The sequence below is a fragment of the Acetobacter senegalensis genome (assembly GCF_001499615.1).
In the GTDB taxonomy this organism is placed as follows: domain Bacteria; phylum Pseudomonadota; class Alphaproteobacteria; order Acetobacterales; family Acetobacteraceae; genus Acetobacter; species Acetobacter senegalensis.
Genome location: NZ_LN606600.1, coordinates 692,057 through 917,507, shown reverse-complemented (window position 1 = coordinate 917,507; position 225,451 = coordinate 692,057). Strand labels below are relative to the sequence as shown.

Below are 225,451 nucleotides of genomic sequence, written 5' to 3'. Positions count from 1 at the left end.
ACGTCAAGGTCAATCCCGCCCTGCCGGATGATGAAGCCGGCTGGCCAGTGCGCGTTCTGAAAAATGCCATTGCCGATGGCGTGCCTTGTAAAGACATGCTCATTACATCCGAACATTGCCTGTTTTTTCAGGACAAGTTTGTGCCGGTGCGTATGTTGGTCAACGGCGTTTCTCTGTTCTACGATAAATCCTTCCCAGTGTATGATTACTACCATGTGGAAACGGAACCACATTCAGTCATCACTGTGGATGGGATGTTGACAGAAAGTTACCTTGATACCGGTAACCGCAGCTCCTTCCGGCAGAATGGCAAGATCGCAATCCTGCGCGGGAAGATGCACAGTTGGGAGCAGGATTCCGCTGCCCCGCTGGACGTTGAGAGATCCTTTGTTGAACCCCTGTTCCAACGTATCAAGGCGCGCGAAAGCATTACAAGCGCCTGTTGCGTTCAAAAGGAGCGTATCATGGAAAGTGACGAATCCGATCTCCATCTGGTGACAGAAAAAGGTGCCTGCATCCGCCCGATCCGTCGGGAAGGACAGTATTATCGCTTCATGCTGCCGCCGGGCATCAAGACGGTCCGTCTTGTTTCCCGCACAAATCGCCCCTGTGATGTCATCGGCCCCTTTGTTGATGATCGTCGCCCCATGGGGGTTGCGGTGGCGGAGGTGCATCTGCTTGTTCTCAAACATGCATACAAAATCACGGCCCATCTTCAGGCAACAAAACCTGAGGGTTGGTACGCAGATATGGGAGAACAGGGCGTGGCATGGACCAATGGAGACGCCATGCTGCCGCTGGGTGATTATCTGACAGAAAGAAAAATGGGCCTGCTGTCCATCAGGCTTCATGCCGCAGGGCCTTATCAGATCAGACCTCAGCCAGAAACTGGCAGTAAGGCACGGATTATCTGATCTTCCGGCCTGTTGCGGTAGCATCGGCACGGGGTGGTGGGTGAGGCGGAAGTCTTGCTGGCCGCCCCGTTGTCTGTTTACGTCCTATTTCACGCCTTGCGGCTGAGTATCCGGGCCAGCAGAAAGCTCACCCTCGGCCCGCGCTTCCTGCAGGGCTTTCTGGGTCAGGCGTGCTTCGTTCTTTTTCAGGAACATCGCACTTCCCACCAGTCCAATGGCTGTCAACACACCAATGGCTATGCCCGTGGGGCCGGAAACCTCGGATATCTTCTTGCCCAGCGCGTACGTGCCTAGCGCATATCCACCAGCCCAGCAGGCACCGCCCAAGGCATTGAACAGCATGAAGCGCGGCCATGCCATTTCACACGCTCCGGCAAGAATGGCCACAAACACCCGCAATAGCGAGATAAAGCGGCCAATAAACACAATGGCGCTGCCATGATGATGGAACAGATACTGCCCCAGAATCAGCCGCTCTTCCGTCAGGCCAATACGTGTGCCGTATTTCCGCAGCAGCGGCAGCCCCACCTTGCGCCCGATCAGATACCCGAAATTATCGCCAATCACGGCACCCAGAATGGCCGCCAGCGCCACACCCTCAATCGCCAGATGGTGGGTTTTCAGGCAGTAGAGAGAAGCCGTGATAATGCAGGCTTCAGCCGGCACAGGTATGCCCATGCTTTCCATCATCACCATCAGGGTAACAATGCCATAGCCATAATGCTGAAGCAGATGATCCAGATGATGCAGCAGGGGTCTTGATCCTCACATTCAGGCGCACTTACGCGCGGGGACAATGCATTTGGTGCCCAACCGTGCGCCTTCTGAAAACAGGAGCCCTTGGGCGCGGCAGAGCATGAGGGAAGTTGCCTCATCAGAAAAGACGGGCTGGCGCATGGCTGTGTGTGCGGTTTGTGCATCCGTCACGGCAGGCCACGCAGAATCCTGTTGCCAGTTTTTTGCCAGAGGCGTATAGCGCAAAATAAGAACAAAAACGGAACACGCATCTTTCTTCAAGAGGCACCCATGTCCGAAACCCAACATATCGTATTTCAACCGTATTTGTGGAAAAACCACACGCTTCAGCCCGGAACCGCCATTGCCTGCCGCACGGTGGAAGACGGCCAGCGCCGCATGGACAAGGCCCGCGCCGGGCTGCTTAGTCTGGATGGCGCGGTGCTGGTTCGCATGGCGGTGGACGAGGAACTCGGCGATTACGGAGAACCCGAATACCTCGCCACCATGGGCGATATTCCCGGCATGGAGGATGACATGTCCGCCTGAGCACGCCCGCTCCGCTGTGTTTGATGCTTATGTCACGTCTGAAGAACCCCATGCAGGCGTTCTGACCAGAAAAGACAAACTGTGCTTTCAGTCAGATGACAGGCTTCCCCTGCATCTGGCGCAATCTGCAGCGGCAAAGAACACGCCAATCATATAAGTGAGCGCCAGACCAATACGGACGAGTTTTGAAACAGCCACTCAGCCACCGTGCCACAAGGGAACAGAGTGGCTGAGTGTCATATTTACCGGACAGTCACAACGTTGCGCGGGTCTTAGAAAACCTGCCGCAGATGAATGGTGCGGTTGTCCGATGTTTCCAGCACCAGCGTGTTGCCATCTACATGCCAGTGCGTCACGGCTCCCTTAAGATCATTGAAGCTGCGGGAGATCGTGCCGCCTGAGCCAAAGCACGCCATCATGGTGCTTATACCCCCTGCTTTTGCGGCCTGCACGGTGCCTTTCGGGCCAAACGTCAGCCCGCCCACATAGCGGTTGCACCCATCCGAGCCTGATACCTTACCGGTTGCATTCACATCCAGCGTGGGGGCCACAACTGGCGGCGTGTTCTCATGTCCCGGCTGATCGGTGGTGCGGTCTGCCTCCGTGGGGGCATGGGTCCCAGCGGCAATCGGCTTGCCATCCAGGGCTGTCACCACCCAGCGCGTGTCATTCAGCGTGGCCGGACCTTCCGCATCGCCGCCGCACCCTTGCAATGTGTGGCCTTGTACTGTCACGCGCACTTTCTCCATAAAGCGCTGGTTGCTCATGCTGTCCGTGCAGGCCGCGGGTGTCATCACCGCCTTCAGATCCTGCGCTTCATAAATCCGCTCACCAGAATCCGTATGTGCGTGCGTGACGGCACGCACCAGTTCCGGGCTGCCCGGCTGTTGCAATGTCAACGTGTTCTGCGCCAGCGTCAGATGCCAGGAGGGCTCGTTGCCCGAGGCCTGATACACGGAACTCGCCGCATGGGACGATGCCACCGGCTTTGCATCCTGCGAGGCACACCCAGCCAGGAACCCGGACGTACACAAAGCAGCCCCAGCCAACCCCATGGCGCTGATGGAGCGTACGCCACGCTCCATCGTGCCACCACCACCCCGCCGGATCACGCCCTGTTTGCCAGAAGAAAGCCGGAAAATCCGCATGATCTCAGTCCCGTATCGTGTCTGTTCCATCAAACAAGTGTGCCGCAGAACCCGCCCGCTGTTAAGGAAGAGTTTGAGACGGATTTTTCGTTTTTTGGCTTCATGGAAGGTGGTCATAGCCAATCGGAGAATACAGATATCCTGCAGAAGAGCGTTAAGCGGCGAAGTGTAATCATGCAAACCAGTCGTCACACGAGGCAGGCTGAAAGTCCTTAAGGCTGCCGGGTGCTTGTCTTCAGATTGGCTTTCTTTCGCCTTGCATCTCTTACTGGCCTCATCCTGCTCGTTAATTTCTGACATCAGCGTGCCAGAAAGTGGCTAAAATTTCATTAACAAAATATAAACAAAAAATAGCACGAATCGTTTGGATTTTAAAAACCTAGCATGTTAGTAAATTCTTAGTCGTCAGAGTTTAATATAACCAAACATAGTTTGGTGGCACCTAAACCGCAGGAACAGCAATGGCCAAGTCATTAACGCTCACCAATCCAGAAACTGGTGATGAAGAAGTTCTCACCCCCAACTCCAGTAATGTCATTGAAATCACGAGTGACTACAACGGTTGGACTGTTACAGGCACTACTACTGCCACAAACGTTTTGATTGATGCTGATACAAGCATTGATATCGGCGGGAATGATTCAAACGTATGGTCCATCGGTCTGGCCAGCACAGGTAACACGACCACCGTTACCGTAAAAGGCACACTGAACCTGACCAGTAACGTTAATCTGCGTTCAGGCTCTTCTGTTGTTGTTGAAGATGGCGGAAAAGTAACGCTGGGTCCGCTGAATATGGCGAGCGGCTCATCCGTTATTGTTAATGACGGTGGCTATCTGGTCCTGAACGGTGTGGGCGCAACCCAGACAGGTATATCCTTCGGCACAGAAGGCGGCACCATTGAAGTCGCTTCGGGTATGTCTCTTTCCATTCTGTCCAAAATTACCGGCATCAAAGTGGGTGATACAATCATCATTGATGGTGTAAAAAGTGCGGGTATTACAGAAGATGGTAGCACCTATACGCTTCTTGATGAAAATGGGAATCAGCTTCAGGCCACAGGTCGTTTCCAGCCGGTTCTTGAAAATGGCGTGGAAGGCTTTACCGTTTACACGGATGCCAACGGCAATACCATCCTGACGGCAGTAGACTATTCCAACATCTGCTTCCTTGCGGGCAGCATGGTCCGTACCCCTGAAGGCGATGTAGCGGTGGAAACCCTGCGCAGCGGTGATCAGGTTGTCGCTTACGTGGAAGGGCAGAATGTCACGCGGGACGTGGTCTGGGCCGGTGTGGCGCACGCCAGGATCAAGGCGGACATGCCTGATGATATGGCTGGCTATCCGGTGCGCATTCTCAAAAATGCAATCTCCGAAGGTGTGCCTTACAAGGATATGCTGATCACGGCGGAACATTGCCTGTTCATTGATGGCAAGATGGTTCCTGCTCGTATGCTGGTGAATGGTTCCACCATTTTCTACGATCGCTCCATCACCGACTATGATTACTACCACATCGAAACGGCAGAACATTCTGTTCTGATCGTCGATGGTATGCTGACGGAAAGCTATCTGGATACAGGCAACCGTGCTGCGTTCGTTTCCAATGGCAATGTTGTGTCTCTGGGCCGCGCCAAAAGCTGGGCTGAAGACGCAGCCGCACCGCTAGCAGTCAGCCGTGAAGTTGTGGAACCGATCTTCACAGCACTCGCTCGCCGCGCTTCTTCCGTTGAAGGTCATCGTGAGGTCGCGCAGAGCGGTGAAGTCACCACGGCTCATGATCTGCACCTGATCACCAACACGGGCGCAATCATCCGCTCCGTGCGTGAAAAGGCAGGCCGTGTTTCCTTCATGCTGCCTACCGGCGTGAACAGCGTGCGTCTGGTGTCCCGCTCCAACCGCCCCAGCGATGTGATCGGCCCGTTTGTGGATGATCGTCGTCACCTTGGCGTGCTGGTCGGGGAAGTGAGCGTTGTGAATGCGGATGTCACCCACAACGTGACAGCACATACGGACACGGAAAACCTTTCCGGTTGGTATCCTCTGGAAGGTGCTGGCTACCGCTGGACCAATGGCAACGCAGAACTGCCGCTGGGCAAAGCTGTTAACGGAATGGGCATGCTGAGCATCCAGATTGTGGCTGCTGGCCCCTATTTCTCTGAACAGAAAGTTGAAGGTCAGTCTGCTCTTCAGGCCTGAACTGTCAAAGATCGTTTCTCCCCTCATCACGGGGGGAGAAAGTGACAAAAAAGCCCTCAGGAACCTGTGTCCTGAGGGCTTTTTTTTCTGGCTTCGCTCCAGCCTCACGCCATCAGCATCTCGGCCTGCATCACCTGCACGCCTTCGGCGCGCAGCTTGGCTGTCACGTCATCCGGTGGCGTTGCGGCGCTGGCGCAGGCATCGGCTACCACGCAGGTTTCAAACCCCAACGCCATGCCGTCCCGTGCCGTGTGGCTCACACACACGTCATATGCCAGTCCGCACACAAAAATGCGGGTTACGCCGCGTTCCTGTAAAAACCCTTTCAGGCCCGTGGGGTTCTGGCCAGCGTTGTCGGCAAAGGCGGAATAGCTGTCCACATCCTGCGCCATGCCTTTGCGGAATACCGCCGTAAGGGGCTCTGGCCGCAGCAGGGCAGCCAGTTCCGCGCCCTCCGTGCCCTGCACACAATGCACCGGCCACGGTCCGTTCTGGGCGGGAAAGGAGCAATGATCCTGCGGGTGCCAGTCCTGCGTGGCCACCACGGCCTGAAAGGGCAGGGCGGCCAGCCGGTTCACTACCGGAATAATCCGGTCTCCATTGGCTACGGGCAAGCGGCCGGAGGGCAGAAAATCGTTTTGCAGATCAACAATAATCAGCGCGTCCTGCGGGCCTGCACGCATGGTTCGGTTCCTTGGTTAATGCTGTGACACCCCGCAGGCTACCCGCCCTTGGCCCCAAGGGAAAGATCACGCAGGGCGGGGCGGAAACGCGGCCATGTTCGGGCTTATGTTGCTGTTTTGCCCCCTGTGGTGTTTATGGAACACACAACACCCCAGAGCAGGAAAGACACACGCAGGACCATGAAGATTCAGGGCTACAATTTCTTCTGTGACATGCCCGAGGATATGCAGTATCTGCGCCGGGAAAGCCCCGATGAACGCTTCATTGAAGAAAACATGATCTTCATCCTGCCTGACAGATTAAGAAAATTCCGGAAAAACCTGTGGCATGTCCGCAAGAACGCCGGGGCAACGCACGTCTATATCCCGCTCTTTCGCGTCAAGACCCTTCTGGCCAGCGAGGCCGCAGCCGGTGCCGTACCAGAAGGGTATGAAGGCCCGTTTGATGTGTTCCCCTTCTACGCGCATACTTCCAAACGCCGCAGCCGTTCGCTGGATTACTATCTGCTGTTCATCTTTCGGGATAAAACGTCCTTCGTGAAGTGCAAGCTTCTGCTGAACGCTACTGGCGCAGTCTAGAGCGCGCGTTTCAGGCAAACGGGCAAGAAGGGCTCACCCCTTCCATCAGTCCTGCCGCCAGTGGCAGCGCCGGTCCGCGATGCGAGGCGCTGCCTGATCGCAGCCATACGGGGTGCTGGCTCCATGCTGCCTGTGGCAACATGAATGCAAGTCCGGCTTCCGCTGCCGCAAAGCGGCTGTTGCGGGCCGCCTGCACTTCTGCTACTGCACCGCCCAGACATCAAGAGTCAGGCCTGTCGCCTGACACCAACCTGCTCCCGGCAAGGTGGTGCCTTCACAAACGTGAAGGGATGTGGCCAGACCGGCAAAAACGGGCATAGTCACACACTCATCTCCTCGCTACCGGAGCCGCACGTCAGAAAGGACCATGAGTGTGAGCCAACAATTTGCAAGTGATAACTACGCCGGAATCTGCCCGGAAGCGTGGCAGGCCATGCAACAGGCCAACGAGGGCTCTCTCACCGCCTATGGCGAGGACGAGTGGACAACCCGCGCCGCCAACGCCTTCCGTACCCTGTTTGAAACAGATTGCGAGGTCTTTTTCGCCTTCAACGGCACCGCTGCAAACTCGCTGGCGCTGGCTGCATTGTGCCAGTCCTATAACAGCGTGATCTGTTCTTCTTTCGCGCATGTGGAAACGGATGAATGCGGCGCGCCGGAGTTCTTCTCCAACGGCTCCAAGCTGCTGGTCGCCCGCACGGAAAACGCCAAACTTACCCCGCAGGATGTGCGCACGCTTGCCACCTGCCGGACAGATATCCACTACCCCAAGCCGCGCGCCGTCACCATCACCCAGCCTACGGAAACGGGCGAACTCTACACGATAGAGGAAATTAGCGCCCTTTCCGCTACCTGCCGGGAACTGGGCCTGCGCCTGCACATGGATGGCTCCCGCTTCGCCAACGCCTGCGCCGCCCTTGGCTGCACCCCGGCTGACATGACATGGAAAGCAGGCGTGGATGTGCTGTGTTTTGGCGGCACAAAGAACGGCATGGCCGTGGGTGAGGCCATTCTGTTCTTTGACCATGCTTTGGCCGAAGGGTTTGATTACCGCTGCAAGCAGGCCGGGCAACTGGCCTCCAAAATGCGTTTCCTGTCTGCTCCATGGGTTGGTCTGCTGGAAAGCGGAGCGTGGCTGCGTAATGGTGCGTATGGCAATAGCTGCGCGCTCCGTCTGGCCCATGCCGTGCGTGATGTTCCGGGGCTGGAACTGATGTTTCCGGTACAGTCCAATGCCGTTTTCCTGCGTGCGCCGGAAAAGGTGTTCATCGCCCTGCAGGAACGCGGCTGGCGCTTTTATACCTTTATTGGCGGCGGTGCGCGTTTCATGTTCGCGTGGGATGCAGACCCCGCCCGTGTGGATGAACTGGCGGCTGATCTTGCTGCCTGTAGTGTATGATCTCAGAGCATTTACTCGCCATCCAGGCATTTTCCATGTCGGCCCTGCCGCGTCTGGATATTGTGGCTACCGGCGTGTTTGCCATCTCCGGCGCATTGCAGGCAGCCCACGCCCGGCAGAACCTCGTCACCTTCGCATTCTTTGCGGCGGTCACAGGCGTGGGTGGTGGCACGGTGCGAGACCTGCTGATAGGCGCACCTGTTTTCTGGATGCACGCTTCCACCCCACTGGCGGTCTGTTTGCTTATGGCCATGCTGGTGTGGTTCACGCCAGCCCGCCTCTGGCCCCGTCACGCCATAGACTGGTTTGATGGTATGGGCCTTGCCGCCTATGCCGTTTATGGGGCAGCCAAGGCACAGGCTTACGGCATCCCTTGGGTGCCTGCCGCCATTATGGGCGTGGTCACCGCCTGCATGGGCGGCATCTTCCGCGATGTCCTGGCCAATGTGCCTTCTATCGTCATTCGGCCCGAACTATACGTAACGGCGGCGGCTCTTTCCGCTGGCAGCTATGTGGGGCTGACCGCCTGCGGCCTGCCCATGGTGGCCGCCACCGGCATCGCCTTCGCCGCAGGTTTTCTCCTGCGTGGCGCGGCCATCCGCCACGGCCTGAATCTGCCGACTTACCGGCGGTAGAAAACCGGTCAGTAAGCTCCGCTCACATCACTTTTTGCAAGCGTGCGGCGGCCGGGTTCACGGCCGCACACAGTGCGTCTTGCACCGCCTGTTCGGAAAACTGGTCCCGCACAAACTGCCGCCCAGCCTTGGAGGCCGTTTTGTAGAAAGCTTCCCGCTCGTGCGCAGCCCTCTCTTTTACCGCTTCCCCTGTATCCCGTCAGCGTGGCGCGGTGCCAGGCGTGGTTTCCGGGGCCAGTGGCGGCTGCTTCTGCACATCCACCTTGGGGAAGCGCACCTTGCCCAGTGCTGCTGCTGTGGTGGGCAGGGCCGTCTTGCCCGCGGCAACACCGTTTTCACGTAGCAGGAACGCCAGAATATCCGCGTTGTCCTCAGCCGAGAGCGCACCGGGGGAGGACAGGGGCATCGCGCCGGACATATAGGTAAACAGGTCACTCAATGGCCCATCAGACCAGTTGGCCACAAACCGGCCTTTCAGTGGCGGCGCATCAAACGCACCCCCCAGCGCCGGGCCATGGCAGACTGCGCAGGCTTCCTTGTAGGTTTCCGCCCCTCGGTCCGCCTGTTCGGCGGTATAACTGGCGGCAGGCAAGCCCGCGGACGAGCCAGATTTAACCCGCGCACCATGCGGGGCAGCCTGTGCGCAACCCATGTTCATGGTCCCGGCTGCCAGTGCGGCAAGGCCCAATACCCCGAACAGGGCAGGGCGCATCTTTTCCATCATGCGCATCAGACGTGCTCCTTACCCATGCGCGCGAACAGATCCTCAAATATCCCGATCGCCTGCTCGGCCTCAGATCGGTCAGCATGTTCAAAACTGTTGCCTACGCCTACCATTTCTCCAAGCGTATGGCTGAAATCCAGCGCCTGCACCATTACCCCATCGGTTTTGGAAAGCAGGGCCGCTCCTTTATACTCCACGCCATACAGGGCATCAGCCTGCGGCGGTAGCCAGGTGGTCTGCCCCCGCACGGGAATAAGGGTCTTGTCCTGCCACCAATCATGCGCCGCATAGCCGGGGCAGTTGATAATCACGTTTTCAGGCAGGCTCTTCAGGTCTCCGGGGTTATGGAACTCACGGATCACAATCTTCCCGCCAGCCTGATAGAATTCAGACAAAAGCAGATGCCCATAGGCCCCAAAGTTGAACATCATCATGTTCGCCCGCCGCGCATGCGCTACGGGAAAAGGGTTGTCCCTCGGGTCAATCTCCTCAGGGTTTGGAATAATATCGCGGATCAGATCGCCATAATCCGCAAATTCGGAGGTGTGCTGCGGCTTGCCCGTGGTGCTGTAATCCCCGGCACCGGGCTGCGGCGGCGGGAAATGCTTCTGGTCAAACGGAATGTCCGAGAGGATGTAATTATCCCGGAAATCAATCGGGTTGCCGGGCAGGCCCAGATAATCCCGATAGGTTTTCCAGCTATAACGGGCCATCTGCTCCCACAGGGCCGGAAAAGCGTCCCCTGCCGGTTTGGTCAGCGCCACGCGGGAATCCGGCGTCCAGCTTCCGTTCGCCCGCACGGAGCGCGTGTGCGGCAACAGATCCTTGGTATAGATGGTCACATCCATCCCGGCGCGCTGGGCTGTCAGGGCGGAGGTCAGGCCAATCACCCCGCAGCCAATCACGGCAATTTTCTTGTCCAGCGTGGCGGCAGCCTTGCCAACAGCAATATCAGCCGAACCCCAGGACAGAGACCACCCACTGCCGCCATGGCCGTAATTGTGGATGACCGTCTTATCGCCAATCTTTTCCACATCCAGCCGTGGCCCCATGGGGCGGAAGGGGCGCAGGCAGACCTTGATATCCGCAATCTGGTCCGCATGTACCCGCATGGGTGTCAGGTGCGGCACGGACCCTGCGGGGGCGGTGCGGTTCAGCGCCTGGGCCGCAGCCGGAATGGAGGTCCAGGCAGAGCGTGCGGCCAGCGCACCGAGGGCAAGTGAGCCCGCAAACAGATCTCTTCGTTTCAAGATAGGGGGTCTTTACATCCGAAAGGTTGCACAAACTGGAAGCCGCTCCGGCCACACCGTCTGTTCAGAATTCCCTTATCCTGCGCACAACGCAAGACCCAAAAAGAAGGATTGTTGTCGAATTGGTCAACAAGAAAAAAATTGCGAAAAAACAATGAATAGACGCTGCGGGAAACACGCATCTGTGATACGCTCTTTCATCCGTTCAGCCGACTATCATTCTATTTTGCCCGCAAAATCCGGGCTTCCTTCGCCTGTACGATATGCTGGGCCCGTTTTCCCCTCTTCAGAACGGCCTGACACCCGCCCTCCGATCCCAGCGGTTGATAACCGGATGCAGAGACCCACAGGGAGAGAACAAACACTCGGCACAAACAAAAGTTGTGCATCTTCCCTGGCGCTGTTTTTTCATCCACCAAAGCCAAAGCCAAAGCCAAAGCCAAAGCCAAAGCCAAAGCCAAAGCCCCCATTTACGGCCTGTTATGCTCACGGCCTGTCACAGGGCAGCAGCCTCCTGAACAGTCGCAACATCATCGCGCTCAATTTCTTCCGCCAGAGCTTCCAGCATGATGCAACTTTCCCTCACGGCCAGCGGCAGGGTGCCATAGGTCAGCCGCTGTATGATGGGGGTAATAGAACCAGCCGTTTTCCGCAAAAGGTTGCTTATGGCTTCAAGGTCACGGCAATCCTGCTCCGCCTGATCAAGCCTGAACGCCGCACTGCCGGGCAGGGGCATGTGGCGTAAATCATCCTGTAACGGACGCATCTTACTCGTCGGCATTATCAGTCTCGCGTTGCGGCATAAAGGGGGAGGCGCTTCCCCTGTAACGCTGACCACGCAAGCGCACACGCATCAGAACAGCCCGGCTTAATCTGCCAAGGAAGGAACCACCGCACTCCCTGCTCCTCATGTGCGGAATGGCTGATCTGTGTTCTGTTATTCTCGCGCAGTTTCTTTTTCTCTTCTTTCCTAATGCTACTGTGATCTCTGTAATAACAGACCTTCATACAACGCGTATGATGCATCATGCTCTTATAATGAAGAAAAAACCTCATCTTTCTAGCGGGATAAAAAAATACAACCCGAATAAGACCAGATATCATACGAATTCTGACGGAAAATTAATGAAATAAATAAAACAATATTAAAAATATTCTAAATTTTACATCATCATAAATCATACTTATGAATATATACATAATAATTACTGTAATAATTCTGTAACACACATTGCTTTGCGTGATGGCTCTTTATACAGTCCGGCTCAGATACACCACGGATGACGGTCAAGACTGAACATTCCTTCTGCCACGCGTTGACAGTTATGAGCCTGCACGTGGGCCGGGGATCAGTCCCCATCCTTGGGTCGAACCGTAAGACATAAAGGATGAAAAGACATGAGCGGAAAAAACAAAAAAGCGATCTGTCTCGCCCTGCTCACACTCGCCCTGGCCCCCGCCCTTTCCGGCTGTGCAAATGGAGATATGACCGGCGCAGACGGAAAACTTTCTCTGAACAAGATTGTGTCAAACATCGCGCCTGATGAAGGCACTATCCCAGATCGTGCCCTGTTCTGATTGCACGGTGCTGTTTGAAACATCAGCAGGAAAGGGCAGGAAGATATATGCGCGGCAGAAAAAAGTGGCTTTGACGGCGCAATACGCAGCCAACAGGGGCAACTCTCCGCAAAGGACCATCAAAAACTACCTGATCAACCTGACAGATTTTTCAAACAGCTTCCCTTTAACTTCCTAAAAAACACGAAAGGAGACCGATCTTTCTGACACGTGGCGAACGCCCCGGTCCTCTGCCCCTGCCGGGCTCCCGGGGCAGACACATAGGGATAGAGCAGGCACTTTCCTGAAAAAGCAGGATAGAAAGCGCTCCAGATTCCTTTATTTGAAGAGAGACCGCAGGCCAGATAGCGTTTCCTGAGGATGTGCGATACGATGCGCTTCCAATATAAAAAACAGGAAAGAGCAGCCCATGTCCTGGCATGTGTGGTGGGTGTTTAGCGGTATCGTCTTTTTTCTTTGCGCCGTTCCGGGGCCTAACATGCTGCATGTGCTCAACCGTAGCGCACAGGTCGGGATCAAACGGTGCACCATGACCATGGCTGGCTGCCTGAGTGCATTGGTGGTGGTGCTCAGCCTCTCCGCCGCCGGGTTAGGGGCCGCACTGGCCGCAGCCCCGCGTTTGTTTGGTGTGCTGCGTGTGGCTGGCGCACTTTATCTGATCTATCTGGGCATCAAGGCGTGGCGCGGGGCAGGGGCCGTGCCAGAAGCAGCATCCCCCTCCATGCAAGATGGCAACGGGGTATCAGACAATACGGGTGTTTCACTGGTGCCGGGCGAACATGGCCCCCATAGCGGCGCAGAAACACTCTCTGCCGCCATGGCCAACCCTCATCTGTCCCTGCGTGTTTTGTGGCGTGATGGGTTTTTTGTGGGGCTTAGCAATCCCAAACTGTTACTGTTCGCAACAGCATTTTTCCCACAGTTCATTTCCCCGCATGAGGCTCGGGTGCCACAGTTTCTGGTGCTCATCCTGACCTTTCTCGCGTTGGAACTGTTCTGGTACAGCCTCTACGCTTTTGGCGGAACCAGCCTCTCCCGCATGTTGCAACGGCCTGATCTGCGGAAACTGTTTGATCGCGTCACAGGCGTTGTGTTCATGGGGTTCGGCGGCGTTCTGCTGCGTGGTCGGCTGTAACATCCCGTTCTGCCCACCGTGAAGGGTGGGCAGGCAGGCTCAGGCGCAGCGGGCAGCCTCGCCATGTTCGGCCCTGTCCACCAGATACGGGCCTGCCGCAACCGTTTCCAGTATCAGAAGTGTCAGGCCATTCCGTGCGGAGCCGTTTTCCGCAAGCTCGGGCAACGGTAAGGCCGCATTCCCGCCGGTCCAGCGCATCTGCTCGCTTTCCAGACCATGCCAGCCAGACAGATCACTGACTGTCAGATGCTCCCGCACACTGTGCCGGTTGTGTCCATTCAGCAGCGTAATCTCGCCAATCAGCACACCCAACTGGCGACGATCATCCACAAACGGCCCGATCACATCTGCCGGACGGCTGGCGCGGGAGAGGATACGCACAGCGTGCGTGCCCGGCGGCAGCAGAAAAACCGAACGCCCGTTCTGCGCACGCAGGGAGCGCACAACGGTGCCTGTGTTGGTCAGCAGGTGGAGGTCAGCATCATGCACCACAGCAGGAGCATCTGCCGAAGTCAGACCGGCCCGCGCGGCAAGAGCGTGGAAAAGCGGTTCCACCCAGGCGCGTGAGACCTCCAGCGGCGCAGCCGCATGCTCAGCCCAGTTCAGGGTGCGGCTACCAAGGCGCGCGACGATGCCTTCCTGCTGAAAGCTCATGCGGTTGCCCGTGTCCAGATAGCTTTCCGTCAACATGCCATCCGCCAGAATGACCGAGTGTTCATCCGTCTCGATATGATAGTAATCGTAAGAGAGGATGCTCCGGTCATAAAAAATGGAGGTGCCATTTACCAGCATCCGCACCGGCACAAACCGGCCGTCAAAAAACAGGCAATGGTCGGGCGTGATCAGCATGTCCTTGTAAGGCACACCTTCTGCAATGGCATCCTGCTTCACCCTTACCGGGTATCCGGCTTCATCATCCGGCAGATGTGCCCGCACGGTGGCGCGCTTGCACCCCGCCCAGACCACCGGGCGCACCACGGCTTCCCCGTTGATGTAAGCCACAACCTCATCCCCCACACGGATCTCTTCAACCGCCACATCGCCCGTCGGGGTCCGGATCATGCTGCCCGCCAGAAAGCAGACCACAGTGGTGTTGGCGCTATCGGTTGTGACCGTGAAGTCGCTTGGGGTGAGGTTACCCGCCAGCGTTACGGAACTGGAGATCACAAAAGTCTTGTTGCCCCAAGCCGGAATGGTTCCGGTAAGAGAATACGTCCCGTCTCCGTTAGCGGTCATGCTCAGCGTCACGGCGGTAGAGCCGGTTCCGGCAATAACAATCTTGTCGTAGGTGCTCAGATTCTGAATGGAGGGAATCTGGTTCGCTGTGCCACCGTTGAAATCAATGGTCAGCGTGTTGCCCAGAACGGCCCCTGTCGCATCCGTGTTCTGCTTGAAGATAACGGTAGAAGCGATCTCCGATCCGTTAGAACTCTTCAGCGAAGCCCCGTTTTCCAGGGTGATGGTGCCTGTTCCCTTGGCTCCGCCACCAAAAGTGGCAGAAACGCCATTCAGTGTCAGATTACTGCCGGAAGCAAAGGAGGCAGAGCCAAAGCTAAGGCTGCTGCCACTGTCCGCACTATTGAATGTGGCGTCGCCGTTAACAGTCAACGTGCCTGATGAAGAATAGGACGCAGGCAGATCAACAACGGCATCGTTATTGACTGTGATCCCTTCCCATGTGGTCGGAACGCCAGAATTACCGCCACCCAGATCTGTCCAGTTTTCGCTATTTGACCAGCTTTTGTTGACTGTAGTGCTTGTGCCAATCCAGATTGCCATGCGCGTCAATACTTTCCTAACAAACAGTTCGTGCATCACCAATATCAAATAAACGTGAGAAACAGGAGTAATTTGGTCCTTAAATATATTTAATTTTTCCAAACGCAAAAAAGTCGCATTTGCGCGGCAGGCTTTATCGTCCCCAAAAAGGAAAGAATGCTTCTGTCATCGGGAAGAAATGTCGCTGCTGTTTTGCGCCGCGCACTGTTTCGGGTGAAAGGCCGCCCAGAAAAATCAGAAACCGCTCCCCTGAAACGGCTGCTTTAAGGCCACTCCGTTCCCCCCGCCTGCGGTGGTCAGGGCGCTGAAAGGGCGGGCTGCTGCGGCGGCAAAACCATCATAAAATTGAAATACGCACCCCCTCCCGCCAGTGTTACAGACGCTGAAGCAGGGGAGGGGATAATGCGCTGGATCAAAACACTTAAGATCGGGCTGTTTCTGGCCGCAACAGGCTTTGCAAGCCCCGCCCTGGCGGAAGACGGTGTGGTGCAGGCAACCCTTCCCAACGGATTACGTGTGGTGATTGTGCGCGATGCACTAGCCCCCATGGTGGCCACGCGGCTGGTCTATCTGGCAGGCTCCACAGCCGCCTCAGCCGATTTCCCCGGCACAGCGCACGCGCTGGAACACATGATGTTCCGTGGTACGTCCACCCTTAACAATGATCAGTTAAGCCGTATTTTTCAGGCCACCGGCAGCCGTGCCAACGCCTTCACCGCTTACGAGCAGACGCAATATGTGTTTGATATCGCCCCGGTTGATCTCGGCGTCATGCTGCATATCGAGGCCGACCGGATGCAGAACCTCTCGCTTGATCCTGCCCAATGGGCGCGCGAACGCGGGGCTATTGAGCAGGAAGTCTCGCGCGATCGCTCCAGCTCCGTGATGCGGGCAAAGGAGCAGTTTGACGAAGCCCTGTTCAAGGGCACTCCTTTTGCGTGGAGCGCCCTTGGCACACGCCAGTCTTTTGATGCCACAACACCAGAACGCCTGCGTCAGTTCTATCAGGCATGGTATGCGCCCAATAACGCCATCCTGTTTGTTGTGGGGGATGTTCAGCCCAAAGCCACGCTGAAACTGGTGCAGCAGGCTTTCGGCACAATACCCTCCCGCCCCCTTCCGGCGCGCCCGACACTTCCGCTCACACAGCCTGCCGCCCGCACGCTCACCGCCCCCACGGATGCCGCGGTCGGGCGAATCACCATCGGGTGGCGCGTGCCCGGCCTGCATCAGTCTGATGCCCCCGCACTGGCCATTCTGGCAGATGCCATCTCAAACAGCCGCAGCAAGCTCGGTGTGCTGGGGCTGGATGGCAAAAGTCTCGGAACATCGTTCTTTTATGCCGGAACAGCCAATAACGCCGCTCTTACAGCCTCCATTTCTTTCCCCCGTGGGCAGGATCCTGCCTCTTATCAGGCGAATCTGAATGCGGTTCTTGCTGAGTACCGCGCCCGCGGTATTCCGGCTGATCTGGTGGAGGCCGCCAAGCGGGCGCGCCTAAAAGGGGCCGAGTTTGAACGCAACAGCATTGCCGGCCTGACCTACGCCTGGACCATGGCCGTGGCGGAATGGGGCGTCAGCAGCCCGGATGCCCTTACAAAAGCCTATGCGTCCGTCACGCCAGAACAGGTAAACGCGCTTGCGGCCCGCTATCTGGACCCAGATCACGCCATTACCCAGATCTCGCTCCCGCAGGGCAACATTCCTCCCACGCAGGATAAAGGGTTCGGTGGTGCGGAATCGTTTGGGGACAAACCAGTGGGCGCGGTTCCGCTGCCAGACTGGGCGCAATCCGTGCTGACTATGCCACCCGCGCCGCAATGGCCTCTGCCGCGCTCCGTTTCCACCCTGCCAAACGGGCTGCGGCTGATCGTCCGGCCTTACCACGCGTCCCATACCATTCAGGTCTTCGGGATGGTCCGCATCAACCCGGCGCTGGAAGAACCGGCTGGCAAGGATGGTGTTGCCTCCCTCACGTCTCAACTTCTGCTCTACGGCACTCCTGAGCATGACCGGCTGAGTATTGTAAAACGATCAGATGATATCGGCAGTTCGGTCTGGATTGGTTCTACGTTCGGGGCCGCGGCCCAGACGCAGGATTTTCCCGCCACTCTGGCCCTGCTTGCAGACACCCAACTGAATCCCGCTTTCCGTGAGGCCGATCTTGCCACAGTGCGGGAGAAACTGGCGGTTGCCCGGCAAGGCCTGTTGCAAACCCCGAACCACATGTTCCAGCGCGCAGCACTTGAACGCCTGCTGCCCCCCAATGATCCGCAATTACGGCAGGCAACACCCCAGACCATCCGCAGCGTGAACCGGGATGATGTCACGGCATTTTTCCAGAAAGCCTACCGGCCTGATATGACGGTTATTGAAGTGATTGGGGATATCGAACCCGATGCTGCAAAAACGGCGGTCATGGCCGCGTTCGGAAACTGGCATGCCAGCGGCCCCAAGCCGGATGTCATTTTTCCCCCGCTTCCCGATATCCCGACTGTCTCCCTCCAGATGGATGGAGAAGGCCGCACACAGGATATGGTTGAATTCCTCCAGCCGGTCGGGCTCAGGCTGGGGCAGCCGGACACAATGGTGTTTTCTCTGGGGAACCAGATCCTGAGCCTCGGTTTTCCCTCCCGCTTCTATCAGGCGCTGCGGGTTAAGACCGGATATGTCTATGGCGTGCGCAGTGCGACCTCCGTGGATGAAACCCGAGGCACCTTTCAGGTCTCGTTCGGGGCCGATCCCGCCAAGGTGCCGCTGGCAGAAACCCTGACGCGGTCTTTGCTGAAGGATATGCAGACAACCCCCGTCAGCACCGCAGAACTGGCGCGGGTCAAAGGGGGCTATCTTCGCACCCAGCCTTTCGGAACGGCCTCACTCAACAGCATTGCCAACCGCGATCTTTTCCTCATCAGCCACGATCTGCCTCTTGATCAACCCAATCGTGACATCTCAACCGTGGCCGCCGCCACGCCAGAGCAGATCCGCGCCGTGTTTGAGCGGGAGGTCCATCCAGATGCCCTCTCCACCTTCATTTATGGCCCCAAGCCGCCCGAACCAGCACCCGCTATAGCCGCCGGGCAAACCACACCACACGGCCAATGATCTGCACCATCTCGGCCGGAACTTCATAAGGAGAAAAGCGCGGGTTTTCAGATTTGATGCGGATCATGGGTTCGGTGGCCTCATGGGCGCGCTCCACCCATTTGCACACCACGCCATCGCCATCAAACAGCACAAAAATGCCGGGCTCTATAATGGACACCTTGCGGGTATCCACCAGCACCATGTCTCCATTCTTGAGCATCGGCTCCATGGACTGGCCTTCAACTTCTATCACCCGTAAATCCGCCGGGTGGGCGCGCAGGGTGCCGCGCACAAACTCTTCCTCAAAAAACTTGGGACGCCCCAGAAGCTGATCTTCCACATACCCGCCGCCACCCATGCCCGCACGCAGTGAAATGAACGGCACCGCCACATAACCGGGCGGGTTCAGTTCCACACACACGCTGGGCATATCCGATGGCGGGGTATAACGGGCGGGCTTATCCTGTTCGGCCACCCCGCGCGCATGGGCAGGAAACAGCAGGTCCCGCGCCGTGCAGCCCAGAATGGCCGCAATCCGCTCAAGCTTCTCGCCCCCCGGATTGCGGGATTTCCCCTTCAGAATATCGCGCACGTAGGTATCGCCCACGCCAGCATTGCGGGCCAGAGCCTTCTGGGTCAGGCCCAGCAGCGCCATGCGCCGTTCAAGTTCATCAGCAACAGGGGAGCGTATCATAGGGGGAGGTATCCCATAAGAACGAAGCAAGATCAAAAAGGGATATATCACACCATTTCTGCTTGACCAAGAGGGACTGGTCACACTAGCGTTCCCCTTAAGCCTCCCACCTCAAGGCCGGGGGCTCCTGACCAGCTTTCATAACGGAAAAGCCTCCATGCCTGTTCTTCAGCCTGTGCGTGAAACACCTCTCTATCCTGTTGATATGTCTTCCATAAATCCGCATTCCGCTTCGGTGTCATCACGACCAATGGCGCAACCGCGCGGCACTGCCGCGTCCACGCACGGCCTCTCCCGTCAACAGGCATCGGCAGCCTCTTCCACCACGGAGGATATGATGCGTCACACCCGCTCTCTTATGCCGTCAAGTGGGTGTGATTTATCCCTCTCCGAATCGCCTCATCCCACTGCTGCGGCAGATGTCGCGTGTCAGGCCGCAGCCCGTCCGGGCACCAGCGTCACCCTGCTTGAGCAAATGGTCGCCCTGCGGCGTGCCGGGCGTTCCCTGCGCCAGATCGGCCGTCACACAGGCCGCTGCATGGAAAGCGTGCGTCAGGCGCTCATGCGGTATGAACACGCCCGCCTTGCCTCCGCCCCCTCTGCAACAGACGAGGACGAATGGAACGAACCCCTGCGGGATGCCGAACCCCTTCCTCCCGGCCACCCCATCGCCCTGCGTGGCCTGTGGCGCGGGCTGGAACACTGGCAAACAGATGAACCGCCCCCCACAAACGCCAGCCCCGCATCCGGCCACCAGACCGCTATGCACCACAGAAAGACGCACCACACAGATGCGTGCCCGAGCAATGAGAGCCTGACCCCAACCGGTCGCACCGTGTCCAGATGCTCCAACCCCATGCTTCGCAACACGCGTGCACATAACAGCACTTTTCCCGCAAAGGCACAGGCATGAGCAAGCGTCGCTGGTCCAAATTCTGGTGGCAGGATTATGAACGAGACCCGGCACTCCGCCTGTGCTCGCTGGCCGCGCAGGGGCTGTGGATGCGTCTGCTGTGCCTGATGCATGAGGGCGAACCCTACGGCCATCTATGCGTCAATCACCGCCCCCTGCATTCGCGCCAACTTGCGCTTATGCTGGGTGTGGCAGAACGGCAGATCGCGCGCCTGATGGCAGAACTGCGGGACGCCGGGGTGTTCAGCACCACGCCTGAAGGCTGTATCTACAGTCGTCGCCTGCTGCGCGATAAAGCAGTGTCAGACCAAGGGGCTGCATGGGGCCGCACAGGCGGTAATCCCAGCCTGAAAGCCGCCAGCCAAACACCCGCATCTTCACCGCCTTCCACACAGCCCGCGGGTGTGGGGGAGGGGTTAAGCCCGCCCCATAAACACCAAGAAGCAGAGGCAGAGTCAGAAGCAGACTGTACCCTCACTGCGTTCGGGTCGAACGATGATGTGCGTTTGCATCTTTTTAAACACGGTCTAAGCTTTTTGCAGAAAGCAACAGGGCGGCCAGAGCGCTCAACCCGTGCCCTTCTCGGGAAATGGCTGAAAATGCTGCATGATGATGCCGCCTGCCTGCTGGCAGTGCTGGCGGAATGTGCCGCATTCAACCCGGCAGAACCTGTTTCATGGATAGAAGCCAAGGTGCGTGCCCGCGTGGCCGAACTGGCCCAGCCCATTGCTCATCCGGCTTCTGCCTCACCCCATGCTCAGCGGCTGGCCGCATGGCAGAACGTGCCCGATATGGAAGGCGTGTGATCATGCTGCAGTCCTTCGCCGCACAGTCGGAAAACGCCGGAGCCTGCTTGCCAAATGCCAGCACCCCAGCGGCTGCGTCGCACGCTGGAACACGCAATGCGCCGTGCGCTGCCAGAACGCCATGGGCGCATCAGTCAGAAACCGCGGAAAACCCCGCGCCTGATAAATACTTTTCCGGAATACCCCACACATATCCGGCACTCCCACCCACCCGCTATACGCCTGCCGCACCCGCCCTGCGTGCCGTATTTGCCGCGCGGGCTGCTGGCGTGCCGCTCACAGTGCGCGATGTTTCGCCCAACATGATGGAGGCCATACGGCAGCAATGGGGGCTCGTGCAGCACGCGCTTCAGCCTGTCACAGAACTGCATGTTGCCGCGTGGCTGAAAAAACTCAGTCAGCTTGTCACCAACCCGCCGGGGGCTGAAACTGCCGCCAGCCAATGCCGCGCCATTTTTGAGGTGTGTGGTGATATCCCGTCAGGCGCATGGGGGCGGGATGCCCGCCTTGCATGGGCACGGCAACCACCCCGCAACGGCTACCCCACCGGCGCCCGCTGGCCCAGCCCCAACGAACTCCGCACCCTGCTGCTGCCCTTTGCTGAAACCATCAGGCGGGATGCAGAAGGATGCCGCGCTCTGCTCCGCCTGCACTCCCAGAGTGACGCCACACTCCAAAGCACCACATCCCAGACCACAGCATCCCAAACCCACGCCACGCCGCCCGTCCATTAATTAGGCCTGCATCTGCACTCAGCGCCCTCCATCCTTCACTCCAAAACCAAAACCAAAACCACCATCACCACCACAGAGCCCGCATCCCATGCCTTTTCCAGCACACCCGGCATCGCAGCCGTCATCTCTCGCAACCAAAACCCGCGATCAGCACCCCCTGGTTCGTATTCCACAATTTGCTCGGTGCGGCACCACAACCTGCCAGCCAAACCATTTCTGTCAGCCAGACGCACAGAACCACCATTCCATAATCAGCCTCACAGCGCGCGCCAGATAACCGGCCCACACAGCCCTCTACCTCCTCGTAACGCGACCTCTGCACCAGCCAATTCGAACATTGCTCTCCACAAAGAGAGTGAAAACAAACAGATGAGAAAGGATTTTTCATGACACTCAGGAAAAACCGCACCACTGCTTCTTCCTTGCGATCCGCCACACCACCGTCCGTCATGGAAGTGGCACCCACACCAGAACGGCTGACCCATTCTGAATTTGTGGGCACGCACCCCATGCGTGTGCGCCGTACCGTGCAGGCGCTTCTGAACGCGGGAGATATCACCCAATCCGCCGCCGATGCCGCTGAACGCTGGTATCAGGATTATGTGTTTGGTTATTGTGATTACAAGGAGTTTTCACAGGACCACCGACCAAGCACTCTTATAAAACATGATGCAGTCTCCTGGCAGATGGTGCGGGGCAAAGCCGTTGCGCGTATTACAAGCGTGCGGGAAGCGCTTGGCCTGTGCGCCCACCAACGCCTGCGCATGATGCTGGTGGATGAACTCTCTTTCCGCGCCATGGGGGCAGCCCTGTTTCCGCAACTCTCCGCCAGTTCCGCCCAACGCAAGATTGCCGCCCAGTGCGCCCTGTTGCTTGAGCAACTGGAAGCGTTTGAAGAAAACGCCCGCAAAGCCGCAAAACAAGTCCGCATGGCGCGCAAGGCAGCCGCATCCGCCACCACTTTGCCCTCGCCATAGCGCAGCGCAAGCGCTCGTCTGGCCCAAGGCTTTTCATGTCGTGAAAGGGGGCCATATGTCCCGCTTCGCAGTGCTTTCTGCTCTGGCGTTCTTATGCGCAGCACAGGCGCACGCAGCCGCAACGTCATGCCAGGGTACCAACACGATTGAGATGAACCAGTGTGACGGCGATGCACTGGCGCAGGACGAAGCAACGCATCAGAAATATGCCAAGGCCGCGCTTGCGTTTCTTCAGAAACAGATCACCGACACAAAAGATGATGGCACATTAAAGGTTCTGAAAGAGAGCCAGAAAGCCTTCCAGCACTCAGAAACCGCATGGAAGGCTTATCGGGACGCTGAATGCGGCGCCGTATTTACAAACTGGCAGCAGGGTACACTCCGGGTCATGATGCAACTGGGGTGCGATAGACGCCAGACCCGCCAGCGCACATACACCATATGGCAGAACTGGCTGACGTTTCAGGACAGCACCCCACCCGTGTTGCCCCGCCCAGAGACCGGCCTTCAGGGTGATAATACTCACCACAGATGAAACGTCAGTCCAGTCCGGCTGGCGGATCTCCTTGTGGAGCCATACGTTGGGTTTTTCTCTCCACGCCACCCGATCCCAGACGGGAGTCTTCAAATTTACGGTTTCACCCTTAAAAAACGCCTGACTCCACATCAAGTAAGGGTCTAGCCAACGCGCCTTTTTTTCACTCACGGAGAATCCTCATGCCCTGGACACCTGATGACGCCCAACACCACACGCATAAGGCCACAACGGAAATGCTCCAGTCCCTATGGGCAAAAGTTGCCAATGAGTGTCTGGAGCGCACGGGGGATGAAGGCCGTGCAGTGCGGGAGGCCAACGCTGTTGTCGCCCGCACCGCGGCCCGCCACCCGGAGGATGATTAAGGCTGCATCTGTGGCTGGGGTTCCGGGGCGGCAGCCTGCTGCGGTTGAGGCTGTTCCGGCACACCGGCTACCCGCCACACGGCATTGCCCACATCATCCGCCACCAGCAGCGCACCGGTGTGGTCCAGTGCCAACCCAACCGGGCGGCCATGGGCATGTTTTTTATCCGCAGTCAGAAAGCCCGTCAGAACATCCACTGGCGGCCCATTGGGCGCACCGCTTTGAAACGGCACAAATATCACCTTGTAGCCACTTTTCGGCCTGCGGTTCCATGATCCGTGCTGGGCCACAAACAGCCCATTCCGCCAGATCTCCGGTAAGGTGCTGTTCTGTCCGAACGCAATGCCCAGGCTGGCTGTATGCGCGCCTACCGCATAATCCGGCACAACCGCCTTGCTGACCAGATCATGGTTCTGTGGCTGCACGCGTTCATCCACATGGCCACCGTAATAGCTGTAGGGCCAGCCGTAAAAAGCGCCTTCCTTTACGGCTGTTATGTAATCGGGCACCAGATCGCTGCCAATTTCGTCACGCTCGTTCACCACGGCCCACAGCGCGCCGCTCTGCGGGTCCCACGCCAGACCGTTCGGGTTACGCAGCCCGGTGGCGTACGGTGTCATCTCACCCGTGGCAAGCGTCAGCCGGTTAATGCGCGCGCGGCCTTCTTCCGCTGGCAGCCCGTTTTCCCCCACATTGCTGTTAGACCCCACCGTTACGTAAAGATACTGTCCATCCGGGCTGGCCAGAATGTTCTTGGTCCAATGGTGATTATAGCCTGAAGGCAGGTCCACCACCTTTTTCCCGGCAGCCGTGATGGATTTTTCACCGTCCTGATACGGAAAACGCCAGATGGCATTGGCGTTGGCCACATAAAAACTGTCTCCCACAAGCGCCATGCCAAAGGGCGAATAGAGCTTGTCCAGAAACACGGTGCGCTCATCCGCCACACCATCTCCATCCGTGTCGCGCAGCAGCATAATCCGGTTGGGGCTGGGCGTATCTGCGCCCGCCATACCCTGTATCAGCCCCGCAATCCGCTTTTTCAGGCCGGGTGCATCCGTGCCGGGGCTGTTGGTTTCCGCCACCAGAACATCCCCATTGGGCAGGGTGTAAAGCCAACGCGGGTGGTTCAGCCCTCTGGCAAACGCCTTGACCGCAAGCCCCGTGGTGGGGTGGGGGGCTTCATCCTCTTTCCACCCAACGGGGCGGGCAATGTTCACCGTGGGCACCAGGGTGGCATTGGGCTGCGGCAGTTTGGGGCGGGAACCCATGCTCTCGCTTATGGGCAGTCTGGCCCGTTCCGGCCGCATCACCACGGCATATGTGGCTGTTCCCAAAGCCAGAACAACAAGTCCTGCCGCCAGAAGATACCGGCTTGTTCGGTTCATGATGGTGTATCCTTTGCAGGGTGCCGTGTCAGGCTGCCTCCGCTATCCCCTGAATGAAAGGGGATGGGCGCCTGCGGGCCTTATGGAGCAGAGAAAGAAAAACTTTAGGGCATAAACGGTGTTTCTTTCATTGCGTTCCACATGGCCGTTGCAAAAAAGCCCACGCCAGGCCACGACTGCGTCTTCAAGGGGAAAGACGGAATGCAGCGTGGCCTGGAGCCGTTACACTGGCGCGCCTGCAGAAGGAGGGAGAGCCAACGCGCCAGTGTAAAGCCGGGAAGTGACTGCCGGGCAGGGGCTAAACCCGGCATGCCTGTGGGAGAGACAGGCAGGGAGTGGGCTTCAGATCCTGTGGTTGATCCACAGCGTTGTTGTGTAAGACACCCTCTTGTGCGGGGCTTGAGGTCATTATGTGGATTTATCTAAAAAACGCATATCACTTATCTGTGTAATAACATGAGAACGCACCATCCTCCCCGCACAAACCGAAATGAAATGTGCCCTAACAGCCAGAAAAAACACAAAAACCCGTTTTCTCTTCACAGGTCTGTTAGGCTCAGCCCCGCTTTGATCCACGCCTGAAAAACGCAGAATCCATCCTGTCAAAAGGCGTTTGCCAGCGCGCGTGGTCAGGCTTAGAGAACGGTCATCCTCACAAAAAAGCCGCCCGGAGCCCTCCCGCTCCACTTGCCCCGCTCTCTGTTTTTTCAGGAGTTTGCATGCCTGTGTCTGCATCCCCTGCGGCCCTTGCGTGTGGAGACGTTGTGCGAACCTCCCACACACGCTGGGTTATCATGCATCATCAGGGCACACACCTGTTGCTCTGTCCTCTCCAGCCCGCGGGGGCTCCCCGTCACCGCGCGGATGTCCCCCTTCCTGTCCGTCGTCGAAAGATTTGGGACTATGGATGGTGTGAAATAACGGAGGGTCTGGCCCATCTGATTATGATGTTTAGGCGGCACGCTGCTGATGAAGCAAGCGTCGTTTCTGGATGGTAGCTCTTTTGATGCGCTCACGTTCGAGCAGGATTGTCTGCCCCCGTCCGAACCAGACATCTGCCGGCGTGAGATTGTTGAGGCTCTCGTGATAGCGGCGCTGATTATAGTTTTCGACGAATGCCTCGATCTGGCTTTCGAGATCTCCAGGCAGATAATAATGCTCAAGAAGCACGCGGTTCTTGAGCGTCTGGTGCCAACGTTCGATCTTCCCCTGTGTCTGGGGATGGTTGGGAGCGCCACGCACATGATCGATGCTGTTCTGATTTAGCCATTTCGCGAGTTCGTCAGCAACATAACAGGGGCCGTTATCGGAGAGCAGTCGCGGCCGGTGTCTGACCGTGGCTTGATGAAGCCCTGATGCCTGCAAGGCGAGTTCCAGCGTTTGCGTCACATCGGATGCGGCCATGGTCGTGCACAACTTCCAGGCGATGATGTAGCGTGAGAAATCATCAAGGATGGTCGACAGATAGAACCATCCCCATCCGATAACCTTGAGATAGGTGAAATCCGTCTGCCAGAGCTGGTTCGGCGCTGTTGTTTTTGTATGGAAGCTCTCCGCCGCCTTGATGACGATGAATTTCGGACTGGTGATCAGGTCATGGGCCTTGAGCAGGCGATAGACCGAGGCTTCCGAGACGAAATAGCCCTGCTCGTCGGTGAACCGCACGGCAATTTCACGAGGCGACAGTTCCGGCGTCTCCAGCGCCAGATCAATGATCTGTGCACGGATATCGTCCGCGATGCGGTTCCATATCCGATTGGGTCCAGAGGGTTTGTCCGCCAGGGCTTCCGGGCCGCCCGTCCGATAGAGATCGCACCAGCGGTGAAAGGTTGAACGCGGGATACCAATCTTGCCGAGAACCTGCCGAACCGGCAGGGCTGATTGCTCGACAAGGCGGATGATCTCGAGCTTTTCCGAAGCCATATATCTCATGCGGGGTCTCCCCCAGCCCCGATCATGCTTTTTTTAAGCAGGCGCAGTTCCAGTGTCTGCTCGGCCACGACCTCTTTCAGGGCCCGCGCCTCGTCACGCAGATGACGGACTTCACTGGTTGTGGCGTTACGCGCCGTATCGCCCGCAAGTCGTTTCTTCCCGGCTTCAAGAAACTCCTTCGACCAGGAATAATACAGGCTTTCGGCAATACCTTCACGGCGGCACAGCTCAGCTATGCTGCTCTCGCCCCGCAGGCCATCAAGCACAATGCGGATCTTCTCTTCCGCCGAATACTGCCGACGCGTCGCCCGGCGGATATCGCGGATCAACCGTTCCCCCGATGTCGTCTCCGGCAAGGATTTCTGGCTCATACTTCACTCCTTCGTCGTTACGATGAGCCAGAAATCCTCCATTATTCAATTCACCAATTTCGTCCCATAGATCCTGACGGCGGACAGACAGGCGCACCACAACCCCCCGTTGCCGGTCCTGATCTCTCCTTATCCCCTCAACCTGCACCTTCCGGGCCCAGTTCCCTTGTTCCGCCAAGCAAGGGCTCGTCTCCACGCTTGCCTCTGCTGCCCGATACCCCCACCATTTCCTCAGCCTCAGCCTCAGCCTCAGCCTCAGCCTCAGCCTCAGCCTCAGCCTCAGCCTCAGCCTCAGCCCGCGTCTCCGCTCCACTCTCCACTCGCCCCACAAAAAACGCTTCCTGCCAGCCGTCCTCACGCTCCCAGGCATCGGAACCAGCGCCGCCTGCTTCACAAGCATCCGCGCAGACCGTCGCTCCACCACCACAACTGCCACCCGCTGAACCATCCGCTCCCTTCGCCTCTTCGCCTGCGGTTCTTTCATCGGCTGCACCGCCCGTCACGCCGCTGGAAATTTTCACCCGTGTCATGCAGGGGGACGAGACCATAACGGACCGACAGTTTGATGCTGCAAAGGTGGCTGCCCCTTACCTGCACCCCAAACTTGCTGGCCTGTCCATGAACGCGGTTGTGCGCAAAGGTCTTGAAGATTTCACGGATGATGAACTCAATGCCCTTGCGCAGGCAGGTCAGTCAGAACGCACAGGCTGAACTGAAAAACCGTAGTCACGCACGCCAGAATCTGCTTGATTTCACCCGCTACACCATGCCCGACTACCAGTCCGGAGCCCACCACCATCTGCTCTGTCAGAAACTGGATGCAGTGGAACGTGGCACCATCACACGGCTGATGGTGTTCATGCCCCCACGGCATGGAAAATCCGAGCTTGTCAGCAGGCGTTTTCCGGCATGGTATCTTGGTCGTCACCCTCATAAACAGGTCATATCCGCGTCCTACGGGGCCACATTGGCGCAGGATTTCGGGCGCGATGTGCGTAACCTTGTGGCCTCCCGCCGCTTCCACGCTCTGTTCCCTTCTGTCACGCTGGCGGCAGATAGCGCCGCGCGTGATGTCTGGCACACCAACGCGGGTGGCGTTTATGCCGCAATGGGCATTGGCGGCGGCCTGACAGGCAAGGGCGCGCACCTCGCCATTGTGGATGATCCCATAAAAGACCGGCAGGAAGCGGAAAGCCCAACCCGTCGCGCCGCCGTGTGGGACTGGTATCGCGCCGTGCTGCGCACCCGCCTTATGCCCGGCGGTGCCATTGTGCTGGTCATGACCCGCTGGTCCCCGGATGATCTCGCAGGCCGTCTGCTGGATGACATGCAGAACAACACGGGCGAGGCATGGGATGTCCTCTCTCTTCCTGCCCTCGCTGGCCCGCAGGATGCCTCGGGTCGTCCCATTGGCGCGCCTCTGTGGCCGCAGGCCTTCCCGGCAGAAGACCTCGCCCACATCCGTCTGGCCATTGGCGCACGGGAGTGGAGCGCCCTCTATCAGCAAAACCCCACGCCAGCAGAAGGCGCTTTGTTCAAAACAGCTTTCATTTCCGTGGTGGATGCCATTCCAATAGGGTCTTTTCCCACCCAATCTGACCCCACTCATCCGGCCCGCCCTTTCACTAATGATCACGCACCGGCCCCCATGTCTGGCAAAGCCACCGTCCGCCGGTGGGATCTGGCCGCCACGCGTGCCAGCACGCGCCCCAACGCGGACTGGACGGTGGGCGTCAAAATGATACGGCTGTCAGATGGCCGCTTCTGCGTGGCGGATGTCGCCCGCCTGCGTGGAGACCCCGCACAGGTTGAAGCCGCCATCCTCGCCACCGCCGCGCAGGACGGCCCGCAAACTGAGATCATTCTGCCCCAGGACCCCGGACAGGCAGGCGTGGCGCAGGCCCGTTACCTCACCGGCAGATTGGCGGGCTACCGTGTCCGCACCGTGCGCGAAAGTGGAGACAAAGCCACCCGCGCAGCGCCTTTTGCAGCACAGGTCAATGCCGGGAATGTCCTCGCTTTGCGTGCGGCATGGACCCCAGCCTTTCTGGAAGAACTCGCAGCCTTCCCCGCCGCCGCACATGATGATCAGGTGGATGCCGCCGCCGGAGCCTTCACGGCGCTCACAGAAAGCACACCACTCCCCACCTTCAACCGCACTTTTCTGGCCCGAATCTGAGAAAGTGGATTGAAAAATAAGAGTAATAGTAAGACTCTGTTCGTATTTATTCTCTAAAAAACCAGAATGCGGCTGGTCACCCAATATGTTCTGAAGCCCTCGCGCCAAGAGCAAGAGCAAGAGCAAGAGCAAGAGCAAGAGCAAGAGCAAGAGCAAGAGCAAGAGCAAGAGCAAGAGCAAGAGCAAGAGCAAGAGCAAGAGCAAGAGCAGAACCGCTGCCTGCGTTCCTCAAAAACTGCTTTTCACTCCGCTTCACATATCCCTTGTTATCACAGCACATTTTTCATTAATGTTGCCACCATGATAACCCTCGTCCCTTTCTCGCGTGAGCATTTTGCAGCCCTTTCTGGCTGGTTTGGGTCAGAGGCCGACATTATCCAGTGGGGCGGCCCGCTGGTGCATTTCCCGATAACGGACGTGCAACTTCAAACAATGCTGGACGAAGGCCACAGCACGCCTCCCAAACGGTTGTGCTGGATGGCCATGGCGCACACCATCCCTGTCGGCCATGCGCAACTTGCGTTTACGTGGGAGACTGGCACGGCGCGGTTGTCCCGTGTCGCCATTGCCCCGGCGCAGCGGGGGAGGGGCTGGCCATACCCATGCTGCGCCAGATCATCCGGGAAGCCTTCCGCTTTCCCACCATCACGCGGCTGGAACTGAACGTGTATGCAGGCAACGCGCCCGCACAAAAAACGTATCAGAAACTGGGCTTCCAGCAGGAGCACACCCAGCGCGCCACCATTCAGGTCAATGGCACCTATTGGGACACCGTCCGTATGAGCATGCAGCGGCCCACACGATAACAGCATCCGTTTTCCAAAAACCGGCCCGGCATGGCAGGAAAAAGTTTTTCCTTGCATTCGTCCGAACATAGGCGCATCAAAGGTGCAGCGGGTGCTTTTATCCGAGTTATTGACGCATGTTGCGTTTCTCTTTCTCCTTAAAAGTTATGATTTCGTGTGTGTTTTGTGCACGACCGCTATTGTTTAAGAAGGAGCCTTGTTATGGCAACAGGCACCGTAAAATGGTTTAACCCCACAAAGGGTTTCGGTTTCATTCAGCCCGACAGCGGGGGGCAGGATGCGTTCGTTCACATCTCTGAACTTGAGCGCGCTGGTATGCACACCCTGACCGAAGGACAGCAGGTCTCTTACGAGCTCGAAGCTGGCCGTAACGGCAAAACATCTGCGGTGAGCATCAAAGCAGCGTAACGCTGCTTTTACTCACACGCGTGATGTGAAGAAAGCCGCCCTTCGGGGCGGCTTTTTTTATGTCTGCTTTCTTAAAAAAACGGGCTATGCGGCCTTTCGCAGGAAGCGTTGGGCACACAGCTTGGTGTCTCCCGGCAGACCATCAACGCCATAGAGGCCGGCGCTATGACCCAAGCCTGCCTCTTGCCTTCCGGTTTGCCCGCTTTTTCGGCACCTCAATCGAGGCGTTGTTTGACTATGATGGGGAAGATGCGTAGGCGTTGTTACTCCTGCAAGCGGGCCAGCGCCATGTCCCGCAGCATGTTCTGGCGTTCAATTTCCGCGTCCCGTTCACGGCGTTTGCGCTCACGGATTGCGTCCATTTCAGCACCCAGATGCGCTTCGCCACGCTCGGCGGCCAGTTTGGCCTGCCGTTCCCGCTCGGCATAACGGGCGCGCTGCTTTTCATCCCGTTCATCGTAACAATGCGGGCAGCTTACCCCATGCTCATACTTGGGTGAGGCCATTTCCTCCGCCGTCAGCGGCGTGCGGCAGGCATGGCATTGTTCCAGAGAACCCGGTTCCAGCCCATGCTTGACCGTCACCCGCTGGTCAAACACAAAACATTCACCACGCCACAGGCTCTTTTCTTCCGGCACAGTTTCCAGATATTTCAGAATACCACCCTGAAGGTGATACACCTCATCCAGCCCTTCAGCCTTCACAAAGGCCGTGGCTTTCTCACACCGGATTCCCCCGGTGCAGAACATGGCAATGCGCGGTGTGCGGCCCTTGGCCAGCAGTTCCTCGCGGTGGGTGCGGAACCAGTCCGGAAATTCGCGGAAGGTCTTTGTCTTGGGGTCAATCGCCCCAACAAACGTGCCGGTTGCCACTTCATAGTCATTGCGCGTGTCAATCAGAATGGTGTCCGGGTCTTCCAGCAGGGCATTCCAGTCTTCTGGCTGCACGTAATGGCCGACGTCAGACCGAGGGTCCAGCCCCGGCACCCCCATGGTCACGATCTCTTTCTTCAGCCGCACCTTCATGCGCAAAAACGGCATGGCAGGCGCACGGGAGAATTTGACCTCAATCTCCGCACAGCCCGGCATGGCGCGCACATGGGCAAGCACTGCGGCAATACCCTCATCCGTGCCAGCAATGGTGCCGTTTATGCCTTCATGCGCCAGCAGCAACGTGCCCTTTACGCCGTTAGCCACGCACACATCCTGCAAGGGCTCGCGTAACGCAGGCAGATCCTCAAAGGGGGTGAAGCGATACAGCGCCGCTACACAGAAGGGCAGATCCTGCTCGCCAGCGTGATCACCTTGCGCCGCGTGCGCCATACCGTTCCGCGCGTTACCATCCGGCGTTACGCCAGATACCGCAGCCGCCACGCCAGTGCTGCTGGCAGGCGTCCGCGCAGCAGGGCCAGCCGCCGGTGTGGTCGCGGTTCCACAGGCAGGGTCGGCAGGGGGGGCGTTCTTGGGGTCAGTCACGGCAACAACTATCCACTGGTAGGATTGCAGGCCACTCCGGGCGCGGCACACGCCGGCCCCTGCTGCAATCAGGGTCACGTCAGGCCATCAAAAGGCACCCCAGACTTACTCCTCCGCCCATGGGCAGGACAAGAGGCAACAGCCGCCCAAACGCCACAAAAAGCCAGCCCGCGCCCTGTTTGCACCCCCGCCTGCAACGCCGCGTGCCGGCCTGCGTTGTCACCATCTTGTCATGAAGCTCTTTTCTTTTTCGCGGCATGCTTCATATGGAGAAGAGCAGTGTCAGAAAGGACCGACCATGCAAGATACCGATGAAGTTGTCGTAGGCTACCTGATCCAGCGCGAAGACAATGATGGGGAAATCACCTTCTGGGACCCCACCAATGAATGGCTGGAAGACCCCAACGAAGCCAAACTGTACGAAAAACAGGAAGAAGCTGAAGCCGACGCAAAGTCCCTTCAGGATGGCGACACCACCGGCACTGTCACCGTCGAACTCGTGTTCGAAGCTGGCGATGATGATGACTGGGATGATGAAGAAGACGAAGAAGAAGAAAACAAGAAGGCCTGAACCGGCTCTCTTTTTTCTCGCCACGTCAGCCTCTCAGGCGTGGCGCACGGGGGGCAACCCCCGTGTCCGGTTTTGTCACCGGCCCAGTAGCCGGGAGACAAAACTGCTCCGCCTGATGGTATGGGGCACAATGGGCGATGTATGGCGGATAATCCTGTCAGCGCTCTCCCGCATGGTAATGCCCGCAAAACTGTGCCCAATCACCCACGCCCCGACAGAGGCCGTAACGCCCTGAATGCTGTGGTCCGCAAACGCCTGATAGACTTTGGGGTACGCCCCGTAAGTGCCACCTTCCGCACACAAAATCCGATCCGCCTTTAGCAGACGCACGTTCTCGCCCCCACGGGCATGGATCGGCTTTTCCACATACCAGCTTCCGGGCCGATGCGCCGTTACGGTCGCAGGGTCAAACCCCGCTGGCAACAGGTTGGGGTGCTCCGGGTAACGCTGCCACAACACAGGCAACAATGCCTTGTTGGAGAGCAGGGCCGTCCAGGGCGGGTTCAGAAAAACGCACCCACACTGCGCCAGATGCCGCGCACCGCGGTCACGAAACATCAGCTCCCACGGATACATCCGTAACATGCTCCGCACCACGCGGCCCTTGTGCAGCAGGTGGCCACGGGTGCTGATCTCAAGATCCCGCAACTCGCACTGCACGGCCTCCAATCCGGCCTGCTGCGCCCAGTCCCGGTAATAACGGGCATGCACCGCATCTTCCGTATTGTCAGGGTAGGGCACAATATGCAGCGTCTGGCTCACGCGCGCTTCGGCCCGCAACTGGAGCAGCCGCGCCACAATGCGCCCGGCATCAAGCGGCATCTGCTCCGCCTGTGGCGCAACCTCTGCCCGCCACAGGCTCTGCATGCGGGTGCTTTCCGGCACTGTGGCCGGGGTGTCTGCATTATATTCAATCAGCTTGGGCTGACCATCGCACCAGGCAAAATCAAACCGCCCCAACAGAAACGGCTCATCCCGCCGCCAGGAGGCCCGCACAACATCCTGCACCAGCGGCGGAATATGAAACACATCCAGCCCGCCCGGTGTGTTGACGGCGTCGTCCACCACACGCAGGCATAATGTGTGCAGGTCTTCCGTTACCCGGCGCAAAGTCTGCACCGCCTGGGAGCTGAAGTCGTAACGCACATCTTCCCGCCAGGCAGGGCTACCGTCTTCATTGCGAAAATACGTATGGCCAATCTGCCGTGCGCGGGCCTGCCAGTCCGGTCGCGGGGCGGAGGGAAGGCGGCGCAGAGTACCCATCAGGTCAGGTTACTCTCCGCCTCCCGCATGGCCCGCGGCCCCTTCGCCAAATCCCGCATGGCCAGCAGACTCCTCGCCAGCACCGCCGCCACGTCGGCCTTCTCCCTCATCACCCTCGTCGGCCCCATCATGTCCATAACGGCGGGAAGAAACAAACACCCCATGGCCACCGCCTCCATGCTGTTCAGTGTCGTCACAATCCTCAGGCCGTCGGGCCGGGTCCGCCTGAGCGCAGGCTTCCGCATGCTGCCGTTGCGCGGCCTCTCTGCTGCGCTGAAAATTCCCAAACCCGATCACCCCGATTGAACCCACCAGCGCACCCAGCACCACCGTCCAGCCCAGCACACGTCTTGAAAGAGGGTCTTTCTCCACCTTATGTCTCTCCGTTACGGCGTTACCGTGAAGTCAAACACAACCGCCTTGGCCAGATAAGGGGCCGCAAACGCCTTGAAGGCATCATGGGCGGGGTCATAATGGCCGTGACCCTGCACAATAGGGCGGCCCACATAATAATTCCTGTCCCCTTCTGATCGGAACGTAACCAGATACCCGTAATCCAGCCCCAGATCCGCATTTTCCCCACTGGTTTGCGGCCCAGCTTCCAGTGCCTGAATGACAGCGCTGCCATCAGGGCGGCGGGAAGCCTGAGCCAGCGCCAGAAAACGGCGCGTCACCTCCTGCCGCTGTGCCTGCGTGGTCTCTGGTCTGAACTGAAACATCACCATATGCCGCACCACACCGGGCCGAAAATCCGGTGCGGTAAAGCGCTCTTCTCCCACCTGCCGCGCAAGAGCCTGCACAGCCTGCGCGGCTTTATCCAGCGAGGGCACGGCAGCAGCGCGCGCCATATGCGGGGCCACTACGGGCACACCTGTTATCAGAGCCCCAACCATCAGGGAAGAAAGTGCAAACATGCGAGAACAGCGCATCATCAGAACAGAAAAACCTTACGTGTTGCAGAGAAACCGGAGCACAGCTTAAAGGCTGTTTCAAAACGCGCCTAGCGCAATCGGGTCTTCCTTTTTAGGCACGGTTTAAAAAATCAGCAGGTCAGAGCAGGCATGACGGCTTACACCTGAAAGCCTTATCTGTCCGCTCCACTATCCCCGTTTCATGGTGGCCCAGCCCTCTTTATCAGCCACAGAACACCCACGCCTTTTTCACCGCTAGATTTTTTGGAGGCAGCGTCTCAGGCGTATTCCTTGCCACCGTCCGACCCTTGCTGAGAAAGGCGTCCTGACCCTGTCTTCCACCGGCATACGCCATCCCACGCATTACGGTGTTTTTTTGATAAAGCCCGCAATCGAGTCCACCACGCCGGGGGCCAATGGCAGGTTGGGGTCTGCATAGGTCGCAAGATTTTCGCGCGGAATATCGGAAGAAACCGTTTTCAGCACATGGTTTGTGTCCGGCAGCAAAACCAGCTTGGCTGCCGGGTCTGCCGCCTTGAGCTTCTGCGCATCCTCCACACCCACCTGCAAATCACGCTCACCCTGCATAATCAGCACCGGCAGCTTGATTTTTGCAATCAGGTCCGTAGGGTCATATGAAAACGCGCTTATCCAGAACCCTTGTATGCTTGGCCGGAACATTGCGCGCAGGCGCGGGGGCTCTGCGCTCACATCCACCTGCTGCCCGCTGGCCAGAGCATCAACAATCCGGTTAACCTGAGAAGACAAAGGCGTTTTAGCCATCTGGGCTTTTAACAGGTCATTGGCACGTCTGCCGCTGGTTGCCACCAGCACAACACCGCAGATCTGTGCCGGGTTGTCCGCGGCCGTGGCCAGCGCAATCAGCCCCCCTTCACTGTGGCCCATCAGCCAGACACAATGCGCGCCCGTCTGTTTCTGAATACTGGTCATCCAGTTGCGAGTGTCCTGAACGTAGTTGTCAACGGTCACACTGTCTCCGTTGGCAACGGCGGCCAGGCTCGCAAACAATCCCCGCTTGTCCACACGCACGCTGGAGATCCCCTGCGCTGCCAACCCTTCCGCCAGCAGCTTATAGGTGGCAGCTTTTACCCCCAGCGGATTATTGCCATCCCGGTCTGTCGGGCCGGAACCGGGCAGTATCAACATCACGGGGGCATTGTTCCCCGCGCGGGTCAGGGTGCCTTTCAGCAGCCCAAGCGGGCCGGGGGCGGAAATATCCTCATCTGTCGCCGCGTGGGCCAAGCCGGCTGCCCCCATTAACGCCCCGGCCATCAGGGCACCCACCACACGCGTTCTCAACTTCACGCCATCTCTCCCAATCGTCACGCCGCCAGTGCTGGAGTATCACCCGGTTTTTCACAAAAACGAAACCAAAAAATACGTGGTCTCATATCTGTCACACATCAGTCTGTGCCCGATGAGCAGACAATAACATTCAAAAAACACCCACGCTTGGCTTAACGAGCGGACCATTGCTGCCTCCACAGGGCACCCAGCACTGTCTCCCATAGCACTTTTCCGCACACGCAAAATTGCTGCATGGCGCTGCATTTCTTCCTGCCGGGTCCCGGGCAGAAAACCGCTCATCCGGTTCTCCGCCTCCGCCTTGTTATCCACTTTCCGTCCATGCCATTCCATCACGCAAGAGGGCACATGCCGCCATTTTTTCCAGCCTGTCCTGCCAGCCCGCAGCAGCCTGACCCAGAAAAAAGCCTGCCGGAAGCACAGTCGGAAAACAGGCCGCCTCAAACAACAGGACCATTCAAAAGCTTTTTCAAACGGCTTTCACACGCCTTGCCGCACACACGCACGTTTCAGCCAGACCGACGGGAACCTACGCTCACGCCCCCTCTTGGCCAGCACCTGCGCAAACCTGCTGCAAATGGCGTTCTGCCAAACGGCATGGCAGATGCCTTGCGTTCTTCCAACGCACCATCTCCTCCGCACGCGCAGTTTCGCCCCTATCAGCCCCCCAAAGGTGTGCGCGGCGATAACCGCACCCATCTGGCGTTTGATAGCGCCGCCAGCAGCCAGCCCGCCACACTGGTCTGGCTGCGCAATGCCGCTGGGGAGGGAACGGTTTTTCCCGGTTATCCGCATCTGGCTGAACTCGCCCAGCGGGCGGAATACCGGCACATGGTGGAAGTGATCGCCACGGAGGCCACGCGCGAATGGATTGTGTTCCGCACGCGGGGCGCAACCACCAAACAGGCCCGCATTGCCGAAATCGAGGCTGAATTCACCCGCCTGAACGTGCGTGATGTGCTGCGCCGCATGGCGGAGTATGATGGCTATTACGGCATGGGCCTGCTGTATGTTGATACCGGCCTCAGCCAGACAACCGGCGGGCGTGAAGCCCCGTTGCTTCTCAAGCCGGAAACCGTGCGCAAAGGCACCCTGCGCGCTCTTGTGCCCATAGATCCCGTATGGACCACGCCAGACAGTTACGGCACGACAGATCCCCTCAGCCCGGATTTCTACCAGCCAACCCACTGGTGGGTGCAGGGCAGCCTGATCCACAGCACACGCCTTCTGCGCTTTGTCTCGCGTGATGTGCCGGACATTCTTAAACCAGCTTATAATTTCGGCGGTTTGTCCCTCAGCCAGATGGCCCAGCCCTATGTCAACAACTGGCTGCGCACCCGTCAGTCCGTGTCTGATCTGCTCAACGCCTTTTCCATCGTCGCGCTCTCAACGGATATGGCGGCCTACGCGCAAGACCCGGAGGGCCTGCTCAGCCGAGTGGAAGCCTTCAACCGCTTCCGGTCCAACCGCGGCACGTTCGTTCTGGATAAGGAGCGTGAAAAACTGGACCTTCTGGCAGCACCGCTCTCCGGGCTGGACCGCTTGCAGGCCCAGGCGCAGGAACAGATGTGCAGCGTTGCGCAGGAACCGCTGGTCAAGTTCACGGGTATTACCCCCAGCGGGCTCAACGCCTCGGCAGAAGGTGAAATCCGCGTTTTTTATGACCGTATCCACGCCTTTCAGGAAAACGTATTCCGCACACCGCTCACCACCATCCTGCACCTGATCATGCTCAACCTGTGGGGCGAGATTGACCCGGATATCACCTTCAGCTTTGCCTCCCTGTGGCAGATGGATGAGGCCACACAGGCTAACGTGCAGAAAACCCGCACGGAAATTGATGCCCAGAACATCCGCGCCGGCATCGTCACCCCTCAGGAAGCCCGCAGCCGCACCGCCCATGATCTGCACAGCCCCTATGATGGCATCCCCGCAAACAGAACGCCCGATTTCTAAACGTTCAGACCATACTTTTTTGTCACGCTTACCCTTTTTGCAAAATGCAGCTTCAGAAGCAGGTTCTGCCATATCGGCACGACAGTTCCTTCCGGTTTCCCGCTCCTTCCTCCGGTACCTTGCATGACCCCTCAGTCCCATCTCCACTCTTTACCCGCGTCAACGCCAGCTCCTCTTGCTTCCCCACAGTTAGCCCGGCCTCCCATATCCTTGCCCACTAATCTTGCCGCTTCTACTCAGCCGCAAACAGCGGAAGCCCCGGGGCCGCCGTATGGCACAGTCGAGTTTGCGCTGGATCGGTCCGTACGGCGCATAGATGCAGATGGCCACCTGCATATTGCGGCCTGCATCCTTTCCGCAGCCACAGTCTGCCCCTATTACGGGCATGAAATTCCGAACGCCGCAGCCCTCGGCCTTGATCCGAATGCGCTATATCAGGTGTATCGGGACCCAACAGCCCTACAGGCCGCAGCGGCCAGCATGGCGGGCAAACCCATCCTCATGCGGCACCAGCCGGTTTCCGCGCAGGCCCACCCCAGCATGCTGACAGTCGGCACGGTGGGCAGTGATGTCCACTTCACCCCGCCTAATCTGATCGGCAGCCTGACCATCTGGCAAAGCGCTGCCATTGCCGCCATTCAGAGCGGCCAGCAGAAAGCCGTCTCTGCCGGATACCGCTATCGCGCTGTCGCGCAAACGGGCACGCATGACGGCACGCCCTACACCCTTGTCATGGCGGATATCGTCTTCAATCACCTCGCCCTTGTCACGGAACCTCGTGTCAAAACCGCCATCATTGGTGATGCGTCTCCCGCCGCTCCGTCACGCGCAAACGGCAAAAGGCCTCACACCGGCGCATGGGGCTCCGGTCCGTCGTCCATGGCTGGCGCACGTGCTCCGGCCATCCAGCCATCCTCGGCCTCTGTTCCCTCGTTCATCGCCGCATCAGGCGGCACGGCCCCGTCCAGTTCGTCGCAGCCCTGCCTCCAACAGGGCGCCCTCACATCCAACAGCACAAGGCAGGCCATGCCCACACACGCACACGCCACCTCTCACGCCCATCCGGCCGCATCTTCCTCCGTGCAGACAGACGCTTCAGCCATTCCGGCTGCTGCACACACGCCCAATGCAGCATCGTCTGAAGCCACCGCCAGAACCGTATCTTCTCTGCCAGCAGCAGCACCATTGGCAGGTTCAGGAGGTACCCAACCGCACTCTACCACCATACCGTCCTGCACGGCGGCTCAGCCCGCCCTCAGCATGGATGCCGCCATCGCGCAGGCCGTTCAGCAGGCCGAGGCCGGGGCCATGCGCCGCATGGAAGCCCTGCATACGGCCCGTGCCGCAGTGCGCCCGTTTGTGGGGGATGTCACCATGGACAGTGCCGCTGCTGTCTATGGTTTTGCCCTGCGTGAAAACGGGGTGGACACCACCGCTCTGCCAGAAGCCGCGCTTCAGCCGCTGTTCCAGCAGTTCGCCCGTCTGCATGCGCAAACGCAGTCAGCAGGGCAGGGCGCTGCACTGGGAATGGATTCCTCAAAAACCGTTTCCTTCCGTGAAGAATTCGGTCTCAACCGTATTACGGTGAAAGCATAACTCATGGCGTTTCAGACACAGATCACCAGCCAGCCCGCGCCTGCCGTGCCGGGAGATTTCGCCTCTCTCAACCCCACCGCAACCTTCCCGGCAGGCGAGGGCGCTCTGGTGGCCGCCAGCGGCGGCTGTGCGGTAGGCGCGTTCGGGTGGGTGCAGAGTGATGGCCGCAGCGTGGCCAACACCCCGCCCAACGGCACCACCACCGCGCCAGATGGTTTTGTGCATCGTGACCTTACGGGCCAGATCACCAGTTTTTCTGATGAAGCCAGCCTGATCATTCCAGAAGGCTTTCCCGTAACCCTGTTCACGGCGGGAGATTTCTGGGCCACCAGCACCACTGCCGCCACACCGGGGCAGGCAGTGTTCGCCTCCACCACCAACGGCAGTATCGCCACCGGCACGGCGGGCAGCACAGTGCCAGATGCCGTGCAAACGTCTTTTGTCACCGCCTCCACCTGTAGCGCGGGTGAACTTGTCAAACTCTCCACATGGAGCCACGCAGTATGAGCCTCTTCCCTTCAGAACTGGCGGAACTCAACCGCCTTGGCTTCATCATGCCGCAGGCCCGCGGCATGATCGCCAATGCGCTGCTGGCAACAGATGCCATGGCGCTGGATGCCCAGCCTGCCCTGTCCACCAGCGCCAATGCCGGTATTCCGGCCTTCATGAGCGCATGGGTTGATCCGGCCCTCATCAAGGTGGCCTTCGCCCCCATGCGTGCGGCAGAACTGCTGGGCGAGGTCCGCAAGGGCGATTGGGTTACCCGCACCGCCATTTTCCCCATGCTGGAAACCACCGGTGAAATCAGCAGTTATGGGGACTGGAACGCAAACGGGCAGGTCAGCCTCAACCCTTCCTACCCTGAACGTCAGTCCTACCATTATCAGGTCTTCCTCTCCTGGGGGGAAATGGAACTGGCGCTGGCAGGGCAGGCGCGCCTGCAATGGGTGGCCAGCCTGCGTGAAGCCGCAGCCCTTAAGCTCAACAAGTTCCAGAACCAGACTTACTTTTTTGGTGTCAGTGGCCTGCGCCTGTATGGCTACCTGAATGATCCACGCCTGCCCGCCGCCATTACGCCAGCCATCAAGGCCGCAGGCGGCACAACGTGGGATACCGCCACGCCGGAAGAACGGCAGGATGATGTGATCGCCCTCATCAACCAGCTCCGTAAACAGACCGCCGGGCTGGTGGATACGGAAACCCCCATGGTGCTGGGCCTTTCCCCCACGCGCATGGGCCTGCTCACCCGCCGTAACAGCTTTGGTCTTTCTGCGGCTTCCCTGCTGAAAGATACCTACCCCAATCTGCGTTTTGTGCAGGCCGTCGAGTATGGAGATGCAACCGGCAGCACCGTGCAGACCATGCAGATCATGGCCGAACATGTGGACGCCCAGAAAACGGCGGAAACCGCCTTTACGGAAAAACTGCGCGCCCACGCCGTGGTGACAGATGCCTCCGCCTGGAAGCAGAAACTCTCGCAGGGCACATGGGGCGCCATCATCTACATGCCCGCTGGCATTGCCACCATGACAGGCCTGTAAACCACACGCCCACAAGGGGATGTTTTTACACAGAGCTTTCACAATATCTCTGAAAAAACATCTCCTTCCCAAAAACTTTCCCGAACAGACGGATCTTCCCTATGGCATCACCCGCAACCGTTACCATCGGCTGCAAACTGCCCAATGGCCTTGTTCTGGCATTGGGTGCAACCCGCCACACACTGGCTGGCACACGCGCTTCCGCCGTGGTGGGCGGCTATGGCCTTACCCCTGTCCCGGCAGATTTCTGGGCAGCGTGGTCCCGCCAGTATGCAGCGTTTCCGCCCTTGCAGCAGGGGCTGATTTTTGCACAGCCCACGGTGGACAAAGCAGCAGCGCAGGCGCGCGAACACGCAGCCCTTCGCACCGGTCTGGAACCCATCAACCCGCAAACTCCGGCGCCCGGCATCACCCCTGCCTGAATAAACCTGCCAGAACGGATACGTCATAATGCCCAGTGCCCCTTTTTGCCTCACCCTCTGGCAGCAGAGATATCCGGCCCTGTTCGCCAGTGTGGGGGCGGAAGGCGCACAGGCCTGTTTCAGCCTCGCCAGCCTGTTTCTCTCCAATGATGATATGTCTCCCGTGCGCAATCTCACCCAGCGGGCGGAATTGCTCGGGCTGATTACCGCCCATCTGGCCCAGTTGGGGCTTGGCTCAAGTGCCGCTCCCACATTGTCTTGTCCAGACAACACCCTTTCACAGGCCAACGGAACGCCTGCCTCAGGATGCTCGCAGACTACTGTAGCCGGTGGTCCGCAAATAGCGGAAACACCGCAAAGCCAGCCCACACTCGTGGGCCGCATCACGTCCGCGCGCATGGGCAGTATCGAGGTTCAGGCCGATGCAGGCCCGGTATCAGGCTCTCAGGGATGGTGGATGCAAACGCCTTATGGTGCTGCCTATTGGGCGGCCACCGCCTTCCTCCGCACAGCCCGTTATGTGCCGGGATAATATAAATTCGCGCTATTACATTTTACAGAAACAGGTTTTGTAAAATGGTCAAGGACAGGACTTTATAGTCCTTTTGCACCGCAGAGCCCTTTGGTCTCTGGATCAGATACCTGCCCATCAGGGGGCAAAACCTGTTTTCCACCCATCAAAATTGCGCTCCCTTTTGCGTAGTGGGCCTCTCATCCACCGCTCCCAAAACCATTGCGGGTGCTCCACCAGCGTTTTCGTCCGCTATCCCCCAAGGTTTTTCACAGACAGGACACCTGCATGATCCTTACGCTGCAAGGCGGAACACAGGCGCGTACCCTCCTGCGCATGCTGGCCGCCGGATCGTCCCGGCCCGGTGCTGACACGGCTGCCGCCATGCAGGGGAACCAGCCCTCACACGCAACAACAGGTCCCTCGGCTTCAACCGGCACACAGTATGCGGAAATGTCTGGTTCACACCGCCAGAATCCCAACCTGTCAAACACGTCATTCCAAAGCACAGCACGCAACCCATCATCCGGTGCAGCGTCCACGTCCTGCACCGCATCAGTAAAAGCAGGGTTTCTACGGGGCAGATCTTACCTGGATGGCACGCCGCTCGCTGCCATTGCTGCCGTGCAGGAATTTGGGGCTGTCATCCGCAAGACAACATCCCGGAGCGGTGCTGTATCCATCGTTATTCCGCCCCGGCCATTCATGCGGGCGGCCGTGGCGCAGGATGCTCCAAAATGGAAAGAAATCTTCCGCCAGGCTCTTGCTGAAAGCCTTGCAGCGAGCCACCAACCAGAGGCTACACGCCGTATTCTGAACACGCCCACCACTGCCTTGCAGCGCACCGGCCAAGCCATGCAGGCCAGCATCACCCACGCCATTCAGGCCGTCCATACGCCACCCAACTGCCCGGCTACCATCCATCATAAAGGGTCTGATAAACCGCTTGAAGACACAAAAACACTTCTAAACAGCGTCTCTTTTCAGGTGCAGTCATGAATGGCCTGTTCGGCATCGCGGCAGCGGCCACCACGGCTCTGCTGCCATCAATCCTAGCCACCTTGCGGGTGCAGGATGGCACGGTCACGCTGCGAGATGGTTCCACGCAGCCGCGCTATACGGATGTGCTTGTCACCATCAAGGTGCAGGCCGCCACCAGCGCGGATCTCACACAAACGGCGGGGCTCAACCAGAGTTCTGAAAACCGATTGGTCTATCTGCCCGGTCTTATCAAAGGACTGGACCGTACCTATCAGTTTGGGGGAGACAGTCTGTTTTTTGAAGGCGCGGAATGGCTGGTTACAAGCCAGCCCGAAACATGGGGAGGCGGCCAATGGTCCAAACTTCTCGTCACCCGGCAACTGTCATGACCATCCAGCCCGTTACGGCCAGCATCACCACGGCGCTAAGGGAGTTCCTCCGTGCCGTTCTGCCACCAGGTCTGCCGGTGCAACTGGCACAGCAGAACCGCACCGTCGCCCCCGCAGGCCCGTTCGTTCTGCTTACTCTTCTCACACGCCAGCCACTCGCTACTGTTGCCCAGACAGAAACAGAAGCCATAACGACCCTGAGCGTGCCGGAGGAGGTGAGGGTGCAGGTCAGCATCTTCGGGCCCGGTGCAGGGGATAACGCCCAGAGTATCGCTACCCTGTTCCGCACGGACTGGGCATGCCGTTATTTTGAAAACCTGTTTCAAAATAATAAGGAAGAACTGTCCTCAGATGCAGAATCGTCCCTCGGCACAGTAGCGGAGTGGCTGGAAAAATACGCTCCCATCGCACCAGAACCTCACGCTGCCGCTCAATCTGTTCCTCTCCCGGCTGAAGCTTCGAAACCGGGCCCTCTTACACCCTTATCACGCACGCCCCCTCCCAGCGTAGAGACGTGTCCTCAAAACGCTCCATGCCAGAATACACGCCCTTGCAACGCCTTTCCGGCATCGGTCCCGGCACAACCGGCCGCTCCATGCTACGCGCCGACCCGCATTGTCCCACTTTATGCCGGGCCGCCACGGCAGATGCCTTTTGTAAATGGTGAACGCCAGTTTGAAGAACATTGGCTTCTGGACCTGCATTGTCAGGTGCGCACCACTCTTACGCTTCCCACCACCACAGCCAGCGCCGCCAGCCTTGCGCTGATATGCGCAGATACCCTCACGGATGAGCCCCCTGCATGACCTTACCCATCAGTTCCCTTGTTTCCGTCACGCCGGGCGTTATCTCCCCCGGTGGCACCGTCAGTCTGCTGACCGGCATGCTGTTCTCCACACATGCCGCGTTGTCCTCCGGCGTTTCAGTGTTCACCTCGGCGGCGGATGTCGCAACGCTGTGTGGCGCTTCCAGCCCGGAAGCTGCCATCGCCAGCGTGTATTTTTCAGCCTATACCAACGCGCAGGATACGCCTGAAAAACTCTATATTTTTCAAATTCCTGCCACCCCGACGGATGCAGAATATGGCACTTACCTCAGCACCGCTGCTGCAACGGTGAGTGACTGGGCACCCTTCCTGTTTGCACAGGAACCCTCAGCCGCTGCAAAAACACAAATCGCTGGCTGGATGGCCGCCAACCCCAACCGATACTGGGGTATTGTGCCAGATGCAGATGCCACGATCCTTAGCCCCAACGCCACCGACAGTTTCGGTTCAACCGTCAAGGCGCAGTCCACGCCCGGCATGACCTGCCTGTGCAATACGGATGGCACGGGCCTGCTGGCCGGGGCGCTGTGTCTGGGCTGGGCGGCCAGCCTCAACCCGCAACGCACGGGTGGCCGCACCACGCTGATGTTCCGCAACAATGGCGGCGTGACCCCGGCCAACCTCACGCCATCTCAGGCAGAGGCCCTGCTGGCTAATGGCTACAGCTTTTACGGCAGCTACAAAAGCACGGACAGCACATTCAGTTTTCTCAATAACGGGGCGGTCTCCGGTCCGTTCGGCTGGGCAGACAGCTATATCAACCAGATCTGGATGAACGCCAGCTTCCAGTCAGACCTGCTGACCCTGTTCTCCAGCGTTGGCCAAATCCCCTATACCGCACAAGGGGATTCCCTGATCGCCACTGCCGTGCAGGGCACCATTGATACCGCTCTGGCGTTCGGGGCCATCCAGCCCAATGTCACCCTTTCCGCGGCGGAGGCACAGGCCGTCAACGCACAGGCAGGCCGCACCATTGATAGCGTGCTCTCCACCCGTGGCTGGTATCTGCTGCCCGGTGCGACCTCCGCTTCCGCCAGCACCCGCGCCAGCCGTGGCGCCGTGCAGGGGCGCTTTTTCTACACGGATGGAGAGTCCGTGCAGTCCATCACTCTGGCATCGGTAGAGGTTCAGTAATCATGGCCGATTATGATATTACAGCCGCCAACTCGGTTTTTACCATCACGGTGCCGGGTCTGTATAACGCGCCCATAACATTGCAGAACTACGCAGCAGACCGTGCTTTTGAAACAGAAGCGCGTGAACTGGCTGAAACGGCCATGAGCATTGATGGCTACCTCAATGCAGGCTGGGTGCCCAACCCCGTAACGCAGACCATTGCGCTGGCCGCCAGTAGTGAAAGTGCTTTGGTATTTGAAGCCATTGTCATGGCGCAGGACTCCCGCCGGGGTCTGTACCGCATGGGGGCTGAAATCCAGATCCCGGCCATTGGCCGCAAATATACCATGGTGCGTGGCCTGCTGCGGTCTATTGTCAGCATTCCCGGCGCAGGCCGCGTGCTGGAAGCCCGGCATTTTGAAATCACGTGGGAGCGTGTTCTGCCAGCCGCCATTTAACCGGCAGAAAGGAAGAGCCCATGAAAACCATTGATTACACACATAGCAAACCCGGTGCCGATCACGGCAAACGCTTCTGTCTGACCCGCATGGATGCCTTTGCGGCAGATCAGTGGGCGCGGCACGCTCTTCAGGCTGCCATACGTGGCGGCGCACGCATTGGGGCCGATCTGGCAGAGGCCGGTGTGTCCGGACTGGCCAGTCTGGGGATAGAGATTTTCGGGTTCATGGAAGAAACCGATCTTGATAAAGCCCTCGACCGCCTGATGCAGTGCGTCACCATCCGCCCCGATCCCGCCAACCCGGATCTGACCCGCGCCGTTATTGCCGCCGATTTTGAAGAACCGGAAACACTGGGCATGGTGCGTTCTGAAGTGTTCCGTCTGCATGTGGGTTTTTTACTGGCCGCCGCACACCAGCTTTTCCCCGTTGTGGCGGCCCTGCTGGGAGAAACAACGCCCCGCCCGTCCACTGCGTAAACATCTCTCCTGCGCTGGCCATGGTTCTCTCCTCTGGCCTGGCGACCCTGCGGGACCTCAAAACGGTTTATGACAGTGAAGACCTTTATACCCTTCTTGAAGTGGCCTCCGTCACGAACTGGAACACGGCGCAGGCCCGCAACACGCCCTAAAGCCACATGGCCTCCTTATCTGGCGGCTGGCAGACCAGTTTTGAAACATCTGGCAAGGAACGCCCATAATGTCTGAAACCGTTCTGGATGAACTGGTCATCCGTCTTGGGCTGGATACCTCCTCTCTCCAGTCAGATGCCAGACAGGCAGTGGGTGTTCTGGATACCCTGACCCAGAAAACGCAAACGGCCACCAGCCAGAGTAAAAAAGCCAGCAAGCAGGCAGCCTCCTCTTTCAGCCAGACGCGAAAGGAAGCACTGGGCCTGCTGGGTGTCTTATCCGGCGGCCGAGGGCTTGCAAGCCTCCTGAAACAGATGCAGGGAGCCTCTCAAAAAACAACTCTTAGCGGCTCGTCACAACAGGGAGGAGGAGCAGGGCAGTCCTCCCGTTCCGGTTTTGCACGCGGAATTAACCGTTTTTCACACGCACCGCATACCATGCGCGCGCAAGCTTCATCCCGCGCCAGCGGGCCAAAAGGTCCACTGCTCCCGCTGCAGAGAATGCAGCAACAGCCGTCAGCATTTTTTTACAGCTACCCCTCTTTCCGTTCCCGATCGACATGCCCCTGTGCAGGCTCCGTCAAACCCCTCACAACAGGCTCCCGCTCTTTTATCGCCTCATGATCGGTCTCTATCCACCACCAGCGCCCTTATACGGCCAGCGTCCCTGTCTTCCCGTGTCAGCCTCCAGCACACAACGGTCCTGACGCAACCCACTTCGGTTTCAGGTAGGCAGCATAACGGCTTTCTTCCAACAAAGAGCCTGACAGAAGCCGTGCGTAGTGCGGTAAGCGCGGCCATGGCCCCATACCGACCTCAGAGCCAGCGCGCGCCCCGTCCTCTCTTTACGGCTTCCTCCGTCATCCGGCAGGAAAACCCCAAAAGCCGTGGGGCAAGTCAGGATGCATCTTCCCCTCTTTCCTTCAACAGAAAGCAGAATCAGGTAAGCTCTTTTCCAAATGCTGCCGGGTTGATGCCATCTACCACAAAACAGCAGACTGACTGGCGCAGACGACAGCCTTCCCACAATGGAATATCGTCCAATTCTGTCAGAGGATTATCATACAGCAAGGCTGCATCCCCTTTCGAGACTTTCGGGAAAAACCATCGCCCACCAACCGCTAAGCATCTATCCAGTCGTAATAACCGCCTTTACAGACACCAAAATCACACTTTAGTCATGCAGCACGTGCCCATGGTGTCCTCGGTGCCAGAACAGTGGCCCTCGGCTCAGGCATTTCGGCAATCTTCCCGGTTAGAGCCATCGTCTTCCAGTCGGAAAGTTTTCCTGCCAGCACCGAACACGCGCCTTGCACCAGCGTCTTCTCTACTGAAAAATAATCTGCTGCATCAAGGAGCTTTCCTGTCTTTCGATGCACTGAAACTCATGCAGCCATTTCTGCCCGGCTCACCTATGCTGCGTGCGGCCAGCGGCCCGGCAGCAAGCGTACCGGCACAGCAAGCGCCCGTGCAGAACACCACGCATATCGGGTCTGTCACCATCAGCGTGCCATCCGGCAACCCGCAGAAGATCGCACAGGCGCTGCGTGGCCTTGGTGGTGGAGACAGCCATACGCTGACCAGCCTCGCTACATATGGGGCCGTATAATGTCTTTTACGTTTTTATAAAGGATTTTCCTATATGCCCATGGTGCCGGTTACGCTGCCATCCGTCTGGACTGTGCCGGTGGCAGCAGGCGTGCCGCTTCTGCTGGGGCAGTCTGTCACGCATGGGGTGCAGGCGGCGGCATCTGTCAGTATCGGCACGGTGCTGGATGATCTGCTCATCAGCCAGGCGGCAGGGCAGTGGGGCATTTTCAACAGTGCGGGCCAAAGTGTGCTCTCCGCAGCGCGCGTGCTTTCCGTGGCAGGGGAGAGCGAACACCATATTGCTACAGCCCCTTTGGAAGACGGCAGTTTTCTGTCCTACAGCAAGGTTGCCACGCCCCGAACACACCGGGTGCTGATGGTGTGCGATGGTTCGGAAACAGGGTTGGCCTCTCAGGATCTTTCAGCGTTGCTGCCTCAGGCAGCCTCATCGCTTGCCGGAGCAGAAGGATTATATGTGCGCAAGGCGTTCTTCGCCAGCCTTGCCGCGTTGGAGGCCGACCTGTCACTTTATTCCGTCATTACGCCAGAGCGGAAATATGAGAATGTCAACATTACCGGCCACCGCTGGCTGCGCGATGCGCGGCACGGTATTACCATGCCAGTTGTGGAAATCACTCTTCAGGAAGTACGCGTGTCTGCCACGCAGAGTTTCACAACAACTCAGCAGCCGCAAGGGCAGCGCATGCTCTGCGGCGGCGTTGTGCCCTCCCAGTCCTCCCCTACGCTAACATCCAGCAACAGCCTCTATGAGAGTGCGGAAACACAAGAGACGTCTCAAAACATAACCGGCTGGGCCAACCTTGCAGGATCTCCGCTATGAGCACGTCTTCTTCCTCGTCTGGCGGCACCGCAGATCTGGTGATGATCCCCCTTGCCAGCACTGCCGCCCAGATGCTCCGGGTCACGCTTTCCGGCCAGAGCATTCAGATCGCCGTGCGTCAACGTTCCACAGGGCTGTATGCAGATTTCTGGCTTGCCAACACCCGGTTGCTCTCGGGCGTGTTGTGTCAGGACCGCACATGGCTTGTGCGTGATGAAGCCATTGGCCTGCCGGGAGATTTCACATTTGCTGATACCCAGGGCACGCAGGACCCCACCTATGATGGTCTGGGCAGCCGCTACCTTCTCCTCTACCGTGCCGGATGGACATAGCAGCAAGTTCCGATAAGCCTATTTCCGTTTGCGCGCGCCTGTTCGCGTGGTGCTCGCCTGCGCACCGACCATCGTCTGGCGCGTGCAGCATAGTCTCATGCTACGTGGCGCGTTTCACGTCTTGCCGTCTCTTCCTATTTTCCTCACTTTGTCGTGCAGCCGTGCAGCCGTGCAGCCGTGCAGCCGTGCAGCCGTGCAGCCGTGCAGCCGTGCAGCCGTGCAGCCGTGCCGTCGTGCCGTCGTGCGGACAGTATGCTGGCCGCGCCTCAGGCCACTTCAACCGGCGGGGCACCCCACCCACACAGCCTATGCGCTCCTCCAGTGCCGTCTGCTTCATGCGTGATGCAAAGCCTCTGCGCGTCCTGCTTCTTCAAACACGGTTGGCATATTCATGGCCCAGTCAGGCTCTTTTACGTCACGCGCGTTGCGCATTACTTTCCGTTTGCTGGCAAATGCCTTTGGCCCAAGCGGCGCAGATACCGTCACGCTTACCGGCCTTCGGGTAACGGCGGATATCACACAGGCGCAGTTCCCAACAGGAGAGATTGCAACCTTGCGGATTGAAGGTCTCTCGCCCGATCTGATGAACCGCCTCAGTCTTGCAGCACCGGACCCGACCAGCCAGAGTGCGAGTGAAGTGCTGGTGGAAACGGAGGAAGGAACCTCTCCCGCCGCACTGGTGTTTCAGGGCGGTGTCACACTGGCCTATGCGGATTACACCAACGCGCCGGATGTCGTCTTTATGGTGCAGGCATTTTCAACAGCATTGCCCAACGCCATGGCGGCCACCCCAACCAGTTTTCGTGGTGCGGTGCCTGTTGCGACCGTACTGGCAACAGTTGCCGGGAAAGCCGGGCTGACACTCTCCTGCAACGGCGTTGGCGGCACGTTCCATAACCCGTACCTGGATGGCAGCCCCGGCCAGCAACTGGCTTACTGTATGGATATGCTGCCCATGCGGGTCAGCCTCGGGCGCGGGCAACTGGCAGTCTGGCCCGCGCGCATGGCGGGAAACGCCCTGCTGGCAGATATGCAAGCAGAAAATTCAGGCGCTCTCTCAGCCTCAGAAACAAGCCTTGTACAACAGGCTGTTTCTGTATCGTCCGAAACGGGCCTTATTGGATATCCGTCCTGGTCTGCCGGTGGGTTGGCTGTGCGGATGTTGTTTAATCCTCAGGTCAGTTTCAACAGTGTGATCAGCCTGCAAAGCCGCTATCAGCCTGCCGGGTGGGGGGCACAGTCTGGCCCCGTTACCACAGGCCTGTGGGTCGTTACGCAGGTTCGCCACAGCCTGCAAAGTGAAACCCCACACGGGGCCTGGTTTACAGACATCGTGGCACAGGCGTTTCAGGAGCACACGGCATAATGCCTCTTACTGCCAGCACATATCCCGTTCTTAACCGGGCGGATGCCGCAGCGTCTGACTTCAATGCACTGAACCGGGTTGTGGCACGGCTATTGTCCGTGCGGCGCACAGTAGTTGTGGTGCAGGTCAAGGCTGTTTCCGGTAGCGGGCTGAACCCCGTTGGTTTTGTGGATGTCCAGCCCATGGTGCACCAGCAGAACGCGGCAGGCGCGGTTACGCCGCATGGGGTGCTGTATCAGGTGCCCTATTTCCGGTTGCAGGGTGGCAGCCGCGCCGTGATTGTGGACCCCGCTGTGGGGGATATTGGGCTGGCCCTTGTGGCGGACCGCGATATCTTCAATGTCAAAACGGCCCGAACCCCGGCGGCTCCAGGCTCCTTCCGCCAGCAGAACATGGCGGATGCACTCTATCTGGGCGGGTTTCTGAATGGCGCACCACAGACATATGTGTGGCTGCATGATCAGGGCGTCACTGTAAAAACAGCAGGAACAGTGGATATTACAGCCCAGAGCCTGACCCTGAATGGAGACGCCACAATCAACGGAGCGCTGCATGTTTCAAAAGATGCGACGGCTTCTGGTATTTCTCTCACGCAGCATATTCATCCCGGTGTGCAGCCCGGCAGTGGCACAACGGGAACCCCACAAAGCTGAAATCCGGGCACGGTTTCAAAACCCTGCCCGGATCATCACACTCTGTTCTGGCGTTTTAGCTAAACGGTTCTTTATCCTGTTAATGCGCACCGTAACGTCAAACGGTGCGCAGGAAAATCAGGCGTCAGACTGCGTGCACTTTTGCCTCACGCTGCCAGAAGCGCAGGGCGCGGCAGGTTTTGACAAATTCCGGAACTGAGGAGGGTTTTTCCAGCGTAATAACCCCTTCATCCAGAGCATCGTCCGTCAGGCCTGCCTTTTTCAGCAGCGGAGCAGCTTCAGGCACATGCGCAATGAATTTTGCATGCGCATAGGCATCCGTCACAAAATCCTTGGCGTCTGCATCGTTCGCAAGCTGTTTGGCTCCGTCTTCAGAAAGCAGAAGAACAACCGCATCATACAACACAGATGGGCCACCCGGCACCCGCTGCCCTGCCGGAACATGGCGACCGCTTGATGTCTTGATTCCGCCAATCTGCGGTGCCACCAGTTCCAGATCAACACCTTCAGCCTTGGCGGTTTTTTCCAACGCTTCCAGAATGGCTTCATCCGCTCCGTTGGTAATCAGCACACCAATTTTGCGGCCTTCAAAGGTTTTTGGACCATTTTTCAGAATGCTCAGGGCAGGGGACTCTGGCAGGTCAATCACCTTGCTGGCAGGTGGCGCGGCGTCTGGCAGTTTTTCCAGCCCCAACCCGTCAGCCACGGCCTGTGCCAGTCCCGTGTCAATATTCAACAGGTGAGAGACCACGCGGGCACGAATAGCCGGTGTTTCCACCTTGCTGAGTTCAAAGGTAATGGCCTGCTGAATATGCGTCTGCTCTACCTCGGTCTGGCTTTTGTAGAACTGCCGCGCCTGACTGTAATGGTCCGCAAACTTTTCTGACCGCACACGCTCTTTCCGGCCCTCTACGTTCTGCGGATAGGACGTAAAGCCTTTCTGCGGATTTTCACGCGGGCCACCGGCTTCTCCACCCCAGGAGTTGGGCTCATAATTGACCCGCCCTTTAGGGTTATGCATCGCGCCGTGGCCATCCTGCTGAAAATGGTGGAACGGGCATTTGGGCGCATTGATGGGAATATGCGTAAAGTTTGGCCCACCCAGCCGCTTCAACTGCGTATCCAGATAGGAGAAATTGCGGCCCTGAAGCAGCGGATCATTGGTAAAATCAATCCCCGGCACCACGTTCTGGGTGCAGAAGGCCACCTGCTCGGTTTCCGCAAAGAAATTATCCACCATGCGGTCCAGAACCAGTCTGCCAACAGGCTGCACGGGCACCAGTTCTTCCGGAATCAGCTTTGTGGCGTCCAGAATGTCAAAATCGAACGTGTCAGCAAATTCATCGTCAAAAAGCTGCACACCCAGTTCCCATTCCGGGTAGTTGCCTGCCTGAATGGCGTTCCACAAATCACGACGGTGAAAATCAGGGTCAGCACCGTTTATTTTGACGGCCTCGTTCCACACAACAGATTGCAGCCCCTGTTTGGGCTTCCAGTGGAACTTGGCAAAGGTGGATTTGCCATCCGCGGTGACAAAACGGAACGTATGAACGGCAAAGCCTTCCATAAAGCGGAAGGACCGCGGAATTCCCCGGTCAGACATCACCCACATGATCATGTTCATGCTCTCTGGGGTGAGGGAAATGAAGTCCCAGAAATTATCATGCGCGGATTGTGCCTGCGGAAAAGCGCGGTCCGGCTCTTCCTTCACGGCATGCACCATGTCCGGAAATTTGATGGCGTCCTGAATGAAGAATACGGGAATGTTGTTACCAACAAGATCCCAGTTGCCTTCCTTGGTATACAGCTTGACCGCAAAGCCACGCGCATCACGCGCAAGGTCAAAAGACCCCTTGCTGCCCGCCACGGTGGAAAACCGCACAAACGCGGGCACACGTTCACCCACACGCTGCAACACATCCGCCCGTGTAATGTCAGACAGGGAATGGGTCAGTTCAAAAAAACCATGCGCGCCATAGCCACGGGCATGCACAACTCGTTCTGGAATACGTTCATGGTCAAAATGGAAAATCTTTTCTCTGAAATGAAAATCTTCCAGAAGGCTTGGGCCGCGTGCGCCTGCTTTCAGTGTGTTCTGATCATCCGCTACAGGCACGCCCTGCTGGGTGGTCAGGGTCGGCACGTCACCGTGGGCGGTCTGGTGTGTTTCGCCACCTGCGCCGCGCTGTACCTTTTCTTCGCCCAATGTTACGGGTTTGCGGTCTGTATCCGTCGTGCTCATATGCCTGCGCCTTCCCTTTAAAATCCTGAAACATGCGGAACCCCACGCAGAACACGGCCCGATGAAGCGGAGTATTCCCCCTCCATCAGTCGTTTTCTGCCGGGTGCAGTCTTCTCCTCTGCGTCGCTCCGGGGTGCCGGGGTGTGGTGTGCTGAAATGGGCCCGTCAGCCGTGCGTTATGTCGGGCCTTTAACGCGTGTGTCCTCGTCAGAGTTTCCTCTCTCCCGGCAAAGTCAGCCATGCCCCAGGCGCAAGGCTATAGCGGCGCATGGTCTTTCTTCCCTCAGAAAACAAAGAGTTTATGTCATGCAAACAGTGTTGCTTGACTGCGCAACGTGGGACCTGGCGGTTGATGCCGCCGGAAACATAGCCGTGGCCTCCGCCCCCTATGCCGTGGCGCAGAATGTGGCCTGCGCAGTCCGGGTGTTCCTGGGTGAGTGCTGGTACAACACCAGCCTTGGTCTGCCCTATCTCAGCAATATTCTGGGCCGCACCCAGTCCGCCGCTCTCTTCCGGGCAGATGTGGAGCAGACAGCCCAGAGCGTGCAGGGCGTGGCCCGCGCGGTGTGTGTGCTGACAGCCATCAGCCCCCAGCGCCGTCTCTCTGGCGTCATTCAGCTTATTCTTGCAGACGGGAGCCAGACTGTTGTCAGCCTCTGAAACCGCACAAACCACCAGCACGGTCCAAGCCACATCTGGCGGCACAACATCCGTCCCGGCTCCGGTGCTGGATGCCACAGGCTTCATCATGCCGGAGGAGCCGGACATGCTGGCTGGCGTGCTGGCCGATCTGAACGCAGCCTTTGGCAACACTCTCAATACGGATCTTTCCACCCCGCAAGGGCAACTGGCCATGTCGCTCACTGCCATTCTGGGGGATGCGTATGATCAGTTTCTGGCACTTGCCAATGGGGTAGATCCGGCCCGTGCTTCCGGCCGGATGCAGGATGCCATCGGCCGCCTTTATTTCATGTCCCGCCTGCCTGCCACCGCCACGGTTGTCACCTGCCTGTGCACGGGGGTTGCCGGTACGGTTATTCCGCAGGGCGCGCTGGTGCAGGATGCGTCAGGCAACAGTTACGCGGCAGATGCCGCCATCACGCTGGATGCCACAGGCACCGGCAGCGGCACGTTTTCCTGCACGCAGGCGGGCGAGGTTGTTTGTCCGGCGCAAAGCGTCGGCATCAGCCAGTCTCTGGCCGGGTGGGCAACTGTTACCAACCCTGTTGCCGGGGTAACGGGCAGCGCTGTGGAAAGCCGCACTGCGTTTGAAGAAAGACGCCGCGTATCGGTCGCCGCCAATGCCATCGGCCCGCTGGATGCTATATCCGCCGCTGTGCAAGCCGTTCCGGGCGTGACTGACGCGTTTGTCACGGATAACAGCACGGCTTCGGCCACCACGGTGGGCGGTGTTACGCTTGCGCCCTACAGCCTGTATGTCTGTGCCAACGGCGGCGCCGATCAGGCCATTGCGCAGGCTATCCTGCGTAAAAAGCCACCGGGGTGCGCTTATACCGGCAGCACGACCGTTACCGTGACAGACCCCAACAGCGCTTATAATACAGCGCCAAGCTATACCGTCAGTTTTCAGCGTGCCACACCTACGCCGCTTTTTGTAAAAGTGACAATGGTGGCATCTTCCACCGTGCCCTCTACGGCCACAACAGCCGTGCAGGCCGCCATACAGGCCGCATTTTCAGGGGACGATGGGGGCAGCCGTGCGCGTATCGGGGCCACGCTGTATGCCAGCCGCTTTTATGCGGGTATCGCAGCACTGGGCACGTGGGCGCAGATTGCAGATATCACGTTGGGGATGACCGCCACGCCAACCGGGTTCAGTGCGACCTTCGGCATCAGTCAGGTGCCTACGCTTGATCCGGCAAATATCAGTGTGGTATTTTCCTGATGCAGAATGTGCAGAAAACCGTTCTGTCCCAATATGCATGTTCTCCTACCCTGAATGCCCTGATTGCGGCCTGGAACCAGGCGTTTGATCCCGCTACGCTGATCGAGACGTGGTACCAGCAGATCTGGAACCTGGAAACCGCCCAAGGGTACGGTCTGGATGTCTGGGGCCGGATTGTAGGCGTGCAGCGAATTCTTAGCATAACATCAGACACATTCGTCGGGTTTGAAGAAGCGGAAGATCTGACGGAGGACAGTTTCAACAGCGCCCCGTGGTATTCCGGCACTGTCTCCAGCGGCAATTATCGTCTGTCTGATGATGGGTTTCGCCAACTGATCTACGCCAAGGCCATGGCCAATATTACAGATGGCTCCATTACCAGCCTGAACGCCATTCTCATGACACTGTTCGCAGGGCAGGGGGATGCCTGGGTGTCTGATCATGGCGGCATGAGCATGACTTACACGTTCGGTTTTGTGCCATCTGCGGTGCAGATTTCCATTATCCAGAATTCCGGTGTCCTGCCCCGCCCTGCGGGTGTGCGGGTAACCTACGCCATTAAAGGCTGAGCATGAAACAATCAGATTTTCCTGAACGGTTTTCAAAACCCATTGCGGATTCCGCCAGTGCAGGTAACCTTGCCAGCATTCCGGCCACACAGGCCACTGCGGGCGATGGCACGGCGTCTGTCTCCCTTGGCTTTCCGCCAGAAACCTTTATCGGGCGGTCCGCTGGTGGGGTGCCCCCACGCGGGCAGGACATGAACGGTTTTCTGCATCGCCTCTCTGCCGTGTTGCAGGCTTATCAGGCGGGCATGATCGGGCAGTATGATGCCACTTTTGCTTCTGGCATCGGCGGCTATCCTGCCGGAGCCGTGGTGGCAGGTGCAACGCCCGGCACGTTCTGGGTGTCCACCGCAGAAAACAACATGACCATCCCTGGTGCAAATGGGGCGGCGTGGCAAAATCTTTTTGCAAATTATCTGCCTCTAGCAGGGGGCAAGCTGCAAGGTTCCCTTGCCATAGGCAATGCCTATTCCTTTGACGGCGCGGGCGGCTACAGCATGCTGTATCGTCTTTCATCCGTTGCGTCAGATGGTGTGCTGGATGTGTATTCCAACGTGGGGGGCTCCCACGTCAATGTGGCGCGCATCAGCGCGGATGGGTCCATTGCCATATTTGGAGGCGGCCATTTTTCAGAAAACGGGCAACAGGTAGCAACCCAAAACTGGGCCAACGCACAATTTGCCACCCCCTCCTGGGTCAGTTCACAATTCGCAACATCGGCGTGGGTTTCTGGCCAGTTTGCTACCTCATCGTGGGTAAACGGCACCTTTGAACGTGCTGGCGTATGCCTGACACTTTCCAACTACAACAATGATTTTGCCACGAATGATGACCGGATCATCAACCTGCCATACGGGAACATGATACAATGCTTCAGTGTGGATAACGTTTCTTCCGGGCGAATCACTTTTCCGGTGGCGTTTTCCGCAGCGCCCCAATCCATTCTGGTGCAGGCGGTAACGGGCGGTGTGATCTCGCACTATCATTGCGTGTGGGAACCAGATGCCGCCGGCTTCACCCTGAATCTATATGGCTCCTACAACGCCATTTATGTTGAAGCGAAAGGGAAGAAATAACCATGACAGATAAGGGTCTTTCCGGTTCTTCTCTCTCCGTTACCGCGCAGGTGCAGGCAGCCTACCCCGCACGCTATTATGCCGGGTATGATGCCACTGCCACACAGCCCGCCCCCGTTACTGCATGGTATGACACATGGAGCATGAGCAGTGTGGAGAGCCTTCCGCCCGCAAGCCAGCTTGTGCCCATCAGCGCGGCAGACTGGGCGAACACCACCGGCTTCCGTCTGCCAGCCGGAAAAGCGGTGCAGAATGGCGGTATTGTGGATTACACTGCGCCGCCGCTCCCTTTGGCCACACAGGCTGCAAATGCCCTGCAACAGGCAGCCACCACCAGTTGGGCAGCCTATGGCATGTATGGCGAGACGCCGCCCGCCGCCTGGCAGACCTATCTTGCCAGCCTGCGTGTACTGGCCAGCGGGGCAGACACCACCAGCACGCAGCTTCCTGCACAGCCCGCACTGAGCGCCGCCGCCATGCCCGCACCGGGGGTAAGCGTCAGGGCTGTTCAGAAAACACACTCTGAAGAAAACGCTGTTTTGCGTCTTAAGCAGGCTCCCGCACCGCACCTGACGCAGCAAATACCCACCACTACAGCAGGGCAGGGCGCATGATTGCTCCCTTGCCTTCCACCGGCTGGCAGCCTGCACCGGCACGCACCCTGCCCGTGGCTGTGCCTGCCAGCCTGCGCCTGCGTGGACTGCTGGGGCAAACCGTTGCTCTGACATGGGCCCCAAAAGCGAGTGCCGACACGCTGGATTTTACGCTGGATGCCACTGAATGGCTGCGCGGCACGGGGGATTACCTCGCCAGTGTTGCCGCCAGCGTGCCCACGGCCTCCGGGCAGGAGACGGACATGCGTGTGCTGTGGGCCATTTTGGTCAATGGCATGGCGTGCCTGTTTCTCAGCGGCGGTGCTCCCGGCACGGTGCAAACGGTTCTGGTCAGTGTTACCACACAGCAGGGCCGTAGTCTCAGTCAGCCGGTTTCCATAGCCATTCACTCCACCAGCCCGGCCACACCGGCCGCCACAGCCCCCTGCCTGCCAGATGGCACGGCGGTGCCTCCAAATGCCCTTGCACTTTCCAATACGGTCATTCTGACAACGGAAAGCGGGTGCCCCTATCTTCTAGCCTGAAGGACACAACCCCCAATGTCCGGGTCTTCCACCACGGCGGCCACCCTGAGTGGCACGCCGCTTTCCGCGTTGCCGGTGCAGGCCCAGCCTGCGGCAACTGATCTTGTTTTTGGTATTTTCAACGGGCAGGGGCAGTTTGTGCCCCAGGGCAAGATCTGGTCCGGCGCGGTTGATAAAACAGGCGATACACTCTCCGGTTTGCTGGCCTGTCCAATTGCCCCATCTGCCCCTGCGCATCTGGCCAACAAAGCCTATGTGGATGCCATGAGCGGGCAGATGCAGGGGGCTGTCTCTACCCTTGTGACACAAGCGCAGGATGCCGCAACACAGGCCGGGCAGGCGGCCTCTGGCGCGGCGGGTGCTGCCGCCACCATTGTGGATGCACAAAAAGGCACCCCCAACGGGCTTGCGGCACTTTCTGCATCCGGCAACCTGCTTCTGGGTGGGCTGGAATGTCTGGGCGTGCGGAATGGCCATGTGCTGATGACGCTTGAACTCCCCACCACAGACCCCGGCGTAGCGGGCGCATGGTGGAACAATGGCGGCTATATCTGCATCTCTCAGGAAAACACATGAGCATGAAATCTGTTCTTAAAGCCCGTATTCTGCTCAGTGCCTGTTCCGGGCTGCTTCTGGTGGCCTCTGTTCATACGGTTGCCGCCACGCGCCCCAACCATCTGCTGCCCCAATACCAGCAGAGTATTCCCGCAGTGCGGGCAGCCCTCCATGGTCCGTTGCCGTCCGTGCAAAGCGCGCCAGTATCATCGCCAGAAGGACCCGGCACTTCCATTACTGGCACACCTGTAAGCCAGTCACACAAGGCGATGCTGAAACATGCTGTGGAAACAGCGCCCGGCGTGAAAAAGAGCTTGCAGGAACGCTTTCTTTCCGCACCGTTCGCCGCCACAGCCGCCACAGCCGCCACAGCCGCCACAGCCGCCACAGCCGCCACAGCCGCCACAGCCGCCACAGCCGCCACAGCCGCCACAGCCGCCACAGCCGCCACAGCCGCCACAGCCGCCACAGCCGCCACAGCCGCCACAGCCGCCACAGCCGCCACAGCCGCCACAGCCGCCACGCCGGAAACATATGCGCCCACGCGGCCCCGGCGGCATAGACCCTGCAACCGCTGTGCCCTCGTTGTGGCAAAACGCCACCATTGGTCAGATAGGCGCCATGGCGGATGGCAGCGTGCAGCAGTCTGACAAGAACCAGCCCAACGGCGTTGCGGGGCTGGATGCCGCGGGGCGTTTCACGGCTCCAGTTGCGGGGGATGTCACGGCCGCCACAGCAGGCAGCGCGCTGAGTGGTGCCCTCAAGCGCCCGCTGTCCGCGCGTTTTGCCGAACAGCCAAGTGCTGGGGATTTTGGCATCACGCTGGATGGCACCAGTGATGACAGCACAGCCTTGCAGGCCGCCAAGGCAGCGGTGCCAGCGGGCAGTATGGTGCGTATTCCCGCAGGGGTGCTTCACCTCGCCACGCCCCTGCAAAGCGAGACACCAACCCTGTGGCAGATCAACGGCACCACGCTGGCAGATGGTGCCCCCATTACCAGCCTCGGCACGGATGTGATTGAAAGCACGCTTGAAGGCGGCAAGTATTTTGCACGCGGAGAAAGCCGTGCGGATATGGCCCCTGTGCTCCGTAAGGATCTGGATGTCACCCACACGGGCGGCACCACCGGATTTGTGATGAATCTGGAAAAAGGGAACTGCACCATTCCGGCAGAAGGAGCCGCCCTGGATGATTATGTGTGGTGCCATTCTACAGTTTTGAACAGTTCCGCCTTCGGGGCCGGGCAGCATGTGGCGCAGGCCAGTCTGGCCCAGCGCCCGGCAGATGCGCTGGCCGATGGCAAGGGCTCGCGCTCACAGATCTGGGCGGGGTATGATGAAGCGCGTGATGAGACCGGGCAGGCGTCCTCTGTTGCCGGAAGCATGGTGGGGCGGGAGGTCGATGTTTACGCCAATGGGGATGATCCCGTAGGCTGGCGTATTGGCCTGCAATTACAGATAGCCGGAACCAGTGCAGATGGCACACCCGGCAAGGTGGGCAAAGGCATTGCCATTGGCAATAATGACGCCACCAGCACATATGGCACGTTGATTGACGCCGCAGGCCGGTTTGATACCGCAGGGATTGATCTCTCCCGCAGCACGCCCGTCAATAACGCGCCGGTGCTGAACATAGGGGCCAACCGCAACCTTGCGTTCAGTGATGATCACAAACCGTATTTTCAGTTTGATTCCGCCGCTTACACCCTGCGCTACTGGTATGATACCGCCAACCTGCTGGCCATTGGCATGCAGGGGGATGTCACAACCAGTATCAGCAACGCTGACAGCGGCGTGGCATGGACGCTGAACGGCCAGGCCCAGCTTGGCCTGAATTTGACCGGCCTGAACGCACCGGAGGCCCTGCGTCTGGCAGCAGGCCAAACCCTCTCCTGGGAGCCAACGGCTGTTGTACACAGCAGTTTTGCTAACGGGAAACTGACGGAGCAGGTCGCCGCCGGTGTGGCCCGCACGCTGGATACAAGTGGGAACGAGACCCTGCCGGGCAGCCTGCAAAACAGCCAGACCATTGTCAGCCTCACCCAGCCCACGGCACCGGCCTATGTGGCCAAAGGCACCGCCGCCATCGGGCTGGACACCACGGGCCTGACAACGCCGGAAGCCCTGCGCGTGGCGGATGGTCAGGCTATTTCATGGGAGCATACGGCATCCGTGCAAACCCGATACGCCAGCGGCCAGTTGCAGGATAGCCAGAACGGCACCCCCCTGCGCACGCTTGATGCCAGCGGCAATGAAACCGTAACCGGCAGCACGCGCAACAGCGGTATGACCACCAGCCTGAACAATAGCGCAGCCAGTGCCATTACGCTTACCGGCAGCGCGGGCATTGGTGTCAATCTTACAGGGCTTTCCACCTCCAATGCGCTCCGGCTTGGGGATGGCCAGAGCGTTGCGTGGGAGCCCACGGCGGTCATGACCACCGGCTACACAGCCACAGGGCTGACAGATGCCAAAGGCAGCACCCCCTTGCGCCAGCTCGACAGCAACGGGAACGAGACCCTGGCAGGCACCATCACCCCCAATGCGGGCGTGCATCTGCCCACGCTCTCCCGCGCCAGCATCAAGGCCCAGCCCAACCCGGCCCCCGGCGTGATGGTGTTTGACGCGGAGGATGACGCCCCGGCCATTTACACTTCCGCCGGGTGGATGCTGGTAGGGCTGAGCGCCATGCCATAATCCCTACACCGAGGGTTGACGCGAACAATGTGGCTGCGCGCCACTCTCATGGCGATGGCGATGGCGATGGCGATGGCGATGGCGATGGCGATGGCGATGGCGATGGCGATGGCGATGGCGATGGCGATGGCGATGGCGATGGCGATGGCGATGGCGATGGCGATGGCGATGGCAGCGGCAGTGACGAGGCCCGCCTCCAGGGAGCGTTGCCTCACGGAAGCAGTTTTTCTTCCCAACCGGGCTGCTGTGTGCGTCGTGTTCCCACGCCCACGCCCACGCCCACGCCCACGCCCACGCCCACGCCCACGCCCACGCCCACGCCCACGCCCACGCCCACGCCCACGCCCACGCCGTCCCGACAGCCCCCATCGCTCCTCTGCGCAGGGCTGCGACACGTTGGCGCTACTGTTCCACCCAGCCCCAGCGTGTCCGCCTTTCCCTCCGGGCCCGCTCTCCCGTGCATAATCTGAGTGAGGAGTGGCATAGTGGGGACAGTTTTCCTCACCCCGGCGGCAGAGCAGCGGCCTTTTGTGCATGGTTTGTCACGCAAAGGGGAAGTGAAGGGAACCTTGCGTAGGGGGTGTGCATTCATGTATGGTACACATATCTCCCAACCGTGTTTTGCAGAACTGTAGAGCACCATGAAAGCAGGAATGACCCACTCACCCTTCTGGATGACCCTTGCATTGGCTTGCGGGCTTTCGCTCGGTCAGGCCCATGCCGCCGCCAAAACGGTGTATTTTCCTCACAACGTAGAAAACAAGCATATGGCGGGCACTCTTGAAGGCCCGCAGACGGCTGAATACCAGCTTGCGCTGCATCAGGGGCAGGAACTGTCCATCCTGTGCCATTCCCGCAAACGGAGCGTGTCTTTCTTCGTCAAGGACCCGGCGGGCCATCTGCTCTATACCACGGCGGATGGTGGCTTGCGGAACCACCCCCTGCACGATCACTGGCACGGCCTTGTGCCGGAAAACGGTAATTACACGGTTGGCGTCTTTCTGCACCATGGCGCGGCGCAAAAAGGGCAGAATGCGTTCTACAAGCTTAATCTGAGCGTCCATTAGGCCCAGCCATCTTTTCAAATAACCCATAGGCGTATGCGCACCTTGATTGTCTTCAGTTAAGGTGCGCAGGGCGTTTGTTCCTCCGCAGTGTCCTGCTGCCATGCCCTGGCAGAAGCGGACTTCCGCAGCCGTGTGTGATACATCGCCCGGCACGCGGCTTCTTTTTTGAGAGAGGCCGTTGGTGCGCAGAGGAGCGGGGAAAGTATGGAAAAATCTTTCAAGACCATGCTGGACAGGGCGAATGAAAGTGTAGCTGTCAAAATGACCATGCTGTTTGGCAGCATCTGGTGCGTTTATGTGTTTTTCCTGTTCTCTCTTGTGCCGGTTCTTGTTCCGGCATGGCAGAATACTCTGCTTTATATCAGCAACTGTATTCAGCTTGTGGCGTTACCAGCATTGATGGTGGGCAATGCCGTGCTCAGCCGTGGGGCGGACCGTCGCGCCGCGGAGGACCATCAGGCGCTGCTTGAAATCCTTTCAGATGTTCGGGAAGAACTGGCAGACCTGCGGGCCAAAACGGCAGGGCTGGCGCAAAGCACATCTGCCGCACTTGCCCGGCCCCAGATGGAGAATGTCTCCATTTCTGACCAGACGTTTATGGATGTGAATGAAAAGGGCGGAGAAACGCCCGACTAGGCTCCGGCCAGTAGAGAAAGAGGGCAGAGAAAAACATGCGTGATCAGGCGGCCCCGGCAGTAGCATTTCTTTCTCTGTTCCGGGGTGGAGGTGCGGCAGCATGACCTCCCTGGGCCTGTTCGCCATCGTCATCACCCTTTCCACAGTTTTTGGCATTATCAACCACAGGCTTTTGCGTCTGCCGCTTACGGTTGGGGTGCTGGTCATCTCCCTTCTGGTTTCGGGCGTGCTTGTGCTGGCAGATGTGTTCCTGCCGTGGCGCGGGGCCCATATGGCCCACCTGCTTCTGGCCCAGATTGATATGCCCACCAGTGTGATGCAGGGCGCACTGGCATTTTTGCTGTTTGCCGGGGCGCTGGGGGTGGATATGCACTACCTCCTGCTGCGCAAATTTTCGGTTATCGCACTGGCTATTCTGGGCACGCTGCTGGCGGTTATTCTGTTTGCCGGGGGCATATGGGGCGTGTTCCATCTGGTGGGGCTTTCCGTCTCCCCGGCGTGGTGTGTGGTGCTGGGGGCCATCCTTGCCCCGACTGACCCCATTTCCGTTGTGGGCATGCTGCGCAGGTTGGGGCTGCCGGGGCAGGTGCAGGCCCTTTTTGCTGGTGAAAGCCTGCTGAATGATGGCGTGGGCGTGGTGATCTTCACCGTTGCCCTTGGCGTGGCGCATGAGGATCATCCGGCTTCTGTCCTGCATCTGGCGGAGGCGTTTGCGCTGGAAGCTGGCGGAGGTGTTCTGCTGGGCCTTGTGTGTGGCTGGCTGGCCGTGCGCGCCATCCGCCTGGTGAAAGACCCTCACCTTGAACTGTTTATCTCGCTGGCCCTGTGCAGTGGCGTGTACAGTCTGGCGGGCGCATGGGGGCTTTCCGGCCCCATTGCGGTTGTCATGGCCGGGTTCATGGTGGCGGCCCCGCGCACGCAGGCCATGATTTCCCCCACAGGCCGGAAGGATATGCGGCTGTTCTGGGGGCTGGTGGACGAGATCCTGAACATCATGCTGTTTGTGCTGATAGGGTTTCAGGTGCTCAATGTTGCCTTCAACGTGCCGTTGCTGATGGCCATGGCGCTGGCGGTGCCGCTCTCCATTCTGGCGCGTGGGCTGAGTGTGCTGCTGGCCATGCTGCCCCTTTATGTCAGCCAGCAGGACCGTATGGGCGTTCTGGCCGTATTGACATGGGGCGGCCTGCGCGGGGGTATTTCCGTGTCTCTGGCGCTCAGCCTGCCAGAAGGCCCCATGCGCGACATCTTGATGGGAGTCTGTTATGCGGTGGTCGTGTTTACCATTCTTGTGCAGGGGCTAAGCATCGGCCCCGTGGTGCGCAAATTCCATTCTTCTGAACAGGAAAGCTCTGCCTGATGCTCATGCGGCCTACCGCCCGCTTCCGTCTGCTTACGTCTGCGGTTCTCTCCAGCGTCGCGCTTGCGGGTGACATATCGGGTTTTCCCGGCATGGCGCTGGCGGCGGCACAGCCAGCGGCATCCGGTGCCGCATCTGCCGCCACACAGGGTTCGGCTGGGTCCGCATTTGGGGCCGCTGCTCCCACGCGCTCTTATGGGGGATCTTCCGTCACGTCCGCGGCTTCATCCTCTGGGGCGGTTCCATCAGCGGCGTCTTCTTCCAGCGGGCACGGAACGGGTCCGGCAGCGGCAGTAAGCGCGCAGGGTGATCAGGCTGCTTCACCAGCCGGGGCGGCAAGCGCCGGGCAGGCAGCGGTTACGCCCGCACACAGGCAAGGGTATGCGGCACGGAACGGGAGCACACGTCAGTCAGCGCGTTCTGCTCACGCACGGCAAGCACCACCCGGTTCGGCTCAGGCGGAGGGCGTGGAACATGTGGAGGTTACGGCAGATCCCGTGGCCCTGCATGCTGGCGGCGGGATGATCCGCCCGCAGACAGTGCCGCAATCCGTCAGTGTGATTGGTTCGGATTACATTGCCCGGCAGGCGCCTTCCGCCACGGCGTATGATCTGGTGTCCGTCCTGCCGGGGGCCAACGTGTCCTCATCTGATCCGCTGGGTTTTTCTCCCCAGACCAATATCTCGGTGCGTGGGCTGAACGGGGATGCCATTGGGTACGTGCTGGAAGGCATGCCGCTGAATGATATTGCCTATTATACCGGCTACCCCAGCCAGTTTGCCGATAGCGAGAATTATGAAAGCTTGGCGCTGGCGCAGGGATCAGCAGATATTGAAAGCCCGGTGCTGAATGCCGCTGGCGGGCTGATGAACCTGCGGTTCCGCACTCCGGCGGAAAAAGCCGGAGGGATGGTGAATGTCTCCTACGGGTCTTATGACACCAACCGCGAATTCATTCGGCTGGATAGCGGCGAGATTGGCAAGACGGGCCTGCGCGGGTTTGTGTCCTATTCCCACGGTGCTGCGGATAACTGGCGCGGCCCCGGACGGGATGAACGCCAGCATGTGGATTTCAAGCTGCTCAAAACATGGGGCAGGCAGAACAGCGTAGCGCTGCTGGGCTCATGGAATCAGGCCATAGACAGTTATTACCCGCAGGCCACCAAGGAAAGCTGGGCGGAGGATGGCATTCACGGCGCAAACAACCTTGCCCGGCATTATGATCTGCAAAATGACGCACAGGGCACGGATTACTGGCGGCTTTATCGCCAGCCTGAACGCACACTGTATCTGGCGGCCCCGGTTGAACTGCATATGGCCCATGGGCTGACATGGCGCACAACCCCATATGCACAGGGCGCTTATGGCAACGCACCGGGGGGCACAACCATCCCCACATCCGGGTTGTGGAACGGCAACCAGCTTCTGCCAGACAGCTTCACGTTGCCCAGCACGCAGGATGGCATGGCCACCGTACGGGCGGATTATACCCAGCGCAGCTATCGCTCCGGCTTTACCACGGCTCTGGAATGGCGGCATGGCGCGAACACGCTGACAGCAGGCTACTGGTATGATTATTCCGATGACGCCGAGTATCAGAGCTTCACACCTGTCAGTGAAAACGGCAATGCCCGTGATATATGGGGTGGCAGCCACGGCACATCCCTCACACTGGCGGATGGCAGCCTGTTCCGGGCGGTGAACAACCATACCATTTCCCAGACCAACGCCCTGTTTGTGAGCGACAGCCTCTCCCTGCTGCATGATAAACTCCTGCTCTCCGCCGGGTTCAAGGAGGTCATGCTTACGCGCAACGGCACCAATGCCATGCCGGGGGCCGCCTATCACGCCAACACCAACACGGCGGTTCCGTTACCGCGTCTGGCCGTGCGGTATCAGATCACGCCGCACCATCAGGTGTTTTTCAATACCACAACCAATTTCCGCACCCCGGCGGAAACAGCGCTCTACAGCGCGTATGATCCCCAATCTGGCGCGTTGAGCATGCAGGGCGCCACCAACGTCAAAAACGAATATTCCATTTCTGAAGAACTGGGCTACCGTTATGCGGATGATCTGCTGGTGGGTAGCCTCACGCTGTTCAACTACAATTTTACAAACCGTCAGATTGAAACACTGGGGGTTATCAATGGCTCCTATGTGTCCTCCACCCTCAATGCGGGCGGCCAGACCTCGCGCGGTGTGGATGTGGAACTGGGCCTGCGCCCGTGGCACCATTTCAGCCCCTACGTGTCTGGCGAATATCTGCACGCCACCATTGATAATGATCTCATGTCTGGTGGTGATCTATTGCCCACACGCGGTAAACGGGCCGTGCGCAGCCCCACGCTTCAGGCTGCTGCTGGGCTGACCTATGATGATGGCCATGCCTTCGGCGTGTTCACGGTCAAATATACCGGGCACCAGTACGCTACCTTCATGAATGATGAACGCATGCCCGATTACGTAACGGCCAACATGGCCGTGGGGTATCGGTTCAATGATGCCTCATTCCTGCATCGGCCTGAACTGCGCATGAATTTTATCAATATCACCAACCAGAATTATCTCTCCGGCGTGGCGGACCCCACATCAAACGCCAAGGACACAACAGGCCGTTATGGCACCACCATAGCGGGTGAAAGCCCTGATTATTACATTGGCGGAGGATTTGCCGCCCTGTTCACGGCATCAACCGGGTTCTAGACGTGGCGGAGAAACCACACGCACCCGGAACAGGCCGTACCAAACCCGGCCCAACTGGAGCGGAACAGAAAAACGCTGATAGCCTGAGGGAAAACGGGGAGGGGCAGGCCAAGCCTTCAGTCGCGCCGCAGAAAGCAACGCCTGAGCACGGCTCCTCACATCCTGCCCGCGTGCAGAATGCCAGTGCAGACAAACCCAGTGCGGGAGAGAGAGACCGGAAGGCCGCTGCCGAGGATCATGCCCAGCCCGGCCAGTTTGGTGTGCATGGTGTGCAAACCAAACGGGACTGGCCCTGCCTTACACTTGCAGAAGTGCAGTCCGTTCTGGCCCATTATCCTTCCGCTCCTTCCGCTCCTTCCGCTCCTTCCGCTGTGCGGATTGTGTGGCACAGCATGCGCCCCTTTTCCGCAGCGGCGCGTGTGCTTGTCTCGCCACCTGATGCAGTGGCGGAGGGGGACAACAGGGCGCATACGTTCAGCCAGATTGCCGAACATGACGTCAGTTTATCCCAGCCAGAAGCCGCCTTTATTCTCAAACGGCACCACGCCAGCCTGCGCACTGTTGCCGCGCTGGAGGAAGAGCATGCCTTCATGCAGCATCTGGCGGCCAAGGATGTGCCCGTCTGCCTGCCAGTGGCAACGCGTTCCGGCCATACGGCACTGGCGCAGGGAGAGTGGACCTATGAACTGTTTCCACCCGCCCCCGGCCAGGATGACTATCGGGATGTGATGTCCTGGAAGCCTTATCACTCTACTGCTCATGCCCGCGCTGCCGGGCAGGCGCTGGGCCGCCTGCATCTGGCGGCATCTGATTATGCTGCACCATCTCGTGGAGAGGGGACCGTGCCCGCCCCACAAAGGCAGGGCACGAAGACGCAGGCGGAAAATGCCTCAGGGAAAGACGATTTTTCACAAGGCATGGCTGTGCCTGCCGGTAGGCCGCTGACATCCAGCATGAACGCCCTTGGCCAGTCAGATCTGCTTCCTGCATTGCGACAATGGGTAAAGGAGCAACCCGGTCTGGCGGAACAACTTGCACCCCATACGTGGGAGGACGATGTGCAGGCTGTGCTTACGCCATTCCACACAGTGTTGCGCCCGCTGCTCCCCTATATTCGTTCCTGCTGGGGGCATGGAGACTGGCACGGTTCCAATCTGTTCTGGCAGAAGACGGAAGAAACGAAAACAGAAGCCAAGGTGTCCTGCATTCTGGATTTCGGCATGGCCGAGCGCACCTGCGTTCCGTTTGATCTGGCCGTGGCCTTAGAACGCAGCATGATCGACTGGCTGGACCTTTCCCGCTCCCATGGGGTGGTAGCCTACGCGCAACTTGAGGCATTTTTGCAAGGATACCATGCCACGCACCCTCTTGGCGCAGTGGAATGGGCGCAACTGGTGGCGTTCCTGCCGTTGGTGCATGTGGAATTTGCGCTTTCGGAAATCGCTTATTTTGGCACACTTTTGCAGGATCATGCCTCGGCCGATGTTGCCTATACTGACTATCTTCTGGGTCATGCCCGCTGGTTTGCCGGGCCGGAGGGGCAGGCGCTTCTGGATTGGCTGACCCGATATGCGGCCCATGTTTCGCCCGCTACCGACGCGCCAGCTTCTTCTGCATCGGAGCATCGTCCCCATGCCTGAAAGGCAGCGTCAGGCCCTTCTTCGATTGAACGGGAGAAAACAGGCTGGGTGGAATTATGTGATTCCATATTTTCAAAAACTATTACTGGAAGATCCTATTTTTCACCTTACTCTGATGGGTGTCCTACCAGTTTTTACAGTGCGGGGTTGGGCAATGGCGTGTGAGCAACACAGGACATTCCCTGCATGAGTCCGCTTGAAATCGCTGCGGCGGTCGCCAGCGCGCTGGGCGTCTGGCTTACGGGCCGCCGCATCATGCTGTGCTGGCCCATTATGCTGATAGCTTCCGTGTTGTATGGCGTGGTGTTCTGGCAGGCGCGTTTGTATGCAGATACCGCCTTGCAAGCTGTGTTTGCCACATTGTCCCTCTATGGCTGGTGGCGGTGGCTGCGCGGCGTGGAGGAGAAAGGGGCAGTCACCATCATGCCTCTTTCCAACACAGCACTATGTTACGGGCTGGCTGCAAGCGCTGCCGGAGGCATGGCGCTGGGCCTGTTGCTTCGCGCCACAACGGATGATCCCATGCCGCTGCTGGATGCTCTGCTGAGCGCTTACAGTATTCTGGGCCAGATCTGGATGGCCCGCCGCTATCTGGCAAACTGGTGGGTCTGGATTGTGGTGGATACGCTCTACACCGGTCTTTTTCTGGTGCGCGAACTCTATCTTACCGCCGTACTCTACGCCGCGTTTGTGGTGCTGGCAGCCGCAGGGCTGCGGCAGTGGCGCAGGGCAGGCACCATGGCAGGCTACAGACGCGACTGAAAACCCCGCCAGGTTTGCGCACATCCCCACATCCCCCAGTCCAGTTCTTCTGCTATGCTCCCACCGTCGCCACCCGTGCGGGAGCGTGGATAGAAACCACCGCGCGCCATTACGCGCGGCCGGTCCTGCCAGTCACTCCCCATGCGGGGGTGTGGGGGAGAAACCGCCTGTTCATAGGCTGTTCCGCATCGCTTTGCGCGGATATGCAACCGGGGGGAGGGAGAGCCTTGTCATGCGGCTGCGGTGGCGGGCGCTTTTTCTCCCTCTATGGGTAGTCGTCTTGTGTTTTCAGGAAAACACGACTGTCCGGCGACCGTTCAGCATCACGCGTTGTTCTACATGCAGTTTTACAGCGCGGGCCAGCACCTGGGATTCAACGCCCCGGCCTGTGGCAATGTAGTCCTCGGGGGAGAGATTGTGGGTGACGCGGGCGGTTTCCTGCTCGATGATCGGGCCTTCATCCAGATCAGCGGTGACATAATGGGCTGTGGCCCCAATCAGCTTTACCCCACGGGCATAGGCCTGATGGTAAGGGCGCGCGCCTTTGAAAGAGGGCAGGAAGGAGTGATGGATGTTGATGATCCGTCCGCTCATGTCAGCGGAAAGGCTGTCAGAAAGCACCTGCATGTAGCGGGCCAGAACAATCAGGGCGGCCCCTGTGTCTTTCACCAATGCCCGTAGCTTGTCTTCCTGTTCTGTTTTGTTTTCTTTGGTCACAGGCCAGTAATAATACGGAATACCTGCCTGCGCGGCAGTCTGGGCGCTGTCCTGATGGTTGGAGACAATGGCGACAATTTCAGCCCGCAGCCAGTTGACGCGCACCTGATACAGAAGGTTGAGCAGCGCGTGATCAAACCGGGACACCATGATGATGATGCGCGGCAGCACGCTGGCATCATGCAGGCGCATGGCCATGCCAAATTCTGCCGCCACGGGGTTCAGGCAGCGCTCCATTTCCGCAAGGCTGTTGGTGCGCGGGGCCACAAAGGCCAACCGCATGAACAGCGTGCCGGTGTCCGGGTCACTGAACTGGTGGGTTTCCGCGATATTGGCCCCTTTTTCAGCCAGCACGGAGGAGATGGCCGCCACAATGCCGGGGCGGTCCGGGCAGGAAAAGGTGAGAATGAAGTGCATGGACCCCTGTGGTTATCCTCATCTGAGTGACGCGTGCTGGCCCGCCAAGTGCGGAAAGAGCGGCCAGGGCGCAGAATGTGGGCTCTCTTGTGCCAAGCCGTGCGCCAGTCTGCAACTGGGTGGCGGATAACGCTTGACAAAACCAAAGCCTGTAAAAATCACCCGTCAGGGTGTGGATGAGTTGGCGTTTGTTCGACTCGTCACACTTTCGCCACGTCAAGCCTGTTTTGGGTGGACTCCGCATGAAAAGCCATAAACCGCAGAAAACCGCCATTTTTTCTGTGTTGAAGTGTGACAGAACCATGACTCTTATCCACAGAAACCGGGGATAGGGTGTGGGAAAACTCTGTGGATAGTTTTCTCCCACTCAGGCGTACGGCCTGTTTCTGACACGTTTCCCGGTTTGTTCTTTTGCTCGGCCAGAAGAACTGCGAAAGGCCCGATAGAGACAAAAACACCCGCCGCGCGGCCAAAACGGCTCGGGCGACACGGTTGGGCCAGCCGGTGGATTTTTCCTGCTTGGAGCCCGCTGCTCGCGCGAGTGTGAGGTACGGGACTCTGCGCCCGTTTGGTTAAAAAAAGGGGGGGGGAAATTCTGCTGGTGTGGCGGCGAGGGACTTTGGCAGCAGCAACGGCCAAGCATGAAGGCACGATGATGCGGGCGCATCGGGATGAAAGGCCAACGCATGCAGCCCACGGACCCACCTGACAGATTTTTCACTCCGTCTCCAAGCCTGGACTGTTCTGAAACAACCAGAAAAAGGAAATGCCGATGTCGGGAAATCTTTATTTCAAAGGAGCCGTAACAGGTCGGATTGCCCGGTTTTTTGAGATATTCAGGACGCAGAAGCATGTGGGGTTGAAGACGTTCTGGCTGCCCCTCCTGCTGTGCCTTGCGGCTTATGCTGCTGCGGAAAGAGCAATCATAAGCGCCGAAATGGCTGTGTATTTTTATGCGTTTACTGTGCTGCTGGCTGGTATCCGACGCGGCCTGGCGGAGGGTTTTACAAAGCCGGTGCTGCCTGTGGTGCAAGGCGGTGCAATTGGCGCGCTGAGTATTGTTTTTCTGGCGCTAAGCCATCCCTTTCTGTCCGTTCACCAGGAAACCCTTACGCTCATGGCGTGGGCTAGAATCCTGGCAGAGTCTGTTCTGATCGGGATGAACCTGTTTTTTGACGGGTATCTCTATGCAGGAATGCTGAGTGAGATTTTCCTCACCACGGAAGCGCAGTGGATCAAAGGGGCGCCACGCCGCCGGGCTATTCATAAAATTGTTCGCGTGGCCATGAAAACGGAGAAGCTGGAAGGCTTGCCGACCAAGCAGGCGATGATTGTGTATGCCCTGTGGGGGATCGCTATTATTTTTGGCTTCTTCCTCCAGAAATACATCAACAACCTGTCTTTCCTGCCTCACTGAGTTCCGGGGCGGTTGAATAACGTCGGCCAAAGCTGAGTGCGCATGTGTGTTTTTGCTGAGGGAGTGAGGGCTTTTGGGCTCGTGGCAGGCTTTCAACGCTGTTTATGAAGCCTTGAAATGCCTGCCATTTTACTGCGGAGGATGGTCGCTTCCTAATTCTCTTGCAGGGAGGATAGATAGGACGCCAGCACAACGGCCTCATTATGTTCGGTGTCGCGGGCACCGTAGAGCAAGGTGACTGGCCCCTTTTGGGCAAGGTCCAAAATCTGGCGTACGCAGTCCGGGTTCTGGGCAAGTTCTGCCCTGTAACGGCGCTGAAAGTCGTCCCACCGGGCGGGATCATGGCCGAACCACTGGCGCAGGGCGGTGCTGGGGGCAATGTCCTTCAGCCACAGCGTCAGGTGCGCGCGTTCCTTGCTGACACCGCGCGGCCAGAGCCGATCCACCAGAACGCGTGCGCCATCGTCAGGCAGGGGGTCTTCGTACACGCGGCGAATGCGCACCGGCCCGCCTGCGCTGTGTGAGGAATGGGCGTGTGGCATGGCATATCTTCCTTGTTGCAAAACCTGAACAGTGGGGCGCGCCCCTGTGGCGTGAAGACAATAAGGCATGTGACAAAGGAGAGGGGCAGCCCCCGGGAAGCTGGCTCGGGCTGAGCAGGTGGCAGTCTGTTTGAGACGGAGGGAGTGGCTCGGCCGAACCGGCATTTGCGGTTCCCCGCTCCAGCCCGACTGACCCACGCCCTCCCTCAATGATGCGGCCCTGCATCTTCCCGTTCCGGCAAGGCAGGCCCATGTCGCGCTGAAATGCGGGGCAGGGGCTGCCTCTGGTGGTCAGGTCAGGCGGCGCAGAGCGTATCTTCCACGGTGGTGGCCGGGCCGAATACCTCATGCCGCAGGCGGCTTTCCGGAACGCCTGCCGCTTTCAGGCCGGAGATCATGTCCTGCATGAAGCCTTCTGGTCCGCAGATGTAATACACGGCGTCTGGCGCAGTATTGGCGCGCACCCACTCCACAGTGACGCGGCCCTGATGCGCGGTTGTGCCAGCAGTCTGCTCGGTCGGGAGCGGTCCGTGGCTGTAGAACACATCGGCTTTGATAGCCCCTTTGGCCGCAAGGGCGCGGATATGGGGGCCGAAGGCTTCGGTCTGGGCGGAGTGCGTGCCGTGGATGTAGTGCAGGCCGGAAGCAGCGCCTGTTTGCGCCCCAATGTCTGCGGTCAGTGTATCCACCATGGACTGGAAAGGCGTCAGCCCCACGCCAGCGCTCAGCAGCACAATGGGGGCGGCAACAGGCGTGGGCAGAGTGAAGGACCCGGCAGGGGCGGATACCAGCAGCTCCGTGCCCACAACCGCGCTGTCGTGCAGCCAGTTGGAGACAAGCCCCTCAGGCTGACGGCGCACGCTGATACGGTAGCCTTTCTGGCTGGGTGCGGAGGAAATGCTGTAGTTCCGCCGCTGGGAGCCCTGTTCCGGCACGGTGATGTTGAAGCTGAGATACTGGCCCGGTTTGTGCGGCAGCACGGGGTTGCCATCCGTTGGTTCCAGATCAAAGGACATCACGGTTTCGCTCTCCGCCACGCGGTTGCGGATGGTAAAGGCGCGCCAGCCGGTCCAGCCGCCGGGGGCATCCGCATTGGCGGTGTAAAGCTGGGCTTCCCGGTTGATCAGCACATCGGCCAGAAACTGATAGCCCTTGGCCCACGCATCCATGATCTCCGGCGTGGCGGCATCGCCCAGCACATGCTTGATGGCCCCCAGCAGGGCAGTGCCGACATGCGGGTAGTGTTCGGGCAGAATGTTCAGGCCCACATGTTTTTCCGCAATGCGTTCCACCATGCCGCCCAGCTTGCCCAGATCATTGATGTTGCGGGCATACATCAGCACGGCCAGCGCCAGCGCCGTGGGCTGTTCTCCATTTTTCTGGTGCGACCGATTGAACAGCGCACTGATGGCAGGGTCTGCCAGCAGGCGGGCATACATCTCCCGCGTGATGTCCAGCCCGTGGGCCTCAAGGGCGGGCACGCAGGCGGTGATGATGGCGCGGGTGGTGTCGTCAAGCTGGGGAGCCATAAGGAGTCTGTGCCTTTAAAGATGTAAATTACATACATCTTATTGAGCGCTGGAAAAAAGATGTCAAGGTGATGTATCTTTACGCATGCGTCTGACCCTTTACACAGATTACGCCTTGCGCACGCTGCTCTATCTGGGCGTGCATGCAGACCGCCGTGTCTCCATACGGGAGGTGGCGGAGGCCTATGGCATTTCAGAAAACCATCTGGTGAAGGTGATCCATCACCTCGGCCGGGGCGGCTTTGTGGATACGCTGCGGGGCCGGGGCGGTGGCCTGATGCTGGCCCGCCCTGCCGATCAGATCAATGTGGGGGATGTGGTGCGCCACACGGAGGAAGACATGGCCCTTGTGGGCTGCATGTCGCCTCTTTCTCCCGGCATGGGGCCGGGTTCCAGATCTGCCGTGGCGGCCGCGGGTGGGGGAGGCAAACGGGCCTCCTTGGCGGCGCTTGCAGGTAGCGCGGCACGCGGGACGTCCTCGCCGCGGGGTATGGCGGCGGGTGGGGCCACCAGTGCCGGTTCTGCCGCAGGGGAGGGGCGTTCGGGTTCGGCAGGCGGGTGCCTTCTGGCCAATGCCTGCCACTTGCGCGGCGTGCTGGGGGAGGCGCTGGGGGCGTTCATGACCGTGCTGGATGCCCGCACCCTGGCAGATCTTTTAACCCCCTATGAACGAAAAGTTCTGACCCAGGCAGGCCCTGCCGAGGCCCCGGTTGACGCGCCAAAAACTGCGGAAAAAGTGGTCTGATCTCTGCCCGGTTGGCCGTGCGGGGCGGACACATGCGGAAAAAAACACGGGAAACGGTATTAAAAACAAACCCTTCTTCCTCTATGCAACGGGCGGCTTAACTCAGAAGGTCTGTCCGTTTCCTCATGCTGCATTTCACGCCTGACTCACCGCTTTCCATCGCCATGCTGGCTCTCTGTGGCGTTCTGGTGTGCGTGTTCGAGTTCGTGAATGGCTTTCATGATACCGCCAATGCGGTGGCAACGGTTATTTACACGCGCTCCCTGCGGCCTGCCATGGCGGTGGTGCTTTCCGGCATCATGAACTTTTTTGGGGTGCTGGCAGGCGGGCTGAGTGTTGCGTATGCGCTGGTGGAACTGCTGCCGCCTGATGCGCTCTCCCCACCAGATGGCGCGCCTGCCGTGCCCATGTTGCTGGCCCTGTTTGGCACGGCGCTGGCATGGAATCTGTTCACGTGGCGGGCGGGTATTCCCAATTCCAGCTCTCATTGTGTGATCGGGGCCATTGTGGGGGTGGCCATTGCGGACTCCTTCCTGCACGGCCGCCATCTGGGCGATGGAGTAGACTGGCAGCAGGTGACAAAGGTGCTGGAAGCACTGGCGTTTTCCCCAGTGCTGGGGCTGATTGGGGCAGGGCTTCTGTACGGGCTGATGCGGGCAGTGGTGAAAGACCCAGCCCTGTATCAACCGCCGCCCAAGGGCGATGCCCCACCGCGCGGCTGGGTGCGCTGGCTGTTGGTGGGCACCTGTAGCGCTGTCAGTTTCTCCCACGGTAGTAATGATGGGCAGAAGAGCATCGGCCTGATCATGCTCACTGTGGTCGGTCTGTGGCCCGCCCTCTATGCGCTCAACCCGCAGCAGGCGCACCGGCTGCCACTGCCTGTTGAACACGCCATACAGATGCAGCAGATTCTGGACCAGTATGACCATGACGGCCTGCGTGCGGATGCTCTGGCCGCTGCCGCCCGCCTGCGCGCCCAGAGTGAAGCCGCAGCAGGCCAGAGGATGGATGCGCCAGCACCCCTACCGAACGGTGCAGATCAGACAGGCAAAAATGCCCCCGCAGACTCACAAATGGAAGTAATCGGCACGCAGGGAACCACGCAGCAACAGGCTGTTCTTGGCGGTGCGGCCGATATGTCTCCCGTAGTGCAGCGGGGAGATGTGTTTCAGGTTGTGGCGGGGCTGAAGAAGGTGACGCATCAGGCCGCTGTGCCTGCGTCAGTCAAGGCGACGGCCAAAGCCCTGCAGGCGGAGTTGAAGCCGGTGGTGGAATTTGCCCCATGGTGGGTGCGTCTGCTGAGCGCGGCCTGCCTAAGCCTTGGCACCATGATTGGCTACCAGCGGATTGTGCGCACACTGGGCGAAAAAATTGGCCGCACACACCTGACCCCAGCCCAAGGGGCCTCGGCTGAACTGGTGGGGGCGGGGCTTATTCTTACCGCCGGTTATACGGGGTTGCCGGTCAGCACCACGCATATTGTTACCGCAGGGATTGCGGGCAGCATGCTCGGCTCCGGCAGTGGGGTGCAGCGCAGCATGGTGAGCCGCATTGTGCTGGCATGGCTGGCCACGCTGCCGGTTACCATTATTCTGGCCGCTCTGTTGTTCTACGTGCTGAGCCTGTAAGCCGCCGCGTTCTTTCCCCCTCAAAACTCTTCCGTAATGCTTTCCGGCTGATCTTTCATAGCGGCTTTTGCGGCATGTTGGGCTGCGGTCACGCGGTCCAGAAGGTCAGCATGTTCTATGCCCCAGTGGTAAAGCATTTCGATGGGTTCAATGAATTTCTGACCCATTTCTGTCAGGCTGTATTCCACAACGGGCGGCATGATCTGCTGCACCGTGCGGGCTATGAGGCCCGCCTGTTCAAGCTCGCGCAGGGTTTGCGTCATCATCTTTTTGGAAAGATCGGGGATACTGCGTAGCAGGTGGCCGGGGCGGGAGGAGCCACCCAGCAGATGCAGCGTATGCAACACCATGGTGGTCCATTTGCCGTTGAACAGCCGCAACAGGCGGCGCGGGGCGCAGTGCTCGTCAAACGGGGCGGTGCGGTAGGCGGCGGGAAGTTCTGGCATGGCGGTGTGGGAACCTTTTGGTATCCGGGGCACAAAAGAGTGCCGTATTGTGAGATCAGAGGCAAGCCGCCATTCTTTGTTCAGGCCCGGCGTGCCGGCATTGGCTGGCGCGGGTATTCTGAGTGTTGCAATAGGGAAAAACCAATATGGCACAACGTGCTCTTGTGGTCGGTTCAACCGGTATCATCGGGCAGGCGCTGACCAACCGTCTGCTGGCGGAAGGATGGGTGGTTCACGGTCTGGCCCGCACCCCTCGGCAGGACGGCGGCAGTCTGCCCGTGACGGCGGATCTGCTGAACGTGGAGGCCCTGCGCACCGCTCTGGCGGACGTGCGGCCAACCCACGTGTTTTTCTGCACATGGACACGCCGCGCTACGGAGCGTGAAAACTGCATTGCCAACGCGGCCATGGTGCGCAACGTGTTTGACGCCCTGCCAGCACCAGCGGACATTGCCCATGCTGCCCTTGTAACCGGCCTTAAACACTACCTTGGCCCGTTTGAAGCCTATGCCAAAGGGGCAGCGCCAGAAACGCCTTTCCGTGAATCCATGCCCCGGCTGGATGTGGAAAATTTTTATTACACGCAGGAAGATGAACTGTATCAGGCCGCAGAAAAACACGGTTTTACATGGAGCGTGCATCGCCCCCATACCGTGATTGGCTACGCCATTGGCAATGTGATGAACATGGCTAGCACGCTTGCTGTGTATGCCACGCTCTGCCGGGAGGCAGGCCGCCCGTTCGTGTTTCCCGGTTCTGCCGTGCAGTGGCATGGTCTGACTGATGTAACGGATGCGCGCCAGCTTTCCGCGCATCTGCTGTGGGCCGCAACATCCGCCGCCGGACGGAATGAGGCTTTCAATGTGGTCAACGGGGATGTGTTCCGCTGGAAATGGCTCTGGCCTCAGATTGCGGCATGGTTCGGCATCGAAGCCGCCCCAATGCCCACGGAAACAACGCCACTTGAACCCCGCATGGCTGGCGAGGCCGCAACCTGGGCAGAGATCAGCGCCAGATACACGCTGCGCGAACCTGATCTGGCCCGTCTTGCCTCTGCCTGGCACACGGATGCCGATCTGGGCCGCCCTGTGGAATGTGTAACGGATATGACCAAAAGCCGCCTGGCCGGTTTCACCCGTTATCAGGCCACCCCTGCGTCTTTCTTTGATGTGTTTGAACGCCTGCGGGCGGAACGCTTCATTCCGTAAGACGCAACCTGTGCTTGCCTGAATACGTGTTGCCTTGCTGGCCTGAAACGAAGTGGGCACATTCGCATGTGAAGCTGAAAAGCGACGATAAATTTCAGCAAACGCACGCTGATATAAGGCACTGGCGGAGAGGGAGGCACTGTGCACCGGCAGGGCGGAGAGCATCAGGTCTGTCCTGTTGAAAGAACTGTCTCCCTGTCTGCCAAAATGCCATTTCGCTGAGGCGCGAATGGGGTGCGAGGCTCGACCGCTAACGGTGTGATGGCGGGCTGTGCCTGTCGTCCGCGTTCGGCTCAGGTTTCATGCTTTCGCGCGGGGCCAGTTTGTCCGGGCTGGGGCTGGCGGCTTCAAAAGGATGAGGGAGCAGAGGGCGGCCCTACAAACAAAAACAGGCACGGAACCATCGGGGCGGAGGGCTGCCCCGGATGGTCCGTGCCTGTGGAAAGGTGCCCGTTTTTGAAGCGGGCTTTAGAAAAAGAACGTTAGCCTTGTTTCTGTACTTTCCAGCCGGTTTCCTGCAGGCGGAAGGAGAGCAGAATAGCAATCACAATCCCGACCACCAGCGGCAGGAAGGCGCGGTGGAACAGGGTCATGCTGTCCGTATCGCCGCCAGACATCAGGGCGGACACCAGCGGAGACATAACGCCTGTTGTGCCGAACACCAGAAAGTTCATGACGCCCGCAGCCGTGCCTTTGACTTCCGGCGGGTTCACTTCCTTCATGGAGGAGAACGGGATCATGGCGGCCCCGGAGGCAATGCCCATGACCAGCGCCACGGAATAGCGGGGCAGAACACCAACCGGCACATATAGCGCGCAGAGGGATGCAGCCAGCAGCACCAGCGCGCCAACAATCAGCACGGGCTTACGGCGGCCGATCTTGTCAGAAATCCAGCCAAGCAGCGGGCAGCCAATCACCCAGCCAATGGGCACCATGGACACATCAGATGCGGCAAAAGCCATGGTCACATGCTCACCTTTGTTGAGCATGGAAGCGCCCCAGCCCAGTGCGCCAATGGTGGTGGGCACAAACAGCAGGCCGCCAATAATCCCGGCAAACCAGCTTTGCGGATTGCTGAAGATGATGCGGAACGGCTTGAGCAGGTTGGCAGCGGAAAGATGGCCGTGGTGGGCGGCGCTATCACCTGAATCGCGCGGCATGACAAACCATGTGGCAATGGCCAGACACACGCCAATCACGCCAAAGCCCAGCCAGACTGTCTGCCATGGAATATGAAAGGAGCCGTTGGGGTCAATCAGAATACGGGTGGGTTTGGACCCGAAAGCCGCCCCCGCCATGCCAAGGCACTGCGTAAGCCCCACAAACAGCGCCAGCGTGCGGGCAGGCAGATAACGCGCCGCCACGTAGGATGACCCAACAAACGCGCAGATGGCCCCCAGCGCCTGAATGACATAGCCACCAATGCCTGCGGCCACACTGCCCTGCGCAAAGATAAGGCAGCCAACACTGGTAATGGCAATTCCAACCGGCATGGTGGCGTGCGCGCCATAACGGTCAAGCAGCACACCCACGGCCAGCGCGGCCAGTGCGTACACAATGTAATAGGAGGCAATCATCAACCCCAGATGGCTGTTGCCCCAGGCCTGTGTCAGCTCATCCTGCATAATGCCGGGGGCAGAGCGGATGGCGTATTGATAGAAGTAGAATAACGCACACAAAAACCACGCCAGCACATAAAGCGGCTGTATTTTTTGCGGCTGGCCAGCCTGCGCACTGTTCGGCAACGGCGTGGTGTTGGGCGTTTTGGAAGCCGACATGAAAAATTCCGGTATTTCAGCGGGGATGCCCCCATGCCCCACCAGAGGCGGGAGCATGGGCACAGCCGGTTAAGTTATTTTGCAGGCGGACGGCCGTTTGCTGCGGCCACGTGGCGGCCCCAGGAAATCAGTTCCGGCGTGCAGTCATCACGCGGGATCACGCATTCAATCAGGGTGGGGCCTTCCTTGTTGTCCAGCGCCACTTTTACGGCATCAGCCAGTTCACCCGCCGTGGTGGCGCGCAGACCCTTGCCTTTGCCATCTTCCGCATTGAACGCGCTGATAATGCCAGCGTAGTCCCAGTTCTTGATGTTGTTGTACGGGCCATCATGAATTTCAACTTCAATGGTGTACCCGGCGTTGTTGATCAGGAAGATGATCACCGGCAGCTTGCGGCGGATCATCTGTGCCACTTCCTGCGCGGTCAGCTGGAAGGAGCCATCACCCACCATCAGAATGGTGCGGCGTTCCGGTGCACCCACGGCGTAACCAAACGCTGCGGGAACGGACCAGCCAATGTGCCCCCACTGCATTTCAAATTCCACACGGGCACCGCGCGGCAGTTTGGTGCGCACCACGTTGAACCAGGAATCCCCGGTTTCACCAACAATGGTGGTGTCAGGCGTGACAATACCCTGCAGGGCGTGCTGGATATCAGCGCGGGTCAGTTTGTCATCGCCGCTGCCAACGGTTTCCGTAATGGTGCCGTTGTGAACACGCTTGTACTGAACCAGCGTGGAATCTTTCTTCGGCTTGTTCTTGAAGTGCTCGGCCAGCGCTTCCAGCAGTTCCTTCAGGTGGATGTTGTCAAAGGAATAGCCGTGCAGTTTGGTAATGTTCTTGTCCAGCACCGCCACGTTCGGGCCTTTGGGCCATGCGGTCCAGCCTTCAGTGGAGTAATCATTGAAGATGGGGGCCAGAGCGATAATGCTGTCTGTCCAGTTGAAGATTTCATTCACGCCGGGGGTGGAGGCGCTGCCCCAGTAGGTGCCCACATAACCGGGGTGATCTTCAGGGAAGAAGCTTTTGGCCGCGGCCATGGTGGCAACAACGCACCCCAGAGCATCCGCCAGTTTGATGGCGGCTTCTTCCGCACCGGCGGCGCGCAGGCGGCTGCCGATCAGGATGGCGGGTTTTTCATGCTTTTCAATGAAGGCTGCCACGGCTGCCACGGCGGCATCCAGCGTGTCCTTGTTGGACGGACGCTCATCCAGCACGGCACTGATGGGGCCGGGGGCGGCGCAGGGCTGCGCGGAAATGTTGCAGGCAATTTCAATGTAAGCCGGTTTCTTTTCACGCAGTGCTGTGCGGATGGCGTGGTCGATCTTTTCCGGCGCATCTTCGGCTGAGGTGATGGAAACAGCAGCACAGGTCAGCTTTTCTGCAATTTCCAACTGGTAGCCATAATGCGGCACGCCAATGGTGTGGTGCAGAATGTGGCCGCTGCCGTGATCGTTCGAGTTCGGTGCGCCAGAAATCAGAATAACCGGCAGGTTTTCAGCATTTGCGCCACCAATGGCGTTCAGTGCGGAAAACGCGCCAACGTTGAAGGTGACAACCGCGGCACCTGCGCCGTTTGCACGGGCATAGCCTTCTGCGGAGAAACCGCAGTTCAGTTCGTTACAGCAGTAAACCTGTTCACAATCCTTGTTCATCAGAAGCTGGTCAAGCAGCACAAGGTTGTAATCACCCGCTACGGCAAAGTGGTGTTTGAGCCCGATCTGGGAGAGACGTTCGGCAAGATAGGTGCCTACAGTATAAGACATGTTTTTCTTTCTCCTTGGTGGATGATCGTGAGATCCCACTTACTGGAACGGAAGATACCGGAAGGTAACGTAAACCGTGTTGCCCTCTGTTGTGGGGTAAACACTGTTTCCGGCACCATCATTGCCCCGGAAGGCAAATTTCCGAATATAGGTATATTGCAGGCCAGCCATTACACTGCCGTAGTGGCCCTGCATGAAGTGCCACCATCCCCCTGCGGTCAGGGATGCGAGGGTGCGCGTCTGGGCGTTACAGGTGCCAAATTCAATATCGCACCCACCCAGATCCAGATCTGTCACGCCATAGCCATACTGGTGGCCATCAGCCCCCATGTACCGCTTGCGTCCTGCCGTTTCCACACCGCCATAGGTATAGAGCAGCACGGAGGAGGTAGGATGCCCGATCAACCCCAGAGAACCCATCATTTCCGGCACGGGGGAAAGCTGGCCACGGCCATTGAAGGTGGTGTCTGGCAGCAGGGTTGGGCCGTAGCGGCCAATGCCATCCCCGGCCAGAACATTGCCTGCCAGTTGCAGTTTTTTGGTACCCAGCGGCATGGTCATGCCTGCGCCAACACCGCCGCCAAAAGTGGTGTGTTTCTTGGTGGTGGAGGCACCGGGCGCCACAGAAAGAGACCGGAACCAGCGCGCCAGCCCGAACACTTCATAATGCCCGAAGGAGGTATCCGCCGCCCCTTTCACAATAATGTCAGGCACCGGGTTGTCGGTATATTGCGTGGCGGAATTGAGCAGAACGCCACCCGCGTTGGAATAATATACCCGTGCGCCATGGGCCTGCCCGTAAGCGGCTGGCAACGTATCACCCGACGCAATGGAGGAGGAGAACCCGACAGTTGCCTGTGGGTCTTCAATGGAAAGGCCCAGCCAGTATTTCTGGTTCCAGTCCTTGCCAATGCGGATCTGCGGCACACGGGTAAAGCTGATACCCGGAATCTGGTTGTTGTCCGTTACGGCGGGAAGCTGTTCCTGCCGGGGCAGAATACCCTTGGCGTAGTTGGTGGCAAGGCTCCAGGCCTGACCCATCAGCAGATGAAAGCCCCAGTCTTTTTCCGTAAAGGTGAAGTAGCCCTGCCGCATGCGGGGGGTGTACCCGCTGATCTGCACGCTGTTACTGGTGCCCGCAGCGCCCGCGAAGTCACTTTCCACATAAGCCTGAAGCCGCACGGATTTGGAAGGATTGGCCTCCATCAGCACGGACATACGGCTGAGCTGTGCCGAAAGCCGTTCTTCATCCAGCCCGTGGTTGGGGCTGTTGGCGTACGGAAAATTGCCCCATGCCGTGGCGGGGCCGCTGCTCATGTTGGAACTGCGCCAGATGTTGGAGAGTTCAACAAACCCACCAAGGCGCACGGAAATGCCGCCAATGCTGAAAATGGGCGGCAGTGTATCCACCGCCGTCTGGGTAATGGCCTGCGGGCTTGATGAAGAAAGATCAATATTGGAACTGGTCTTTTGCGGATCATCCGCTTCAGGCATCCATTGAAACCCCAGCGGGCCACCGCCTGCGGTCTGGGATTTGAACGGAAGCCCGGCTGTTGCCGTGCGCGGGGGCGCCATATCTGGCGAAAACCGGATGGACGGATCAACCGGCCCGGAGGAAAGGCCCTGCGGTTGAGCCGTAAACCCGCCATTGCGCGCCGTTATGGTGTTGGTGGAACCCACATGCCCCGCACGGGTGGAGGCAGTGCGTGTTTTGGGGAGGCCCTGCTTGTGGGCCTGACGCTGTTCTATGGCCTCCACCTGTGCGGCCAGCCTGCGCATCTGTGCCTTGATGGCCGCCAGTTCCTGTGCATCATCCGCCCAGCCCAGAACGGGTTTGTTAAACATGCAGAAAATGGCAGTGCCAATCAGCAACCGGGTTTCCAGCTTTTTCTTGCTAGTCCTGTTTTGTGAAACGGCAGAGGTCACGCCTGATCCTTCGGGAATGTACTCTTGCAAAAGAGAGTGAGGTCTGTCTGACGGTGTTTGGCGGGCAGAGACATTGATCTGAATCAATGATTACAAAACGGTAATTATAACAAAAAAGACATCTAGCCCCTATCTATCGGTTTTTCTAAAAAATATTGCCCACACAACAGATATTAAAGTTTTATTTAAGAAGGAAATGCGGTTGCGTTTGTGGCAACACACCGTGGCAAGCACGTTTCCCTTCACTTTTTGTAATGTTACCCCATACGTTCCGGTTTTGACAGAAAAAAATGACACATCTGTCAGAAAATGGGGAAGGGCAGACCGTACCCTCAAAAACCTGAACGGAGAGGGTGCGCAAAAAGCCAGCACGCGAAGGCTGGCTGGGACGGTGAGCGGCCAGACGCGGCGAACCGGAAAGGGGATGCTCCACCATGGGAGGGCACCCATGGCAATCATCCTCCCAGAAAGACGCGCAGCGTCGCACAGAAAAAAGCGCGACAGGCGGACCTGAACGATCCTTCAATCGCCCACCATGGTGCTACGGAACACTCTCACAGAATGCGGGAAAAAGGCGAAAATTTCTTCATCCGGGCAAGAGATTTTCAAATGTCTTCTTGCAGGATAAGCCCGATGTTTACCGCATGATCCATTGTCTGCGGGCGGGGTTGCGCTGTTCCCAGCCTTTGCGTTCCAGTTCTGGCGTATCCGCCTGTTCCTGCGGATAGCCCACACACAGATAGGCCAGAAACTGCCAGTTGGGGTTGACGCACAGGGTGCTGGCGGCCTGCTGCGGGTTCAGGATGGAAACCCACCCCACCCCAATGCCCTGTGCCGTGGCGGCCAGCCAGAACGTATGAATGGCCATGACGGCAGACCACACCGTGGTTTCCGGCATGGTGCCCCGGCCCAGCCCGCGCCCCTGTTCCGGGGCGGTATCACAGAACACGGCAATCTGGTGCGGTGCATCATCCAGCCCCGCCAGCTTGAGGGTAGCGTAACGTTGGGCATCTTCCCCGCCGTGGCCGGAAAGGGCCTGTGTATTGCACCGGGCAAAATTCGCGCGGATGGCGGCGCGGCGGTCTGCGTGTTCCACGCGCACAAAACGCCATGGCTCGCTGAGGCCGACGGAGGGAGAAAGGCAGGCGGTGTGCAGCAGGTGGTCCAGCACGGCGTCTGGAACGGGGTCTGTGCGGAAATGGCGCACGTCCCGCCGCCATGTAAAAAGCTGATCAAGCTGGGTGCGGAACAGGGGGGTGAAGAGGGATGGTGTCTCAGAAGCGTGTGTGGTCATAGCGCAATCATGGAGAGTACGGCGGCTGCCAGCAAGAGCACGCTCAGCAGGGCACACGCCCGTCTGTAAAGCACCAGCCCGCGGTCCAGATCATCCACCGTGGCGTTGGGGGTGCCATCGCCCATCCACACATCATCCACCCGTGTGCCGCCATACTGGCGGGGGCCAGCCAGCCGCAAGCCGAGCGCACCGGCCATGGCGGCTTCCGGCCAGCCTGCGTTGGGGGAGCGGTGGCCCGGTGCATCCCGCCGCACGGCGGCTCTGGCCTGCGCGCGCCGTTCCGCCGGGGCGGCCCAGATCAGGCACAGGGCCGCAAGGCGGGAGGCAGGCAGGTTGATCATGTCATCCACTGTGGCGGCGGCCATGCCAAAGGCGGCATGGCGTGGGGTAAGGTGGCCGATCATGCTGTCCGCCGTGTTGACGGCTTTATAAAAAACAGCCCCCGGCAGCCCGAACAGCGCGGCCCATACCAGCGGCGCCACCACACCATCTGAAAAATTTTCGGCCAGACTTTCCAGCGCGGCCCGCACCACGTCGGCTTCATCCAGCACGCGGGTGTCACGCCCCACAATCTGCGCCACAGCCTGCCGTCCTGCCGCCAGCCCTTCACGCCGCAGGGCTGTGCCAACAGCCCGCACATGTGTCCAGAGAGATTTCTGCGCCACCAGCGCTGTGGTCAGAACACCCTGCACCACAATCATGACAGGGGGCGGCAACACCGCATACCCGATCTGAAGCACAAGGCTGACAACAGTAAGCGGCACCAGCACAATCACCACCAGCGCCAGTATCCCCATCCAGCGGCGTTTGCGCTCGGAGTATTCAGGCAGGTTGAGGGCCGTGTCCAGCCTGTCTATCAACGTGCCAATCCACATGACAGGATGCCCGATGGCCCCCAGCAGAACGGCCGGGTAGCCCCATAGGCTTTCCAGTATAGCGGCCAGTGCGGCCACAGGCAGAGTGGTGACGAGAGGAAAGAACAGCATGCGGGCAGGAGGCTCACAACTCAGGCCGGACGAGCAGGAACACTCATACCAGCCGCCAGAACGGGAGAGCGGACGCACACGCGGCCAGCCCATGGCGCAAGGTGGTAACACATATGCCGCATTGCTACAGCCTGGCACACCCGCCTTGCCAGCAGTATTCTCTCCATCGGGCTTTGTGCGGCAGTCCCGATGCTCCTGCCAACGGAGTGTCCCCGTGTTGGTTCCGCTGTGTCTGGCATGGTAGGGGCTACCGTTCTTCCGCAGGCAGGCGCAAAGGGTGACGGTATGCCGCAGACAGACCCAAAAGGTGCGGTCAGTTCAACAGGTTCAGCAGCGCGAGACGGTCTTCCGGATTATGCGGCAGCCCCGCAGAGCGATAGCCTGCCCGATATCCCCGCCCATGGGGGGCAGGTGCGGGCAGTGATGCAGCATTTTCCCACCGCGCCCCGGCCTTTTTTTGATCTTTCAACCGGTATCAGCCCGTTTGCCTATCCGCTTGCGGTGCCGGAAGCTGCTGCCTTCACCCGTCTGCCCGAAGAGGATGAGGAAGCCGATCTGCGCGCCGCCGCCGCACAGGCCTATGGTGTGGCGGATGCCGCGATGGTTGTAAGCGGTGCCGGTAGCCAGAGTCTGATAGCCCTGCTGCCGTTTGTGCTGCCCGCGCAGCGCGTGTGCCTGCTGGGGCCAACCTATTCCGGCCACCGGCTGGCGTGGCAGGGGCAGGGTATAGCGGTGACGCAGGTGGATGCGCCGGAGCATCTGCATGAAGCCGCAACCCAGCCCGGTACGGTGTGCGTGGTGTGCAACCCCAATAATCCGGATGGGCGGGAGATACCTGCGGCGCAATTGCGGCTACTGGCGGATCAGTGCGCGCAGCATGGCAGTCTGCTGGTGGTGGATGAAGCCTTTGCCGATTTTGGCACCCAGACAGTTGCCCCCTTGCTGCCGCACCCCGCGCTGGTGGTATTGCGCTCCTTTGGCAAGACGTATGGGCTGCCCGGTGTGCGGCTGGGCTTTCTGTTGGCGGAGCCGGTTTTGGCGGCGCAGGCGCGGGCCGTGCTGGGCAGTTGGCCGGTGGGGTGCGTGGGGCTGGCCGCCGGGCGGCAGGCGTTGCGTGATACGGCATGGTTGAGCCACGGCCGCCAGCAGGCGGAGCATGCCCATACCCGCCTGACCACACTGTTGCGGCAGGCCGGGTTGGCGTGTTTCGGGCAGGCCAGTCTGTTCACGCTGGTCACACTTCCGCAGGCTCCGGCTTTGTGGCGGCATTTATGCCAGCACGGCATTGTCACCCGCATCTTCCCCGATCAACCGGGCCGCCTGCGCATTGGTCTGCCGGGCACCGATGATGCCTGGCGCCGGTTGGAAGACGCTCTGCGTGCCTGGCGTGACCCGCAAAAATGAGCGCCAGCGCACCCACATCAGCACGGTCTTCCACGCCGCTCCGGCTTTATGGCGTGGTAGCGTATCTGCCGCAGGCGGTGCGGCAGGGCAGCCTTCCGGCGCGGCATGAGCGTGGGTTTTTCCGTCACGGCCCCAGCCTTACGTCTTTTCTGGCGCAATGGGGCACGGGCGCGGTGCGGCCATCCGTCGTGCTGGTGGCGGACGATGTTGATGTGCCGGTTCTTATCTCGCCAGAGGGTGTGCCTCTGGCGGTGCAGTGTGTGCCAGCCTTGTGCGATCGCGCCTATGGTGCATGGCACGGGCAGGCCCTACGGGATATTGCGGCGGAAAAACTGGCTGCACTTCTGCAAGATGCTGATTTCGCACCGCCGGGGGGTGAAAGTGCACGCCAGTTTCAGGCCCGCATTGGCGCGTGGGCGGAGGGGGCAGATCTGCACGGCACGGCCCTGTTTCTGGCGCGCCCCGCCGTGGTGCGGGCCATGGCTGTGCATGTTCTGGGCGGTAACAGTGCCCTGCCGCAAAAGCTGGATTGCGCCCCCGCTACCCTCAGCCTGTTCACCCGGCAGGGCGGAGACTGGCGATTAAGAATGATGGGCGCACCGCTTGGTGGGGAAAACTGAACCGGGGCGCAGATGAGAAAGTCATCTTGCATCCCAAGGATTTTTCAGGAAGCTGAGCCCTGAGCCCTGAGCCCTGAGCCCTGAGCCCTGAGCCCTGAGCCCTGAGCCCTGAGCCCTGAGCCGAATAAAAGGTTACCGGCGGGACGGGGCGGTGCGATCCGCCAGAACGGGGGTGGCCAGTGCGCCAAACAGCAGGCCCATGGTGCCCCACAGCACAAGCTGCATACCGATGGAGGCTTCCCGAAAGCGCCAGAGCACAACAGCAGGAAAGCCATCGGGCACTTCATTCACATCGGGCAGGCCAAACTGCACCAGTGCAATCAGCGCGATAAACAGCCCTGCTCCGCAGAGGGTGCCGGTCCATGCGCCGCGCGTCTGCGTGATTTTCTGGCCAATCAGTGTGGCGATAGCGGCCACGGAAATGGAAAGGCCGATCATGGCAAAGTAGGTGGCGGTGCGGAACGCCAGCGTGGCGTGCACCCCTACGGCGGGCGGATTGGGCGGGTATTTCAGGTCTGGCACCAGCACCACGGTCAGGAATCCGGCCCCGGCCAGCAGTAGTGCCAGCGCGCGAGGAGACCACAGATTCAGCCGCCCGTAGGCATAGGCAAACACCAGTGCAAACAGACCGCCAAAGCCGGTGCCATACAGCACAACAGCCGTCAGCAGCCCGTAGCTGGCCTGCACTGTGCGGCTGACCAGTTCCGGCTCCGCAGCATGATGGGTGGCTTCCGCCGCGTGGCGGGAGGCTTCAAACGCAATGGCGAGGGCAACCTGTGGCTCGCCAAAAATGCGGGCGAACAGAAAGGCAAGCGCTGCGGCCGCGCAGCCAGCCAGCATGCCACGGCCCAGTAATCGTCCAGCGATCATGAATGGAAAAAATGCGGCTTAGTGGCAGGGAAAGCCGAGCAGATGCCGCCCATCATGCACAAATTCATGCACTTCCTGCCCGGAGATCAGGGAGATGGCACCCTGTTCCGCCCCAACAAAATACAGCAGCACAACAGACAGAACCAGCCCGAACACGGCCCATGGCAGCAGGGCCTGAACCGGAATGGCAACCGGAGCCGGAAGGGCAATTGCGCGTGCACGGGTATGAGAAGTGGGGTGAGGCATAAGGATCAGGCTCCGCTGGTAAAAACGCGTTCCGCGGTGGAAAACAGACTGTTTCGGAGGTCTGACTTCCAGCCTGATCAGCCTGAGGCTGACCAAACGGGTTACAGTGGCGCGACCGTGCCGGAGTCTCACCGGCTTCCCCAAAACTAATACCCTATGGTGAACGGCGCGGAGGGGAGTGTCAATTGTGGAATAGGATAGTCAGGGCAGCCAGAACCAGACAGTCTGCCACAGTGGCGGCCGCCCCCAGCACATCACCCGTATAGCCTGCCAGATGCTTGCGGGCGGAACGCGCAACCAGCCAGCCAGAGAGCCCCGCCGCGCTGATGACAAGACCCAGCGCTGGTGCCAATCGCCAGAAAAGAGGCTGGTTTTCCGGCGGCACCGGCTGCTGTGAGGTGCCGTTTATCAGGACTGTCATCAGCAGGGCTGCGAGCAGAAAAGCAAAGCTCTGTGCCACGGCAAAAGCACCACGGGGCAGCGGCGAGAGGGATCGCGCCAGCCCATCGGGCCGCGCGGGGGGGAGTAAACGTGGCAGCCAGAGCAGTGTGGCCCGGCTGAGCAAACCGGCAAGCGCCAGCCCGCCAACAAGGGCCGGGGCGGGTAAGGCCGCAATGGCTCCGGCACGCACCAACAGGCTCAGGCACAGGGCCAGAACGCCATAACTGCCAATGCGGCTGTCCCGCATGATCTCCAGTTTGCGTTCTCGTGCGTGCGTGCCGTAGCTGTCCGCCATGTCGGCCAGACCATCTTCATGAAACGCGCCGGTCAGGGCGCTCTGTGCCGCCAGCGCCAGCCCAGCGGCGGGCAGGGCGGCCACATGCATGGCTTCCAGCCCCCATGCCATGCTGCCGGTGAACGCGCCCACCGCACCACCCACCAGTGGCCAGCACCACAGGGAACGGGCCAGCGGCCATGGTCCGCTTTGGGCGCGCTGGCGGGCGCTGAGCAACCCGTTGATGGGCAGGCGTGTCAGCAGCCCGATGCCGCAGGCCAGATCCAGCCGGATACGGCTGAACAGGCTCTCGGCAAAGGGGCTGGTGCGGGTCATGCGCGCTCGGAGACCGCCGCCTGCGCGAACGTGGCCATGCCCGTGTGGCAGGCCAGCGCCGCCCGCACAATGGGCACCGCCAGCGCCGCACCGGAGGCCTCGCCCAGTCTCAGGTCCAGATCAAGCAGCGGGCGCAGCCTTACCGCCCGTGCCAGCCGGGCGTGCCCTGTCTCTGCCGAGCAATGGGAGAGCCATGTATGGGCCAAGCCGTGCTCGGCCAGCCGGGCCAGAGGTGCCACGGCGGCGGTGCACACATACCCATCCAGCATGACCGGCACGTTTTTGTGGCGGGCTGCCAGCGTGGCCCCCAGCAGGGCTGCCAGTTCATACCCGCCCAGTGCGCGGGCGGTTTCAAGCGGGTCACCCAGCAGGGCGGCGTTATGGGTCAGCGCGGTTTCAATCACGCGGGCCTTGTGCCGCACGCCTGCATCATCCAGCCCCGTGCCCCGTCCGGCCCACAGCATGGCGTCTCCACCAAACAGGGCTGCGGCAAGGGCTGCGGCTGCGGTGGTGTTGCCAATGCCCATCTCGCCTAGGCACAGCAGATCGCATTCCTCGGGCACAGCGTTGTAGCCGGTCTGCACGGCCTTCAGAAAATCCATCTCCGTCATGGCGGGGCCGGTGGTGAAATCTGCCGTGGGGGCCAGATCATGCACCGGCACAACACGCAGTTCTGCCTGTGCCTGCCGTGCAAGCTGGTTGATGGCCGCGCCACCCTGGCGGAAGTTGTGCACCATCTGCGTTGTCACTTCCGGCGGCCATGGCGAGACCCCTTGCGTTACCACGCCATGGTTGCCCGCGAACACCAGCACCAGAATATTTTCAAGCCGGGGCGTTCTGCGCTGCTGCCAGCCGCCCAGCCATGCGGTAAGGCCCTCAAGCTGGCCAAGGCTGCCGGCCGGTTTGGTCAGGGTTGCTTCCCGCGTGGCAATGGCCTGCTGGCAGGCGGTATCCGGCGTGGGCAATTGCTGGCAGGCGGCGTGCAGGTCCGTCATGCTGGAGAACAGGCCGTGTGGTGTGGAGAAAGGGGAGAGTGGTGGCATGGCCTCACTGTGTGCTGTTATACGCGCCCATGCAAACGGAAGCAGAAAGCGGATAGCGCATGAACACGTTCAGGCTCAAGACGGACCCCGGCATGCCAGAGGCCAGCCAGACGACGTGCCCGGATGGGTCTTCCGCCTCTCCTGCGCCTGATCAGGCAGAGCAGCAGATGTTTGAAGCTGGCGGTATGGGGGCTGCCACGCTGGTTCTTGGCGGCGCGCGTTCCGGCAAAAGCCGCCATGCGGAGGCACTTGTGACCGCCCTGCCTGCGCCATGGGTGTATCTGGCCACGGGCCGCGCGTTTGATGCCGAGATGCAGGCCCGCATTGACCACCACAGGACCAGCCGGGCAGAGGGCTGGATAACGGTGGAGGAGCCGGTGGATGTGGCCCATGTGCTGCGTGCCCATGCAGAACAGCCGTTATTGCTGGATTGTCTTACCCTGTGGCTGACCAACCTGCTGCTGGAAGAGCACGATATTCCGGCAGCCACCCAAAACCTGCTGGCTGCTCTGGCCGAACGTCAGGCCCCGACCGTTCTGGTGGGGAATGAGGTAGGATTGGGTATTGTGCCGGAAAACAAACTGGCCCGCCGCTTTCGGGATGAAGCCGGATTTCTGCACCAGACACTCGCTGCACAGGTGGGGCGCGTTCTGTTTGTTGCCGCCGGGCTGCCGCTGGTGTTGAAGGAGCCGCCCCCGCGTTAGAGGCTCTGGCGGGCTCCTTGATTTCACTGTTGCCGGTGGCTGCTTCTATCTTTGAGCGGCCATGGTGTTGGCTGACAGAGCGGCAGAAAATGCAAGCGCCGGTTCTGTGGGGATCACGAACGCCCCGGTGCTTTTTATGTCTGCAGAAAGTGCTGCTGCGTTATGCGTGGGGAGTACGGGCCGGGCTGTGGCAGAATAGGCATGAACAGGTTTGATATAAGCCTGAAGTTGGTAATCATCCTTATATAAAGAAATGATTTTGTCTTTCTGGCTCTGGGGTATCTGGGTGGTAAAGCGCTGCGTGGTATTGAACCTGCGCACGTTTCCCTGCCGCAGCCCCGGCACAAACGCATGCAGATGATTGATGTCTTTCATGTCAAACAGCATCTGAATGGCAAAATTGCCTTGCCTGTCAGTCAGGTACCAAGTCTGAGGGCGTAGAACATGATCAAGTTTGTAGATGGAGGAGGCTCCAGCCACAAATTCAATCATCCGGTCCAGGGTGGTTAAGTCTGCGTAGTGTTTTACAAAATCCGGATGCAGCCTGATCTCGCTGCCGCCACCATTGCGGATAAAATCATAGGCGGAGAGGAAACGCTCCACCGGGTCTCTCCACAAGGCAAAGCTGGGCAGGGTGTAAACAAGATCCGGTGCGTGGCGAAGGTAATAGCGGATACTTTCATGCCGCATGCGGCAGCCGTACAGGTCCTGTGTTATGGCGCTGCCCGCGTTTTTGGGCACATGGATGAACAGAACCCCTGTGTCACGGATAATGCGCAGCCGTTCTTCCCGTTTCTTGCCCAGCGGCAGGGAGAGGTTCCAGTCCACATAGCGTTCCTGAAGATCGCCATGCAGCGTAACGCCACAAAGCCGCTCCATTGTCTTTTTACGCAATGCCTGCGCCTGCGTCGTGATACGGGAAAAGGTAGAAGGCATGCAGTAAAAGCCTTAGGTAAAAGGCAGAAGGAGTAAATATTAATCTGTAGAAACTTTGCGCAGCAGAATAATATTAATTGGATAAGGCGTGTCTCTCGGCCGGAGTGTAGTGCGGAGAACGCAGCGGTGGGAACAGGAAAAAGAAACAATTCTGTTTTTATTTCAGAGTTGATAAAAACCGCTGCCCTTTATGGCGGTAATATTTTGAAAATTTAATCTATCACCAGATTACCTCACGCTCTCACGCTCTCACGCTCTCACGCTCTCACGCTCTCACGCTCTGATGATCTGATGATCCGTGTGTGGCAAAGGCGTGCGGGCTTTCTCTATGTGCAGGAGGGTTACATAGGAGCGGAGGGACTGCAGGCGTTGGTCGCAAGCGCAAAGGGCGTTGAAAAATCCAGCCTATCGGTAGCGTGCGCTTCGTCGTCTAGCGGATAGTGCATAAGGACGCCCGGTGAGCTTGCTTGCCGCCATGGGAGGCTCAGCGTCAACGTTATGGGCGGGGGCAGAACCGCATCAACCCGGAATGGTCCGCACTCTCCCGAGGTCGTTGCGTTGTGCGACGGCACATTATGCTCTCTACTTCCTCACGGTCGCCTTGCTCTCCAGACATCATCATTTTCAATGATCCCGAAGTCAGTCAGCCATTCCCTTACTTCGAGCCCCCGCGCGATTGTCAGTTCGGCTTCCCCGTTCGACGCAGAGTGTTTCGATTTTTCACAGCGAGCGTTTGATCGATGCTTTTTGGGCCGAGGTGAGCTTGTGTGAAATCCGTCTCACCCAACAACCGGAAGAGACACATATCCGGGGAGAGATGTGGTCCTTTTGGGTTTGCCCTAAACATCAAAGGGCGGGGTGCGCAGCATTCTCTTTCCGGCTTATCATGCTGTCGGAAAGAGAATTGGGCTCTCACATACAAGGGGCTGCGTCTAAGGCGTAAGCATTGTGTAGCCAAGCCATTTCAGGGAAAGCGGGTTTATGCCAAGTGTTTCCTTGAGTAATGAGGGCGCAATGGCCAACCCGTTCTGGCTATTGGTAAAATACACCATGGCATCATGATGTTGCAGGTCCATGGCGACAAACGCCTTGTAAAAAATGTTGTCTCCCCAATGCCAGAGATAGGAGTGACCGCCTATACGCTCTATCCCCCAACCCAGCCCCCAGAATAGCGTGGAGGAGGGTGGTGCTGGCGGTTGATCCGTGCAGTAGGTGCAGAGCATGGTGAGCGTGCTTTGGGGACTTTCCATCATCCGCAAAGTGGCTGGCTTCAATCCTTTTCCATCAAGAACGGCCTTTAGAAAAAGCGCGTAGTCCTCGGCTGTTGTCTGGAGACTATAGGCCGCATTGCCTGTGCTTTCAAAAGGATCATGCGGCGCGCCGGTGTCATCATATCCTTTGGCCGTTTCAGGAACAGTGTGGGAGAAGAACGTGGAATGGACCATCTGCAATGGCCCGAAGACACGGTCCTGAGCACTATCCGCTAATGGTTTTTTCTCAATATATTCGATAACTTTCTGAAGATACACATATCCTTCACCAGAGTAGCTGAACCGCTCGCCGGGCTGGAAATGGATTTTCAGTTGTCCACCATGGGGTCGCCAGTCAGGAAAGCCAGTCCTGTGGCTGAGCACAATACGCGCCGTGATGGATTTCAGCCTTGGGTCATCCGTAATTTCGTTCGGCCAGTACTGAAACAGGGGCGTATCAAGATCAATTTTTCCTTCATCACTCAGTTGCAGAACAATATAGGCAAAAACAGGCTTGCTGAGAGAAGCTGCGCTAAAAAGCGTCTGAGCCGTTACGGGCGTGTTTTTCTCTTTGTCTGCAACGCCAAATTCATGCGTCCATTGAATTGCGTTATTGTGAATGACAGCAATGGAAAGCCCCGGTATGCCCGCTTTTTTCATCAAAAGCGGACTATCCTGCATCAATGTGGCGGCCATATTTGGCTCAGCCAGACACATTACGGGGAGAGCAAAAAGAAACACCGCCGCACCAAAGCCCGAGGCAATCTGTTTCAGGGAAATGCGATGACCTGTTTTTCTGATTATGCCCATGCTTTTACCACCGTCCGCCCTTTTTCTTTCATCCTTGCGGGGCAGTTTCAGCCATTTCCATCTCGTTTTGAAAGTAAAAAGAAAGGGGGCAGGGTACGGGCCCTCGCATCGCTGTGCCAACAAGCCGGGGCCACGTTTACTTCTGCATGGTCTGCGCAGGAACTTTGGAAAAATCCACGTCAGAAATCCATCCCGGCCTGAAGGAAAACATAACGACCGATGACATTCTGGGCATATAGCGCCAGATCGGTCCAGCATCCTGACTGTAAGTGAAGGGTGGCCTGCGCTACAAAAAAGGCCACGGAGCAAAGATGCTTTCCGTGGCCTTGGTGGCGGAACAGGTGTTCAGGGTTCAGATACGGTCCACAGCCTTGCGGCCGATGGCGGGATCATCGGTGAAGAACCCGTCCAGCCCCATATCCAGATAGCGGCGTATTTCGGCTATGGAGCCATCGACGTTGCGGGCGGCGTCTCCCTCGTTATTCCGAAGCTGGCGCGGCAGGAACTTGTTTTCTGGGCGGCAGGTATAGGCATGCACCAGCAGGCCTGCCGCGTGGGCATCATCCACCAGAGTGGTTGGTTCCTGCCATGCCCCTTGTGCGTCACGCGGGATAAGGTCTGTCAGGGAGGGGCCGATGACATCAGCGTAGGTACGGATATCTTTCAGCCCTTCCGGTTTCATCAGATCACCAAAGGTCGTTTTCTGTCCTTTGGCGGCAAGATCAGGTGGGGTCTGGTTGCGTTCGCCCATCAGGAACATCAGCCGTGCCTGCGGGTTAATGGCTTTTACGGCGTCTTTCAGGCGGCGCAGGTTTGTTGTTTCAAAAGACTGCACTTCAAGCGGCGCGAATTGGGTGTAACGGTGCGCGGCAAGAATGCGCAGGAAAGTGGCTTCCGGGTCAAACCCCAGCGCATGGAAATGCGTGGAACTCTTTACTTCGGGTATCAGGCCAATGACGCGGCCCCGTGCGGCGGATTCCGCCGCCACGAAGTCGATCATTTCCTCAAAGGTGGGAATATCAAACTGGCCGTTATAGCGGGTATTGTGCACGCGCAGGGTGGCAAGCCGTTCACGCGCGCGCAGCGTTTTGAGTTCCGCCAGCGTGAAATCCGTGGTGAACCAACCCGTCTGCTGCCGGCCATCAATGCTCAGGGTACGGCGGCGGTTGGCAAAGTCCGGCCTGTCTGCAACATCCGTGGTTTCGGCAATATTGCTTTCATGGCGGCAAACCAGAATACCGTCCTTGGTTGGCACAAGGTCTGGTTCTACAAAATCAGCGCCATCTGCAATGGCTTTTGCATAGGACGCCAGCGTGTGTTCCGGGCGCTGGGCGGAGCAGCCACGGTGGGCGAACACAAGCGGCTTTGGCACCAGGGACGGAGCCGCCCAGCTACGTGTGGCGCCCAGAACGCTGGCCGCGCATGTGGCGGCCAGAACAGAGCGGCGGGAGTAATCAGCCATCAGGAGCCCCTTAGAACGTTGCGCTGAGTGTAAGGAAATACATGCGCGGCGCAATGGGGAATGCCGTGTACTGGCCGGAGGCGTTGGTGGTGTTCAGGGTGGACCAGCCTTTTTCGTTCGTCAGGTTGGTGATGTTGCCCTGCACCCGTAGGGAGCGGATGTGCGGAATACCCTTGATGTCATACCCAGCGTTCAGACTGAACAGGGCATAGGGGCTGGCGTGCAGATCATTGGTGAAGGTGGTGTAGCGTTTGCCAACCACATCGCCAATGAACTGTGCATCAAAATTACCCCAACGGGTGGAGGCTACGAATTTTTCTGTCCAGTTGGGCACGCCCGCCACGTTTCTGCCTGCGGTATGCACCACCGCCGTGCCGTTCATGTAGTTATCGTTATAAACGGATTTGTTGTAGGACAGAGCGTTATAAAATGAAAAATGCGGCCCGAACTGCGCGGTGAAGGAGAAATCCATCCCATCGGTAGAGACGGAGCCCACGTTGGTCAGTGTGGTGGCGCTGCCCACAATGGAGGAAAGCGTCTGGGTGGATGCCACGGCCAGCAGACGGTTTGAGAAGTGGACGTGGTAATATTCAAGCTGGCCGCTGATGTTGGTCAGCGGGCCCGCATTCAGGTGGCGGTTGGTTCGGAAACCTGTTTCATATGTCCAGGAGGTTTCAGGCTTGCCGTGCTTCTTGAATTCTTCAAACGCGGCCTGGCTGGTGACACCCCACGGGGTGGCGTTGCCATACCCTGCGGCTTCAAAAGACCGCATGTTTTCCTGAATGTTGGCAAACCACTGCTCATGCGGGGTGATGTTCCACAACGCACCAAAGGCGGGCAGGAATGGCTTGACGGAGGCAATGGTGCCACCCGGAACGGTGATGGCCGTTGAGGGAGACAGAGAACCCGGAAGCCCCGCCACCGGCAGCGTGCCGTTGGTGTAAACCAGTTCAGACTTGAACCCGGCATTCAGCGTGAAGTTCTTTGAAATCTTCCACGTATCCTGCAGATGCGTGGTCCAGGTGTTGGTGTAGAAATAGTTGGTGTACTGGTTGATTAAGGCGTTCTGCTGGCGATCATACGGGGTGGTGGGGTTGTTCACATCAAACGGATACCACCGCCGCGCCTGCGTGTTGTTGTTGCGTTCATACCAGCCGCCCAACTCGATGGTATGCTTGCCAACGCGGTAGTGCAGCGTGCTGGTGATACCGCCGCGGTTATCCCAGTATTCCGTGGTACGGGTGGCCATGCCGGAGCCGCCAAACACATCTGAAAGCTGAGAGGAAGACTGGTTGGGGAAGTAGGCCGAGAACAGTGTGGGCAGCCCGGCTGCCGTAATGGGGCCTGCCACAACACCTTCACCCAGATCATGATGATAATAGATGTTGGTGTCCCATTTCAGGTTGTCACTGAAATCATGGTGCCAGTTGGCATACATCAGGTAATCCTGACGCTGCGCGGCGGAGTAATAGTTGCGGTAGTTCAGGCCGGAAGACGTATAGGCCGAAGAATTCTGATAATATTTGATGGCTTCATTCAGGTTGGGATACATGAAGGGCCGCACATACAGCGATCCTCCGTTTGGCATGACAATGCCGTCTTCGTTCGGTTCAACCTTGTCAGACCAGTCGAAAAACACACTGATTTTGTTTTTCTCGTCCTGATGCACAAACTTGGCGTTAACCTGATTGCCGCCCTGGTGGCCTGCAAAATCCCACGCGCGGGCATCCTGCCGCGCCCAGGACACGTAAGCGGAGTTGCCGTTGCCAAAATCACCCGTGTCGATACGGGCAAAGGTGCGGAAGGTGGACCAGCTACCAAAAGTCTGGCTCAGCTGGCCGCCCAGTTCATGCCGCGGGTCTTGCGATGTGAATTCAAGCGTGCCGCCAAGGTTACTGGTGGAGGCCGTGCCCAAAGCGCCCGCACCGGTGGAGACGGATGCAGAGCCTACGTTTTCACTGATAACGGCGCGCTGGGGGGAAAGGCCGTTATAGTTCCCGTAATCCTGATCACCCAGCGGAATGCCATCAAGCGTATAACCAAGCTGGTTTTTGGCAAAACCGTGAATGAAGAGAGAGGAGTTCTGCTCGTTATTGCCCCATGGGTCTGCGTTGTTGAAGACCACACCGGGGAGAATCTGAAGGGATTTGATCGGGTTGATGCCAGGCAGGGTGCGCTGCATCTGGATGTGGCCCACCGTCTGCTCGGACCGGCTGTGGCGGCCGGTGGCAATAATCTGTTCTTCCGCACTGGCGTGGGTCGCTTTGCGTGCGCCAGCAGTCTTGCGCGGGGTAACGGCTGCGGGTGTCGCGGCCACAGGGGTGGCGGCAGGGGCTGCCGGGGTAGCCGTCGGGACCGCCTGCGCCGCATGGCGAGACGTATGATGCGTTTTGGAGGGGGTGGCCGCATGGGCCACGGAGAACGCCAGTGGCGAACAGAACAACCACAGAGCTGTGCGACGGGGGGAAGACAGAAAGTGCATGAAAATGCTGTGCCCTGGATGGTTAGAAGCCACTGCTTCATAAAAATGAAACCCGCTGAATAAGAGTGACACTTTTATGAAAAAGGCAGTTTTGCGCGGGTGTGCGGCGTTCGTGTCACAGTCACGTCATGAAAAAAGTGGAAAAGTCATTCCGGGGTTGACAGTCGGAACGGGAAGATGGGTTGCGCGTTGTGACTCCATCCGGGCCACGTGATGTTGCCGGAGGAGTAGGCACGTCCGGCTTATGGAAACCCCGGACGGTTTCCCGTGCTGCGCCGTGGCGTACCTGCAGACGGGTGCCCGCTTGCATCTGCGGGCTGATGGTGCTCTCTGCTAGTGCCAAAAGGCGGCGTCATGGTGGCTCGCTTGTCCAGATTATGAGAGATGCGCATGTCAGATGAATTCTTGAACGTACAGCTTCTGATATCCGGCAAATGGCGGGACGCCGAGGGCGGCCGTACCCTGCCGGTGCAGGACCCCGCCACCGGGGAGGAGATCGGCAAGGTGGCGCATGCCTCCAAGGCGGATCTGGCGCAGGCGGCTGAAGGCGCGGCCAAGGGGTTTGACGCCTGGCGCGCCCTTACAGCGTGGGATCGGTTTGTGATTATGCGCAAGGCGGCCGATCTGCTGCGTGAACGTGCCCAGAGCATTGGCCGGATCATGAGCCGGGAGCAGGGCAAGCCGCTTGAGCAGGCTATTCTTGAGATCAAGGGCGCTGCCGGTGTCATCGAATATTTTGGTGAGGAAGGCCGCCGCCTGAATGATGTGCTCATTCCGCCGCGTGTGCGCCATGTAGAACAGCGCGTGTTGCACCGGCCTGTTGGCGTGGTGGCGGCGTTTACACCGTGGAACTTCCCCATCAACCAGATTGCCCGCAAACTGGGCGCGGCGCTGGGCGCGGGCTGTGCCGTGATTGTAAAGGCACCGGAAGACACCCCGGCATCCCCCGCTGAACTGCTGCGGGCGTTTCTGGATGCAGGCGTGCCGGAAGGGGCGGTCTCTCTGGTGTATGGCGACCCGGCTGAAATCTCGGAATATCTGATTGCGCATCCGGTGGTGCGGAAAATCTCCTTTACCGGCTCAACGCCGGTGGGCAAGCATCTGGCGTCTCTGGCTGGTGCGCAGATGAAGCCCGTCACCATGGAACTGGGTGGCCACGCCCCGGTTATTGTCTGCGCGGATGCGGATCTGGATGTTGCGGCCGAGCGGCTTTCTGCTGCCAAATTCCGCAATGCCGGGCAGGTGTGTATTGCCCCCACGCGCTTCCTGCTTGAAAAAAGCATTGCCCCGGCGTTTGTGGAAAAGTTTCAGGCCCGCATGAACAGCCTGAAAATTGGCCGTGGCGTGGATGATGGCGTGACCATGGGCCCGCTGGTCAACCCGCGCCGGGTGAAAGCCCTGGAAGGGTTGGTAGAGGATGCCCGCGCCAAAGGCGGCAAGATCTGGCAGGCTGAAACGCCCCTGCCCAACGAGGGCTGCTTCTTCCCCCCCACGCTGGTGCTGGACCCCAACCTGTCCATGCGCGTGATGCAGGAAGAACCGTTTGGCCCGCTGGCCATTGTGTCTGAATTCACGGATCTGGCAGATGCGGTAAAGGAAGCCAACCGCCTGCCTTACGGTCTGGCAGCCTATGCCTATACCCGTAACGAGCGCACGCAGCGCCTGCTGGGCGAGGCCGTGGAAGCCGGTATGGTGGCTATCAATCACCATGGCATTGGTGTGCCGGAAGTGCCGTTTGGCGGCATGAAGGATTCCGGCTACGGCACGGAAGGGGGGCCGGAAGCCCTGCGCGCCCACACCATTCTCAAGCTTGTGTCCAGCCAGCACGTCAAGGCGGATTTCTGATCCACGCTGCATGCCGTGCAATAAGGAAGGGGCGGTCTTCGGGCCGCCCTTTTTTGTGTCCCCGTACCCATCCTCACTGAAAAAGCAGAAACCTGTTCATGGTTGTAAAGTGTGAGCAGTGCTCTGTTCTGGTGTGCTCGGTGCAAGGCATGCGGTGTGTTCGGATTTGAACCGCAGGCGGCCCCTCGCCATCCCAGGAGTCTCGGTCTAACCCTTCCGAGGGGGTTGAACACGCTTTTCTGTTTCTCAGTTACCGACGGCGCGTATCATAGCGTCATAAGGTCCACCGTCCAGTTGGCGGACTGGATTTTCACATCAAGATCCCGCAGGTCACGCGAGAGTTTGTCTGCCTTCTTCTGCAGGGCCGCCACGTTCATGGTCGGCACAAACCGGATTTCAGAACGTGTCTGGGCCGCACGGGTGACGGTTGCGGCACTGGCAATGTCCTGCACCACGCTCACCAGCGCGCGCAGGCGGTCACGCTCGGCCAGTGCGTCTGTCATGGTGCCGCTTTCAAACGGGGTATGAGCGTTTGTGTGGTTGATGGCGCAGATCAGGGTGCGCAGTTCCAGCGCGCTTTCTTCATACTGGGTCAGAAGGGCGTTGGGGTCTTCTGCCGGGTGCTCTCCCTCCTGCACCAACGTATTCCGTTTGATGCGTGCATGAAGCTGGCCCTGCCGCTTTTGAAGATCTCCACGCAGAACAAGGGCTTCAGCAAGCTTCATCAGGGTATCCTTTCCGTTTTGTAAGCCACGCTATGCTGGGCTGAGGTGCCTTTGCAAGCATCCCGGCTCTTCACGTTGGGGCGGGTTCTGGCGGAACAGAACAGGTGTATGGCAGCCAATTCCCCAGTTGTGGGGCCGTGGGTAAAACTGCCCTATGGGATACGCGGGATGGTTTCACGTGAATCATATAGGCCGATCCCGCCGCGTTGCGTGCTGTGGCAGAGGTCGTTTTCGGGGGTGGGCCAGATCGACACACGCAGTCCCTCTTTTTGGAGCGCGGAGGTTCACGGTCTTGGCTCCCTGTACCGAGCCAATAGCGGGAAGAGGGCCGTCAGAAACAGTGCTTATGTATGTTATAAAGCAAAGGCAGAAACCGAACCCTCGCCGCCGCTTCAACGGGGCGGCAGGGCCGGACGCTGCCAAGCGGGTGCGGGGTGTGCTGCGCGGTTTGGTGGGTCTTCCCAATCGGAAGTGAGGGTTCGGGATGGGGGCAGAGACGCGTCTGTCATCTGAATGGCGGAATAGCCTTGGCAGAACGCTGGCAACGCATGATAATCCGCCCGACGAACGCTGATGAGGCACGGGCTATTTTTCTCTCGCTGGACATTTTTGCCACCATACGGGTTGGATTGTAGCATCATGAAACGCACGGCTGATCTTCCGCGCCACCCACCGCCTGTTGTGGGCTTTTCGGATTGCTATGTTGGCGGCTTTGTGGATGGCTTCCACACGCATGATCGCGGGCAACTCTCGGTGTTTCAAGCCGGGACGGTTACGGTCAATACGCAAACCGGCAGTTTCGTGCTCGGCCCCGGTCAGGGGATGTGGATTCCCGCCAACACGCTTCATGAAGCCACCTGCCGGACCGATCTGGTGTTTCAGGTCATTTATGTTGATCCGTCCCTTATCGGGGCAGATCTTGCGTGCAAGATGTTTGATGTCTCCTCCCTGATGCGCGGGCTTGTGGATGAGATCATTGCCATGCGGTTTGATTTCACCATGGATGAGCGCATGTCCGCCATCGCCCGGCTTCTGGTTGATGAAATAGGCCGCGCACCCCGCATTGCCGAGCGGGTGCTTTTTCCGATGGATCACCGCCTGCGCCGGGTGTGCGAGGCTATTATCGCCCAGCCGGGGGACTGCCACGATATTGACCACTGGGCGCGGGAGGCGGGCATGGCGCGGCGTACGTTCACCCGCCTTTTTCAAGTGGAGATGGGCATGGGGTTTGCCGCATGGCGGCGCAGGGTGCGTGTGATAGAAGCCGCATCCCGCATTGCGGCTGGCCAGTCGATCGCGGAAGTTGCGTTTGATCTTGGCTATGAGAATGCCGGCAGCTTCAGCACCATGTTCCACCGTACCTTCGGCGTTGCGCCCAGCACGCTACGCTTCGGCTCAGCACCGCTATCACGCCCCTGAAACAGAGGGCGCGTTGACCCGCGGGCCAGTGGTGGGCTGTTTCTGCTGAGTCTCCAACCACCATCCCAAACCTGATCTTTACGCTCATACCCTGTGTCGGGTTCCCGTCTCGGGCAGGTCCGATATCGGCGATCAGGCAGAATGTGCTCGCATTCGGGCCAAGGACGGGTTCGTTGCTTGATGCACCTTCCAAACGCCGTTATGTGCGCAACTAAGTATCATTCTTAAAAACAGATATCCATCACCTCCCCGCCTGCGGGAGCAGTTGGTCATGAAACGAGTTGGGTATGCAGCGCAGCAGGATCATCTACACGCTTCTTTTTTTCTTCGCCCTGAATGATACGGCTCTGGCGGCTGATCAGGAGAAAAAAAGCAACGAGGTTCAGGAAACCGGAACCGCTTCATCCGGAAAACACGCGACCGGAAAGGCAAAAAAGCGCGGGACAGAGTCAGAACAGGTTGAAGTGCGGGGCCGTAAAAGCTCAACCATCGCCTCTGCCGCCACAAAAACGAATACGCCCCTCGTCGAGACAGCGCAGTCTGTCAGCGTCATCACGCGGGACGAGATGGATACGCGTGGCGTGCTGACCCTTAATCAGGCCGTGCGCTACACCGCAGGCATCACTGCTGATACACGTGGTGGGGAAGGGACACGCTATGATCTTTTTGATCTGCGCGGCTTTACTGTGCCAACCTTTCTTGATGGGCTGAAGTTTCAGGATAGCCCGACGGGTTTTGCTGTAGCCCAGACCGATACCTTCCGCCTTGAGCGTGTTGAACTTCTCAAAGGGCCTGCATCCGCCCTGTACGGGCAATCCAGCCCCGGCGGCCTGACCGCGCTATCAAGTAAATTGCCGACAGATCAACGGTTTTATGGAAGCGTCAACACAACAGGCGGTATGTTCGACCTCTACCGTGTTGATGCCGACGTCGGCGGTTTTGCAACAAATGATGGCCAGGTGCGCTACCGGCTTTATGGCACCGTGAATGGGCAGCACACACAACTGAGCAAGACGGGAAGCAGACGGTTCAGCATCAGCCCCTCCTTTACATTCGGGGGAGACGGACCAACCACCCTGACACTGTTGGGGAACTATCAGTACGATCCGGAAAGCGGTTCCTATGGCGCCCTGCCGCTGGTGGGGTCTCTCAAGCGGGCATCCTATGGTTTCCTGCCGCGCAATTTTTATGATGGTGATGTGCCTTCAGAAAAATTCAACCGCAGGCAGGGGGCCATTACCTATATCTTCAACCATCGCTTCAATGATGACTGGAGTTTCAGCACGCGGGGCCGGTATGATGATATCCGGACCATATACCGCAGCGTCTATAATAATGGTTATTATGACAGTGATGACGGCACCAGTGGCCAGATGCTGTCCCGCTCTGCCTACGGCACGCAGGAGCATACTTATAACCTGGCGTTTGACAGTCAATTCAAGGGGCATGTGCGCACCGGCCCGCTGAGCCATACGTTGATGTTCGGGTTTGACTACATGCAGCAGAAGGCAAGGGATGCGGAAGCTTACGCCGATGCGCCTGATCTGGACGTGCTGCATCCCGATTATCACATGATCATCCCCAATCTGGACCCTTATCTGAAATACGTGACCAATTCCCACCAGATTGGTGCCTATGGGCAGGACGAACTTCGCTGGAAACGCTTTATTGTAACAGGCAGTATCCGTAACGACTGGTACCGTTCGCATCAGATCGAGTCTATTAACCAAACTGATACCCGGCAGAATGCCAGCCAGATTACATGGCGTGCCTCTGGCCTCTATCACTTTGATTTCGGCCTTGCACCCTATATCAGTTACTCCACGTCCTTCCAGCCGCAATCGGGCAGTGTCTCCAATAATGGCGGCACAACAGAGCATCAGGCTAGTCCATCCATTGGCAAACAGCTTGAAGGGGGACTGAAATATCAGATTCCCGGAACATCTGTTTTGCTGACAGCCGCTGGCTTTCATATCGAACAGAGCAATGTGCTGGTTTCCGTTCCCAACACGGGTTACAGCGTGCAAAGCGGGCTGGTTCATTCGGACGGGTTTGAGTTTGAAGCCCACGCGGAACCCTTCCGTAACCTGATGCTGACGGCCGCCGTCAGCGTCCAGAAGGTGAAGGATGACTCAACCGGAAAACCCTTGATCCAGTCGGGCAAGGGAAATGCCTCCCTGTTTGCGTTCTACACCATGCCGTCTGGGTCTCTGAAAGGTCTGGGCTTTGGCGGTGGCATGCGCTATTCGGCAAAGGCCTATGGTGGGGAAGCCACTTACGGAAGCGTGTGGCTGCCGCAATATGCCCTGTTTGATGCCTCTGTCAGCTATGATCTTTCAAACCTCTCCCACTCACTTCGGGGGTGGAAGGCGTCAGCAAGTGTGCGCAACCTCTTTGACCGGCATTATATCGCCAACTGCTTTGCCTATGGGTCTGATGGACAATACTGCTATTATGGAGAACGCCGCAACGCACAGGCCAGCATAGGGTACAGTTGGTAAGTTTTTTCTGAAAACAGCCATTTTCAAAACTATCTGCTAACGGGCAGCGCGCGGTCTTTATGAAGGCCGCGCGCTTTTGCCGTTTGATGGCATGACTTTCTGACCATCATGCGTTGATCGTATCGAACCATCATCGAGAGAAAGCATTAAAAGACCATACAGATGATGTGAGGACGCGATGACAGCTACCAGACGCACTCTGCTCGCCCTGTCTGCTCTGGGCGGTGCCGCAGCCCTGATGCCCCGGTCGGGGCAGGCGCAGGGCACCCAGAACCCGGGCGATGTCACACCCACCATGGGGCGCGTGACGCGCAACGCGCTGCCGCTCAATGTAGCGCAAACAGGCCAGCGCTTTCGCCCTCCCACACGTCTGGGCCTTGGCGGGGTGCCGATCGGCAATGGCTTTGCGGCGTGCTCGGATGAGGAGGCTCAGGCCGCACTGGCAGCGGCTTGGGAGGGAGGCGTTCGCTATTTTGATACGTCACCCTGGTATGGTCTGGGGCTAAGCGAGCGGCGTTTCGGTCATTTTCTGCATACGCGGCCACGGGATGAATTTGTGCTTTCCACCAAGGTGGGGCGCCTGCTGACAGCCGCTCCTCAACCACCTGCCGGCACCATGTGGCATGACCCATCCCCCTTTGCCTATCGCTATGATTACAGTGCGGACGGTGTACGGCGTTCGGTGGAAGATAGCTTGCAGAGGCTCGGTCTTTCCCGAATTGATATTGTCTATATTCATGACCTCTCGCCTGAGAACAAGGACATGGGGGAGCAATGGACAACCTATTTCGATCAGGCCGCCAAAGGCGCCATTCCCGCATTGACCAAAATGCGGGAGGAAGGACTGATCAAGGCGTGGGGGCTGGGCGTAAACACGCCGCAGGCTGTTCTGCGGACCATTGAGATTGGTGATCCGGACATTGTTCTGCTGGCAACGCAGTATTCGCTCTTCCGGCATGATGAGGCACTGGCGCACACATTGCCTGCCCTTGCACCGCGCGGCATTTCGGTTGTGGTGGGGGCACCCCTGAACGCAGGCTATGCGGCGGGGCGTGATCGGTATGACTATCAAGCGACCATCCCGGCCGGAATGGCGCACAAGCGGTCAGCAATGCAGGCTATCGCCAAACAGCATGGGGTTGATCTGCGTACGGTGGCGCTTCAGTTTGCGGCAGCGCATCCCGGTGTGGCCGCCGTTATTCCGGGGGCTCGCAATGCGGCACAGATGCAGGCCAACGCGCGCTCCATGGAGGTCTCAATTCCACCCGCGTTGTGGGATGACCTCAAACAGAAAAAGCTGATTGCACAAGCCGCACCGGTGCCAGCATCCTCCTAATACCAGGTGGCGGTGGAACCGGGGCGGTGCGGTGCTGCCATAAGGGCGGTTTCACTCTCTGCCTGCGGGTTTTTTCTCCGCGCAGGCAGGGAAGGTGTGGCTTCAGAACGTGGCGGAAAGACTCACGTTGAAGGAGCGACCCATGCCCGGCAGGGCGCGGGTGGTGCCGATATAGCGTGTATCGCCCAGAGAGAGACCACCCAGCGGCAGGTAGTAGGGTTGGTTGAGCACGTTATCAATTCCGGCATCCAGCGTCAGCATCTTCCAGGTGTAGCTGCCGCCAAGGTTCAGCAGGGCATAGCCTGCGGTGCGGGGTTCGCCGCGCAGCCAGTCCACCGTGTCCTTGGGTTTGACAAAGTTCATCTCTACCCGGCCGGTCCAGTGACCAACCGTTTCATGCACCGCCACCGTGCCGTTAAGCGGCATCATATGGTACAGGCCGGAATGTGTGACCTCATCCTGCCCACGCACCCAGTTGAGCACACCGGTGACTTCACCCTTGCCGTATTGTGCCGTGTCCCACAGCGTGTAATGGCCGGAGGCGTTAATGCCGTAGGTCTGGGCATTGTGGTTGGCAAATTGCAGCAGATGGTGCCCGTTGGAGAAGGTGCTCAACTGCACCACATTGATGTAATTGTGCACGTAACTGTAATAGGGCTGCACCGTCAGGCCCCAGCGGTTGGCGGCAGTGGGGTCATGCCAGTCCAGCGTCACGCTGGCCGTGTTGGCGATTTCTGACTTCAGATCCATGTTGCCCACATAGCCGTTGCCATCGCCAAACCAGCCGATCATGCTGGAAGACATGGTGCCACGGCCCCACGCATAGCGTTCATACAGGTTGGGCGCGCGGGATTTACGGGCGTAGCCGCCTTCCAGCGTAAAGCTGTCCGTTACCTTCCAGCGGGCCATGGCGGTGACATCAAAGTTCACATCCGTCCGCCCCCGGTTGCGGGCGTTAAAGGCGCGGGCAGCCATGGCGTCCGTCATGTTCATCATGCCGGTCCAGGAATAGGGGGCCACGTCTCCCGTGTTCATCATGATCAGATCATTGCGGAACCCCAGCAGGGTGGAAACGCGCGGCGTCCAGTGGGCTTCCCACTCGGCATAGTGGCCCAGCCGGTCGCGGTGGCCGTTATTGATGTTGTGGTAGGTGTCCGGCCCCATCATCATGCTGCCTTGCAGCGGTGGCCACCAGTCATTCAGCCCCACATGGTCAAACCCGCTGCCCAGTTTGAGCGTGTGGAAACGCCCCAGCGGTATGGTGGCCTTGAGCGAATAACCGGCCAGACGGGAGTCATTGTTCATGGGCATGCCGGTGGTGGCGGAATGGCCGCCCTTGTCTGCCAGCATGTCCATGGCGTGGGTAATGCGCTGCCAGTAGCCACGGGCTTCAAACGTACCCCAGTCAAACGAGCCAGTATATTTGCCGTTTACAAAGGTGGAGCGGTTGTTGGTCATGTCCATATACTGGTTGGCAAAGCCCTCACGCGGGGTATCCTGCTGCCCCACGGTAATGGCCACCAGATGGTTGTCCTTGTGCAGGCCCACCGTTACGGCGTGATTATAGGTCAGGTAATTGGTGGAGTGCACGGTGCCCATGCCCGCGCCCCCCCGATAATTGCCAGACTGATCATAAGAACCCGTATAGCGGATGCTGAGCAGATGGTTGGCAACCGTGACGGACCCTGAAGCCCCGTAGGCCCCGCCATTGCTGCGGTAGGTACCGCGCACCCGGCCTGTCACAAGAATTTTTCCCTTGCGGGCAAAGCGTGGGTCTGCCCGTTCCACATCAATGGTGCCGCCCAGACTGTCGCCCCCGCTGCTGACAGGGGTTAGGCCCGCAATACTGGTGGCAGTCTGCACGCTGTCCGGATCAATGTAGGAGAGGGCGGGGTTCATGTGGTTGGGGCAGGCAGGAGAGATGCGCACGCCATCCACAATAGTGGCGACGCGATCATCCGCCATGCCGTTCAGCACGGGCAGGTTGGCCAGCCGCCCGCCGCCATAGGAACTGAACCCCGGCTGGTTACGGAACAGCGAGGACACATCCGGGCTGGAAAGCCGGGACATGCGCTGTGAGCTGGCATCGGGCGAGGACGCTGTCAGCGGGGCATCGGAGAGGGAGGTTTCCTCTTCCTCATCCGTTGAGATATCCAGCCGGGGCAGGGTGACAACAGAACTGCCAGAGGCCGCGTTGCTCTGGCTTGCGCTGATCTGCGCAGCCGTTGTTTGCGCCTGCGCGGCGGAGATGCTGGGGGCCGCGCACGCCGCGGCAATAACCCACGCCCACGCCGGCACGCGGCGTGGGTTGATAAGCGTGATCATAAGAACAATCCTGAAAACAAAGCGTGCAAAACCCTTTTCCGGTCATGGGGCCGGAAGGGCGCGAAGAGGCTTTGTTCAGGCTGGAGGCCCGCGTGAGGGCGGCAGGCCAAGCGGAACGCTGGGCGGTGCGCGTGGGGTGGAGGCATGGCTGCCGCGTCGCATCCACCGCAGAACGGGCGGGGGCACCAGCAGTACGGCCATGGGGAGCGCCGCTGGCAGCGAGAGCAGCGGGCAGAGCGGACACCCCTCCGCCCCATGATGATGGTGGCCGGAATGCGGCTGGGTAGATTTGCCCGCCATGGCCGCAGCCATGTGGTGGGCATGCGCGGCCATCATATGATGGTGCTGGGTCGTGCCCCCTCCGATGGACTGGCCTACCGCGCCTTCTGGCGAGGCAAGGCCCGAACCCTTCTGCCCGGTGCCAGACGATGCGGTGCCAGACGATGTAGGGCCAGAGAACGCGGCGCCAGCGGGCGTTGCCTCCAAGGCTTCGTCGGGCGCGGAGAGGGGAGCGGCAATATCCACGCCCAGAAGGCGGGCTATGGTGGCGCGGGGCAGTTCATCCGGTTGCGCAAAGCTCTGAAGGGCGAGCAGGCCGAGAAAGCCCACCAGTGTCACCACCACCAGCGGCCATTTCAGCAGCGTATGCAAAGGGTGGGTGGTGCGGGCCATCAGAGCAGCCGGAACTCCTGTCTGTGCGGGCCATGGTGGGCTGGCCCAAAGGTGGGGCGTGGCTTTGCTTTATTTGTCTGTGAGGGGCTTTGTGTCAAACGTGTGACTGCCGCAAAAGTGATCTTTCTGATTGAAGGCGGCGGCCAGAGGTATAAAACCACGGGAAAAGCCCACACAGACCACGCAGAAAACGGGCGGAAAACAGGCAGGCACGCGCGCAAGGCGGCATGAGTAGCAAGGAGTCGCAGCCGTCTGGGCGCTTGGGTGTATCTGCCTTGCGTTGTGGGTATGGGCGGTTCAGGACCAAAGGATAAAGGAACGCGGACGGGTGAAACCGCACGGCAGACTGGGGCAGGATGACGGTGCATTAACGCCAGACGTGCGTGCGCCGGAAATCTGTCCTCCTTTGGCACCGCCGGAGGGGGCCGTGTTTTCTGCCCGCCAGAGCCGTACCAGCCGGGTGTGGAGTCTGGCCCTTCTGGCGGCAGTGGCCGGGCATGGGGTGATCACGGCCTGCCTGCTGGTGACATTGCACCCCAGGCATCCGCCGGAAGCACCGGGGCAGAAAGCTGTGGAGATGGTGTTTGAATCTCCGGCCAGCAGGCCCGCCAGCGCCGCGAACCCCGCTTCTGTGACCCCGCCGCAGGAACCGCAACCTGTTCCCGCTCCATCTCCTGAGCAAGCGGAACCGCTCAGTGTGCCTCCTGCGGCTAACCTCACTCATGCCGCGCAACCCCCTGATATGACGCCGCCAGACGAGGCGCTTGCCTCCCCGCTGGAAGCGCCACCCACGCCAGCGGATGTACCGCCCGTACCGCCCATGACCGATATCTTGCCGCCTGTGGGTGTGCCTGCGCCTGTTACCGCGCGGCAGGCCGCTCCCGCACATGAGCACCGGCCTTCCGCTCCATCTTCTCCAATGCCAATGCCCCACAAGGCGGCTGTGCCCCCCCCACCCAAGGCCAGTCCGACCTCGCATTCTCCGGAGGGAGCGACACCTCCTGTTTCCCCTTCTGCTCGGGCTGCGGCCGGTCAGGTTCAGTCGGCTGCTGCGGCGTCTTCACCTCCGGCGGCTCAGGGCTCTGCTGCTACGCAATCAGCGGCGGCATCGGTGGCGCATGTGGCCAAAGGGAGCGGGGCGCGCACGCTCACCTGTACCCCACCGCAGACGCATTATCCCCCCATGGCCCGGCATCTGCACGAAGAAGGAGAAGGCGTGGTGGAGGTCACTCTGGCAGCAGACGGTGCCATTGCCGCCACCCGACTGGTGCAGAGTACCGGCTATGATGATCTGGATGCACAGGCGCTGGCCGCTGCCCGTGGGTTGCACTGTGCCGCACCGGCTTCAGCCCCCATGGTGGGGCGGATTCCGGTGGGGTTTCATATTCATTAGCGTAGAAAATAAAGTTTTTTTTACTGCTATGTGTCGTGTTTGATACATTGAGCCCCCATCCCTGTGCAGTATAATGCCCCCGATTTCGATCAGGGGCGGCAGGCTCATGGTGTACACATTCTCATACGCGCAGCGGCATCAGTATGCAGACGCATATAACAAGATGATGCAGGCCCGTGGCCGGGGCGGGGAATGGTATGATGCGGGGTCTTCCCTTCTGAACCGCCCGGAAGAAGATGTGTTCGACCGTGAATACAACCCGCTTTATATTGTCTCCTTGAACGAGCAGGGGGAGCATGCAGCTTCTCTGCGGGTGTTGCCCACCACCGGCCCCACCATGTTGCGGTGTGATTTTCAGGCCTGTTTTGAACCGTGCCCGGATATTGCCAGCGCCCATGTGTGGGAGTGCAGTTGCCTGTGTGGCACAGCGGACAGCACCAGCCCGGCGGGCCGCGCCACCACCATTGAGACCTCCAAAACGCTGTGCCGCATGGCGTTGGAAAACGGTGTGCAACAGATTACGGGCATTTACGGCAAGAGCATGATGCGTCTGTTCCGCCGTATCGGGTGGGAGCCCAACATTCTGGCGCAGACCCCTGCGGAAGAAGGCGCGTTGTGCCTTGGGCTGTGGGATGTCTCATCGTTGGCGCTGCGCCATATGGCGGAACGCCAGATCCTGCCGTTTTAAACGCTGAACCAACGCAGCAGCCGCGCCCGGCTGCACCGGAGATCCTGATGTTGAAAATGAAGTCGTCCTCCCGTCAGATGCGGCCCGTGGCGTTGCAGGATATGCTCACAGCAATCACGCAGGCGGCTTCCTTGCAGGACCTGGATCATGTTGTCGGCACGCTGCCGCAAAAGGGTGGCCTGTTTCACGTGGTTTATCACTATCTGGGCGATTTGGGGCCAAAAGTGGCAGATCTGCCACCGGGCTTTGCCACCTACCCCGAGGAATGGGTGACACGTTATCTGCAACAGGATTATGCGCAGGTGGACCCCGTTGTGCGCAGGGCGAGGGAGAGCCTTCTGCCTTTTGAATGGCGGGAATTGAATGTTGAGAGCGCCGATCAGCAGAAACTGCTGAATGACGCGCGGGATTTTGATCTGGGGCAGGCAGCCCTCAGCCTGCCGGTGCGCGGTGTGGAAGGGCAGAACGCCCTGTTTACCATTACCAGCACAGACCCGGGCGCTTTTGCCGGGCCAAACCGGATGGCCTATGTGCGTGATTATCAGGCCATAGGCGTGTATCTGCATGAAGCTTTTGTCCGGCTGACCCGCTTGGCGCAGGAGTCCGCGCTGGAACTCTCCCAACAGGAACGGAACTGCCTGAAACTGGCGGCTGATGGTCTGCTGGGTAAGGACATTGCCCATTACCTCAAACTGCCTGAGGCAGCGGTGCGCCTGTATCTGCGCATCGCCCGGCACAAACTGGCCGCCACCTGCACCGGCAGCGCGGTCACGATCGCGCGTCAGCAGGGGCTGATTTAGCGGCCACTTTCCTTGCGGTCAGGCAGGTTTTTCCAGCATTCCAGCGCAATGCCACGCGCCAGTTTCAGATCAACAATGGGGTTGGGGTAGCTTCTGCCGGGAGTGAAGCCAATCTGGCGGCACAGGCTGGCATCTGCCTTCCATGGGGTATGGATCAGCTTATCGGGCATCTGGCGCAGTTCTGGCACCCATGTGCGGATATACGCGCCTGTCGGATCAAATTTTTCAGATTGCCCCACCGGGTTGAAAATACGGAACCAGGGTGAGGCATCTATGCCCGTGCCAGCACACCATTGCCAGTTCATGGCGTTCTGGGCCGGGTCTGCATCCACTAGCCGGGCCTGAAACCACTGTTCGCCTTCCCGCCAGTCTGTCAGCAGATGTTTGGTCAGGAAAGAGGCCACAACCATGCGGACGCGGTTATGCATCCAGCCCGTGGCGTAAAGCTGGCGCATGCCCGCATCCACAAGCGGATAACCTGTCTGGCCCTGCTGCCAGGCAGCAAGCAGGGCGGGGCTTTTCTGCCATGGCATATGGTCAAATTCCGGGCGCAGATTGCGCCATGCCAGATCAGGTTCGTAAAAAAGCTGCATCCAGGCAAAATCCCGCCAGCCGAGTTCACTGAGAAATTTCTCGGCGTTTTCTGCCAGAGCAGGCGTTGTGGCGGCAGTGCTTACGGCGTGCCACACCTGCCGTGCGGAGAGCAGTCCCGCCCGCAGATAAGGCGAGAGGCGGGAAGTTGTGTCCTTGTCCGGCCGATCATGTTCCTGAATGTAATGGGCCAGATTGTCTTCCACAAAAGTCGTCAGTGTGTCCTGCGCATCGGCTTCCGTGCAGGGCCAGTCGGCTTCTGCAGCACTCGCTCCTGCGGGAAGCGGAGGGGCCGGAGGCAGGGTGCGCAGGGTCAGCGCCCGTGCATCGGCCGGTAAAGGGGAAAAGGTGATCTGCCGGGGGGCAGGCAGGCAGCGTCCGGGGTTGCCCATGGCGCGGGCGGCTTTCCACCATGCGGTGAACACGCGGTAAGGTGTTCCGGCCCCGGTGCGGATGGTCCATGGTTCATGTAAAAGCCGTGCGGCGCACGACTGGACGCTTATCCCTTGCTGCTCAAGTCGGGCCTTCAGGGCTGTATCCTGCGCTTTGCCTGTTGGGTCGTAACGGCGGTTCCAGAAGACAGTGTCCACACCTGCGGCTTGAGCAAACTCCGCCACAACATCCGGTGTGTGGCCGGAAAGATGATGCAGTGTGCCGCCTTTTTCAGAAAGAGCGTCAGCAAGGGCCGTGCAGGCCTGCGCCAGCCACCAGCCAATTGCGCCGCCTCGCGTGGTTTCGGGGTCATGCACATACACGCAGAGAACGGGCTGCCCCGTAGTGCAGGCTCCGAAAAGGGCTGGATGATCCGCCAGCCGGAAATCATCCCGAAACAGCACCAGAACAGGAGACACGGAGGGGTGGGTTTTTTCTGCACTCATGCTGCCAGAGTGCCCGCAAGCCCGCAGGCTGACAACACCGGGCCGGAAAAGCAGGGGCGTGGGCCCAAGGCGGATGGGCGGGACGGTATCAGAAAAACACTATCGACCTATCCTCTGCCTGCCTCAGAAAACCACCAGCCGGAGATGACTGGCTGCATGAGGGAACGAAGAGGGAGGTAGGATGGCGACGGGCGCGCATGGGGGCAGGGGAACACAGGCAGGTTGGTATGCGTTGCACACCTGACAGCCCCAGACCGTGATGGCTGCATGTTCGGCCATGCCCCGGCCTGCCATGTATGCGTCAGGGTGTGGGCAGCAGAGCTACAGCGGCGTTTCTTGACTGTGGCCCCTGAGGATTTGAAAGGCCAGCGGAGAACGCTGTCAGGTCACTCTGGCGGTTTTTTTGAGGCTGAAGGCGTTGGATTTCTATCCCGATGATCCCACATCGCGCTTTCAAGTTCGCCGTTCCAGTCTCGACACTTTCTCGTCTTCCCTCGGGCGCTGGCTTTTCACACAGCCTCTTATAAGATGGCAGCAACACCGGCGGGTAGCCGCGATATAAGAATGCAAAAAGGATTTTTAGACATGGCAGTTTCAGATGAGGTCACTCCACGCAAGGCGGAAAGTTGCACGCCAATGGGCTGCGGCCCCCGCGAGCCCCTGACGCCGGATCAGGAGCGTATTCTGCGTCAGCATGGCACGGAACGCCCCGGTTCCAGCCCGCTGAATGATGAAAAACGGGTGGGCGTGTATCATTGCGCCGGGTGCGGTAAGGCGCTTTTTGTATCTGACACCAAATATGAAAGCGGTAGTGGCTGGCCGTCCTTTTTTGCACCGATTGAAGGCGCGGTGGAAACCACGCGGGATACGCGGCATGGCATGATCCGCACGGAAGTTCATTGCGCTGCCTGCAAGGGGCATCTGGGCCACGTCTTCCCCGATGGGCCGCCCCCCACGGGCGAACGCTATTGCATGAACGGGCTCGCGCTTGATTTTCATCCGGCGGAACAGCCCTGATAGGTCTGCCCCGGCTTTCAATGGGGAGGAGCAGAACTCTGCAAGGGTAAGGGCTTACGGGGCAAAAGGGCGCGGCGTGTGTCCTTTCTTCTGAACCCAACAAGAAGCGGAATCCTCTGGTGCAATGCCATAGAGTGTGCCGTTTTTGGGGGTAAAGGATGCCCTGCGACAGAAGCGGTAAAAACGAGAGAGACGTCTCATTTTTGCCGGTCAAACGCCCCTTGAAATGCAGGGCTTCCTCGCCCATTTGCATGAGTATGACATACGCTCATGCGACGACCGGAAACGGTTTTGCTTCCTCTTCCAGTGCGGATACAGCCCAGCGCCTGCGCCGTGTGCAGCGGCTTGCGTGGTTGCTGGATGCCGCATTCCGCGTGCCGGGAACACGGTTCCGGGTCGGTGTGGATGCCGTGGTGGGACTGCTGCCGGTGGGTGGCAGCGTCATCATGGGGCTGGTCTCCCTCTATATCGTTTGGGAGGCATGGCGCATGCGCCTGCCAACCGCAGTGCTAGGCCGTATGGTTGCCAACATTGTGCTGGAAACAATGGTGGACACCGTACCTGTGGCGGGTGATCTGTTTGACGCAGCCTTTAAAGCCAATCTGCGTAACGTGGCGCTGATGGAACAGGCACTCGGCCTGCGCAAGTAAACCGCCCAGGCGTGTTTCTCGCGTGAGGGATAACGTCTGAAAAAAGTGCCATTCTCGCAACATGGGGGTGGTACACTTAGCTAACGCCGGGTAGTGTGCTCCGTAGCACGTAGCACGTAGCACGTAGCACGTAGCACGTAGCACGTAGCACGTAGCACGTAGCACGTAGCACGTAGCACGTAGCACGTAGCACGTAGCACGTAGCACGTAGCACGTAGCACGTAGCACGTAGTCCGTTAAAACCATCAGTTGTCCGTGGGTCGCCATGCCCCAATTCCATGGCCTCATACGGGAAAGTGGAGGGACTGGGCGTGCGGGCCTCTGTTTTGCTGAGATAGATCGTGCCATGTCGCCTGAACGCAAAGGCTGCGTGGCATCCGTCCCGTAATGAGGCCGCTTATCAGAAACCGCCAGCCCGATCAGGAAAGATCAGGGTGTGGCGGCTTTTTTGTGTGCGAGAGAGGCCGTGTCAGCCGGTGTGGCGGCGCACATGTCCTGCTTTCCCCCAACGGCACGGAGAAACAGGGTCCAGCCGCGCTCAAAATAGGCGTGGCGTTCCACGCAACATTCCAGCGGTTTCAGGCCGAACAGGGCGTCTTCCAGCGGTTGGCCGGTAATCAGGCCGCAAAGAAGGTTGGCGGTGGTGTTATCCGCATTGCCGGGTTCAATCTGGCCTGTGGCTTCTGCTGCCTTCAGCAGCCGCACCACGCAGTTATGAATGGGCGCGCCAATGGTGCTGGTGGCGTGCGCAATGAGTGATGGATAACGGTAGGCATCGGAAATCAGAATGCGGTAAGTGCCCAATGCTTCGGGCTGAAGGGTAAGGTCAAGCAGCAGGCACATGACATGCCGCAGCTCCTGCAACGGGTTGTGCAGGGGCGTTTCCTCTATGGTGCGCAGAACGGAGGCCGTCAGATTGGTAATAACCGCCTTGAACAGTTCTTCCTTGGAAGAATAGCGCCGGTAGAGCGTCTGTTTGCTGGCAGATGCCTTGCGGGCAATCTGGTCCACCGAGGTTCCGGCATACCCATGCTGCACAAACAGCCCGGCGGCTATTTCAAGCAGATACTGGTCAAGCTGTTCAGTATCATGCGGAGTAGGGCGGCCACACCGGCGTTTTTTTCCCCTCAAGGCAGGGGTTCGCCATATCAAGGTGGGCGGTCGTCCTTTCAGGTCTTGGCATCAGGCATGAACTCGAACAGAGGGGTGGGCAGCATGCGCCGCTCAGTGGGGGTTATGTTCGCATAGCGGGTGCGGACGTCATCCTCAATAGGCGTGTCCTACCCTCCTATATAGGGAAGGCTCCCGCAGGTTACAGGTGGAGCGTAGGGAATGGCTGGTCTGATAAGGGGTTTATGCCCGGTTTTCTGCATTTTTTCCAGTGTCCCGATGATGTGAGGCTGAGGTGCGCTGGCGTATGGCGTTAAACGGGCGCAAGATCATGCCGGTTCCAGCCGGAGTGGCCGCGCGCCTGTGGCTGGCTATCTGGTAGCAGGAGCGCAGGTACCATGGCGGAGCCATCCCCACCCCCGGAAGACGCAGAACCGTCCCATCCTCTTTCATCCTCCCCCGGCACGGCGTCCCAGTTGCAGTTGGCCACGGCGGCGCTTGTCGCGTTGGAGCACACGTTGGGGCGGTTCTATCGGCTGGCCCTGACAGTGGTGGTGCTGGCCATTCTTTCCCTGCTTATCGGCACCGGCGGCCCTGTGCTGATGGTGGTGTGTGCCTCTGCGCTGGTGGCGGTTGTGCTGCACGGGGCCGCACAATGGATCACCCACCTGCTGCGCCTGCCGGAATGGCTGTCCGTGATTGTGCTGGTCATGGTCATTGCGGGGGCGCTGACGCTGCTGGTGCACGTTTCCGGGCCGGACATTACAGTGCAGGCGGGCCATCTGCGCACGGCGCTGGTCACCCAGATCAGCACTTTGCGGGACACCCTGAACAACGATGCGTTCGGCCATCTGATCATGGATCATATTCCGCAATCCATGGGTGGGAACCAGACCGGGCCCGGAGCGCGCAGCCTTGGTGCGGATTTTGCGGGGTCCATGACCAACGTGCTGACCTCCACGTTCGGCTCGGTCGGCACGCTGATCGTGATCGTGATTGCGGGTATCTATTTTGCGCTTTCCCCCCGGCTGTACGCTAACGGCGTGTTGCGGCTGGTGCCGGAAATGCATCGGCCACTGGCGCGCAAGCTGCTGCACACCATTGCCCATACGCTGGGCGCGTGGGTGGCGGGGCAGATGCTGGATATGACAGTGGTCGGCTTTCTGACCTGGTGGGGGTTGTGGGCCATAGGCATGCCGTTGGCATTACCCCTTGGCCTGATAGCGGGCATGGCCAATTTCATTCCCTATCTGGGTGCATTTCTGGGGGCCACGCCCGCGCTGTTGATCGGGCTTTCCGTCAGTGGGCGGGAGGCGCTTCTGGTGCTGGGCCTGTATGCCGTGATCCAGACTTTTGAGGGCTATGTCATGTCCCCGTTCATTCAGAAACGGGCCGTGAGCATGCCGCCTGCGCTCACCATTTTATCCCAGACCATTTTCGGGGCGTTTCTGGGGGCGTGGGGGTTCATTTTTGCCTCCCCCATAACGGCAGTTCTTCTGGCCGTGGCCACCCAGCTTTCCGCGCCGCTCAAACCCAAGGATGAAATCTGATCTCGCGGGGCGGCTGCCACAGGTGCAGGCCGCAGAAAGCGGAAGAAAGGGTAAGATAATTTCCGTTTTCACAGACCCTCTGGCGCGATAGGGTGCGGCGGCAGTAAGCCGCAAGAGGGGAGGCGTTTTGGACATGGATGCACGCAAGCCGCTGGATATGTTTGCCGTCAGCCTGACGGCTGTCCTGTGTCTGTGCTTTGGTTTGCAGCAGATTGTGCTCAAGGTCGCAGCGCCCGATATGGCGCCCATCCTACAAATTTCCCTGCGGTCCGGCCTGTCCGCCCTGCTGGTCTGGCTTTACATGGTCTGCCGCGGCGAAAAACTGAACCTGTTGGCGAACGGCATATGGAAACCCGGATTACTGGCCGGGGTCCTGTTTTCTCTGGAATATCTGATGGCCGGTGAGGCTCTGCGCTACACATCGGCCTCCCGCACCACGGTATTTTTATACACATCGCCCATTTTTGCCGCCCTTGGGTTGCATGTTCTGGAAAAAACGGAACGTATGGCTCCGCTTCAGTGGGTGGGGATACTGCTTGCGTTCAGCGGCATTGCGCTGGCCTTTTTCGGGCAGGGCGGCTCGGCGGATGCCGCCCATGGCCACCAGATGCTGGGCGATTTTCTGGCGCTTATGGCGGGGGCGTCGTGGGGCATGACAACGGTTGTGATCCGTGTGTCCCGGCTTGCGTATGTCTCAGCCAAACAGACATTGATGTATCAGCTTGTGGCTGCTTTTGTTCTGCTGCTGGTCAGTGCAGTGTGTTTGCAGCAGACCGCCTTTACCCTTACGCCCCGGCTGGTTGGCAGCGTGGTGTTTCAAGCCACCCTTATTTCCTTTGCGGCTTTTCTGGCATGGTTCTGGCTGCTGCGGCATTATCAGGCATCCCGCATTGGTGTGCTTGCGTTCATGACGCCCCTGTTTGGGGTCGTGCTGGGCTACTGGCTGCTGCATGATCCGCTTGAGCCCGGTTTTCTACAGGGCGCTGCGTGCGTGCTGCTGGGTATTGTGCTTGTCAGCGGTTATGCGTGGATCGGGCAGGGGCTGCGCAGGCTTTGGCCCTTCTCCCGTTTTCAGGCCTGAGGGGGGCATTGTTCACGGGGCGTTTTTCAACCGGCCCGGTCCTGTGGTTCTCACTCTTGGCTTGCAGAATGCAGTTGCGAAGACGCAAAGCGTGCTCAGGCCTGTTTGTTATGACACATGACTGCTCAGCATTTTGTGGTGGCTTTTTTCGCACCGGAACCCTCTATAGTGCACGCCCGTGTTGCCAGTTCAGAACAAAAGAGGCCAATGGCTATGCCCGCAGAGTACGAGAAGTTTCGCAACCTCAGCCCCTTTGAACTGAAGGATCTGCTTATCCAGCTTGCCTCCGGGCGGGCGCAGCACACCATGCTGGATGCAGGGCGCGGCAACCCGAATTTTCTGGCCACAACGCCCCGGCAAGGGTTCTTCCAGTTGGGGTTGTTTGCTACGGCGGAATCAGAACTTTCCTTTTCCTATATGGCAGAAGGGGTAGGGGGCCTGCCCCGGCGTGATGGTATAGAAGAACGCTTCAACGCCTTTGTGGCCGCCCATAAGGATGAACCCGGCGTTGCGTTTCTACGCCGTGCGCTCTCCTATGTGCGGGATCAGCTTGGTCTTTCTGCCGATGGTTTTTTGCAGGAAGTGGTGGCTGGCATTCTGGGGTGTGATTATCCAACCCCGCCGCGTATGCTCAAATATGCAGAAAAGATTGTGCGCCATTACCTTATTCGGGAAATGGCCGGTGGCGCCATGCCGGAAGCCACAACGGACCTGTTTGCGCTGGAAGGTGGCACGGCGGCCATCAGCTATATTTTTGCCTCCCTGCGGGAAAACGGGCTGATCAAACCCGGCGATAAAGCCGCCATCGGCATGCCGGTCTTCACCCCGTATGTGGAAATACCGGAACTGCGGGATTACCAGTTGCAGGAAGTGGCCATTAACGCTGCGCCTGAATGCGGCTGGCAATATCCAGACAGCGAGTTGGATAAACTGCTGGACCCCGCCGTAAAAGTGTTTCTGGTGGTCAACCCCAGCAACCCGCCGTCTGTCAAAATCAATGATGCCGGGCTGGCCCGCATTGCCGAGATTGTCAAAACCAAGCGGCCTGATCTGATTATTGTCACGGATGATGTTTACGGCACGTTTGCGGATAATTTCCGCTCCCTTTACAGCATTTGCCCACACAATACGGTTCTGGTCTATTCTTTCTCCAAGTATTTTGGCTCCACCGGCTGGCGGCTTGGGGTTGTGGCAACCCATGTGCAGAACGTGCTGGACCGCGCATTGGCGGCCCTGCCGGAAGATGAGAAACAGGCGCTGGACAAACGCTACGCCTCTCTGACCCCCGATGTGCGTGGCCTGAAGTTTATTGACCGTCTGGTGGCGGATAGCCGTAGCGTGGCGCTGAACCACACCGCAGGGCTTTCCACCCCGCAACAGGTGCAGATGACCCTGTTCTCCCTTTTTGCGCTAATGGACGGACGGGATGCTTACAAGGCCGCCCTGAAAAACCTGCTGCACCGGCGGGAACTGGCCCTGTACCGGGATCTGGGTGTTTCCGCGCCGGATGATGCCGGCAGCACCCATTATTACACCCTGATTGATATGGCCAAGGTGGCCACCCAGCTTTACGGCACCCGCTTTGCCCGCTGGCTGATAACGCGCGTGGATTATGAAACCATCCTGTTCCGCATTGCAGAGGAAACAGGCGTTGTGCTGCTGCCCGGCATTGGCTTTGCTGTGCGCAGGCCATCCGCCCGTGCGTCCCTCGCCAACCTGAACGAGTATCAATACGCCAGCATCGGCACAGCCCTGCGCCGCATGGCGGATGAATATTACGCCCGTTACAAGCAGGAAAAAGGAGCAGAGGCACCGGAAGCCAGCGTTGCCCCAAGCCCCAAACCGAAAGGTGCAGACCCTATTAACGGCTGAAAGATGAAGGATAGTACTTTCTTCAAATTATGAGAGTGCTTTTTATGTTTTAGGCGGTCCCTCCCCGGCAGGAATTTTATCAGTCATTTGCCGGGGAGGAGGTGTTTTCGAATGAGTAACATTTCCGTGATGTTGGTGTTTTTCTTTTCTGATGCAAAAAATTCCCGCTACACGCGATGCTTATGATGGAAATTACAAACCACAACAATGGAGGTGTTGGGAAGAAAAGAAGTCTCTTTCATCCATAATAGACACAATATAATTGACGATCCTGCTGAATTAATCATCATCAAGACTTATGAAAAAGGTCTCTATAATGTTGATCAGGATCAGCAGGCTATAGGTTAAGTATGCTCGCGTCTCTATAGCAGACTTACCATACGGGTGGTTTTTAGGGCTTCCAGCATCTGGGTGTTCCTGCTGGGATAAGAGGCTCTAAAAGAAGAAATTACCCCACGATTGCAATTGGGCTTTATGCTGCTGCGGCGGGCTACTCAGAAAATGATCTTCTTTCGTCAGAAAATACGTATGCAAAAGTGCACTCTAAATTTGGAAATGAACCAAGAAGTACTGCCCATCCTTATTTACCGCCAAGAAGCAACGACAATACTTTATTACTAGGATTTTATCATGAAAAGAATTTCAGTCAGTAAATATAATCTGGTAGACAGTTTATGGGAGGCATTTTTCGCATATATCATCTTCTCTTATATATTTGCGAATAATAGTTTTTTTAACAACTTCGATAGAATTTTCAGCAAAACTTTTGATTCTTTTCTGGCATCTTTTGCGGTTTCTGTGTGGATTTTTCCATATTTTTTATTTTTGTCTCCTATTATTGTTTTAACGTTTTTTCTATCAAAAAAAGTTTGTTTTCTAGAAAATAGATCTCTAATTTTAAATTTCATTTACAGGTTATTTGTAGATTTTTTTGTTCTTTATAATTTGTATGTTTCTTTTATTTCTTTTTTCTGGTGTATCAACCCGAGTTGTAATTATGACAATGAAAATATTCTCATCACTCCTACCCCTTCCTACTGTACTCATAAATTTTTCCTTCTTAAGGTTTTTGATTCGTTCATATTTTTCTGGGGGCGCGATATTATTGCTGTGTTTTTTTCTATTTTTATGAGTTCTCTACTGGTTGCTGGTTTGGAAAAATTTCGTGCGTGGAGAGAGCATAAAAAATCTTCGATTATGCTATGATAATAGCGAGATGGAGGGTCCTAAAAACTAGAACCTTCCAATTTTCATTTTGAATAATGAGCAAAAAACATATCTGTTTAAATAAAATAGAGCTATTGCCTTTCCGGTTTCTGGGATTCTTTGATTCTGCAATAAATATTTTCCAGGAATATTTGTGCGTAACATCCTAAAAAAGGAGATATGATGGGACCAATATGTCTAAATAAACTTTCTGGAACATAATCTTTTAGAATTATATAAAAAAGAACACTGAATATTCCGCTTTGATAAAGTCTTCTCTTGGTCATGTCCATAAAATGAAGAACCTTGCAATATTGATGGAATTTTTCTGGAAATATAGCAGATGAAAATGCCGAGCCGATAATTTTATTGTGACAAAAATAAGACACTATCATGACCCGTGGCAGCATTTTTTCAGGTCAATATCTACCTCATTTCAGGTGATGTGGCGCGTGTTACTGGAACCGGGCGTGGGGCAGGCAGCCGTCAGTGCTCTGGCGGCTAATGCGGAGAGCATGGTCGCTCATCTCATCATGGGCCCGCTTTTGCTGGGTTTACGCTGGATCTTCTCCCTCGCTCCATTCTTCAAAAGGGTCTGAAAGAGGAGCCTTTCCATACGGAACATGAAAAAACAGGCAGATTACCGTCTTTCAGTTGACAATGATTATTAGTTACAGGTAATGCGCAGCCCTTGGTGTAATGTGTTGGGTGCGAGTCAGCAATGTCTTTTCCGCGTAGGACGGGTGGTCTTCTTCTTGTTGTCATGAGCATAGGAGGACTGGGTGGCGAGGCAATGGCGGAGCCGTTGGGCGCTGACACTGCAAAAGCCGGCGAGGAAACGCAGGCCGGGCCTACGCCCGCATCAGCCGGTGTGCGTGGGGGCGCTGCTGGTTCAGCGTCTGCGGGAGCGGGAGCGGGAGCAGCACCGCCCGCGACCGGAAACGGGCGGCAGGCAACGGTTGCGGCCAAGACGGAAGTGGTCACGGTTACCGCCACAGGGCTTTCGCATGCCTCGGCTTCCACCAAAACACGTACACCCATTATTGAATCGCCTCAGTCCATTTCCATCGTGAACCGCGAGGAAATAGAACTGCGTGCGTCCCCCACCATTGCGGATGCGCTGGCCTATACAGCCGGGGTGCAGTCCGAGCCTTCGGGTATTGATAGCCGTGTGGATGAAGTATCCGTTCGTGGCTTTGGTGCTGGCGGGTTTTCGTCAAACAACAACTTTGTGGATGGTCTGCGCCTGCCTTCTGGCGGGCAATGGACCCGCACATCGTTTGACCCGTTCGCGCTGCAACAGATTGAGGTGCTGAAAGGCCCGTCTGGCGCACTGTATGGGCAGACGGCCCCCGGCGGTGTGGTGAACCTGGCCACCAAGCGCCCCACGGAAAAAAGCGAAGGCGAATTCTTTCTGCAAAGTGCTGGCTTTACCGGCATGGATAACTGGCAGGGGCAGGCCTCGGGCGATGTGTCTGGCAAGCTCAACCATCAGGGCACGGTGCTGGGGCGCGTTGTGGCGCTGGCGCGGTATGGCGGCACGCAGGTGGATGATGTCATGCTGGGGCGGTATTATGTGTCGCCCAGCCTGACATGGAAGATCACCCCGCACACCACATGGACGTTGCTGGCCCAGTATCAGCGTGATCAGGGTGGCTCCACCTTCCAGTTTCTGCCTGCCACGGGCACGCTGTATTCGTCCAAAGGCCGCCATATTGCCAATAATGCCAACATTGGTGAACCGGATTGGGATACATTTGACCGTAATCAGGCGTTGGCCGGATCTTTTCTGGAGCACAAATTCAGCAAATACCTGACCGTGCGCAATAATACCCGCTACACCTATATTGATACGCTTTACCGTGCCACCGTGCTTTCCGGCGATACGCTCAAGGCCTGTCCCCCTTCCGTTGCCGGGTGTGTTGCTGGGGAAACGGTAAACCGCCGCGCGGTAGAAGGGCGTGGGCGCTCGCAGGGGGTGGCGACGGATACGCAACTGGAAGGGCATGTTACCACTGGCCCTGTGCGGCACCTGCTGCTGGCTGGCACGGATTACTTCTACACAAACTGGGAGCACAGCCGGGATTTGGTCAACGCCTCCCTTGTGTTGCCCATGCTCAATATTTTTGACCCCGTCAAACGTGGCTCCGCGGGCTATGCCAATGCGTTGGCTCCGCAGGTTTACACCTCTACCCTCAGCCAGCAGAACGGCATTTATTTTCAGGATCAGCTCAAGTTCAACCGCCTGCGTGTGACCATTGGCGGCAGGCAGGACTGGGCGCGGGATGAAACGCTGAACATCCTTACACAGAAGCGCTATAACACCCGTTCAGATGCGTTTACGTGGCGGGCAGGGGCCGTTTATCTGTTTGATAACGGGTTGGCCCCGTATTTCAGCTACGCGCAATCCTTCCAGCCTCAGGTTTCTGATCCTTCAACGGCCCTGAATGGTGTGCCGTTCAAACCCACCAAGGGGGACCAGTATGAGGCTGGTTTGCGCTACCAGTACGGCAAAAGCATTTATGTCACGTTCGGCGGGTATCAGATCACCCAGACAAACATGACAACGCCAGACCCCAACGGCACCCTATGCGGCACCACAACCTGCCTTGTGCAGACCGGCAAGGGCCGGGTGCGTGGGCTGGAACTTGAAGGCCGCGCCACCCTGCCGTGGGATATGGCGGTTATTTTCACCGGCACCCGGAGCGATGCCCGCGTCACGCAGTCCAACACAGCATCACAGGTGGGCAATTATCTGCCACAGGCCCCCAAATGGATGGCCTCCCTGTTTGTGGATCAACGGTTCCGGCACGGCTTTTTTGCGGGGCTGGGGGTAGGTGGCGGCGTGCGCTACACCGGCCACAGCTATGGTGACACCAACAACACCCTCTCCATTCCCGGCTATACGGTGTTTGATTCCTTCCTGCGGTATGATTTTGGGGTGGCGCACCCGCGTTATGATCACCTCTCTTTTTCAGTCAATCTGCGTAACATTGCCAACAAACGCTTTGTTTCAACCTGCACGGCTGTCTCTGCCTGTTACTATGGGCAGGGCCGCAGTTTAACGGCACGCTTGGAATATCGCTGGTGAGCGCATCTGTTTTCCTGATCGGGGCCAGCGTTCTGACGGTAGCAGGCGGCGTGCTGTGCTATCTTGCCTCCCGCAACCAGCTTTTGCTGGCCCGTGCGCCCAATGCGCGCCTGTGCCTGCTGGTGGGTGGGGCGCTGATCTGCGTGGCTCTGGGGGTGCTGCTTCAGGCCAGAAGCCCCGCCACAGCGGTTTTCATGCTGCTGACATTGCTGATGGCCGTGTGGTCCCTGCTGCCGCTGGGGCTGGCATTGCTCAGATACAGGAAGAAAGGCCCATGAACACACAGGCCAGTTTTTCAAAACCGGAGCCTCTGAGCAGCCGCAACTGGTTCCCAAAAGTCTCCGCTGCCGTGGTGGCAGGCGGCCTGCTGACCTTCGGGATCATGGGGGTGGTGGGGCTGCTGTGTCATTCTGATGCCTCACCCCGCACGCTGTCCGCGCAGTTTTTACTGTGGCTGGTGGCCCTGGTCTGGTGTGTGCTTCTCAGCGTGTGCTTTCTTTTCCGTTCCGGGCGGCAGGCCTGGGCGGTGCTGGCGGTTGCCAATGTGCTTGTGTGGGGGCTGTTTTTTGCCATCCGGGGGCTGGTATCATGAAAATTCGGGGTGATATCGTCCGCACCTATCGGGATGTGCACAGTTGGGTGGGCATCATCGCCGGGCTGTTCCTGTTTGTGGCCTTTTATGCCGGGGCCATCACCATGTTTGAGCAGCCTTTGCAGGAGTGGGCCTCTGCCGCCAACCCGCCTCCGGTTGCTACGCCGTTTGAGCGTCTGCCCGCCCTGATGGAAAAACTGTTTGCCGCCCATCCTGAAGCGGCGCGCAATTACAGCATTACCCTGCCAGCCGCCACGCCGGGGCAGGGGCAGCTTTCATGGTCCATTGCCAAACCGGGCGCACATGGGCATGGCCCTGCCACACAGGTCAGCCTGAATGATCAGGGAGATCTGGTCATGGTGCAGGATCAGCCTTCTGGCGCTGCGCGGTTTGTGGATGTTCTGCACCAGCAAGTTGGTTTGCCCTTCCCGCATACACTCAGCATGTTTCTGATGGGAACGGTGGCGCTGCTGTATGCGGTGGCGCTGGTTTCAGGCGTTATTGCGTTTCTGCCCGGTCTGGCAAAAAACCTTTTTGCTGTCAGCATTGGGCGTAACAGCAAGAAGATGTGGCTGGATATGCACAACCTTCTGGGTGTGTTTTCCTTGCCGTTTCATCTCATTATGGCGCTGACATCTGTTGTCTTTGCGTTTCATGAACCCATTTTTGCCACCCAGCAGTTGCTTCTGGGCGGTAGCAGCGCACACCAGCATATGCAGGGCGGCCCACGGCATGGCGGCGGCCATGGTCGGGGTGGCGTGGCGCATGGTGGGCATGGTCCAGCTGGCATGGAGCATGGGGGGCAGGCCCCTGTGGCCGTGCAGCCAGCAGGTGAACATCAGGGGCCATCTGACCATGTGTCTGCCACTGGGCATGATGGGGCACCTCTGCCTCAGCGTGAGGGAAGTCCTGATCCTGCACAGGGGAATGATCAGAAAAACGCTGCCGCCCCTCGAACACCGTTGCCACCGCAGCAGATTGTGGCGGCACTGGCCGCGCAGGCCCCCGGTTTTGTGCCTGATAGCCTGACCTATACGCAACGGCCGGGTGCCGGGGTGGCGTTGAATGTGGCAGGGCATGATCCGCGTTACAGCATGCGCGGGCCTGTCAGCGGTTTTGCGGGCGTTGATCCCTATACCGGCAAAATTATTTCCGCTGATTATCTGCCCGGCCATCAGGGCGCAGGGTTTTCCATTATCACCACCTTCTTTGCGTTGCATTTTGGCAGTTTTGGGGGCGTGGCGGTGCGTTGGGGGTATGTGGTGCTGGGGCTGGGGGGCGCGTTTCTGTTCTATACCGGCAACCGGCTCTGGATTGCGTCCCGCCAGAAGCAGGAGCGTAAAACCGGGCTTGTTGAAGAAACACGCGGCACACGGTTTCTCGCCTGCCTGACCTCAGGCTGCACATTGGGATGTGTGGCCGGAATTTCCGCCATTTTCTGCGCCGTGCCGTTCCTGCCGCACGGCGGAACCTACCCGGTGGTGATGGGGCTGTATTACGCGGTTTTCTGCCTGTTTGTGGCAGCCGCTTTTCTGCTTGGCAGCCAGCGGTGTGACCGTATTCTGCTGGTGGGCGCGGGTGTTCTGACGGCATTGGTGCCAGTGGCAGCCAGCTTTGGCAGACAGCAGGGAGACTGGCTCTCTCCTGTTAATCAGGCCGTCGGGCTGACCTCTGTTCTGGTTGGGGTGTTTCTGCTGGTCTGTGCGTTCAGAAAAATCCGCGTGTCCTCCCAGCGCAGGCTGTCCGCCTGACTGTGGTAATGCTGCGCGGAAGCCGCACACGGTAAGCGGCAGATCTCTCGTTCTGCCAAAGGTCTTTAAGAAAGCCCGGTAGCAGGGGCAGCGTTTGACAACAGCCCCCACCCCCTACCGGCGGATGCTTCAAAATAACATGGAGGGTTCTAAAAACCCTATTTTGATTTTTCCAGTAGTAGCTATATCAATGGGTCACGATTTTTATACAGGTGGGAAAGAGGGTTTTTAGAACCCTCAATGTCTTCGCGCTGCGGTTCTGGTGCTACCCGTAGAACCTGAAGTGCGGACGCAAAAAAGGCGGGGGCCAGCAAGCCTCCGCCTTTTTTGATGTCAGAATGAATGAGGCGTATCAGGATCAGGCGTTTTTACCAAAAGCCGGGCGTGTGGCTTCAAACAGGAACCATGTGCGGCGTTCTGTTTCGTCAATCCAGTTTTCAATCAGGCTGGCGGTTGCCACATCATTTGCGTCATCACAGATGGCATGCACCTTGCGCAGGCGCTTGGTGAGGGAGAGGTTATCATCCCGCAGTTCAGCCAGCATGTCTTCCGGGGTGACATATAGGGCGTCATTATCCAGAATTTGCGTGCGGCGGCTGATTTCGCCAATGGAATGCAGCGTGGTGCCGCCAATCTTGCGGGCGCGTTCAGCCAGCGGATCAGTCATGGCAAAAATCTGATCGCTCTGTTCGTCCAGCAGCAGATGGTAATCGCGGAAGTGGCGACCGCTCATATGCCAGTGGAAATTCTTTGTCTTGACGTAAAGGGCAAACACATCTGCCAGTGTATCGGCCAGACCAATGGCGACTTCCTTTACGGCGTCGGCTTTCAGGTCTGTCGGCGTGCCCAGATATTCCTTGACGTGCGCCGCCTTGGCATCGAGCACTTTGGTATCGGGAGCTTTAGTCATAAAACCCGTCCTTTTTTCACCATTAAAATACCGTCTCATCACGGTCAGGCGTGACGTATAAGGATGTAGGGAGCCATAAGTTGCATGCAATGGGGAATGTATCAGCCATGAAAAGGACGCAGGCATTCCGCGTGGCTATTCCGGTGGTGCTACTCAGCCTTGAGGGGACGGTCCAGCAGGCGGCTGCGTGCTTCTTCCAGCGTTAGGGTTTTTGCCAGAAAATCAGAAACGGTTTCAATAATGGGCACGTTTACGCCGTGCGCACGGGCCATTCCCAGCAGGGCGCTGGCGGTGGTCACACCTTCCGCCACGCCGGGCAGGGCGGCTGCGGCGTCCTCCGCCACGGCACCGTGGCCCAGCGCCAGCCCCATCTGATAATTGCGGGAGGCCGCCCCCGTGCAGGTGAGCACCAGATCCCCCATACCGGCCAGCCCGGCAAGGGTGGCAGGTTGGCCACCCAGCGCTGCCGCCAGCCTGCCGGTTTCTGCCAGCCCGCGTGTAATCAGGGCTGCGCGGGCGTTTTCACCCAAGCCTGCGCCCATTGCGGTTCCGGCGGCAATGGCAATCACGTTCTTGGCCGCGCCACCCAATTGCACACCCGTACAGTCATCACTGGCATAGAGCCGGAACGAGGGGGAGGAGACAGCGGCGGCTAGCGTAAGTGCCTGATCCATATGCGGGGCAGCCACAACGGCTGCGGCGGGCAGGCCCGCGGCAATCTCGTGCGCAAAATTGGGGCCGGAGAGCACAGCGCCCGGACATTCGGGGCGCACCCGCACCAGCACATCCAGCGGAAAAGTCTGGCTGGCCCGCTCCACACCCTTGCAGCACAGAATGGCGGGCACACCCGCAGGCAGCAGCGGCAGAACAGAGGCCAGATGCTGAACGGGCACAACCACCAGCACAAGGTCTGGCTTGGCGGGAATGGCGTCAGAAACCGTAATGTCAGAAGGCAATGGCCAGTCTGGCAGGCGGGGCATGGCCCCTGTAGGCAGCCGCGTGGCCGGGTTGCGCGCCCATACCTGCACGCGTGCGCCTGTGCGGTGCATGTGCAGCGCCAGTGCGGAACCCCACGCGCCTGCGCCCATAACCAGAATATGCCTGTTCATGGCAGTAGCCGTGCCAGATGTAGGCACAACAGGCAAGCGATGGCCGTATAAAGAAAAAAAGACCTCCCGCCCTGTGCGGGAGCAGGCCAGTTCAGGCGGAAAGAGCGGTTACAGGGGCGCTCTGCTGCATCAGGCCAGCCTGCACCTGCTTCATGCGTGCTTCCCGCAGAAGGCAGACAACACCGGGCACGCAGTTTCCGCACTGGGCCTTGCATCCTTTGGATGCATAGATTTCACGCGGGCGGGTTGCCCCACCAGCCACGGCGGATTCAACATCTTTATCCGTCAAGCGATTACAAGAGCAGATGACCATCAAGATCGTCCCGTTCTGAGTCTGACGCCGTGACCATACACGAATGAGAACTATTCGCAATAGACTTTCTGCAAGATTCCGATCGGGACAAAACAGGCCCGTCTGACAGAGTGTTTACGGCACAAGGAAAGAGGGCAAGCACAGCGCGGGGGCTGGCGGGAAAAGCCGGGTGGCAGCCGCTATGTGGGGGTGATGCGCAGAAAACCAAGAGTTCTGCGATAAAAAATTGGCCGCCAGCCTAAAAGAAACAGCAGCCTGTGGAACCTTATGCCTCGGCGGGCAAAGAGCGCTGGGAAGACCGGGGCGCATGATCATGGCGTGAGAGCACAAAAACGGGAGCAAGAAGGGCCATGCATTCCGTGTAAAGCAGCGTCATCAAAAGCGGGGCTACCAGAGACAGTCCATCGACCGGATGGCGAGCAAGCCCGAGAAAGAGCGTCACGGCTGCCAGCGCGGATGTGGAAAGAACGGCAATGGTCGCCAGCATGACCATACGTGCCTGCCACACCACCTGCTGGTCTGCCGGGGTGCGGTCTGCGCCGCCATTTGTGTAGAGAGCATGGTGATTTTTGATATGCGCCACAAACCCGCAGGGCAGAAGCAGTAGCGGATTAGCCAGATATTGCATGCTCTTGAACGGACCAAGAAGCGCGCAGGCGTAAAGAAGCGTTTCCGCGCCGGCCACGCAGAGGAGCACCCACATGTGCGGTGCTTTTTTCATATATGGGGTAGGGGAGAAATCTCCTACGCCCAGCCGCCGGACCGGAGCCGTGACACACAGCGCTGCTTTATCCAGCACGGCGACAACTCTGTCTGCAAAGGAAGTATATGGAGGGTACGGCATGCGGCTGGTCCGTCGTGCGGTGTTATCTGGTGGCACACACTCTAGAAACGCATCCGGCCTGATTTCAACAGAAAAGCATTACGGAATGGTTATGCCCGCCCGTGTTATTCGCTGGCAACGGCGTGTGTGCGGTAAGATGGGGTAACGGGAAAAACCCAGTCATACGCAATGTTGAAGAAAAACGCATACACCAGATAAAACAGCGCCAGAGAAAAGCTCATGGAAAATGCCTGCGGAATGCTCACGCGCAGATACCAGGCAATGGCGGGCAGCAGCACAACCTGCAATCCGGCCTCAAACAGCAGCGTGTGCAGCACACGCATGCCCACCGTTTTGCTGACTGATCCCGTCAGGCGGCGCAGGGCGTGATCAAACCCCAGATTATACAGATAGTTCCACACGGTAGCCGTGACAGCGCTGCCAATGCCAATAATACCCATATCTTCGGTATGCAGGCCAAACAGGTGTGCCCCCACGGGAATAACCAGCGCCAGAGCCACACATTCAAACAGCAGGGCGTGGCGCACGCGGTCTGAGGGCGAACGGAGGGTGGTGGGGAGAGAATCGGGCGTTGACATGCGCGCAACCTATCTCCTACCCAGAGAAAAGAAAGATAGAACCTATCTGGAAAAATGATGGATGAGCGTTTCTCTGGATCAGTTGCAGGCGTTTGTTACGGCGGCGGAAAATGGCTCTTTCTCCGCTGCTGCCCGCCTGTTGGGCAGGGCTCAGTCTGCCATCAGCACCCATATCAGTAATCTGGAGGTGGATCTGGGGCTGGTGCTGTTTGATCGCTCTGGCCGCCAGCCGGTGCTTACGCAGGCGGGCCTGCGCCTTCTGCCAGAAGCGCGCGTGGTGCTTGAACGGCGCGAACATCTGATAGGGGTTGCCCATTCTCTGGAAGAGCAGGTGGAAAACAAGCTGGTGGTGGCCATAGACCAGCTTTACCCCGAACACGCGCTGGGCACGATTTTTTCTGAATTCGCAACGAATTTTCCTTATGTTCAGGTGGAAATCCTGTTTCCGCTGATGGAGGATGTCGGCCAGCTTGTGCTGGATGGCGTGGCCGATCTGGGCGTGATGTGGCAGCAGGATCACCCGCAGCCAGACCTCGTTTTTCAGGCAATAGGGTATGTGCCGCTCAAGCTGGTGTGCGGGCGCACTCATCCGCTGGCGCATCGGCAGGTAACGTGGGAGGACCTTAAACGCTACCGCCAGATTCTGGTGGCCACCCGTGGGCGCGAGCAAACACGGCAGAGCCTGCGCGTGGCGGCCGATGTCTGGTGGGTGGAAAGCCACTGGGTTATTCTGGAAATGGTCAAACACAATATTGGGTGGGCGTTTGTGTCAGACCACGTTCTTGCGGCATCCCCCACCGCGCCGGATATTGTGGCCCCCAACCTTCAGTTTGATGCCGGAGAACGCCTGACCCCTCTTGTTACCGTATGGCGCAAGAAGCATTCTCATGGCCCCGCCGCCCAATGGCTCCGCAACCGCCTGCGCCACGGCGGCATCCCACCCGTCAACCGCCCCGCGCGCGAACCCTGATCACCCACCAAACCCCCGGTAGGATCGCGCAAGGCGTAACGCTTTGTAAAATAGTCATTTTCTCAAACCCATAGTCGCGCCATGTCCAACTTGGCGTTTCATCCAAGCCGGTTCACGCAAAAAGCTCATTTTATCCAGCCCGAGACAAATGCGGGCGTGTCATCAGTTAACTCCGATGACAGCGGAGACGAGATGGGTGGCAGCGATGAAGGGTGATTTCAACTTGTCATGGCGTGTTGCAATGCCTCTGAACCGTGTCAGTCTGGCGAAAAACCGTTCAATTATGCTTCATTTTTTACAAATTGGAAAACAGGTTTTTCGTGAACAGATATGGTTTTTCTTTGAGGGGATAACCGGTGTGATCCCCCGGTCTTCACGTTTTTTAATGAGTGGATCGGCGTCATAATCCATCCTCTTAACTGATGACACGCCCTGGTCTTTTGATCTGCCCGTCATTCCCTGATTGTCAAACAGCCGGTGTGGCCTTTACCATAGCGGCCTGACGGGAGCGTAAGAGCATGACCAGACTGAGCATTTTAGGGGGCTGTCTTTTTCTTCTGGCCAACGGCGGAGGTGCCGCATGGGCACAGAAACCGGCCCCAGCTTCCGCCCCGCAGCAGGAAGCCCCTGCGCCGCAGGTGGTGGTGCCAGATGCCGGTACGTGGGATGTCAAACAGTCTGACAGCAAGGATGGCGGCGCGTTCTGCCAGCTTGAAGGCACATTCAGCGATGGCCGCAAACTGGCGTTGCTGACAGGCCAGCGCACTTATCCGCACCACACGCTCATGGTGGAAGAAACCAGTTGGCCCGACATGACGGGCGAGAACATCAAACTGATCTTCCAGAGCGCCAAAGCTGACAAATGGCAGCAGAGCTACAACATGTTCGGCGCGAATGACACGCTTTCAACCACGCTGGATATTGATGACCTGCGTATTCTGTTTACCGGACTGACGCATAGCGGCTGGCTGGTGATTGGCTTCCCCACGGGAGATGAGGACACATGGGTTCTCAACATGCTGGGCTTTATGGAAAAGGCCAAGGATTTCAGAACGTGCGTTTCCCGCGTGACCGAGATTGAAGGGGCGATCTAACCGTTGAAAGTTGCGGGTCAGGAAACGCGCTTTCACTTGGTTCACGTTCCAGCAGGTTCTATCAAGCCGCTTTTTTGACTGACAAGAATATGCTGGATGCTGCGCCATACGTTTTTTAAAACGTTCTCGTACAGTATTCCAAAAGCCCAAGCAGAGTATTGCGTGGATGAGTGGAACCAGTTTCCACGGTCAATCCCGGTTACGAAGCCTTCGGGTTCAGCGGGCTTTTGCGTTTTAGCTTTCTACAAAGCTGTTTTTTGTGAAAAACGATTATGAGCGCGTTGAAGACGGGCCGTGCCTCTCTTCTTGAACCGCTCTATTCTGGCTTCCGTTAGAAGTCTGCTTTGGGTGTGCTCAGTTCCTGCTTCAGCAGGGTTTCAACGGCGTCCACCAAGGCGCGGCCGCTGGCTTCATCTCGTGCCGGGGCGGGAAAGCGGGGGCCGAGGCGCACGCGGTAGCGCATGGGCAGGGGCGGGCGACGCAGGAAGGGCCAGCCCTGTGACAGATACGGGGAATTGGTTTCAATCAGTAACGGCTGCACGTCTGCCCGTGTGCGCTGGGCAATGGCGGCAAAGCCGGGTTGAAACGCGCCGGGTTCCGCACCGGGGCGGGAGCGTGTGCCTTCCGGAAACAGCAGCAGTTGCCCCGCTTCTTTCAGGCTCTGGCTGGCGGGGCCAATCAGGCGCAAAAGGCTGTCATGCCGGGGGTAGCCCGCCGTGCGCAGCGTGCTGCCCAAGGTGGGGCGCTCCCAGATGGAGGCTTTGGTGACGCAGGTCATGTTGGGCAGGGCGGCAGCCAGAATCAGGCTATCCAACCGCGAGGGATGATTGGCCACAAGCACAAGGTTGTGCTCCGTGCGCAACGGGGCCAATGCGTCCATATCACACGCCACAATGCCCGCTGCCTGAAGATAGCGGATAGCCAGCCGTGCGACGCCATGCAGCCACGCCCGCCCCAGCCTGCGGCGGCGGGGGGCGTCAGGCAGAAGGTGGCGCAGCACGAAAGACCCTGCATCCAGCGCCAGAAAAATGACGGCAATCACCATCAGAGAACTGTAAAAGCGCAGGCAGGCACTTAAAGCAGAAAAGCGGAACATGCGGGCTCAGGCTTTCTCCGGCAGGCGCAGGGAAGCCCCTGCATACTGGCCCTTTCAGTCCGCCGCCAGTGGAAAGTGACACGCGACCTCATGGCCGGGGCGCACCGTATGCAGCGCAGGGTCTTCAACGCGGCAGCGGTCCTGCACCATGGGGCAGCGTGTGTGAAAACGGCAGCCGGAGGGCCGGGCCACCGGGCTTGGAATATCGCCGCGCAGGGGCGGGTGCCGGGGCGCGCCCACCACCGGGCGGGGCACGGCCTGCGTCAGGGCTGCGGTGTAGGGGTGGGCCGGATGATGCAGCACGTCATCCGTTTCACCCAGCTCCACCACAGCGCCCAGATACATGACCGCCACGCGCGTGGAAATCTGCCGTACCACCGCCAGATCATGCGCCACAAACACGTAGGTCAGCCCCAGTTGGGCTTGCAGATCAGCAAACAGGTTCACAATCTGAGCCTGCACGGACACATCCAGCGCGGAAACGGGTTCGTCCGCCACCACCAGCCGGGGGGAGAGCGCCAGCGCACGGGCAATGTTGATGCGTTGCCGCTGACCGCCTGAAAACTCATGCGGGTAGCGGTCCAGCGCGGTAGCTGGCAGGCTGACAAGGTCCATCAACTCATGCAGGCGGGCGGTGATGGCAGCGGCAGGCCGTTTGCGCCCGTCCGGGCTGGGATGCACGCGCAGGGGCTCGGCCAGCAGATCACCAATGCGGCGGCGCGGGTTGAGCGAGGCGTAGGAATCCTGAAACACCATCTGCATGCGCTGGCGCAGGGGCCGCAACGCGCGCTCGCCCAGATGGGTGATGTCCTGCCCTTCAAACGTGATCTGGCCGGAGGAGACATCCGTAAGCCGCAGCAGGCATCGCCCCAGTGTGGATTTGCCACAACCGGACTCACCCACCAGCCCCAGAACCTCACCGGGCAGAACATCAAGAGAAATGCCATCCACCGCCTTGAGCGTCTGCCCCCTTGGGAGGGAATAGGTCTTGCGCAACGCCCGCACACTCAGCAACGGCGCGCCACCCTGTTCAGGAGAGGACACGGGAAAAGCACTCATGCCGTGCGCTCCTGCATGGAGGAGAGGGTGCAGGACAGCACACTCATGGGGAGACCTCCCCATGAGACGGCGGGGGCGTGGGAGCGGCCTGATGGCGTATGGACGCAGCGGCTGAAGCACACGCCGATATCAGCCGTGGGGGCAACGGCGTGCCCTCCGTGGATAGCACGCAGGCAGCGCTCTGATGTGGGCCGACGGGTACCAGCGGCGGCGGCGGGGCGGGCAGGCAGGCCTCATGCACGTAGTGGCAGCGGGGGCTGAAGGCGCAACCCGCGGGGCGTTCCAGCGGAACGGGCGGGGCACCGGCAATGGCTGGCAGGCGCTCAGGCCGGGGGCCGTCCAGCGGCGGAATAGAGGCCAGCAATGCGGCGGTGTAAGGGTGTCCCGGCTGAGCAAACAGCGCCTGTGTCGGCCCGGTTTCCGCCACCCGGCCGGAATACAGCACCAATGTCGTGTCACAGGTTTCCGCCACCACGCCCATGTCATGCGTGATCAGCAGGACGGAGGACCCATAGGCGGTGCGCAGACCACGGATGAGGTCCAGAATCTGGGCCTGCACGGTCACGTCCAGCGCGGTTGTGGGTTCATCAGCAATCAGCAGTGCCGGGTTGCAGGAGAGCGCCATGGCAATCATGGCGCGCTGGCGCAGGCCGCCCGAAAGCTGGTGCGGGTAGCGATCTGCCGTGCGGGCAGGGTCCGGCACGCCCATTTCCGCCAGCAGGTCCACCGTGCGGGCGCGGGCCTGCTTGCGGGAGAGGCGTTCATGCGCGCGGATCTGCTCATCAATCTGCCAGCCGATGGTGTAGACAGGCGTAAAGGCCGTCATGGGGTCCTGAAAGATCATGGCAATCTGCCGCCCGCGCAGGCGGCGCAACTGCTTTTGCGGCAGGCCCACCAGTTCCTGCCCCCGGAACAGGGCAGAGCCGGTGATCTGCACGCCGGGGCTGTCTATCAGCCCCATCAGGGCCATGGCGGTTACGGATTTGCCAGAGCCGGATTCCCCCACCAGCCCCAGAATGTCCCGCTCCGCCAGCGTGAAGGAAACATTCTCCACAATGGGGATCATCCTGCCGCCAGAGGGAAAGCTGACGCACAGGTTACGCACCGCCAGCAGCGGCGCGGCGGTGTGCTGCGTGGGGGAGGGCTGAACGGGTGCGGAAGGAAAGTTATCTGGCATCACGTACCCTTGGGTCCAATAGCAGGTAAACGCTGTCCACCACTGCATTGGCAAGCACAACAAACACGGCGGAATACATGACCGTGGCCATGATCAGCGGCAGGTCCAGATTGGTGAGCGCCTGATAGGTCAGCCGTCCCACGCCCGGCAGCCCGAACACCACTTCCGTCAGCAGGGCGCCGCCGCCCACAAGCTGCGCGAAATCCAGCCCGAAGAGGGAGACAAATGTGACCATGGAGGTGCGCAGCCCATGGCGCAGCAGCACACGGGTGGGTGAAAGCCCCTTGGCCCGTGCCGTGCGCATGAAGTCTTCACCCGCCAGTGCCACCAGATCAGCCCGCAGCACGCGGCTGTAGATACCAATGAACATCACGGCCAGCACCACCCACGGAATGACCAACGCCTTGAACCAGCCGAGCGGGCTTTCCGTAAACGGCACGTAGCCCAGCCCCGGCACCCAGGAGAACAGCCACGTATCATGGTAGCGGCTCTGGGTAATAAGGTTGGCCACCTGGCCCAGCCAGAACACCGGCATGGAAATGCCAATCAGCCCCAGCATCATCAGCCCACGGTCCACCCATGTGCCCTTCATGGCGGCGGCCAGCGTGCCCATGGCGATGGAGGCCACCACCCAGATCAGCGCCGCCCCGCATACCAGAGACACAGTAACCGGAGCCGCACGGGCAATTTCCGGCACAACCAGTTCGCCACGGTCCACGTAGGAGGCCAGATCGCGCGTGATGAAGAGTTTCTTCATCATGGTGGCGTACTGCACGGGCAAGGGGCGATCGAACCCGTATTCCTTGCGCACTTTCTCCATGGTCTGGGGGGAGGCGTTGCGCCCGGCAATGCGGGCGGTGGGGTCTGCCCCCGGTGTTGCAAAGAACACGCAGAACACCAGCGCGGAAATACCGAACAGCACAAAGACTGTCTGTCCAAGGCGGCGCAGCAGGGCGGTGATCATGGCGTGCGCTCCTTCATGAAGACCGCCGTGCGGCATCACGCACATCCAGCGCGTCCCGCAGGCCATCGCCCAGAATGTTCAGCGCCAGCACCACAATCACAATGGCAAGGCCGGGGGCCACGGCCACCATGGGGCGCGTGTAGATCAGCCCTTCGCCATCCTGAATGATGGTGCCCCAGGACGCCGCAGGGGCCTGCACACCAATGGAGAGAAAGGAGAGCGCACTTTCCGCCAGCAGGGCCAGCGCCATCAGCAACGGGCCGAGCACCACCAGCGTTGTCATCACGTTGGGCAGGATATCAAACAGCACAATGCGCCAGCGGGGCACGCCAAGGCAGCGTGCCGCCGTAACAAATTCCGCCTGCCGCAACGCCAGCACACGGCCACGAATGGGCCGCGCAGCATAGGGCACATATACCAGCGCAATAATGACAATGGGGATCAGCAGATTATCCGCCTCGATCACGAACGGCCCCAGCTTGAGGCCCTGACTGACCGTAACAATGGAAAGCGAGATAGCGAACAGATAGACCGGCACCGCCCACATGATATCCATCAGGCGGGAGAGCACGGTATCTACCAGCCCGCCAAAAAAACCGGCGGCAATGCCTGCGGTGGCGGCCAGCAGCAGGCACAGCACCGCTGCACAGGCGGAAATCAGCAGCGAGTTACGGCCCCCATACAGCAGGCGGGCCGCAACATCGCGCCCCTGACTGTCTGCCCCAAGCAGGTAAGCGGCGTGGCCCGTTGGCCCGATGGGGCTCAGGCCCAGATGCAGCGGGTTATCATTGGGTTGCATGATGTCCACCTCATGCCCATCAAGCATTATGCTGCCTGCCACGTTGGAGGTGAACGGGTCCACCCGCGCTACATCGTGCGCATAGAGGGGGGCCAGCAGGCAGGCGATGGTCATGCACACCAGCACGCCAAGCGCTGCCATGGCGGAGCGGTTGCGCAGCAGCGTGCGGCCCGCCTTGCGCCAGGGGCCAGCCGGGCGCGCGGGTGCGGGCACCGGAACCCCCGTGCCGGAAGCAGAAGAACAATCAGCCGTCATTGGATCTGAAGCTGGGAGAGCAGAATTTCATCATTGAGTGTTACGATGACGTTACGCGCGCGTTTTGACAACAGCGTAACCTGTTTGATCTGCACCAGCGGCACGGAGGGCGCCTGTGCCATCAGTGCCCGGTCCACTGCTGCCCATGCCTGTGCACTGGCGGGTTTGTCAGTCAGCGCAAGGGTGGCGGCGTGCTGCATCTGGTCTTCAATGGCGGGGTCACAAAAGGCGGACATGTTCAGCGAGTTATCGGAATGTGGGTGGATGCTCTCGCACGAATACAGCGTGTGCAGGATGCCTCCGGCGGAGGGATAATCCGCCTGCCATCCGGTCAGCGCGACCTGCACGTGGTTGTCACTGTTCTGAACGTAGGGGAACTGCACTGTCTGCGTCATGCTGCGCACCACGGCATCATACCCGATGGCGGCAAGCGTGCTGCGCAGCTCCATGGCCATGGAGCCGTAGCGCCCATCCAGCGGCGCGACGATGGTCACTTTCTGCCCTGCCGTGCCACTCTCCCGCACCAGCCTGCGGGCGGTTTCAAGGTCCGGGGCCTGCCACCGCGCGGCAGGATGTTCGGGCGAGGCTCCTTTGGTGTAGGCGCAGGAGGACTGGTGAGCTGGCGCGCCTTCGGGCAGAAGCTGGCAGAGCGGCACGGCTACGGCAGGACCACCATGATAGATCACCATGGCGTGGCGGTTGACGGCGTAATTCAGCGCCTGCCGCGCCTTGAGGGAATTGAACGGCGGCAGTGTGGTGTTCAAGGCCGCGTAATAATACAGCAGCAATGTGTAAAGCTGCACCTGTGCGGCATAGCGTGAGCCAACTTCGCCCAGCCTGTCGAGCGGTACGTCCTCATACATCCAGTCATATTGGTTGTTTTCAATGGCCGTGACTTCAGATTCCGGCTCCAGCCCGAAGGTCAGGCGTATATGGTCCGGGTAGCCTGCGGGTTGGGCTTCATGCGCCCATTCCTGAAAATATGGGTTCCGTTCCATCTCCAGATACTGGGTGGGGTCATAAGCCGTTATGCGGTAGGGGCCGGTGCCGGGCGGCGCGCTATTGCCCATGTCATGCGCCGGGGTGCTGGCGGGCAGAATGGCGGCGTGCCCCCATGCCAGATGTTCCAGAAAATCCGGGTCTGGTGTGCTGAGGTGAAACACCACGCTGCGGGTGGCGGCATCTGTTTCCACACCGCCTGCCAGTGTGCAGTGGGCGGGGTCTTTCAGGCAGGCGTCCGCCCCCACAATATGGCTGTAATACGGGCCAGCGGTCGGGCTGCCGACCTTGAACACTCTGCGGAAGGAGGCTGCAACATCCTCCACCCCCAACGGTTGGCCGTTGGAGAAGCGGATACCCTTGCGCAGTGTGAGCCGGTAGGTCAGGCCCCCTTCTTCCGGCGTGGGCACCTGTTCCACCAGATTGGCAATAACCGGCAGCGCGCCGGGGCCGGAGAATTTGGGATAGGCCAGCAGCGTATCATACACCGGCGTTTCAATCTGCCGGGTGAGGGACATATACGCCACCTGCGGGTCCAGCGTGCCACCGGAACTCTGTGCCGTGAGACGCAAGGTGCCCCCATTGTGGGGCAACGGAGCGGAAGCAGGCGCGGCGGAGGCCGCATCCACCCCGTTTGAGGCCAACAGCATGATGCTCGTAATTGCACAAAGGGTGGTCTTACCAACCCGCCGTATGCGGCCATGAGCGCCGAGCCGAGAGCCGTATTCCTTCCCCATTGCCGCCGAGAAAAGCGAAAACCTCACAGGAGAGCCGGAAGCCCGTGCATTATGTGAAATAAAACGCCGCTGTATCATGCTGCCGTGTTTGTTTCCTGCAGACGGTCCGGTGCTCTTGGCGGGTTCGGAAAACCCCTATTCGGGCTTTTCTGTCACGAGCGGTATCAAGGCGTTATGATTCCGTCGTGACCGAAAAAGGTGGATTTTGCGCCCCTTCGACTTTGCTCCTTTAGGGAAAGGCGTGGCCCGTAACCCCTTTCACCAGAAAGACGGCTAACGGGAGGGCGGCTAACAGCCTAGTCCTGCGGCTTCATGATGGTGGCGAGGTGCTCGGCCATCTCATCCGCGCTCTGGTTGGCGTCCACAGTGCCCTTATAGCGGGTATCCGGGTCCATCACCACAAAGCGGGGAGACATGCGCATGGTGTACTGCCATTCAGGGTCATCCACTTTTTCAATTTTTGCGTGGTATTCCTGCGTCAGTGCTTCCAGAGAGCGCGGGGCGGCGGTGCCAGCCACCACGCGCGGGCCAATGGCTGCACCGTACTGGCGCAGGCGGTCTGCATCATCACGGTCTGGGTCAAGGCTGACAAAAATGATCACAGCTTTGCGCTTGCCGGGGTCCACCTTGTCCAGCGCGGCGGACATGTTCCGCAGGGCGGGTTCACAGGCATCCTGTGCGCAGTGGGTGGCGCCAAACAGCACCAGCATCCAGCGGCCACGGAAGGTCTGGTCCGTCATGGTGCCGGTTGTGGCGTCCATCAGACGGAAAGACCCACCAACCTCATTGCCATAGGTGCTCAGGGTGGGGCCGTGGTGCATGGCAAAGCGGGTGGCCATGTAGCTGCCCGCACCGGCAACGGCCAGAATGGCAACGCCAATCAGTGCAAAGCGTTTTTCAGAAGGAGTCATGTCTTAATGTGCCTCTGCCCAGTTGCGGCCAATGCCGGTTTCCACCACCAGCGGTACGGAAAGTGTTGCCGCGGCTTCCATGACCTCACGGGCCAGAGCGGCCACGGCTTCCGCTTCGGCTTCATCTGCTTCAAACAGCAGTTCGTCATGCACCTGTAGCAGCATGCGGGCAGAGAGCCCGGCGTCTTTCAGGGCGCGTGGCAGGCGTACCATGGCGCGTTTGATGATATCCGCAGCCCCCCCCTGAAGTGGGGCGTTGATGGCCTGCCGTTCTGCATACTGCCTGCGGGCCGCGCTTTTTTCCTGAATACCCGGCACGTAGCAGCGGCGGCCAAACGGGGTGAGCACATAGCCGTGCAGGCGCGCTTCCTCGCGCATGCGCTCCATGTAATCCCGGATGCCGGGGTAGCGGGCGAAGTACGCATCAATATAGGAACGTGCTTCCCCTGCCGGAATACCAAGCTGCCGCCCCAGCCCGAAGGCCGAGATCCCGTAGATGATACCGAAATTGATGGCCTTGGCACGTCGGCGGGTGAGGGCATCCATGCCTTCCAGCGGCACACCAAATACTTCGGATGCCGTGCGGGCGTGAATATCCTGGCCCAGCGCAAAGGCTTCCCGCAGGGCCGGAATGTTCGCCACATCCGCCAGCAGCCGCAATTCAATCTGGGAATAATCGGCAGAAACCAGCTTCTTGCCCTTGGGCGCAATAAACGCCTGCCGGATACGCCCACCTTCTTCCGTGCGGATGGGAATGTTCTGCAAATTCGGCTCGTTGGAAGAAAGCCGCCCTGTGGTGGTGATGGCCATCTGGAAGGACGTATGCACGCGGTCTTCCGTGGTGGTCTGGCGCAGCAGGGCATCCGTGTAGGTGCTTTTCAGCTTGGCAAGCTGCCGCCATGCCAGCACCTTTTCCGGCAGGGCGTGGCCCTGATCGGCCAGATCCTGCAACACGGAGGAATCCGTGCTCCATGCGCCAGCCTTGCCGCGCTTGCCGCCTTTCAGGCCCATCTCGTCAAACAGGATTTCGCCAAGCTGGCGGGGGGAGCCCACATTGAACTCACGTCCTGCGGTTTCGTAGATGTCCTTTTCCATCACGGCCATACGGGCCGCAAAATCTTCGGACAACCGTCCCAGTTCCGCCCGGTCAACGGCAATCCCTGCCTTTTCCATGGCCGCCAGCACCGGGGAGAGCGGACGTTCGATCTGCTCATACAGCGCCAGCGCCTGATTGGTACGCAGGGTGGGGTGCAGCACATGCCACAGCCGCAGCGTGACATCCGCATCTTCCGCAGCATATTGCGTGGCGCGGCCCACGGGCACCTGCGCAAACGGAATACGGTTGCGGCCGGTGCCGGTTACGCTGTCATAGCTGATGGGGGAGTGGCCCAGATGCAGGGTGGAAAGTTCATCCATGCCCTGCCCATGCAACCCGGCGGACTGTGCGTAGGAGATCAGCATGGTGTCATCCACCGGGCCGATAGTGCTGAAGTCCAGCCCCGCGCGGTCAAATACCAGCAGGTCAAACTTGGCGTTCTGGAACACCTTCAGCACGCTCTCATCCGTCAGCAGCGGGCGCATAAGGTCCAGTGCCGCGTCTGCCGTAAGCTGTTCGCCTGCGGGTTCTTCCAGCGTGCCTTCATGCCGCAGCGGCACGTAGCAGGCTTTGCCCGGCGCCGTGGCAAGGGAAAGCCCCACCATGTTGGCGTGCAGCGGGTCCAGCCCATCGGTTTCCGTATCCACGGCGCACAGGCCTGCTTCTTGCGCGGCGCTGACCCATTTTTGCAGGGCTTCTGCCGTGCGCACGGTTTCATACGGGCCATAGGCGGCTGCCATGGCGGCGGTTGCGGCCTCGCTGGGGCCAGCAGCAGCAGGGGCTGCGTCTGGTGCCGCAGCCCCTTTGACAGATGCCTGCACCATGGCGTGCGCCGCCCGGTGTGCGTGGGCACCCGAAGGATGCCCCATGCCCAGCCGTTTCAGCACGGAACCAAAGCCCATATCTTCCAGCCAGTCGGCCAGAACGGGTTTATCCAGCTCCCGCACACCCAGTTCTTCCACCGACATGGGCAGGGGCACATCACATGCCAGTTCCACCAATTGGCGGGAGAGGCGGGCGGCATCCGCGTGTTCGATCAGCATGTCCCGCCGCTTGGATTTTTTCATCTCCGGCGCGGCGGCCAGCACGGCTTCAAGCGTGCCGAATTCATTGATCAGGGCGGAGGCTGTCTTGGGCCCAATGCCGGGCACGCCGGGCACGTTATCTGTGGAGTCCCCCATCAGGGCCTGCACGTCCACCACCTTTTCAGGCAGCACCCCGAACTTCTTTTCCACTTCTGGCAGGCCGATGGGGGTCTGCTTGATGGGGTCCAGCATGCACACGCCGGGGCCGATCAACTGCATCAGATCCTTATCGGAGGAGATAATGGTGCAGGTGCCGCCCATCTTCCGGACCGCCGTGGCGTAGGAGGCGATCAGATCATCTGCCTCCCAGCCCTGTAGCTCAATGCCGGGCACGTTGAAGGCCTGCGTGGCATCACGGATCAACCCGAACTGCGGGCGCAGATCTTCCGGCGGTTCCGGCCGGTGCGCCTTGTATTGCGGGTAGATGTCTGAGCGGAAGGTGTGCCGTCCGGCATCAAACACGACCGCCAGATGCGTGCCAACATGTTCGCGCAGCAGCCGGGCCAGCATGTTGGTGAAGCCATACACGGCGTTTACCGGCACGCCGTGCGGGCTGGTCATGGGGGGCAGGGCATGGAAGGCGCGGAAGATGAAGCCGCTGCCATCCACCAGAACCAGATGAGGTGCGTCAGATTGGGTCATGATAAGGCTACCGGCTGAAGGGCTGCCGGACACGGCCGTGCAGGGAAGAAAAGCATGCGTTTGGGATATGCGCCCTTCGCCCCGATGTCCAGCGTTCACACAACATGCGCGCATGCCTTAGCCCACACAGGGCAAGGACAGCCGCTGCACTGCACGCGGAGGGAGAGGACCTATTGCGCCATCAGAGAGACGTTAGCGTGAGGGGGAGCGTCTGTGGTCTTTCTGTATCGGGGCTGGCTTTGGTCGGTTCCTGTTGCCGTTGTGGTGTCTGTTCCACAAAGCAGCATAGCGAAGCGGCAGGACGATCCCTTACTGGCGCTTAAGAGCCGACCGGAAACATGAGCAAGAACGATCTGAGGATAGACTTTGTCCTCTGGCTCTGATGACAAACAGGCGCAAGGCGAGGTTCGAGAGGCTTTCTTGAGACTTTTATGAAGTCCCCACAACGCAGCGATGTTCTTGCGCATAAGAAGGATGGGCTGGAGGTTTTCCACCCCCTCCCTAGCTACTTTTCAAGCTGCCTTTAAAAACCTGTCGAGACGGAGACGACCCCTGCAAAACCACCGCCGACAAAATAGGTGGGGGCTCTTCCGGCAATGGTGGTGCCGTAAACGCCCTGCGTGGTGCGGGCGTTGGCGGAAACGCTGTTTACCCCGGACAGATAACCCGACTGGCCAAGATTGATCAGATTGAGCTGGATCTGGGGAGATCGCGCAAAACCCACCTGCCGCAGCCGGTAACCCATGCTGAGATTGGCCGTAACAAAGCCCGGAATACTTTCATCATTCATGAAGGTGGAATAGGTGGGCCCCACGTAATTGAGCGTGAACTGTCCAAACAGATGCGTGTCATCATAGGACAGACCAATACTGCCGGAAAAATCGGGTGTACGAATAGCTTTTTTGCCGCGTGTGGGCAGGTAATCCATGCCGGATTTCAGGTTATTGTCTATGGTAGCGTGAATATACTGGCCCGAGAGGTAAGGGCTGAAATGGTGCCAGGGCTTGAGCCCTACCTCAAGCTGTGCGCCGCGGGCTGTCTGCCCCCCACCATTGAGGGATTCCGTCACCAACGCACCATTCAGGTTGCTTGTTGTGCTGATCTGGCGATTTGTGAAGTTGTAATTGAAGAGAGCAGCGGAGACGTTTACCAGCCCGGTGTGGCGGTAGCCCACTTCCTCGCCAATGGAATATTCGGGGCGGGTGTCACTGGTGGCGCTGCGGGTCTGCGCACCGGTAGCCACGCTGAAGCGGTCATTATAGCTGGAAATGCCGGAGGGGGCGCGGAACCCTGTTGTCCCGTTCAGGAAGATCTGGTCCTGCGGTGTCAGATCATAACTGGCGGAAAGCTGTGGCTGGGGCGAGAAATAGCTGGCCCCGTTGCGGTAGCGTGCTCCGGTAAGCTGATTGCTGATGGTGCGCGTTACCATAATGGCGCGAAACGTGGCGGAAAGCGTCAGCCGGTTGGACAGCGCATGAAAACGGTCCTGCACAAACAGGGCATTAACCTGTTGCACCAGATGCGAGTTATAGGATGTCAGCGGTTCTCCTGATGCCGTGAGAATAGGGTAATAGCCCCGCATGTTGGAAACCCCTCCATTTGCATCCACGGCAGCATACCGGGAGGGGTTGGAGTAATCATAATAGGAATACCACGCGCCGCCTGTCAGGCTGTTGCGGCCTGCATCCCAGCGCAGGGAAGCCGTGATACCGGAATGCGCCTGCTTGAAGGTATCTGTTGCAACAGCGGTAATCTGGCCTGTCTGGGGGCCTGCACTGGCCTGTAGCGGCCCGGCAGGCTGGTTGCCCTGATAGCTGTGCTGCGGGTCAAGCGTGGTGCCAAACCCGTCATACCCCGCGACATAAATGAAATAGGGCGTAAGCGAGAGATGGAAATGCTGGTTCAGCCTGAATTCCAGCGGGGCTGTCAGCAAGGTTTGGGCACGGGCGTTTTCCTGCAACAGGTAATAGGAACTGTCACCCTCCGTATAACGGGATGAATAATTGAACTGGGTGCCACTGGCATGCCACTGCGTAAGTGTGGGAGCCCGCAGGTAATATTGCCGTTGCCGGTTAAAGGAAAAAATGAGCGAGGCAGAACTGCCCTTGCCCCATTCCCGTAGCAGGCGGCTGTCCACATGGTAGCGTGGGCTGTCTCCGGCCCCGCGCCACTGGTTGGCGTTGCGGTAGGAAAAGGAGGCAAAGCCGGTTACGCCTGTATGCCCTATTTCTCCACTGTCCAACCGCAGGAATTCACGGTTGAGCGCATAGGACCCGTAAGAAAGATCCATAAAACCGCCTGCTGTTTTGCGCGGTTTGATCATGTGCACGCTCAGTTGGCCGCCTACCGCGTTGTAAAGCGGTGCCGTGGCTTCCGCCGCGCCCTGTGTGAGGGTGACGGAACTGATGTTTTCCGTATCTGCCGTGGCGGAGGTGTAAGGCATCAGGAAAAGCGGCGGGGCAGCGGGCACGCCTTCAAACAGATACCCGATTTCAGTCTGGTCCAGCCCGCGGATGGAAAGCCCCTGCTGGTCATCATTCGTGCCGAGCGGGTCATTGGCGGAATAGATCACCCCGGGCAGGGCGGCGATCATGGCAGTCGGGCTTTCGGTAGGGCTCTGGCGGGCAATATAGTCCCGCGTCAGGCCGCTCTGTGCCTGGGGCGCGCGTTGTTGCGGCATCAGGCCGCCGCCTGCGGCGCGGCCTGTGGTGCCATCTGCGGTAGTGTGGCTTTTTACGGTAACATATTCCGGGTGCGCAGGCGCTGAGTCTTCTTTTTTCTGCTCGCGCGTTGTTTCTTCCTTAGTCGTGCTGGATGTTTCTGCGGCGGCATCTGCTTCAGGCGTGCCACACAGGCCGGAGAGCGCCGTAGCCAGCACCAGCACGGAAGCCAGAGCACGATCGGGAGGAGAAGACGGGGTACGCAGCATGCAGATCAGACTTTTCATCGGATTTTATTGAGTTTTTTATAGACTAGCGAGATTTCCAAAAGGCTCAAATGTTATAATATAACATTTTTGTTAGAATGGATTTGCAACCTCAGCCGTAACCGGTGGGGAGGGGGGCAAACGCGCACGTTCAGACCTCAACCGGTTTCTAGCCAGTGTGCCTGTATGAAGGGCAGCATGCTCCTGACGTGGCAAAAAGAGCATGGAAAAGGGAAAAAGCCGGTCTTTTTGGTATGTGTCCCTGCGCCATCTGCGTGGCGTGCGGCGGGTAGGTTGCACGTTGCTCCGTGAAGGCAAGGTAAGGGTTTTTGTGGCTTTCAGGGCGCTTGTTACGGTTACTGAATAACATATACGCACAGAATGAGGAGATCAAAGGCCGTCTGCCTCTCTTCCGCTACGCCATAAACGGACACGTGATGCCAAGTGACAGCAACCGCTGTGTAGCCTGTTCCCGCCAAGGGAGAAGAGAGATGTCCGTTAAAAGCAGGGTCACAAACCATAGTCACAGGCGCATTTTTTCACAACAGACGTCAAAAAGGGAGGAGAGGCTTCCTTTCTCTGCCACGCTGCAGGCCGGGCGGGCTGGTGGCGTTCTTACGGCATCTTTCTTTACGATCTGGGCAGGCTTGGCGTCTGCTTTTGCTGCCACCGCTGCACCTGTTGCGGCCACATCTCGCACAGCGGCAGCCGTTGCGGCTACAGGCAACCAACGTCCGGTGGGGCGTGCATCCGCTGCCAGAGGCACGACGGTGTCCCTTCATCCGGCAACGGAACAGCCAGCATCGGCGGAAGATGGTGCGGGTCAGCCTGATCCGCTCTCCTTCAACGCGCTTTTTGATGGGCAGAGAACGTTGGGCACCAGCGGGCTGAGTTCTCTGGAAGGGTCAAGCGGTGGTGGTATTGCAAGCTGGGCCACCATTGGGGGGTATGGCAGTAAAAAGAGCATGGGTATGGCGTTTCACTACAGTTATGTGAATGTCACCAACTATACGGACCAGAACGTGGGCGCGTTGATGGGGTTTTATGACCGTGTTGAACTTTCCTATTCTCACAATTTCTTCCAGACCGGCGGCACGGGCGCCAAGCTGGGTATTGGCCGGGGGTATCAGTTTGATCTGGATACAGGCGGCATCAAGGTGCGTCTGTTTGGTCATGTTCTGGATAAAACACTTCTGCCGCAGGTGTCAGTCGGGGCCATGTACAAACATGATGGAGACGCCAAGGTCATTCATGCCGTGGGGTCCAAACATACAGATGGCGCGGATGTTTATGTTGCTGTTACCAAGCTTTTTCCCAAAATAGGGATTCTGGTTGATACCACCCTGCGGCTGACCAAAGGCAACCAGTGGGGTATTCTGGGCTTTGGGGGGGACAGGAACGATAATTATTACCCACAGTTTGAAGGCTCCCTTGGGTATCTGCCGTCCTTTATTCCGGGGCTTGTGGTTGGGGTGGAATACCGAACCAAACCGCGTAACCAGAACTTCACGCCGGAAAGCAACTGGTTTGATGTGTACGCCAGCTATTTTGTCAACAAACACCTGAATATCACAGCCGCTTATGTATCACTGGGCACCATCGCAACCTACCGCACCCAGACGGGTGCCTATTTCTCACTTCAGACGGGGTTTTGAAGGGGGCGCGCCAAGCTGCTTGAAGGTGCTGTTTGACCCATCAGTTGTATCAGGCCGGTCTTTTTGCGTTTGAGATCAGCCCTTTTGCAAGATGCCTGTCGATAATAGTTGTGGAAGAAAAAGCAGTTTTTACGCCCCATCACTTGCTCCGACCGGGCGTGACCACTAGCGCGGAGTGAAGAGTGAAGAGTGAAGAGTGAAGAGTGAAGAGTGAAGAGTGAAGAGTGAAGAGTGAAGAGTGAAGAGTGAAGAGTGAAGAGTGAAGAGTGAAGAGTGAAGAGTGAAGAGTGAAGAGTGGAAGGGGTAAGGCTCTGAAAACCCTATTCTGAATTTCCCAAGCGCGGCCCTATCACAGGGTTATGCTTGTCACCCATTCCCCAAAGGAGGGTTTTTAGAAACCCCTAAATGCGGAAGCGTGAGAGAGTAGTTTACCCTCTCCCGCCACGTCCCACTGTTTCTTACTTTGTCTGATTTTCGAGTGTGCTGATCACCAGCCCCGGTGTCAGAATTTGCGGCAGGGTGACCTCCGGCCCGTGGGCGGGGCTGTAGATGTAAAGCGGCACCCCATCACGCCCGCGTTCTTTCAGAAAAGCGCTGATGGCGGGATCATGGTTGGTCCAGTCTCCGCGCAGCACGGTAATGTCCTGTTTTGCAAATGCCTGCTGGGTTGCGGGAACATCCAGCGCCACCCGTTCATTCACCAGACAGGTAATGCACCATGCGGCGGTCATGTCCACAAACACTGGCTTGCCTGCGGCCTTTAAGGCCTCAAACCGGGCGGTGCTGAAGGGCTCCACGCCTTTGGGCAGGGCAGAGGTCTGTGGGCTGGCCGCAGCAGAACCCTGCTGGTGCAGAAGGGCGGGAATAAGCGCCAGTGCGCCCAATAACCCCAGAAGCGCTAGCCCATGCAGGGCGGCATTGGTGCGTGTGTGCCCTTGCTGGATCAAGCGGGTCTGCGCCACGCCATACAGCCATGCGGCAAAACTCAGCAGCACCATGCCAGTGGCAAGCAGCAGCACAACGGAGGCCCCACCTTCCAGCGCCGCCACCCACAGCAGCCAGACGCAGGAGCCCAGTAGGGGAAAGGCCAGAAACTGGCGCAGATACTGCATCCACGGGCCGGGGCGCGGCATGCGGGCGGCAAGGCCCGGTATGGCGGTCAGCAGCAGGTAAGGGGCTGCCAGCCCCAACCCCATGGCGGCAAACACCGCCAGCCCCGCAACCGGCGGCCCGGAAAGCGCACCGGCAATGGCCACCCCCATGAACGGGGCGGTGCAGGGCGTTGCCACCACCACAGCCAGAGTACCCGTCAGCACATCATGCCAGTGGCCGTGCTTGGGTGTGCCGGAAACCCCGCCAGATACCGGCATGAATTCAAAAACACCCAGCAGGTTCAGTGCCATGCCAAACAGCAGCCATGTTATGAGCGTGACAAACACCGGAGACTGGAACTGAAAGCCCCAGCCTTCTGCCGCACCGGCTACACGCAGCGCCATCATCAACCCGCCAAGGGCCAGAAACGTGACCATCACCCCCAGCGCATAGCACCCGGCGCTGGTAATCTGTGTGCGCCGTTCCGCCTTGCCCAGTTTGGCGACGGAAAGAGCCTTCATGGCCAGAATGGGGAAGACGCAGGGCATCAGGTTCAGAATCAGCCCACCCAGAAACGCAAATACTACCTGCTGGCCAAACCCGGCCTGTGTCAGGCTGCTGGCGGCTGTGGCGCTTTCCCCACGAGGCGCCACTCCGCCTGCGGCACCCGGCGCGGGCTTGGCGGTCTGATACAGGGCGTGTTCGCTGCCTGCTGCGTCTTTCAGAACAAGAATGCCGGAAAGGGACTGGGTTGATGCAAGGTCGGGCAGGCGTTTCAGGTGCAGTTCCACAGCGCCGTTCTGCACGGCCTCGTTCTGCGGGGCTGCCTGATCAATCAGGCCCGGCTTGTCTGGCATGAACCACGCTTCCTTCACCGCGCGGGGCGAGAGATCCTGCCCGCTTACGCGCAGCGTGCCATCTGCGGCAAGGGTGGCAGTATAAGGCGAAGGAACCGGCGTGGCCTGCGTAGCGGCCTCAAACAGGGGTGTTTGAGCGGAAGGATGTGGTGCGCCTGCCGCCAGAGGCAGGCTGAGGTCCGCTTCTTCCGGCACGCAGACACTGGCGCACACCAGCCAGCTTGCGTGCGCTTTAAGTGTGGTGGGGGCATCCGTGCCAGAACCTGCGCCTGTGGCGGAGGTTTTCTCGACAGAAGCCGCTTCTTTCGCCGCGTGCAACGGCAGGGAAAGCGGCAACACCACATCGCCCGTATAGGCATAGGACATCAGCGAGGCATCACGGATGCGTTGAGGTGTGGGCCACTGGATGGCGTCGGTTTTGCCCGTCAGCCCACCTTCCGCCGTTATGGTGACTGCCGTGGCCTCTCCGGCATCACCGGGGTTCTGCCAGTATGTGTGCCAACCCGGTTGCAGCTTCAGGCGTAGCGCCACACGCAGGGGCGTGCTGCCGTCTGCCGTGTCACTGTCGGTTATCAGTGTGGCAACGCTGTGCTCGGTGCTGACTGCCGCGCTTTCCGCCGCCTGTGCCTGCGGCAGACAGGCCCCTGCCGCCACCATGGCAACCGCAATCAGCAGGGCAAAGGTCCCTGCGGCCCAGAGACTACGCAACACAGCACGCGTGCGCGGGGCAGCGGTTTGATCAGGCGGAACAGAGCAGGGCAGGGCTCGGCAAGGCATGCACGGACTTTCGAGTAGGAAAAACAGATGTGGCTCTCTTATAGACCAGAACGGGCTACGGGCAGCAGAGGATGCGTACAACATTGGTGCAGATAACGCGCCCGCGCAAACGGCACAGGCTCGAGACTGGCGCGCGGTATGGCAAACCCATTGCAAGGACGGTCAGAGCACCTTGATCGGCCTGCCCGGTTGTTCTCCATGGTCTGAGCGGACATGGTGTGTGCACCGCCCAGTTCAAGCAGCCCCCAGTTCAACACGTTGCGGCATGTGTTCTTGCTCCGGCAAGCGGACCGGCTTTTACGGCCATGCCATTGGCTCCGCACACGTCTCCACGATCTGCAAGCAATCCGGCCGGAGCGCGAGTCTCCTACAGCAATCTCAAAGGCGCGGGATAGAGAAACGGGGGACTATTATCCGGCATGGTGCTGGCCTAAAATCAGTCTGGCCCGCCTGATGCGGGAGGCTGGGTCCGCCCACGGGTCTGGCGCGTGTCATTCAACCAAAGCGGTGCGTATGTTTTCTTTTGCCCGACTGTTCCGCCGCAAGGCGTCCGTAGCGTTAGATCCCTCTGCGCCTCTTACGCTGGCGGATGTCGCCACCACCATGCGGGTGCTGGATAGCGCCCAGGTGCAGCCAGCGGGGCTGGTGCAGGATGGGTGCCTGCCCGGCGGTGCGCATTCCCTGTTCCGTGGCTGGCAGTCCAAGCCCCTCATCCTACGGCAATACGAGCTTGAAGATGTGGTGCTTGACCGTAACCTGATGGTGTTTCTCAAGGACGGACGGCCCATTGCGGATACCTCCTACCTGCAACCGCCTCAGGCCGTGGCGGATCTGACCGTTCGGGAGGATGATCTGGTGCCTGCACCGGCGGGGCAACCTGTGATGGCAGCGTGCTTTGACCACTGGAGCACCAATTACTACCATTGGGTTGTGCATACTGTGCCCACCCTGTTCAGCCTTCGCCAAAGTGGGTTTGAGGGCGGGTTGATCCTTCCTCAGTTGACACCCTGGCAGGAAGAAACGGTGCGGATGAACGGGTTTGACCCAGCCCGTGCCACCATAACAGAGCCGGGGCGCCAATATGCTTTTCGTAAGGTGATTTACACAGATTGCGTGCGCGGCGCTGCAGATTTTTCCCCTCTGCCCACGTCCCGCGCTGCCTACCATACGTTGGCGGCGCAGGCAGGGGTGACCGGGCGGGAGCCCCGAACGCTTGATCTGTTCATAGAACGGGGGGGTGCTTCCAACCGCCTGATGCCTAACGAGGCCGATCTGGCGCAGGCTCTGGCTGAGGCCGGGTTTACAGTGGTGCGGCCGGAAACCTTGAGTGTGGCGGATCAGATGCGGCTGTTTGCCAAAGCCCGGCTGGTTGTGGGCGCGCTAGGCGCAGGCATGGCCAATCTGGCATGGTGTCGCCCCGGTACGGTGATCTGTGAACTGGTGCCGCAGCAGCATCAGAACCCCTGCAACCTGACATTGGCCATGCAGATGGGCCTGCCTTATTGGGGTGAACTGATTGAAACTGGCGTGGAAGAGGAAAGCCATGTGGCTGTTTCTCAAAAGCCGTTCAATGTGCCGGAACTGGTGCACCGCGCCCGCCAATTGACCATGTATGCGCAGGCGCAGGTACCATAACGTCACACGGAGGCATGGATATTTCTGATCCGGCGCTGATGGTGTCCCGGACCACACGCAACCGCCCCGGCTGGTAATATTGGCCCGCTGAGTAAGCCTGGAGCGGAAGGAGCGGCCCCAGTTGAGTAAGGCCAGCCCCGGTCAAACAGGGGTCAGGTGCGGTTGGACCATTCTGCCAGCTTGTCCACCACCGCCTGCGCGGACATGCTGCGGGCATCACCCAGTTCAAGCGTGGCGTCGGCGTTCAGCACCTTGCCCTCAGGTGTCACAATCAGCGCCACCGGAATGGCCTTGATGGTAACGCCGTATTTGCGGGCGATATCCATGTTCTTGTTGAAGTGATCCACGTTGACGGAGACCACAACAAAGTTCTCCTGCACCCATGGTGCCACGGCAGGGTGATCCAGAACGCCAGCCAGCACGCGGCAGTCCGGGCACCAGTTTGCCCCGAAATCAATCAACACCTTGCGGCCGGTTTTTCGGGCCTCGGCAAAAGCATTTTCCACGGCCTGCGGGGCGTCTTCCGGCGCGGCATAGGGGTGGGCAACGGCGGTAATCTGGGCTGTGCCAACCTGGGGCACCGGCTGGGCAGCCAGAGCCATATGCGCGCCGGAAAAGGAGATAAGGGTGGTTGCCAGCATAAGGGCGGAAAAAGACCGTAACGCAACCATGATCGGGCGCTCCATCAGGATAAAGAGAAGAAAACGTGACTGTAGGCTGACACAGGGGGCTGCCGTCAATCCTTGTCAGAAGGCGGAACCGGCAGAAACAGCTTCACGCTCTTGTTACGGAAAATAAAAATGGTGCCGGGGGAAACGCTTGATAAGCTGCCGTGTCATAACACCCACAAAGCGGTTTGACGCCGCTCGATTTTATTTTGAGTGAACCTGCCCATGTCCTCTTCTGTTGCGCCTGGGGCTGAAACTGTAAATTGCCCGGCACCGTTTGATACTTTGCATCGTCCAGCTTTTGTGGTGCCTGATCTTGCCTGTGATACCCATGCGCACGTGATTGCGGAGGATACGGCCCGTTACCCCTTCACGCCAGACCGCAGCTACACGCCGCCGCCCGCGCCGGAGGCTGCCTATCTGGCCATGCTGGATGCGCAGGGGTTGCAGCGTGGTGTTCTGGTGCAGCCCAGCATTTACGGCACGGACAACCGCTATATGCGTCATGTGCTGGCGCGTCATCCAGACCGTTTGCGCGGCGTGGCTGTGATTGACGCCACTGTCAGCGATGCAGCACTTGAGCAGATGCATGCTGAGGGCGTGCGGGGCGTGCGCATTAACGCCCTGTTTCGTGGTGGTGTGGCGCTGGACAGCATGGAGCAGATTGCCGCACGCATTGCGCCCTTTGGCTGGCACATGCAGTTTCTGATTGATGTCGTGCGCGGGCTGGAACTGCTGCCCCGCATTGCGCGCCTTGGGTGCGGGGTGGTGATAGACCATATGGGTTATCTTACGTCTTCCGTTGCGCAGGATGTTGGGGCACTGCGGGCGCTTGAAAAATGCGTTGCGGAGGAAGGCTGGTGGGTGAAACTCTCCGGCGCGTACCGTCTGGTGCAGAACCTTGAGGACATGCGGCAGGTCACGCCGCTTGCACAGGCGCTGATCCGCGCCAACCCGGAGCGCATGGTGTGGGGGAGTGACTGGCCTCATGTGGCCGTGCGTGACATGCCAGACACCACAGACCTGCTTTCCATGCTGGCGGAATGGGCACCTGATGATGTGACACGCAACCATATTCTGGTGCGGAACCCTGCGGTGCTCTATGGTTTTGCGCAAAAGACGCCAGGCTGAGCCCGCAGTAAAACCTTTTTTAAAATCGTCTGTTCCAATAATAAGAAAAACTGGAAAACAGTATGACGTGGCTGACCGGGCTTTCCCGTGCAGAGAAAGCAACCTGCCTTTCCGCTTTTGGCGGCTGGATGCTTGATGCATTTGACTACATGATTTTCACCTTTGTCATTACCACGCTTATTGCGCAGTGGCACATCAACGCGGCTTCTGCCGGGGCATTGGTGACAGTCACGCTGCTGTTTTCTTCCATTGGGGGATGGGGCGCCGGTATTCTGGCAGATCGGTTTGGCCGCGTGCGGCTGCTTCAGGCCAGCATTCTGTGGTTTTCCGCCTGCACATGCCTCATCGGGTTTTGCCAGAATTTCACACAGCTTTTTATTGTCCGTACCTTGCAAGGTATCGGCTTTGGCGGGGAATGGGCCGTAGGCTCCGTTCTGGTGGGGGAAATTGTGCGGCCCGAACACCGGGGGAAGGCAGTCGGGCTGATCCAGAGCGGCTGGGCCGTGGGGTGGGGTGCGGCGGCGGCGCTCTACGCGCTGGCCTTCAGTGTGCTGCCGCCCCATCTGGCGTGGCGCAGCCTGTTCTGGGTGGGTATTCTGCCCGCCTTTCTGGTGCTGTATGTGCGGCATCATGTACCGGAACCTGCGGGGTTCCAGGCGCTACAGGCCACGCGGCAGAAAGCGCAGGCTCAGCCGTTCTGGGCCATATTCAGCCCCGCTCTGTTCAGAACAACCGCACTTTCTGCGTTGCTGTGTCTTGGTATTCAGGGTGGATATTACGCCATTACCACATGGCTTCCTACCTATCTGGAAAGGGAGCATGGGCTTTCTGTCATCCATACGGGTGAATATCTGATGGTGGTGATTATCGGCTCGTTTCTCGGGTATGTGTGCGGGGCATTTCTGGCTGATGCCTGGGGCAGAAAACCCACATTTTCCTTTTTTGCGGTGCTTTCCCTGTGCAGCGTGATTGCCTACCTGCTGCTGCCGCTTACCAATATGGAAATGCTGATTGCAGGCTTCCCGCTCGGGTTTTCTGCATCGGGCATATATAGCGGTCTGGGGGCGTATTTGTCCGAACTGTTTCCGCAGGCGTTGCGGGCAAACGGGCAGGGATTTGCCTATAATTTTGGGCGCGCCATGGGGGCGTTCTTTCCCGGCCTTATCGGCTTTTTAAGTCAGAGCATGGGGCTGGGCAGGGCGATCTGCTTATTCGCCGCCTGCGCGTATGGCGCTGTATTGCTGATTGTGATGTGTCTGCCGGAAACAAAGGGAAAACAGTTACAGAATTTCTGAACCCCAGCGCCAGAAACAGTGCGAGGTGTGTGATGTGTTTCTGTGCAAAGCGCATCATGGCCACCGGAAAATGGCAATCTCTCTTTGATAGCGTTCGTAAAGGGATAGGCCATCAAACCGCAGACCTGCTTTTTCGTAAAACTGCCTTGCGTTCAGATTGTTGGCTGTGGTTCTTAGCCAGAAGCCCTGTGGCATCTCCTGTTTGGCGTCATCGAGCAGGCGTCTTCCAATGCCGGCTCTTTGGCAGGAGGGATCAACAAATAATTGCCGAAGCCAATTCTGCTTTTTGTCCAGAGCCATAAAGCCAACAATTCGGGTGTTTTGCACGGCAACTTTTATGGTCCATTCCTGGCCTCCGTTTTCAGTCGCTCGACGTAACCGGATGGCGCAGGGTCATGGTGGGAAGATAGTCCTGTTGCCTCCCAACTGTTCCACCAGAGTTGGGCAATAAACGGAATATCCTGATCCACACGGTTTCTTATCTCGAACATCACACGGGCCTCTGGCAGAAAACTTTCAGATCAGGAGCGTAAAGATGTTCGCTTTGCGCTTCCAGCCCTTAGTGTGCTGCAAACGTGCCGGATAATGGATATCAGCGGGCATGGTTCTCTTCCCGTTCAGGCAAAGAAAGCCATGCCCCTGCATAGGGCACCGCTTCTGTCACCCTATTCCTGTTGTGTCTTTACCTGGCATGTGGGGTTTCAGGCGGCAGGCTGTGGCACAGCGGCTTTTTCAAGTACGTTTTTCAGTTGAGCTTCACTTTCAGGGGAAAGGGAGGTTTGCAGCACACGGGCGTGGCCCTTGAACTTCTGAAGATCTGCCAGCACTTTTTCAGGCTGCGCTTTGCGCACCAGAATGAACAGGGCAGAGGTATTGGGCGGAATGGTCTCGCTCAGAGATTTGATGAAATTATCATCAATACCGTAATCCGAGAGCTTGCCCGCCAGTGCGCCAGCCCCAGCGCCTACCACGCTGCCAGCTACAAACCCGGCCAGCGGGTTCAGGCACAGAAGCCCCACCAGCACGCCCCAGAACCCGCCGGAAAAAAGGCCCCAGGATGCACCAGCTTTTTCAAGGTTGATGCTCTGGTGCAAATGCACCTTGCCCTCGGCGTCACGCACCACCACCACGGCGTCTTCAAGATCGAGCAGGTATTCTTTCTGTAGTTTCCGGCATTCTTCCAAAGCCAGTGTGGCGTCATTGGTATGGTCAAACCCCAGAACAACAAGATCAGACATGAAATTCGCTCCTTATAGCGTAAGGGGAGACAGAGTATTCCGTCAGTCATTCTCCACGCTGTGGCGTAAGGATGCAGAAGCACAGCACCTTTGCCTAATGCGTTTTGCAGAAATCAGACATTCATGAATTTTATAATTTCATGAAACAGGACCGATAAGTTCCTGAAAACGGCACGCATAACAGACCGGCATGCAGCTCACTTGTCCGCATGGCGGCCTCGCCTGATAGTGCGCACAAACATATATCAGGAGGTTTGACATGAAGGGGTTTCGTCACGTTGCCCTGCTGGCAGCCTGCGGTCTGGCTTTTGCTGGCGCTGCACACGCCCAGACAGCACTGAACACGGCGCCCGCGCCAGCCGCTATTGTACCAACCGCCACGTTGGGGAGTGAAGCCCCCATGACTGCATCAAACGCCGCATCCGGCGTGCTGGATCATGATGGTGTGCCCACGGTTGACAACGCTACCGCAGGCAATATCGCCGGGCTGATGTATTATTGCTATGCCCGCGGCATTGATGACGACACAACCGTGCGGTCCCTTGGCCGTTCTCTGGCCAAACGCGGTGATGTTCAGTCTGATGCCACATACCCCAGTGGTGGGGCAGGCCTGCTGCTGGTTGGCAGCGGTGGCCGTCTGCTTGACCTGAATACCCTTGGCAAGGATCAGCGCACCGCAACCTGTGCCCATGCTGCCCAGCGCGGCATTGAACTGGATGACGGTTCTTTCCTGCTGCCGTCCTGATTTTTCAGGCATGGCCCCCTTCACGCAGAATGTGGTTTCTGCGTGAAGGGGAGTGCAAACTTTCTTTTTTAACGTCAGTGAAAAGAAGAAAGCGAGATACAGACCGGGCTTTTCAGGGTGTGAAAAGAAACCCGTCTTCCTGATGCAACTCCATCGGGATAATAAGCTTTATTTCGCACACAATAAGTCTGCTGCATTTCGGATCAGCCACGGTTCTGAAAAGATGTTTCTTTGGAATCCTGTTTCTGATCGGCGCTTACAGGCAACGGCCTTTCTGGCGTGCCCAGCCTGACCTGACAGGATCACTTACCGAACTTTGCGGTTTACTCCGGTAATCGTTTTACTACGCGCGTTGCGGCTGCAGTTTAATGGCCGTGATCGTCATGCGCTCCGGGCTGAAGCACAAACAGGCGTGAACAGTAGGGGCATACGGTCTGGTGCCCACCAATTTTCAGCCACACGCGCGGATGCCCCAGTGCGCCCAGGCCACCATCGCACGCAATCTTGCGTCGATCCACCACAATGGTTTCCACATGCCCAAGCCGGGGATGGGGCACCGGGTTGGTTGGCTGAATGAGCATTCCGCAGATCCTCCCTGTAGCGCACGGTGCCCTTGTGCAGACATGTGCGGCCAGCCTGTTCGTTCAGCCCCCATCCTCCCGCATGGCTTTTCCATGCGGGGCTACTGGCGCTGCTGTGGTGGGGATGATACGCGGTTGAAGGCTGAGTTCCTACCGTCCCTTTCATCCCATCCGCGTGAGCATGCCGTTTTTCCGACCGCTTCTTTCCCGTGCCAACCGGGTTTTTCCCCATAAACCAAGAGGGAACGCTCTGCGTCCCATGCTGAAATACCGGTTGCCGGTACAGCAGCGCCCCACATGCCGATCAGTTCAGCCTGACCAAGGCTGGGGCGGAGAGGGTGTGTGCAGCACGATTTCCGTCACTCCTGTTGTGCGTGGCGCGGCCCGCTATGGCTGGGTGCGGGGTGCTCTTCCCCAGCATGATCTGCGCCGGATGAGGGCCGTTCTGTTGGGTCGGGAGCGCGATGGTTCTCCTTTATTGGGCCGGTTAGGGATGGCGGTGTTGGCGCTTGGGCTTGCGGCCTGCACAACAACTCTGCCGCCACCTCCCAAGCCGCCTGCCCGTTTTGCGGCTGCCGCGCGGCTTGTGCCGCCTGATCACACTTTTGTTCTTTCTGATGGTGCGCGTATTCCGGCACGGGTCTGGCCCGCGCAACAGCAGGAACGGGCCGTGCTGCTGGCCCTGCACGGGTTCAATGACAGCCGGGACGCGTGGGAAGCTCCAGCCCCTTTTTTCTCGCAGCGCGGCATTACGGTTATTGCGCCAGATCAGCGGGGCTTTGGTCAGGCTCCTCTGCGTGGCGGGTGGGCTGGCTTCGCCCGGATGGTGGCGGATGTGCGTGAGGAAATAGCGCAGATTCAGCAGGCGCACCCGCACACACCGCTGTATCTGGCAGGCGAAAGCATGGGCGGTGCGGTGCTGATCTTGCTCATGGCGCAGCCGGATGCGCCAAAGGTGGCGGGCACGCTTCTGTTGGCCCCCGCCGTGTGGAATCTGGGGGCGGGGGCGGATATTCCGTTGCGGGTGCTGGCCAGTCTGTTCCCCAGAAATCTGCTAACAGGGCGAGAACTCCCCGTGCACGTTGTAGCCAGTGACAATATGGCAGCGCTGATTCGCCTGTATTATGACCCGCTAACTCTTCGGGCCACGCGGCTTGAGGCGTTGCAGGGGCTGGTGGTGCTTATGAAGCAGAGCGCCCATGCTGCACGCCATATTCATGGCCCCATCCTGTGCGTTTATGGGGACAAGGATCAACTGGTGCCGCCTTCCGCCATGGCAGAGATCTGGCGAAGTATGCCCAAGCAGGTGCGGCTTGATCTGATACCGGGTGGCCATCATCTGCTGCTGCGGGACCGCAACGGCAGGCTGGTAATGCAGGACATGGTGGGATGGATGACCACACCAGAGACATGGCTGCCGTCAGGCGGAGATAGTGCCGCCGCAGCATGGCTGGCGCAGGGCGTTGGAGAAACCGCGTGGGGCAAGAACACGCTGCCCCTGTTCCTGCCCGCCCAAATGGATCAGCTTGCAGCCCCCTGAGACTGCGGGGCGTGTTGGTCCAGCCATACGTGGAAGCGCCGGACAGAGATGGTGCGCACGCAAGAGAAAGAGCGCACTACCGTTGATGGTTGGCGGCTACCGAACCAACATTCCATCCTTATGCTCAGCCGTAACAGCAGGGCATACGAGTCTGAAAGAAAGCGGCCCCGTGAAACAGCAGGAGGCGCTTTTTCTGAGGGAAAAGAGGGGAATTCTTTCTTCGCGCGCAATACGGGCTTGGCAGCTTCCCGCCTTTGCGCTAGGGAATGGCCCGTGGACCCGTAGCTCAGCTGGATAGAGCGTCGCCCTCCGAAGGCGAAGGTCGAAGGTTCGAATCCTTTCGGGTCCGCCATTCAGTAAGATAAAAGCCAATAAAAACAATATCTTAGCTGCATTGAGGGAAATTTTACCCCTCTTATTCCCCCTCTTAAAACTGACACTTGATTTCACAATACCTAAAGAGGCAGGCTTCGTCTGATTTGTTATTTATATATTGATATAGAAAAAACGAATAAATGCGGTCGCCTATCCAATCGCCTTTTTAGGTAGGGACACTCTTATTCATAGACACATAAAAAAAGGGGCCTTCCTAGTGAGAAGACCCCCATACATAGTTCGCTGTGGTTTCTGTTCAGTCTCCCACGACCTTTCGGCCCGTCAGCCTGAACCAGTGCCGTATGCCAGCGTCCAGAACTGCCCCTGTCTTCTGCTCTATTTCTGCGGGGCTGCTCTTTTGCTCAGTCCACGCTTCCGTTCCAGCTTCCAGTGCTGCGGTCAGACCCCTCTGGAAGATTTCGTCCGTGCTGCCTTTCGCATGGTGGTAATCAGCCACAATCACACCCAGACGCTCGGGCGATAACTCAGAGGCTCCGGGTCCGCGCTGTTCGTCGGCATAGAGTTCTGTCAGTTTGGCGCAAGCGGCTTCTGTGGCAGCGCGTAGGTTCTTCTTCACAACATGCGGCTGCATTGCTGTCTGCTCTTCCATCTTGGCAAACAGGAGCGCCAGTTTCCCGGTCACACATTCAATGGCAACGCCAAAGGGCAAGCCCGCATCATGTGCGAGTATGGCGGCCATGCGGCCCATCCCCGGCACGTTCACCCAGCCTTGCCCGTCTTTCTCCATGCGGTCGCCCTCATCAAGAGAGGCATAGGCACGATCTGCCGCGACTTCAGAGCTGGCTTCCAGAACGCGACCGTCCTTAACCGGCCAGTCATAGATGGCAGAGAGGCGCTGACAGAACTGGCGGGCGTGAAGATCATTCATTTCACAGGCCAGTGGACAATCCGTGCCGTCTTTGAAGACGACCGAGGGGAGGAAGGCGGCTTTACTGTCTTTGTCCAGAACCGGGCGCATCCACAGACAGCGGACGGCATGCGGATCCAGCGTAGCGGGGTCAGCGATGATGCCAGGAACGGCAGAGGCGGTTGTGTAGGAAGCGGTCATGCTGTGGCGTCCAGACTGTTCTGAGTGAAGAGAGTTTGCGGGGTAATGGTTGCTATGCCGTCCGGGGCCGGGTGGCAGACGGAGCAGGTCCAGCCCTCTGACGTGTCGCCATCCCCCCGCCACCAGAGTGTGAAACTGCAAACTGAACAGGGGCCGTGTCCTGTCAGCCGGTTGTCTGTCTTTGCCGGTCTGGCACTGACAAAGAAGCGCGGTGGCGGGTCTCCTCTGTCATGGGGATAAGGAGCCATGAAGCGGCGGCGCTGGTCATTCCATTCCCAGCCCTGTTCTTTCAGCCAGCGCGGGTCTGGATCTCCGAAGATATGTAGTTTGCCGGTCTCAGGGTCACGGCGGATTCCTGATTGGGCGTCATGCTCTGTAGGTAGTGGGTCCGGCTGCGGTGGCTCTGATGCTGCTTTCTGCTCATGGTCTGGGCTGGCTTGTGCGGTCAGGTGTTCAATAATCTGCTCACGGCCAGCTTTCAGCAGGTCCAGAAGATCAGGTGTGATGGCCGCCTTATCGCCCCGTATGACTGGCCCGCCATCCTTCAGGACAATCTTACAGCCAAGGAAATCCAGTTCCTTAATCAGTGCTGCGGCGTCTGTTTGAGAGGCGCAATACGTTCGATGAGGAGCGGGCGAAGCACTGTCGTGGGGCACCGGCAGTCCGTCAGCCCACGCCATCAAGCCGGATAGTGCTTTGCTCACCATGCCAAGGCCCTCCGGGCATTGTAAAAAACGGTCGGGACGGTCGGGACGGTCGGGACAGGCATAAAAAATGGCAGTTTACCGGAACTTTCCCGCGTGTGGCGCTGTCCCGACTTGTGGAAATCGTGGTCGGGACGGTCGGGACACTGGGAATCAGCCCTGCTTTTGGGAGAGCGCGTCATGCTGTCTCTCCTTCCAGAATGGAGCCGGACACCGCATAAACACGGAGGCGCCCTTCTCCCGGGATCCTTCGGTAGCGGGTCAGGTTTTTCCCGTCTCCTGGCAAAAGATACCCAGCCTCAAGAAGGACCTTGGCCGCGCGGTTTGCGTCAATGCCCTTGCAGACCTCTTTCCGCCACATTTCAGGGAGGATCAGATATTCCCACTGGCTCCCATCAGGCGTGTCTGTCAGTCGTCGGAAACCAACACGGGAGACGGTACGGCTGTGGGGATTTTCCACCTCTCCCTCCGGGCCGCCTAAAAGAGCGAACCGGCTTTCCCCGTGCTGCTCTATGAAGGCCCGGATCTGCTCTATTGCCTCACGGTCTTCTGCTGCATCGGTTCCGCCACGTTCTTCCAGCCATGACTGGAAACAGGCTTTTGCCGCTCGTGTGGCTTCACCCCGGGCCCATGGCAAAACGTCATAGGCCACAGCCAGCTCTCCCGCGGCGGAAACCAGCCCGAAGCGCCGCACGACGGAGCGCACCTGCCCATCTGCTGGACCAGCAGGCAGACAGTCAGACTCAAACTTGTCCACCAGCCCCTTGATGCTCTCGGTCAGACCGGCTTCGTCGTCGTCGCGCTCTTTGACCAGTGCGGCCAGATAGGCGCGGCTGGCTGTCCCGTAGCAGGTGCGGGCCGCTCGCCGGATATGGTCGGCCATCTCACCAGCGGAAGGCAGGTCGTGCAGGGCTTCGAACAGACCCATGCCAGCCCCGGCGTCAGCCTGTATGCTGACTAGGCGAACTTCCTGCCCCGCCATGGCCCGGCGCCCGATTTCTCCCATTTTGGTCGCGAGTGTCACTTCACCAGTAGAGAGGAACAGGGAGCGCCATGTCTTGCGGGCGCGGGCCTCGCCATTACGGCCTGCCCGTTGTTTGCCGGTGTTGTTGGCGAGCATATAAGTAATGTCGCCGACTTCACGACTGTCTGCCTGTCCCATTTCATCCAGAATGAGCAGGGTATCGGAGGTCTCGCACGCAATGCCCTCCGTGCCATTGCTGGTGCCCCGCCATGAGCGGACCATGCCGTCCCGGTCCCCTTTGCCCCAGACGGAACCGGCGGCATAAAGCGCGGTCGATTTGCCAGACTGGCTCTTGCCGATGATATGAAACCCGCCGGACTGCTCTCCCAGAATATCCAGAAGCGGGCCGCAGAATGCGACTGAGAGTGCAAAGAGCAGGCGGCTGTTACCGCTGGCATAAACGGCGATTTCCTTTTGCCACTCCTCCAGCGTTCCGGCTGTTGCATATTCAGAACCTGATGCGGCGCGGGTTGTCTGGAACGCAACAGCCTTCCGGCCCGCACCGAGCGTAACGCCATTGGGCAGGACAAAGACCGGCCCCTGTTCTGTCTTGTGCCAGCCGGAACTGGTCACGCACCGCAAGCGGGTCCTGGTATAAACGGAGGCTATGAACTGGCGGAGGTGTCGAGTGGCTGAAATGTTGCAGTTAAGACCAGCGTCTTCCAGTTCGCCTGCAATGTCTTTGCCTTCGCCGTGAACCATCTTTTTGGGGATGGCCCACTGATGATAGCGCCTGTCACGATCGAGCCAGTTAATCAGCAGCCCCCACCCCATGCCGCCCTCGTCTCGGGTTTCGGCGATCACCTCGAATGGCGCAGAGACCCAGACCGGCACGGGAGGAAGTTCACCTGTGGGCTCAGGCGTGAAATAGAGCCCGCGGGAAGTCATGCTGTAGCCGGGGGGCATCTTCACATTTGATTCTGCCTGTGGTGCCTGATCCACTAGCGGACGCAGGATCTTCAGAGGGGGTGTCTCACCGTTCTGCGTCAGATCCATTGGCAGATCGTCAGCCAGATCCCATCCTTCCGGTAGGCCCTCTGGCATTTTCACCATATGGACAGACTGGGTTTCCGCATTGCGGAGGGCATCAATCGCGGCTTGCGCGTATTTCTCCCCCGGCGCGTCATTGTCAGGCCAGATCGTGACGCGGCGGCCAGCAAGTGGCGACCAGTCGGCAGAGCTTACGGAGGTGCTGCCCCCACTGGTGATGACCGCCATATCAGGAAACAGACTGTAGGCCGCATCAGCGGCTTTCTCACCTTCCACCAGAAGAACGGGGGCATCAGGAAGGGCAGCCAGCCGGTCCAGCCCATACAGGGGAAGAGGTTTGGCAGGCTGTTTCCAGTGCCAGCCGGTAACGTCACGCTCTTTCCCGTTCCTGTCGATCCAGACGCGGTGCCCGTACGTGAGGGGCAGAACGACTTTATGGCCGCCCTCATCTTCCCTGCGGAAGCGCGCGTAAAGTGGTCGCCCCTCTGCGTCACGGTAAACCCACAAGGCGGTTGCGCTGCGGGGCATTTCCGGTTCGGTAGGAGGCGGGGTTATTGGCTCCCAGACTTCGCCCTGTTTGCCGTCCTGAGCGTTCAGAGCAAGAGCGGATTTTTTCTCAGCATCTGTCAGGGGGCTGAAGAGACCAGCCTCATTCATGCAGGCCATGGCCGGAATATTCGGGGGGGTGCTCATTCAGCACCTCCTTTCAGACCAAGCATCTTCGCTAGTTCACAGGCTGCCTCGTATTGGGTAACGCTGGCCAGATAGGCAGCAAGGGAAATGACATCCCCTCCGCGTGCATCTGCTTCCGCAAAGTCTGCCCAGCGGCCAGTGTTCAGGTTGACACTAAAGGAGCCGGGTTTGCGGTCGCCACGCTTGGGATTACGAGAAACCCATTCGTGTCCCTGCTTTTTCCCATCCGGCAGCCACCGCCCCAGAAGGGCGGGGAGTGCCGCGAGGGCTGCGCGGTTCACTGTCGGGAAGTCTATTGTCCCGATGCGGGCGGAGTCCGGGCGTAAGTGGCTTTGGTGTGCCATAGTTGCTAGTCCTGAATAAGAACCAGCCGCCTTTCTGTTGCGCGATGTCTTGTGAGTCCTGTATAAGAAGACTGCGGGTCTTCACGATACAGAACAAACACAGCCACCCTCCAGAATAGGCGGGTGGCTGTTTCATTTCGTAATGACTGTAGCGTCAGGCAGGGACTCAATCCACGCCATGCCCGCCCGAAAATCTATGACAGTTTTCCGACCTATCTTCTTGGCCTTCAAGACGCCCTCGCCAAGTTTGCGGTAGGTGTCTGTCCGTGACATGCCGGTGCGCTGTAGCCATGCGTCAACGGATACATAGTGTGGAGTGTCAGGCTGCGCCAGTGTTGTGCTCATTAATCGCCCACCCCTTACGCTGCGGAGGGGGCATGACGGCGACGCCCCAAGGGCAGCCGGGACGCGATCAGGGGAAGGTCCGAGCGGCGCACGTAATAGTGCCGCCCCCTCCGTTCAGCGGGAATCCGGCCTGTGGAGGCATAGCCATATCCCGTAGAAGGCGCATGCAGGCTTGCGTTGGCGTCTTCTTCCAGCCGAGCCCGATTAAGCTCAGCAAGAGCATCTGTCAGTGTCAGTAGGTCTTGATTTTCTGCCGTCACGTTACTTTTCCATCCGTTCTAAACAGATGGACGGAGCGGCGCATATATCTGTTCAAGCATCAAAACGGGGATACCACCGCTCAAGTACCTTCACAGAGAGCGAGTCGTGTGTGTAAGAAAGAAACACAAGCCGCGTCCAAAAGGCTTTGTGTCTTTGCTTACACGCACGGTTTGCACCGTTCCGTCCAGCAATGGCGCTACCACTTCGGAAAACCGCTCTCGGTGTTGGCGCACCTTGGGCGGTTTTTCTTTTGGTGGCTCTAATTCCAAGGAGGAGAATCAGAACGCGCCGTATTCACTATGTTCTCCCTCTCTCCCTAATGCCAGAAAACCGGCCCCATAGCCAATAGTCTATTCCTCTGACAGCCTTATAAATGGCGCTGTGCGCCATTTTGCCGCGTAAGGTATCCTGTCGCACGTTTGCGACACAAATGGCCTCAGCGGTCAAATATGACCGTTTTTGACATATCCTATTTTTGAGGGGGTATGAATCCCATCCCATCCTAAATGGGGACAAGAACAGCAGAAAACTGCGGGATAAGCGGGCGGAAGCTAGACAAATTTGGTGTAAAAATAGCAGCGCCTTGCGGGGTTGAGTGATATATAAAACGTTATCACTAGAACAACTTAGATCGCGAAAAATGGAAGTTTTTTCTGAGTAATTTTTATTGGTAAAATTATAATTCAGAAGGCAAAAAACCATGCAGGTTTTCTCTGTGCAGGTGGATTTATTGCACGACTGGATTCTCTTGTGCTGTTTACGTGCTCCCGTAGGGCACGGGGCAACAGAAGCCCTATGATCTTTCCTCAGCTTATTCGCCTCTGGCAGAGCCTGCCTGTTGATCATGACAGCGCCTCATCAATCAGCGCACAGCGCCTGTCAATTTCTGAGGCAAGCCAATTCAGAGCGTTGCCTGTCCCGCCTGCTGGCGGCTTCTGGTCGCATGGCACAAGCTCCAGATCACGCCCTATTGCGGCAAGACACTCACCAATGGCGCTCAGTTCCCAGCTTGCGTTCTGAACCGTGTCCAGCCGGTCAGGTGTTGCCAGTCGGGAATTTCCCCGAGTGCCCCGTCGCGGCACGGAAGTCTGCTTAGCCATGCTTCCCTCCGTTCATGGCCAACACATCCCGCGCCAGACTAGCTTCCATGCTGTTCGGGTCTTCTGCGTTCAGCAGGACCAGTCGCGCTTTGCATTGTAGATCCTGAACACTGCGGGACCTGGCTTTGATGATCTTGCGCCACGCACGTACATATCTGCGGCTATGAATGAGACCGGCGTCAAAGGTCTCTTCTTTCCAGCAGCGTCGGTCGGAACTGAGAGCGGCGATTGTTGCCGCCTGAATGGGAGTGGTCATGCCGGTTCCTCCTGCTTTGGTTCGGGCTTGGCATTGGCGGCGTGAAGCATCTGCCAACGCTGCACAGCCTCGCTGCGGATAATCGCACGGCTCCCCGGTTCCTTGCGTTCGGCCTGCTCTATCTGGTGCAGTAGATCGGCATCAGTCGCACCGCGCTGGAATAGATGGTCTGTCAGTTCCCAGCCTGCACCCCATAGCGGTTCTGCCTCTTTTCCGTCTGGCCCTATTCTTTGCAGATAATTGGCAAGATTGCCCTCCGGCGTTTCCAGCGTCAGGCCGCTTGGTGCTGGCCGGGTCCAGTCCCGTACGGGCTTGTCATGGATTGCAGACAAGTTGGCGCATACCTGACGGGCGTTCGCTATGTCGCCATCATGCGACAGCTCCAGCCAGGTATCATCATGGAACACGACACACGGCCAGAAGTCCCACTTCTCCGGGGCACCTTCGTATTGCATGTCCAGAATGAACAGCCCTTTGACACAAGCCCATTCAATGCGATCCGCAATGTCAGGCGCGTATTCGGCATCTTTGCCGCTGCTAATCAGCTTTTTCATGGGGATGGCTCCTCGATTTTAGAATGAAGGGACCAGCCCTGAGCATGGGCATCCCAAGGCCACAGTTCACACGCGTCTGCACAGCGGAGCCACGCACCTTCAAACCACTGCATGACTTCAAAATGTCCGTGCTTATGCTTCATCCAATACCAAGCTTCCATAGGGCGGGGTTCTGGAGGCATAACCATAGGGGCGCTGGCAGATATCATCCTACGGTCTCCTTCTGCATCCAGCCGGGAGCGTTCCCATCACCGGATAGGGCGGCCAATAGGTCCAGTGTCGTGCAGAGTTCATCTGCCAGCCAGTGCCGCGCTTGCGGATGGGATATGTCATTCTTCGGGTTGGTCAGTTCCAGAAGCGCCAAGGCTACCTGCTCGGCCCGGAGAAACAGGAGGCGTGGGTCTCTGTATTCGAGAAGATGATCTTCCTCGATCTCGGTCATTGGGGGATTGAGGGCGGTCATGACTGCACCTCGCGCAGTTCATCACGAACCCGGCCAATGGATTTAATCAGCCAGGACAGGCCATCGCCCCAGCCTGCACAGTCATTGTGCGTTGGCGCCGGGTCATGCCCCTCGTCCATGTGCTCGTAAATTTCGCCCATCATCATAATCAGAGCGTTTTGGATGCCGTCCAGGGTTGCTGCTTGGTTTGCGCAGAGGGCTGTAGGGGTCTTGCTCATTGCGCGTCTTCCTTGAGGCTTCCGGCGCTGCTCTCGGCTTCATCCGCGATCATGCCCAAGTAGGAAGACAGGAAAAGAGCCCCTCCGGACACGATGCCAGTATCTCCCGCCAAGCCGGGGGTATCTTCACCAGCAGCAAAGTGAGCGAGAGCATCTGCCACGGAAGCGGCGCGGCGGATGTATTTGGCCTGCCATTCAAGTGAGACAGTGGCCTTAAGAAGTGTGGGAGCGCTCATCGCACAGCCTCCAATGCAAGGGCAGCGTGGCCGGATGCAACGGGGTCAGGCGTGGCCTGCCACAACATCGCCAGTGCGATGAAGATGGGCGCAAGGAGAGCGGGGAGGCTTGTACAGAAGATACAGAATGCCCATGTGTGTATGGGCGTGCTATAGGCACGGTTAGCCATAGCCGAAACTCCAGTTCGGTTTGTGGTTAGGTCAGGCTGGGAGGGTGCAAGCTCCCAGCCTTGGCCGTTCGGATTATTGCCGAATGACTATTTTAGTGGCATAAATGGTCTATGACCGCAAGAGATAATGACACTAAAATATTCATAACATCAGCGCAGGCGAGGGCAGCGCGCGCCCTAATTGGCTGGTCTCAGGATGAATTGGTTGCGTTCAGCGGTATCCCAAAGAGCACGATCGTGCGCTTTGAGGCGAGTATAGGAACGCCACGCCACTCCACACTTACAGCCCTCCGCACAGCCTTGGAGGCGGCGGGGGTCGAGTTCATCGCTGAAAACGGTGGCGGGGCTGGGGTTAGGCTGAGGAAAGGTTAGTAGGGGAGAAAATCAGTACTGACTCCCCAATCCTCCCTCGTACGGGCATGCTCCTCCCTATGGAGGATTCTCATGGTCGCGCTAACAAAAGAACAATGGCTGGGTGTATTATCAAGACTACAGCCTTACGGGATGACACATGTCTCGGACATAGAAATATTTAGCAACATCGATCGTGATATTCTCAGAGAGAGCGTCACTTATCTGGCATCCCACGGCCTGATTATTTCCTACTGTCAAGAAAGCTGTATAGGAAACCACTGGAGTTGGGGTGGCGTTCAACTCACGGCCAAGGGGGTAGATTACCTCAGTGAAGACGGCGGCCTGACAGCAGAAGACAAAACAATCACCGTCAAGCTGGATGGCGATACGATCAAAGCCTTGTTGTGCAAGGCAGTCGATGAAACGTCTGCGCCAGATGCTACAAAAACAGGGATCAAGCAGCAGGTGAGGGCGATGGGAAGCGAGGCCCTGAAAGATTTAACGTCGTCTCTGATTTCGAAGGGCGTGGAGAGCGCGCCGGATGTAATTCAGTGGCTCGGTACAGCCCTCGGCTGACGTTTTCACTCTCAAAGGAAATTGCTCCCGAAAAGGTGAAGGTGGCTATGAATTCCTGATCTCCAAACAGGATTGGGGCGCGGAAGCCATCTGCTCCTACAAACGGTGAGTTTGTCATTGCCATGAGCATGGAGCCACGTCCGGTTGTCTCAAACCAAACTTTATCAAGCTGCACTAGGAGATTTGTCTGCTCAGCCATGGCGGGGTTTCCTGCTTTCTGTCCAATTTGGACACCGTAGTACTAGTGCCCACGAGGAACAAGAAGCAGTTTCCCAGCAGGCAAGGGTGAGGCTATCCTTCCAGAAAATTAACGGGAGGCTGGGTTGAGGGAAAGCAGGAGCGAAACAGATGATACCCAATGAATGGGAGGCGCGGCACAAACTTTGGGAGCAGGCAAGCATCCTCTTAGCGTCTGAGGAAGATCCATGGATCACCTCTGCTATCCTAGATTTATCATGGGCTGAGCGTTCCATCCTCATGATAGAAAAAGAAGTGGCGGAGGCTTTAGGTCCATTTCAAGTGAAAGCCCCTGTCGAGCGCTCATCTCAAGTCAGAGAGCACTTGGAAAAGACGCCTATTTTTTGCGAATGTCGCGCCCATTCCAAGCTGTGGATTATGGGCTTGTATGAGGTGTGCAGATTGATACGTAAAAAGCGGGATCCGCTTAAGCCTCTTTTTGATGAACTTGAAGCAGCCAGAATGCCTTTTGCAAAGCATGAGGTGAGGAAAAAAGAGGAAAAATATTTCCCCGAACTATGCTTTCCCTTATGGGGGAATGAGCTTGGCTGGATGGTGAAGGATTATAAGCACCAAAACATTCCTAAGGGGGAGGCCTTTGCAAGGACGCATGCTAATTTCTATGTGAGCAGACGCAATTTTGCTGATCGATTCCTGAGAGTATCTGAAACTTACTTGCAAAAAACGTAATATTGACGAAGGAAAAATATAAATGAGCGAATGGAACGGTATACCTGAAAACTCAAAACAGGACGGGCCGCACGCTTTACTTGAGATCAATCAGGAATGGCAAGGAACCGTATGGGGTTGGTGGAATAGTACACTAAGTCAGTGGACCGCCTTCTCCAAACGCCCACATGAAGGGCGTATTGCAGCCGTTCCTGAGCAGGCCAAAGAGATTTTTAGATATCTCGGCCCGGCTCAGTTTTCACTTGTGAAAGGCGGTGGGGCTGGTGTGAGGTTGAAAGGGAGCGAGGCAGATGACTGAAAAATCACCCCCTGTGCTCACGCATCACACCCAGATGCTTATCAGGCGAAAAATGTTTGCAGCCTGCCAACAAATAGCAAAAGAATGCGGTCTCGCGCTTCAAGACAGAAGCCGCATAAAGAACGCTATTGATCTGTCATTTGACGTGGCGTTTCGGGTCAGTATCTGTGACAGCGATGGGAACGCATTTAACCCTGAGAAGGAAAGGTTCGGGCTTATAGCCACGGCTTACGGGCTTTCCCCATCGGATTATGGGCGGATATTCGAAACACGTGGAGAGCAGTTTCGAATCGTGGGGATTGAACCGCGCCGTCCCAAATATCCTGTTTCTGTCGAACGTGTATCTGACTGTCAGCGGTTCAAGTTTGCGACTGAAAACATAAAAATGTTTTTGTCCAAGGCGGACCGCTAGAGGGAGGACTGACCGTTCGGTCCGGTAAGATGAGTAGGGAACTCAGGCGGGCTCAAGTTCGTCAGTATTCACCCATGTTTCCATATCACCGCCTTCGACAGGGGTAATTTCTACGTCCCAATAGCCCCCGTCGGGGTCAATGTGGGTGATGATAAAAACGTCAATGCCTCCGATAAATCGCACGCGATCACCAATTTTGAACGCCATGGAGATTCTCCGTATATGTGGCGCGGACCACTCTACTCGTCCATAGTCCGGGCAGAGTGGCGTAAGGGAAAAGCAAAGTCCAGCACTAATGCTTCCCTTCTCGCGAGCAACGGCAGCCCCTACGGTAAGCATTATTTAACCATGATGCATCAATTCGGCAGATCATTAACAATGGGGTCATGGATCAGTTTTCAAACCTTAGTAATGAGGGAGGGACTGACTAAGTAAATCCTCCCAAAGGCTGGCAACTGGATTTTCCCCAGCGTGAGTCTGTGTCCTCCGAATGGTGGATTCGGAACCCGGAGGGGCAGGCGTCCCCGGTCGCTTGAGCTAGCTCTCCAAAATGTGGGTTCATATTAATCCGATATCGAAATGTAATTTCTTATTGTAAGAAAAGATTAAATATTGTTACCCTGCATCATAATTAAAAAGAAAAATTCTGGGGGTGATGCATGTCTATCAAGAAAAAGCTCTCAGGGAATGATATTTCAATCCTAGACGCCCTGTTAGCCACACATATGGTACGGGCCAACTGGGCGGCAACGCTTGCAGACACTTCAAATCTCATAAAAGAGGGATTGATTGAGATGGACAGTGTCGGAATGTTCTGTCGCCTGACCCCTTTGGGCCTAAAAATTGCTAAAGAACTTCAGGGTAGGTCACACAAGTAATCACATCCTCCTTATTTTTTCCTGCTCGTCCTGTATGATTCCGGAAGAAACAGGGAGGCGACCATGTCCCCAACCTTGGCAACAGCCATACACACCAAAAACCCTATGGCAGTCATACCCATAACGTTCATCATCACGCGGTCCTTCCCATAATCCCAAGGCTGAAGCGTTTTGCTGAGGGATTGGTTTCTCTCGCATGGCAGATAGACCGTGAGGGTTGGTTGTGTGGCCCCCCCCCCGTCCGCAGATTGATCCCACGCCCGGTCAGTCCCACTATTGCCTCAAGCTGGCGTTCTGCTCTCGCTGTGCAGACTTGAATCTCAGTCGTCTCATAACCATGTCATAATCACAGTGATACGATGATGCGGTCTCAGGTGTGTGGGGCTGCGCGTGAGCGGCTATTGCCTTCCACCGTCTCTCCTATATAAACCCCGCGAACCTGTGACCTCGAGCTTTTCTAAAGCGATTGATCCGGCTCGGAGGGGTGTGTCATCGTATCCGTGCGGCCATTTCGTAGGCCATCAACTTTAACCGGGAGGACCGAGCATGTTTTCTTTCTCGATCATTAACCCCCGTGCTGAAGGGGGTGCGTAATGCCCAATCATGACGTTAGGGCTGTTGCAAACGAGTTTCTTCGGCGCGCTGAGAATGACGGTCGTCACTTAACCAATATGCAATTACAGAAACTCCCTTACATTGCTCATGGATGGGGATTAGTTACTTTGCCTATGCCGCTTATTAGGCAAGTACCTCAGACGTGGCCGTATGGTCCTGTTTATTCTGATTTATATCAGGACTTGAAGCGCTACGGTGCCGGGGCTGTCCAAGCATATATCCGACAAAACAATACAAGCCCTTTCCCAGATGACCGAGGTCCTGAAGTATGGGAAGAAATGATCCCTCAAGAGGTTGCGCTACTTGATCAAGTATGGCGCTCTTATGGTCATCTAAATGGTCTTGCCTTATCTGAAATGACACATCGCGCGGGCACGCCCTGGACTATTACGATGCAAAAATCTGGTGCCTACAGCCCCATAGAAAATCAGTTAATAGCTGAACACTATCAAAACTTAAGACAACAAAACGCAGGCTAATCTTGAGTTTTGATTTAGATCTTAGCTTTATTCGTCCGGGTCCAGATGAAGAGCTTTCATCTGATAGCTCCTTTGGACCCGGAGCCAAGAATGAAGAACGGCAATTTTTTGAAGATGGCCGCGAAACCTATTCCGCTGAACAAGCCGCACAACGAGAATTAGATGAAAAATTAAAAAATCTAAAACAAAATAGAAGAATTAAGAAAAATTTCAGTAAACAAGTTATAAACTATTTATGGTGGTTTTCACTTGGTTGTTTAATTATATTATTTTTAGAGGGTTTTTCTCCTAAAATTAGCATAGCATTACACTATTCAGAATCAATGCATTTTAAATTTCGTTCAGATAAATTCCATATTGATGATACACCATTAACAACATTAATTGGAAGCACTGCTGTGAGTGCTATTGGCTTGGTTGCTATTGTTTTGCGCGGTTTATTTAATGGTAAAGAAGATAAAACCGGAGAAAAATCTACGGCAGAGAGTAGTAAAAATAACTAGATACTTGACTGGTATGAATTCTGATCTTTCTGCTTGTCCCGTGCTTTCATGACCGTTGCAGGTGAAACCCCAGCCATCCGGGCTATCTGGCGCAACGACATGCGCGCTCCCTCCGGTGTGCTGAGGATACGCTCAACCTCTGCCCGGCGCTTGCTGGCAGTGTTCAGAATGAACGGAGGGGGCGAGGCAAAGGCCGGTCTATCTTCATTCCTCAAATCTGAGGAACCCATAACATGGGGATTTCCCATGTTTTGATTTTCTGAGGTGGCGCGGTTTTCAGGGCCACCTTGGCTTTCAGTTGAGGTGGCCGGAGATCCCCGGTCAGGGGGAATATCCCCAAACCCACCAAATCCGGGTTTGAGGTTTTCCGCCGCGTGCAGCCGTTCCAGATCACGCAGAATGATGGCGCTGTCATTGTAAAGGCCCTCACTGGCTTCCTGAAAGCGGAGGCGGGTAATCACATCCGAGATGTTGCGGGCCTCAATCTCTTTGTTGATCAGATCACCCAAAGCCCAGCGCCGGAAGTCTGCTCCTTGTCCGAGGTAGTTATACTGATTGTTGCTGTCCGCTATGTTCCGGTCATCATAGAGCTTCTCCCAGTAATCGTATTCTGCAATGGCAGCGGGAATGGTGTCAGGCCATGGCTTGACCGTGGCGAGGGCTGCACGAACGCGCAAGGTCGGGCTGAAGTGCTCACCGTCCCATGTGTCGCACTTGTCGGGACCACCCGCCTTGTGGAAGGGCTTGATCGCTGCATCATAGGCTTGCTCTTCGGCAGTAGGTGCGAACACAGCCTCTTCTGAGCCATAGCGCGCCAGCACTTCATCCATCTTTGCGCGGTTGGCCATGCGCCATGCAGCGCGCTTCTTCTCCTCAGCCTTGGCATATGCGCGCTGGTGCGCAGGGTTGCTCATGTCATAGAAGGTGAAGCCACCTGCGGAGGGTTGGGGCTCGTCGTCCAGATACCCCTCCGTGAGCAGCAGGTCAGGCACATCTGCCAGCGTGTAGCCGTGCTGCTTGACCAGCGCCTCAGCCCGGTTGCGCGCCGCGACTTGCTCTCCGGCATCTCCCCGCTCAGCCAGCGCCCATATTTTCGCCAGACGGTCGAGATTGAGTTTGTTCTTACGCTGTTCGGCCATCTGTCCTGCTCTGCTGTTCATTATGAACATTACCGGTGGCAGGGATTAGGTACAAGGCGATTGTCCAATTTGAACAGCGCACTTTATAGCAGGGAAGTGCGGGCAATATTCCTATTGCGGTTTGGTTGTCTGGCTTCTGGCAGATCGTATCAGGCGACCATCGCCCGGCGCACTGCGTCAGGCTCACGCCATAGAACCCGCAAGAGCGTCCTCACGGCAGGATCCAGACCAACCCGGCCCTGTTCCCAGTTCCGCCACGTTGCGACCGGCACGCCAGCCAGAGCAGCAATCTCCTTCTGGGTCAGCTTCAAATGGCGGCGCACTGTTGCCGGTGTCGGGTAAGGCAGCCCCGGCAATTCGTTATCCGTCCCGTCTTCCTTGGCGTGCCGGTCAATGTCTTCATCCGTGGTGGCGTTTACGCGCTTCCAGTCAATGCTGGAAGGCCGCGCTTTGATTTCGGCCAAGGTCATTCTTGCCATTTTAACCACTCCTTCCGGTGCATCTTGCGGGCTGAGATAATGCGGAGGCTGTCACCTCTAAGCGTATAAACAACCATGAAGGGCACGCCTTCAATCAGGCCAGCAGCCCTTATGCGCGGCTCTCCATAGTCTTTCCGGTCGTCTGGTCGCTCAATGACTGGGCCAGCAAAGATCATCAGGACATCCGCAAAGCTGAAACCGCGCTCTTCAAAGCAGGCATCGCTTTTCGCATCATCCCACTCGAACGATTTTGGCCCGTCTGTCATGGAGTATTTTATACGCTAACAGCGCATAAAAAGCAATGGGAAACGGCTTCTAAGCGGCAAGAAGTGATAGTGCTCGTTATCACGTGCTAGACGGTCGTGTCTCTTATATGAGAAATGCTGCGTTACCCTTACGCTGAGAGAGTGATAAGGGATCAAGAATGCGTTTTTTGAAATCTCTCTCTGTGATTGTTTTGCTCTCATCAGCAGCGCATGCCGCTGAAGGCGTTGGGGGATGGCAATTTCACGCAGCCAGTAGACCTCAGGGATTTTTCCTTGATAGTCATCAAAGGCCAGCAGACCTTCTGATCCAGCTTGACCCGGCTGGCGCGTTCGTCATGACAGTTTTTGTCAAGGATCCTCACGCGACGGTAGCCGACCTCCGCTTTGAGAGCTATGCACTGCATCTGTTCAACATCCAGAGCCTGCCACAAGGGACGCTATTCTCTGCCGAGATAAGCAACAAAGATCTCAAGGCGTTTGTTCATGGACTGACCTCCGCTCAAAAGGGAACGCTCACGACAGACGGAGGGGCAGAGACCCAGATAAGCTTGGCTGGGACGTCCTCTGCCGTGGATGCACTGAATGCCTATGCAGCCAGTAACAACCTTGCGCTACCTCCACCCTTTACATCCAACCGTCCAGCCGGGGATGAACTGAGTGACGACATGCAGGCCCTCACGTTCATGAAAAGCGCTCACCCCGCTGCGGTGGATGAAATAGCTTCTTGCGCGCGTACCAGTACTGCGCATTTGCCAAGGCCGATATCCCCAGACGATATGAAGCAGGCCTTTCTGGCATGTTCTGAGCCCCGCGAGGCTTTCAGGATGCTATGCGCAGAAGACAAGCCCAATGCTACCTGTTTAGGGGCTGCAAGCGCCGTATTCTTGGGGGTTGCCGGAGAGTAGAAGAGTAGCCATGGCCTGCCTCGATCATTCTGGTGCGTCAGTCACCCCGCCGCCGCGCTGAACGCCAGAGTGGGTATGCTCTGTAAGGCTGATGCTGCCAGCTTTAACGTCACCGGACGTGCTGATGTTGCAATCGAACGTGGCGTTGCTGGCGGAGACAGAAAACTCTCCCTTCGTCTGCACCTTCACACCATTGCCGGTCAGCCAGATGTATTCTTCCGGGATGCCATTCAGGAAGCCACCAATATAGAGCCCGTCGCTCCAGCTATGAATGCGATGACTGCCGGGGCCGCTGGGCGCGCGGGCCTGCTTGATGTTGGAAATATCACGGCTTGCGAACACGGCCAGCCCGATATCACCTATGGCCGGATCAACGATAACGGCGCTCTTGCCGCCCTGTAGGCGAAGGTAGGGCAGGTTATGGATCATCGGCATGGGAGAGAGCATCCCGCGCCCATTCGTTTGCTGAACCATGGGTAGGGCGTCCACAAACCCGACAGGCTCCAAACCTGTGGCAGAGACGGCTTTCACCTGCACCAGAGCGGCCCCGGCCATGCGGGCCATCTGCTGGCGGATTGCAAACAGAATTGGGTTTACGGATCCTGCTGTGTCTGCCGCCTGAGCCTGTCCAAGATAGGCGTTCTGGTCAGTCTCGCTCATGCTGATGCCCCCGGAGGGGTGTTGTCATCCCCGTAGAGTGGTCGTGTCGTCTCAATGCTGGTCAGCCACTCGCCTCCGGGGTTTTCGCTCTCAATGTCATGCGTCACTGTTTTGATATTCCAGACCCCGCACGCAGGCATGAGATCGCTTGTGACCTTTACCGCCTGACCAAAGCGAATTTCTGGCCGGAACACCGTCTTGAAATTAAGGCCGTTTCCGGTGAATGACGGATATCCAAGCATACCGGTTGCGGGTGATACATCGGAGATAAGGTTTGAGCGGCCCTTGCCCTCCGGCCAGATGACGTATGTGCCGTTGTCAAAAATCCTCTGAAAACGCCCCATACGTGCCAGCTCATCCAGTTGCTGGGCACTACTGCCTGTCAGAACAACATCGGCAGCACGTGCTGTCACACCATCATTTTCGAAGATAAATCCGAGGCTGCGAACGATTGTGCCGACAGCATCGGCAATGCTGATCGTGCCCTTGTAGCTGGAAGAAGGATAATCAGCCAAAGAGCTGAACGCCATGGCCGTTGAATAGACGTTCAGGCACGTGTCCGGGGCGCCGGAATTGTCCTGCCACGCGGAGACAATATTGCCTTGAAAAATCTGAGTGAGAGGGCCTCCTTCATTGCCAGCGGTAATGATGATCGTATTGTTCCGGCCGCCGTCCGCATTGGGTGTCAGCACTGGTTGGTTCAGGTCATTCATCAGAGATTGCGTAAGCCCATACACGCGCAGTTCAGCGGAGGATCCTGCTACCCCTCCGACCATATTGACTGTTGCCTGAATACGGTGACCGCTTACATGCAGTTCCTGTGATCCACTGGTGCCGAATTGCCCGCGGCCCAGCCGGAACGTGAGGCTGATTTTGCGTTTATAGAACGTTTCCAGAGAAACCGTGCCCGCTTGCTCAACCATGTTCAGTTCAGCCCTGTATTGGTAATGGTCGCGAGCTCCCGGCTCACGGCATGTGCGGTTCCCCGCGCGTCTGTGGCTCGGGTGTTTACCGTCACGTGGTAGGTGTTGTGCGCATGGTGGTGAACCTCCTGGGCAGGACCTCCGCCTTGATTGCGGGCAATCGCCTGTTGTGCCGCGGCCTGATTCAATCCGGCGTATGGGTCATAGCCGTTTTCCCGGCGGGTGATTGCGTGCATCAGGCTGGCAACGGTATTCACATCTGACGCATTCAGGCGAGCGTCTGCGCTGACACCCATCTCTTTTGAGACCTGAGCGATATAGTCGTTCGTCAGGTTGCCATCCGACGCCGGAGCCCAGCGAGAGATGATGCCGCGCACAGACTGAAGGCCACGCTTGCGCATATAGGTTTGCAGGTTCTGGGCCATGGCATTGAGACCGGCTTCCGGCGTGGCGAACTGGGCAAACTGTCCGTCTGACCCGGCACCAGCCCATGAGCGGAGATTGCCGGGATTGTTGTTGCGGATGCCGCGCGGGGCAAGCAGACCATGCATGGCTTCAGCCCGGCCGCCGATATAGCGCCCGACAGAGACCGAGCCTTCTTCGACATAATGCCAGGCTGACTTCGCGGCACTCTCACCACGGTGCAGCATGCTTTCCAGCCACTGCCTGACTGCGGGGGCATCGGTCTGGATAGTCTTCTTGAAACGGTCCCAGTCCGCCTGCAGGGAGGTCATAGCCTTTCCCCATGCGTCAGAAGCATCACCTGTCAAAACCAGCCAGCGCGCACGGATCGTATCGGAATCTTCCGTGAAAAGGGAGGTGAAGGCTTTCCAGCCTTCTTCTGCTCCATGCTCAAAGCTGTCCCATGCAGGGCGGAGGTTGGTCAGGGTGCGCGAGCTGATTTGCTCAATCTGGGCCCAGCCATTGGAAACGGACTGATAGAACGCACCAAATTCAGACGTGCCCCCGCTCATCCATGATGACCAGTCTTTGTAGAAATAACTTCCCGCTGTCACCACAGCACCAAACCCGGCAGCCAAAGCCAAAACCCCCGCGTTTGCAGCCACAAACCCCGCCACAAAAGGACCGGCCATGGCCACACCAAGGGCGAGGGCTGTAGCAGAGACCCCGGCAAATGCAGCGTCCGCAATGGTCTGGTGCTGCCTGATAGTATCGGTAGTCGCCCGAATCAGGTCATTCACCCCGGTCATCTGGGGAGCAAAATCGCTTTCAATCTGGCGGCCCAGCGCAGAGGTTGAGGTCTTTAGGCGCTCCTGAGAATGAACAAGTGCCGCGTTGGCTTTGGTCTGTTTTTCCGTGACCTCGGCCCCATCTTCCTGCGCCTCATGCAGCATCTGCTGAATGGCGCCAGAGCCTGAATTGACCAGAGGGAGAACACTATCCCCAAAACCAAAGCTTCTGGCCTGCTGGGTACGCCTGCGCATATCCTTGATGGTGGACAGGTAACGGAGGGCATTCTTGAAAATCTGTTCCGTGCTGAGGGCGTTGCCGGTCTTCCCGTCCAGAACGGCGATGCCGGAGCGCTGCATCTGCTGGAGCTGGGAGGAGAAGGTCTTGTTCAGATCCCACTCTGCGATGGAGGAACTGATAGAGGCGAAGGTCTGACGGATACCCTCCGCACTCCCTCCGGCCATGCGGGCAGCAGCCTCCCACTTTCCAAGAGATGCGGTGGAGGTGTCGATGGTTTGCGAGAAATTCCGTGTCGCTATGACGTTGGCACTGGTCTCCTGAAAGAAGGCATTGAGGCCTCGACCCGCTGTGACGACCGTGAGCAGTCCCAGCACCTGTTCACGGACATTCCTGACAGATTCAGCGACACGAGTATGGGCCTGCTCGATCCCCTTGGCATTATCCGTCAGCCGCGCGCGCAAGCGCTTCAACGCACCTTCTGTTTGCTGAGCGCCTTTTACGACCCCTTTGGCATCAAGCCCCAGAGAGACGACGAGGGAATCAATGACCGTGCTTGTCACGGGATAGTTTCTCCGGGCTCAATCCAATAGAGGACGTACCGGCTGCCCAGGCCGTCATAGGTCGGGTCGCTGTCAGTTTTCCCCTGCTGATCAACAAACACGAGATCGCCCTTCATTCCGAGATATGCACGGCGGACAATCCGTGTGCGGTCCTGGCACAGGATGCCCGCAAGGATTTGCTTTCCGTTCAAAGAGATATCGGCATAGAGCCCAGTGCTTCTCTGGCGCAGCGTCATCTCTACCTTCTGCCCTCCCAGAAGGACGCTCAGAGACTGCGAGGGGACTGCGGATAAAGGGATAGTTTGCATTGCTTAACTCTTGCTTGTTACGGGAACAGGGTTCACCTGCCCGATATTGACGAGGGGTGCGCCGGATGGCTCTTTTGTGGTCAGGGCACTGGCTCCTGTGCGGGCAAGTGTTGCCCTGGCACCTCCTCGCACTTCTTCAGCACCAATCATGAGCCGCAGCATTGAAGGCGCTCCTCCATGGCGTAGATCCCGCTCTACATGGGTGATGTTCATATTCAGGTAAGTGGCTTCCGGGGTGGCTATGCTGAAGAGGTCCGTAGATGCAGCAGCAGCCTGCACAGCCTTGTGGAAGGTTTCGCGTGTGGCGAGGTCTCCGTCACAAATTAGCATCACGCGCACTAGGTTGGGCATGGCGACTTTATTTACGGAAGCAAAAGCCCCTTGTTCCATTGGAACGCTGGTTATCCGGCTTTCCTGAATAGCGCCGAGGGAAACGACGTGCGAGGACGTGGCAAACGGCTGGTTGTCGCTGGTAAAAATGCCCCAATGCTTATCCGCGTTAGAGATGGTGTATTCATCCAGCGCGGTGGCGAGGATGGTAGAAGCTGAGGCCCCCACGCCAGTCGAGACAGACTGCCCCAGCAGGGCCGGAACGCCAGCGGCAATGGGAATATCCCACGCGGACGGCAGGGGGACTGTCGCGAGGGGCATCAGCTTGCCACCTTACCGGCGAGACTTCGCCGCCAGTTCAGCCGCTTTCTGCGCCACATACTGGTTGTGCTGGTCGATAACCAGAAGCTCCGCCATGTCATAGAGATCCTCTGCATCATAGATGGTTTGGAGCTCCCCGAGAGTTGCCATCCGCGCATGGATTACGGCTCCAATGAGGGGGCTGAGGTTGGGGTAGTTGAGGAAGTCTCCGGCTCCTGGTGAGGCTGGTCTGAAGCCAATGGCGGCAGGGAGCGGGAGACGGCCTGAAAAAAACCGGTGTTGAACTCGAATGCCTTTTGCTGGAGTTCAATGAAGGTGCTGATATCTTCAAAATCACCATCAATGATGAAGCGCGTTATGCTCGGACGTTCTGGGTCTGGCTTAATCTTGATGCAATCCCGCAGCTCTTTTTCCAGCGGGTCAGAAAAAACCGGATCCATAGAGCGCAGCACATTCAGGCCGACTGCTGAGCGGGCCACCTCCGCGATAGCGCCGGCATAAACTGCCCTCGCTTCAAGCGGAGTGCCAGCCGTAGCGCCGTGCAGGAACGAACGGCCCCATTTTTCAGCCTGGAATGCTGGCATGCGGGAAATCACGAAGACCTTCCCTTTGTCCGGCCCTTCTGTGGTGATGGTATAGTCCATTTCTCGGATCAAAAGTGCCCCTCCGGCAGCATGAGAACATTGCAAGAACTATAGTGCGGAGCGGCAGGAAGTACAAGAAAATAGGTTTTTATATTTCATTATCTAATGATTTCAAAAATTATTGAATTTATGAACTCCCCAGTAAAGAGATGTCCAGGCCCCTCGCCAATGGCCCAGAATTGCCCTGCAATAGCTTTCAGGTACGGGACGGCCCCAGAGGCCCGGATAGGTGCCCTGTAGCAAAATCGTCGTTGGCGAGATTGCTTATTCCGTAAGAGGCAATTCAATGTCTGTTCGGCATCGGGATATTCCCCGAGGCCCCATCACCTACCGGCTTTCCGGTATCCCCATTACCCGCGCACGGAGGGCTTCAAACCGTTCGATCTGGGCAGGGATTGGCTTGCGGGGGATACGCCTCTTGCATGGTGGGCGGAGATTCCTGCTCACCTCGTTAATGCCCTTGTGCCGGGTATTTTCATGCAGCAGGTTCAGACGCTCGGCCATTCCCCGGCGCTGTCTGGGTGTCATATCTGGCGCACCTCAATCACGGTGAGGCTTTCCGCCCCATAACGGCGTGACAGGGCGGCATCCACGATCTGGGCATCATCCTTCCAGGCGATACCATTCAGAGCATCAGCGGCGGTCTTCATCTGGTTGTCTATGTCTGGCCTGCTGGTCGGCAGGATCCTACCTGCCAGAGCATCAGCGGTCTTCTTTCGGCTCCATGAGGGTGGAGGGGCAATGCGGATCGTCAGGGAAACCTGTAGCGGCCCGGTCAGGCAGGGCTTGCCGATCTGCTCTATGGCGTGACGCTGGATATGCTTCTCGGCCTGCACCGTCTTTGCATCCGTGAAGGTCCGGCCATTGCCGAAGCGCGGGCGGCCTTTAGCCCTCAGCAGGCCGGGAATGGTGATGCGGTAAACAGGGCAGTCAGAAGCAGCGGATTTCATGGCTGAAAGCATAGTACGGGCGGGGCCATCGGTACAACGCAAAGCAGCCAATTCCTTGCTGAAGGAACCACATAAAACCAGACATTGAATGTTGAAAAATGTTGAAACGGAATGACTGAAAAAAACTGAAATCGTCACATTATTTTATGCGCGCAAAAATGGCTGTTTTCTGCGGGTTTAAGCGCGAAAACCGCAAAGATATGATATAATTTCCCTAATGATTTCGGAAATACCGGAGGGGTAATTCAGCCATGGGTGGGTATGGGTCGGGCCGGACCTATGAAGGGCGGCCCCGCGTAGGTGCAGTAAAGCAGATCAAGGCCGGTGCTCTGGCGAAGTTGGGGGCACTGACAGAGGGATGGTCAGCCAGTCTTCAATGGCCGGGAAGTGGCTGCGATGACATGGAGGGCACCTTCTCAGACGACACGTTGCGGCTGTCATGGAAGGTGGAAGCGGGCCAAGACAGTATTCTCGTTGTCATGCCCATTGGCGTTTCATGGTCAGCTTGCAACTATGGAGGCAGGCGGCCTTGGCTGCTCTGTCCTTACTGTGGAAGGCGGGTTTCAGCCCTGCACCTGTCCAGCAATTCCAGACAGCTTGCATGTCGGCATTGCTTCAACATGACCTATGAAAGCCGGAATGTGGACGTCATAGGCCGGTCATGGATGAGGCAGGAGAAGCTCTTGCAGCGGATTGGCGGGAGTTGCGGAGGTGGCTTTTCCTCACGTGACCCGTCCCGACCTAAGGGCATGCACCGCACAACGTATCGTCGCATCCATGAGGCGGCCTTCGATGAAATGTGGCGGCGTGAGGAGGCTTTGAACGATCTCTGCATGGCCCGCTTCGGATGTCGATGGGGCTGATTTCGCACACAGTACGCGCACGCGCGCGAGGCTGGCAGATGATAATGCGCGGGAACAGCCAGCAGGCCCCCGGTCACTGCTCTTACAGTGGCAAAGCAGCGGGGTGACCTGATTTTACAGGCCATAAACAGAGAACCCCCTCCGCCTACTAACAGGCAGTCTGAGGTGGTTGCGTTTGCTGCTAACAGCGGCTCTGAGCAAACGAGCAACCTGAAAAAACCTGAAATTGAAAGAGTCAGCCTGTTAGTAAATGTTAAGGTTGCTCAGGCCGCTATTCGCGCTGGTTGCAGTGAGAAAACACCCGGTTCGCAGGGCTCTGAGAACCTGTAAAAACTTGATATCCAAGTGAAGCGCCATATTGAAAAAACTTGAAATTCAAAACGCGATTTCAGCACCTGCTAGTCAGACAGTTAGCGGCATATTTGCAGTGTGGTCCGACCGTCCCGACCGGCATTTTTACAGGTCGGGACAGGTGTTGGCTCTAAAAAATGGCAGATTTCAGCCATATTTATATGATGTCCCGACTGGTCCGACCGTCCCGACCGAAAAACACAACACCCGATGGGATTTTGCTCATCCACGGCATTGTGCTGCCCAAGCCTCCATGAGAGGGCGGCGCTGGTCCAGCAGATCACTCCTCCGGTAAGCAGCCTCGACCTTGTTCTCTATGGCATGAGCAAGCGCCATTTCCGCGACTTCGCGAGAACAGGCATTGGTGTCAGATGTCCAGTCCCGGAAGGTGGAGCGCAGGCCGTGAACAGTGACATCCTTTGTCTTGGCGGCAAGGTGAAGGGCTTTGCTTAAGGCTACATCAGACAGAGGCTTGCCCCTCTTGTGTCCGGGAAAGACAAGATCACCGGCAGAGAGGTCTCGGAGGGGCTGCATCTCCTGAAGGATAGCTATGGCATTAGACGACAGCGGCACGCGGTGCTCACGGCCTGCTTTCATCTTGTGGTCAGGGATGGTCCAGATTTGGGCTGCCATATCAATTTCAGACCAGGCGGCATTTCTCACTTCACCAGACCGGGCGGCAGTTAAACAGCAGAAGCGCACGGCCTTGGCTGCAGTGCCCTCCGATGCACGCAGGGCGGCGATAACCGGGGCTATATCCTTCCACCTCACGGCCTTGTGGTGCTGAACCTTCATCAGTTTCGAAGGTGGCGGCAGGGTAGCGGAGAGATGGCCTCGCCAGCGTGCCGGGTTTTCGCCCTCACGCCAGCCCTGCGCACGAGCGTAGTCGAGAATGCGTTCCACCCTACCTCGAAGCCGTCCCGCTGTTTCTGTTTTTTCTGTCCATATTGGACGGAGGGCAGCTAGCACGTCTTGAGTGTCGATGTTGCGCACAGCCTTCTTACCGAACACTGGGAAGACGTGCTGTGAAAGGGAACCCGTCCATGTTGCTGTGGCTTTCTTGTCTTTCCAGCCGGGGGCCTGTTCCTGAATGTAGCGGACAGCCACTTCAGCAAAGGTAATGCCAGTCTCCAGCTTGCGTTCGGCTCGCTCTTTCTCACGCTCCACTATAGGGTCAAGGCCGCTCTCGATCATGCGTCGGCAATCAGAAGCCCGGGCGCGAGCATCTGAAAGGGACAGATCAAAGGCGCTCCCCAGACTCATCTGGCGGCGCTTACCTGTCACGGGAGACTTGAAGCGCATTTCCCAGAGGCGGGAGCCGCCTGACACCACGAGCCACAATCCCCCTCCGTCACATATGCTTCCGCTCTTATGACGAGAAATATGCAGGGCAGTCAGACGATTGGGCGGGAGACGACTCATGGTATTTACCCCTCTTGTTACCCCCCTTAAAACATGGGCTTTGGAGGTACGTCCAGAAACAACCATGGACGGAAGAGAGGACAACATCCTAGAACATAAAAGGATTTTGGAACGTCCTGAAACTATCTGGGACGCTAGTTAGGCGGTTTTCGGGTCCGCCATCTCTTAAATGAATAGTATTGCAAGTTACCTCACTTCTTCTGAGGGGACTGCTGTTTTCGCCCATGGTGGTCGTGCTGTGTGCTCAATAAGTATGCGCACAAGGCAGCGGATTTTGGGGGTATGATGCGGGGTATGAAAGTGCAGGGTGGGGGTATGGTATGTTCATCGCGCCCAAGATATGTAAGGCAGATCTAATAAGAATATTTGAAAGAAGAAAGATGAAGACAGAATTTATAGAGACCAATAAAAAATAAAAAATTCAATTAAGCAAAATAATACAAATATAGTCATAAATTCTATGCTATAAAATTAGGATTTGTATGTAATTTTCATTTTGGAAATATAGAAATTAATAAACACGATACGAATAGGAATATAAAAAATCACAACAAATAACAAAAATAAATAAAACTTATAAAGTAAATATTAATCAATAAAAAGTTACGTTGAAATTTACAAATAAAATAACCACATTTTACATCAAGCATGCCGCGCAGAGTGCAGATGGTCTTTCTGTGCGTATTATATAAATATTATTGGATTGCAAGATGTCACAAGACGACAAGAAGAGAGATTGGTCCCACCATCTGCCGCATCTTCATTTGCCGCACTTTCATCTTCCGCATATCCGATTACCCCACATTCACTGGCCGCATTTCCATATTCATTTTCATGATCGGCCACTGGCGGGTGAGCCGCATCCTGAACGGCCTTTTCACTGGCGTCTTTACCTGTGCGAGATGGTTGCAACGGCGGTGCTCATGGTGTTTGGTCTGGCGGGCGTTATTCTCCTCTCGGCCCCGCACTCATGGATAGGGGATCATCTGTCACTGCATCCGGCCATTCAGGCTGCGTTGTGCGGCTTATGTTTTGGTCTGGCGGGCACCGTGGCGGCCATGACGCCATTTGGCAAAGTGAGCGGCGCGCACCTCAACCCATCGGTGACGCTGGCTTTCATGCTGTCAAAGAAGATCGTGTGGATTGATGCGCTGGGCTACATCATTTCCCAGATTATCGGTGCTGTTCTGGGCACGGCGCTTGTTTATGGAGCAGGATATTTCCTGTCTTCATGGAAGGTGCATGCGCTGGCTGTCCATTACGGCGCGACTGTGCCCTATACGGGTATTTCCGTCTGGTTTGCTCTGGGCTCCGAGATATTGGTGACGGGGTTGCTGATCGCCACGTTGTACTGGCTGGCGGCTCACCCGCGTTTCAAATGGGTCACACCATGGATCGGGGGAATTTTCTTTTTCGTCATGAACCCGCTTACAGCATGGATTTCCGGCAATAGCGCCAATTTTGCCCGGTCATTTGGGCCTGATCTGTTTGCTGGCAACTGGAATGGTCTGTGGGTCTATCTGCTGGGGCCATTTATCGGGTCTTCTCTGGCTGTTATTGCCATTCAGGCCGACATATTAGGCAAGATTCATCTTATGGAAGCACGGCTGGTCAATTTTGGGCACCATGGGCGTGTGCCCCATATGGATGACCCGCATTTTGTTCACGCTGCGCCAGAGCATTATGAAGAATATAAGGCGCATCTTCAGACAATCACGAAGCTGCAAGAACAGGGCGTGGCAGGTGAAGCGCGCAAGGAAATGGGAAACTGAAGGGAGAAGCAGTTTGATATCGTGCCGGATTAGAAGGGCCGCTTTGTTTCAGAGCAGGCACGCGGCGTAAAGCACAAAGGCTTCCCGATAAGAGGGAAGCCTTTGCTTCAAGCTGGAGTTTAGTAAGGAGCCATGGAAGAACTGATGGCACCGCTGACAACACCTGCAATAATACCCGTGGTAATGCTGGTGAGCAGGAACTGATTGCCGTACTGGAGCCAACGATACCCGGACGGCGGAGCCCACAGGCCGGGGCGACCCTGCCAGTTATTGACAATCCAGCGGTCATTCTGCGGGCCGTCATACCGTTGGCCGCGCTGCCACCGGCGGTTCATGTCATAATTATCAAAATTATTACCGCGGCCGCCACCGGGTCCGTTCGCCATGCGACCGTGTCCTCCGCCACGCTGGGGAGGTGGGGGTGGGGCCTGCATGCCGCGGCCGCCTTGCTGATGCGGGCCTTGTTGCTGGTTGCCAGGACCACCAAACTGCTGCGCCAGAGCAGGCGACCCGGCCATCAGGATGCCGCTTGTCACAAACGCTGCAATATACTGTATTTTCACCCGTTTTTCCTTTGCATAAGGGAGCATTCTACCGTGCAGGGTGGAGATGCATCGCAAGAAAGGATGGCCTTTTTTTACGGCTGTATTGTGGCGTGGCAGCATGGCTGCGTGGGCAGCGCGCGGATCTGTGCCGCTACACTTTTTCTCGTGTCCTGATGTGCAGGGATTGCGTTCATGGCCCGGTTTACAGGGTGCGCAAATAGACGTCGCGTGTATCCGTCTTGATACAAAGCATATGTGAAAAAAAGATGACGCCAGAGGGGACATGAAAAAGACGGCTCCGAAAAGCCGCCCTCTTCATGTTTTCAGTCAGGCAGAGGGGAACTCAGTTCTGCTGGTTGCCGTCCTGCTGATTGTTGTCCCCGCGAGAGTGATGGCCGCCACCGCGGTGGCCGCGTTCACCACCTTCTCTGCGGTCGTTGTTGTTGCTGCTGTTTCCGTCTTCACGGTTGCCACCGCGCATGTGGTTCATGTTGCCACCACGGTTTTCAGAATTGCCGTTCATGCCCTGCATGCCGTTCATCTGGTCCCGGCCACCGTGGCGACCGCCTTCGTGGCCGTGTTCGCCAGATTCACCATTGCGGGACTGATAGGATGAGTCATCCTGGGCGTGTGCCATAACGGGCAGGGAAAGACCAAAAGCGGCAGCGAGGATAAGTGCTTTTTTCATATCGTAATATCCTTAATCCGCTGGCCGGTTTGTCTGCCAGCGTTCCGGCAGGACGGTATGGACCAATACAGGGAGAATAAAGGCCTGTAAGAAAATATCAGATATGCACAAAGCAGATTTTCAGAAACGTAACATAAACCATGGTGCAATTAAGATGACCTGCCATAAGACCAGACATATTTATGTTACATAAGCCAGGTTGATTTTTCGTCTTTCTGCCTGAGATTAAGGGCTGGGAGGCTACTATGGCTAAAGGCGCTTTATGCCATTTGCAGTCTGACGAGGTAAGATGCCGTGCTCGCAAAGGTGTGTACAGGCCTGCATGGAGCAGATCTGTCTTCTGTGCGTTTAAAGAACGGGAGGTATCATTATGACGAAAACCGAAAAAGAGCCGAAACCATCACAGAAAGAGCGTGAGCTTGATGAGTCTCTGAAAGAAAGTTTTCCGGCCAGTGATCCACCATCGCAGGAAGATCCGGATAAAAAGGCAGGGCGGTAATCATACCGCTTTGGCCTGAACGCTTCATAAAAGAAAAGCCTGCCGCCCTGTAGGGAACGGCAGGCTTTTTTGTGGGGGTAACGGCTCAGTAACCGCCGCCGCCGCCCATACCGCCATACGGGCCGGACTGTCTGCCACCCTGCTGGTTGCCATAACCACCATATCCGCCATACGGGCCGCCATTTCCGTATTGGCCGCCATTTCGGCCGCCGTCTCCACGTCCTCCGTGGCCGCCCGGTCCGCCCATTCTGTCACCTCCCGGTGGCGGGGGCATGCAGGCAGCCAGAGTGCAGGTTGCCAACAGGGCGGCAAGAGCGGTGAGGGTTTTGGGTTTCATAAACAACGTCTCCAGAAAACGTGAGGGAAGGGAGCATCCAGAAAGAAAACGAACAATTTATGGCAGAGGTTCTGCCAATAATGGCGAGGAAGAAAAAAAGAAGAAGAACGGCGTCAATTATAAAGCCCAAGCGGGCCAGCCATCATCCACAATCCAATAATCAGCAAAACGCCCGCTACAATAACGGGCAGCACCACGGCCGCCAGAAAACTCCGGCCTGTCTGTTTAGGGGCGGGAATACCGGCCTGGCGGAAAATGGCGTCGGCCCGTGCATCGGCCTCGGCGTCTTCCGGGCTTTCTTCTGTCCAGTTTTCCTCGGCCATGGGTGAAATCCTTCTGCGGTGAATATGTGCGTCTTGTAGCTTGGCCTGTCAGCCGGAGCCCTGTTTTGGTCACAATGCTCCGGCACGTCGATCTGGTAGAAAAACGAATTTTTTCAGGCGTGTAAATGACCAGAACCCCGGCCGTGGCCCTTGCGTGTCTTTGTGTATCCCTGATGGGTTGCGCCTCTCACCACCATGATGACGCACAGAACGTTTGCCAGCAAGACCCCGTCACGGGTCGCTCCCGTCACGGGGTGCACGGCACATTCATGACCAGCGTAGGAAAAACATTGGGCGGCGCCATGCCCATGGCCCTGAATGCCGTGCCCGGCGTTGGCGGGATGGCGGGTGGCCTTGCCGGTATGGGAATGCAGCAGGCCATGGGGGGCTTTTCAGGCGGCCCCGGCTCCATGCCGCAGGATGATGGCTTTCATCAAAGCGGCTTTGATCACCGTAAGCCTCCGACTGAAGATGAAGAAGAAGCCGCGCAGAGCCAAAGAAAAATCAGATCTGTTCCCTGCAAGCCGGAAGAAGATCATACGCCGGACCTGCGAGCGGATGACATCCGCATGGAAGAAGCCCATTAACAATGGGGCCCCGGCACGTGCAAACGTGCGGGGCAGATAGCGGTTTGTGAAAACCTTAGGGCAGACGGATCAGTTTGCGGTTGATGAATTCTTCAATGCCAAATTCCGAAAGTTCTCGGCCATAACCGGAGTTCTTGATTCCACCAAAAGGCAGATCTGGCGCTGTGCCAGTAACGTCATTGATGAAGACCATGCCCGTATCAATCCGCTGAGCGAGCTGATAACCGCGTTCCTCGTTGCTGGTGTGAATGGAGCCGCCTAGCCCATATGGGGAATCATTGGCCAGCGCTACGGCTTCCTCATCATTCTGCACGGGATAGACAATGGCGACCGGGCCAAAGATTTCTTCATAGAAAATGGGATTGTCTTTTGTCACGTGGGTGAGAATTGCGGCCTTCATAAAGAAGCCTTCCTGATCAAGCGGCTTGCCGCCAGAAACCAGAGTTGCCCCGTTCGCCACGGCCTTTTCTACCTGAGAGACCGCGCGTTTCATGGCATCTTCGCTGCTCATCGGGCCGTGGGTCACGCCCTGCTCCAGCGGGTCTCCATACTGAAAAGCTTCTATGGTGGTTTTCAGCCGCGCCGTGAATTCCTCAGCCAGAGAGTGATGCACAATCATCCGCTTGGCGGCCGTGCAGACCTGACCATTATTCCCCATTCTTGCTACGGCGGCACGGGGCACAACAACATCCAGATCGGCATCATCCAGCACAATAAAGGCGTCAGAACCACCCAGTTCCATTGTGCTTTTCTTGAGTGCACGTCCGGCCTGTGCCGCCACGGCGCTACCTGCGCGTTCGCTCCCCGTCAGTGCAACGCCGCGCACTTCGGGGCGGCCAATCAGGGTTTCTGACTGATCATTGGTAATGAACAGGTTGGTGTAGGCGCCTTCGGGTGCTCCGGCATCCAGAAACAGGGCTTCAAAAGCAAGGGCGCACTGGGGCACACCCGGCGCGTGTTTGACCATGACAACATTGCCCGCCATCAGATTGGGGGCAGCGACGCGTGCAAGCTGGTAATACGGAAAATTCCAGGGCTCTACACAATAAATCACCCCCAGAGGTTCGCTCAGAACCCGTGCTTTCCCCTGAGCTACGGGTAGATCCCGGGGGGCAAGGAATGTTTCGGCCTTGTCAGCATAGTAAGAAAGAATATCCGCCGAGAGCTCAATTTCCCAGATCGCTTCCGGTAGAACCTTGCCCATTTCTATGGAGATCAGGCGCGCATGTTTTTCCTTGTTGGCGCGTAGGGCATCTGCAGCCTTGTTCAGCAGGGTGCGGCGTTCTGCAATGGACCGGTAACGCCAGTCATTCTGCCAGAAACCGTGTGCACGTTCCAGCTTCTTGAGCATATCCTCCGTGGAGTGGAGGTCAAAAACCTTTTCGGTTTTTCCTGTGGCTGGATTGATTGTGCGGTAGGGACTCATGGATTTTATGTCCTTTGAGGAGAGAGGTTCAGGGTAGGGCTCCGGCATATCCATCTATATCAGTCTGTATATAGATGTGTAGGGTGAAGCTAGGTCAATCGGCCCCCAAGAGCGACCTTAACCCTGAGTGTCTCACGAACATGTGTGCAGAAAAAGGGGGCACATTTATCTGGCCCCTCTGCTCACGCGTGATTTTAGATGATGCAGGTTGGGCTGGGGTCTGGCCGGCTGGCGGCTCATGCTGAGAGCACGGCATAAAAAAAGGCTGCCGGGAAGGCAGCCTTTCTTGTGGTTTTACTGGTTGGTCGTCGGGGCAGGCGGCGGGTTGCCATCAGCCGGCGGCGGGGGCGGCGGGGGGCAATGTTCGTCTTCTTTTTTGGCCGCAATCTGAGCCAGCTGCTTCTTGGTCAGCACATCATGAATCTGCACTTCTTTCTGCAGGTGCTGGGTTTCACGGTTGGTGCGCAGCGTGTCCAGTTGTTGCGTAAGGGCTGTCAACTGGTTGGTGTCAACCTGGCCGGGTGTGGTCAGCAGGGTGCGGATCTGTTCATGGATGCTGCGTTCCTGTTCCATGTCCGCTTTTGGATCAGGGCGGTTGGCTTCCATGATCGCCTTGATCTTCTTTTTCTGGGAAGACGTCAGTTTCACGCCATCCAGAGAAAGGATGTGGCCGTGGGGATGGCACATGCCGTGGTGCGGCGGGGGAGGTGGCGGCGGCGCGGACGTGTCATCAGCGCGGGCCAGAGAGCCTGCCGCCGTGAACATTCCAAAAGTAAGGGCCGTGGCCAGCAAAGCTTTTTTCATTCCAAATGCCTTATATCGTCATTCAATGGGAGAGGCTCTGTGCAAGCATCTCTCCATGGAGCCATGATAGGAGGAGATATGTGGTCATAAAATGGCGCATTTGTGGAGGAAGCGATAAAATGATGAACCTCCCTTAACAGGTGCCAAAGTGGGCAAAATGCCGATATTTAATCAGAAAAACGAATAAATAGAACTTATTTAGAAATAAAATAAGAAAATATAAGGGAATAAAAAATCAGACCAAAATTGTTCTGTTACTTGTGATATAAAATATAGAATTGACGTACCAAGAAAAAAGAGTAGCGTCCCTAAACAGAGGTTGCTGCGGTTCCTGCATAGATGGAAAGCAGAAAACTTCATGTTTTTTATGCTGCCTGCGGCCAGAATGGTTTGAAAGAACCTGTTTTTCCCGCTGGCGCACAATGGAGGCATGGATATGGGCTTGTACGGCGCTATCATTTTTTTCGGTGTGGATCTCATTCTGTTCGGGCTGGGGCTGCATGACATCAATTTCGCTGCATTTGCAGCCGCGTTTGTGCTGCCCGGCATTATCATGGGGGCCTACGCGGGCCACGGCGTGAAGCAGGACAATATCGAACAGGCCTGAACCTGTTTGCAGTCCGCTTGAAACAGATTGAAGTGATGCCTGCATGGTCCGCACCATGCAGGCATTTTTTTATGCTGACGTATTTGTCCCGTAGGCTTCATTCCGATTTCGTGACAATGTCACACTCTTAAATTCTAGGGATAAATACGCAAAGTTTCCTATGTTTACTGAGGTTTTGTGCTCAATTCCTTTATAAACCCTTCTCATTAACCAGAGAGGGCACCTCCCGCGAGTTGGTGGCATCTCTCAATATTCATGTGGTGCACCTCTTTTTCTGGCTAACAGAAGAGGTACACACGTGACGGAGCTTATATAGTCAACTGTTCTTGAACGGGCTGAGCCAGGCGCCCTTGGTTGCGCAAGCATTGCACAGATAATGATAGCGCACCTGGACGAGGGCACTGGCAGGCTTCACTGTGCCGCAAGGCAAGAATGCCTTTTGGCAAAGGTGTCTGGTTTGCCATGGTCAAGAATTATCGCACTCAGGGGCGGCTCTTGTTAGTGCATGGCTATGGGGCGCATCACTCAGCGAGTGCGCGCATCATGCTGCCTTTCGGCCCAATCAGACCTGGATTCCTCGTTCAGGAGGTCATCCAAATAACTGCTTTTGAGTGCGGAAAGCACGTTGCGGAAATAGTAAGCGACAAAGTGTTCGTTAAAATGATCATTATTATTGGTGTTTCTTTTTTCTTCAGAACCAGGGCCCCTGCGCAGAAATTCAACAGTAAATGATGAAGCGGCATTGATTAAAGCCACTTCTATTTCTGGTCTGGTCGTATAGGGCATGGAAATAGGCTCCGCAATTCTGAGTTTAGGCAGGGCACTAACGCCCGCACCCAATACGTTTCAGATTAACGGACGTTCATAAATATTTTTTGTTATATGCACTGGAGGAAAGTCAAACATGCAGAATGTATCTCAGTTTGAGCGGCGCCGGACAGTTCTCCAGTAGCACGGATACGAACACCGAGGCTGACAGATCCGGACATAGGCCAGATGATGCTGGAACACATCGGCATCATGAGTGCTGCGTGTGCGTGCGGAAAGCAAGAATACCGGTGCCGCCCTACGCCTGCCCGATATCTGCCGCGGCAAACCCTTGCGCCGCTTTGTTCTGGGCAGCGTGGAGGGTGGGGCGTGACGAAAAGGAATTTCCTCACACGCTTTACAGGGTATGGCGAGTTTTCCAGGCCGGACAGAGGCTTGGCGGAAGCAGGATGCACGCCATCACTGGCCATATACGTTCTCAGAAGCGGAGTGCCATATCAGAGAGGTCAGTAAGAAACTGCTGGCCGAATCTGCTTGGAAGATGCTGAGGAGCCTGAGTGCGGAACGGCCCAAAAGGGGGCGACAACGGACCGAGTGTGAAAACTTTATGAGAAAAAGTTTTCATTCATGCAGGAAAATTTAATGAAAACAATGTTTTACAGGGGCGGGTGGTGGAGCTGAGGGGAATCGAACCCCTGACCTCCTCATTGCGAACGAGGCGCTCTCCCAACTGAGCTACAGCCCCGCCTGTATGGTTTTTGGGTGTATAGGGCTTACTAATAGCGTGTCAAGCTGTATTGTGGCATGGTTTTGGCATGGAGGTGTTCGCCTTCAATGCTGTGAATTCAAAGGAGTTGCCGCTTGCTGTTTGGCCTTTTTTCACTGTTGATGCGGTTGCTGAACATTTATTGCTGGATTCTGCTCCTGTCCTGCATTTTCATCAATCTTTGCATGTTCGGCATTCTGGATAGCCGTAACCAGTTGGTCTGGAAGGTGGGTGTGTTCTTTAATCGCCTGACAGAACCGGTGCTGGAACCCGTGCGGCGCCTGTTGCCCATGCCGGGGGGAATAGATTTCAGCCCCATGGTTGTGTTGCTGGGTATTCAATATGTTGTGCAACCCATTCTGGTTGAATTGTTCAGAATGCTGATAATGCGTTAGGCCACAGAGGGGCGATGTGAAGCAGTTCGCATCGCCTTGTTTTTTTATCCTAAGGGCGTTCGGTCACGAACGCCCTTTTTTGTGAGTGCAGGGTTTTCCATTACTATTAAGCAAGGGTAGCTCACCTTCTTTTCTGTCTTACAAGCACATAGCTGCAAAGGGAGGCTATGGTCGCTCTTCTTAGGTAGGAACAAATACCAGCACTTTTGGAGCAGTTTGTATCATGCTGGCCTGAATGTTTTGTGGGTGGAGAACGATTTCCTGCTTTTCCTGATCAGGTCTTATGAGAAACGTTTTTTACTCTGCCATAGCGTTTCAACTATTTTTATAACCTTCTCGTTATTTATTTAATTTTCCAAATGGGTTTTATTTGCGAAAACAGATTCGAGATTTTTGTCTGTCCTGATTTTATAGGCTTCACCAGAGGAGATGGAGGGGGTCAAAAAACCTCTTTTTCCGTCTGTGTAAAAATCGTAACCCATTGATATTTCTACTATTAGAAAAATTAAAATAGGGGTTTTTAGAACCCTCCTGATGAGGATTTTCGTGGTGTTCTTGCAGGCCATAAAGGCACGATCAACAGATATGCCAATTTTTAAAATTCTGCATATTATGTTTTCTAGTCAAACATTTTTTGTTCTTTTTGGTCATGGTAACACCCAGGTTTTTTCAAGGGCGCGATGCTTGCGGTAATTGAAGAGGCGGGAGTATTCAAGAATATTGTCTATAAAGTCTGCTTTCTTTCAGATTTCATCATCGCAACTCCAGATGCGAACGTTGCTGGTCAGGCATTGTGCAGAAGGAGTGATATAATTGCGTATGTGCAGGCAGACAGAGGGGTAGCAAGGTAACATGCACCGGTAAGACGCATGAAGCTGGGCTGGAGCATCCAGAAGACGCTCTGCTTCGTCCTGGCGGGTTCATTGCATTCAGTGTCCTGCATCCTTGTTTTATTACGCCGGGCTTGAAATGGCAGAAGGATGACCACGGTCAGGCAACCGGCCTCTGCGTTGCACGGTATTTCAGCAAACAAAGTTTTATAGAGAACTGGAAGTTTGGGGATCATCCCAAGGATGAGAATGTAATGCCGTTCTCTGTCCCTCGCTTTCCGAGGACTATCGGAGACTATCTCCATGCGGTTGCTTCTGCCGACTTTCGCATCACACGAATAGAAGAGCCTCAACCGACTGAACATACCTGTAAAAGAGCGCCACGATTTCGCAGATGGCGTGACCTCGCGGCATTCCTGCTGATGGTCAGGGCAAAACGCCCGAAGTGAAGGCTATGGGACGTCTTCAGGCGTGCATCCTGGCCTAAGAATATGCCTGAGAATATTATGCGCTTTCCATGGGAGATACTGCCATTGGAAGAGCACCAAAAAACGGACTGTGTCTGTACGACGCGCTTATGACCCAAAGTCTGAGGAAGTATTTCATGCCAGATGCACAAACATCTGTGGAAATACACATCAAAACCACACGATTTTAGGGGGAGTCTAAAATGGTGCCCAAGGGCGGGATCGAACCACCGACACTGCGATTTTCAGTCGCATGCTCTACCAACTGAGCTACTTGGGCACCGCAGCCTCGCGGCGTGAGAGGGGGTTTATCTCAGCCTGCGTGCGGGATCAAGTCACCTTTCGTCATTTCTTTCGTCTTTCTCCATATTTTCTTCGTCAACCGGGGGGCCGGGGATGCGGTACTGCCCGGTAAACCAGCGCCCGAGGTCAATATCCGCGCAGCGCTGGGAGCAGAACGGCCGTGTGGCCTGCTGGGTAGGTTTGCCGCACACGGGGCAGGAAGCTGTTTTAGTCATGGTCAGTCGTCCAGAAAAAATCCGGCAGGGAAGGGTCAAGTTTTACGGCCAGAGCTTTGCCGCGCTGGGTAATGCAGTCCACCAGTGCCTGCGGGTCTTTCTCCAGCGCGGTGATGATCCCCAGCCCACCTCGAATTTGGGTCGCGTCGGGATGATTGGCAAGAATAATGCGCAAGGCTGCCAGAGCCTGCCCATGCGGGCAGGAGAGGAGTTCCGGCAGGGAAGGGTGGATACGGGCCCGGACAATTTCCACCAGCCCCAGCGCCGTAATGCCAAGGCAGCGTGGGCGCAATGGGTCTGCCTGTAGCATCGCTTTAATGGGTTCCAGCAGGGCCTGACGCTTGCGGGTTGAAAGGCCTGCAGGGTCAATCAGGATGGCCCCGGAGAGGTTGCGTAGCCTGATCTGTTGAAACAGGGCGGGCAGCGCATCCCGGTTGGCGGCAAACTGGGCGGTCTGTTTCGTCCAGCCTGTTGCCGTTGGGGGCGCGTCCATATCAATGGCGATCAGCGCAGGTGTGGGCGTGATGCTCGCCGTCATGCCGCCGGGCAGGGAGACGCTTGCCTCCGCCAGTGCATCGCAGGCGTGGGCTATGGCTTCAGGGAAGGGGCTGAGGGCCTGCTCTCGACGGTCTCGCAAGGTTGGGGGGATCAGTGCCGCCGCCGCAGCGGAATCCACTGTGATGCGCGCCTGTGGCCAGCGATCTGCCAGCCGCTCAAGTGGTGTTGGGCCACGGGTTAGCAGGCAGGGTTTGTCTGGCAAGGGTGTGGCAGGTGGTTCCTGTGCCTGCACACGCAGGCCTTTGCCGCCTTGCGCTGCACGGGTTACGCGCACGGTAAGCATCTGGCCTTCCGTAACGGGGTCCTTGCCGTTCTGTATGGGAAGGAAACCGCTTTCCCCTTTGCCCAGATCCACAAAAGCACCGCCCATGGCGGGCATAAGGGCGCTGATGCGGGCCTGATACACGTCTCCTACCCCATCAGGGGCGGCAGGCCGCCACAGGGCGTAATCGAGAAGGGTGTTGTGCTGGGTAACGGCAAGCCGAAGTTCGCCGGGGAAGAAGGCAACGCGGAGAACGGTGCTCACGGAAGCCAGTGGCCCGGCTGACCACGGAGCAGTTGCGCCGTTTCAAACAGGGGCAGGCCGATGACACCAGAGGCGCTGCCGGAAATAAAGCGGATAAACCCGGCGGCATGCCCTTGCAAAGCATACCCACCCGCTTTGCCCTGCCAGTCTCCGGCATCCAGCAAGGCTTCAATCTGATGGTCGGTGAGGCGGGAGAAAGTGACAGCCGTTTCCACCACGCGCTCTCCCGTGCGGCCATCAGGCCACGCAGCGGTAGGCACGCAGCGCAAGGCTGTGAGCACCGTATGGCGGCGGCCGGAAAGCAGGGTCAGGCATTTGCGTGCCGTTTCCCGGTCTTCCGCCTTGGGAAGAATGCGGCGGCCAAGGGCCACAACCGTATCAGCCCCCAGCACAAGGGCAGGTTCTGTTATCTGATGGGCAACAGCCGCGGCCTTTTCTGCCGCCATACGGCGCACGGTATGGGCGCGGCTGTTCATTACGCTGCGGTGTTTCATCAATATTGGCGGGAAAAACGCGGTCTGGCGTCAGCCCCAGCTGGGCCAGAAGGTCCAGCCGACGGGGCGATGCCGAAGCCAGCACAAATGCAGGACGCACCGCTGTTTCCGCGCCAGCAGGCCCGGAGGCGGTCATCGTCTTACTTGAAGCGGAAAGTGATACGACCTTTGGAAAGGTCATACGGTGTCATTTCAACGTTCACGCGGTCACCAGCCAGAACGCGGATACGGTTTTTGCGCATCTTGCCGCTGGTGTGTGCCAGAATCATGTGTTCGTTGTCGAGTTTCACACGGAACATCGCGTTGGGCAGCAGTTCGGTCACTGTGCCGCTAAATTCAATCATGTCTTCTTTAGACATGGCGTCCTTCGTTCATTTTCAAGCCTCGTTACAGTTGGGATGAGCAGATATGGGTGAGGGACCGTATCCGGTCAAGCGTTAGGTGTTCCCTTTGCCAGAACATCCAGCCGGGCCGAGATGCTCAGCGCATGGGCTTCAAGCCCTTCCGCATGTGCCAGCGCCACCCCGGCAGGACCAATACGCCGCAGCGCATCCGGCCCGCCGGAGAGGAACGTGGTACGTTTCATGAAATCAAAAACAGACAACCCGGAGGCAAAGCGCGCGGTGCGTGATGTAGGCAGCACATGGTTGGGGCCACCCACATAATCGCCCACCGCTTCCGGGCAGAAACGGCCGAGGAAAACCGCGCCAGCGTGCCGTACACGGGCAAACAGGCTTTCCGGATCATCCACCATCAGTTCCAGATGTTCCGGGGCCAGACGGTTGGCCAATGTGACGGCTTCTTCCAGCGAGCGTACGATCAGAACAGCGCCATTACGCTTCCAGCTTGCGCCCGCAATGGCGGAGCGGGTGAGGGTACGCAGTTCCGTTTCAACTGCCGCAATAACGGTATCAGCAAACGCGGCATCCGGGGTGATCAGCGTGGCCTGCGCCAGTTCATCATGTTCGGCCTGTGCCAGAAGATCGAGTGCAATCAGGCGTGGGTCTGTTGCCGAATCGGCAATCACCACCACGTCAGACGGCCCGGCAATGCTGTCGATTCCCACATGGCCGAACACCTGCCGCTTGGCTTCCGCCACATAGGCATTGCCGGGGCCCACAATACGGTCAACCGGGCGGATGGTCTTGGTGCCGAACGCCATGGCCCCTACGGCCTGTGCCCCGCCTACACGGTAAATTTCCGTCACGCCAGCGCGGTGTGCTGCGGCCAGAACCAGCGGGTTGATCACACCGTTGGGTGTGGGCACGCACATGGCCAGACGCTCCACCCCGGCTACACGGGCGGGAATGGCGTTCATCAGCACGGAGGAAGGATAGGCCGCCTTGCCCCCCGGCACGTACAGGCCCACGGCATCCAAGGGAATCCAGCGGAGCCCCAGTGTCATCCCCACATCATCCGTGTAGCGGATATCCTGTGGCATCTGGGCCTTATGGAAGGATTCAATGCGGTCTGCCGCAACATCCAGCGCAGCCAGAAGATCCGGGCTGACCTGCGCCCGGGCTTTTTCCACTTCCTCTGCTGTAAACGCCAGTTTTTCGGGCGTGAGGGGAAGATGGTCAAATTTTTCCGTCAGCGCGCAGAGGGCCGTATCTCCGTCACGCCGCACCTGGGCCAGAATGTCCGCAACGGGGGCATGCACTTCCTGCCCCTGTTCTTCCCGCGCATCAAGCAGGGAGGAGAAAGCGGCTTCAAAGCCGGGGTCACGGATATCAAGGCGTTTCATGAAGACTGTTCTGCCTCAGCTTTTTCGGTCTGTCGGGCGTTGGCCTCAAGGGCGGTGCGAAAACTGTTGATAATGGCTGAAATCTCTTCAGGCCGCGTTTTCAGCGCCGTTCTGTTCACAATCAGGCGGCTGGTTACGTGCGCTATGGTTTCCACTTCACGCAGGCCATTGGCGCGCAGGGTGGAGCCGGTATCCACCAGATCCACAATCAGGCGGGACAGGCCCAGCATGGGGGCCAGTTCCATCGCGCCATGCAGATGGACAATATTGGCGTTGATGCCGCGAGCCGCAAAATAACGGCGGGTGACGGCGGGATATTTGGTGGCAGCCCGAACCTCGGACCAGCGCGCCCATTCGGCGGGGTCATGCGGCAGGGTGTTGGGCTGGGCAATGGAAATCCGGCATGCGCCAATGCCCAGATCAAGCGGGGCATAGATTTCAGGGTAGTCAAATTCCATCAGCACGTCTGCGCCGCAGATGCCCACCTGCGCCCCGCCAGAGGCGACAAAGGTTGCCACATCAAAGGAGCGCACGCGCACAACATCCACACAGGGGTCTTGCGTGGGAAAACGCAGCTTGCGGCTGTTATCGCCCAGACAATCATCACTGGGCGCCAGCCCTGCCTGTTTCAGCAGGGGGGTAACCGCTTTCAGGATACGGCCTTTGGGGAGAGCCAGCACCATGGGGGCCCGTTCTTCCGTGCCCAAAGGGCGTACGGGTTGAAGGTCAGGCTGAGGCACGGTCATGAAAACTCCGGTCGGGCAGCAGGGGCAAGAGTGCGTGACGGCGGCACTCCTAGCACAAGGCGGCCCGGTATCAAAGGCAGAGCACCTGCCCGAAGAGACTTAATGCGTCTCTCCGGGCAGAAAGCTCAGCGGCGCCACCATCCAGTGCGGCGGCGGGAAGCTGGTTGCTCATCATCAATGACAATCGGCTGCACCACGGAAGGATCAGTCGCGTCCTTGCTGTCTTCCGCCGGAGCTGCCTCGGTTTTTGTGGCGACAGAGGCCGCTTTGGCTGCCGTGCGGCGGCGGCGTGGTGCCGGCTTTTCGGCCTCCACTGCCGGAGCTTCAGCGTCAGCAGCGTCTGCAACGGAAGCCGTCTCCACCTTTTTCCGCGTGGTGCGGCGGCGGGTGCGAGGTTTGGCTTCTTCCGCAGCATCCGCTTCAGGTGCGGTTTCGGCTTCTGCTGTGGGGTCGGCCTTTTTGCGCGTCACACGGCGGCGGCGCGGCTTAGGGGCTTCTTCCTCAGCAGTTGCGTCAACGCTTTCAGCCGCAGGTTCCGGAGCCTCCGCCGCAGTTGCGGGGGCTTCCTCTTCTGCGGTCCGCGTTGCCGTGCGGCGGCGGCGTGTGGGGCGTCTGCGGGCAGGCTTTGCCTCTTCCGGCTCAACAGCAACGGTTTCCACCGTTTCTTCCACCTGCGGGGCAGCGGAGACTGAAGCAGGCGCTTCGGCTTCCACCACGGCTTCCGTTTCCACAATGACCGGGGCAGCCTTTATGGGCTCAACCGGAGCGGACGTCTTGGCAGGGGCCGGGGTGCGGGCCGGCTGCGGAGCCGGTTCCGGCTCGGCCATGCTGCTTTCGATCAGATCGAAAATATCGATGCTGCCGCCAAACGGGTTAGCAGGGGTCGGCCCTTGCCATGTGGGACGGGACGGCCGCGGAGCCGGACCTTCCTCAATCGCAACCCGGATCTGGGGCTGCTCTTCACGCTGCACGCGGGAGTGACGTGTGCGGCGACGGCCCGGAACCAGATTATCTGTTGCCTCGGAGTCGGCATCTGCCTGTGTGGGGGCAGGCTGTTCGGCTGCGGCAACCGGTGCAATCTGTTCAGGTGCCTGATCCTGGCTGTGCTGAACTTCCTCCCGATTCCCGTTGCCACCACGGCGACGACGGCGACGGCGGCGGCGACGCGGCTCGTCCTCACCTGCGGCAGCCGTTTCCGGCACGGCGGCTGTCTCTGCAATAGCAGCGGCAGCGACAGGAGCCTCGGCCTGAGCTTCAATCACCGGCGCTTCATCTGCCACCACATTTTCAATGGGTGCCAGAACGGTTGGCGCACGGTTTATCCGTGGGGGCTGGCGGCGCTCAATCCGGATTTCCGGGATAGGCAGAGAGGAATCCGCTGCAAACAGGATTTCCATGTGGTGGCGTTTTTCAATTTCCGCCAGCCAGTCGCGCTTGTTGTTCAGCACATACAGCGCAATCTCTCCGGCCACATGCACCGTAATGGCGGACGCGCGGCGGCGTGCCCCTTCTTCTTCCACAGCGCGCAGCACATGCAGGGCCGAGCTTTCAATGCCACGCACCATGCCGGTGCCCTGACAGTGCGGGCAGGGCGTGAATGCGGCTTCCGCCACGGACGGGCGCAGCCGCTGGCGAGACATTTCCAGCAGCCCGAAATGGGAGATGGAGCCCATCTGGATGCGGGCGCGATCATGGCGCAGCGCGTCTTTCAGGCGGCGCTCGATCATGGTGTTGTGGCGGCGGGACTCCATATCGATGAAGTCGATCACAATCAGGCCAGCCAGATCACGCAGGCGGAGCTGGCGCGCCACTTCATCAGCCGCTTCCTGATTGGTGCGGAAGGCTGTTTCTTCAATGTTGCGCTGGCTTGTGGCCTTGCCGGAGTTCACGTCAATCGCAACAAGGGCTTCTGTCTGGTTGATGACCAGATACCCGCCAGACCGCAGGGAAACCACAGGCGAGAACATGGCGTCCAGATGCCCTTCCACATGATAGTGGGTAAAGAGCGGCTGGTTTTCCTTGTTCCACAGACGCACCTTCTCGGCGTGCTGGGGCATGAGCAGGCGCATGAAGTCCCGCGCGGCTTTCCACCCGCTTTCCCCATCCACCAGAATTTCATTGATCTCACGCGTGTACACATCGCGGATGGCGCGTTTTACAAGGCTTGCTTCCTCGTAAATCAGCGCGGGTGCGACCGACTGAAGTGTGAGTTCACGAATATCATCCCACAGATGCAGCAGATATTCGCAGTCACGCGTAATTTCCGGGCCGGGGCGCTGGGCGCCTGCCGTCCGCACAATCATGGCCATGCCACGGGGCAGGTTGAGGTCAGACACAATATCCCGCAGGCGGCGACGGTCTGCCACGGATGTAATCTTGCGGGAAACCCCGCCGCCACGCAGCGCGTTGGGCATCAGCACACAGTAGCGGCCAGCCAGCGAGATATAAGTGGTAAGGGCCGCACCCTTGTTGCCGCGTTCTTCCTTGACCACCTGAACCAGCAGCACCTGACGGCGACGGATGACTTCCTGAATGCGGTAGTTGCGCATGAAGCGGGCAATCCGCTTCTGGATCAGCGCTTCTTCGCCAGTGTCGGTTTCACCGCCGACATAATCAGGGGTCTTGCTGCGGCCATTGGTGCGGGGAGCGTCTTCGTTCCCTTCGGCGGAGGCTTCGGTTTCCGCGTCTTCGGACTCGTCAGACTCCGTCAGATCCGTTTCGGCTTCGGTCTCATCGGTCCCGTTGTCGGCATCATCCAGCAGGGTTTCTTCTTCGGCCTGCAGGGCGAGCAGCTTTTCACGGTCGGCAACCGGAATCTGGTAGTAGTCCGGGTGGATTTCGCTAAAGGCCAGAAAACCATGGCGGTTGCCGCCATATTCAACAAAGGCGGCCTGAAGGCTGGGCTCTACGCGAACAACGCGGGCAAGGTAGATGTTTCCTTTGAGCTGCTTTTTTGCAGCCGCTTCAACATCATAATCTTCAAGTCTGTTTCCATCCATAACGACAACGCGCGTTTCTTCCGCGTGCGTCGCATCGATCAGCATACGCTTTGACATAAAAAGAAAAACTCCGGTGTGCCGGTGGCCGGCCTGTCCGGTGCGTCCGCTTGGGCGGGTGGGCACGGAACGGGGGCTCTTCCGGCAGGCGAGAATAGGTATTTACGACATAATGAGGGGCAGCGGCCAACCCGGACAGTGAGGTGACGGCAGAGGCACGAAAACAGGAGTCTGTTTCCCCTCTGGTCATGCGCTCAACGTATAGGCTCCGGGCGATGGTCATGTATCCTTCAACCAAAATTTCCTGCTCCCATCCGCGCGGGGCGGCGCTGTAACGCCAGCCGCGCCCTTTGACGTGAAAAGGAGCGGAAACAGGATGCATGACGGGCAATCTGCCTTGGGCCATGCCTACTCACCATGACGCAAAGTGCAACAAACCGCAAGCCATTCAGAATAACTGTTTTTTAGACCTTTCTACGGTGTCATGGTTTGGACATTATCTTTCTTCAGTATCGTCGCAATTTTCAGGGTGCGAGAAATCATGCCGCCAGAGCACCAGCTATTACAGCCTTTCTTCATGCCCGCGTTCCATACGGTGGAGGGAGCGCCAGCCCCTGTGCGGGCCAGCCATAGGGCTACGGCATCCGGGCTGAAAGGCCAGGCAGGGGAGGCCGCAGGCTCCTTTGCTGCAGAGGGCGGTTTGTGTCAGGTCGCCACTGGTGTCTCTCCGGGCAGTTCTGCTGAAGGGGATGCCGCAGGGCTGGAGCCAAAGGAGCAAAGCAGCGTGTTCCCATATCATGCCAAGGCCGGTGTTTCGGCAGGTTCCCTTCTGTTGCCCACGCGGCGCGGGCTCATCAGGGGCGGGGCCGGTCTGGTGATGTTGGGGGCGGCTGGTTCTGTAGCGCAGGCCGCCGCGCATGGTGGTAGCAGCGCTGCAAAGCATACGCTGTCAGCCCCTGCCATTGTGGGCAGGGCCAAGCCAGCCCTGCCTCTGGTCATGCTGGACCCCGGCCACGGCGGGAAGGACCCCGGTGCCATTGGCTTCTCTGGCACGTATGAAAAACACGTGGCGGAAGCAGCGGCGGCGGAACTGCAACGCCAACTGGTGGGCACGGGCCGCTACCGTGTGGCGATGACGCGCACGTCTGACCGCTTCATTCCGTTAGATGGCCGCGTGGAACTGGCGCAACAGCACGGGGCGTCCCTGTTTATTTCCATGCATGCGGATGCGCTGCATAATGCCTCCGTGCGGGGGGCAAGCGTTTACACACATTCCCATGGCGCATCTGATAGTCAGACTGCGGCCCTGGCGCAGACAGAAAACAGTGCAGACCGGTTTGGCGGCCCGCTGGTGCAGGGGGCATCGCCAGAAGTGCAGCAGATTCTGGCCAGTCTGGTGACGGAAGAGGCGCGCCGGGGTTCGGCCCATATGGCCAGTGCCGTGGTGTCTTCCTTCCAAACGCGTATTGCGCTGTTACCGCACCCACATCGGCATGCCGCATTTGCCGTGCTGAAATCGGCCCAGATCCCATCTGTGCTGGTGGAAATGGGCTTCATGTCCAACCGGCTGGATGAAGCCGCACTGCGGCAGGCCGGGCATCGGGCCATGGTGGCGGGGGCCATGTGCAACGCGGTCAACCGCTATTTTGCCTCCGCCGGGGTTGGGTTGGGGTAAAAGACAACGGTAAAATTGTTACTAAACGGAAAGGAACCCTCTTGGCGGGTGGCTCGGTTTGTTTATAAAATGAAATATTATAACATGACTGAGTGATGCAAAGAGATGAAACAGAGCTATCGTGCCGGCATAAAACTGGCCTCCCTTCTGGCCAGCGTTTCCGTGCTGGGGGCCGGTATGCTGGTTGCGCAGCCAGCAGCATGGGCTGAAGACGCTAAACCCGCTGCTGAAACTGCCAAGGCCAAGGATGGCGCGGCAGACTTTTTTACCAAACCGCAGAGCGTGACCTCCACCGGCTCCGTTACGGTGCATGGGGCGCATATTGACTATCAGGCTGTCTCCGGCACCCTGATAGTGCATCCCAAAGGCTGGGATGACGCCGTTCTGCCTGATGAGGACAAGGATAAAAAAACACCGGCGGCGGCCTCCATTTTTTATGTGGCCTATTTCAAGAAAGGTGTTCGCCCGGAAAATCGCCCCATTACATTCATTTATAATGGTGGCCCCGGCTCCTCCACCGTATGGCTACATATGGGCGCGTTTGGCCCCAAAAAGGTTGTCACGGCGGATGATGCACACACACCAGCCGCGCCCTATGCCATTGTAAACAACAATGACAGCCTGCTGGATGTATCTGACCTTGTGTTTATTGATGCGCCCGGCACCGGCTATGGCCGTCTGACCGGCACGGACAAGGAAAAAACGTTCTTTGGCACAGATGCAGATGCCCGTGCCTTTACGGACTTCATTGCCCAGTTTCTCTCCCGCTATGGGCGCTACAATTCCCCCAAATATCTGTTTGGGGAAAGCTACGGCACCACCCGTTCCGCCATTGTTGCCAACCAGTTGGCGGATGATAAAGGCATTGATCTGAACGGCGTTATCCTGCTCTCACAAATTCTGAACTACGATAACGATATTGATGCCGCGCAGATGAACCCCTCGGTGGATCAGCCTTATGTGCTGGCCCTGCCCAGCTATGCCGCCACGGCGTGGTATCACAAGCGTATTCCCAATCAGCCGAGCGATCTGAAGGGTTTCTTGCAGGAAGTAGAGCATTTTGCGCTAACGGACTATACGGCCGCCCTGCAGGATGGAAACAGCATCACGCCAGAAAAACGGGATGCCATTGCCCAGAAACTGCATGACTATACCGGCCTGCCTGTAGACTACATCAAGAAGGCCGATCTGCGCGTAAACGGCGGAGAATTTGAAAAAACCCTTCTTGGGGATAAAGGGGTTGATACAGGGCGTCTGGATAGCCGCTTCTCTGGCCCCACCATGGACCAGCTTTCCCAATATCCGTTTTATGATCCGCAATCTTCGGCCATGTCTTCCGCCTATATTGCTGCGTTTAATGATTACGCGCGCAACACGCTGCATTACGGCAATAGCTCCGTGGTGGGTGATGGGTATCAGGAATACAAATTCTTCTCAGACGCCATTACAAAGTGGGACTTCTCACACGCGCAGCCGAATACGGATTTTCCCATCCATGGGGCTGTAAATGTGCTGCCTGATCTGGCCTCGGCCATGAAGCATAACACCAGCCTGAAAGTGATGCTCAACCAGGGCTATTATGATCTGGGAACCCCGTATTTCGAGGGGATTTATGAAATGCGGCATCTGCCGATTTCTCATGATCTGAGCAAGAATATTCAGATTGTGCAGTATGAATCTGGGCATATGGTCTATGCGCATCAGGACTCTCTGGCCCAGTTGCATGATAACGTGGCTAAGTTCATTACCAGCACGTATGCTCCGCTTTCCGGAAAGTAAGAAAGCGTCAAATTACGAGGTTGCAGAAAAAACCGTCAGATTCATCTGGCGGTTTTTTGTATCTGAACGTGTCCGCTTTTTTGCTCTCGCCTTCGGGTATCACGCTTTCCTGACAGGCATTTTTAGTGGTCTTCTTTGCAGACTGCCACGATGTGAATAGTTCACAACCTGCGTAAAATTGGAACAGGGGAGGGAGGCATATTCTTTGCTTTGCCGGTAAGCACAAAGACTGCCCTCCCTGTTTAAAGCCGCCCGCTTTGTTTGTGTTTCAGGGCTGCCATAAGAAGGCTGACGGCAAGCCCTGCTACAGCACCCAAGCCTAGCCAGTAAAGAACACCCTCCTCAAAATCCCGGTAAAGGCAAAGGAGAAGTGCGAGCACAGGGGCGCAGGCTCGTACACATTGGTAGAGCCTTTTGCTGACTGTTGTGAGGGGGAACAGCTTGCTGGTACGGGGCTGAAGGTGTTCATGTGCCCAGAAAGCACTGGCCCACGCAAGGAAAACACAGAGTGCGATCATGAGGACTGCCTGCGCAGTTTTTGAAACATGATCAGTGCGGCCAGTCCAGTCAACATGACCAACGCATCAAGTGTATAATAGCGGCCCGCATCCTGTAGCCAGCCGTGGCTGTGTGTAAGACCATCCACAACCGGCAGACCCAGCCCCATGAATGCCAGCACCACAAGTTGCGCGCGCCAGCCAGAGTATGCCGTATTTCTGAGCGCGCAGATCAGCCCGTGGAGGGCAGAAAAGGCCCAGAGCATGAAAAACGCCTGAATTTCGGCCTCCATGCGCGCATCCATGGAAAGAGGCAGCAGGCGGTTGGCCCAGAACAGTCCGATAACAGCCAGAGGAAGGCCCACCAGAACCCCAATGGTCAGACCTTCTGCTGTACGGAACAGGATTTTCTGGCCGGATGCCTTACGCCGCTTCATGAGAAATAGCACCAGACCGCTGCCCATGAGCACCGTGCAGGCCAACCCGGAGAGGAAATAAAGCCAACGGAGCAGAGCGGAAGAAAAACGTGCGTAATGAAGCCCATGCAGAAGCTCCAGAGTGCGGGCCGCCGCACCTTTCTGGATAAAGGAACTGATGACGTGTCCGTCCGCACGGCTGAATGTGACCAGATCGCGCGTCAAGAACAGGCTGGCATCATCACTCCGGAAAATGCGGATCTGGGTGGGGGAGAACAGGATCAATTCACAGCGCTCCGCCTGCAGGATCTGTTGAGCCTGCGCAATCAATGGCCCGAGCGGGGGCGTGGGCGGCCGGACGGCAGATGCAGGTGGCGCTGAGACGTTTGTTTTTGCCGGAGGGCTGGCCGCAGCGGGAGGGGGGGGCTCGGTCTGCTGCGCGGGCAGGAAGGGGTGGGGCGGCAGAATGCCGCGCGCCCGTATAACTGTTCCTGTGTAGGTCATCATGATCAGGAACGGCAGAAACAGAACACCGGTGACAAGATGGGCATCCAGCCACGCACGCGGGCGCGGCCCAAAGGGACGAAACAGGATAAGATCAGGCCACATGGCCTTGATATGAATGGCGATACCAGACCCGATGGCTACCAGAAGACATACGCCCAGCAGCGTGACAATGGTGCACCCCACCACAGGGCCATTGCGTAAGGCGAAGTGAAAATCATAGAAAAACTGCCCCCCGGCCGTGGCGCGCGCGGGAAAGATATGGCCATCAACAGGGTCCAGAACGGGGCCAATGAATTCATGCCCGTCATAGTGCAGCACGCGGAGAACCGGGTCCCGAAGAGAGGGGAGCGTTATGAAGGCAAACAGGTCTTTCTCCTGTTCCGCCATCGTGGTTTCGGCTGCGCGTTGCAGGGCGAGCGGAGTAGGGGCCGGTGGGTGGTCCAGTGTCACCTCCGGCTGCATCCACTGCGTTATTTCCTTGTCAAATACGCTCAGGGTGCCTGTTGCAAAAATGCATGTCAGCACCAGCCCGGCCAGAAACCCGACCCAACTGTGCAACCACCCCATATGAACCCGAAATGTTTCACGCATGAGCAGAAACGTTTGTCATGGTGCGATGCGATTGTAGAGCGCCATTCCGCCGCACAGCACAAGCAGAACCCATAATCCCCAGGCGTGGGTGCGCGCGCCATACCCCAACAGAATCAAAAGCGGCAGCAGGGCTATGGCAACGGCTTCTGCCATGGTGGTGGCGAGTCTGTTTTCCGGACCGTTGCCAAGCACAGCATGCATGACAAGAAAATGAGCCATCAGATAGGCAAGCACCGTTGCCGCGGCCAGCCATGCCATGCGCCTGTAAACAGCACGGCGTTTTTCACTCTGTCTGCTCACGGCGGCGGCCGTGGGGCGGGCGAAGGGTTTTCTGGCGGTGTCAGGCATGGCGTTTTGTTACCGCGGTTGAAAGGGGGAGAACAGAGGCTTCTGGGCCATATGACAATAATTACATTTGCGAATAGCTATCAATTGCGTATGAACGGGGGCACGAGAGACGCTCTTCCTGAAGGTGTGAATGATCATGATGAGATGCCTGTTCCTTTCCGGCCGGTGTAGGCGTCACATCCTGCTGGCTACGGTTGTCGTTGTTGCCGGGGCGGGGGCTGCGCCGGTGTACGCGGCAGAAACGCCTGTTGCCAAAGTGCCTGCTAAGCCAGCGTCCGCCGCAGCGCGGAATGCCCGCAGTGCTGGCACGCTTCCGCAGTCTGCCGCGTCATCCGCGGTTGCCCTGCCGACCGCCGCGGTGGCGGCTGCCAGCACACCACAGGCAGAGACGGGAACCACACCTGCCAATACGGATGAGCAGATTCTGGTCAAAGCCAAACGCCGCAACCAGATGGAAGTGATCAGCGGCGGCCAGTTGGGTGCGCTTGGCACCAAGAAGGGGCTGGATGTGCCCTTTAACATTCGCAGCTATACGTCCAGCCTTATTCTCAACCAGCAATCCCAGACATTGGGGCAGGTGCTGGAGAACGATCCATCCGTACGCACAACGTATGGCTATGGCAATTTTTCCGAAATGTTCATTATCCGTGGCTTTCCCGTGTACGGGGATGATGTTGCCATTAACGGTCTGTATGGCATTACGCCGCGCCAGCTTGTGTCCCCACAACTGTATGATCAGGTGCAGGTGCTCAACGGGGCCAGCGCGTTTCTGAACGGGGCGGCCCCCGGCGGCACGGGCATTGGTGGCAACATCAATCTGATGTTCAAACATGCTGAAAACACCCCCATCACCCGTATAACCGGAGATTACACCAGCAAGGCCACGGGTGGCGGCAGCGTGGATCTGGGCCGACGTTTCGGGCAGGATAAAGCCTACGGGCTGCGCCTGAATGTGGCAGGTCTTTCCGGACAGGGTTCAATTGATCACGAACGCAGGCACAGCGCCGCGCTGGGTGCTGATTTTGACTGGCATGATGACCGCACCCGTATCTCGGTTGACATGAACTATCAGAACCAGGGTGTGGAGTGGGGGCGTCCCGGCGTGTTTCTGGGCAGCGGCGTAACAAAGGTTCCGCGTGTGCCCTCGGCAGCCCGAAATTACGGGCAGGCATGGACATATAATGAGCTGAACTACATCTTCGGCATGCTGAATGTGGAGCATGATTTTTCAAAACACCTGACCGCTTATGCAGCTTTTGGCGGAATGGGTGGGAACGAAAAAGGGGATTATTCCTCCCTGACCATTTCTGACGGCCGCACCGGAGATGGCACCAGCGGCAGCATGTATGTTCCTGTTGTGCAGACTAATGAAAGTACCCGCGCAGGCGTGCGGGCGCACTTCAACACCGGGCCGGTCAAGCATGAGATGAATGCAGGCGGATCGGGCCTGTGGGAGGAGTTTGATACGGCCTATGCCATGGCATGGGGGTCTTCCATTGCAACCAACCTGTATCACCCCAACTATGCTGCACCACTGGAACAGAATTTTGTTGGTGGAGACATCAACAATCCCAAGCGTAACAGTCAGACGCGCCTCTATAGCCTGTATTTTTCAGATACCATGTCCTTCTGGCATGATCGTATCGCGCTGACAGCGGGCTTCCGGTACCAGAACATGCTGATCAATGGGTACGACTATAACGGAGGAGGACTGACCGCCCATTATAATCGGGATGCCATTACTCCCGTTGTGGGGCTGGTTATTCACCCAACGCGCCGCACTTCCATTTATTTCAATCGTATAGAAGGGCTGGCGCAGGGGCCAACAGCTTCTGGCAGCAATGTCGTGAATCTGGGCCAGATTTTCCCGCCCTACAAAAGCGTGCAGTACGAAATTGGTGCCAAGTATGATATCGGGCGCTTCACCACCACGCTGGCTTTTTATCAAACATCCCAACCTAATTCCTACACGGCTCCGTATGGGACTGAAGGGGCATTGATTTTCCGTGCTGATGGAAAGCAGCGCAACCGGGGGGCGGAACTGAGCATCAATGGGCAGATCTTGCCCGGCCTGCGTTTTAATGGGGGCGCCACGCTGATTGATGCACAACTACGCCGTACGGAAGGTGGGGTGGATAACGGCCATACTGCTATCGGGGTGCCCAATTACACCATTAACGGCAATCTGGAATATGATCTGCCGTTCCTCAAAGGCGGCACCGTGGTGGGGCGTGTGGTTAATACCGGCAAGCAGTGGGTGAACACGGCCAACACACTGCACCTGCCTGTGTGGACACGGTTTGATCTGGGTATGCGCTATACATTTGCGGTGCAGCACAAGCCCCTTACCCTGCGGTTTGGGGTGGATAATATTGCAAACACCCGTTACTGGTCTTCCGCATTCAATGGCTATCTGCTTCAGGGTTTGCCAAGAACGTTCAAGTTCTCCTTCACGGCAGACCTGTAAAGGAGCGACAAAAACGTGATGCGCAACCATGGTGATATGGCATCGGTAGCACACTGGTAACGTTTGTTGCACAGCTTGCCTGGGGAAAGGGGAGCCGAAGGAACCCTGCTTCCCGCAGCTGCATCTGTGTGTGCCTGAAAGGTTTTCTGTGTCGGAGGGATGCCTCCACCAAGCTTGAGTGCGCGCGTGGTCAGCCTTACGGCGTGTCGTCAGTTAAGCGCTGAGTATGGCACGTGAGGGTTGTACTTTGTGGCGTCCTGTGCTGACTGTTTTCCCGATTTTGTGGGAGAGCAACAGATGCGGCGCTACGGTTTACGCAACGATCAGTGGGAACGGATAAAAGACCTTCTCCCCGGTCGTGAAGGTCATGTCGGCGGCACAGCAGCGGACAACCGCCTGTTCGTGGAGGCCGTGCTGTATCGCTATCGCGCAGGCATTCCATGGCGTGATCTTCCTGCCCGTTTCGGAGACTGGAAAAACGTGCATCGGCGTCTGCGCCGCTGGTGTGAAAGCGGTGTTATTGAGAGGATCTTTCGCCATCTAGCCGCGGATCACGACAATGAATACATGATGATCGACAGCACCATTGTCCGGGCACATCAGCATAGTGCCGGAGCCCTCAAAAAAGGGGCGCGGATCAGGCCATCGGACGATCACGAGGCGGGTTGACGACAAAGATCCATGCCATCTGCGACGCTCTGGGCAATCCGGTGGAACTCGGCATCACACCGGGGCAGGATGCGGATATCAGCCAGGCGGAACCGATGCTGGAAAACATCGATCCGGATGCCTTCCTCGCCGACAGGGCGTATGACGCGGACAGACTGATTGATCGGCTGACACAGCGCGGGATTACTCCGGTCATCCCGCCGAAACGCAATAGAACAACCCAACGGGAAACCGACTTCGCTCTCTACCGCGAACGGAACCTTGTCGAGCGGTTCTTCAATAAACTCAAGCAGTTCCGTGCTATCGCAACACGCTACGACAAGCTGAAATCGACCTTCCTCGCAGCCGTGCAGTTCGCTTCAATCATTATCCTACTTAACTGACGACACGCTCTAAGACAGATTCAGCTTGGGAGATGTCTCTCGCAGACATTTCCGTTTTTGAAACCACCCTCCGGGGTGGTTTTTCTGTTTCTGGACACACATCATGCAAGATAATCGATGCGCAACGGCGGCGGAAGTCGCCGTGCTGCGTGAACGCGTGGCGCGGGTGGAAGGCAGGCATGATCATCTGCGCGATGGGCTGGACCTTCTTTCGCGCCAGTTTTCCGAATTACGGAGGGATCTGACGCAGGCTGTTGATGATAATGCGGCCTGCACACGGCAGGAGATCATGAGCCGCGTTGATGAGATGAGCCGTAATACCCATAGGCGTGACGCAGAAGTTTCTGATCGCCTTTCCCGTATAGAAGGCGGCATCCGTCTGGCGAACTGGATTACCGTGACCGTAATTGCAGGTGCCACCACACTCCTTGGCTGGGCGCGGATGGGGGATGCTCTGTGGCATGTCTGGAGGCATGTTCTGGGTGGTGGTGCATGAACACACCCGTTGATATTGCCGCCCGCACAGCATGGGGTGAGGCACGGGGAGAAGGCTCTCAGGGCATGCAGGCGGTTCTGAATGTGGTGCATAACCGTGTGGTTCAGCCGGGATGGTGGGGGCGGGATGTGATCTCCGTCTGCACGGCACCAGCACAATTTTCCTGTTGGAGGCACCAAGACCCCAACAGGGAAAAACTACTGACTGTAACAGCAGAAAACCCACAGTTTCATGAGGCCCTGTTGCTGGCGTTTCAGATGGAACTGGGCCAACTGCCTGATCTTACGGATGGTGCGGACCATTATTTTGATCGTCGTACAGCGCCGCCTGTTTGGGCGTGCGGAAGGTTCTACAGAAAAACAATAGGCCATCACGCCTTTTATCGTATCGGCCTTAAAGGAGAAGGAACATGAAGCAGGTTCTTGTAACCGGCGGCAAGATCAGCAGTATTGTTGCGCTTGTGCCACTTGTGGTTTCTGAAGTCCCGGCACCGTGGGATACTATTTTATGCACAGTGGTGATTATCTGCGGGGCCATTGCAACGGCAGTGCCAGCGCCACAGGAAGGGTCACGGTGGATGGCGGCTTATAAGCTTGTGTCTGTTATCGGCCTGAATTTCGGGTGGGCTGCAAATCATCTCGCCACTGGCCAGAACACGGCAGCGCACCCGCAGTCTTCTGACCCGTCAGGCAAGAGTACGTCGTAATTTTTCTCTTCAGACGCAAACGCACTTACGGCTGCCTTATGGCGGCTTTTTTTATGGAACATGCACTATGACGCACATTTCACGTCGTACTCTTATGCAGTCGGGCGGTCTGGCCTGTTTGGGCGGACTTCTGGCCGCCTGCACTGTAACCACTCATGGGTCTGTGACCTCTTTTACTTTGGATGTTGCCAAGGTGGAGGCCTATGCGCAGGCAGGATACAACTTTGCGCAGATGGTGCTGGCTGTGCCGAATGTGGCGCAGGGCATTGGTGCGCCACTGGTGGCTGTGGTGGAAGCCTGTGCACAAAACGCATTGGCTGCTCTGGATAGTCTGAAAACGCAGGCAAATGGAAGTCTGACGGTTTCTTACAACAATGCGTCCGTCAAACAGGCGTTTCAGTCCATTCTGGCAGACTTTGAAACCGTGCTCAGCGCGGCCGGGACGTTGTTGCAGGCGGAAGCTGGGCTTTCCCAAACCGTGCGTGACAAGATGAGCCTCGCCATGACAGCGGCCGAGACCATTACCTCTCTTATGCAGGCCATGGTGAGCACGGGCTCGCGTGCAAACAATGTGTCGTCACGCATGAGTGAGAGTGCGGCTCTTGCTGTGCTTGGGGTGTCCGGCTGATGGTGCTGCGTGATCTGCTATGCGTTTTGGCGGGTATGGGGGCGCAGACAGTGCTGGTTATTCTGTTCGTATGGGGCAGACGGCAGCGGCAGTGGCCAGATGCCTGACAGGGTATAGACCGGAGGGAACAACAGGTTCAGGCGAACGTTGTGCCCCTACAGCAAGGAGGACACAGATCATGGAAAAACTGTCTGAAGAGTTTCAGAAACAGCAGAAACCCGCCGCGCGGCTGATTGTATCCGTCAGCGTGGCGCTTGCGGTATTCTTCATGATGGTCGCCAAGGCGATGCGCAACAAATAAAGCCCGTTCGATTTTGCTTTTTTTTGGAAAAACCTTCCGTAGGGGAAGCTGGTGGACGGGTTTACAATCACCGTTTCTGCCGCCGTCTGCCTTCCATGGTCTATGCGTTTCCATCATAGCGTTGACCGCGTGTTGGAAGCCCCAGAAAACCATGCTGGGTAGAAAACATTATTGTGTGAAAAGACTAATCTGCAAGCGTGATGCGTAGGCAGCGTAACAAGCGTCTCTATTTTGTTCGCTTTCAGTCAGACGCATAGACCCAGCAACACGCCTCCATGATGCGCCAATTACATCAGTAATCAAGTTTGTCTGTGTGCAGGGACGCACGTTTGCTCTCTGGCGCAATGTTGCCTGGTAATGATGCGACCGGCCAGCCAAACTGTCCCATGCTTTAATCTGAGGCCGTAGGGAGAAGCCGAACAGGCACTCCGTGCGGCCTTCTTCTTTTTTCAGGATCGTTATGCAGAGAAAATTGGGATGTCGGCCCGCGGAGCGTCGGGCCGGGCAACCGCGCTTGTCCGGTTTACGGATGATGGCGCGGAAGGCACCTGCGCGTCTGGTGCGCGACCATATTGACCCGGCACCGCTCCTGCTGGGCAACGATCGGGTGGGGGACTGCACATCTGTTGGGCTGGGCAACCATATCCGGGCCACGGCAGCACTTGCCGGGTTTCAGGTTGCCGTAACCGAGCAGGATGCCCTGCATTTTTACAGCCTCTCCACCGGCTATGATCCCGTTCGTCCGGTAACGGATCAGGGGGGAGTGGAAGTGGATGTTCTGGCATGTGCCGGGCGGGCCGGATATGCGCTGACCACGCAGACCTTCTATCCCTTATGGGGCACGGCAGAGGAGGGTGACTTCAACACTTTGCGGTTGATCGTCGCCGGGCTGGGGGCTGCTTATGTGGGAGTGCAACTGGCTCTGGCCGATCAGGCCCCCGGCGTGTGGGATACCCTGAGCCCGGGAGACCAGCGCCCCGGCTCGTGGGGCGGACATTGTGTGCTGGTCTGGGATTATGCCGGAACGGCGGATGATGATCTGGTAACATTGCTGACATGGGGCACGCGGCAGAAATGCACGTGGCGCTGGCTACGGTCCCGCCTGATGGAAGTGCATGGCGTATTATGGCCGCAGCTTATGCTACCGGGCGGCCTTTATCCGACAGGGGATGATCTGGAAAAGCTGCGGGCCGAGAACGCTGCTTTTCTGGGGGCGGCTCTGGTCTGCTGACATAATCCCCTAAAAATGTACCCGCTATCCACAGGCTTACCCACGCAACCATCCGCAGAATCTGGGGATAAGTGGAAAAGAGGCTTGTCTGGTTATAAGGGAAACGGGCCTATGCTCTGCGGGCAGTAACGCGCCTTGTGGGCCTGTGGGGATGTTCACGCTTTGAGCGTTGTCGTGCAAACGGGATCGGGAAGGGGCCGATGGGCCGGGAAGATCAGAGGGGAAGTCAAAAGTCATCGCCCACGCTGGCGGCGTGGCCTCTTTGTCGCAAGGAAAAACGGATCATCTCTCTCGGAGGCTGTTATTTCCCTGCGGCTTGCTCTGAATAAGGTCACTCTGGCGTGTTAGGAAACCACAGGCTCACGCTCAGCCCTTCGGGGAGCCATTCTCTTTTTACCTTCCCCTCAGCAGAGCGAACAAGGCGATCAAGCAGCCCGCTGCCAAAGCCGAATGTGTGTGGTGGGGCGGAAACTGGTGGCCCTCCTGTTTCTGTCCAGTTGAAGCGCAGGTGAGCGTCCTCCTGTTTCCAGTCAAGAGAGACAAGACCGTGGAAACTGCTTAGTGCGCCATATTTCATGGAGTTTGTCGCAAGCTCATGGAAAATGAGAGAGAAGCATGTCACCTCATTTTTGGCGACCTTGATGGCGTCTCCATGCAGTGTGCAGCGCGTGCCATAGGGTTGCAGCACCGCCTGAAGAATACTGCGCAGGTCCATGGCTTCCGTTTGAAGTGGATCATCCCCTTTTCCGTGGCGTGCCAGAGAGGAGACACGGGCAAGTGCGCTGAGCTTGTCTTTTAGAATATGGGTGGCGCTTGGTGCATCCCCTGCCTGCGCGGCTTCTCTTTCTGAAAGGGAGACGAGCCCGTTTACAATGGAAAAAAGATTGCCAATACGGTGCTGCATTTCCTGCGTTAGCATGCGTTCCCGCTCCAACGCTTCTTCCAGTTCAAGCCGCAGGGTGGTTGTCTGCGTGATATCGCGGGAGACACATAAAATGGTGAGACCGTCTTCAGCTGTTGTTGTCACCAGCGGAATAAGAATGTTGTCCCAATACATGAAGCCGCCCGGGCTACGGCTTTTGCCCTGAAAGCGGACCCTCTCACCCCCGGCGGCTTTTGTGAGCGCCTTTTTCCCTTCCTCATACACTTCTGGCGGTAGAAGGGAGAGCCAGGGCATGCCAAAGCCTGATTCACGTGGAACGTTCAGCGCCAGGCAGCCGGCGCGATTCATCATCAGAAGCGTGCCATCGCGCGATAAAACCTTGATGCAGTCCGGCGTGGCATCAAGCATGGCGCTTTGCAGATCAAGAAGCGTGGCAGGAGAGACCGTCTGCAACGCAGGAAAAAGCGCTTTGGCATAAGTTTCAGCTGCTTTTTCCATATGTCCCATGTTTCAGCTCTGCTCGTATTGGTGCGATAGATAATCGGAAACTATGATTACCATATTTTCATGAAACTATGGAAATACTTTTGCGATAAGAAAATTGTAAACGAAACATTAAAATTTATTTCTAATATATTAACGCTGTATAAACCCTCATAACATTTTCGATGAGAGAGTCAATTATGCTTCAAAATGGCGTGGATGTTTTCCGGTCTGTTTTTTCTATTTATTTTATTTGTGATGTTCTTTCTTTCTGCTCACAAATAGACACATTCCTGCCTTGTTGCCTGATAGCGTAAACGAGTCCTGCTTTCTCTGCGCGGTCCAGCTTGCAGGGTGGAGAGGCTGCTTCAAAAGCGGGGAGGGGGTCGATCACCACATCCTGCCAATCTTGTCGTTGCACATGAACGCCGAGGCCTTGGTCTCACTCATATGGTGAGGCTCACGCCATTTGTCAGCGCAAAACGCCGAATTCATACTTAGCCCCAGCTTCTTCGGGCCGCTTTTTGCATGCAGGGCGGAGAAGACTGCGTAGGGGAACAGAACACACGCACCAAACGTTGAGGCGCTTGATCTATTAAATCAGACTGTAAGAGAAGAGGGGGTGGGTGTAATTTGGCAAGTGAACCAGTCACTCGACCAAATTACACCAAACCCTGTAAACATTCGCAGTAAACTGCGATATGTTGGTGCCCAGAAGAAGACTCGAACTTCCACGACCTTGCGGCCACAGATACCTGAAACCTGCGCGTCTACCAATTCCGCCATCTGGGCTCAGAGGCAACCCGGAGTGTTCCGGGGTGGTGAAGGGGGATTTACTCTGCCTTTAAGGGGCCGTCAACAGAGAAAATGAAAAATATCTGACAGATTTGTGTGGTGCTGCGCTCTGGCTCTGTGGAGTGGAATGGAACACAGTCTGAAACGCCCGCCTGCCAAAGGCTTTTGGCTGTATTTCAAAGGGGTGGGCAGGAGCCAGAGGGCGGACCGAAACGTGACGGCGCGCACTAAAAGATTAAGGCGTGCCGGACGCCCCCAGTCCTGATGAGGGAAGTAGAAGGTTTTTTGGGAATGAGCACAGGTAAGATTGCAACAGTTCTGGGTGGCAATGGCTTTGTTGGGCAGTATGTGGTCCAGAATCTGGCCGAGGCCGGCTATACCGTAAGGGTGGCCAGCAGGCGGCCCGACCGTGCGACTCTTCTGCGCCCCCTGGGGCGGGTGGGGCAGATTGCGCCTTTCTATGCCTCCGTGCTGGATGATGCCTCCGTGGCCTGCGTGGTGGAAGGCGCGTCCATCGTCGTCAATCTGGTAGGTGTGCTGGGCTCTACATCCCGGCAGGGGCTGGAGGCCGTGAATGTGCTGGGCGCTGAGCGTGTGGCGCGTCTTTCCGCCGCTGCCGGTGTGGACAGTTTTGTTCAGATGTCCGCCCTGGGGGCTTCTCCCTCAGCTGCTTCCGCTTACGGGCGTAGCCGCGCTGCCGGGGAGGATGCTGTCAGACGCCATCTTCCGCACGCCTCGATCGTGCGGCCCTCCATTATCTTTGGCCCGGAAGATCATTTCTTCAATCTGTTCGGTACGATGGCCCGCTATCTGCCGATCTTGCCGGTATATGGCGCCAACACCCGTGTGCAGCCGGTTTTTGTAGGAGACGTGGCGCAGGCACTGGCCCGCATTGCGCTTGATACCACGCTGGCGGGAAAGATCTGGTCTCTGGGCGGGCCAGAAGTTCTCACCATGCGGCAGATTTATCAGTGGGTGCTCAAGGAAACGCAGCGTGACCGCCTGCTGTTTACTGTGCCTTCTGCGCTTGCATCCTTGCAGGCCAGTATTTTTGAGCGGCTGCCGGGTAAGCTGATCACGCGTGATCAGTTGCGAATGTTGTCAGAGGATAATGTGGTGCCCCCCGGCCAGCCGGGATTTGAGGAACTCGGTATCGCGCCGCGCAGTATTGAGAACACCGTGCCCTTCTATCTGGACCGATATCGGGCTGGCGGCGGTCGATCTGGTGTTATGGTTCCAGAATAAGAGGTTAGGGGCATATAGGTCCGGTTTGATACTTAAATCATATAGGATTTTTGGTTTATTTTGATCTGAATCGGTAAAAAAGAAAGAAAGGACAGCAATGCTGTCTTTTCATTGCATGGGGTAAGGCGCTACCTGAGGTTCGCTTGTCTGGGGGCGAGGTCTGTCTTGACGCGCCCTTTCTTCGGGAATTGCCGCATGACCACACCGATGCTGAAATTTGTCTCTGTTGCGCAGCAGCAGCCTGAAAAACGGACCGCCCAGAACCGGCGGGCCGATTTCGATGAGATTTATGAAGATTTCAAACCGGTTAAGGCAGCGGAACAGGCCAGCCGATGCTCCCAGTGCGGCGTGCCGTTCTGTTCCGTGCATTGCCCGCTAGGCAACAATATCCCCGATTGGCTGATGTTGACCGCAAACGGTCGGCTGGAGGAGGCGTATGAGGTCTCTTCCGCCACCAACACGTTTCCTGAAATCTGTGGCCGCATCTGCCCGCAGGATCGCCTGTGTGAAGGCAACTGCGTGATTGAACCCGGTTTTGAAAGCGTGACCATTGGTGCGGTGGAGCGGTACATTACCGATACCGCGTTTGAGAACGGATGGGTCAAGCCCACCCGCCCGCTGCGCGAACGGCCGGAATCCGTTGGTATTGTGGGTGCTGGCCCGGCAGGGCTTGCTGCGGCGGAACGGCTGCGCGCCGTCGGGTATCAGGTGCATGTGTATGATCGGTATGACCGCGTAGGCGGCCTGCTGGTCTATGGTATTCCCGGTTTCAAACTGGAGAAGGACATTGTCTCCCGCCGCCACAGGCTGCTGGAAGACAGTGGCGTCACCTTCCATCTGGGGCAGGGGGTTGGAGACGCAGAAGGCGAGATCCCGTTTGCGGAGCTGCGCAAGAAGCATGAAGCCCTGCTGATTGCCACTGGCGTGTACAAGGCCCGTGAAATTGGCGGCCCCGGTGCTGGCCTGCCCGGCATTGAACGCGCGCTGGATTATCTGACCGCCTCCAACCGTCGTTCTCTGGGTGACACGTTGCCTGAGGACGCCAAAGGGCTGGATGCCGCAGGCAAGAACGTGGTGGTGCTGGGTGGTGGGGATACCGCCATGGACTGCGTGCGCACCGCCATCCGGCAAGGGGCAAAATCCGTGAAATGCCTCTACCGGCGTGACAAGGCCAATATGCCGGGCTCCGCACGGGAAGTGAAAAATGCGGAAGAGGAAGGCGTGGAGTTTGTCTGGCTGGCCGCCCCGGAAGCGTTTCTGGGTGATGACCATGTGACAGGCGTGCGCGCCACCCGCATGAAGCTGGGCATGGCGGACCCTACGGGCCGTCAGTCCGTTGAGCCGCTGGAAGGCAGTTCCTTCACGCTGGATGCCGATCTGGTTATCACGGCGCTGGGGTTTGATCCGGAACCCCTGCCGCAGTTGTGGGGGCAGCCTGATCTGGCAGTTTCGCGCTGGGGTACGCTCAAGGTGCGGCAGGACAGCTTCATGACCACCCTGCCGGGCGTGTTTGCCGCGGGTGATATTGTGCGCGGCGCCAGCCTTGTGGTGTGGGCCATCCGGGATGGGCGGGATGCCGCCGAACGCATTCATAAATGGATTAAAGCAAACGCATCGGCCGATGCCGTGGCGGAGCAGGGGTAATGGATATGGGCAAGCTCCCGAACACCGGAATGGGTGAAAGCGCCGAGGCTTTTCTGGAAGCATGGGACAACAACGTTGCCGCGCTTGAAGGGCTGTATGACCCTGCGGATGAACGTGATTCCTGCGGCGTTGGTCTGATTGCCGCCCTTGATGGCAAAAGCCGGCGTGATGTGGTGGAAGCCGGCATTGCGGCGCTGAGTGCCATCTGGCACCGCGGCGCGGTGGATGCTGACGGCAAAACGGGTGACGGCGCAGGGATTCACGTTGAAATTCCGCAGGATTTCTTTGCCGATGCCATCACCAGCACGGGTGATCAGCCTGAAGACGGCACCATTATTGCTGTGGGGCAGGTGTTTCTGCCCAAGACGGACCTGACCGCGCAGGAACAGTGCCGCCAGATTATTGAAACCGAGATTCTGGCGTTTGGTTACGGCATTTACGGCTGGCGTCAGGTGCCGATTGATACGTCCTGCATTGGGGAAAAGGCGAACGCCACCCGGCCGGAAATTGAACAGATCATGATCCGCAATCTGCCCGGCAAGGCGGAAGATGCGTTTGAGCGTGATCTGTACGTCATCCGGCGCAAGATCGAGAAAGCAGCCATTGCGGCGCAGGTGGACCTGTATATCTGCTCGCTCTCCTGCCGTTCGATCATCTATAAGGGGATGTTCCTGGCCGAGCATCTGACCGAGTTCTATCCGGATCTTCTGGACAAGCGCTTTGTCAGCCGGTTTGCCATTTATCACCAGCGCTATTCTACAAACACCTTCCCCACATGGAAGCTGGCGCAGCCATTCCGGCGGCTGGCCCATAACGGGGAAATCAACACCATTTCCGGTAACGTTAACTGGATGAAAAGCCATGAAACACGGCTGTCTCATCCAGAGCTTGACCCGTGGATGGAGGATATCAAACCGCTGGTGCAGGCGGGTGGGTCTGATACCGCCATTCTGGATAACGTGTTTGAACTGCTGACCTTCTCTGGCCGGGACGCGCCTGCCGCCAAGGCGCTGATGGTGCCTGCCAGCGTGGGGGGCAATTCCTCCATGAAGCAGTCCCATCGGGACATGTTTGCCTACTGCAACGCCGTGATGGAACCGTGGGATGGCCCCGCCGCCCTGTGCGCCACGGATGGCCGGTGGGTGATCGCCGGGCTGGACCGTTCCGGCCTGCGCCCCCTGCGCTATACCGTAACGGCTGATGGCCTGCTGATTGTAGGGTCTGAAACCGGCATGGTGCGGGTGCCCGAAGCCAATGTGGTCAAGCGTGGCCGCCTTGGGCCGGGTGACGTGATTGGCGTGGATCTGCAAACACCCAAACTGTATGGCAATGAAGAACTGCTGGATCTTCTGGCCGCCCGTCAGGAATTTTCCTCCTGGGTGGGGCGTATCCAGAAAATTGGTTCCATTGTGCGCTCTGATGTGACCGAGCCTGTGAATTATCAGGGCGAGGAACTGCGCCGCCGCCAGTTGGCCGTCGGCACCACGCTGGAAGATCTGGAAACCATCCTGCAGCCCATGGTTGAAAATGGCACGGAAGCCATTGGTTCCATGGGGGATGATACGCCGCTGGCCGTGCTTTCTCCCCGTTATCGGGGTCTGGCGCATTATTTCCGTCAGGGGTTCAGTCAGGTTACCAACCCGCCGATCGACTCCCTGCGGGAATCACGGGTGATGAGCCTTGCCACCCGGTTGGGCAATCTGGGCAATATTCTGGATCAGTCTGCTGACCAGTGTGAAATGCTGCAACTGCCCAGCCCGGTTCTGACCTCTGGCGAGTATGAATCCCTGCGGGCGTTCTGCGGTGCTTCTGGCTGCGTGATTGACTGCACCTTCCCGGTAAAGGATGGCGAGACAGGACTGCGCGAAGCCATTGCCCGTATCCGGCGTGAAGCGGAAGAAGCCGTGCGCGGCGGGTGCACGCATGTGTTCCTGAGTGACGAGAACCAGTCTCCCAGCCGTGCCTATATTCCCATGATTCTGGCCACCGGCGCGGTGCATACGCATCTGGTGCGCACATCCCTGCGGACTTTCACGTCCCTGAACGTGCGGACCTCCACAGCGCTTGATGTACACGCCATTGCCGTCACGATCGGGGTAGGGGCCACCACGGTTAACCCGTATCTGGCGCAGGAATGTATTGCAGACCGGCATCGCCGGGGTCTGTTTGGCACGTTCAGCCTGCGTGAATGCATGGAACGCTACCGCAAGGCGGTGGACAAGGGTCTGCTCAAGATCATGTCCAAAATGGGCATTTCCATTGTGGCGTCTTACCGTGGCGGGTGCAATTTTGAAGCGGTCGGTCTTTCTCGCGCGCTGACGGCGGAATTCTTCCCCGGCATGCCGTCCCGTATTTCGGGTATCGGTCTCTCCGGTATTGCCCGCAATGTGCTGACTTTCCATGGCGAGGCATGGGATGCCACAACCCTCGCCCTGCCTGTGGGCGGCCTGTATAAAATGCGGCGCAGTGGGGAGCAGCACGCGTTTGATGGCACGCTGATCCATATGCTGCAAACCGCCGTGGCAACGGACAGTTTTACCATCTACAAACGCTATGCGGATGCCGTGCGGGCGCAGCCTCCTGTGGCCCTGCGGGATCTGCTGGACTTCCGTGAAGGGCGTACGCCTATTCCGGTAGATGAAGTGGAAAGCATCACCCTGCTGCGCAAGCGGCTGATTGCGCCTGCCATTTCGCTGGGCGCGCTGAGCCCGGAAGCACATGAAACGCTCTCCATCGCCATGAACCGCATTGGCGCGAAGTCTGATTCCGGTGAGGGTGGGGAAGACCCGGCACGCGCCAAGCCGCGCCCGAACGGTGATAACGCATCCTCCGCCATCAAGCAGGTGGCATCCGGCCGCTTCGGGGTGACTGCGCAGTATCTGAATGACTGCCGTGAGCTTGAAATCAAGGTGGCGCAGGGTGCTAAACCGGGTGAAGGCGGGCAGCTTCCCGGCTTCAAGGTGACGCAGCTTATTGCCAAACTGCGCCATGCCACGCCGGGTGTGACGCTGATCTCTCCGCCGCCGCACCACGATATCTATTCTATCGAGGATCTGGCGCAGCTTATCTATGATCTGAAGCAGATCAATCCGGAGGCGACTGTCACCGTCAAGCTAGTGGCGCGGTCTGGCATTGGCACCATTGCTGCAGGTGTGGCCAAGGCGA

At 58.0% G+C, this 225,451-nt stretch carries 225 protein-coding genes, 4 tRNA genes, 1 pseudogene and 1 riboswitch (2 of these 231 cut by a window edge); of the genes and pseudogenes, 117 read left to right on the top strand and 113 right to left on the bottom strand.

The genetic code is table 11. The features are described from left to right. Positions 1–914, top strand: the final stretch of a protein-coding gene (locus ASN_RS04130) for a Hint domain-containing protein (RefSeq protein ID WP_058987312.1). It extends 1,066 nt beyond the left edge of the window; 914 of the gene's 1,980 nt are visible here — the last part of the coding sequence; the start codon falls outside the window, past its left edge; its stop codon occupies positions 912–914. 84 nt (positions 915–998) lie between these two features. Here the strand turns inward: ASN_RS04130 and ASN_RS04125 are convergent, their stop codons facing one another. After that, complete coding sequence (locus ASN_RS04125; RefSeq protein ID WP_231948370.1) at positions 999–1,592, bottom strand: DedA family protein; 594 nt, start codon at positions 1,590–1,592, stop codon at positions 999–1,001. Positions 1,593–1,940: 348 nt separating this feature from the next. Between ASN_RS04125 and ASN_RS04115 the strand changes: the two genes are divergently transcribed. Then, positions 1,941–2,198 (top strand): hypothetical protein, encoded by a 258-nt coding sequence (locus ASN_RS04115; RefSeq protein ID WP_058987310.1) that lies wholly within the window; start codon positions 1,941–1,943, stop codon positions 2,196–2,198. A gap of 272 nt (positions 2,199–2,470) precedes the next feature. On the opposite strand, the gene ASN_RS04110 is transcribed toward ASN_RS04115, so the two are convergent. Further along, positions 2,471–3,376: an META domain-containing protein gene (locus tag ASN_RS04110; RefSeq protein ID WP_231948369.1), complete on the bottom strand. Its 906-nt coding sequence runs from the start codon at positions 3,374–3,376 to the stop codon at positions 2,471–2,473. A 431-nt stretch (positions 3,377–3,807) separates the two neighbouring features. On the opposite strand from ASN_RS04110, the gene ASN_RS04105 reads away from it, so the two are divergent. Then, positions 3,808–5,544 carry a Hint domain-containing protein gene (locus tag ASN_RS04105; protein ID WP_058987309.1) on the top strand — a complete coding sequence of 579 codons (1,737 nt, stop codon included), beginning with the start codon at positions 3,808–3,810 and terminating at the stop codon, positions 5,542–5,544. A 104-nt stretch (positions 5,545–5,648) separates the two neighbouring features. On the opposite strand, the gene ASN_RS04100 is transcribed toward ASN_RS04105, so the two are convergent. Next, on the bottom strand, positions 5,649–6,227 hold the full coding sequence (locus ASN_RS04100; RefSeq protein ID WP_058987308.1) for a nicotinamidase: 579 nt from the start codon (positions 6,225–6,227) through the stop codon (positions 5,649–5,651). A gap of 180 nt (positions 6,228–6,407) precedes the next feature. Here ASN_RS04100 and ASN_RS04095 point away from each other — a divergent pair, with 180 nt between their 5' ends. Continuing rightward, positions 6,408–6,806, top strand: coding sequence for a hypothetical protein (locus ASN_RS04095; protein ID WP_035378343.1), 399 nt, complete (start codon positions 6,408–6,410; stop codon positions 6,804–6,806). A 10-nt stretch (positions 6,807–6,816) separates the two neighbouring features. Here ASN_RS04095 and ASN_RS04090 read toward each other — a convergent pair whose 3' ends face one another. Continuing rightward, a complete protein-coding gene (locus ASN_RS04090) occupies positions 6,817–7,002 on the bottom strand; it encodes a hypothetical protein (protein WP_058987307.1) in 186 nt (61 codons plus the stop codon). 16 nt (positions 7,003–7,018) lie between these two features. Then, positions 7,019–7,128, top strand: a riboswitch (SAM-I-IV-variant riboswitch). Positions 7,129–7,173: 45 nt separating this feature from the next. Between ASN_RS04090 and ASN_RS04085 the strand changes: the two genes are divergently transcribed. Further along, entirely contained in the window at positions 7,174–8,205 is a 1,032-nt protein-coding gene (locus ASN_RS04085; protein ID WP_035378345.1) for a threonine aldolase family protein, read from the top strand. A gap of 35 nt (positions 8,206–8,240) precedes the next feature. Next, positions 8,241–8,840, top strand: coding sequence for a trimeric intracellular cation channel family protein (locus tag ASN_RS04080; protein WP_227004762.1), 600 nt, complete (start codon positions 8,241–8,243; stop codon positions 8,838–8,840). A 199-nt stretch (positions 8,841–9,039) separates the two neighbouring features. Here the strand turns inward: ASN_RS04080 and ASN_RS04075 are convergent, their stop codons facing one another. The 3 genes from ASN_RS04075 to ASN_RS04060 form a co-directional block, all read right to left on the bottom strand. Beyond that, positions 9,040–9,570, bottom strand: a complete 531-nt coding sequence (locus tag ASN_RS04075; RefSeq protein WP_058987306.1) for a c-type cytochrome — start codon at positions 9,568–9,570, stop codon at positions 9,040–9,042. After that, entirely contained in the window at positions 9,570–10,814 is a 1,245-nt protein-coding gene (locus ASN_RS04070; RefSeq protein ID WP_058987305.1) for an FAD-dependent oxidoreductase, read from the bottom strand. Before ASN_RS04070 ends, ASN_RS04075 begins: the two co-directional genes overlap by 1 nt. A 496-nt stretch (positions 10,815–11,310) precedes the next feature. After that, entirely contained in the window at positions 11,311–11,595 is a 285-nt protein-coding gene (locus ASN_RS04060) for a hypothetical protein (protein WP_157765110.1), read from the bottom strand. A 617-nt stretch (positions 11,596–12,212) separates the two neighbouring features. Between ASN_RS04060 and ASN_RS04050 the strand changes: the two genes are divergently transcribed. Then, positions 12,213–12,392 (top strand): hypothetical protein, encoded by a 180-nt coding sequence (locus ASN_RS04050; RefSeq protein ID WP_058987301.1) that lies wholly within the window; start codon positions 12,213–12,215, stop codon positions 12,390–12,392. 409 nt (positions 12,393–12,801) lie between these two features. Beyond that, positions 12,802–13,527 carry a LysE family translocator gene (locus tag ASN_RS04045; RefSeq protein ID WP_058987300.1) on the top strand — a complete coding sequence of 242 codons (726 nt, stop codon included), beginning with the start codon at positions 12,802–12,804 and terminating at the stop codon, positions 13,525–13,527. Between the two features lie 39 nt (positions 13,528–13,566). Here ASN_RS04045 and ASN_RS20140 read toward each other — a convergent pair whose 3' ends face one another. Then, positions 13,567–15,306 (bottom strand): Hint domain-containing protein, encoded by a 1,740-nt coding sequence (locus tag ASN_RS20140; RefSeq protein ID WP_058987299.1) that lies wholly within the window; start codon positions 15,304–15,306, stop codon positions 13,567–13,569. 402 nt (positions 15,307–15,708) lie between these two features. Between ASN_RS20140 and ASN_RS04035 the strand changes: the two genes are divergently transcribed. Beyond that, positions 15,709–18,411: a M16 family metallopeptidase gene (locus tag ASN_RS04035; protein ID WP_058987298.1), complete on the top strand. Its 2,703-nt coding sequence runs from the start codon at positions 15,709–15,711 to the stop codon at positions 18,409–18,411. Here ASN_RS04035 and ASN_RS04030 read toward each other — a convergent pair. Then, positions 18,374–19,087 (bottom strand): LexA family transcriptional regulator, encoded by a 714-nt coding sequence (locus tag ASN_RS04030; protein ID WP_006559616.1) that lies wholly within the window; start codon positions 19,085–19,087, stop codon positions 18,374–18,376. The genes ASN_RS04035 and ASN_RS04030 overlap by 38 nt on opposite strands. A 157-nt stretch (positions 19,088–19,244) precedes the next feature. Here ASN_RS04030 and ASN_RS04025 point away from each other — a divergent pair, with 157 nt between their 5' ends. Genes ASN_RS04025 through ASN_RS04015 form a run of 3 tightly spaced genes read left to right on the top strand, consistent with a single transcriptional unit; the run spans position 19,245 to position 21,540 of the window. Beyond that, positions 19,245–20,000: a hypothetical protein gene (locus tag ASN_RS04025; protein WP_058987297.1), complete on the top strand. Its 756-nt coding sequence runs from the start codon at positions 19,245–19,247 to the stop codon at positions 19,998–20,000. Next, positions 19,997–20,806 carry a hypothetical protein gene (locus ASN_RS04020; protein WP_058987296.1) on the top strand — a complete coding sequence of 270 codons (810 nt, stop codon included), beginning with the start codon at positions 19,997–19,999 and terminating at the stop codon, positions 20,804–20,806. Before ASN_RS04025 ends, ASN_RS04020 begins: the two co-directional genes overlap by 4 nt. A gap of 2 nt (positions 20,807–20,808) precedes the next feature. Beyond that, positions 20,809–21,540 carry a hypothetical protein gene (locus ASN_RS04015; RefSeq protein WP_058987295.1) on the top strand — a complete coding sequence of 244 codons (732 nt, stop codon included), beginning with the start codon at positions 20,809–20,811 and terminating at the stop codon, positions 21,538–21,540. Between the two features lie 35 nt (positions 21,541–21,575). Here ASN_RS04015 and ASN_RS04010 read toward each other — a convergent pair whose 3' ends face one another. Beyond that, positions 21,576–21,773, bottom strand: a complete 198-nt coding sequence (locus tag ASN_RS04010) for a hypothetical protein (RefSeq protein WP_058987294.1) — start codon at positions 21,771–21,773, stop codon at positions 21,576–21,578. A 153-nt stretch (positions 21,774–21,926) separates the two neighbouring features. Between ASN_RS04010 and ASN_RS04005 the strand changes: the two genes are divergently transcribed. From ASN_RS04005 to ASN_RS03995, 3 genes are all read left to right on the top strand, one after another. After that, positions 21,927–22,517 carry a hypothetical protein gene (locus ASN_RS04005; RefSeq protein WP_082666567.1) on the top strand — a complete coding sequence of 197 codons (591 nt, stop codon included), beginning with the start codon at positions 21,927–21,929 and terminating at the stop codon, positions 22,515–22,517. Between the two features lie 55 nt (positions 22,518–22,572). Continuing rightward, complete coding sequence (locus ASN_RS04000) at positions 22,573–23,052, top strand: lysozyme inhibitor LprI family protein (RefSeq protein ID WP_058987293.1); 480 nt, start codon at positions 22,573–22,575, stop codon at positions 23,050–23,052. A 182-nt stretch (positions 23,053–23,234) separates the two neighbouring features. Next, complete coding sequence (locus tag ASN_RS03995) at positions 23,235–23,417, top strand: hypothetical protein (RefSeq protein ID WP_006559624.1); 183 nt, start codon at positions 23,235–23,237, stop codon at positions 23,415–23,417. On the opposite strand, the gene ASN_RS03990 is transcribed toward ASN_RS03995, so the two are convergent. From ASN_RS03990 to ASN_RS19520, 3 genes are all read right to left on the bottom strand, one after another. After that, a complete protein-coding gene (locus tag ASN_RS03990) occupies positions 23,414–24,805 on the bottom strand; it encodes a PQQ-dependent sugar dehydrogenase (protein WP_006559625.1) in 1,392 nt (463 codons plus the stop codon). The two genes, ASN_RS03995 and ASN_RS03990, sit on opposite strands and share 4 nt — an antisense overlap. Before the next feature lie 951 nt (positions 24,806–25,756). Further along, positions 25,757–27,108 (bottom strand): IS3 family transposase gene (locus ASN_RS03975; protein WP_099048284.1). Its coding sequence is split into 2 segments (ribosomal slippage): positions 25,757–26,772 and positions 26,772–27,108, totalling 1,353 coding nucleotides; the frame shifts between segments, so codons are not numbered across the junction. Between the two features lie 137 nt (positions 27,109–27,245). Beyond that, the gene (locus ASN_RS19520; protein ID WP_167541286.1) at positions 27,246–27,629 is read right to left on the bottom strand and encodes a hypothetical protein; all 384 of its coding nucleotides are present in this window, start codon (positions 27,627–27,629) and stop codon (positions 27,246–27,248) included. Positions 27,630–27,636: 7 nt separating this feature from the next. Here ASN_RS19520 and ASN_RS03960 point away from each other — a divergent pair, with 7 nt between their 5' ends. Further along, the gene (locus ASN_RS03960; protein WP_058987288.1) at positions 27,637–27,819 is read left to right on the top strand and encodes a hypothetical protein; all 183 of its coding nucleotides are present in this window, start codon (positions 27,637–27,639) and stop codon (positions 27,817–27,819) included. Further along, a complete protein-coding gene (terL, locus tag ASN_RS03955) occupies positions 27,767–29,287 on the top strand; it encodes a phage terminase large subunit (RefSeq protein WP_058987287.1) in 1,521 nt (506 codons plus the stop codon). Before ASN_RS03960 ends, terL begins: the two co-directional genes overlap by 53 nt. 76 nt (positions 29,288–29,363) lie before the next feature. On the opposite strand, the gene ASN_RS03950 is transcribed toward terL, so the two are convergent. Beyond that, positions 29,364–29,567, bottom strand: coding sequence for a hypothetical protein (locus ASN_RS03950; protein ID WP_058987286.1), 204 nt, complete (start codon positions 29,565–29,567; stop codon positions 29,364–29,366). Positions 29,568–29,667: 100 nt separating this feature from the next. Here ASN_RS03950 and ASN_RS19865 point away from each other — a divergent pair, with 100 nt between their 5' ends. Continuing rightward, entirely contained in the window at positions 29,668–30,093 is a 426-nt protein-coding gene (locus tag ASN_RS19865; protein WP_167541285.1) for a GNAT family N-acetyltransferase, read from the top strand. A 201-nt stretch (positions 30,094–30,294) separates the two neighbouring features. Beyond that, the gene (locus ASN_RS03940; RefSeq protein WP_006558930.1) at positions 30,295–30,501 is read left to right on the top strand and encodes a cold-shock protein; all 207 of its coding nucleotides are present in this window, start codon (positions 30,295–30,297) and stop codon (positions 30,499–30,501) included. A 263-nt stretch (positions 30,502–30,764) separates the two neighbouring features. Here ASN_RS03940 and trhO read toward each other — a convergent pair whose 3' ends face one another. Beyond that, positions 30,765–31,823 carry an oxygen-dependent tRNA uridine(34) hydroxylase TrhO gene (gene trhO / locus ASN_RS03930; RefSeq protein WP_058989104.1) on the bottom strand — a complete coding sequence of 353 codons (1,059 nt, stop codon included), beginning with the start codon at positions 31,821–31,823 and terminating at the stop codon, positions 30,765–30,767. 451 nt (positions 31,824–32,274) lie between these two features. On the opposite strand from trhO, the gene ASN_RS03925 reads away from it, so the two are divergent. After that, on the top strand, positions 32,275–32,547 hold the full coding sequence (locus ASN_RS03925) for a hypothetical protein (protein ID WP_035378501.1): 273 nt from the start codon (positions 32,275–32,277) through the stop codon (positions 32,545–32,547). Between the two features lie 75 nt (positions 32,548–32,622). On the opposite strand, the gene ASN_RS03920 is transcribed toward ASN_RS03925, so the two are convergent. The 4 genes from ASN_RS03920 to ASN_RS03910 all read right to left on the bottom strand — a co-directional run bounded on the left by ASN_RS03920 (position 32,623) and on the right by ASN_RS03910 (position 36,047). Further along, positions 32,623–33,810: a glutathionylspermidine synthase family protein gene (locus tag ASN_RS03920; RefSeq protein WP_058987284.1), complete on the bottom strand. Its 1,188-nt coding sequence runs from the start codon at positions 33,808–33,810 to the stop codon at positions 32,623–32,625. 9 nt (positions 33,811–33,819) lie between these two features. Beyond that, on the bottom strand, positions 33,820–34,182 hold the full coding sequence (locus tag ASN_RS19505; protein ID WP_156478964.1) for a hypothetical protein: 363 nt from the start codon (positions 34,180–34,182) through the stop codon (positions 33,820–33,822). A gap of 14 nt (positions 34,183–34,196) precedes the next feature. Further along, positions 34,197–34,742, bottom strand: coding sequence for a Dabb family protein (locus ASN_RS03915; RefSeq protein ID WP_231948368.1), 546 nt, complete (start codon positions 34,740–34,742; stop codon positions 34,197–34,199). Between the two features lie 342 nt (positions 34,743–35,084). After that, positions 35,085–36,047 carry an alpha/beta hydrolase gene (locus tag ASN_RS03910; protein WP_231948366.1) on the bottom strand — a complete coding sequence of 321 codons (963 nt, stop codon included), beginning with the start codon at positions 36,045–36,047 and terminating at the stop codon, positions 35,085–35,087. A gap of 348 nt (positions 36,048–36,395) precedes the next feature. On the opposite strand from ASN_RS03910, the gene ASN_RS03905 reads away from it, so the two are divergent. The 14 genes from ASN_RS03905 to ASN_RS03845 all read left to right on the top strand — a co-directional run bounded on the left by ASN_RS03905 (position 36,396) and on the right by ASN_RS03845 (position 47,097). Continuing rightward, complete coding sequence (locus ASN_RS03905; RefSeq protein WP_231948365.1) at positions 36,396–38,003, top strand: DUF1073 domain-containing protein; 1,608 nt, start codon at positions 36,396–36,398, stop codon at positions 38,001–38,003. A 210-nt stretch (positions 38,004–38,213) separates the two neighbouring features. Further along, the gene (locus tag ASN_RS20135) at positions 38,214–39,599 is read left to right on the top strand and encodes a DUF2213 domain-containing protein (protein ID WP_231948361.1); all 1,386 of its coding nucleotides are present in this window, start codon (positions 38,214–38,216) and stop codon (positions 39,597–39,599) included. 3 nt (positions 39,600–39,602) lie between these two features. Next, positions 39,603–40,106: a structural cement protein Gp24 gene (locus ASN_RS03895; protein WP_058987282.1), complete on the top strand. Its 504-nt coding sequence runs from the start codon at positions 39,603–39,605 to the stop codon at positions 40,104–40,106. Then, positions 40,103–41,140 carry a major capsid family protein gene (locus ASN_RS03890; protein WP_052427206.1) on the top strand — a complete coding sequence of 346 codons (1,038 nt, stop codon included), beginning with the start codon at positions 40,103–40,105 and terminating at the stop codon, positions 41,138–41,140. Before ASN_RS03895 ends, ASN_RS03890 begins: the two co-directional genes overlap by 4 nt. 101 nt (positions 41,141–41,241) lie before the next feature. Next, positions 41,242–41,562, top strand: coding sequence for a hypothetical protein (locus ASN_RS03885; protein ID WP_058987281.1), 321 nt, complete (start codon positions 41,242–41,244; stop codon positions 41,560–41,562). A 28-nt stretch (positions 41,563–41,590) separates the two neighbouring features. Further along, positions 41,591–42,094: a DUF4054 domain-containing protein gene (locus tag ASN_RS03880; RefSeq protein ID WP_058987280.1), complete on the top strand. Its 504-nt coding sequence runs from the start codon at positions 41,591–41,593 to the stop codon at positions 42,092–42,094. Positions 42,095–42,361: 267 nt separating this feature from the next. Continuing rightward, entirely contained in the window at positions 42,362–43,072 is a 711-nt protein-coding gene (locus tag ASN_RS03875) for a hypothetical protein (RefSeq protein WP_058987279.1), read from the top strand. Then, positions 43,069–43,443 (top strand): hypothetical protein, encoded by a 375-nt coding sequence (locus ASN_RS03870; protein ID WP_058987278.1) that lies wholly within the window; start codon positions 43,069–43,071, stop codon positions 43,441–43,443. Before ASN_RS03875 ends, ASN_RS03870 begins: the two co-directional genes overlap by 4 nt. After that, positions 43,407–44,249: a phage neck terminator protein gene (locus tag ASN_RS03865; RefSeq protein ID WP_157765106.1), complete on the top strand. Its 843-nt coding sequence runs from the start codon at positions 43,407–43,409 to the stop codon at positions 44,247–44,249. Before ASN_RS03870 ends, ASN_RS03865 begins: the two co-directional genes overlap by 37 nt. Next, complete coding sequence (locus ASN_RS03860) at positions 44,246–45,403, top strand: DUF3383 family protein (RefSeq protein WP_058987276.1); 1,158 nt, start codon at positions 44,246–44,248, stop codon at positions 45,401–45,403. The genes ASN_RS03865 and ASN_RS03860 overlap by 4 nt, the downstream gene beginning before the upstream one ends. A gap of 2 nt (positions 45,404–45,405) precedes the next feature. Next, positions 45,406–45,843, top strand: a complete 438-nt coding sequence (locus ASN_RS03855) for a phage tail fiber protein (protein ID WP_006558949.1) — start codon at positions 45,406–45,408, stop codon at positions 45,841–45,843. A 20-nt stretch (positions 45,844–45,863) separates the two neighbouring features. Beyond that, positions 45,864–46,322: a hypothetical protein gene (locus ASN_RS03850; RefSeq protein ID WP_058987275.1), complete on the top strand. Its 459-nt coding sequence runs from the start codon at positions 45,864–45,866 to the stop codon at positions 46,320–46,322. A gap of 20 nt (positions 46,323–46,342) precedes the next feature. Beyond that, positions 46,343–46,474, top strand: coding sequence for a hypothetical protein (locus ASN_RS20400; RefSeq protein WP_006558951.1), 132 nt, complete (start codon positions 46,343–46,345; stop codon positions 46,472–46,474). A gap of 68 nt (positions 46,475–46,542) precedes the next feature. Next, positions 46,543–47,097, top strand: coding sequence for a hypothetical protein (locus ASN_RS03845; RefSeq protein ID WP_058987274.1), 555 nt, complete (start codon positions 46,543–46,545; stop codon positions 47,095–47,097). Between the two features lie 315 nt (positions 47,098–47,412). Here ASN_RS03845 and ASN_RS20395 read toward each other — a convergent pair whose 3' ends face one another. After that, complete coding sequence (locus ASN_RS20395) at positions 47,413–47,544, bottom strand: hypothetical protein (protein WP_269148867.1); 132 nt, start codon at positions 47,542–47,544, stop codon at positions 47,413–47,415. A 316-nt stretch (positions 47,545–47,860) separates the two neighbouring features. Here ASN_RS20395 and ASN_RS19860 point away from each other — a divergent pair, with 316 nt between their 5' ends. The 6 genes from ASN_RS19860 to ASN_RS03820 are packed head-to-tail and all read left to right on the top strand — an operon-like array spanning position 47,861 to position 51,255. Continuing rightward, positions 47,861–48,082: a hypothetical protein gene (locus ASN_RS19860; RefSeq protein ID WP_167541284.1), complete on the top strand. Its 222-nt coding sequence runs from the start codon at positions 47,861–47,863 to the stop codon at positions 48,080–48,082. 33 nt (positions 48,083–48,115) lie between these two features. Continuing rightward, the gene (locus tag ASN_RS03835; protein ID WP_058987272.1) at positions 48,116–48,904 is read left to right on the top strand and encodes a phage baseplate protein; all 789 of its coding nucleotides are present in this window, start codon (positions 48,116–48,118) and stop codon (positions 48,902–48,904) included. Then, positions 48,901–49,236, top strand: a complete 336-nt coding sequence (locus ASN_RS03830) for a phage baseplate plug family protein (protein WP_058987271.1) — start codon at positions 48,901–48,903, stop codon at positions 49,234–49,236. Before ASN_RS03835 ends, ASN_RS03830 begins: the two co-directional genes overlap by 4 nt. A gap of 28 nt (positions 49,237–49,264) precedes the next feature. Continuing rightward, positions 49,265–49,579, top strand: coding sequence for a hypothetical protein (locus tag ASN_RS19500; protein ID WP_157765104.1), 315 nt, complete (start codon positions 49,265–49,267; stop codon positions 49,577–49,579). 48 nt (positions 49,580–49,627) lie between these two features. Then, entirely contained in the window at positions 49,628–50,602 is a 975-nt protein-coding gene (locus tag ASN_RS03825) for a hypothetical protein (RefSeq protein WP_058987270.1), read from the top strand. Beyond that, complete coding sequence (locus tag ASN_RS03820; RefSeq protein WP_058987269.1) at positions 50,602–51,255, top strand: Gp138 family membrane-puncturing spike protein; 654 nt, start codon at positions 50,602–50,604, stop codon at positions 51,253–51,255. The genes ASN_RS03825 and ASN_RS03820 overlap by 1 nt, the downstream gene beginning before the upstream one ends. A gap of 124 nt (positions 51,256–51,379) precedes the next feature. On the opposite strand, the gene ASN_RS03815 is transcribed toward ASN_RS03820, so the two are convergent. Continuing rightward, on the bottom strand, positions 51,380–53,497 hold the full coding sequence (locus tag ASN_RS03815; protein WP_058987268.1) for a catalase: 2,118 nt from the start codon (positions 53,495–53,497) through the stop codon (positions 51,380–51,382). Between the two features lie 306 nt (positions 53,498–53,803). Between ASN_RS03815 and ASN_RS03810 the strand changes: the two genes are divergently transcribed. The 9 genes from ASN_RS03810 to ASN_RS03770 all read left to right on the top strand — a co-directional run bounded on the left by ASN_RS03810 (position 53,804) and on the right by ASN_RS03770 (position 61,435). Continuing rightward, positions 53,804–54,157, top strand: a complete 354-nt coding sequence (locus tag ASN_RS03810; RefSeq protein ID WP_058987267.1) for a hypothetical protein — start codon at positions 53,804–53,806, stop codon at positions 54,155–54,157. 88 nt (positions 54,158–54,245) lie between these two features. Then, on the top strand, positions 54,246–55,403 hold the full coding sequence (locus tag ASN_RS03805; RefSeq protein ID WP_330937331.1) for a baseplate J/gp47 family protein: 1,158 nt from the start codon (positions 54,246–54,248) through the stop codon (positions 55,401–55,403). Continuing rightward, positions 55,403–55,972, top strand: coding sequence for a DUF2612 domain-containing protein (locus tag ASN_RS03800; RefSeq protein WP_058987265.1), 570 nt, complete (start codon positions 55,403–55,405; stop codon positions 55,970–55,972). Before ASN_RS03805 ends, ASN_RS03800 begins: the two co-directional genes overlap by 1 nt. Positions 55,973–55,974: 2 nt before the next feature. Continuing rightward, positions 55,975–57,045 carry a hypothetical protein gene (locus ASN_RS03795; RefSeq protein ID WP_058987264.1) on the top strand — a complete coding sequence of 357 codons (1,071 nt, stop codon included), beginning with the start codon at positions 55,975–55,977 and terminating at the stop codon, positions 57,043–57,045. 2 nt (positions 57,046–57,047) lie between these two features. After that, positions 57,048–57,659, top strand: a complete 612-nt coding sequence (locus ASN_RS03790; RefSeq protein ID WP_058987263.1) for a hypothetical protein — start codon at positions 57,048–57,050, stop codon at positions 57,657–57,659. Beyond that, on the top strand, positions 57,656–58,183 hold the full coding sequence (locus ASN_RS03785; RefSeq protein ID WP_058987262.1) for a phage fiber-tail adaptor protein: 528 nt from the start codon (positions 57,656–57,658) through the stop codon (positions 58,181–58,183). The genes ASN_RS03790 and ASN_RS03785 overlap by 4 nt, the downstream gene beginning before the upstream one ends. A gap of 15 nt (positions 58,184–58,198) precedes the next feature. Then, positions 58,199–58,759 carry a hypothetical protein gene (locus ASN_RS03780; RefSeq protein WP_058987261.1) on the top strand — a complete coding sequence of 187 codons (561 nt, stop codon included), beginning with the start codon at positions 58,199–58,201 and terminating at the stop codon, positions 58,757–58,759. Next, positions 58,756–59,388 (top strand): hypothetical protein, encoded by a 633-nt coding sequence (locus ASN_RS20040; protein WP_197603329.1) that lies wholly within the window; start codon positions 58,756–58,758, stop codon positions 59,386–59,388. Before ASN_RS03780 ends, ASN_RS20040 begins: the two co-directional genes overlap by 4 nt. Further along, entirely contained in the window at positions 59,273–61,435 is a 2,163-nt protein-coding gene (locus tag ASN_RS03770) for a hypothetical protein (RefSeq protein ID WP_082666564.1), read from the top strand. The genes ASN_RS20040 and ASN_RS03770 overlap by 116 nt, the downstream gene beginning before the upstream one ends. Here ASN_RS03770 and ASN_RS19850 read toward each other — a convergent pair. Further along, positions 61,387–61,830, bottom strand: a complete 444-nt coding sequence (locus ASN_RS19850) for a hypothetical protein (protein ID WP_167541283.1) — start codon at positions 61,828–61,830, stop codon at positions 61,387–61,389. The two genes, ASN_RS03770 and ASN_RS19850, sit on opposite strands and share 49 nt — an antisense overlap. A 258-nt stretch (positions 61,831–62,088) precedes the next feature. On the opposite strand from ASN_RS19850, the gene ASN_RS03760 reads away from it, so the two are divergent. The 6 genes from ASN_RS03760 to pnuC all read left to right on the top strand — a co-directional run bounded on the left by ASN_RS03760 (position 62,089) and on the right by pnuC (position 69,602). Beyond that, the gene (locus tag ASN_RS03760) at positions 62,089–62,502 is read left to right on the top strand and encodes a hypothetical protein (RefSeq protein ID WP_140385805.1); all 414 of its coding nucleotides are present in this window, start codon (positions 62,089–62,091) and stop codon (positions 62,500–62,502) included. A gap of 204 nt (positions 62,503–62,706) precedes the next feature. After that, positions 62,707–63,138 carry a hypothetical protein gene (locus tag ASN_RS03755; protein ID WP_006559390.1) on the top strand — a complete coding sequence of 144 codons (432 nt, stop codon included), beginning with the start codon at positions 62,707–62,709 and terminating at the stop codon, positions 63,136–63,138. Between the two features lie 100 nt (positions 63,139–63,238). Continuing rightward, entirely contained in the window at positions 63,239–64,495 is a 1,257-nt protein-coding gene (locus tag ASN_RS03750; protein WP_058987257.1) for a cation:proton antiporter, read from the top strand. After that, on the top strand, positions 64,495–67,200 hold the full coding sequence (locus tag ASN_RS03745; protein WP_058987256.1) for a TonB-dependent receptor: 2,706 nt from the start codon (positions 64,495–64,497) through the stop codon (positions 67,198–67,200). Before ASN_RS03750 ends, ASN_RS03745 begins: the two co-directional genes overlap by 1 nt. A gap of 2 nt (positions 67,201–67,202) precedes the next feature. Then, a complete protein-coding gene (locus tag ASN_RS03740) occupies positions 67,203–68,840 on the top strand; it encodes a phosphotransferase enzyme family protein (RefSeq protein ID WP_058987255.1) in 1,638 nt (545 codons plus the stop codon). Between the two features lie 186 nt (positions 68,841–69,026). Then, a complete protein-coding gene (gene pnuC / locus ASN_RS03735) occupies positions 69,027–69,602 on the top strand; it encodes a nicotinamide riboside transporter PnuC (protein WP_058987254.1) in 576 nt (191 codons plus the stop codon). Between the two features lie 288 nt (positions 69,603–69,890). On the opposite strand, the gene purU is transcribed toward pnuC, so the two are convergent. Next, positions 69,891–70,736, bottom strand: coding sequence for a formyltetrahydrofolate deformylase (gene purU, locus ASN_RS03730; RefSeq protein ID WP_058987253.1), 846 nt, complete (start codon positions 70,734–70,736; stop codon positions 69,891–69,893). A gap of 772 nt (positions 70,737–71,508) precedes the next feature. Between purU and ASN_RS03725 the strand changes: the two genes are divergently transcribed. Next, a complete protein-coding gene (locus ASN_RS03725) occupies positions 71,509–72,153 on the top strand; it encodes a hypothetical protein (protein ID WP_058987252.1) in 645 nt (214 codons plus the stop codon). A 152-nt stretch (positions 72,154–72,305) separates the two neighbouring features. On the opposite strand, the gene ASN_RS03720 is transcribed toward ASN_RS03725, so the two are convergent. Further along, on the bottom strand, positions 72,306–72,695 hold the full coding sequence (locus tag ASN_RS03720) for a DUF488 domain-containing protein (protein WP_058987251.1): 390 nt from the start codon (positions 72,693–72,695) through the stop codon (positions 72,306–72,308). A gap of 296 nt (positions 72,696–72,991) precedes the next feature. Further along, positions 72,992–74,224 (bottom strand): NO-inducible flavohemoprotein, encoded by a 1,233-nt coding sequence (gene hmpA / locus ASN_RS03715; protein ID WP_058987250.1) that lies wholly within the window; start codon positions 74,222–74,224, stop codon positions 72,992–72,994. An 85-nt stretch (positions 74,225–74,309) separates the two neighbouring features. Between hmpA and ASN_RS03710 the strand changes: the two genes are divergently transcribed. Together ASN_RS03710 and ASN_RS03705 are read left to right on the top strand one after the other, a co-directional pair. Further along, on the top strand, positions 74,310–74,969 hold the full coding sequence (locus tag ASN_RS03710) for an RrF2 family transcriptional regulator (RefSeq protein WP_058987249.1): 660 nt from the start codon (positions 74,310–74,312) through the stop codon (positions 74,967–74,969). 125 nt (positions 74,970–75,094) lie between these two features. Then, a complete protein-coding gene (locus ASN_RS03705) occupies positions 75,095–76,597 on the top strand; it encodes an inorganic phosphate transporter (protein ID WP_058987248.1) in 1,503 nt (500 codons plus the stop codon). A gap of 20 nt (positions 76,598–76,617) precedes the next feature. On the opposite strand, the gene ASN_RS03700 is transcribed toward ASN_RS03705, so the two are convergent. Further along, positions 76,618–77,043 carry a winged helix-turn-helix transcriptional regulator gene (locus ASN_RS03700; protein ID WP_058989101.1) on the bottom strand — a complete coding sequence of 142 codons (426 nt, stop codon included), beginning with the start codon at positions 77,041–77,043 and terminating at the stop codon, positions 76,618–76,620. A gap of 146 nt (positions 77,044–77,189) precedes the next feature. On the opposite strand from ASN_RS03700, the gene ASN_RS03695 reads away from it, so the two are divergent. Further along, a complete protein-coding gene (locus ASN_RS03695; RefSeq protein WP_058987247.1) occupies positions 77,190–78,251 on the top strand; it encodes an SDR family oxidoreductase in 1,062 nt (353 codons plus the stop codon). A 482-nt stretch (positions 78,252–78,733) separates the two neighbouring features. Here the strand turns inward: ASN_RS03695 and ASN_RS03690 are convergent, their stop codons facing one another. From ASN_RS03690 to cbiB, 5 genes are all read right to left on the bottom strand, one after another. Then, on the bottom strand, positions 78,734–80,029 hold the full coding sequence (locus tag ASN_RS03690; RefSeq protein ID WP_058989100.1) for an MFS transporter: 1,296 nt from the start codon (positions 80,027–80,029) through the stop codon (positions 78,734–78,736). 74 nt (positions 80,030–80,103) lie between these two features. Further along, a complete protein-coding gene (locus ASN_RS03685) occupies positions 80,104–81,795 on the bottom strand; it encodes an alpha-keto acid decarboxylase family protein (protein ID WP_006559524.1) in 1,692 nt (563 codons plus the stop codon). Positions 81,796–81,834: 39 nt separating this feature from the next. Next, positions 81,835–83,640 (bottom strand): hypothetical protein, encoded by a 1,806-nt coding sequence (locus tag ASN_RS03680; protein ID WP_231948480.1) that lies wholly within the window; start codon positions 83,638–83,640, stop codon positions 81,835–81,837. 718 nt (positions 83,641–84,358) lie between these two features. After that, positions 84,359–85,015, bottom strand: coding sequence for a 5,6-dimethylbenzimidazole synthase (gene bluB / locus ASN_RS03670; RefSeq protein ID WP_058987244.1), 657 nt, complete (start codon positions 85,013–85,015; stop codon positions 84,359–84,361). Further along, positions 85,012–86,001, bottom strand: coding sequence for an adenosylcobinamide-phosphate synthase CbiB (gene cbiB, locus ASN_RS03665; RefSeq protein WP_058989099.1), 990 nt, complete (start codon positions 85,999–86,001; stop codon positions 85,012–85,014). Before cbiB ends, bluB begins: the two co-directional genes overlap by 4 nt. Positions 86,002–86,424: 423 nt before the next feature. Between cbiB and cobD the strand changes: the two genes are divergently transcribed. Then, the gene (gene cobD, locus ASN_RS03660) at positions 86,425–87,405 is read left to right on the top strand and encodes a threonine-phosphate decarboxylase CobD (protein WP_058989098.1); all 981 of its coding nucleotides are present in this window, start codon (positions 86,425–86,427) and stop codon (positions 87,403–87,405) included. After that, positions 87,402–88,025 (top strand): histidine phosphatase family protein, encoded by a 624-nt coding sequence (locus ASN_RS03655; protein ID WP_058987243.1) that lies wholly within the window; start codon positions 87,402–87,404, stop codon positions 88,023–88,025. The genes cobD and ASN_RS03655 overlap by 4 nt, the downstream gene beginning before the upstream one ends. 132 nt (positions 88,026–88,157) lie before the next feature. Here the strand turns inward: ASN_RS03655 and ASN_RS03650 are convergent, their stop codons facing one another. From ASN_RS03650 to cobT, 4 genes are all read right to left on the bottom strand, one after another. Continuing rightward, positions 88,158–88,892 carry a CbtA family protein gene (locus ASN_RS03650; RefSeq protein ID WP_058989097.1) on the bottom strand — a complete coding sequence of 245 codons (735 nt, stop codon included), beginning with the start codon at positions 88,890–88,892 and terminating at the stop codon, positions 88,158–88,160. Between the two features lie 21 nt (positions 88,893–88,913). Beyond that, positions 88,914–89,141, bottom strand: coding sequence for a CbtB domain-containing protein (locus ASN_RS03645; RefSeq protein ID WP_006560182.1), 228 nt, complete (start codon positions 89,139–89,141; stop codon positions 88,914–88,916). 181 nt (positions 89,142–89,322) lie between these two features. Continuing rightward, the gene (locus ASN_RS03640; protein WP_058987242.1) at positions 89,323–90,192 is read right to left on the bottom strand and encodes an adenosylcobinamide-GDP ribazoletransferase; all 870 of its coding nucleotides are present in this window, start codon (positions 90,190–90,192) and stop codon (positions 89,323–89,325) included. Continuing rightward, positions 90,189–91,235 carry a nicotinate-nucleotide--dimethylbenzimidazole phosphoribosyltransferase gene (gene cobT / locus ASN_RS03635; protein WP_058987241.1) on the bottom strand — a complete coding sequence of 349 codons (1,047 nt, stop codon included), beginning with the start codon at positions 91,233–91,235 and terminating at the stop codon, positions 90,189–90,191. Before cobT ends, ASN_RS03640 begins: the two co-directional genes overlap by 4 nt. A gap of 167 nt (positions 91,236–91,402) precedes the next feature. Here cobT and cobU point away from each other — a divergent pair, with 167 nt between their 5' ends. Next, on the top strand, positions 91,403–91,939 hold the full coding sequence (gene cobU, locus ASN_RS03630) for a bifunctional adenosylcobinamide kinase/adenosylcobinamide-phosphate guanylyltransferase (RefSeq protein WP_039905815.1): 537 nt from the start codon (positions 91,403–91,405) through the stop codon (positions 91,937–91,939). A 45-nt stretch (positions 91,940–91,984) separates the two neighbouring features. Here cobU and ASN_RS03625 read toward each other — a convergent pair whose 3' ends face one another. Together ASN_RS03625 and ASN_RS03620 are read right to left on the bottom strand one after the other, a co-directional pair. After that, the gene (locus ASN_RS03625; RefSeq protein ID WP_058987240.1) at positions 91,985–92,875 is read right to left on the bottom strand and encodes a sulfotransferase family 2 domain-containing protein; all 891 of its coding nucleotides are present in this window, start codon (positions 92,873–92,875) and stop codon (positions 91,985–91,987) included. A 932-nt stretch (positions 92,876–93,807) separates the two neighbouring features. After that, a complete protein-coding gene (locus ASN_RS03620) occupies positions 93,808–94,821 on the bottom strand; it encodes a serine hydrolase domain-containing protein (protein WP_167541282.1) in 1,014 nt (337 codons plus the stop codon). Positions 94,822–94,908: 87 nt separating this feature from the next. Between ASN_RS03620 and ASN_RS19845 the strand changes: the two genes are divergently transcribed. Continuing rightward, on the top strand, positions 94,909–95,136 hold the full coding sequence (locus tag ASN_RS19845) for a hypothetical protein (RefSeq protein WP_167541281.1): 228 nt from the start codon (positions 94,909–94,911) through the stop codon (positions 95,134–95,136). A gap of 151 nt (positions 95,137–95,287) precedes the next feature. Here ASN_RS19845 and ASN_RS03615 read toward each other — a convergent pair whose 3' ends face one another. Together ASN_RS03615 and ASN_RS03610 are read right to left on the bottom strand one after the other, a co-directional pair. After that, the gene (locus tag ASN_RS03615) at positions 95,288–96,397 is read right to left on the bottom strand and encodes a glycerophosphodiester phosphodiesterase family protein (RefSeq protein WP_058987238.1); all 1,110 of its coding nucleotides are present in this window, start codon (positions 96,395–96,397) and stop codon (positions 95,288–95,290) included. A 10-nt stretch (positions 96,398–96,407) separates the two neighbouring features. After that, positions 96,408–98,879 carry a TonB-dependent receptor gene (locus ASN_RS03610; protein WP_082666562.1) on the bottom strand — a complete coding sequence of 824 codons (2,472 nt, stop codon included), beginning with the start codon at positions 98,877–98,879 and terminating at the stop codon, positions 96,408–96,410. 390 nt (positions 98,880–99,269) lie between these two features. On the opposite strand from ASN_RS03610, the gene ASN_RS03605 reads away from it, so the two are divergent. Continuing rightward, a complete protein-coding gene (locus tag ASN_RS03605; protein WP_058987237.1) occupies positions 99,270–100,724 on the top strand; it encodes an NAD-dependent succinate-semialdehyde dehydrogenase in 1,455 nt (484 codons plus the stop codon). 266 nt (positions 100,725–100,990) lie between these two features. On the opposite strand, the gene ASN_RS03600 is transcribed toward ASN_RS03605, so the two are convergent. Together ASN_RS03600 and ASN_RS19490 are read right to left on the bottom strand one after the other, a co-directional pair. Next, a complete protein-coding gene (locus ASN_RS03600) occupies positions 100,991–101,449 on the bottom strand; it encodes a DIP1984 family protein (protein WP_035379859.1) in 459 nt (152 codons plus the stop codon). 392 nt (positions 101,450–101,841) lie between these two features. Beyond that, positions 101,842–102,090 (bottom strand): hypothetical protein, encoded by a 249-nt coding sequence (locus ASN_RS19490; protein ID WP_157765101.1) that lies wholly within the window; start codon positions 102,088–102,090, stop codon positions 101,842–101,844. Between ASN_RS19490 and ASN_RS03595 the strand changes: the two genes are divergently transcribed. The 3 genes from ASN_RS03595 to ASN_RS03585 all read left to right on the top strand — a co-directional run bounded on the left by ASN_RS03595 (position 102,089) and on the right by ASN_RS03585 (position 106,705). Then, positions 102,089–102,868, top strand: coding sequence for an AraC family transcriptional regulator (locus ASN_RS03595; RefSeq protein WP_006559132.1), 780 nt, complete (start codon positions 102,089–102,091; stop codon positions 102,866–102,868). The two genes, ASN_RS19490 and ASN_RS03595, sit on opposite strands and share 2 nt — an antisense overlap. A 287-nt stretch (positions 102,869–103,155) precedes the next feature. Continuing rightward, complete coding sequence (locus tag ASN_RS03590; protein ID WP_058987236.1) at positions 103,156–105,369, top strand: TonB-dependent siderophore receptor; 2,214 nt, start codon at positions 103,156–103,158, stop codon at positions 105,367–105,369. A 178-nt stretch (positions 105,370–105,547) separates the two neighbouring features. Continuing rightward, on the top strand, positions 105,548–106,705 hold the full coding sequence (locus tag ASN_RS03585; protein ID WP_058987235.1) for an aldo/keto reductase: 1,158 nt from the start codon (positions 105,548–105,550) through the stop codon (positions 106,703–106,705). Positions 106,706–106,807: 102 nt separating this feature from the next. On the opposite strand, the gene ASN_RS03580 is transcribed toward ASN_RS03585, so the two are convergent. Together ASN_RS03580 and ASN_RS03575 are read right to left on the bottom strand one after the other, a co-directional pair. Next, entirely contained in the window at positions 106,808–109,030 is a 2,223-nt protein-coding gene (locus tag ASN_RS03580; protein ID WP_058987234.1) for a TonB-dependent receptor, read from the bottom strand. Between the two features lie 75 nt (positions 109,031–109,105). Further along, entirely contained in the window at positions 109,106–109,702 is a 597-nt protein-coding gene (locus tag ASN_RS03575) for a DUF2946 family protein (protein WP_058987233.1), read from the bottom strand. A 328-nt stretch (positions 109,703–110,030) separates the two neighbouring features. Here ASN_RS03575 and ASN_RS03565 point away from each other — a divergent pair, with 328 nt between their 5' ends. From ASN_RS03565 to ASN_RS03555, 3 genes are all read left to right on the top strand, one after another. Beyond that, positions 110,031–111,095 carry a TonB family protein gene (locus tag ASN_RS03565; RefSeq protein ID WP_058987231.1) on the top strand — a complete coding sequence of 355 codons (1,065 nt, stop codon included), beginning with the start codon at positions 110,031–110,033 and terminating at the stop codon, positions 111,093–111,095. A 106-nt stretch (positions 111,096–111,201) separates the two neighbouring features. Further along, positions 111,202–111,783 (top strand): acyl-homoserine-lactone synthase, encoded by a 582-nt coding sequence (locus ASN_RS03560; protein ID WP_006559140.1) that lies wholly within the window; start codon positions 111,202–111,204, stop codon positions 111,781–111,783. 47 nt (positions 111,784–111,830) lie between these two features. Next, a complete protein-coding gene (locus ASN_RS03555; protein WP_006559141.1) occupies positions 111,831–112,583 on the top strand; it encodes a helix-turn-helix transcriptional regulator in 753 nt (250 codons plus the stop codon). Here the strand turns inward: ASN_RS03555 and ASN_RS03550 are convergent. Further along, positions 112,580–114,052: a cryptochrome/photolyase family protein gene (locus ASN_RS03550; protein WP_058987230.1), complete on the bottom strand. Its 1,473-nt coding sequence runs from the start codon at positions 114,050–114,052 to the stop codon at positions 112,580–112,582. The genes ASN_RS03555 and ASN_RS03550 overlap by 4 nt on opposite strands. A gap of 585 nt (positions 114,053–114,637) precedes the next feature. On the opposite strand from ASN_RS03550, the gene msrB reads away from it, so the two are divergent. Together msrB and ASN_RS03540 are read left to right on the top strand one after the other, a co-directional pair. Next, on the top strand, positions 114,638–115,069 hold the full coding sequence (msrB, locus tag ASN_RS03545; protein WP_407922293.1) for a peptide-methionine (R)-S-oxide reductase MsrB: 432 nt from the start codon (positions 114,638–114,640) through the stop codon (positions 115,067–115,069). A gap of 257 nt (positions 115,070–115,326) precedes the next feature. After that, positions 115,327–115,719: a DUF4112 domain-containing protein gene (locus ASN_RS03540; RefSeq protein ID WP_006559145.1), complete on the top strand. Its 393-nt coding sequence runs from the start codon at positions 115,327–115,329 to the stop codon at positions 115,717–115,719. Positions 115,720–116,148: 429 nt separating this feature from the next. Here ASN_RS03540 and ASN_RS03535 read toward each other — a convergent pair whose 3' ends face one another. After that, the gene (locus ASN_RS03535; RefSeq protein WP_058987229.1) at positions 116,149–116,850 is read right to left on the bottom strand and encodes a TetR/AcrR family transcriptional regulator; all 702 of its coding nucleotides are present in this window, start codon (positions 116,848–116,850) and stop codon (positions 116,149–116,151) included. 377 nt (positions 116,851–117,227) lie between these two features. Between ASN_RS03535 and ASN_RS03530 the strand changes: the two genes are divergently transcribed. From ASN_RS03530 to ASN_RS03495, 7 genes are all read left to right on the top strand, one after another. Next, positions 117,228–118,379 carry an AI-2E family transporter gene (locus ASN_RS03530; protein ID WP_039905126.1) on the top strand — a complete coding sequence of 384 codons (1,152 nt, stop codon included), beginning with the start codon at positions 117,228–117,230 and terminating at the stop codon, positions 118,377–118,379. 133 nt (positions 118,380–118,512) lie between these two features. Continuing rightward, the gene (locus ASN_RS03525; protein WP_058987228.1) at positions 118,513–119,460 is read left to right on the top strand and encodes a DMT family transporter; all 948 of its coding nucleotides are present in this window, start codon (positions 118,513–118,515) and stop codon (positions 119,458–119,460) included. A 213-nt stretch (positions 119,461–119,673) separates the two neighbouring features. After that, positions 119,674–121,332 carry a bifunctional aspartate transaminase/aspartate 4-decarboxylase gene (locus ASN_RS03520; protein ID WP_050942376.1) on the top strand — a complete coding sequence of 553 codons (1,659 nt, stop codon included), beginning with the start codon at positions 119,674–119,676 and terminating at the stop codon, positions 121,330–121,332. Between the two features lie 1,927 nt (positions 121,333–123,259). Next, positions 123,260–125,629 carry a TonB-dependent siderophore receptor gene (locus ASN_RS03510; RefSeq protein ID WP_058987226.1) on the top strand — a complete coding sequence of 790 codons (2,370 nt, stop codon included), beginning with the start codon at positions 123,260–123,262 and terminating at the stop codon, positions 125,627–125,629. Then, a complete protein-coding gene (locus ASN_RS03505; RefSeq protein ID WP_058987225.1) occupies positions 125,626–125,907 on the top strand; it encodes a hypothetical protein in 282 nt (93 codons plus the stop codon). The genes ASN_RS03510 and ASN_RS03505 overlap by 4 nt, the downstream gene beginning before the upstream one ends. After that, positions 125,904–126,221: a hypothetical protein gene (locus tag ASN_RS03500; protein WP_058987224.1), complete on the top strand. Its 318-nt coding sequence runs from the start codon at positions 125,904–125,906 to the stop codon at positions 126,219–126,221. Before ASN_RS03505 ends, ASN_RS03500 begins: the two co-directional genes overlap by 4 nt. After that, entirely contained in the window at positions 126,218–127,972 is a 1,755-nt protein-coding gene (locus ASN_RS03495; protein WP_058987223.1) for a PepSY-associated TM helix domain-containing protein, read from the top strand. Before ASN_RS03500 ends, ASN_RS03495 begins: the two co-directional genes overlap by 4 nt. A gap of 358 nt (positions 127,973–128,330) precedes the next feature. Here the strand turns inward: ASN_RS03495 and ASN_RS03490 are convergent, their stop codons facing one another. The 5 genes from ASN_RS03490 to ASN_RS03470 all read right to left on the bottom strand — a co-directional run bounded on the left by ASN_RS03490 (position 128,331) and on the right by ASN_RS03470 (position 131,726). After that, positions 128,331–128,882 carry a Dps family protein gene (locus ASN_RS03490; protein WP_039906126.1) on the bottom strand — a complete coding sequence of 184 codons (552 nt, stop codon included), beginning with the start codon at positions 128,880–128,882 and terminating at the stop codon, positions 128,331–128,333. A gap of 149 nt (positions 128,883–129,031) precedes the next feature. Further along, positions 129,032–129,991: an NAD(P)H-dependent glycerol-3-phosphate dehydrogenase gene (locus ASN_RS03485; RefSeq protein ID WP_058987222.1), complete on the bottom strand. Its 960-nt coding sequence runs from the start codon at positions 129,989–129,991 to the stop codon at positions 129,032–129,034. 91 nt (positions 129,992–130,082) lie between these two features. Beyond that, entirely contained in the window at positions 130,083–130,304 is a 222-nt protein-coding gene (locus tag ASN_RS18485; protein ID WP_039906124.1) for a (2Fe-2S)-binding protein, read from the bottom strand. 265 nt (positions 130,305–130,569) lie between these two features. Beyond that, the gene (locus ASN_RS03475) at positions 130,570–131,148 is read right to left on the bottom strand and encodes a hypothetical protein (protein ID WP_157765099.1); all 579 of its coding nucleotides are present in this window, start codon (positions 131,146–131,148) and stop codon (positions 130,570–130,572) included. Between the two features lie 104 nt (positions 131,149–131,252). Then, the gene (locus ASN_RS03470) at positions 131,253–131,726 is read right to left on the bottom strand and encodes a PACE efflux transporter (protein ID WP_058987219.1); all 474 of its coding nucleotides are present in this window, start codon (positions 131,724–131,726) and stop codon (positions 131,253–131,255) included. Between the two features lie 61 nt (positions 131,727–131,787). On the opposite strand from ASN_RS03470, the gene ASN_RS03465 reads away from it, so the two are divergent. The 3 genes from ASN_RS03465 to ASN_RS03455 all read left to right on the top strand — a co-directional run bounded on the left by ASN_RS03465 (position 131,788) and on the right by ASN_RS03455 (position 133,790). Further along, a complete protein-coding gene (locus tag ASN_RS03465) occupies positions 131,788–132,696 on the top strand; it encodes a LysR family transcriptional regulator (protein ID WP_058987218.1) in 909 nt (302 codons plus the stop codon). A 196-nt stretch (positions 132,697–132,892) separates the two neighbouring features. After that, positions 132,893–133,102, top strand: a complete 210-nt coding sequence (locus tag ASN_RS20130; protein WP_231948357.1) for a hypothetical protein — start codon at positions 132,893–132,895, stop codon at positions 133,100–133,102. Positions 133,103–133,214: 112 nt separating this feature from the next. Beyond that, positions 133,215–133,790, top strand: coding sequence for a hypothetical protein (locus ASN_RS03455; RefSeq protein WP_058987216.1), 576 nt, complete (start codon positions 133,215–133,217; stop codon positions 133,788–133,790). Positions 133,791–134,121: 331 nt separating this feature from the next. Here ASN_RS03455 and ASN_RS03450 read toward each other — a convergent pair whose 3' ends face one another. From ASN_RS03450 to ASN_RS03410, 9 genes are all read right to left on the bottom strand, one after another. Continuing rightward, positions 134,122–134,886, bottom strand: a complete 765-nt coding sequence (locus ASN_RS03450) for a lysophospholipid acyltransferase family protein (protein WP_058987215.1) — start codon at positions 134,884–134,886, stop codon at positions 134,122–134,124. A 54-nt stretch (positions 134,887–134,940) separates the two neighbouring features. Beyond that, on the bottom strand, positions 134,941–135,945 hold the full coding sequence (locus ASN_RS03445; RefSeq protein WP_058987214.1) for an ABC transporter ATP-binding protein: 1,005 nt from the start codon (positions 135,943–135,945) through the stop codon (positions 134,941–134,943). 43 nt (positions 135,946–135,988) lie between these two features. After that, positions 135,989–137,122, bottom strand: coding sequence for an ABC transporter ATP-binding protein (locus ASN_RS03440; RefSeq protein ID WP_082666560.1), 1,134 nt, complete (start codon positions 137,120–137,122; stop codon positions 135,989–135,991). Then, the gene (locus tag ASN_RS03435) at positions 137,112–138,086 is read right to left on the bottom strand and encodes an ABC transporter permease (protein ID WP_006559413.1); all 975 of its coding nucleotides are present in this window, start codon (positions 138,084–138,086) and stop codon (positions 137,112–137,114) included. The genes ASN_RS03440 and ASN_RS03435 overlap by 11 nt, the downstream gene beginning before the upstream one ends. Positions 138,087–138,099: 13 nt before the next feature. Then, on the bottom strand, positions 138,100–139,140 hold the full coding sequence (locus tag ASN_RS03430) for an ABC transporter permease (protein ID WP_006559412.1): 1,041 nt from the start codon (positions 139,138–139,140) through the stop codon (positions 138,100–138,102). Further along, a complete protein-coding gene (locus ASN_RS03425; protein WP_058989094.1) occupies positions 139,137–140,789 on the bottom strand; it encodes an ABC transporter substrate-binding protein in 1,653 nt (550 codons plus the stop codon). The genes ASN_RS03430 and ASN_RS03425 overlap by 4 nt, the downstream gene beginning before the upstream one ends. Before the next feature lie 383 nt (positions 140,790–141,172). Further along, complete coding sequence (locus tag ASN_RS03420) at positions 141,173–141,787, bottom strand: SCO family protein (protein ID WP_006559410.1); 615 nt, start codon at positions 141,785–141,787, stop codon at positions 141,173–141,175. Positions 141,788–141,790: 3 nt separating this feature from the next. Beyond that, positions 141,791–144,610, bottom strand: coding sequence for a DNA polymerase I (polA, locus tag ASN_RS03415; RefSeq protein WP_058989093.1), 2,820 nt, complete (start codon positions 144,608–144,610; stop codon positions 141,791–141,793). 523 nt (positions 144,611–145,133) lie between these two features. Then, entirely contained in the window at positions 145,134–147,539 is a 2,406-nt protein-coding gene (locus tag ASN_RS03410; RefSeq protein ID WP_231948355.1) for a TonB-dependent receptor, read from the bottom strand. Between the two features lie 488 nt (positions 147,540–148,027). On the opposite strand from ASN_RS03410, the gene ASN_RS03405 reads away from it, so the two are divergent. Then, positions 148,028–149,191, top strand: coding sequence for a DUF3034 family protein (locus ASN_RS03405; RefSeq protein ID WP_231948353.1), 1,164 nt, complete (start codon positions 148,028–148,030; stop codon positions 149,189–149,191). A gap of 458 nt (positions 149,192–149,649) precedes the next feature. On the opposite strand, the gene ASN_RS03400 is transcribed toward ASN_RS03405, so the two are convergent. After that, positions 149,650–151,917, bottom strand: a complete 2,268-nt coding sequence (locus ASN_RS03400; RefSeq protein ID WP_082666559.1) for a protein-disulfide reductase DsbD family protein — start codon at positions 151,915–151,917, stop codon at positions 149,650–149,652. Between the two features lie 213 nt (positions 151,918–152,130). Between ASN_RS03400 and ASN_RS03395 the strand changes: the two genes are divergently transcribed. After that, positions 152,131–153,552, top strand: coding sequence for a glycosyltransferase family 61 protein (locus tag ASN_RS03395; RefSeq protein ID WP_231948351.1), 1,422 nt, complete (start codon positions 152,131–152,133; stop codon positions 153,550–153,552). A gap of 152 nt (positions 153,553–153,704) precedes the next feature. Here ASN_RS03395 and ASN_RS03390 read toward each other — a convergent pair whose 3' ends face one another. After that, positions 153,705–154,223: a thioredoxin family protein gene (locus ASN_RS03390; protein ID WP_082666558.1), complete on the bottom strand. Its 519-nt coding sequence runs from the start codon at positions 154,221–154,223 to the stop codon at positions 153,705–153,707. Between the two features lie 222 nt (positions 154,224–154,445). Here ASN_RS03390 and ASN_RS03385 point away from each other — a divergent pair, with 222 nt between their 5' ends. Beyond that, positions 154,446–155,351 (top strand): amidohydrolase family protein, encoded by a 906-nt coding sequence (locus tag ASN_RS03385; protein ID WP_058987211.1) that lies wholly within the window; start codon positions 154,446–154,448, stop codon positions 155,349–155,351. A gap of 62 nt (positions 155,352–155,413) precedes the next feature. Then, positions 155,414–156,646, top strand: a complete 1,233-nt coding sequence (locus ASN_RS03380; protein WP_058987210.1) for an MFS transporter — start codon at positions 155,414–155,416, stop codon at positions 156,644–156,646. Positions 156,647–156,700: 54 nt separating this feature from the next. Here ASN_RS03380 and ASN_RS20495 read toward each other — a convergent pair whose 3' ends face one another. The 3 genes from ASN_RS20495 to ASN_RS03370 all read right to left on the bottom strand — a co-directional run bounded on the left by ASN_RS20495 (position 156,701) and on the right by ASN_RS03370 (position 157,884). Then, positions 156,701–156,946 (bottom strand): GNAT family N-acetyltransferase, encoded by a 246-nt coding sequence (locus ASN_RS20495; protein WP_407922297.1) that lies wholly within the window; start codon positions 156,944–156,946, stop codon positions 156,701–156,703. A gap of 35 nt (positions 156,947–156,981) precedes the next feature. Then, positions 156,982–157,137: a hypothetical protein gene (locus tag ASN_RS19475; protein WP_157765098.1), complete on the bottom strand. Its 156-nt coding sequence runs from the start codon at positions 157,135–157,137 to the stop codon at positions 156,982–156,984. A 210-nt stretch (positions 157,138–157,347) separates the two neighbouring features. Next, positions 157,348–157,884, bottom strand: a complete 537-nt coding sequence (locus ASN_RS03370) for a DUF1269 domain-containing protein (protein WP_035379926.1) — start codon at positions 157,882–157,884, stop codon at positions 157,348–157,350. Between the two features lie 259 nt (positions 157,885–158,143). On the opposite strand from ASN_RS03370, the gene ASN_RS03365 reads away from it, so the two are divergent. Next, positions 158,144–158,629: a hypothetical protein gene (locus ASN_RS03365; RefSeq protein ID WP_006558839.1), complete on the top strand. Its 486-nt coding sequence runs from the start codon at positions 158,144–158,146 to the stop codon at positions 158,627–158,629. A gap of 365 nt (positions 158,630–158,994) precedes the next feature. Here the strand turns inward: ASN_RS03365 and ASN_RS03360 are convergent, their stop codons facing one another. Then, a complete protein-coding gene (locus ASN_RS03360; RefSeq protein WP_006558838.1) occupies positions 158,995–159,210 on the bottom strand; it encodes a zinc-finger domain-containing protein in 216 nt (71 codons plus the stop codon). Between ASN_RS03360 and ASN_RS19470 the strand changes: the two genes are divergently transcribed. From ASN_RS19470 to ASN_RS03350, 3 genes are all read left to right on the top strand, one after another. Next, positions 159,203–159,349, top strand: a complete 147-nt coding sequence (locus ASN_RS19470; protein ID WP_157765097.1) for a hypothetical protein — start codon at positions 159,203–159,205, stop codon at positions 159,347–159,349. The genes ASN_RS03360 and ASN_RS19470 overlap by 8 nt on opposite strands. A 294-nt stretch (positions 159,350–159,643) precedes the next feature. Beyond that, positions 159,644–160,750: an alpha/beta fold hydrolase gene (locus ASN_RS03355; protein WP_058989090.1), complete on the top strand. Its 1,107-nt coding sequence runs from the start codon at positions 159,644–159,646 to the stop codon at positions 160,748–160,750. 275 nt (positions 160,751–161,025) lie between these two features. Continuing rightward, positions 161,026–161,102, top strand: a tRNA-Arg gene (locus ASN_RS03350). Positions 161,103–161,381: 279 nt separating this feature from the next. Here the strand turns inward: ASN_RS03350 and ASN_RS03345 are convergent. From ASN_RS03345 to ASN_RS19840, 13 genes are all read right to left on the bottom strand, one after another. After that, complete coding sequence (locus tag ASN_RS03345) at positions 161,382–162,194, bottom strand: hypothetical protein (protein ID WP_058987208.1); 813 nt, start codon at positions 162,192–162,194, stop codon at positions 161,382–161,384. Then, positions 162,191–162,901 carry a hypothetical protein gene (locus ASN_RS03340; protein WP_058987207.1) on the bottom strand — a complete coding sequence of 237 codons (711 nt, stop codon included), beginning with the start codon at positions 162,899–162,901 and terminating at the stop codon, positions 162,191–162,193. Before ASN_RS03340 ends, ASN_RS03345 begins: the two co-directional genes overlap by 4 nt. A gap of 175 nt (positions 162,902–163,076) precedes the next feature. Continuing rightward, a complete protein-coding gene (locus ASN_RS03335) occupies positions 163,077–165,605 on the bottom strand; it encodes a DUF927 domain-containing protein (RefSeq protein WP_058987206.1) in 2,529 nt (842 codons plus the stop codon). Next, positions 165,602–165,949 (bottom strand): hypothetical protein, encoded by a 348-nt coding sequence (locus tag ASN_RS03330; protein WP_058987205.1) that lies wholly within the window; start codon positions 165,947–165,949, stop codon positions 165,602–165,604. The genes ASN_RS03335 and ASN_RS03330 overlap by 4 nt, the downstream gene beginning before the upstream one ends. Positions 165,950–166,081: 132 nt before the next feature. Continuing rightward, on the bottom strand, positions 166,082–166,294 hold the full coding sequence (locus tag ASN_RS03325) for a hypothetical protein (protein ID WP_058987204.1): 213 nt from the start codon (positions 166,292–166,294) through the stop codon (positions 166,082–166,084). A gap of 14 nt (positions 166,295–166,308) precedes the next feature. Further along, positions 166,309–166,554 carry a MerR family transcriptional regulator gene (locus ASN_RS03320; RefSeq protein ID WP_058987203.1) on the bottom strand — a complete coding sequence of 82 codons (246 nt, stop codon included), beginning with the start codon at positions 166,552–166,554 and terminating at the stop codon, positions 166,309–166,311. Between the two features lie 843 nt (positions 166,555–167,397). Further along, positions 167,398–167,655 carry a hypothetical protein gene (locus ASN_RS03315; RefSeq protein ID WP_058987202.1) on the bottom strand — a complete coding sequence of 86 codons (258 nt, stop codon included), beginning with the start codon at positions 167,653–167,655 and terminating at the stop codon, positions 167,398–167,400. After that, positions 167,648–167,911 (bottom strand): hypothetical protein, encoded by a 264-nt coding sequence (locus tag ASN_RS03310; RefSeq protein ID WP_058987201.1) that lies wholly within the window; start codon positions 167,909–167,911, stop codon positions 167,648–167,650. Before ASN_RS03310 ends, ASN_RS03315 begins: the two co-directional genes overlap by 8 nt. Next, complete coding sequence (locus ASN_RS03305) at positions 167,908–168,465, bottom strand: hypothetical protein (RefSeq protein ID WP_058987200.1); 558 nt, start codon at positions 168,463–168,465, stop codon at positions 167,908–167,910. The genes ASN_RS03310 and ASN_RS03305 overlap by 4 nt, the downstream gene beginning before the upstream one ends. A 205-nt stretch (positions 168,466–168,670) precedes the next feature. Beyond that, positions 168,671–168,928 (bottom strand): hypothetical protein, encoded by a 258-nt coding sequence (locus tag ASN_RS03295; RefSeq protein ID WP_058987198.1) that lies wholly within the window; start codon positions 168,926–168,928, stop codon positions 168,671–168,673. After that, the gene (locus ASN_RS03290) at positions 168,925–169,146 is read right to left on the bottom strand and encodes a hypothetical protein (RefSeq protein WP_058987197.1); all 222 of its coding nucleotides are present in this window, start codon (positions 169,144–169,146) and stop codon (positions 168,925–168,927) included. Before ASN_RS03290 ends, ASN_RS03295 begins: the two co-directional genes overlap by 4 nt. Beyond that, positions 169,143–169,382 (bottom strand): hypothetical protein, encoded by a 240-nt coding sequence (locus tag ASN_RS03285; protein WP_058987196.1) that lies wholly within the window; start codon positions 169,380–169,382, stop codon positions 169,143–169,145. Before ASN_RS03285 ends, ASN_RS03290 begins: the two co-directional genes overlap by 4 nt. Further along, a complete protein-coding gene (locus ASN_RS19840; protein ID WP_167541280.1) occupies positions 169,379–169,552 on the bottom strand; it encodes a hypothetical protein in 174 nt (57 codons plus the stop codon). Before ASN_RS19840 ends, ASN_RS03285 begins: the two co-directional genes overlap by 4 nt. A gap of 444 nt (positions 169,553–169,996) precedes the next feature. Between ASN_RS19840 and ASN_RS03275 the strand changes: the two genes are divergently transcribed. The 4 genes from ASN_RS03275 to ASN_RS03260 all read left to right on the top strand — a co-directional run bounded on the left by ASN_RS03275 (position 169,997) and on the right by ASN_RS03260 (position 172,119). After that, entirely contained in the window at positions 169,997–170,482 is a 486-nt protein-coding gene (locus tag ASN_RS03275) for a hypothetical protein (RefSeq protein ID WP_058987194.1), read from the top strand. A gap of 348 nt (positions 170,483–170,830) precedes the next feature. Beyond that, on the top strand, positions 170,831–171,409 hold the full coding sequence (locus ASN_RS03270; RefSeq protein WP_058987193.1) for a hypothetical protein: 579 nt from the start codon (positions 170,831–170,833) through the stop codon (positions 171,407–171,409). A gap of 22 nt (positions 171,410–171,431) precedes the next feature. Next, positions 171,432–171,707, top strand: coding sequence for a hypothetical protein (locus ASN_RS03265; RefSeq protein WP_058987192.1), 276 nt, complete (start codon positions 171,432–171,434; stop codon positions 171,705–171,707). Continuing rightward, entirely contained in the window at positions 171,700–172,119 is a 420-nt protein-coding gene (locus ASN_RS03260) for a hypothetical protein (protein WP_058987191.1), read from the top strand. The genes ASN_RS03265 and ASN_RS03260 overlap by 8 nt, the downstream gene beginning before the upstream one ends. 42 nt (positions 172,120–172,161) lie before the next feature. Here the strand turns inward: ASN_RS03260 and ASN_RS19465 are convergent, their stop codons facing one another. Beyond that, positions 172,162–172,326 carry a hypothetical protein gene (locus tag ASN_RS19465; RefSeq protein ID WP_157765096.1) on the bottom strand — a complete coding sequence of 55 codons (165 nt, stop codon included), beginning with the start codon at positions 172,324–172,326 and terminating at the stop codon, positions 172,162–172,164. A gap of 452 nt (positions 172,327–172,778) precedes the next feature. On the opposite strand from ASN_RS19465, the gene ASN_RS03255 reads away from it, so the two are divergent. The 3 genes from ASN_RS03255 (at position 172,779) to ASN_RS19460 (ending at position 174,594) form a co-directional block, all read left to right on the top strand. Continuing rightward, positions 172,779–172,997, top strand: coding sequence for a hypothetical protein (locus tag ASN_RS03255; protein WP_058987190.1), 219 nt, complete (start codon positions 172,779–172,781; stop codon positions 172,995–172,997). Between the two features lie 593 nt (positions 172,998–173,590). Then, positions 173,591–174,091, top strand: coding sequence for a Panacea domain-containing protein (locus ASN_RS03250; protein ID WP_058987189.1), 501 nt, complete (start codon positions 173,591–173,593; stop codon positions 174,089–174,091). 2 nt (positions 174,092–174,093) lie between these two features. Continuing rightward, complete coding sequence (locus ASN_RS19460) at positions 174,094–174,594, top strand: hypothetical protein (RefSeq protein WP_157765095.1); 501 nt, start codon at positions 174,094–174,096, stop codon at positions 174,592–174,594. Here the strand turns inward: ASN_RS19460 and ASN_RS03240 are convergent. The 3 genes from ASN_RS03240 to ASN_RS03230 all read right to left on the bottom strand — a co-directional run bounded on the left by ASN_RS03240 (position 174,591) and on the right by ASN_RS03230 (position 176,478). Then, positions 174,591–175,754 carry an Lrp/AsnC family transcriptional regulator gene (locus ASN_RS03240; protein ID WP_231948348.1) on the bottom strand — a complete coding sequence of 388 codons (1,164 nt, stop codon included), beginning with the start codon at positions 175,752–175,754 and terminating at the stop codon, positions 174,591–174,593. The two genes, ASN_RS19460 and ASN_RS03240, sit on opposite strands and share 4 nt — an antisense overlap. A 128-nt stretch (positions 175,755–175,882) precedes the next feature. After that, on the bottom strand, positions 175,883–176,212 hold the full coding sequence (locus tag ASN_RS03235; RefSeq protein WP_025825287.1) for a helix-turn-helix domain-containing protein: 330 nt from the start codon (positions 176,210–176,212) through the stop codon (positions 175,883–175,885). Further along, positions 176,200–176,478, bottom strand: a complete 279-nt coding sequence (locus tag ASN_RS03230; RefSeq protein ID WP_058987186.1) for a BrnT family toxin — start codon at positions 176,476–176,478, stop codon at positions 176,200–176,202. The genes ASN_RS03235 and ASN_RS03230 overlap by 13 nt, the downstream gene beginning before the upstream one ends. A gap of 167 nt (positions 176,479–176,645) precedes the next feature. On the opposite strand from ASN_RS03230, the gene ASN_RS03225 reads away from it, so the two are divergent. Further along, on the top strand, positions 176,646–177,383 hold the full coding sequence (locus ASN_RS03225; RefSeq protein WP_157765094.1) for a hypothetical protein: 738 nt from the start codon (positions 176,646–176,648) through the stop codon (positions 177,381–177,383). A gap of 24 nt (positions 177,384–177,407) precedes the next feature. Here ASN_RS03225 and ASN_RS03220 read toward each other — a convergent pair whose 3' ends face one another. From ASN_RS03220 to ASN_RS03190, 9 genes are all read right to left on the bottom strand, one after another. Beyond that, positions 177,408–178,043 (bottom strand): Gp138 family membrane-puncturing spike protein, encoded by a 636-nt coding sequence (locus tag ASN_RS03220; protein ID WP_058987184.1) that lies wholly within the window; start codon positions 178,041–178,043, stop codon positions 177,408–177,410. Further along, positions 178,040–178,966, bottom strand: coding sequence for a baseplate hub protein (locus ASN_RS03215; RefSeq protein ID WP_058987183.1), 927 nt, complete (start codon positions 178,964–178,966; stop codon positions 178,040–178,042). Before ASN_RS03215 ends, ASN_RS03220 begins: the two co-directional genes overlap by 4 nt. A 2-nt stretch (positions 178,967–178,968) precedes the next feature. Further along, entirely contained in the window at positions 178,969–180,957 is a 1,989-nt protein-coding gene (locus ASN_RS03210) for a hypothetical protein (protein ID WP_058987182.1), read from the bottom strand. After that, positions 180,954–181,265, bottom strand: coding sequence for a phage baseplate plug family protein (locus ASN_RS03205; protein ID WP_058987181.1), 312 nt, complete (start codon positions 181,263–181,265; stop codon positions 180,954–180,956). Before ASN_RS03205 ends, ASN_RS03210 begins: the two co-directional genes overlap by 4 nt. Positions 181,266–181,268: 3 nt before the next feature. Next, the gene (locus ASN_RS03200) at positions 181,269–181,916 is read right to left on the bottom strand and encodes a hypothetical protein (RefSeq protein WP_058987180.1); all 648 of its coding nucleotides are present in this window, start codon (positions 181,914–181,916) and stop codon (positions 181,269–181,271) included. Between the two features lie 12 nt (positions 181,917–181,928). Next, positions 181,929–182,066, bottom strand: coding sequence for a hypothetical protein (locus ASN_RS19835; RefSeq protein WP_167541279.1), 138 nt, complete (start codon positions 182,064–182,066; stop codon positions 181,929–181,931). Between the two features lie 11 nt (positions 182,067–182,077). After that, positions 182,078–182,572 (bottom strand): hypothetical protein, encoded by a 495-nt coding sequence (locus tag ASN_RS03195; RefSeq protein WP_157765093.1) that lies wholly within the window; start codon positions 182,570–182,572, stop codon positions 182,078–182,080. Between the two features lie 315 nt (positions 182,573–182,887). After that, positions 182,888–183,088 (bottom strand): hypothetical protein, encoded by a 201-nt coding sequence (locus ASN_RS19455; RefSeq protein ID WP_157765092.1) that lies wholly within the window; start codon positions 183,086–183,088, stop codon positions 182,888–182,890. Continuing rightward, a complete protein-coding gene (locus tag ASN_RS03190) occupies positions 183,085–183,510 on the bottom strand; it encodes a RusA family crossover junction endodeoxyribonuclease (RefSeq protein ID WP_058989089.1) in 426 nt (141 codons plus the stop codon). Before ASN_RS03190 ends, ASN_RS19455 begins: the two co-directional genes overlap by 4 nt. A gap of 251 nt (positions 183,511–183,761) precedes the next feature. Between ASN_RS03190 and ASN_RS03185 the strand changes: the two genes are divergently transcribed. Further along, complete coding sequence (locus ASN_RS03185; protein ID WP_058987178.1) at positions 183,762–184,373, top strand: hypothetical protein; 612 nt, start codon at positions 183,762–183,764, stop codon at positions 184,371–184,373. A 573-nt stretch (positions 184,374–184,946) separates the two neighbouring features. Here ASN_RS03185 and ASN_RS03180 read toward each other — a convergent pair. Further along, a complete protein-coding gene (locus ASN_RS03180; RefSeq protein WP_058987177.1) occupies positions 184,947–186,146 on the bottom strand; it encodes a tyrosine-type recombinase/integrase in 1,200 nt (399 codons plus the stop codon). Between the two features lie 788 nt (positions 186,147–186,934). Between ASN_RS03180 and ASN_RS03175 the strand changes: the two genes are divergently transcribed. Continuing rightward, on the top strand, positions 186,935–187,918 hold the full coding sequence (locus tag ASN_RS03175; protein WP_081473573.1) for an MIP/aquaporin family protein: 984 nt from the start codon (positions 186,935–186,937) through the stop codon (positions 187,916–187,918). Positions 187,919–188,037: 119 nt separating this feature from the next. Here ASN_RS03175 and ASN_RS03170 read toward each other — a convergent pair whose 3' ends face one another. Both ASN_RS03170 and ASN_RS03165 read right to left on the bottom strand, forming a co-directional pair. Next, positions 188,038–188,481 carry an RcnB family protein gene (locus tag ASN_RS03170; protein WP_081473572.1) on the bottom strand — a complete coding sequence of 148 codons (444 nt, stop codon included), beginning with the start codon at positions 188,479–188,481 and terminating at the stop codon, positions 188,038–188,040. 325 nt (positions 188,482–188,806) lie between these two features. Next, positions 188,807–189,151, bottom strand: a complete 345-nt coding sequence (locus ASN_RS03165; RefSeq protein WP_058987176.1) for a hypothetical protein — start codon at positions 189,149–189,151, stop codon at positions 188,807–188,809. Between the two features lie 370 nt (positions 189,152–189,521). Here ASN_RS03165 and ASN_RS20390 point away from each other — a divergent pair, with 370 nt between their 5' ends. Further along, complete coding sequence (locus ASN_RS20390; protein ID WP_006558832.1) at positions 189,522–189,650, top strand: hypothetical protein; 129 nt, start codon at positions 189,522–189,524, stop codon at positions 189,648–189,650. A gap of 85 nt (positions 189,651–189,735) precedes the next feature. Here the strand turns inward: ASN_RS20390 and ASN_RS03160 are convergent, their stop codons facing one another. Both ASN_RS03160 and ASN_RS03155 read right to left on the bottom strand, forming a co-directional pair. Next, the gene (locus ASN_RS03160; RefSeq protein WP_157765089.1) at positions 189,736–189,987 is read right to left on the bottom strand and encodes a hypothetical protein; all 252 of its coding nucleotides are present in this window, start codon (positions 189,985–189,987) and stop codon (positions 189,736–189,738) included. Positions 189,988–190,100: 113 nt separating this feature from the next. Next, positions 190,101–190,310 (bottom strand): hypothetical protein, encoded by a 210-nt coding sequence (locus ASN_RS03155; RefSeq protein ID WP_058987174.1) that lies wholly within the window; start codon positions 190,308–190,310, stop codon positions 190,101–190,103. 125 nt (positions 190,311–190,435) lie between these two features. Here ASN_RS03155 and ASN_RS03150 point away from each other — a divergent pair, with 125 nt between their 5' ends. Then, positions 190,436–190,897, top strand: a complete 462-nt coding sequence (locus ASN_RS03150; RefSeq protein WP_006558827.1) for a hypothetical protein — start codon at positions 190,436–190,438, stop codon at positions 190,895–190,897. 55 nt (positions 190,898–190,952) lie between these two features. Here the strand turns inward: ASN_RS03150 and ASN_RS03145 are convergent, their stop codons facing one another. Continuing rightward, positions 190,953–192,323 (bottom strand): NAD-dependent succinate-semialdehyde dehydrogenase, encoded by a 1,371-nt coding sequence (locus tag ASN_RS03145; protein WP_058989088.1) that lies wholly within the window; start codon positions 192,321–192,323, stop codon positions 190,953–190,955. Positions 192,324–192,617: 294 nt separating this feature from the next. Beyond that, the gene (locus tag ASN_RS03140) at positions 192,618–193,127 is read right to left on the bottom strand and encodes a Spy/CpxP family protein refolding chaperone (RefSeq protein WP_006558825.1); all 510 of its coding nucleotides are present in this window, start codon (positions 193,125–193,127) and stop codon (positions 192,618–192,620) included. Positions 193,128–193,563: 436 nt separating this feature from the next. Between ASN_RS03140 and ASN_RS19440 the strand changes: the two genes are divergently transcribed. Next, positions 193,564–193,734, top strand: coding sequence for a hypothetical protein (locus tag ASN_RS19440; RefSeq protein WP_157765088.1), 171 nt, complete (start codon positions 193,564–193,566; stop codon positions 193,732–193,734). A 525-nt stretch (positions 193,735–194,259) separates the two neighbouring features. Here ASN_RS19440 and ASN_RS19435 read toward each other — a convergent pair. Then, positions 194,260–194,520, bottom strand: coding sequence for a hypothetical protein (locus tag ASN_RS19435; protein ID WP_157765087.1), 261 nt, complete (start codon positions 194,518–194,520; stop codon positions 194,260–194,262). 651 nt (positions 194,521–195,171) lie between these two features. Beyond that, positions 195,172–195,247: transfer RNA gene (locus ASN_RS03130), tRNA-Ala, on the bottom strand. Positions 195,248–195,363: 116 nt separating this feature from the next. Between ASN_RS03130 and ASN_RS03125 the strand changes: the two genes are divergently transcribed. Beyond that, positions 195,364–195,663 (top strand): YggT family protein, encoded by a 300-nt coding sequence (locus ASN_RS03125; RefSeq protein ID WP_006558819.1) that lies wholly within the window; start codon positions 195,364–195,366, stop codon positions 195,661–195,663. A 1,501-nt stretch (positions 195,664–197,164) separates the two neighbouring features. On the opposite strand, the gene ASN_RS03115 is transcribed toward ASN_RS03125, so the two are convergent. From ASN_RS03115 to ASN_RS03080, 8 genes and pseudogenes are all read right to left on the bottom strand, one after another. Beyond that, positions 197,165–197,240 (bottom strand) — tRNA-Phe (locus ASN_RS03115). 55 nt (positions 197,241–197,295) lie between these two features. Further along, positions 197,296–197,478 carry a DNA gyrase inhibitor YacG gene (locus ASN_RS03110; protein WP_006560082.1) on the bottom strand — a complete coding sequence of 61 codons (183 nt, stop codon included), beginning with the start codon at positions 197,476–197,478 and terminating at the stop codon, positions 197,296–197,298. Continuing rightward, positions 197,471–198,562, bottom strand: a complete 1,092-nt coding sequence (locus tag ASN_RS03105) for a ribonuclease E/G (RefSeq protein ID WP_058987171.1) — start codon at positions 198,560–198,562, stop codon at positions 197,471–197,473. The genes ASN_RS03110 and ASN_RS03105 overlap by 8 nt, the downstream gene beginning before the upstream one ends. Then, a pseudogene (locus tag ASN_RS03100) lies at positions 198,559–199,192 on the bottom strand (Maf family protein). Before ASN_RS03100 ends, ASN_RS03105 begins: the two are co-directional and overlap by 4 nt. A gap of 4 nt (positions 199,193–199,196) precedes the next feature. Continuing rightward, the gene (gene infA, locus ASN_RS03095; RefSeq protein ID WP_003622234.1) at positions 199,197–199,415 is read right to left on the bottom strand and encodes a translation initiation factor IF-1; all 219 of its coding nucleotides are present in this window, start codon (positions 199,413–199,415) and stop codon (positions 199,197–199,199) included. Positions 199,416–199,486: 71 nt separating this feature from the next. Further along, entirely contained in the window at positions 199,487–200,800 is a 1,314-nt protein-coding gene (gene hisD / locus ASN_RS03090; RefSeq protein WP_006560085.1) for a histidinol dehydrogenase, read from the bottom strand. Beyond that, positions 200,797–201,546: an ATP phosphoribosyltransferase gene (gene hisG, locus ASN_RS03085; RefSeq protein ID WP_006560086.1), complete on the bottom strand. Its 750-nt coding sequence runs from the start codon at positions 201,544–201,546 to the stop codon at positions 200,797–200,799. Before hisG ends, hisD begins: the two co-directional genes overlap by 4 nt. A gap of 125 nt (positions 201,547–201,671) precedes the next feature. Continuing rightward, entirely contained in the window at positions 201,672–204,602 is a 2,931-nt protein-coding gene (locus ASN_RS03080) for an Rne/Rng family ribonuclease (RefSeq protein WP_099048281.1), read from the bottom strand. Positions 204,603–205,419: 817 nt separating this feature from the next. On the opposite strand from ASN_RS03080, the gene ASN_RS03075 reads away from it, so the two are divergent. Beyond that, a complete protein-coding gene (locus tag ASN_RS03075; protein ID WP_099048344.1) occupies positions 205,420–206,217 on the top strand; it encodes an N-acetylmuramoyl-L-alanine amidase family protein in 798 nt (265 codons plus the stop codon). A 105-nt stretch (positions 206,218–206,322) separates the two neighbouring features. After that, complete coding sequence (locus ASN_RS03070) at positions 206,323–207,996, top strand: S10 family peptidase (protein ID WP_082666556.1); 1,674 nt, start codon at positions 206,323–206,325, stop codon at positions 207,994–207,996. Between the two features lie 242 nt (positions 207,997–208,238). Here ASN_RS03070 and ASN_RS03065 read toward each other — a convergent pair whose 3' ends face one another. Genes ASN_RS03065 through ASN_RS03055 form a run of 3 tightly spaced genes read right to left on the bottom strand, consistent with a single transcriptional unit; the run spans position 208,239 to position 210,355 of the window. Then, positions 208,239–208,514 carry a hypothetical protein gene (locus tag ASN_RS03065; RefSeq protein ID WP_058987169.1) on the bottom strand — a complete coding sequence of 92 codons (276 nt, stop codon included), beginning with the start codon at positions 208,512–208,514 and terminating at the stop codon, positions 208,239–208,241. Further along, positions 208,511–210,007, bottom strand: coding sequence for a PepSY-associated TM helix domain-containing protein (locus ASN_RS03060; RefSeq protein ID WP_058987168.1), 1,497 nt, complete (start codon positions 210,005–210,007; stop codon positions 208,511–208,513). Before ASN_RS03060 ends, ASN_RS03065 begins: the two co-directional genes overlap by 4 nt. 15 nt (positions 210,008–210,022) lie before the next feature. After that, positions 210,023–210,355: a hypothetical protein gene (locus ASN_RS03055; protein ID WP_058987167.1), complete on the bottom strand. Its 333-nt coding sequence runs from the start codon at positions 210,353–210,355 to the stop codon at positions 210,023–210,025. A gap of 130 nt (positions 210,356–210,485) precedes the next feature. On the opposite strand from ASN_RS03055, the gene ASN_RS03050 reads away from it, so the two are divergent. The 8 genes from ASN_RS03050 (at position 210,486) to ASN_RS03015 (ending at position 217,236) form a co-directional block, all read left to right on the top strand. Then, positions 210,486–212,822, top strand: coding sequence for a TonB-dependent receptor (locus ASN_RS03050; RefSeq protein WP_099048280.1), 2,337 nt, complete (start codon positions 210,486–210,488; stop codon positions 212,820–212,822). Between the two features lie 297 nt (positions 212,823–213,119). Beyond that, positions 213,120–213,874, top strand: a protein-coding gene (locus ASN_RS18475) for an IS5 family transposase (RefSeq protein WP_099048343.1) whose coding sequence is annotated in 2 segments (ribosomal slippage) — positions 213,120–213,450 and positions 213,450–213,874 — 756 coding nt in all. Because the reading frame shifts where the segments join, the coding sequence is not laid out codon by codon here. 103 nt (positions 213,875–213,977) lie between these two features. After that, the gene (locus ASN_RS03035; protein WP_058987166.1) at positions 213,978–214,370 is read left to right on the top strand and encodes a hypothetical protein; all 393 of its coding nucleotides are present in this window, start codon (positions 213,978–213,980) and stop codon (positions 214,368–214,370) included. After that, complete coding sequence (locus ASN_RS03030) at positions 214,367–214,783, top strand: cell wall hydrolase (protein WP_058987165.1); 417 nt, start codon at positions 214,367–214,369, stop codon at positions 214,781–214,783. The genes ASN_RS03035 and ASN_RS03030 overlap by 4 nt, the downstream gene beginning before the upstream one ends. Then, positions 214,780–215,076, top strand: coding sequence for a hypothetical protein (locus tag ASN_RS03025; protein WP_058987164.1), 297 nt, complete (start codon positions 214,780–214,782; stop codon positions 215,074–215,076). The genes ASN_RS03030 and ASN_RS03025 overlap by 4 nt, the downstream gene beginning before the upstream one ends. A 67-nt stretch (positions 215,077–215,143) precedes the next feature. After that, on the top strand, positions 215,144–215,704 hold the full coding sequence (locus ASN_RS03020; RefSeq protein ID WP_058987163.1) for a hypothetical protein: 561 nt from the start codon (positions 215,144–215,146) through the stop codon (positions 215,702–215,704). Between the two features lie 178 nt (positions 215,705–215,882). Continuing rightward, positions 215,883–216,005: a hypothetical protein gene (locus tag ASN_RS20385; RefSeq protein ID WP_254909390.1), complete on the top strand. Its 123-nt coding sequence runs from the start codon at positions 215,883–215,885 to the stop codon at positions 216,003–216,005. A gap of 460 nt (positions 216,006–216,465) precedes the next feature. After that, positions 216,466–217,236: a hypothetical protein gene (locus ASN_RS03015; RefSeq protein WP_082666555.1), complete on the top strand. Its 771-nt coding sequence runs from the start codon at positions 216,466–216,468 to the stop codon at positions 217,234–217,236. A 331-nt stretch (positions 217,237–217,567) separates the two neighbouring features. On the opposite strand, the gene ASN_RS03010 is transcribed toward ASN_RS03015, so the two are convergent. Both ASN_RS03010 and ASN_RS03005 read right to left on the bottom strand, forming a co-directional pair. Continuing rightward, the gene (locus tag ASN_RS03010) at positions 217,568–218,617 is read right to left on the bottom strand and encodes a sensor histidine kinase (protein WP_058987161.1); all 1,050 of its coding nucleotides are present in this window, start codon (positions 218,615–218,617) and stop codon (positions 217,568–217,570) included. A gap of 690 nt (positions 218,618–219,307) precedes the next feature. Continuing rightward, a tRNA-Leu gene (locus ASN_RS03005) sits at positions 219,308–219,394 on the bottom strand. Between the two features lie 294 nt (positions 219,395–219,688). On the opposite strand from ASN_RS03005, the gene ASN_RS03000 reads away from it, so the two are divergent. From ASN_RS03000 to gltB, 3 genes are all read left to right on the top strand, one after another. Continuing rightward, positions 219,689–220,642, top strand: a complete 954-nt coding sequence (locus tag ASN_RS03000; RefSeq protein WP_039904075.1) for a complex I NDUFA9 subunit family protein — start codon at positions 219,689–219,691, stop codon at positions 220,640–220,642. A 195-nt stretch (positions 220,643–220,837) separates the two neighbouring features. Further along, positions 220,838–222,286: an NAD(P)-dependent oxidoreductase gene (locus ASN_RS02995; RefSeq protein ID WP_045541598.1), complete on the top strand. Its 1,449-nt coding sequence runs from the start codon at positions 220,838–220,840 to the stop codon at positions 222,284–222,286. Further along, positions 222,286–225,451: the 5' portion of a glutamate synthase large subunit gene (gltB, locus tag ASN_RS02990; RefSeq protein ID WP_058987160.1), read on the top strand. It continues 1,391 nt past the right edge of the window; only the first 3,166 of its 4,557 coding nucleotides appear in the window; its start codon is at positions 222,286–222,288; its stop codon lies beyond the right edge, outside the window. Before ASN_RS02995 ends, gltB begins: the two co-directional genes overlap by 1 nt.

Excerpts from the sequence above, each read along its gene's own strand:
- ASN_RS04125 (WP_231948370.1), bottom strand. The coding sequence starts at position 1,592 with ATGGGCATACCTGTGCCGGCTGAAGCCTGCATTATCACGGCTTCTCTC.
- ASN_RS04115 (WP_058987310.1), top strand. The coding sequence starts at position 1,941 with ATGTCCGAAACCCAACATATCGTATTTCAACCGTATTTGTGGAAAAAC.
- ASN_RS04110 (WP_231948369.1), bottom strand. The coding sequence starts at position 3,376 with ATGGAACAGACACGATACGGGACTGAGATCATGCGGATTTTCCGGCTT.
- ASN_RS04105 (WP_058987309.1), top strand. The coding sequence starts at position 3,808 with ATGGCCAAGTCATTAACGCTCACCAATCCAGAAACTGGTGATGAAGAA.
- ASN_RS04100 (WP_058987308.1), bottom strand. The coding sequence starts at position 6,227 with ATGCGTGCAGGCCCGCAGGACGCGCTGATTATTGTTGATCTGCAAAAC.
- ASN_RS04095 (WP_035378343.1), top strand. The coding sequence starts at position 6,408 with ATGAAGATTCAGGGCTACAATTTCTTCTGTGACATGCCCGAGGATATG.
- ASN_RS04085 (WP_035378345.1), top strand. The coding sequence starts at position 7,174 with ATGAGTGTGAGCCAACAATTTGCAAGTGATAACTACGCCGGAATCTGC.
- ASN_RS04080 (WP_227004762.1), top strand. The coding sequence starts at position 8,241 with ATGTCGGCCCTGCCGCGTCTGGATATTGTGGCTACCGGCGTGTTTGCC.
- ASN_RS04075 (WP_058987306.1), bottom strand. The coding sequence starts at position 9,570 with ATGCGCATGATGGAAAAGATGCGCCCTGCCCTGTTCGGGGTATTGGGC.
- ASN_RS04060 (WP_157765110.1), bottom strand. The coding sequence starts at position 11,595 with ATGCCGACGAGTAAGATGCGTCCGTTACAGGATGATTTACGCCACATG.
- ASN_RS04050 (WP_058987301.1), top strand. The coding sequence starts at position 12,213 with ATGAGCGGAAAAAACAAAAAAGCGATCTGTCTCGCCCTGCTCACACTC.
- ASN_RS04045 (WP_058987300.1), top strand. The coding sequence starts at position 12,802 with ATGTCCTGGCATGTGTGGTGGGTGTTTAGCGGTATCGTCTTTTTTCTT.
- ASN_RS20140 (WP_058987299.1), bottom strand. The coding sequence starts at position 15,306 with ATGGCAATCTGGATTGGCACAAGCACTACAGTCAACAAAAGCTGGTCA.
- ASN_RS04035 (WP_058987298.1), top strand. The coding sequence starts at position 15,709 with ATGCGCTGGATCAAAACACTTAAGATCGGGCTGTTTCTGGCCGCAACA.
- ASN_RS04030 (WP_006559616.1), bottom strand. The coding sequence starts at position 19,087 with ATGATACGCTCCCCTGTTGCTGATGAACTTGAACGGCGCATGGCGCTG.
- ASN_RS04025 (WP_058987297.1), top strand. The coding sequence starts at position 19,245 with ATGCCTGTTCTTCAGCCTGTGCGTGAAACACCTCTCTATCCTGTTGAT.
- ASN_RS04020 (WP_058987296.1), top strand. The coding sequence starts at position 19,997 with ATGAGCAAGCGTCGCTGGTCCAAATTCTGGTGGCAGGATTATGAACGA.
- ASN_RS04015 (WP_058987295.1), top strand. The coding sequence starts at position 20,809 with ATGCTGCAGTCCTTCGCCGCACAGTCGGAAAACGCCGGAGCCTGCTTG.
- ASN_RS04005 (WP_082666567.1), top strand. The coding sequence starts at position 21,927 with ATGACACTCAGGAAAAACCGCACCACTGCTTCTTCCTTGCGATCCGCC.
- ASN_RS04000 (WP_058987293.1), top strand. The coding sequence starts at position 22,573 with ATGTCCCGCTTCGCAGTGCTTTCTGCTCTGGCGTTCTTATGCGCAGCA.
- ASN_RS03995 (WP_006559624.1), top strand. The coding sequence starts at position 23,235 with ATGCCCTGGACACCTGATGACGCCCAACACCACACGCATAAGGCCACA.
- ASN_RS03990 (WP_006559625.1), bottom strand. The coding sequence starts at position 24,805 with ATGAACCGAACAAGCCGGTATCTTCTGGCGGCAGGACTTGTTGTTCTG.
- ASN_RS03960 (WP_058987288.1), top strand. The coding sequence starts at position 27,637 with ATGCAGGGGGACGAGACCATAACGGACCGACAGTTTGATGCTGCAAAG.
- terL (WP_058987287.1), top strand. The coding sequence starts at position 27,767 with ATGATGAACTCAATGCCCTTGCGCAGGCAGGTCAGTCAGAACGCACAG.
- ASN_RS03950 (WP_058987286.1), bottom strand. The coding sequence starts at position 29,567 with ATGTGCTGTGATAACAAGGGATATGTGAAGCGGAGTGAAAAGCAGTTT.
- ASN_RS03940 (WP_006558930.1), top strand. The coding sequence starts at position 30,295 with ATGGCAACAGGCACCGTAAAATGGTTTAACCCCACAAAGGGTTTCGGT.
- trhO (WP_058989104.1), bottom strand. The coding sequence starts at position 31,823 with ATGGCGCACGCGGCGCAAGGTGATCACGCTGGCGAGCAGGATCTGCCC.
- ASN_RS03925 (WP_035378501.1), top strand. The coding sequence starts at position 32,275 with ATGCAAGATACCGATGAAGTTGTCGTAGGCTACCTGATCCAGCGCGAA.
- ASN_RS03920 (WP_058987284.1), bottom strand. The coding sequence starts at position 33,810 with ATGGGTACTCTGCGCCGCCTTCCCTCCGCCCCGCGACCGGACTGGCAG.
- ASN_RS03915 (WP_231948368.1), bottom strand. The coding sequence starts at position 34,742 with ATGATGCGCTGTTCTCGCATGTTTGCACTTTCTTCCCTGATGGTTGGG.
- ASN_RS03905 (WP_231948365.1), top strand. The coding sequence starts at position 36,396 with ATGCCGCCATTTTTTCCAGCCTGTCCTGCCAGCCCGCAGCAGCCTGAC.
- ASN_RS03895 (WP_058987282.1), top strand. The coding sequence starts at position 39,603 with ATGGCGTTTCAGACACAGATCACCAGCCAGCCCGCGCCTGCCGTGCCG.
- ASN_RS03890 (WP_052427206.1), top strand. The coding sequence starts at position 40,103 with ATGAGCCTCTTCCCTTCAGAACTGGCGGAACTCAACCGCCTTGGCTTC.
- ASN_RS03885 (WP_058987281.1), top strand. The coding sequence starts at position 41,242 with ATGGCATCACCCGCAACCGTTACCATCGGCTGCAAACTGCCCAATGGC.
- ASN_RS03880 (WP_058987280.1), top strand. The coding sequence starts at position 41,591 with ATGCCCAGTGCCCCTTTTTGCCTCACCCTCTGGCAGCAGAGATATCCG.
- ASN_RS03875 (WP_058987279.1), top strand. The coding sequence starts at position 42,362 with ATGATCCTTACGCTGCAAGGCGGAACACAGGCGCGTACCCTCCTGCGC.
- ASN_RS03870 (WP_058987278.1), top strand. The coding sequence starts at position 43,069 with ATGAATGGCCTGTTCGGCATCGCGGCAGCGGCCACCACGGCTCTGCTG.
- ASN_RS03865 (WP_157765106.1), top strand. The coding sequence starts at position 43,407 with ATGGTCCAAACTTCTCGTCACCCGGCAACTGTCATGACCATCCAGCCC.
- ASN_RS03860 (WP_058987276.1), top strand. The coding sequence starts at position 44,246 with ATGACCTTACCCATCAGTTCCCTTGTTTCCGTCACGCCGGGCGTTATC.
- ASN_RS03855 (WP_006558949.1), top strand. The coding sequence starts at position 45,406 with ATGGCCGATTATGATATTACAGCCGCCAACTCGGTTTTTACCATCACG.
- ASN_RS03850 (WP_058987275.1), top strand. The coding sequence starts at position 45,864 with ATGAAAACCATTGATTACACACATAGCAAACCCGGTGCCGATCACGGC.
- ASN_RS20400 (WP_006558951.1), top strand. The coding sequence starts at position 46,343 with ATGGTTCTCTCCTCTGGCCTGGCGACCCTGCGGGACCTCAAAACGGTT.
- ASN_RS03845 (WP_058987274.1), top strand. The coding sequence starts at position 46,543 with ATGTCTGAAACCGTTCTGGATGAACTGGTCATCCGTCTTGGGCTGGAT.
- ASN_RS19860 (WP_167541284.1), top strand. The coding sequence starts at position 47,861 with ATGCAGCCATTTCTGCCCGGCTCACCTATGCTGCGTGCGGCCAGCGGC.
- ASN_RS03835 (WP_058987272.1), top strand. The coding sequence starts at position 48,116 with ATGCCCATGGTGCCGGTTACGCTGCCATCCGTCTGGACTGTGCCGGTG.
- ASN_RS03830 (WP_058987271.1), top strand. The coding sequence starts at position 48,901 with ATGAGCACGTCTTCTTCCTCGTCTGGCGGCACCGCAGATCTGGTGATG.
- ASN_RS03825 (WP_058987270.1), top strand. The coding sequence starts at position 49,628 with ATGGCCCAGTCAGGCTCTTTTACGTCACGCGCGTTGCGCATTACTTTC.
- ASN_RS03820 (WP_058987269.1), top strand. The coding sequence starts at position 50,602 with ATGCCTCTTACTGCCAGCACATATCCCGTTCTTAACCGGGCGGATGCC.
- ASN_RS03815 (WP_058987268.1), bottom strand. The coding sequence starts at position 53,497 with ATGAGCACGACGGATACAGACCGCAAACCCGTAACATTGGGCGAAGAA.
- ASN_RS03810 (WP_058987267.1), top strand. The coding sequence starts at position 53,804 with ATGCAAACAGTGTTGCTTGACTGCGCAACGTGGGACCTGGCGGTTGAT.
- ASN_RS03805 (WP_330937331.1), top strand. The coding sequence starts at position 54,246 with ATGCCGGAGGAGCCGGACATGCTGGCTGGCGTGCTGGCCGATCTGAAC.
- ASN_RS03800 (WP_058987265.1), top strand. The coding sequence starts at position 55,403 with ATGCAGAATGTGCAGAAAACCGTTCTGTCCCAATATGCATGTTCTCCT.
- ASN_RS03795 (WP_058987264.1), top strand. The coding sequence starts at position 55,975 with ATGAAACAATCAGATTTTCCTGAACGGTTTTCAAAACCCATTGCGGAT.
- ASN_RS03790 (WP_058987263.1), top strand. The coding sequence starts at position 57,048 with ATGACAGATAAGGGTCTTTCCGGTTCTTCTCTCTCCGTTACCGCGCAG.
- ASN_RS03785 (WP_058987262.1), top strand. The coding sequence starts at position 57,656 with ATGATTGCTCCCTTGCCTTCCACCGGCTGGCAGCCTGCACCGGCACGC.
- ASN_RS03780 (WP_058987261.1), top strand. The coding sequence starts at position 58,199 with ATGTCCGGGTCTTCCACCACGGCGGCCACCCTGAGTGGCACGCCGCTT.
- ASN_RS20040 (WP_197603329.1), top strand. The coding sequence starts at position 58,756 with ATGAGCATGAAATCTGTTCTTAAAGCCCGTATTCTGCTCAGTGCCTGT.
- ASN_RS03770 (WP_082666564.1), top strand. The coding sequence starts at position 59,273 with ATGCGCCCACGCGGCCCCGGCGGCATAGACCCTGCAACCGCTGTGCCC.
- ASN_RS03760 (WP_140385805.1), top strand. The coding sequence starts at position 62,089 with ATGACCCACTCACCCTTCTGGATGACCCTTGCATTGGCTTGCGGGCTT.
- ASN_RS03755 (WP_006559390.1), top strand. The coding sequence starts at position 62,707 with ATGGAAAAATCTTTCAAGACCATGCTGGACAGGGCGAATGAAAGTGTA.
- ASN_RS03750 (WP_058987257.1), top strand. The coding sequence starts at position 63,239 with ATGACCTCCCTGGGCCTGTTCGCCATCGTCATCACCCTTTCCACAGTT.
- ASN_RS03745 (WP_058987256.1), top strand. The coding sequence starts at position 64,495 with ATGCTCATGCGGCCTACCGCCCGCTTCCGTCTGCTTACGTCTGCGGTT.
- pnuC (WP_058987254.1), top strand. The coding sequence starts at position 69,027 with ATGAGTCCGCTTGAAATCGCTGCGGCGGTCGCCAGCGCGCTGGGCGTC.
- purU (WP_058987253.1), bottom strand. The coding sequence starts at position 70,736 with ATGCACTTCATTCTCACCTTTTCCTGCCCGGACCGCCCCGGCATTGTG.
- ASN_RS03725 (WP_058987252.1), top strand. The coding sequence starts at position 71,509 with ATGTCGGGAAATCTTTATTTCAAAGGAGCCGTAACAGGTCGGATTGCC.
- ASN_RS03720 (WP_058987251.1), bottom strand. The coding sequence starts at position 72,695 with ATGCCACACGCCCATTCCTCACACAGCGCAGGCGGGCCGGTGCGCATT.
- hmpA (WP_058987250.1), bottom strand. The coding sequence starts at position 74,224 with ATGGCTCCCCAGCTTGACGACACCACCCGCGCCATCATCACCGCCTGC.
- ASN_RS03710 (WP_058987249.1), top strand. The coding sequence starts at position 74,310 with ATGCGTCTGACCCTTTACACAGATTACGCCTTGCGCACGCTGCTCTAT.
- ASN_RS03705 (WP_058987248.1), top strand. The coding sequence starts at position 75,095 with ATGCTGCATTTCACGCCTGACTCACCGCTTTCCATCGCCATGCTGGCT.
- ASN_RS03700 (WP_058989101.1), bottom strand. The coding sequence starts at position 77,043 with ATGCCAGAACTTCCCGCCGCCTACCGCACCGCCCCGTTTGACGAGCAC.
- ASN_RS03695 (WP_058987247.1), top strand. The coding sequence starts at position 77,190 with ATGGCACAACGTGCTCTTGTGGTCGGTTCAACCGGTATCATCGGGCAG.
- ASN_RS03690 (WP_058989100.1), bottom strand. The coding sequence starts at position 80,029 with ATGTCGGCTTCCAAAACGCCCAACACCACGCCGTTGCCGAACAGTGCG.
- ASN_RS03685 (WP_006559524.1), bottom strand. The coding sequence starts at position 81,795 with ATGTCTTATACTGTAGGCACCTATCTTGCCGAACGTCTCTCCCAGATC.
- ASN_RS03680 (WP_231948480.1), bottom strand. The coding sequence starts at position 83,640 with ATGTTTAACAAACCCGTTCTGGGCTGGGCGGATGATGCACAGGAACTG.
- bluB (WP_058987244.1), bottom strand. The coding sequence starts at position 85,015 with ATGACCACACACGCTTCTGAGACACCATCCCTCTTCACCCCCCTGTTC.
- cbiB (WP_058989099.1), bottom strand. The coding sequence starts at position 86,001 with ATGCTGTTCTTTCCTCTCGTCACCACTCTGCCTGTGGCCGCACTGGCC.
- cobD (WP_058989098.1), top strand. The coding sequence starts at position 86,425 with ATGCAGCATTTTCCCACCGCGCCCCGGCCTTTTTTTGATCTTTCAACC.
- ASN_RS03655 (WP_058987243.1), top strand. The coding sequence starts at position 87,402 with ATGAGCGCCAGCGCACCCACATCAGCACGGTCTTCCACGCCGCTCCGG.
- ASN_RS03645 (WP_006560182.1), bottom strand. The coding sequence starts at position 89,141 with ATGCCTCACCCCACTTCTCATACCCGTGCACGCGCAATTGCCCTTCCG.
- ASN_RS03640 (WP_058987242.1), bottom strand. The coding sequence starts at position 90,192 with ATGACCCGCACCAGCCCCTTTGCCGAGAGCCTGTTCAGCCGTATCCGG.
- cobT (WP_058987241.1), bottom strand. The coding sequence starts at position 91,235 with ATGCCACCACTCTCCCCTTTCTCCACACCACACGGCCTGTTCTCCAGC.
- cobU (WP_039905815.1), top strand. The coding sequence starts at position 91,403 with ATGTTTGAAGCTGGCGGTATGGGGGCTGCCACGCTGGTTCTTGGCGGC.
- ASN_RS03625 (WP_058987240.1), bottom strand. The coding sequence starts at position 92,875 with ATGCCTTCTACCTTTTCCCGTATCACGACGCAGGCGCAGGCATTGCGT.
- ASN_RS03620 (WP_167541282.1), bottom strand. The coding sequence starts at position 94,821 with ATGGCCGCCACATTGATGCAGGATAGTCCGCTTTTGATGAAAAAAGCG.
- ASN_RS19845 (WP_167541281.1), top strand. The coding sequence starts at position 94,909 with ATGACCTGTTTTTCTGATTATGCCCATGCTTTTACCACCGTCCGCCCT.
- ASN_RS03615 (WP_058987238.1), bottom strand. The coding sequence starts at position 96,397 with ATGGCTGATTACTCCCGCCGCTCTGTTCTGGCCGCCACATGCGCGGCC.
- ASN_RS03610 (WP_082666562.1), bottom strand. The coding sequence starts at position 98,879 with ATGCACTTTCTGTCTTCCCCCCGTCGCACAGCTCTGTGGTTGTTCTGT.
- ASN_RS03605 (WP_058987237.1), top strand. The coding sequence starts at position 99,270 with ATGTCAGATGAATTCTTGAACGTACAGCTTCTGATATCCGGCAAATGG.
- ASN_RS03600 (WP_035379859.1), bottom strand. The coding sequence starts at position 101,449 with ATGAAGCTTGCTGAAGCCCTTGTTCTGCGTGGAGATCTTCAAAAGCGG.
- ASN_RS03595 (WP_006559132.1), top strand. The coding sequence starts at position 102,089 with ATGAAACGCACGGCTGATCTTCCGCGCCACCCACCGCCTGTTGTGGGC.
- ASN_RS19490 (WP_157765101.1), bottom strand. The coding sequence starts at position 102,090 with ATGATGCTACAATCCAACCCGTATGGTGGCAAAAATGTCCAGCGAGAG.
- ASN_RS03590 (WP_058987236.1), top strand. The coding sequence starts at position 103,156 with ATGCAGCGCAGCAGGATCATCTACACGCTTCTTTTTTTCTTCGCCCTG.
- ASN_RS03585 (WP_058987235.1), top strand. The coding sequence starts at position 105,548 with ATGACAGCTACCAGACGCACTCTGCTCGCCCTGTCTGCTCTGGGCGGT.
- ASN_RS03580 (WP_058987234.1), bottom strand. The coding sequence starts at position 109,030 with ATGATCACGCTTATCAACCCACGCCGCGTGCCGGCGTGGGCGTGGGTT.
- ASN_RS03575 (WP_058987233.1), bottom strand. The coding sequence starts at position 109,702 with ATGGCCCGCACCACCCACCCTTTGCATACGCTGCTGAAATGGCCGCTG.
- ASN_RS03560 (WP_006559140.1), top strand. The coding sequence starts at position 111,202 with ATGGTGTACACATTCTCATACGCGCAGCGGCATCAGTATGCAGACGCA.
- ASN_RS03555 (WP_006559141.1), top strand. The coding sequence starts at position 111,831 with ATGTTGAAAATGAAGTCGTCCTCCCGTCAGATGCGGCCCGTGGCGTTG.
- ASN_RS03550 (WP_058987230.1), bottom strand. The coding sequence starts at position 114,052 with ATGAGTGCAGAAAAAACCCACCCCTCCGTGTCTCCTGTTCTGGTGCTG.
- msrB (WP_407922293.1), top strand. The coding sequence starts at position 114,638 with ATGGCAGTTTCAGATGAGGTCACTCCACGCAAGGCGGAAAGTTGCACG.
- ASN_RS03540 (WP_006559145.1), top strand. The coding sequence starts at position 115,327 with ATGACATACGCTCATGCGACGACCGGAAACGGTTTTGCTTCCTCTTCC.
- ASN_RS03530 (WP_039905126.1), top strand. The coding sequence starts at position 117,228 with ATGGCGGAGCCATCCCCACCCCCGGAAGACGCAGAACCGTCCCATCCT.
- ASN_RS03525 (WP_058987228.1), top strand. The coding sequence starts at position 118,513 with ATGGATGCACGCAAGCCGCTGGATATGTTTGCCGTCAGCCTGACGGCT.
- ASN_RS03520 (WP_050942376.1), top strand. The coding sequence starts at position 119,674 with ATGCCCGCAGAGTACGAGAAGTTTCGCAACCTCAGCCCCTTTGAACTG.
- ASN_RS03510 (WP_058987226.1), top strand. The coding sequence starts at position 123,260 with ATGTCTTTTCCGCGTAGGACGGGTGGTCTTCTTCTTGTTGTCATGAGC.
- ASN_RS03500 (WP_058987224.1), top strand. The coding sequence starts at position 125,904 with ATGAACACACAGGCCAGTTTTTCAAAACCGGAGCCTCTGAGCAGCCGC.
- ASN_RS03495 (WP_058987223.1), top strand. The coding sequence starts at position 126,218 with ATGAAAATTCGGGGTGATATCGTCCGCACCTATCGGGATGTGCACAGT.
- ASN_RS03490 (WP_039906126.1), bottom strand. The coding sequence starts at position 128,882 with ATGACTAAAGCTCCCGATACCAAAGTGCTCGATGCCAAGGCGGCGCAC.
- ASN_RS03485 (WP_058987222.1), bottom strand. The coding sequence starts at position 129,991 with ATGAACAGGCATATTCTGGTTATGGGCGCAGGCGCGTGGGGTTCCGCA.
- ASN_RS18485 (WP_039906124.1), bottom strand. The coding sequence starts at position 130,304 with ATGGTCATCTGCTCTTGTAATCGCTTGACGGATAAAGATGTTGAATCC.
- ASN_RS03475 (WP_157765099.1), bottom strand. The coding sequence starts at position 131,148 with ATGCCGTACCCTCCATATACTTCCTTTGCAGACAGAGTTGTCGCCGTG.
- ASN_RS03470 (WP_058987219.1), bottom strand. The coding sequence starts at position 131,726 with ATGTCAACGCCCGATTCTCTCCCCACCACCCTCCGTTCGCCCTCAGAC.
- ASN_RS03465 (WP_058987218.1), top strand. The coding sequence starts at position 131,788 with ATGAGCGTTTCTCTGGATCAGTTGCAGGCGTTTGTTACGGCGGCGGAA.
- ASN_RS03455 (WP_058987216.1), top strand. The coding sequence starts at position 133,215 with ATGACCAGACTGAGCATTTTAGGGGGCTGTCTTTTTCTTCTGGCCAAC.
- ASN_RS03450 (WP_058987215.1), bottom strand. The coding sequence starts at position 134,886 with ATGTTCCGCTTTTCTGCTTTAAGTGCCTGCCTGCGCTTTTACAGTTCT.
- ASN_RS03445 (WP_058987214.1), bottom strand. The coding sequence starts at position 135,945 with ATGAGTGCTTTTCCCGTGTCCTCTCCTGAACAGGGTGGCGCGCCGTTG.
- ASN_RS03440 (WP_082666560.1), bottom strand. The coding sequence starts at position 137,122 with ATGCCAGATAACTTTCCTTCCGCACCCGTTCAGCCCTCCCCCACGCAG.
- ASN_RS03435 (WP_006559413.1), bottom strand. The coding sequence starts at position 138,086 with ATGATCACCGCCCTGCTGCGCCGCCTTGGACAGACAGTCTTTGTGCTG.
- ASN_RS03430 (WP_006559412.1), bottom strand. The coding sequence starts at position 139,140 with ATGACGGCTGATTGTTCTTCTGCTTCCGGCACGGGGGTTCCGGTGCCC.
- ASN_RS03425 (WP_058989094.1), bottom strand. The coding sequence starts at position 140,789 with ATGCTGTTGGCCTCAAACGGGGTGGATGCGGCCTCCGCCGCGCCTGCT.
- ASN_RS03420 (WP_006559410.1), bottom strand. The coding sequence starts at position 141,787 with ATGACTCCTTCTGAAAAACGCTTTGCACTGATTGGCGTTGCCATTCTG.
- polA (WP_058989093.1), bottom strand. The coding sequence starts at position 144,610 with ATGACCCAATCTGACGCACCTCATCTGGTTCTGGTGGATGGCAGCGGC.
- ASN_RS03410 (WP_231948355.1), bottom strand. The coding sequence starts at position 147,539 with ATGCTGCGTACCCCGTCTTCTCCTCCCGATCGTGCTCTGGCTTCCGTG.
- ASN_RS03405 (WP_231948353.1), top strand. The coding sequence starts at position 148,028 with ATGTCCGTTAAAAGCAGGGTCACAAACCATAGTCACAGGCGCATTTTT.
- ASN_RS03400 (WP_082666559.1), bottom strand. The coding sequence starts at position 151,917 with ATGCCTTGCCGAGCCCTGCCCTGCTCTGTTCCGCCTGATCAAACCGCT.
- ASN_RS03395 (WP_231948351.1), top strand. The coding sequence starts at position 152,131 with ATGGTGTGTGCACCGCCCAGTTCAAGCAGCCCCCAGTTCAACACGTTG.
- ASN_RS03390 (WP_082666558.1), bottom strand. The coding sequence starts at position 154,223 with ATGGTTGCGTTACGGTCTTTTTCCGCCCTTATGCTGGCAACCACCCTT.
- ASN_RS03385 (WP_058987211.1), top strand. The coding sequence starts at position 154,446 with ATGTCCTCTTCTGTTGCGCCTGGGGCTGAAACTGTAAATTGCCCGGCA.
- ASN_RS03380 (WP_058987210.1), top strand. The coding sequence starts at position 155,414 with ATGACGTGGCTGACCGGGCTTTCCCGTGCAGAGAAAGCAACCTGCCTT.
- ASN_RS20495 (WP_407922297.1), bottom strand. The coding sequence starts at position 156,946 with ATGGCTCTGGACAAAAAGCAGAATTGGCTTCGGCAATTATTTGTTGAT.
- ASN_RS19475 (WP_157765098.1), bottom strand. The coding sequence starts at position 157,137 with ATGTTCGAGATAAGAAACCGTGTGGATCAGGATATTCCGTTTATTGCC.
- ASN_RS03370 (WP_035379926.1), bottom strand. The coding sequence starts at position 157,884 with ATGTCTGATCTTGTTGTTCTGGGGTTTGACCATACCAATGACGCCACA.
- ASN_RS03365 (WP_006558839.1), top strand. The coding sequence starts at position 158,144 with ATGAAGGGGTTTCGTCACGTTGCCCTGCTGGCAGCCTGCGGTCTGGCT.
- ASN_RS19470 (WP_157765097.1), top strand. The coding sequence starts at position 159,203 with ATGAGCATTCCGCAGATCCTCCCTGTAGCGCACGGTGCCCTTGTGCAG.
- ASN_RS03360 (WP_006558838.1), bottom strand. The coding sequence starts at position 159,210 with ATGCTCATTCAGCCAACCAACCCGGTGCCCCATCCCCGGCTTGGGCAT.
- ASN_RS03355 (WP_058989090.1), top strand. The coding sequence starts at position 159,644 with ATGAGGGCCGTTCTGTTGGGTCGGGAGCGCGATGGTTCTCCTTTATTG.
- ASN_RS03345 (WP_058987208.1), bottom strand. The coding sequence starts at position 162,194 with ATGACCGCTTCCTACACAACCGCCTCTGCCGTTCCTGGCATCATCGCT.
- ASN_RS03340 (WP_058987207.1), bottom strand. The coding sequence starts at position 162,901 with ATGGTGAGCAAAGCACTATCCGGCTTGATGGCGTGGGCTGACGGACTG.
- ASN_RS03335 (WP_058987206.1), bottom strand. The coding sequence starts at position 165,605 with ATGAGCACCCCCCCGAATATTCCGGCCATGGCCTGCATGAATGAGGCT.
- ASN_RS03330 (WP_058987205.1), bottom strand. The coding sequence starts at position 165,949 with ATGGCACACCAAAGCCACTTACGCCCGGACTCCGCCCGCATCGGGACA.
- ASN_RS03325 (WP_058987204.1), bottom strand. The coding sequence starts at position 166,294 with ATGAGCACAACACTGGCGCAGCCTGACACTCCACACTATGTATCCGTT.
- ASN_RS03315 (WP_058987202.1), bottom strand. The coding sequence starts at position 167,655 with ATGGCTAAGCAGACTTCCGTGCCGCGACGGGGCACTCGGGGAAATTCC.
- ASN_RS03310 (WP_058987201.1), bottom strand. The coding sequence starts at position 167,911 with ATGACCACTCCCATTCAGGCGGCAACAATCGCCGCTCTCAGTTCCGAC.
- ASN_RS03305 (WP_058987200.1), bottom strand. The coding sequence starts at position 168,465 with ATGAAAAAGCTGATTAGCAGCGGCAAAGATGCCGAATACGCGCCTGAC.
- ASN_RS03295 (WP_058987198.1), bottom strand. The coding sequence starts at position 168,928 with ATGACCGCCCTCAATCCCCCAATGACCGAGATCGAGGAAGATCATCTT.
- ASN_RS03290 (WP_058987197.1), bottom strand. The coding sequence starts at position 169,146 with ATGAGCAAGACCCCTACAGCCCTCTGCGCAAACCAAGCAGCAACCCTG.
- ASN_RS03285 (WP_058987196.1), bottom strand. The coding sequence starts at position 169,382 with ATGAGCGCTCCCACACTTCTTAAGGCCACTGTCTCACTTGAATGGCAG.
- ASN_RS19840 (WP_167541280.1), bottom strand. The coding sequence starts at position 169,552 with ATGGCTAACCGTGCCTATAGCACGCCCATACACACATGGGCATTCTGT.
- ASN_RS03275 (WP_058987194.1), top strand. The coding sequence starts at position 169,997 with ATGGTCGCGCTAACAAAAGAACAATGGCTGGGTGTATTATCAAGACTA.
- ASN_RS03270 (WP_058987193.1), top strand. The coding sequence starts at position 170,831 with ATGATACCCAATGAATGGGAGGCGCGGCACAAACTTTGGGAGCAGGCA.
- ASN_RS03265 (WP_058987192.1), top strand. The coding sequence starts at position 171,432 with ATGAGCGAATGGAACGGTATACCTGAAAACTCAAAACAGGACGGGCCG.
- ASN_RS03260 (WP_058987191.1), top strand. The coding sequence starts at position 171,700 with ATGACTGAAAAATCACCCCCTGTGCTCACGCATCACACCCAGATGCTT.
- ASN_RS19465 (WP_157765096.1), bottom strand. The coding sequence starts at position 172,326 with ATGGCGTTCAAAATTGGTGATCGCGTGCGATTTATCGGAGGCATTGAC.
- ASN_RS03255 (WP_058987190.1), top strand. The coding sequence starts at position 172,779 with ATGTCTATCAAGAAAAAGCTCTCAGGGAATGATATTTCAATCCTAGAC.
- ASN_RS03250 (WP_058987189.1), top strand. The coding sequence starts at position 173,591 with ATGCCCAATCATGACGTTAGGGCTGTTGCAAACGAGTTTCTTCGGCGC.
- ASN_RS03240 (WP_231948348.1), bottom strand. The coding sequence starts at position 175,754 with ATGAACAGCAGAGCAGGACAGATGGCCGAACAGCGTAAGAACAAACTC.
- ASN_RS03235 (WP_025825287.1), bottom strand. The coding sequence starts at position 176,212 with ATGGCAAGAATGACCTTGGCCGAAATCAAAGCGCGGCCTTCCAGCATT.
- ASN_RS03230 (WP_058987186.1), bottom strand. The coding sequence starts at position 176,478 with ATGACAGACGGGCCAAAATCGTTCGAGTGGGATGATGCGAAAAGCGAT.
- ASN_RS03220 (WP_058987184.1), bottom strand. The coding sequence starts at position 178,043 with ATGAGCGAGACTGACCAGAACGCCTATCTTGGACAGGCTCAGGCGGCA.
- ASN_RS03215 (WP_058987183.1), bottom strand. The coding sequence starts at position 178,966 with ATGGTTGAGCAAGCGGGCACGGTTTCTCTGGAAACGTTCTATAAACGC.
- ASN_RS03205 (WP_058987181.1), bottom strand. The coding sequence starts at position 181,265 with ATGCAAACTATCCCTTTATCCGCAGTCCCCTCGCAGTCTCTGAGCGTC.
- ASN_RS03200 (WP_058987180.1), bottom strand. The coding sequence starts at position 181,916 with ATGCCCCTCGCGACAGTCCCCCTGCCGTCCGCGTGGGATATTCCCATT.
- ASN_RS19835 (WP_167541279.1), bottom strand. The coding sequence starts at position 182,066 with ATGGCAACTCTCGGGGAGCTCCAAACCATCTATGATGCAGAGGATCTC.
- ASN_RS19455 (WP_157765092.1), bottom strand. The coding sequence starts at position 183,088 with ATGACACCCAGACAGCGCCGGGGAATGGCCGAGCGTCTGAACCTGCTG.
- ASN_RS03190 (WP_058989089.1), bottom strand. The coding sequence starts at position 183,510 with ATGAAATCCGCTGCTTCTGACTGCCCTGTTTACCGCATCACCATTCCC.
- ASN_RS03185 (WP_058987178.1), top strand. The coding sequence starts at position 183,762 with ATGGGTGGGTATGGGTCGGGCCGGACCTATGAAGGGCGGCCCCGCGTA.
- ASN_RS03180 (WP_058987177.1), bottom strand. The coding sequence starts at position 186,146 with ATGAGTCGTCTCCCGCCCAATCGTCTGACTGCCCTGCATATTTCTCGT.
- ASN_RS03165 (WP_058987176.1), bottom strand. The coding sequence starts at position 189,151 with ATGAAAAAAGCACTTATCCTCGCTGCCGCTTTTGGTCTTTCCCTGCCC.
- ASN_RS20390 (WP_006558832.1), top strand. The coding sequence starts at position 189,522 with ATGACGAAAACCGAAAAAGAGCCGAAACCATCACAGAAAGAGCGTGAG.
- ASN_RS03160 (WP_157765089.1), bottom strand. The coding sequence starts at position 189,987 with ATGAAACCCAAAACCCTCACCGCTCTTGCCGCCCTGTTGGCAACCTGC.
- ASN_RS03155 (WP_058987174.1), bottom strand. The coding sequence starts at position 190,310 with ATGGCCGAGGAAAACTGGACAGAAGAAAGCCCGGAAGACGCCGAGGCC.
- ASN_RS03150 (WP_006558827.1), top strand. The coding sequence starts at position 190,436 with ATGACCAGAACCCCGGCCGTGGCCCTTGCGTGTCTTTGTGTATCCCTG.
- ASN_RS03145 (WP_058989088.1), bottom strand. The coding sequence starts at position 192,323 with ATGAGTCCCTACCGCACAATCAATCCAGCCACAGGAAAAACCGAAAAG.
- ASN_RS03140 (WP_006558825.1), bottom strand. The coding sequence starts at position 193,127 with ATGAAAAAAGCTTTGCTGGCCACGGCCCTTACTTTTGGAATGTTCACG.
- ASN_RS19440 (WP_157765088.1), top strand. The coding sequence starts at position 193,564 with ATGGGCTTGTACGGCGCTATCATTTTTTTCGGTGTGGATCTCATTCTG.
- ASN_RS19435 (WP_157765087.1), bottom strand. The coding sequence starts at position 194,520 with ATGCCCTATACGACCAGACCAGAAATAGAAGTGGCTTTAATCAATGCC.
- ASN_RS03110 (WP_006560082.1), bottom strand. The coding sequence starts at position 197,478 with ATGACTAAAACAGCTTCCTGCCCCGTGTGCGGCAAACCTACCCAGCAG.
- infA (WP_003622234.1), bottom strand. The coding sequence starts at position 199,415 with ATGTCTAAAGAAGACATGATTGAATTTAGCGGCACAGTGACCGAACTG.
- hisD (WP_006560085.1), bottom strand. The coding sequence starts at position 200,800 with ATGAAACGCCTTGATATCCGTGACCCCGGCTTTGAAGCCGCTTTCTCC.
- hisG (WP_006560086.1), bottom strand. The coding sequence starts at position 201,546 with ATGACCGTGCCTCAGCCTGACCTTCAACCCGTACGCCCTTTGGGCACG.
- ASN_RS03080 (WP_099048281.1), bottom strand. The coding sequence starts at position 204,602 with ATGTCAAAGCGTATGCTGATCGATGCGACGCACGCGGAAGAAACGCGC.
- ASN_RS03075 (WP_099048344.1), top strand. The coding sequence starts at position 205,420 with ATGTTGGGGGCGGCTGGTTCTGTAGCGCAGGCCGCCGCGCATGGTGGT.
- ASN_RS03070 (WP_082666556.1), top strand. The coding sequence starts at position 206,323 with ATGAAACAGAGCTATCGTGCCGGCATAAAACTGGCCTCCCTTCTGGCC.
- ASN_RS03065 (WP_058987169.1), bottom strand. The coding sequence starts at position 208,514 with ATGATCGCACTCTGTGTTTTCCTTGCGTGGGCCAGTGCTTTCTGGGCA.
- ASN_RS03060 (WP_058987168.1), bottom strand. The coding sequence starts at position 210,007 with ATGCGTGAAACATTTCGGGTTCATATGGGGTGGTTGCACAGTTGGGTC.
- ASN_RS03055 (WP_058987167.1), bottom strand. The coding sequence starts at position 210,355 with ATGCCTGACACCGCCAGAAAACCCTTCGCCCGCCCCACGGCCGCCGCC.
- ASN_RS03050 (WP_099048280.1), top strand. The coding sequence starts at position 210,486 with ATGATCATGATGAGATGCCTGTTCCTTTCCGGCCGGTGTAGGCGTCAC.
- ASN_RS03035 (WP_058987166.1), top strand. The coding sequence starts at position 213,978 with ATGCAAGATAATCGATGCGCAACGGCGGCGGAAGTCGCCGTGCTGCGT.
- ASN_RS03030 (WP_058987165.1), top strand. The coding sequence starts at position 214,367 with ATGAACACACCCGTTGATATTGCCGCCCGCACAGCATGGGGTGAGGCA.
- ASN_RS03025 (WP_058987164.1), top strand. The coding sequence starts at position 214,780 with ATGAAGCAGGTTCTTGTAACCGGCGGCAAGATCAGCAGTATTGTTGCG.
- ASN_RS03020 (WP_058987163.1), top strand. The coding sequence starts at position 215,144 with ATGACGCACATTTCACGTCGTACTCTTATGCAGTCGGGCGGTCTGGCC.
- ASN_RS20385 (WP_254909390.1), top strand. The coding sequence starts at position 215,883 with ATGGAAAAACTGTCTGAAGAGTTTCAGAAACAGCAGAAACCCGCCGCG.
- ASN_RS03015 (WP_082666555.1), top strand. The coding sequence starts at position 216,466 with ATGCAGAGAAAATTGGGATGTCGGCCCGCGGAGCGTCGGGCCGGGCAA.
- ASN_RS03010 (WP_058987161.1), bottom strand. The coding sequence starts at position 218,617 with ATGGAAAAAGCAGCTGAAACTTATGCCAAAGCGCTTTTTCCTGCGTTG.
- ASN_RS03000 (WP_039904075.1), top strand. The coding sequence starts at position 219,689 with ATGAGCACAGGTAAGATTGCAACAGTTCTGGGTGGCAATGGCTTTGTT.
- ASN_RS02995 (WP_045541598.1), top strand. The coding sequence starts at position 220,838 with ATGACCACACCGATGCTGAAATTTGTCTCTGTTGCGCAGCAGCAGCCT.